161 protein-coding genes, 10 tRNA genes and 1 riboswitch (1 of these 172 cut by a window edge) are annotated in these 230,686 nt (G+C 44.0%); of the genes, 132 read left to right on the forward strand and 39 right to left on the reverse strand.

The window, feature by feature from the left end:
- Positions 1–191 precede the first annotated feature (191 nt).
- The 18 genes from MAF46_RS00005 to MAF46_RS00090 all read left to right on the forward strand — a co-directional run bounded on the left by MAF46_RS00005 (position 192) and on the right by MAF46_RS00090 (position 23,369).
- Complete coding sequence (locus MAF46_RS00005; protein WP_060785459.1) at positions 192–746, forward strand: cysteine hydrolase family protein; 555 nt, start codon at positions 192–194, stop codon at positions 744–746.
- Between the two features lie 231 nt (positions 747–977).
- The gene (locus MAF46_RS00010) at positions 978–3,296 is read left to right on the forward strand and encodes a choice-of-anchor M domain-containing protein (protein ID WP_060785458.1); all 2,319 of its coding nucleotides are present in this window, start codon (positions 978–980) and stop codon (positions 3,294–3,296) included.
- A gap of 34 nt (positions 3,297–3,330) precedes the next feature.
- A complete protein-coding gene (locus MAF46_RS00015) occupies positions 3,331–4,530 on the forward strand; it encodes a TIGR03773 family transporter-associated surface protein (RefSeq protein WP_020759288.1) in 1,200 nt (399 codons plus the stop codon).
- A gap of 13 nt (positions 4,531–4,543) precedes the next feature.
- Positions 4,544–6,715, forward strand: coding sequence for a choice-of-anchor M domain-containing protein (locus MAF46_RS00020; protein WP_172534976.1), 2,172 nt, complete (start codon positions 4,544–4,546; stop codon positions 6,713–6,715).
- A gap of 18 nt (positions 6,716–6,733) precedes the next feature.
- Complete coding sequence (locus tag MAF46_RS00025; protein WP_060785457.1) at positions 6,734–8,563, forward strand: anchored repeat ABC transporter, substrate-binding protein; 1,830 nt, start codon at positions 6,734–6,736, stop codon at positions 8,561–8,563.
- Between the two features lie 54 nt (positions 8,564–8,617).
- Complete coding sequence (locus MAF46_RS00030; protein ID WP_004133001.1) at positions 8,618–9,439, forward strand: anchored repeat-type ABC transporter ATP-binding subunit; 822 nt, start codon at positions 8,618–8,620, stop codon at positions 9,437–9,439.
- The gene (locus tag MAF46_RS00035; RefSeq protein WP_004129803.1) at positions 9,439–10,320 is read left to right on the forward strand and encodes an anchored repeat-type ABC transporter permease subunit; all 882 of its coding nucleotides are present in this window, start codon (positions 9,439–9,441) and stop codon (positions 10,318–10,320) included. Before MAF46_RS00030 ends, MAF46_RS00035 begins: the two co-directional genes overlap by 1 nt.
- 711 nt (positions 10,321–11,031) lie before the next feature.
- On the forward strand, positions 11,032–11,913 hold the full coding sequence (locus tag MAF46_RS00040) for a lysophospholipid acyltransferase family protein (RefSeq protein WP_060785706.1): 882 nt from the start codon (positions 11,032–11,034) through the stop codon (positions 11,911–11,913).
- Positions 11,914–12,244: 331 nt separating this feature from the next.
- Complete coding sequence (locus tag MAF46_RS00045) at positions 12,245–13,240, forward strand: NAD(P)H-dependent glycerol-3-phosphate dehydrogenase (protein ID WP_060785704.1); 996 nt, start codon at positions 12,245–12,247, stop codon at positions 13,238–13,240.
- Between the two features lie 122 nt (positions 13,241–13,362).
- Positions 13,363–14,508 carry a D-alanine--D-alanine ligase family protein gene (locus MAF46_RS00050; RefSeq protein WP_060785703.1) on the forward strand — a complete coding sequence of 382 codons (1,146 nt, stop codon included), beginning with the start codon at positions 13,363–13,365 and terminating at the stop codon, positions 14,506–14,508.
- A gap of 12 nt (positions 14,509–14,520) precedes the next feature.
- Positions 14,521–15,531, forward strand: coding sequence for a CPBP family intramembrane glutamic endopeptidase (locus MAF46_RS00055; protein WP_060785702.1), 1,011 nt, complete (start codon positions 14,521–14,523; stop codon positions 15,529–15,531).
- A 140-nt stretch (positions 15,532–15,671) separates the two neighbouring features.
- Entirely contained in the window at positions 15,672–17,054 is a 1,383-nt protein-coding gene (locus MAF46_RS00060) for a homoserine dehydrogenase (protein ID WP_020758279.1), read from the forward strand.
- Between the two features lie 57 nt (positions 17,055–17,111).
- Positions 17,112–18,197: a homoserine kinase gene (gene thrB / locus MAF46_RS00065; protein ID WP_060785701.1), complete on the forward strand. Its 1,086-nt coding sequence runs from the start codon at positions 17,112–17,114 to the stop codon at positions 18,195–18,197.
- A 64-nt stretch (positions 18,198–18,261) separates the two neighbouring features.
- A complete protein-coding gene (locus MAF46_RS00070; protein WP_060785700.1) occupies positions 18,262–19,695 on the forward strand; it encodes a Maf family nucleotide pyrophosphatase in 1,434 nt (477 codons plus the stop codon).
- 489 nt (positions 19,696–20,184) lie between these two features.
- Entirely contained in the window at positions 20,185–22,221 is a 2,037-nt protein-coding gene (locus tag MAF46_RS00075; protein WP_275883734.1) for a coiled-coil domain-containing protein, read from the forward strand.
- 232 nt (positions 22,222–22,453) lie between these two features.
- Positions 22,454–22,747: a hypothetical protein gene (locus MAF46_RS00080; RefSeq protein WP_060785699.1), complete on the forward strand. Its 294-nt coding sequence runs from the start codon at positions 22,454–22,456 to the stop codon at positions 22,745–22,747.
- A 33-nt stretch (positions 22,748–22,780) separates the two neighbouring features.
- Complete coding sequence (locus MAF46_RS00085; RefSeq protein WP_004129832.1) at positions 22,781–23,068, forward strand: hypothetical protein; 288 nt, start codon at positions 22,781–22,783, stop codon at positions 23,066–23,068.
- 133 nt (positions 23,069–23,201) lie between these two features.
- Positions 23,202–23,369: a hypothetical protein gene (locus MAF46_RS00090; protein WP_004129835.1), complete on the forward strand. Its 168-nt coding sequence runs from the start codon at positions 23,202–23,204 to the stop codon at positions 23,367–23,369.
- A 22-nt stretch (positions 23,370–23,391) separates the two neighbouring features.
- On the opposite strand, the gene MAF46_RS00095 is transcribed toward MAF46_RS00090, so the two are convergent.
- The gene (locus MAF46_RS00095) at positions 23,392–24,333 is read right to left on the reverse strand and encodes an AEC family transporter (protein WP_020757561.1); all 942 of its coding nucleotides are present in this window, start codon (positions 24,331–24,333) and stop codon (positions 23,392–23,394) included.
- Between the two features lie 289 nt (positions 24,334–24,622).
- Between MAF46_RS00095 and MAF46_RS00100 the strand changes: the two genes are divergently transcribed.
- From MAF46_RS00100 to MAF46_RS00145, 10 genes are all read left to right on the forward strand, one after another.
- A complete protein-coding gene (locus MAF46_RS00100; RefSeq protein ID WP_060785698.1) occupies positions 24,623–28,009 on the forward strand; it encodes an Rne/Rng family ribonuclease in 3,387 nt (1,128 codons plus the stop codon).
- 179 nt (positions 28,010–28,188) lie between these two features.
- Positions 28,189–28,497 (forward strand): 50S ribosomal protein L21, encoded by a 309-nt coding sequence (gene rplU / locus MAF46_RS00105; protein WP_004111933.1) that lies wholly within the window; start codon positions 28,189–28,191, stop codon positions 28,495–28,497.
- Positions 28,498–28,530: 33 nt separating this feature from the next.
- Positions 28,531–28,782, forward strand: coding sequence for a 50S ribosomal protein L27 (rpmA, locus tag MAF46_RS00110; RefSeq protein ID WP_004106248.1), 252 nt, complete (start codon positions 28,531–28,533; stop codon positions 28,780–28,782).
- 94 nt (positions 28,783–28,876) lie between these two features.
- Positions 28,877–30,541: a GTPase ObgE gene (obgE, locus tag MAF46_RS00115; RefSeq protein ID WP_004129851.1), complete on the forward strand. Its 1,665-nt coding sequence runs from the start codon at positions 28,877–28,879 to the stop codon at positions 30,539–30,541.
- Positions 30,542–31,687, forward strand: coding sequence for a glutamate 5-kinase (gene proB / locus MAF46_RS00120; protein WP_060785697.1), 1,146 nt, complete (start codon positions 30,542–30,544; stop codon positions 31,685–31,687).
- Between the two features lie 395 nt (positions 31,688–32,082).
- Positions 32,083–33,366: a pyridoxal phosphate-dependent aminotransferase gene (locus MAF46_RS00125; protein WP_081090805.1), complete on the forward strand. Its 1,284-nt coding sequence runs from the start codon at positions 32,083–32,085 to the stop codon at positions 33,364–33,366.
- Positions 33,367–33,551: 185 nt separating this feature from the next.
- Positions 33,552–33,627: transfer RNA gene (locus MAF46_RS00130), tRNA-Trp, on the forward strand.
- 38 nt (positions 33,628–33,665) lie between these two features.
- Positions 33,666–33,881 carry a preprotein translocase subunit SecE gene (secE, locus tag MAF46_RS00135; protein ID WP_004111941.1) on the forward strand — a complete coding sequence of 72 codons (216 nt, stop codon included), beginning with the start codon at positions 33,666–33,668 and terminating at the stop codon, positions 33,879–33,881.
- A 28-nt stretch (positions 33,882–33,909) separates the two neighbouring features.
- Positions 33,910–34,725, forward strand: coding sequence for a transcription termination/antitermination protein NusG (gene nusG / locus MAF46_RS00140; RefSeq protein ID WP_060785696.1), 816 nt, complete (start codon positions 33,910–33,912; stop codon positions 34,723–34,725).
- Positions 34,726–34,815: 90 nt separating this feature from the next.
- Entirely contained in the window at positions 34,816–35,703 is an 888-nt protein-coding gene (locus tag MAF46_RS00145; RefSeq protein ID WP_060785695.1) for a biotin--[acetyl-CoA-carboxylase] ligase, read from the forward strand.
- Positions 35,704–36,324: 621 nt separating this feature from the next.
- On the opposite strand, the gene MAF46_RS00150 is transcribed toward MAF46_RS00145, so the two are convergent.
- Complete coding sequence (locus MAF46_RS00150) at positions 36,325–36,978, reverse strand: biotin transporter BioY (RefSeq protein ID WP_004129873.1); 654 nt, start codon at positions 36,976–36,978, stop codon at positions 36,325–36,327.
- A gap of 150 nt (positions 36,979–37,128) precedes the next feature.
- On the opposite strand from MAF46_RS00150, the gene MAF46_RS00155 reads away from it, so the two are divergent.
- The 6 genes from MAF46_RS00155 (at position 37,129) to MAF46_RS00180 (ending at position 53,652) form a co-directional block, all read left to right on the forward strand.
- Entirely contained in the window at positions 37,129–38,976 is a 1,848-nt protein-coding gene (locus tag MAF46_RS00155; RefSeq protein ID WP_060785595.1) for an ATP-binding protein, read from the forward strand.
- Positions 38,973–40,634, forward strand: coding sequence for an acyl-CoA carboxylase subunit beta (locus tag MAF46_RS00160; protein ID WP_004132961.1), 1,662 nt, complete (start codon positions 38,973–38,975; stop codon positions 40,632–40,634). Before MAF46_RS00155 ends, MAF46_RS00160 begins: the two co-directional genes overlap by 4 nt.
- A 176-nt stretch (positions 40,635–40,810) precedes the next feature.
- Entirely contained in the window at positions 40,811–50,425 is a 9,615-nt protein-coding gene (locus tag MAF46_RS00165; protein ID WP_060785596.1) for a type I polyketide synthase, read from the forward strand.
- 343 nt (positions 50,426–50,768) lie between these two features.
- Entirely contained in the window at positions 50,769–51,287 is a 519-nt protein-coding gene (locus tag MAF46_RS00170; protein ID WP_115757376.1) for a holo-ACP synthase, read from the forward strand.
- Positions 51,288–51,485: 198 nt separating this feature from the next.
- Positions 51,486–51,559, forward strand: a tRNA-Gly gene (locus MAF46_RS00175).
- A 125-nt stretch (positions 51,560–51,684) separates the two neighbouring features.
- Positions 51,685–53,652, forward strand: a complete 1,968-nt coding sequence (locus tag MAF46_RS00180; RefSeq protein WP_060785598.1) for a GH25 family lysozyme — start codon at positions 51,685–51,687, stop codon at positions 53,650–53,652.
- 114 nt (positions 53,653–53,766) lie between these two features.
- On the opposite strand, the gene rfbA is transcribed toward MAF46_RS00180, so the two are convergent.
- From rfbA to MAF46_RS00205, 5 genes are all read right to left on the reverse strand, one after another.
- Complete coding sequence (gene rfbA, locus MAF46_RS00185; RefSeq protein WP_004132785.1) at positions 53,767–54,666, reverse strand: glucose-1-phosphate thymidylyltransferase RfbA; 900 nt, start codon at positions 54,664–54,666, stop codon at positions 53,767–53,769.
- A 14-nt stretch (positions 54,667–54,680) separates the two neighbouring features.
- Positions 54,681–56,123 carry a sugar nucleotide-binding protein gene (locus tag MAF46_RS00190; protein WP_060785599.1) on the reverse strand — a complete coding sequence of 481 codons (1,443 nt, stop codon included), beginning with the start codon at positions 56,121–56,123 and terminating at the stop codon, positions 54,681–54,683.
- 118 nt (positions 56,124–56,241) lie between these two features.
- A complete protein-coding gene (gene rfbB, locus MAF46_RS00195; protein ID WP_004129905.1) occupies positions 56,242–57,276 on the reverse strand; it encodes a dTDP-glucose 4,6-dehydratase in 1,035 nt (344 codons plus the stop codon).
- Between the two features lie 56 nt (positions 57,277–57,332).
- Complete coding sequence (locus MAF46_RS00200) at positions 57,333–58,004, reverse strand: ABC transporter ATP-binding protein (RefSeq protein WP_373271617.1); 672 nt, start codon at positions 58,002–58,004, stop codon at positions 57,333–57,335.
- A gap of 152 nt (positions 58,005–58,156) precedes the next feature.
- Positions 58,157–59,020, reverse strand: a complete 864-nt coding sequence (locus MAF46_RS00205) for an ABC transporter permease (protein ID WP_060785629.1) — start codon at positions 59,018–59,020, stop codon at positions 58,157–58,159.
- Between the two features lie 177 nt (positions 59,021–59,197).
- Here MAF46_RS00205 and MAF46_RS00210 point away from each other — a divergent pair, with 177 nt between their 5' ends.
- The gene (locus tag MAF46_RS00210; protein ID WP_060785600.1) at positions 59,198–60,040 is read left to right on the forward strand and encodes an NAD-dependent epimerase/dehydratase family protein; all 843 of its coding nucleotides are present in this window, start codon (positions 59,198–59,200) and stop codon (positions 60,038–60,040) included.
- A 65-nt stretch (positions 60,041–60,105) separates the two neighbouring features.
- Positions 60,106–61,077, forward strand: coding sequence for a glycosyltransferase family 2 protein (locus tag MAF46_RS00215; protein ID WP_004129916.1), 972 nt, complete (start codon positions 60,106–60,108; stop codon positions 61,075–61,077).
- 72 nt (positions 61,078–61,149) lie between these two features.
- On the opposite strand, the gene MAF46_RS00220 is transcribed toward MAF46_RS00215, so the two are convergent.
- Complete coding sequence (locus tag MAF46_RS00220; RefSeq protein WP_060785601.1) at positions 61,150–62,838, reverse strand: glucosyltransferase domain-containing protein; 1,689 nt, start codon at positions 62,836–62,838, stop codon at positions 61,150–61,152.
- A 154-nt stretch (positions 62,839–62,992) separates the two neighbouring features.
- On the opposite strand from MAF46_RS00220, the gene MAF46_RS00225 reads away from it, so the two are divergent.
- From MAF46_RS00225 to MAF46_RS00250, 6 genes are all read left to right on the forward strand, one after another.
- Positions 62,993–64,315 carry a glycosyltransferase family 2 protein gene (locus MAF46_RS00225; protein WP_060785602.1) on the forward strand — a complete coding sequence of 441 codons (1,323 nt, stop codon included), beginning with the start codon at positions 62,993–62,995 and terminating at the stop codon, positions 64,313–64,315.
- An 88-nt stretch (positions 64,316–64,403) separates the two neighbouring features.
- On the forward strand, positions 64,404–66,347 hold the full coding sequence (locus MAF46_RS00230; protein WP_060785603.1) for a rhamnan synthesis F family protein: 1,944 nt from the start codon (positions 64,404–64,406) through the stop codon (positions 66,345–66,347).
- Positions 66,340–67,491 (forward strand): acyltransferase family protein, encoded by a 1,152-nt coding sequence (locus MAF46_RS00235; protein WP_060785604.1) that lies wholly within the window; start codon positions 66,340–66,342, stop codon positions 67,489–67,491. The genes MAF46_RS00230 and MAF46_RS00235 overlap by 8 nt, the downstream gene beginning before the upstream one ends.
- Position 67,492: 1 nt before the next feature.
- A complete protein-coding gene (locus MAF46_RS00240) occupies positions 67,493–68,389 on the forward strand; it encodes a glycosyltransferase (RefSeq protein WP_060785605.1) in 897 nt (298 codons plus the stop codon).
- Positions 68,390–68,399: 10 nt separating this feature from the next.
- Entirely contained in the window at positions 68,400–69,527 is a 1,128-nt protein-coding gene (locus MAF46_RS00245; protein ID WP_060785606.1) for a glycosyltransferase family 2 protein, read from the forward strand.
- Positions 69,528–69,605: 78 nt separating this feature from the next.
- Complete coding sequence (locus MAF46_RS00250) at positions 69,606–70,832, forward strand: UDP-galactopyranose/dTDP-fucopyranose mutase family protein (protein ID WP_060785607.1); 1,227 nt, start codon at positions 69,606–69,608, stop codon at positions 70,830–70,832.
- A gap of 584 nt (positions 70,833–71,416) precedes the next feature.
- On the opposite strand, the gene MAF46_RS00255 is transcribed toward MAF46_RS00250, so the two are convergent.
- The 6 genes from MAF46_RS00255 to MAF46_RS00275 all read right to left on the reverse strand — a co-directional run bounded on the left by MAF46_RS00255 (position 71,417) and on the right by MAF46_RS00275 (position 77,106).
- A complete protein-coding gene (locus MAF46_RS00255) occupies positions 71,417–72,814 on the reverse strand; it encodes a helix-turn-helix domain-containing protein (protein WP_060785608.1) in 1,398 nt (465 codons plus the stop codon).
- Complete coding sequence (locus tag MAF46_RS00260) at positions 72,811–73,350, reverse strand: hypothetical protein (protein WP_230953875.1); 540 nt, start codon at positions 73,348–73,350, stop codon at positions 72,811–72,813. The genes MAF46_RS00255 and MAF46_RS00260 overlap by 4 nt, the downstream gene beginning before the upstream one ends.
- 84 nt (positions 73,351–73,434) lie before the next feature.
- A complete protein-coding gene (locus MAF46_RS06030; RefSeq protein WP_060785610.1) occupies positions 73,435–73,626 on the reverse strand; it encodes a helix-turn-helix domain-containing protein in 192 nt (63 codons plus the stop codon).
- A 140-nt stretch (positions 73,627–73,766) separates the two neighbouring features.
- Positions 73,767–74,594 (reverse strand): hypothetical protein, encoded by an 828-nt coding sequence (locus MAF46_RS00265; RefSeq protein ID WP_060785611.1) that lies wholly within the window; start codon positions 74,592–74,594, stop codon positions 73,767–73,769.
- A gap of 716 nt (positions 74,595–75,310) precedes the next feature.
- A complete protein-coding gene (locus MAF46_RS00270) occupies positions 75,311–76,834 on the reverse strand; it encodes a tyrosine-type recombinase/integrase (RefSeq protein WP_081090786.1) in 1,524 nt (507 codons plus the stop codon).
- A gap of 187 nt (positions 76,835–77,021) precedes the next feature.
- Positions 77,022–77,106: transfer RNA gene (locus tag MAF46_RS00275), tRNA-Ser, on the reverse strand.
- A gap of 471 nt (positions 77,107–77,577) precedes the next feature.
- Between MAF46_RS00275 and MAF46_RS00280 the strand changes: the two genes are divergently transcribed.
- The 9 genes from MAF46_RS00280 to MAF46_RS00320 all read left to right on the forward strand — a co-directional run bounded on the left by MAF46_RS00280 (position 77,578) and on the right by MAF46_RS00320 (position 99,437).
- Entirely contained in the window at positions 77,578–78,525 is a 948-nt protein-coding gene (locus tag MAF46_RS00280; protein WP_060785612.1) for a DMT family transporter, read from the forward strand.
- Between the two features lie 65 nt (positions 78,526–78,590).
- Positions 78,591–79,244 (forward strand): tRNA (cytidine(34)-2'-O)-methyltransferase, encoded by a 654-nt coding sequence (locus tag MAF46_RS00285; protein WP_230953845.1) that lies wholly within the window; start codon positions 78,591–78,593, stop codon positions 79,242–79,244.
- 64 nt (positions 79,245–79,308) lie between these two features.
- Positions 79,309–80,085, forward strand: coding sequence for a hypothetical protein (locus MAF46_RS00290; protein WP_060785613.1), 777 nt, complete (start codon positions 79,309–79,311; stop codon positions 80,083–80,085).
- A gap of 200 nt (positions 80,086–80,285) precedes the next feature.
- The gene (rpoB, locus tag MAF46_RS00295; RefSeq protein WP_060785614.1) at positions 80,286–83,852 is read left to right on the forward strand and encodes a DNA-directed RNA polymerase subunit beta; all 3,567 of its coding nucleotides are present in this window, start codon (positions 80,286–80,288) and stop codon (positions 83,850–83,852) included.
- 87 nt (positions 83,853–83,939) lie between these two features.
- The gene (locus MAF46_RS00300; protein WP_060785615.1) at positions 83,940–87,959 is read left to right on the forward strand and encodes a DNA-directed RNA polymerase subunit beta'; all 4,020 of its coding nucleotides are present in this window, start codon (positions 83,940–83,942) and stop codon (positions 87,957–87,959) included.
- Positions 87,960–88,430: 471 nt separating this feature from the next.
- Positions 88,431–89,192 (forward strand): hypothetical protein, encoded by a 762-nt coding sequence (locus MAF46_RS00305; RefSeq protein ID WP_060785616.1) that lies wholly within the window; start codon positions 88,431–88,433, stop codon positions 89,190–89,192.
- A 279-nt stretch (positions 89,193–89,471) separates the two neighbouring features.
- Entirely contained in the window at positions 89,472–94,406 is a 4,935-nt protein-coding gene (locus MAF46_RS00310) for a PD-(D/E)XK nuclease family protein (RefSeq protein ID WP_060785631.1), read from the forward strand.
- Positions 94,396–98,670 (forward strand): ATP-dependent DNA helicase, encoded by a 4,275-nt coding sequence (locus tag MAF46_RS00315; protein ID WP_004132744.1) that lies wholly within the window; start codon positions 94,396–94,398, stop codon positions 98,668–98,670. Before MAF46_RS00310 ends, MAF46_RS00315 begins: the two co-directional genes overlap by 11 nt.
- An 86-nt stretch (positions 98,671–98,756) precedes the next feature.
- Positions 98,757–99,437 carry a GNAT family N-acetyltransferase gene (locus MAF46_RS00320; protein ID WP_004132743.1) on the forward strand — a complete coding sequence of 227 codons (681 nt, stop codon included), beginning with the start codon at positions 98,757–98,759 and terminating at the stop codon, positions 99,435–99,437.
- A 312-nt stretch (positions 99,438–99,749) separates the two neighbouring features.
- On the opposite strand, the gene MAF46_RS00325 is transcribed toward MAF46_RS00320, so the two are convergent.
- Positions 99,750–101,153, reverse strand: coding sequence for an MFS transporter (locus tag MAF46_RS00325; RefSeq protein WP_032819634.1), 1,404 nt, complete (start codon positions 101,151–101,153; stop codon positions 99,750–99,752).
- Positions 101,154–101,564: 411 nt separating this feature from the next.
- On the opposite strand from MAF46_RS00325, the gene MAF46_RS00330 reads away from it, so the two are divergent.
- The 5 genes from MAF46_RS00330 to MAF46_RS00350 all read left to right on the forward strand — a co-directional run bounded on the left by MAF46_RS00330 (position 101,565) and on the right by MAF46_RS00350 (position 109,460).
- Positions 101,565–101,708, forward strand: coding sequence for a hypothetical protein (locus MAF46_RS00330; RefSeq protein ID WP_004132738.1), 144 nt, complete (start codon positions 101,565–101,567; stop codon positions 101,706–101,708).
- Between the two features lie 152 nt (positions 101,709–101,860).
- On the forward strand, positions 101,861–103,816 hold the full coding sequence (locus tag MAF46_RS00335) for a ribonuclease J (protein WP_060785632.1): 1,956 nt from the start codon (positions 101,861–101,863) through the stop codon (positions 103,814–103,816).
- A 114-nt stretch (positions 103,817–103,930) separates the two neighbouring features.
- A complete protein-coding gene (gene pepN / locus MAF46_RS00340) occupies positions 103,931–106,543 on the forward strand; it encodes an aminopeptidase N (RefSeq protein ID WP_060785617.1) in 2,613 nt (870 codons plus the stop codon).
- Between the two features lie 149 nt (positions 106,544–106,692).
- Positions 106,693–108,273 (forward strand): aminopeptidase P family protein, encoded by a 1,581-nt coding sequence (locus MAF46_RS00345; protein ID WP_414101458.1) that lies wholly within the window; start codon positions 106,693–106,695, stop codon positions 108,271–108,273.
- Positions 108,274–108,563: 290 nt separating this feature from the next.
- Complete coding sequence (locus tag MAF46_RS00350; RefSeq protein WP_060785619.1) at positions 108,564–109,460, forward strand: carbohydrate kinase family protein; 897 nt, start codon at positions 108,564–108,566, stop codon at positions 109,458–109,460.
- A 104-nt stretch (positions 109,461–109,564) separates the two neighbouring features.
- Here the strand turns inward: MAF46_RS00350 and MAF46_RS00355 are convergent.
- Both MAF46_RS00355 and MAF46_RS00360 read right to left on the reverse strand, forming a co-directional pair.
- Positions 109,565–109,638 (reverse strand) — tRNA-Ile (locus tag MAF46_RS00355).
- A 147-nt stretch (positions 109,639–109,785) separates the two neighbouring features.
- Positions 109,786–110,502, reverse strand: a complete 717-nt coding sequence (locus tag MAF46_RS00360; protein WP_018637535.1) for an ECF transporter S component — start codon at positions 110,500–110,502, stop codon at positions 109,786–109,788.
- A 338-nt stretch (positions 110,503–110,840) separates the two neighbouring features.
- On the opposite strand from MAF46_RS00360, the gene MAF46_RS00365 reads away from it, so the two are divergent.
- Entirely contained in the window at positions 110,841–112,295 is a 1,455-nt protein-coding gene (locus MAF46_RS00365) for a bifunctional folylpolyglutamate synthase/dihydrofolate synthase (RefSeq protein ID WP_060785620.1), read from the forward strand.
- 34 nt (positions 112,296–112,329) lie between these two features.
- Here the strand turns inward: MAF46_RS00365 and MAF46_RS00370 are convergent, their stop codons facing one another.
- The 6 genes from MAF46_RS00370 to MAF46_RS00390 all read right to left on the reverse strand — a co-directional run bounded on the left by MAF46_RS00370 (position 112,330) and on the right by MAF46_RS00390 (position 118,040).
- Positions 112,330–114,138, reverse strand: coding sequence for a UDP-N-acetylmuramoyl-L-alanyl-D-glutamate--2,6-diaminopimelate ligase (locus MAF46_RS00370; protein ID WP_060785621.1), 1,809 nt, complete (start codon positions 114,136–114,138; stop codon positions 112,330–112,332).
- A 185-nt stretch (positions 114,139–114,323) separates the two neighbouring features.
- Positions 114,324–115,094, reverse strand: coding sequence for an exonuclease domain-containing protein (locus tag MAF46_RS00375; protein ID WP_060785622.1), 771 nt, complete (start codon positions 115,092–115,094; stop codon positions 114,324–114,326).
- A gap of 214 nt (positions 115,095–115,308) precedes the next feature.
- Positions 115,309–115,383 carry a 50S ribosomal protein bL37 gene (locus MAF46_RS06035; protein WP_369803150.1) on the reverse strand — a complete coding sequence of 25 codons (75 nt, stop codon included), beginning with the start codon at positions 115,381–115,383 and terminating at the stop codon, positions 115,309–115,311.
- A 69-nt stretch (positions 115,384–115,452) separates the two neighbouring features.
- A complete protein-coding gene (ybaK, locus tag MAF46_RS00380; RefSeq protein ID WP_004130002.1) occupies positions 115,453–115,953 on the reverse strand; it encodes a Cys-tRNA(Pro) deacylase in 501 nt (166 codons plus the stop codon).
- A 95-nt stretch (positions 115,954–116,048) separates the two neighbouring features.
- Positions 116,049–117,104, reverse strand: coding sequence for a type I glyceraldehyde-3-phosphate dehydrogenase (gene gap / locus MAF46_RS00385; RefSeq protein ID WP_004130004.1), 1,056 nt, complete (start codon positions 117,102–117,104; stop codon positions 116,049–116,051).
- A gap of 198 nt (positions 117,105–117,302) precedes the next feature.
- Positions 117,303–118,040, reverse strand: a complete 738-nt coding sequence (locus MAF46_RS00390; protein WP_081090790.1) for a thiamine diphosphokinase — start codon at positions 118,038–118,040, stop codon at positions 117,303–117,305.
- A 287-nt stretch (positions 118,041–118,327) separates the two neighbouring features.
- Between MAF46_RS00390 and infC the strand changes: the two genes are divergently transcribed.
- From infC to MAF46_RS00415, 5 genes are all read left to right on the forward strand, one after another.
- Complete coding sequence (gene infC, locus MAF46_RS00395) at positions 118,328–119,095, forward strand: translation initiation factor IF-3 (RefSeq protein ID WP_020759266.1); 768 nt, start codon at positions 118,328–118,330, stop codon at positions 119,093–119,095.
- Complete coding sequence (gene rpmI / locus MAF46_RS00400; RefSeq protein WP_004132712.1) at positions 119,076–119,270, forward strand: 50S ribosomal protein L35; 195 nt, start codon at positions 119,076–119,078, stop codon at positions 119,268–119,270. The genes infC and rpmI overlap by 20 nt, the downstream gene beginning before the upstream one ends.
- A gap of 54 nt (positions 119,271–119,324) precedes the next feature.
- Positions 119,325–119,708, forward strand: a complete 384-nt coding sequence (gene rplT / locus MAF46_RS00405) for a 50S ribosomal protein L20 (protein WP_004114536.1) — start codon at positions 119,325–119,327, stop codon at positions 119,706–119,708.
- Between the two features lie 253 nt (positions 119,709–119,961).
- Positions 119,962–121,374, forward strand: a complete 1,413-nt coding sequence (gene glmM / locus MAF46_RS00410) for a phosphoglucosamine mutase (protein ID WP_004132710.1) — start codon at positions 119,962–119,964, stop codon at positions 121,372–121,374.
- 379 nt (positions 121,375–121,753) lie between these two features.
- Complete coding sequence (locus MAF46_RS00415) at positions 121,754–122,407, forward strand: peptide deformylase (RefSeq protein WP_004130015.1); 654 nt, start codon at positions 121,754–121,756, stop codon at positions 122,405–122,407.
- 69 nt (positions 122,408–122,476) lie between these two features.
- Here the strand turns inward: MAF46_RS00415 and glnA are convergent, their stop codons facing one another.
- Entirely contained in the window at positions 122,477–123,913 is a 1,437-nt protein-coding gene (gene glnA / locus MAF46_RS00420) for a type I glutamate--ammonia ligase (protein WP_004112221.1), read from the reverse strand.
- Positions 123,914–124,036: 123 nt separating this feature from the next.
- Here glnA and MAF46_RS00425 point away from each other — a divergent pair, with 123 nt between their 5' ends.
- From MAF46_RS00425 to MAF46_RS00445, 5 genes are all read left to right on the forward strand, one after another.
- Complete coding sequence (locus MAF46_RS00425; protein WP_174191389.1) at positions 124,037–125,677, forward strand: AI-2E family transporter; 1,641 nt, start codon at positions 124,037–124,039, stop codon at positions 125,675–125,677.
- Positions 125,674–126,900, forward strand: coding sequence for a glycosyltransferase (locus MAF46_RS00430; RefSeq protein ID WP_018637507.1), 1,227 nt, complete (start codon positions 125,674–125,676; stop codon positions 126,898–126,900). The genes MAF46_RS00425 and MAF46_RS00430 overlap by 4 nt, the downstream gene beginning before the upstream one ends.
- A 335-nt stretch (positions 126,901–127,235) precedes the next feature.
- Positions 127,236–128,087, forward strand: a complete 852-nt coding sequence (locus tag MAF46_RS00435; protein ID WP_018625273.1) for an ABC transporter ATP-binding protein — start codon at positions 127,236–127,238, stop codon at positions 128,085–128,087.
- A 14-nt stretch (positions 128,088–128,101) separates the two neighbouring features.
- Positions 128,102–129,754, forward strand: coding sequence for a hypothetical protein (locus MAF46_RS00440; protein WP_060785624.1), 1,653 nt, complete (start codon positions 128,102–128,104; stop codon positions 129,752–129,754).
- Positions 129,755–129,927: 173 nt separating this feature from the next.
- Positions 129,928–131,580: a D-alanyl-D-alanine carboxypeptidase/D-alanyl-D-alanine-endopeptidase gene (locus MAF46_RS00445; RefSeq protein ID WP_060785625.1), complete on the forward strand. Its 1,653-nt coding sequence runs from the start codon at positions 129,928–129,930 to the stop codon at positions 131,578–131,580.
- Positions 131,581–131,954: 374 nt separating this feature from the next.
- Here MAF46_RS00445 and tilS read toward each other — a convergent pair whose 3' ends face one another.
- Entirely contained in the window at positions 131,955–133,043 is a 1,089-nt protein-coding gene (gene tilS / locus MAF46_RS00450; protein WP_060785626.1) for a tRNA lysidine(34) synthetase TilS, read from the reverse strand.
- Between the two features lie 69 nt (positions 133,044–133,112).
- Between tilS and hpt the strand changes: the two genes are divergently transcribed.
- The 7 genes from hpt to MAF46_RS00485 all read left to right on the forward strand — a co-directional run bounded on the left by hpt (position 133,113) and on the right by MAF46_RS00485 (position 148,952).
- Positions 133,113–133,667 carry a hypoxanthine phosphoribosyltransferase gene (hpt, locus tag MAF46_RS00455; RefSeq protein ID WP_016636126.1) on the forward strand — a complete coding sequence of 185 codons (555 nt, stop codon included), beginning with the start codon at positions 133,113–133,115 and terminating at the stop codon, positions 133,665–133,667.
- A 194-nt stretch (positions 133,668–133,861) separates the two neighbouring features.
- On the forward strand, positions 133,862–136,714 hold the full coding sequence (gene ftsH / locus MAF46_RS00460; protein WP_060785627.1) for an ATP-dependent zinc metalloprotease FtsH: 2,853 nt from the start codon (positions 133,862–133,864) through the stop codon (positions 136,712–136,714).
- Complete coding sequence (locus MAF46_RS00465; protein WP_004132692.1) at positions 136,714–137,223, forward strand: DUF3180 domain-containing protein; 510 nt, start codon at positions 136,714–136,716, stop codon at positions 137,221–137,223. The genes ftsH and MAF46_RS00465 overlap by 1 nt, the downstream gene beginning before the upstream one ends.
- A gap of 97 nt (positions 137,224–137,320) precedes the next feature.
- Positions 137,321–138,997, forward strand: a complete 1,677-nt coding sequence (gene ettA / locus MAF46_RS00470; protein ID WP_004130043.1) for an energy-dependent translational throttle protein EttA — start codon at positions 137,321–137,323, stop codon at positions 138,995–138,997.
- 220 nt (positions 138,998–139,217) lie between these two features.
- A complete protein-coding gene (locus MAF46_RS00475) occupies positions 139,218–140,276 on the forward strand; it encodes a lipid II:glycine glycyltransferase FemX (protein WP_020757117.1) in 1,059 nt (352 codons plus the stop codon).
- Positions 140,277–140,536: 260 nt separating this feature from the next.
- Complete coding sequence (locus MAF46_RS00480; RefSeq protein ID WP_060785628.1) at positions 140,537–146,200, forward strand: MiiA motif-containing surface protein; 5,664 nt, start codon at positions 140,537–140,539, stop codon at positions 146,198–146,200.
- Between the two features lie 937 nt (positions 146,201–147,137).
- Positions 147,138–148,952: a DEAD/DEAH box helicase gene (locus MAF46_RS00485; RefSeq protein WP_060785581.1), complete on the forward strand. Its 1,815-nt coding sequence runs from the start codon at positions 147,138–147,140 to the stop codon at positions 148,950–148,952.
- A gap of 171 nt (positions 148,953–149,123) precedes the next feature.
- On the opposite strand, the gene MAF46_RS00490 is transcribed toward MAF46_RS00485, so the two are convergent.
- A complete protein-coding gene (locus MAF46_RS00490) occupies positions 149,124–149,546 on the reverse strand; it encodes a DUF3052 domain-containing protein (RefSeq protein ID WP_004130062.1) in 423 nt (140 codons plus the stop codon).
- Positions 149,547–149,783: 237 nt separating this feature from the next.
- Here MAF46_RS00490 and nrdD point away from each other — a divergent pair, with 237 nt between their 5' ends.
- The 6 genes from nrdD to MAF46_RS00520 all read left to right on the forward strand — a co-directional run bounded on the left by nrdD (position 149,784) and on the right by MAF46_RS00520 (position 157,822).
- Complete coding sequence (gene nrdD / locus MAF46_RS00495) at positions 149,784–152,231, forward strand: anaerobic ribonucleoside-triphosphate reductase (RefSeq protein ID WP_060785580.1); 2,448 nt, start codon at positions 149,784–149,786, stop codon at positions 152,229–152,231.
- A 129-nt stretch (positions 152,232–152,360) separates the two neighbouring features.
- The gene (gene nrdG, locus MAF46_RS00500) at positions 152,361–153,068 is read left to right on the forward strand and encodes an anaerobic ribonucleoside-triphosphate reductase activating protein (protein ID WP_004130066.1); all 708 of its coding nucleotides are present in this window, start codon (positions 152,361–152,363) and stop codon (positions 153,066–153,068) included.
- 263 nt (positions 153,069–153,331) lie between these two features.
- Positions 153,332–155,233 carry an ABC transporter ATP-binding protein gene (locus MAF46_RS00505; RefSeq protein ID WP_004130067.1) on the forward strand — a complete coding sequence of 634 codons (1,902 nt, stop codon included), beginning with the start codon at positions 153,332–153,334 and terminating at the stop codon, positions 155,231–155,233.
- Positions 155,223–157,490, forward strand: coding sequence for an ABC transporter ATP-binding protein (locus MAF46_RS00510; RefSeq protein WP_004130070.1), 2,268 nt, complete (start codon positions 155,223–155,225; stop codon positions 157,488–157,490). The genes MAF46_RS00505 and MAF46_RS00510 overlap by 11 nt, the downstream gene beginning before the upstream one ends.
- 143 nt (positions 157,491–157,633) lie before the next feature.
- Positions 157,634–157,707 (forward strand) — tRNA-Asp (locus MAF46_RS00515).
- A 42-nt stretch (positions 157,708–157,749) separates the two neighbouring features.
- Positions 157,750–157,822 (forward strand) — tRNA-Phe (locus MAF46_RS00520).
- A gap of 114 nt (positions 157,823–157,936) precedes the next feature.
- On the opposite strand, the gene galE is transcribed toward MAF46_RS00520, so the two are convergent.
- A complete protein-coding gene (gene galE / locus MAF46_RS00525) occupies positions 157,937–158,947 on the reverse strand; it encodes a UDP-glucose 4-epimerase GalE (protein ID WP_004130071.1) in 1,011 nt (336 codons plus the stop codon).
- Between the two features lie 193 nt (positions 158,948–159,140).
- On the opposite strand from galE, the gene trmB reads away from it, so the two are divergent.
- From trmB to MAF46_RS00560, 7 genes are all read left to right on the forward strand, one after another.
- Complete coding sequence (trmB, locus tag MAF46_RS00530) at positions 159,141–160,082, forward strand: tRNA (guanosine(46)-N7)-methyltransferase TrmB (RefSeq protein WP_004130072.1); 942 nt, start codon at positions 159,141–159,143, stop codon at positions 160,080–160,082.
- A gap of 145 nt (positions 160,083–160,227) precedes the next feature.
- Positions 160,228–160,299, forward strand: a tRNA-Glu gene (locus MAF46_RS00535).
- A 118-nt stretch (positions 160,300–160,417) separates the two neighbouring features.
- Positions 160,418–161,155 carry a hypothetical protein gene (locus MAF46_RS00540; protein ID WP_018619866.1) on the forward strand — a complete coding sequence of 246 codons (738 nt, stop codon included), beginning with the start codon at positions 160,418–160,420 and terminating at the stop codon, positions 161,153–161,155.
- A 25-nt stretch (positions 161,156–161,180) separates the two neighbouring features.
- Positions 161,181–163,895, forward strand: a complete 2,715-nt coding sequence (locus tag MAF46_RS00545; protein ID WP_060785594.1) for an HAD-IC family P-type ATPase — start codon at positions 161,181–161,183, stop codon at positions 163,893–163,895.
- A gap of 62 nt (positions 163,896–163,957) precedes the next feature.
- On the forward strand, positions 163,958–165,436 hold the full coding sequence (locus MAF46_RS00550; RefSeq protein ID WP_060785579.1) for an L-serine ammonia-lyase: 1,479 nt from the start codon (positions 163,958–163,960) through the stop codon (positions 165,434–165,436).
- A gap of 267 nt (positions 165,437–165,703) precedes the next feature.
- On the forward strand, positions 165,704–166,111 hold the full coding sequence (locus MAF46_RS00555) for an FKBP-type peptidyl-prolyl cis-trans isomerase (protein WP_004130076.1): 408 nt from the start codon (positions 165,704–165,706) through the stop codon (positions 166,109–166,111).
- 57 nt (positions 166,112–166,168) lie between these two features.
- Positions 166,169–166,648: a GreA/GreB family elongation factor gene (locus MAF46_RS00560; RefSeq protein WP_004130077.1), complete on the forward strand. Its 480-nt coding sequence runs from the start codon at positions 166,169–166,171 to the stop codon at positions 166,646–166,648.
- A gap of 186 nt (positions 166,649–166,834) precedes the next feature.
- On the opposite strand, the gene lexA is transcribed toward MAF46_RS00560, so the two are convergent.
- The gene (gene lexA, locus MAF46_RS00565) at positions 166,835–167,557 is read right to left on the reverse strand and encodes a transcriptional repressor LexA (protein ID WP_004130078.1); all 723 of its coding nucleotides are present in this window, start codon (positions 167,555–167,557) and stop codon (positions 166,835–166,837) included.
- Positions 167,558–167,717: 160 nt separating this feature from the next.
- Here lexA and MAF46_RS00570 point away from each other — a divergent pair, with 160 nt between their 5' ends.
- The 3 genes from MAF46_RS00570 to nrdR are packed head-to-tail and all read left to right on the forward strand — an operon-like array spanning position 167,718 to position 168,839.
- A complete protein-coding gene (locus MAF46_RS00570; protein WP_004130081.1) occupies positions 167,718–168,080 on the forward strand; it encodes a LysM peptidoglycan-binding domain-containing protein in 363 nt (120 codons plus the stop codon).
- A gap of 36 nt (positions 168,081–168,116) precedes the next feature.
- Complete coding sequence (locus tag MAF46_RS00575) at positions 168,117–168,341, forward strand: hypothetical protein (protein WP_004130095.1); 225 nt, start codon at positions 168,117–168,119, stop codon at positions 168,339–168,341.
- 51 nt (positions 168,342–168,392) lie between these two features.
- Positions 168,393–168,839 (forward strand): transcriptional regulator NrdR, encoded by a 447-nt coding sequence (gene nrdR, locus MAF46_RS00580; RefSeq protein WP_032812895.1) that lies wholly within the window; start codon positions 168,393–168,395, stop codon positions 168,837–168,839.
- Positions 168,840–169,073: 234 nt separating this feature from the next.
- Here nrdR and MAF46_RS00585 read toward each other — a convergent pair whose 3' ends face one another.
- Positions 169,074–171,350: a HelD family protein gene (locus MAF46_RS00585; RefSeq protein ID WP_060785578.1), complete on the reverse strand. Its 2,277-nt coding sequence runs from the start codon at positions 171,348–171,350 to the stop codon at positions 169,074–169,076.
- A 199-nt stretch (positions 171,351–171,549) separates the two neighbouring features.
- On the opposite strand from MAF46_RS00585, the gene mraZ reads away from it, so the two are divergent.
- The 16 genes from mraZ to tuf all read left to right on the forward strand — a co-directional run bounded on the left by mraZ (position 171,550) and on the right by tuf (position 192,100).
- The gene (gene mraZ / locus MAF46_RS00590; protein ID WP_016831785.1) at positions 171,550–172,329 is read left to right on the forward strand and encodes a division/cell wall cluster transcriptional repressor MraZ; all 780 of its coding nucleotides are present in this window, start codon (positions 171,550–171,552) and stop codon (positions 172,327–172,329) included.
- On the forward strand, positions 172,326–173,396 hold the full coding sequence (gene rsmH, locus MAF46_RS00595) for a 16S rRNA (cytosine(1402)-N(4))-methyltransferase RsmH (protein WP_060785577.1): 1,071 nt from the start codon (positions 172,326–172,328) through the stop codon (positions 173,394–173,396). The genes mraZ and rsmH overlap by 4 nt, the downstream gene beginning before the upstream one ends.
- Complete coding sequence (locus tag MAF46_RS00600) at positions 173,396–174,040, forward strand: hypothetical protein (RefSeq protein WP_016831782.1); 645 nt, start codon at positions 173,396–173,398, stop codon at positions 174,038–174,040. The genes rsmH and MAF46_RS00600 overlap by 1 nt, the downstream gene beginning before the upstream one ends.
- A complete protein-coding gene (locus tag MAF46_RS00605) occupies positions 174,040–176,094 on the forward strand; it encodes a peptidoglycan D,D-transpeptidase FtsI family protein (protein ID WP_060785576.1) in 2,055 nt (684 codons plus the stop codon). Before MAF46_RS00600 ends, MAF46_RS00605 begins: the two co-directional genes overlap by 1 nt.
- Positions 176,095–176,122: 28 nt before the next feature.
- The gene (locus MAF46_RS00610) at positions 176,123–177,304 is read left to right on the forward strand and encodes a hypothetical protein (RefSeq protein WP_060785575.1); all 1,182 of its coding nucleotides are present in this window, start codon (positions 176,123–176,125) and stop codon (positions 177,302–177,304) included.
- A gap of 23 nt (positions 177,305–177,327) precedes the next feature.
- Entirely contained in the window at positions 177,328–179,145 is a 1,818-nt protein-coding gene (locus MAF46_RS00615) for a UDP-N-acetylmuramoyl-tripeptide--D-alanyl-D-alanine ligase (protein ID WP_081090777.1), read from the forward strand.
- Positions 179,142–180,245: a phospho-N-acetylmuramoyl-pentapeptide-transferase gene (mraY, locus tag MAF46_RS00620; protein ID WP_004130121.1), complete on the forward strand. Its 1,104-nt coding sequence runs from the start codon at positions 179,142–179,144 to the stop codon at positions 180,243–180,245. The genes MAF46_RS00615 and mraY overlap by 4 nt, the downstream gene beginning before the upstream one ends.
- 9 nt (positions 180,246–180,254) lie before the next feature.
- On the forward strand, positions 180,255–181,823 hold the full coding sequence (gene murD / locus MAF46_RS00625; RefSeq protein ID WP_060785574.1) for a UDP-N-acetylmuramoyl-L-alanine--D-glutamate ligase: 1,569 nt from the start codon (positions 180,255–180,257) through the stop codon (positions 181,821–181,823).
- Complete coding sequence (locus MAF46_RS00630) at positions 181,816–183,213, forward strand: FtsW/RodA/SpoVE family cell cycle protein (protein WP_060785573.1); 1,398 nt, start codon at positions 181,816–181,818, stop codon at positions 183,211–183,213. The genes murD and MAF46_RS00630 overlap by 8 nt, the downstream gene beginning before the upstream one ends.
- A gap of 205 nt (positions 183,214–183,418) precedes the next feature.
- Complete coding sequence (locus MAF46_RS00635; RefSeq protein WP_060785592.1) at positions 183,419–184,627, forward strand: UDP-N-acetylglucosamine--N-acetylmuramyl-(pentapeptide) pyrophosphoryl-undecaprenol N-acetylglucosamine transferase; 1,209 nt, start codon at positions 183,419–183,421, stop codon at positions 184,625–184,627.
- A 2-nt stretch (positions 184,628–184,629) separates the two neighbouring features.
- Positions 184,630–186,138, forward strand: a complete 1,509-nt coding sequence (gene murC / locus MAF46_RS00640; RefSeq protein WP_060785572.1) for a UDP-N-acetylmuramate--L-alanine ligase — start codon at positions 184,630–184,632, stop codon at positions 186,136–186,138.
- A 116-nt stretch (positions 186,139–186,254) separates the two neighbouring features.
- A complete protein-coding gene (locus MAF46_RS00645; RefSeq protein ID WP_018619893.1) occupies positions 186,255–187,439 on the forward strand; it encodes a cell division protein FtsQ/DivIB in 1,185 nt (394 codons plus the stop codon).
- Positions 187,440–187,712: 273 nt separating this feature from the next.
- Positions 187,713–188,084, forward strand: coding sequence for a 30S ribosomal protein S12 (gene rpsL, locus MAF46_RS00650; protein WP_003813881.1), 372 nt, complete (start codon positions 187,713–187,715; stop codon positions 188,082–188,084).
- A gap of 3 nt (positions 188,085–188,087) precedes the next feature.
- Positions 188,088–188,558: a 30S ribosomal protein S7 gene (rpsG, locus tag MAF46_RS00655; RefSeq protein ID WP_004127577.1), complete on the forward strand. Its 471-nt coding sequence runs from the start codon at positions 188,088–188,090 to the stop codon at positions 188,556–188,558.
- Between the two features lie 42 nt (positions 188,559–188,600).
- Positions 188,601–190,730, forward strand: coding sequence for an elongation factor G (fusA, locus tag MAF46_RS00660; RefSeq protein ID WP_004130136.1), 2,130 nt, complete (start codon positions 188,601–188,603; stop codon positions 190,728–190,730).
- A gap of 170 nt (positions 190,731–190,900) precedes the next feature.
- Positions 190,901–192,100, forward strand: coding sequence for an elongation factor Tu (tuf, locus tag MAF46_RS00665; RefSeq protein WP_004130138.1), 1,200 nt, complete (start codon positions 190,901–190,903; stop codon positions 192,098–192,100).
- A 338-nt stretch (positions 192,101–192,438) separates the two neighbouring features.
- Here tuf and MAF46_RS00670 read toward each other — a convergent pair.
- A tRNA-Lys gene (locus MAF46_RS00670) sits at positions 192,439–192,512 on the reverse strand.
- A 124-nt stretch (positions 192,513–192,636) separates the two neighbouring features.
- Between MAF46_RS00670 and xseA the strand changes: the two genes are divergently transcribed.
- The 5 genes from xseA to ileS all read left to right on the forward strand — a co-directional run bounded on the left by xseA (position 192,637) and on the right by ileS (position 199,475).
- Positions 192,637–193,998 carry an exodeoxyribonuclease VII large subunit gene (gene xseA / locus MAF46_RS00675; protein ID WP_081090776.1) on the forward strand — a complete coding sequence of 454 codons (1,362 nt, stop codon included), beginning with the start codon at positions 192,637–192,639 and terminating at the stop codon, positions 193,996–193,998.
- Between the two features lie 82 nt (positions 193,999–194,080).
- Positions 194,081–194,389, forward strand: coding sequence for an exodeoxyribonuclease VII small subunit (locus MAF46_RS00680; RefSeq protein WP_004130399.1), 309 nt, complete (start codon positions 194,081–194,083; stop codon positions 194,387–194,389).
- Positions 194,390–194,438: 49 nt separating this feature from the next.
- A tRNA-Arg gene (locus MAF46_RS00685) sits at positions 194,439–194,511 on the forward strand.
- A gap of 104 nt (positions 194,512–194,615) precedes the next feature.
- The gene (locus MAF46_RS00690) at positions 194,616–195,776 is read left to right on the forward strand and encodes an Abi family protein (RefSeq protein WP_219722717.1); all 1,161 of its coding nucleotides are present in this window, start codon (positions 194,616–194,618) and stop codon (positions 195,774–195,776) included.
- A 288-nt stretch (positions 195,777–196,064) separates the two neighbouring features.
- Positions 196,065–199,475 (forward strand): mupirocin-resistant isoleucine--tRNA ligase, encoded by a 3,411-nt coding sequence (gene ileS, locus MAF46_RS00695; protein ID WP_060785571.1) that lies wholly within the window; start codon positions 196,065–196,067, stop codon positions 199,473–199,475.
- Positions 199,476–199,554: 79 nt separating this feature from the next.
- On the opposite strand, the gene brnA is transcribed toward ileS, so the two are convergent.
- Together brnA and MAF46_RS00705 are read right to left on the reverse strand one after the other, a co-directional pair.
- The gene (brnA, locus tag MAF46_RS00700) at positions 199,555–199,818 is read right to left on the reverse strand and encodes a type II toxin-antitoxin system BrnA family antitoxin (protein WP_004130393.1); all 264 of its coding nucleotides are present in this window, start codon (positions 199,816–199,818) and stop codon (positions 199,555–199,557) included.
- Positions 199,796–200,071: a BrnT family toxin gene (locus tag MAF46_RS00705; protein WP_004130391.1), complete on the reverse strand. Its 276-nt coding sequence runs from the start codon at positions 200,069–200,071 to the stop codon at positions 199,796–199,798. The genes brnA and MAF46_RS00705 overlap by 23 nt, the downstream gene beginning before the upstream one ends.
- 466 nt (positions 200,072–200,537) lie before the next feature.
- Here MAF46_RS00705 and MAF46_RS00710 point away from each other — a divergent pair, with 466 nt between their 5' ends.
- From MAF46_RS00710 to murI, 5 genes are all read left to right on the forward strand, one after another.
- Positions 200,538–201,425, forward strand: coding sequence for an ABC transporter permease (locus tag MAF46_RS00710; RefSeq protein ID WP_004130389.1), 888 nt, complete (start codon positions 200,538–200,540; stop codon positions 201,423–201,425).
- Positions 201,422–202,429: an ABC transporter permease gene (locus MAF46_RS00715; RefSeq protein ID WP_004112329.1), complete on the forward strand. Its 1,008-nt coding sequence runs from the start codon at positions 201,422–201,424 to the stop codon at positions 202,427–202,429. Before MAF46_RS00710 ends, MAF46_RS00715 begins: the two co-directional genes overlap by 4 nt.
- A gap of 141 nt (positions 202,430–202,570) precedes the next feature.
- Positions 202,571–204,319 carry an ABC transporter substrate-binding protein gene (locus MAF46_RS00720; protein ID WP_004132631.1) on the forward strand — a complete coding sequence of 583 codons (1,749 nt, stop codon included), beginning with the start codon at positions 202,571–202,573 and terminating at the stop codon, positions 204,317–204,319.
- Between the two features lie 16 nt (positions 204,320–204,335).
- Positions 204,336–205,958, forward strand: a complete 1,623-nt coding sequence (locus MAF46_RS00725; RefSeq protein WP_060785570.1) for an ATP-binding cassette domain-containing protein — start codon at positions 204,336–204,338, stop codon at positions 205,956–205,958.
- A 53-nt stretch (positions 205,959–206,011) separates the two neighbouring features.
- A complete protein-coding gene (murI, locus tag MAF46_RS00730) occupies positions 206,012–206,794 on the forward strand; it encodes a glutamate racemase (RefSeq protein WP_020758203.1) in 783 nt (260 codons plus the stop codon).
- Positions 206,795–206,838: 44 nt separating this feature from the next.
- Here the strand turns inward: murI and MAF46_RS00735 are convergent, their stop codons facing one another.
- Positions 206,839–207,465, reverse strand: a complete 627-nt coding sequence (locus tag MAF46_RS00735) for a vitamin K epoxide reductase family protein (protein WP_230953873.1) — start codon at positions 207,463–207,465, stop codon at positions 206,839–206,841.
- 79 nt (positions 207,466–207,544) lie between these two features.
- Here MAF46_RS00735 and MAF46_RS00740 point away from each other — a divergent pair, with 79 nt between their 5' ends.
- Entirely contained in the window at positions 207,545–208,432 is an 888-nt protein-coding gene (locus MAF46_RS00740) for a PHP domain-containing protein (protein ID WP_004130377.1), read from the forward strand.
- A gap of 78 nt (positions 208,433–208,510) precedes the next feature.
- Here MAF46_RS00740 and MAF46_RS00745 read toward each other — a convergent pair whose 3' ends face one another.
- Both MAF46_RS00745 and MAF46_RS00750 read right to left on the reverse strand, forming a co-directional pair.
- A complete protein-coding gene (locus MAF46_RS00745) occupies positions 208,511–208,735 on the reverse strand; it encodes a DUF3107 domain-containing protein (protein WP_004130375.1) in 225 nt (74 codons plus the stop codon).
- Between the two features lie 59 nt (positions 208,736–208,794).
- Positions 208,795–210,453, reverse strand: a complete 1,659-nt coding sequence (locus tag MAF46_RS00750) for a phosphotransferase (protein WP_060785569.1) — start codon at positions 210,451–210,453, stop codon at positions 208,795–208,797.
- Positions 210,454–210,603: 150 nt separating this feature from the next.
- On the opposite strand from MAF46_RS00750, the gene MAF46_RS00755 reads away from it, so the two are divergent.
- Positions 210,604–212,244: an ATP-dependent helicase gene (locus tag MAF46_RS00755; protein ID WP_081090774.1), complete on the forward strand. Its 1,641-nt coding sequence runs from the start codon at positions 210,604–210,606 to the stop codon at positions 212,242–212,244.
- Positions 212,245–212,324: 80 nt separating this feature from the next.
- On the opposite strand, the gene MAF46_RS00760 is transcribed toward MAF46_RS00755, so the two are convergent.
- Positions 212,325–214,106 carry a zinc-dependent metalloprotease gene (locus tag MAF46_RS00760; protein WP_004132621.1) on the reverse strand — a complete coding sequence of 594 codons (1,782 nt, stop codon included), beginning with the start codon at positions 214,104–214,106 and terminating at the stop codon, positions 212,325–212,327.
- A 248-nt stretch (positions 214,107–214,354) separates the two neighbouring features.
- Between MAF46_RS00760 and MAF46_RS00765 the strand changes: the two genes are divergently transcribed.
- Entirely contained in the window at positions 214,355–215,272 is a 918-nt protein-coding gene (locus tag MAF46_RS00765) for a YlbL family protein (RefSeq protein ID WP_414101435.1), read from the forward strand.
- Here the strand turns inward: MAF46_RS00765 and MAF46_RS00770 are convergent.
- Positions 215,263–215,336, reverse strand: a tRNA-Val gene (locus MAF46_RS00770). The genes MAF46_RS00765 and MAF46_RS00770 overlap by 10 nt on opposite strands.
- Positions 215,337–215,498: 162 nt before the next feature.
- Between MAF46_RS00770 and MAF46_RS00775 the strand changes: the two genes are divergently transcribed.
- The 6 genes from MAF46_RS00775 to MAF46_RS00800 all read left to right on the forward strand — a co-directional run bounded on the left by MAF46_RS00775 (position 215,499) and on the right by MAF46_RS00800 (position 221,877).
- Positions 215,499–216,857, forward strand: a complete 1,359-nt coding sequence (locus tag MAF46_RS00775; protein WP_004130363.1) for a DivIVA domain-containing protein — start codon at positions 215,499–215,501, stop codon at positions 216,855–216,857.
- A gap of 54 nt (positions 216,858–216,911) precedes the next feature.
- Positions 216,912–217,664, forward strand: a complete 753-nt coding sequence (gene recO / locus MAF46_RS00780; RefSeq protein WP_004130360.1) for a DNA repair protein RecO — start codon at positions 216,912–216,914, stop codon at positions 217,662–217,664.
- Positions 217,665–217,754: 90 nt separating this feature from the next.
- Positions 217,755–217,856, forward strand: a riboswitch (TPP riboswitch).
- Positions 217,857–217,892: 36 nt separating this feature from the next.
- Entirely contained in the window at positions 217,893–218,513 is a 621-nt protein-coding gene (locus MAF46_RS00785) for an ECF transporter S component (protein WP_004130359.1), read from the forward strand.
- Between the two features lie 172 nt (positions 218,514–218,685).
- Positions 218,686–219,609, forward strand: coding sequence for an ABC transporter substrate-binding protein (locus MAF46_RS00790; RefSeq protein ID WP_060785567.1), 924 nt, complete (start codon positions 218,686–218,688; stop codon positions 219,607–219,609).
- Between the two features lie 108 nt (positions 219,610–219,717).
- Positions 219,718–220,959 carry a phosphotransferase enzyme family protein gene (locus tag MAF46_RS00795; protein ID WP_060785566.1) on the forward strand — a complete coding sequence of 414 codons (1,242 nt, stop codon included), beginning with the start codon at positions 219,718–219,720 and terminating at the stop codon, positions 220,957–220,959.
- A 123-nt stretch (positions 220,960–221,082) separates the two neighbouring features.
- Complete coding sequence (locus MAF46_RS00800; RefSeq protein WP_004112377.1) at positions 221,083–221,877, forward strand: isoprenyl transferase; 795 nt, start codon at positions 221,083–221,085, stop codon at positions 221,875–221,877.
- Positions 221,878–221,903: 26 nt separating this feature from the next.
- Here the strand turns inward: MAF46_RS00800 and MAF46_RS00805 are convergent, their stop codons facing one another.
- Together MAF46_RS00805 and MAF46_RS00810 are read right to left on the reverse strand one after the other, a co-directional pair.
- A complete protein-coding gene (locus MAF46_RS00805) occupies positions 221,904–223,133 on the reverse strand; it encodes a M20 family metallopeptidase (protein ID WP_020758932.1) in 1,230 nt (409 codons plus the stop codon).
- Between the two features lie 77 nt (positions 223,134–223,210).
- Entirely contained in the window at positions 223,211–223,597 is a 387-nt protein-coding gene (locus tag MAF46_RS00810) for an MTH1187 family thiamine-binding protein (RefSeq protein WP_004132604.1), read from the reverse strand.
- 184 nt (positions 223,598–223,781) lie between these two features.
- Between MAF46_RS00810 and MAF46_RS00815 the strand changes: the two genes are divergently transcribed.
- The 7 genes from MAF46_RS00815 to MAF46_RS00845 form a co-directional block, all read left to right on the forward strand.
- Positions 223,782–225,302: a glycine--tRNA ligase gene (locus MAF46_RS00815; RefSeq protein ID WP_020758931.1), complete on the forward strand. Its 1,521-nt coding sequence runs from the start codon at positions 223,782–223,784 to the stop codon at positions 225,300–225,302.
- 97 nt (positions 225,303–225,399) lie between these two features.
- Positions 225,400–226,554: a tRNA dihydrouridine synthase DusB gene (dusB, locus tag MAF46_RS00820; RefSeq protein WP_004130345.1), complete on the forward strand. Its 1,155-nt coding sequence runs from the start codon at positions 225,400–225,402 to the stop codon at positions 226,552–226,554.
- Positions 226,555–226,783: 229 nt separating this feature from the next.
- Positions 226,784–227,992 carry a cell division protein FtsZ gene (ftsZ, locus tag MAF46_RS00825; protein ID WP_018616189.1) on the forward strand — a complete coding sequence of 403 codons (1,209 nt, stop codon included), beginning with the start codon at positions 226,784–226,786 and terminating at the stop codon, positions 227,990–227,992.
- 24 nt (positions 227,993–228,016) lie between these two features.
- Positions 228,017–228,481 (forward strand): cell division protein SepF, encoded by a 465-nt coding sequence (locus MAF46_RS00830; protein ID WP_004130343.1) that lies wholly within the window; start codon positions 228,017–228,019, stop codon positions 228,479–228,481.
- Positions 228,482–228,693: 212 nt separating this feature from the next.
- Positions 228,694–228,987, forward strand: coding sequence for a YggT family protein (locus MAF46_RS00835; RefSeq protein WP_004130342.1), 294 nt, complete (start codon positions 228,694–228,696; stop codon positions 228,985–228,987).
- A gap of 264 nt (positions 228,988–229,251) precedes the next feature.
- The gene (locus MAF46_RS00840; protein WP_004132601.1) at positions 229,252–230,565 is read left to right on the forward strand and encodes a DivIVA domain-containing protein; all 1,314 of its coding nucleotides are present in this window, start codon (positions 229,252–229,254) and stop codon (positions 230,563–230,565) included.
- A gap of 71 nt (positions 230,566–230,636) precedes the next feature.
- Positions 230,637–230,686: the 5' end (the start) of a signal peptidase II gene (locus MAF46_RS00845; protein ID WP_004132600.1), read on the forward strand. The gene runs 445 nt beyond the window's last position; 50 of the gene's 495 nt are visible here — the first part of the coding sequence; it begins with the start codon at positions 230,637–230,639; its stop codon lies beyond the right edge, outside the window.

Genomic DNA, 230,686 nt, shown 5'->3' on the forward strand with positions numbered 1-230,686 from the left:
TCTAGCGGGGAACTTGATTGTTCCCCGCTTTTTTGTTTTCCGCGTTTTGTTCCTGATTCTGCGGGTTATAGCGACAAAAAGCGAAAAGCTGCCATAGTGCGATTGTATCAAAACATGTTAGTGTAAAGAATCTTGTTAGTCTAAAGAGTAATGTGTAAGTGTAGCTTTAACACAATTAAACGGAAGTATGTATGAAAAAGGCTCTTATTAACATTGATTACACGAATGATTTCGTTGCAAATAACGGCTCGCTTACAGTAGGAGAGCCTGCACAAAAGCTCGAGAAGCGCATTACAGAGATATCACAAGAATTTCTTGATGCTGGTGAATTCGTGGTTTTTGCAATCGATACGCATCATCTAAATGACCCGTATCATCCTGAAACTAAGCTTTTCCCACCTCATAATATTGCAGGAACTCATGGCCAGAAGCTATATGGCACTCTTGGCGATTTTTATGAAGCAAATAAAGATAAAAGCAACGTGTATTACATTCATAAAACTCGCTACTCGTCGTTTAATGGCACGGATTTGCTGATTAAGCTTCGCGAACGTCACATTGAAGAGCTGCACTTGGTGGGAGTTTGCACGGATATTTGCGTGCTTCACACTGCTGTTGACGCGTATAATCTTGGATTCAAAATCGTAGTTCACAAAGATGCAGTCGCAAGCTTTGATTCGCAAGGTCACGAGTGGGCGCTTCGTCATTTTAAGACTTGCCTTAATGCGGATATTGTAGAAGGCTGAGATCTTAGCTAAAAATATAAATAATTATTAAATAATCAATTATTAAATAATCGACGCTGGTTGCTTTGAGCTGCCAGCGTTTTTGTTTAATCGGAGTGTCGACTTGACTATTAATGAGAATCATTATTATTATTGATAGACGTTGTAAAGATGTCTTCCATAGTCATTCGTGAAAGAAGAGCGCGAATAGGCGAAATAGGGAAGATGAAGTGTAGAGAGTGAAATAGTAATATGACTCAGGTCATTAGGAATATTGTGAAACGTGCTTTTGCAATGGCAAGTGTTGCAATACTTGCCATTGCCGTGCTCGCATCAGGATTTAGTGCAGCTTTACCGGCAGTTGCATTAGAAAATAGTAATCCTGGTGAAAAATACGATCCTACAAAAAAGGAAGTGCTAAGTCACGGCCATACGGACGTATTTTACCCAATTCAATACAATGGTAAGTTCATTATGGCCGTCGAAAAAGACGGTGCCACTTTCTTAAAGCCTGAAAACACTACTTTGCACGTAGCAAAAAACACGTATACTACAAAATCGCAGCTTCCTGCGCTCGCTACTGAATACTACTATCTCGATAGCTCCGGAAATCAAAAAGGAAATCCTCTCTTCCCGGGTTGGGACACAGGTTATGCTGCAACTTTAGTTGGCGCACCTCACGCAGATGACGCAACAGCAGATATTGCAATTCAGCAAGTTACTGGACCAATGAACGGGCGCATTCTGCTTTGGACTACCGATGGTGCTGGTAAAAATTCGAAGAAATTATCGTTTGAAGAGAACGATTTAGACGACGAACCTGATACTGATGGCAGTCGATTTATGCTACCTGGCGTAATTCACCAACATACTGCTGGCCACGTGCATGCAAACTGGGGATTTACGCAGCCTGGCGTTTACAAACTAAAAGTAGCAGCAACTATTACAAATAAGAACACTAAGAAGCAGATCACAACCGAACCTGCAGAATACACTTTTGAAGTAGAAGATACATATTCAGGCGAAGTACCTGCTTCTGGCATTACGGAAACGCTTGATTTGCACCGTCGCGGTGATTTTATTAATCCTGACGATGATGAAGAAGCGCACGAAGCTTCCAAAGATCATAAAGACACGGATAAAGACGATGGCGGCGATATGCGCATCGGCAATATTCGTGATTCCGGACCTCATCCGCATTATCATTCATACGAAGGTTATGGTGGTTTAGACTTAAAAGTAGTTAACAAACCAAAGGGCGCTCGTATTGAGTGGAGATATGTGCGTGCTGACGAAGGTCCTGACGCGTATGGAACCACTCTTTTTGCTGAGAGATTGCAGCTTCCAGCTGAGCCTGCAATGAACAAGATGAAAGTGTATGCTCACGCAACTGAAGGTGAAACGCAAGTTGGCAAAGATACTGCGTCTGCAACCATCGCCGTTGAAGATCACGGTGCTGACGGACATCCTGTAGTAAAAGCAATTGCTCCTTATAAGCGTTTCAAACCAGGGGATACTTTACACGCGAAAACATTATTGCTTAACCCTCATGTTGCAACCGACGGTGTTACCGGTGCGCCAATTGACGATCCGACAAGTCCAGTAACTTCCATTGTTAAAGATTATGTTTGGTTGATAAAAAAGGAAGGAGAAAGCGAATTTAAGCGCATTCCTGGTGCCGTGAACAGCAAGTTGGAGCTAAAACTTGATGCGTCAATGCAAGGTGCAACGATTCGTCCTTCCTTAGTTTTAAAGAACGGTGAACTTTACCGTAATAAAATGTTTGATGAGTTTTGCGATTATGTTATTGAGATGAAAGGTGTTCCTCACTCTCATAACCATGATGGCGATGATGGTCAAAGTGGTTCTGATTCTGAAGATGATGAGAACCCTCACGGGAAAAAGCACCATGAGAAGCGTCGTAATAAGCGCAAAAATAAGACTAAGCATTTTGTTGGTGGAAAGAACTTTTTGAAAGGTGTATTCGGCGGCACTGCAAATTCGGGAATATTTGGATCTAGTTCTAATGGTGGATTCCAATTCGAATCTAATTTCTTTAAAAAATCCAACAGAAAATTCAAGCGCACAAAGAAGAATCGCAATAAGACTAACCGCACTAATCGTAAGAATAATTCTAAAAATAATACGCAAAATGGTGCTAGTTCTGGTTCTAGTTCTTTTACAAGAACAGAAAATTCAAGCGGAACATCGTTACATAATTCATCGCGACGAACTTCTGGCGGAACTCATACTAAGAACAAGAGCTCTAAGAAAAGTGGACAGACTATTCGTAATTTCGTAAGAACAGATAATAATTCTGGCAATAAGTCTAAAAATAGTTCTGTCAATAACTCTGATTTTGTTAAGAATACTGAACGTCATGCTTTGCAAGGTGCAAGGCAATACAACGAAGAATCTGATGAAGCGTATGAAGATGATTCAGATGATACAAAAGGTGATGGTTCCTCGACTAAGTGGGTTGCGGTTGCAGCTTCAGGTGCGAGCGTCGGCTTATGCACAATAACTGGCGCATGCGGAGCATTGATACGTTCTAAATTGAAATTGTTGTAAATAATATTCGTATTATTACTAGAAAGTTTAAATAATGAATTACAAACAAAATGAAACATTGCAAGTAAAACGAAAGCATGTATATTCTACTGCGTTGCTTGCACTCATATTTTCTTTAGTAACTTTGGTTGCATCTTTATGTGTACCAAATCCAATGCAGGAAACTGCTTATGCTAATGAAGGCAATCAGCCAGTTATGATTCAAGCAGGTCATGCTGATTTTGGACCAACGCTAATCGACGGCAAATGGAAATTGAAGATTCGCGATGATACTGGTGACGAACCAGTGTGGCGAGACCCAGAAAATGTGGTATTTAAATTAGGTAGCAATTCAATAATTCCTATGCCTGATGATGCTGCCTACAGTTTTATTGGCGAAAAGCCTGGAACCAAGCTTTACGTAATTCCACAAACTCAAAATCCTGATGTGCCGTGGCTTGGTTGGAATACGCAGGAAGGTGGCGTGCTTAACGAGCTCGATCGCGGTGCAAACCTTTCTCTTGAAGGAGTAAGCGGCCCGGGTAAACTGCATGTTTACTTAGAAAATGGCAACAACAATCCACAGCAACTTTGGGATAGTACTAAAGGATATCCGCAAAACAGCTGGATTGAAGCCAACGCTCATACTCACGTGAATTGGGTGTTTTCTAAGCCTGGAATTTATCATGTGAAGCTTACTTTTTCAGGAAAGCTTAAAAATGGACGCGCAGTAAGCGATACGCGTGTTCTTAATTTTGCGGTTGGAGATAATACCGATCCTAATGCTGCTTTAGGTGCGAGTGCTGCTGGAGCAAGTGGCAACGAGGGCGATGAAGAGGGTCAAGATGAAGAAGATAACGATGAATCCGAAAAAGATGAAGCTAATCATCATCACGAACTCCTTCACAACAAGCATAAGCATTCTCACAAAGTATCTGAAAAAAGTGACGATACAGCTTTAGTTCTTCAAATCGTAGGTATTTTCGTGGCTATTATTGCCGTAATTATTGTGATTTTTGTACTAATAGCTGTAGTTAAAAGCAAGAAAGCACGAAATCTTGCGCTTGCTAAGCGAGTTTCTGCACAAGCTAATCAACAGTATGCAAATAATGCAAATTCTGTGAATAATGCAAATGGTGACAATACTGTGTCAAATCTAGTGAGTGATCAAGAAACGACAATAATGTCACCAATTAATAATTCTCAATATTCTCAATCAGACAATATGCAATCTGATGGTACTCAGTGGAAATAATGGTGTGACGAAAATGGTTCGTAATAGTATAAAGAAATTATCTCGCGCTTTGTTGGTGGGCGTGTGCTTGTGTGGCATGATGATGGGAACTCCCACGGCTTTTGCTGACAATGGTAGTGACGCAACTGTTGTAAGCGGAAAGAAATCTTCTAAAGATTTTGCCGAAATAAAGAAAGCTAATTTTGAAGCGTGTGCCGCTGCTCGCTTAGATAAAACTGCTTCGCAACCTGCGGCTGATAGTAAAGCTACAATATGCCACGCGTATAAAGGTCATACTGACGTTTTTGCAACTTTCTTTGATGTTACAAGCAAGCGCATGGTATTAGGTACCTTGGGCGATGCGTTTGAAAGTGAAGATCATAATGGCACTCGGTATGATACGAATCGACTTATTTTTGAAGTCGGCTCTAAAAATATCATGCAGTTTTCCAAAGATGAGAACGATCCGATAATAAAAGAAATCTACGCAACAACTCGCGAAGGTGTAGTCTGGTTCTTTGATCAATCTGGAGCTGGAAATACTGGTGCATTATGGCCTGGTTTAGATACTAGACCGTTATATGAGGGAGCTGGTTCTACAAAAATTAATCCAACAGTCAAACTGTCATTAACTGGTATCGAAGCACCCCACAACGGCGAAGTTTTTATGTACAGTCGCAGCGGTGACGATTATGAGAAAATGCTCGGCTCTGCTGAAAACTGGCCGAAAGATGTTGACATTACTGATGATGGTGGTAGTGGAAAGCATTCGCACATGTATTGGTCTTTTAACCGTCCTGGTGTGTACAAGCTAAAAATGAAGGCTACTACTACCGTTGGTGACGAGGAGCAAAGTTCTGAGCAAGTCTATACATTCCACGTCACTAATCATGATGTAACAGCTGGGGATTTTGCTGATTATGATGGCGCATCTTTTGACGGTGGCGAAGACGACGAAGAAGATTCAGATGATAATGATGATTCTCAAAGTGAGGATCACAGCATTAATGTGCAACAAAGTAACGGATCTTTCTTCATTAATGGTAACAACAACACTGTGTATGTGACTCCATGGCCTGGAGCAAAAATGCAACAACAAGGACTTCTTGGAAGTAATAACGGTGTTCTTATTAATGGGGAACATAACGCTAAAAACGGAAAGCAAGTTTCTCAAAGTCAGCAATCTGCTGTGACAAAGTTCAAAGACATCAAGGGCGACAAACTTGTTATAGATCATGGTCACGTTGATATTGCTGTATATACTGGCGATTCAAATAAAGTTGATATGGCTGTGCAAGAAGATGTGACAGGAAGCCACGTCTTTAGAGACCCGGATACAGTTGTATTCGCAGTTGGTGATGCTGGTAAAACTAACGGCGTGTATCGTATACCGCAAACACAAATTGATGGTGTGCCATGGATGGGTTGGAATAATCAGTCTATGAATCCGCATAAGCCAACTCAATTGAGCCTAACAGGAGTTGAAGGTCCTGGAAATGTACGTGTCTGGATGTTTGGCGGCTTGGGCGGTGGAGATCAAGAGATTTTCTCCACTCAAGGAGCAACAGATTATACGATACCTGCAAATACGCATGCTCATGCGAATTGGGATTTCGACGAACCGGGATATTACACATTGCAATTCCAAGCTTCTGACGGGAATTCTACAGTAACTCGCAATATTCATGTTGCTGTCGGTGTAGATCCACAAGAAACACCAATGGGGTATGCTGACGGCGGCGAAGGTAATGAAAGAAAGGATACACAAGGCAAAAAGGTTGATCCTTCTGCACCTTATAATCCACCAAAACCTGCTAATTTGCCTCGTTCCGGCGGAAATAATGGCGGCCATGGAATAGGTGCCGTTGGTGGTGGAAATTCTTTTGTTGGTGGTCGTGGTTTTGGATCAAATAATTCACACTCTGGAAAACAATTGCCAAGAAAAGCTAAAAAGCATAAAGGTCTTGTTTCAAAAATTAGTAACAAGAGACTTGCTAAAAGTTTGTACCGACAGAAGTTGAACGATAATGACGATGTTGTGAAGTCTGAAGCAAAAGGTGTAACAGGATTATTTAAGCGAAATCCTTCACTTGCTTATTCGCTTCTTGCTGGTGGAATTATTGCTGTGCTTGGCGTTTTGGGTGCAGGAATTTGGTATCTACACAAGCGTGGACTTGTTAGCTTCAACTGGTTGTTGCGCTATTAGTAGTAGGAGTGTGTAAGGGTGATTCGTAAGCCCAAAAAAGTAAAGCAAACTTTGTTCTCTTCGCTTGCTGCAATTGCAGCCGTTGCGCTTATTTTGCCGCTTTCTGCTTGTGGTAGTGCTAATGGGAATCGTGCAGTACATCGCGATGGTCGCATTAATGTAGTTACAACTACAGGCGTTTTGCGAGATATGGTTGCGAACGTTGCAGGAGACGCGGCAAATGTGAGCGCGATTGTGCCAGACAACGCGGATCCACATTCGTACGAGCCGCGTTTGCGCTCAATTAGAGATGTTGTGTACGCGGATGTAGCTTTTAGCAACTACATGATGCTGGAAGAACACGGCGTAATTACAGCTTTAGATGCGAATTTGCGAAAAGGTGTGCCAAATGTGCAACTTGCGGAAGAAAGTGTTAAGCACGCGGCAGATATTATTCCGATGATAGAAGACGTGTCTTTAGACACGATTTGGCTAGGGCTTGCTACAGAACGCATGGCTGCGCAGCCGAGCGAGGAAGCGCATAGCGCGCAAGGCGCTACAAGTGAAAATACGCAAAAGCGTGCGGAAGAATCGCCCTCGGCGGCGGCTGGTGGACTAGCTTCGCTAAACAATCTCAATAAAACAAAAACAAATTCAAAACAAGCTAGCCAACTAGAAAAGTCAGGTCAATCTTTGCAATCAAACGCGCCATCTACCGCAACAAAAGAAGGTCGCGCAACTGTAATAAAGCCAAACGCATACAACATGAAGCGCTCCGACAGAATACGTTTAACAGCAATGAAAGTAAGCGGACCAGGCGCGCTATTTGCATATTTGACTGGCACTTTTGGAAGCGTAGAAACATACTTTAACAGCGCAAACGGAATAAGCGCAAACGACCACGTAGACTTGCCAGCAGACGCACACACGCATTTAAGCTGGGCGTTTAGCAAGCCAGGCGAATACACGCTTGACTTGCACGCCGACATGCTAAACGCGCAAAACGAGGTAGTTTCTAGCCTTGGAAACACCAAAATGCGATTTGCTGTAGGCGTAAACGCGCAAAAAATAGCCAAAAAGCGTGGAGCTAGCGTAGTGCTGAACAAAGGTCATGCAGATTTAGCTTACGACTTAGCAAAACGCGGATTTGTGTACCGCGTAGATACTTTGCAAGAAAAGCGCTCCGCTGCGCCAAAACGCGTGTATTACAAGCCGCAAGATGTTGTTGTAGAAGTGCCAACTAACGCGCTAAAAGAGATACCAGCCGAGCAGGGATACAGGTTTTTGGGAGCTGCAAGGCAGAAGATTTATCAGCTGCCGCAAGCAGTTTTAGGAAAGCATGTTCACGGAGACATTGACCCGCATTTGTGGCAATCCGTAAAAAATGGCATAGCATACGTGCGCACAATCGCAGATCGCCTTTGCGAAGTGGACGCTAAAAATGCTCGTAAATATCGCGAAAATGCGGACCGATACATTAACAAGTTGCTAGATGTAGACGCGTATATGCGGAAAAAAGTGGCGTCAATACCAAAAGAGAAGCGCAATTTGGTTACAACGCACGACGCTTTTGCGTACTTGGGTAAAGCTTACGGAGTGAACATTGCAGGATTTGTAACGATTAATCCTTCGAGTGAGCCGAGCGTGCAAGATAGGCGTAGATTGCAGCAGATTTTGCGCGATTTAGAGATTCCAGCTGTGTTTTTGGAGCCGAATTTGATCTCGCGTTCGTCTGTACTTAAAGAGCTTGCGGCACAAGCGCACGTAAAAGTTTGCCCGATTTATGGAGACGCTTTCGATTCTAAAGTGCGAACTTATGCGGATATGATGCGCGCGAATGCGGATTCTTTGGCAAAGTGTTTGAAGTGAGATTGATGGTGGATTTGAGTGAGATTTAAGTTGGATTTAAGTGAGATTTAAGCGATGAGTATTGATGAGGGAAATATGGATGCGAATATGGACGCGAATACTGTTATAAATGCGCAAAACTTAAGCGTAAGTTACGGCAGCCGCACTGTTGTAAAAGACGTTTCGTTTACGATTAAAAGTGGCGAATTTGTGGGGCTTCTTGGCGCAAATGGAGCTGGGAAAACAACGCTTTTCCGCGCGATTATGGGGCTAATACCGCATTCTGGAAAGCTGGAAGTACACGCTAGTAAAAGCGATGAATCTTTGATTAATTCGCGAGTAAACAACGTTGGTTACGTGCCACAACGCCACGATATTGCGTGGGATTTCCCACTTTCTGTACTAGACGTAGTAATGATGGGCCGCATTCGTCATATTGGCTACGTTCGTCATGCAAAAACAGAGGACTACGAGATAGCACTCGCTTCTCTTGAGCGCACAGGAATGGCGGATTTTAGGGATCGCACAATCGGCGAGCTTTCGGGCGGTCAAAGGCAGCGCGTACTTGTTGCGCGTGCTCTTGCTGGGCAGCCGCGATTGCTTCTTTTAGATGAGCCATTTACAGGCTTAGACATGCCTACTCAAGAGCTGCTTACGAGTCTTTTTTTGGATTTAGCAAAGTCGGGAGAAGCGATTTTGATGAGCTCGCACGACATAATCGGATCTATAAACTCGTGTTCTAGAATCATGCTTTTTGACGGAAGCATAGTAGGAGACGGCGCTCCAGAATCGTTAAACGCAAATCAATGGGTGCAAACATTCCATGTGGATGCGCAAAATCCACTAATCAAAGCTGTAGAGCGCGTTATGGCGCATGAAAGCGGGGCAGAAAAATAATGCTATCTCCAATCGACTTTATACAAGACCTTACAAACCCAGACCTTTGGTTCTTACTAAAAGCGCTTATAGTGGCGTGCCTTTCTAGCGTAATATGCGGAGTTGTAGGATGCTACGTAGTGCTGCGCGGAATGGCGTTTATTGGAGACGCAGTAGCGCACTCCGTGTTCCCAGGACTCGCAATCGCGTTTGTTTTGCAAGGAAACTTGCTATTTGGCGGCGCGCTAGCAGGAGTTGCAACCGCGCTAATCGTATCAATATTTAGCCAAAATCGCAGGCTTCGCGAAGACTCGTTTATAGGCGTATTTTTTGTGTCTGCCTTTGCGCTTGGAATCGTAGTAATATCAAAAGCTTCGGGCTATGCAGGATCCCTGGAATCGTTCCTATTTGGCTCCATTACAGGAATCCCAGACTCCGACATTGCTGTAGTAGCAATAACAGGGCTAATAATCGTAACGCTTTTAATGATGTTCCACAAAGAGCTAGTATGCGTTTCGATGGACCGCGAAACAAGCCGCGCAATGGGGTTGCCAGTAGCGTGGTTGGATGGAATGCTATACGTTTTAGTTGCGATTGCTGTAGTGGTATCTGTGCAAATAATTGGAAACGTGCTTGTTTTAGCGCTTTTGATTACGCCTGCGGCGACTGCGCGATTGCTTACTGACCGACTTGGAAAGATGATGATTTTAGCGCCTGCTATTGGGTGCGCTTCTTCGATTCTTGGAATGTACTTGTCTTGGAGTTTAGACACTGCCACTGGCGGAACAATCGTTTTGGTTGCGACTTTTATGTTTGTTCTAGCGTGGGTGTGCTCGCCTAAACACGGGTTGGTAGCGAGGATTGTGCCAAAACTACGATCAGTTGTTGCACGATTTGACTGAGCTTGAAATTGCATAATGCATTTCAAGCTCCTTCAAAGCGCTGAGCCGCTCAAGGCAGAAGCATTGCTTCTGCGCGGCGAAGACGTGAGCGCGGCTAATCCGCGCGAGCGATTTTCTCTATTTGCTGTTGCGCGAGGTTTGAGTATTTCTCTCCTCGCAGGCGCGCCAACCTGCCTTCGAGCTTAGAGCGTAGCGCGAGAAGGCAATTTGGCGCGCTGAGCCGCTCAAACGTAAAGTCCAGTGGACTTTACGTGCGGTGAAGACGTTCGCGCGCTTAGACCGCGCGAACGAAACACTTTTGCGTATAGTTTATGAACGTTAATATTCTAAGGTTTTAGGTTTTAGTACGGCGCTATTTATTGCTCGTAGAGAAATACATCAAACCTTCTGGATATCTAGGACTTTTGCGTGGCTTTTATCACCGAGATTCTCGATTTTTCTTGCTGCTTCAGCGAATCACCATCGGAGGACTGCGAATCGACTTGCATGAGCGCTTAAAGCGTAGCGCGCGAATGCACTTCGATTCGCTGAGCCGCTCAAACGTAAAGTCCAGTGGACTTTACGTGCGGCGAAGACGTTCGCGCGCTTAGACCGCGCGAACGAAACGCTTCATCCGCTGCGAAAAATCTCGAATCTCTACAGCACCTGGCGTAATCATGTAGTGTGCTTATGGAAGATTTTGCGGTTTATAGTTTGCGGCACAATAGACGTATGGTATCTAAAGGAAAACCTTCGCCTAGAAGCGCAGTTAAGCCGCTCAGCGATGAGCAAGTAGAACGCTTAGCGCGCGCACACAAGTTAGTTGACCCTACTTATTACTACCCAACGGGAGCGCGTACGCCAAATACGGCAGAAATCAACGCGCAAAATCCAAAGGCAACCGAACGGCTGCTTGAAGGAACGTCTCGCGTGCTTAGATCTCGTTGTAAAGTGCGCGCGTGGGGATTAGAGAATGTGCCAGAAGAAGGCGTGTTTATAACCGCTTGCACGCACGTTACAATGTTCGACGTTTTTGTGCCAATGACGTCTCTATTCCACCAAGGCCGCCGTCCGCGATACATGGCAAAAGCAGAGCTTGCGAATTGGCCAATCATGGGAAAATGGTTCCAGCTTGTTGGCATGCAACCAGTTCCGCGCAGAAGTGGAAAAGCGCGCGAAATCGAAGAAGAATCGATTAAAATCCTAACAAACGGCAGGCCGCTTAGCGTATGGCCAGAAGGAACAGTTACGCGCGACCCTCAAAAATGGCCTATGAGCATGAAGCCAGGAATTGGCATTATTGCGCTCGAAGCATCGCGCAGGCTTGGACATCAAATTCCGCTATTTTGCGCTGTTACATGGGGTGCTGCAAGCATTAATCATTGGTGGCCGTGGCCAAAGAAAAACGTTGTAATGTGCTACGATGCGCGTCTTGATTATTCGGATCTTCTAAAAGATATGGAAAATTGGGGTGATTTGCCGCCTATGGAATCTGCTGCCGAATTGGCTCGTCGCGTACGCGTGCGCATGACGGAAATTATGGAAGAGATTCGCGGCGAAAAATCGCCAGGAGGATACTTCGATTACAAGCTTATGGAAAGAGTGAAAGAATAGCGATTGTAAATTTGCGATTCGATAAGCGATAAATCGTTGATAAATCGTTAGCAAATCGTTGATAAATCAGTGATAAATCATTAGAAAATCGTAAGCAAATCACTAATAAATCACTAACAAATCACTAATAAAGTCTTCACAAAATGCCCGTAAAGCGCACTGTGTAGAATTATGTAATAGTGTGATTAAAAGTTGACTAAGTTGACTACAAATTAACCAAGTTTGCTACGAGTTGACAAGTTGACTATAACTTGACTAGTTGTAAATCGCTACAAATGGCTTACGACCAAAGTAGTTTACAAACTCATAAATCGAAAGGCTAGGCGTAAACATGAACGTTACGGTGTTGGGTGCTGGAGCTTGGGGTACTGCGTTTGGGCAGGTGCTTGCAGACGCGGGAAATCAAGTGACAATGTGGGCTATAGAGCCGCAAATTGTTGAAGGCATTCGTAGCAATCACCGCAACGAAGTTAGGCTGCCAATCGTAGAGCGTTTGCCAGAAAACATTACAGCTACGGGAGATCGCGCAGAAGCTGTAGCAAACGCAGATATTGTAGTAGTTGCGATTGCAGCACAGTTTGCGCGCGTTGCGCTAGAAGAATTTGCTGGCAAGATTCCGCAAAATGCGATTGTTGTTTCGCTTATGAAAGGCATTGAGCGCACAACAGGCAAGCGCATGGACGAGGTTGTGTGCGAAGCTTTGAACTTGCCGCGTAACCGTTTTGCAGCGCTATCTGGGCCAAACTTAAGCAAAGAAGTGGCGCTAAGGCAGCATGCGGCGGCGGTTGTGGCGTGCGAGAATCGCGCAAATGCCGAAGTGGTTGCAAAAGCTTGCTCAAATAGCTACTTTAAGGCGTTTGTTTCAACAGATGTGATTGGCGTAGAAATGTGCGGATCGCTTAAAAACGTGGTTGCGCTCGCAGTTGGCATGGCTCGAGGAGCGGGCTTTGGCGAAAATACGGCTGCGATGATTGAAACGCGCGGTCTTGCAGAGTTGACGGCATTGGGCGTTGCGGAAGGCGCGGATTCTCGCACTTTTGCAGGACTTGCAGGCTTTGGCGATTTAGTTGCAACTTGCGGATCTCCTCTAAGCCGCAACTACACTTTTGGATCCAATCTTGGTAAAGGCATGAGCGTTGAAGAAGCAACTGCTGTGAGTAATGGCGTTGCGGAAGGCGTTCCAACTACTAGCGCTGTTGTGGCAATGGGCAAGCGTTTGGGTGTTGAAACTCCGCTTGCAAGCGCAATGGCTCGCGTGCTGGAAGAAGGAATCTCTTGCCAAGAGATGCTTGCAATGCTTTTTGATAACGATGTTTGCGAAGAGTAGTGAAGCGCGAAAGCTGTGCGTAAGTCGCACGCGTATAAGTTGCGTGTAAATCGCAAGCAAAAATAATAATCAAAAATAATCTAAAATAACTAAAATAATTCAAAATAATATAAAGGAAAAAAATGACGAAAAAGCGTGTAGTGTTCTTGTATGGCGGTAAAGCAGACGAACATTCGATTTCTTGCATATCGGCTGCTGGAGTGCTCAGTGCTGTAGACGAAAGTCGATTTGAAATCGTGCGGATTGCAATCACAAAGCAAGGCGAGTGGATTGTTGGCGGCGAAGATCCGCGAAACTTCCGCATGGAGCAAGGCGAGCTGCCAGTAATCACAAAAACCGCGCAAACGCGCGATGTTGTGCTAGACCCAGCAAAGGGAGCCGACGGATTTTTGGTGCGAGAGGCGGATGGCACGCTTACGAGCTTAGGTCATATTGACGCAGTCTTTCCAGTTCTTCACGGCCCGAATGGCGAAGATGGCACTTTGCAAGGCTTGCTAGAAATGATGCAAGTTCCATACGTTGGTTGCGGAGTTTTGGCATCTGCTGCGTGCATGGATAAGTATTACGCAAAGCAACTTTTTAAGGCGGCGGGAATCGCTGTGGCTCCTGGAATCGCACTGGACGCGCGCAAGTTTGCTAATGATTGCGCTAATCACTTTAATGCGTATGCAAACGAAATTCTTGAGCAAGTTGAAGAAGAAAAACTAGAGTATCCGCTTTTTGTAAAGCCAAGCCGAGCAGGGTCTAGTTTTGGAGTTGCAAAAGTAGAAACGCGCGATGCTAAGGCCTTAGCAGATGCTGTTTTTGAGGCTTCAAAGCACGATTGGCGAGTATTGATAGAGCAAGGAATTGACGCGCGAGAAATTGAGTGCGCGGTTCTTGCAGCGCGCGACGGCGAAGAGCCAAAAGCCAGCTGGCCTGGAGAAGTTGTGCTCGACAAGCGCGAAGCTGGCGAAGACCAGTTCTACGATTTTGACAGCAAATACATGGATTCTGCGGCTTCGCACGTTGAAGTTCCAGCAGATTTGCCAGAAGAGACTTTGCAACGCGTTCGCAAAACGGCGCTCGCAGCATTCAAAGCGGCAGACGGCAGAGGGCTAAGTCGCGTGGACTCTTTTGTAACTAAAGACGGCCGCGTAATCCTTAACGAAATCAACACAATGCCTGGATTTACGCCAATTTCCATGTATCCAAAAGCTTGGGAAGCAACCGGAATAAGCTACAGTGATTTAATCACAAAGCTTATTGAAGGCGTGATTTTATACTAGTCGGAGGTAAAAATGCGTAAACAGCGTAAGCTTGCAAACAAGCAGCATCCAGACGCGTATACGATTGCGCGCAAGCGTCAAGGATCTGTAGGAGTGTCGCTGTGCGTGTTCCTATTTACGTGGATTCTTGCAACGCTTTTAATTGGCGAATTGATTAGCGTGTTTGTTCCAAAAGGCGTTTTAACACCTTCGCTAAGCTCATTTGTCTCTTCGGATGTTGCGCAATACCTAATAGCGTTGCCGCTTGCAATGCTTGTTCTAAGGCGTACACCAGCGGTAAAAACTCGCAAGTTTACTATGTCTTTGCGCCAATTTGGCGGATTCTTTGCTGTTAGCGTGCCAATAATGTATGCAGGAAGTTACATTGGGCTTGTTGCTTCCGCGCTTATTTCTGGCGGAAAAGCCGAGAATAGGATTGCAGACGTTGTAGCAGGCGGAAACGTGTGGGAAACGCTGCTTTTTGTTGTATTCTTAGCTCCAGTTGTGGAAGAGTGGCTGTTTAGAAAGCAAATTATAGACAGGTTGCGCGTGTATGGCGAAAAGCGCGCGATTGTGTTCTCTGCATTGGCGTTTGCGCTTTTCCACATGAATATGTTCCAATTCTTCTACGCTTTTGGGCTTGGTCTTGTGTTTGGATACATGTACGTTCGTACATCGCAGCTTAGGTACAGCGTATTTTTGCACATGATTGTAAACTTCCAGGGAAGCGTTATAGCAATGTGGATTTCAAACAACATGATGGATTCAAATGGAGATCTTATTAAGGTTGAGAACTTGAACACTCATGAGATTGCGGATTTGGCTCCTGGATTTATGTTTATAGGCCTTTACGCAATGTTTATGATTGTTATGTTTGTGTTTGGAATTGTGCTACTTGCTCGCCGCAAGAGGTATCTTGAATTCTACGATTCGCCGCTAGAGATTCGTGGGAGCGCTGGAACAAAAGCACTTTATGGAACTGTTGGCGTTATGGGATTCTTGATTGCGTCCGTTTTGCTGAATTTGCTTATGCTGTTTGTGTAGGGTGAATTTGTAAGCTGTTTGTGCAGGCTATTTGCGTAGGCTGAATTTGTTTGTGCTGTTTGTGCAAGCTGAATATGTTTGTGCTGTTTGTGCAAATTGGATTGATTTAATTGATATTTGATTTAAGTTAGGAGGCGTCTATGTTAGACAAAAACAATTTAGAAAGCGCTAAATGTGCAAATGACGATTGCTTTGCCTCAGATCCAATTCGCGTGGGTCTTTTAGGCGCTGGAACAGTAGGATCGCAAACAGCGCGTCTAATAGTGGAAGAAAACGCTGACTTATCGGCAAGAATCGGCGCTCCACTAGAGCTTGCTGCAGTCGCGTGCTTGCATCCAGAAGACGTGGACGCGCCATGGATTGCCAAAGATCTTTTAAGCGCAGATGCAGGAGCGATTTGTAAACGCGAAGATATAGACATAATCGTTGAGCTAATTGGCGGCTTGGAGCCAGCGCACACATTTGTAAAAACCGCGCTAGAATGCGGAAAATCGGTTGTAACAGCAAACAAAGCATTGCTTGCAAAGTTTGGTCCAGAACTCTATGAATGCGCGCAAAAAAACGGAGTCGATTTAAGCTTTGAGGCGTCTGTTGCAGGCGCAATTCCGATTTTGCGTCCGCTTAGAGAGTCGCTTGTAGGCGACAAGATCACGCAAATTTTTGGAATCGTAAACGGAACTACAAACTACATTCTTGACGAAATGACAGTGCGCGGCCTTGATTTTGATTCGGCTTTGCGAGCAGCTCAAGAAAAGGGATACGCGGAGGCGGACCCTACAGGAGACGTTGAAGGATTTGATGCAGCAAATAAGGCTGCGATTTTGGCAACGCTTGCATTCCAGATGCCAATAAGCATTGATGACGTTAGCGTTGAAGGAATTAGCGCGATTATGGCAGCAGATATTGCGGCTGCCAGTGCAGAAAATCGCGTGATTAAGCTGCTTGCGGCGGTTGCTTGCGATTCGAGTGGCGCAGTGAGCGCAAGTGTTTACCCAGCGTTGGTTAGCAAAGAGCATCCGCTGGCTTCCGTTCATGGCAGCTTTAACGCCGTTTTTGTTAAAGCACAAGCGGCGGATGATCTTATGTTTTACGGCCGCGGCGCTGGTGGCGCTCCAACAGCAAGCGCGGTTGTTGGAGATATTGTTGGAGCTGCTAGAAACATAGCGCGCGGCTGCAACGATGCTAGCGTGCCAATGTATAACGCTAAGTCTTTGGCTTCTACGCGCTCGATTCGTGCGGATTTTGTTGTGCGATGCAGCATGGAAGATACTTCGCTTGCGCTTTGCGGCGAAGTGATGGATGTGTTTGAGGAGCACGGTGTAAACGCGGAACGATTGCCTATGCTTTGCCAAACTCAATACGATGGCGAAGGCGATTGCCCAGCTTGCGGAATCAGCGGCCCTGGCGATTTGCGCGTGCTTGTAAAAGATTGCACAGAGGCGGATTTGCAAGCGGTTCTTGCCGATTTGCAAAAAGTGGATGTTGTGTGTGCAAAGCCTCTTGCATTGCGAATTATTGAGTAATCGAGTAATTGAATAATTTAGTAATTTGATAGGCTGCTCGAGTGGAAAAGGTGCGAAATGAAACCAGTATGCAACAGTGTGTCAGTTTGCGTGCCAGCAACCAGCGCAAATCTTGGGTCGGGATTTGACGTTGCAGGAATTGCGCTTGACTATGCGGATTCGCTAGTTTTTACGCTTGATGATTCGCTTGATGATTCGCAAGATGTGCGCGTGATTATTCATGGCGAAGGCGAAGATACGTTGCCAAAAGACGAGACGCATCTTGTTGTTCGCGCGTTTCGCAAAGCGTGCGAAGCGTTTGGCTTGCCGCGTTTGCGATTTACTCTAGAAGCGCATAATCGCATTCCGCAAGCGCGCGGAATGGGGTCTTCCGCCAGTGCAATCGTTGCAGGAGTAACAGCAGCTTGGGCTTTTGCGCATAATGGGAATCTTAATAAGCAGGTGATTTTTGAGCTTGCAGCTGCGATTGAAGGCCACCCAGACAACGTTGCTCCAGCGGTTTTTGGCGGATTAACAACCAGTTGGAAGAATGGCAATGAGTTCCACACTGTTCGATACAGCGTTTCTAAGAAGATTCGCGCAACGATTTTTGTGCCAAACTTTACTCTTTCGACGCAAATGGCTCGCCAAGCTCTTCCAGAAAAAGTGCCATATGCAGATGCTGTGTTTAACGTTTCGCGCGCTTGCTTATTGCCGATTGCGTTTGGTGATTTTGGAGATTTTAGCGCATTTGCTGATTCTTGCGATTCTTGCGATTCTTGCGATTCTTGCGCAAAAACAACTCTTTCCAGAAACGATTTGCTTTTTACAGCTACTCAAGACGATATTCACCAGCCATACCGAGCAAGTCTTATGCAACCAACTTGTGATTTGGTAAAAGCTTTGCGAGACAAGGGGTTTGCGGCTGCGATTTCGGGAGCTGGATCTTGCGCAGCGGTGTTCTACGAGGAAAAGTCGGAAGCTTCCGTAGAGGCAAATAACGCCACTAATATAAGCGGAAAAATAGAAAGTGCGGAAATAGAAAGTGCGGAAACTGTAGCTGGAAAAATAGAAAAAATTGCAGAACCGCTTTTGAGTGGCTGCGATTGGAAAGTTTTGCACGTGCATGTTGATTCTATTGGCGTTGCAATAACTCGCGAATAATTTGTGTGAAGTTGTAAGTGAAGTTATGAGTGAAATAGCAAGTGAAATCGCAAAAAGAGGGAATATGACAGTTTCGTTGATTTTGGCTTCTCAGTCTCCTGCAAGAAGAGCGGTGTTGGCTGCTGCAGGCGTGATTCCTGTGATTCATGTGAGCGAGGTAGATGAGCCAGCGGCGTTGCGTAATGCTGCAAATGCGCAAGGTGTTAGCGTGGAGCAGATGAGCGCCGAGGAGCGCGTTTCGATTTTGGCGCAAGCAAAGGCTTTTGCAGTGTATGAGTCGTGGAAGCTTGTTGCAAATGCAGCAGCTTCGGCTAGTGGCGATTTGGTTGTGGGGTATCCGCTGGAGGCTGAGGCTGGATTTTCTGAATCTGAATCTTCTGCAACTGGTAGTAACGCGTTAGCAAGTGATTCGCAATCGCATATAACGCATAACGTAGATACCGCGCAAACTCGCGATTTTTCGGGCGTAAAAGTTCCTACTAAGACTTTTGATATTCACGATTTTGCGCATGTGAATAAGTCTTCCGCTGATTCCAATAGCGTGCTTATTGTTGGCTGCGACTCCATGTTTTTGCTAGACGGCGAATGCTACGGCAAGCCGCATACTCCTGAAGTGGCATTTGAGCGGATTAAGCGAATGAGCGGAAAAACTGGAGAATTGTTTACTGGTCATTGCTTAATCGACGCAAAAAGTGGCAAAACCGTGTGCAAAGTGAGCCGCGCAAGCGTGACTTTTGCGCATATGAGCGATGAGGAAATTCGCGCGTACGTAGAAACTGGCGAGCCGCTGGAAGTTGCAGGATCCTTTACGCTAGAAGGCTTTGGCGGAGCTTTTATTGAGGGAATTCAGGGAGATCCGCATGGAGTTCTTGGAATCAGCTTGCCGCTGCTAAGGCAGATGGTTTCGGAGCTTGGGTACGCTTGGCCAGATTTGTGGAATAGTCGCAAGCTAGAGGGCGAGGCGATTAAGGACGATCCTGCTTCCGCGCAAGTGCCTAAAGAAAACGTGCATCAGCCTGGAGATGGATGGGTTATGTGCGATTGCGGACGCAAGCATTGGGGCCATAATGGCGCGGCTGGCGTGCTGCTCGCTAGGCGAGACGAGGCAACTGGGCGCGTGACTCACGTTGTTATGCAACATCGCGCGCTTTGGAGCGCGGAAGGCGGCACGTGGGGGATTCCTGGCGGCGCAATATCTGATGGCGAAACTGCGATTGAGGGCGCGTTGCGCGAGTCGTTTGAAGAGGCGAACATAACGTCTCAAGACATTGATGTTGTTGGAGCGTATTGCGAAAATCACGGGAATTGGCGGTATACAACGGTTTTCGCGTTTGAAAAGCCAGGTCATTGTGTGAATCCGTGCGCGCACGACGACGAGAGCATGGAGATTAAGTGGGTGCCGATTGATGATGTGCCGAAGCTAAAGCTACTCACGGCAATGCGCACTGATTGGCCGTCCTTCCGTGCTCGCCTTGATTCTCTTGCATCGACTCGGTGAGCTGCGCGACGACATACCTTCGCGCTCAAAGCCTAGCGCGAGCGCTATTCCCGCGCCGGTTGTTTTCCGCTTTTTGTTGTTTATTTTGCGGTTTTGAGCTACAAAATGCGGAAAATGATTTTGCTTTGTGGAATTATACTTATGCGCTGATGCATGCTAGTTTTCTGCTAGTTGTTAGATGTTTTGTGGTTTGTGCTTGATTTTTGTAATTTTGCTTGTGATTCATGGGGATTGTGGGAGAGTATTAACAATCCGAATTTTAGAGGGGTCGAATTCGACTCCTTTAAGAATGAGGCTGATTTGTGCAAAGTTTGTGTAAAAAATGACGCGTGTTGTTGTGTGAAAATATTGATTTAGGGCTACGGGGGGGGGTATTCTGAATGCTGATAGTCCATGTTTTAGGGCTTAGATTGCGAGAATATTCAGTTGTATTCTTGCGATTGCTCTCTTCGCACGCTTATACGTGAGAAGGAAGAAGAAAGGAAGATCATGTTAAATAAGAAAGCGATTGCTGGTATAGCTGCCGCATCAATCGTGGTATCTTGCGGATTCGTCGGTAGCTTCGCCTTTGCTGAAGAAGTTCCTAATAATCCTCCAAAGCCAGCCCCAGTAACTACTCCAACTGTTAAGCCAGAAGATGACATTTATGGTTCTGGCTCTGAATGGGACCAGCTTCAAAATACTGAAAACGAGTATGAAAATTATTACGACCAAATGTATAATACTCACACTCAGTATAATGGCGGACATGAGCATTTAACTTTTGACCCGCACATGTTTGATGAAGACCACGACCCGAACGGCAATGATATTAAGCCTGAGATTCCAGACGAGCATAAGACTGACCCTCAGACTCCTTCATCACCAGAACCAAAGGTTGACACTACTAAGGAAGATGCTGAGTTTAAGGCGGCTCAGAAGGAAGCTGAGTCTAAGAATGCTGAAGCTACATTGTTGAAGCAGATGGCTGATGCTGCTGTAGCGAATTTGAAGAAGCAGATAGAAAAGGCTACTGGTGAAGCTAAGACTAAGCTTCAAGGTCAGCTAGATAAGGCTTCTAAGGTTGCTGCTGCTGTTGATGCGATGGCGACTAAGGCCAGTGATGTGGTTGCGAAGTATACTGCTGCTGCTGAGTTAAGAAATGCGATTGCTGATTTGAATAAGAAGATTTCGGCTGCGACTGCTGAAGCTGATAAGACGAATCTTCAGAAGCAACTTAAAGATAAGCAAACCAAGCTTGTGGCTGCTAATAAAAATATTACTGATGCTAAGCATGATTTAGAGTCAGCAACTACAGAAACTAAGACAGTTCAGGCTAATACTGAAGATCCACAAGCTCCTGAAGGCGACTCCTATCAGAGTGATGCAGATTTTAAGAAGGCTCAGAAGGAAGCTGAGTCTAAGAAGGCTGAGGCTGAGTTGCTGAAGCAGATGGCTGATGCTGCTGTAGCGAATTTGAAGAAGCAGATAGAAAAGGCTACTGGTGAAGCTAAGACTAAGCTTCAAGGTCAGCTAGATAAGGCTAGTAAGGTTGCTGGCACTATTGATACTATGGCTACTAAGGCCAGTGATGTGGTTACGAAGTATACTGCGGTTGCTGAGTTAAGAGCTGCGATTGCTGATTTGAATAAGAAGATTTCGGCTGCAACTGGTGAAGCTAAGACGAATCTTCAGAAGCAGCTTAAAGATAAGCAAACCAAGCTTGTAACTGCTAATGATAGTATTACTGCTGCTAAGCATGATTTAGAGTCAGCGATTGAAGCGACTAAGACTGTTCAGGCTAATACTGAAGATCCACAAGCTCCTGGTCATGAGCCTCCAGCTCCAAAGCCTGTGACTCCTGTGACTCCAAAGCCTGTGACGCCAGTGACGCCTCATCATGATAACCCATCGGTTACACCGTCTGTGACGCCAACTCCTTCGACGCCAACTCCTTCGACTCCATCGGATGAGACTCCATCGGATGATACTCCATCTTCCACTCCGTCTGTAACAACTCCATCCGCTTCGACTCCTGCTGGAGCATCTCAGTCGGCTCCATCCGCTGCTCCTGCTGCTGGTGTTCCTGCGGCTCCTGCTTCTGTTGCTGACTTGTTGCCAGGATTGAAGGGCATGATTACGGCTGGTGCTAATAATGTTGTTGTTGCTGGCGCTGTGAACAGGGTGACTTTGAACATTTCTAACCAGGCGTTCCTTGATCGTTTGAGCCGTGATGGTTCTGCTAAGGCTTATGCGTTCATTTACTCTAGCCCTCGTCTTCTTAAGGGTGCTGATGGTGCTAATTATGTGACTGTTCGCTTGGTTAATGGTAAGCCTCAGTTTGATGCCATGTTCCCAGCTGGTTATTCTGGCAAGCATACGGTTGTTCTTGTTGATGAGCAGGGCAATCAGCTTGGTTGGACTAACATTACTGTGAAGAGTGGTGTTAGTGGTTTGCCTAATAGTGGTGTTGGTGTTGCTTTGACTGCTTTGGCTGCTAGCGTTTTGGCTGGTGCTGGTGCAGCGTTCCGTAAGATTCGCCACTAAGCTATTTGATTGTTCAGTGTTAATTGGCACTGAGCGAGATAGAAGGTAATGTAAAAGGCCTTTGTGTGTAATGCGCGCAAGGGCCTTTTTGCATGCTTTTTGCGCACTTTGCGCCAATTTGCATTAGGCTTTTTGCATGCTTTGATTAGTTCGATTAGCTATATTTTGATAATCTCTGGCACAATGTGATAACATTTCGTATACGAAATATTAGGAGCGGGAGATAATATTTATGAAGGTTTTAGTACATCCTAGAGTTATTCGCAAGCGACCTTGGCTTAATGAAACTGAAGTAATAAATATGTGGAATTCATCATGTAGAGAGCTTCCCAGACAAGGTGAATATGAGCCTAGTCAAATGCTTTCACTTGCTTGGGATTCTCGAGGTGTTATTACGGAACTTATTGCGTATAAAGGTGAAGATGGGGAATGGATTATTTTTCACGTAGCGCCTGCAACTAAAAAGTTTCTTGCTGAAATGGGATTTAGCCAAGAAGAAATTAGACAAATTTTTGGTAGAAGATAAGTAGAATATAGTTAAGAAATATTAGGAGTGATTATGGCTAATTTTCGCGGTGAAGGTGGCGTTGACGTTACCGATGAAATGCTTGATAAATGGGAAAATGATGCTGAAAAAGGCATATATCATGGAAAAGCTGGTAATTTACGTATTAAAAAGCCGCTTGGCAGACCGCCTCTTTATGAAGAAGCTATGCTGCCTATAACTTTCCGCATATCTGCTGAAGATGCGGAGGCTCTAAAGGCTTCTGCTGATAAGCAGGGTGTGAAAGTTGGGGACGTTGTTCGAGAAGCGTGCAAACTGCTTCTTGCTCAAAAAGCAAGATGATTGCAAAGTGTTGTGATTGCTTAGCTTTTAATATGTCGCTTGTTTTTTTTGTAAAGCTTGAGAACAATGCAATACTTATAATTCATGCGAATCGGCTTACAAAAGGATTTTTACAAGAGATAAGGGATGCAAGATGAGTAGGAATACGTATACGGCAGAAAATGGATTCGTTATTACGGACGATATTGTTGACAAGTGGGCTGCAGAAGCGGAAGGCAATTTTTCTGGTGCTACTGTTACAGAGTTTTCTGGAAGAGCTTGGGAAGATGAGACTCAGCCATTGAAACTGTGTATTGTTTAGAGCTACAAAAAGCGTGAATTAGTCACCCCAAAACTGCTGCGATTAGCGCAATAAAAATCGGACTTGTAGTGGTAGAAAACAGGATTCCGTCGCGCGCAAAACTCAAGCCAACATTGTATCGTGCAGCGTAATTGTACACGTTCTGACCAGTCGGAAGAGCCGCCAGAACAACGCATGCGTAGAGCGTAGCACCTCTAAAGCCCATAACAAAATAAGCCAGCAAAAACGCAACAATTGGCATAATCAGATTTTTAAGAATCGCAACCGTCGCAATCGCAGCGCGATTAGAATCCTTTTGTAGCGGCTTGCTGCCGTAAAGCGACATTCCAAAAGCCATCAAAATCATAGGAACCGCGGAATCGCCAATCATCTTAATCGGGTCATAGAGAAAATTCGGAACAGGGAAATATCCAACTTTTGCGGAAATTGCCGAAATAATAATTCCTCCAAGCGACCCGATTAAAAGCGGCTGTTTAAGCGGCTGCTGAGTAATGCGCTTAAGCGAGCACTTTCCAGTAGTTGTAACGTCTAAAACCGTTAGTCCAACAGGCGTAAAAACAGCTTGCTGCATAACTAAAATCGGTGCAACAAGCGCGGGATTTCCAAGAATATAAGTTGCAACAGGCAAGCCAATGTTGTTCGAGTTTAAGTAAAGCGAGTTAAGCGCGCCAATTGTGCAATCCGCTGCAGGAAGGTGGAAGAACAGGCGATTAAGCAAGATGAACGCGATTCCAACAATCATTGCGGAGAAAAACGCAACAAAAATTGACGAGTGGAAAATCTCAAAAATTGGCTCTTTTGCAAGGATTGCAAACATTAAACAAGGACTAGATACAAAAAAGCTTACGCGATTAAGCACCATTTGTGCTTGCGATCCGCCAATGCGAAGACGCGCGGTTACATAGCCTGCGGCAATTACGATGCCGATTACGCAAAAGCCCTGCATAGCGCTGATTAAACCCATGCAAACGATTTTAGCGCTGATTTTGCGATTGGGGTAATGTGAAATTGACTTTTAAGAGCGTATGTTGTTTGACGTTGCAATATGGCATACTAGAGAACGGTGGCGCTGCAAGCCGCCAAAGCATTCGACGGCGTCGATCCCCTCGCGCGTTTTATCGCATGGTTTTACTGAGGCAGGTGTCCGCTGTCGCGCAGCTAGACTTTATTAACAGCCCGAGGGGTGGCTCGCATAAGCGTGCCCATTCCAGGCTAAGAGCGCGAGACGATTGCAGCGTTTCGCTAGGAGCATTGTGCCCAGAGTAACGCGAGAAAGCTTCAACGTATTTGAAGCAGACGATAATAAAAAAGATAAAAATGAAAATGCTAATTCTAGTGCTAGCGAGAATGCTGGTGCTGATTCTAGCGTGAATTCTAATGCTAGCGTAAATCCTAATGCTACTTCCGCTAGAGTTGGCGGCGTTGTTAATGTTGTTTCGGGCTCTAAAGATGCTGCTAACGGCGTGCGTCGCAGGCGCGCTGGAAGGCGTGTAGTTAGAGTTGCAGGTGCTGCTGGCGAATCGATGAAGTTGCACGTTGAAGGCGGAGATACTCAAGATTTGCGCTCTGGAGTAGCGGCGGCGGATTCTGCGCCTTTTGTTGCGGATTCTGCGGCAGATAGTTCTTATACACAGCAGCAATCTCAAGCACATTTGCGACCAATAACATCGCTTTTGTTCCAAGAGCCAGTTTTGCCTCAGCGCGAGCATTCTGCTGAAAGCCGCGATGCGGATTCGGATTACGAAGATTCAAGCAGTAATAAGCGCGATTCGCACAGCCGTCGTGATTCGCGAGATTCGCGAGATTCTCGCAGTAAAGACGATAGTAGGCGAAATAGCCGCGAGTCGCGTAATAATCGCAAGTCAACAGACAGCAGTTTAGACTTTAGCGAATCACTTGAAAACAAAGACGATTTTAGTGAAGACACAAATCGCAGTTCTAAAAAATCGCGTAAGACTCGCTCGAGCAAGTCTTCTGCCAAAGCTAAAAGCGGACGCGAAACTTTTGACGATAATTATGATTTGCAAGACGACGATACGCAATTGATTCGCGTGCGTTCTAGAGCAAATCGAGACGAGAAAAACGCGCAAATTGAGCGAGATAAAAATGCGAATCAAGATGAATCGCAAGCAAGTGAGCGCGGCGATTATGGAAGCCAAAGCGCCCGAAAATCGCGCAAAAATCGCAGACTTAACGCTGCAGAGCGCAGAGCTGCTGCCGAGGTTGAGCAAATCGAAGAAGACCTTGAATACGACGATATAACTTACGCGCCAATAGAAAATCGTAAAGCTGGGAAAACCTCTAGAAGACTTGACTATAGCGATTTTGAGGATGATTTTAGTGGAGATTTTGCTCGAAATCGCGTTGATAACTTTGATAGCGTTGACGATGCTTATAGCGCAGATAACGCAGATTCAAATGAAGTCTACGCAAAAGAATCCGATTTGCAAGACGACGAGGATGGCGTTGTAACAAGGCGCAGGCGTCGCAGGCGCTCCTCTAGAGTAGATAGGGCAGATAGAGCAGATAATGCCAATAAATCTGCAGAATCCGAGGATTCTTCCTTTAACTCGGCATCAAGCAAGTACAGCGTAGACGAAATTGAGGTTTCTCAAGAAGACCGAGATTTGATTCCAGACCCAGAAGAATTGCGATCTCAAGACGAAGAAGTTTACACGCGTAGGCGCAGGCGTCGCAGGTCTAAGCTTGCAGATGATTCAAGCACGAGCGAATCGCGATTTGACTCTTCGGATACGGATTCGCAAAGTCGAAGGTCTAGAAAACAGCAATATATTGACGAAATCACGGATATTGAAGGCTCCACAAGGCTTGAAGCCAAAAAGCAGCGCCGCCGCGATAATCGCAGAGAGCGCAACCGCCAGAACTTGCTTATGGAGCAAGACTTTTTGGCAAGACGAGAAAACGTTGACAGACTTATGGTTGTGCGCGAGCGCGATCGTCACACGCAAATATCTGTAATCGAAGACAACATTCTTGTTGAGCATTACGTTTCCGACATTCAAGAAGTTGCAACCGTTGGAAACATTTACCTTGGCCGCGTGCAAAACGTGCTGCCAAGCATGGAGGCTGCATTCGTAGACATTGGTCAGGCTAGAAACGGCGTGCTTTACGCTGGCGAAGTCAACTGGGATACAACCAGGCTAGAAGGTCAGCCGCGAAGAATGGAGCTTGCGTTTAAGGCGGGAGACCCTGTTTTAGTGCAGGTTACTAAGGACCCTATAGGCCATAAGGGTGCGCGACTAACATCGCAAGTAACGCTTGCTGGAAGGTTCTTGGTGTTGGTGCCGTCTGGAGCGATGACGGGCGTAAGTCGCAAGCTATCCGACCGAGAGCGCAGCAGACTTCGCGCAATCGTAAGCAAAATCGCGCCTAAAGACATGGGCATAATCATTAGAACTGCTGCCGATGGTGCTAGTGAAGATGCGATTGAAAAAGACCTTGAGTCGCTTGTAAAGCAATGGGATCGTATAGAAGCAAAGCGCCAGGAATTCTTGCACGGAAAGCGTCCAAAGTTGCTGCAAGGTGAGCCAGACGTTGCGATTCGCGTTGTTAGAGACATTTTTAACGACGACTTCCAAAAGATGATTGTGGAAGGCAAGGGCGCGTACGACCGCATTTGCGAATACTTGGAGATGATGGCGCCTGATTTGCGAAGCAAGATTGAGTACTGGGATCCTGCAGAGCATGAAGGTAAAGACGTGTTCGACAAGTGGCAAATCGACAGCCAGCTTAGAAAGGGCATGGAGCGCCAGGTTTATCTTCCTGCAGGCGGTTCGATTGTTATTGACCGAACGGAAGCAATGACAACGATTGACGTGAACACGGGTCGTTTTATTGGCCGCGGAAAGTCTTTGGAAGAGACTGTGACTCGTTGCAATTTGGAAGCTTCCGAAGAGATTGCGCGCCAGCTGCGACTTCGCGATATTGGCGGCATGGTTATGATCGACTACGTAGACATGGTTATGCCAGCAAACCGCGATCTTGTTTTGCGCCGTCTTGTTGAGTGCCTTGCGCGCGACCGCACAAAGCACCAAGTTGCGGAAGTTACGTCTCTTGGTCTTGTGCAAATGACGCGTAAGCGCGTTGGCCAGGGGCTTGTTGAAGCGTTTTCGGAGGAGTGCCCAACGTGCAAAGGCCGCGGGTTTATTCTTCACGACGAGCCGACTGTGTCTTCGGAATACGCCGATCCGTACGCGCTTAAGGGCGGAGATCCGTTTATTAAGACCAATAAGCACGGCCACGGAAGCCTTGCGGACACTGCGCCTACAGTTAAGCAGGAGTCTAGTGCGGATGTGCGCGCTAAGTTGGCGAAGATTGCGGCGGCTGCGGCATCTTCGGCGTTCTTTGAGGAGTCTTTGCGCAGAAGTTTGGACGGCGGTAAGGATGATGCGGATTCTGCGGACGGTGTGGATTCTGTGGATTCGGTGGATTCTGCGATTAGTGCGGTTGCTGGCGATTCTTCAGTAGATGAGCCAGCGGAAGAGTTGCAAGAATCGCAAGAAATTGGCGAATCGCAAGAAACCATGCGTGAATCTTCAGAAGCAGGCGAATCGCAAGAAACTGTGGAATCGCAAGAAACTGTGGAATCGCAAGAAAAAACAGACGAATCAGAAAACTAAAAACGCATCAAAGTATAAGGCTCGAGTACAATGGTTTCTACTGTTTAACTCGACTTTATAAATTAGCTCTTGACGTTAGTACAGGGGTCGGTGTATTTTTGATAGTCGGTGTCTTGCCGCAGGTTCAATGCTGCGCACAAGGCAAAAGTAAAGCTTTCAATTTAGCTAAGGAACGAATTATGTACGCGATTGTGAAGGCCGGTGGCCATCAAGAGAAGGTTGAGGTTGGAGACGCCATCCTCGTAAACCGTCTCGATGCAAAGAAGGGCGATACCGTGGAATTCCCGGTCGCGCTCGTTGTTGACGGTGCTAAGGTGACCTTAAGCGCTAAGGATCTTGCAAAGATTACAGTTAAGGCAGAAGTTCTTAACGACGAAGCTAAGGGTCCAAAGATTAGCATTATGAAGTATAAGAACAAGACTGGCGTGGCTCGCCGCAAGGGTCATCGTCAGAAGTTGACTCTCGTCAAGATCACGGCCATCGCCTGATTGACGGTGTTATAAACCTGAAAGGACAGCAAGATGGCACATAAGAAGGGTGCGTCCAGCTCGCGCAACGGTCGCGATTCGCAGGCGCAATATCTTGGCGTTAAGAAGTTCGGTGGAGAAGCTGTTGTGGCTGGAAACATTATCGTTCGCCAGCGCGGCACCAAGTTCCATGCAGGACAGAACGTTGCTTTGGGCAAGGATCACACGCTGTATGCTTTGGTAGACGGCAATGTGAAGTTTGGTATTCGTCGCGATCGCAAGGTTGTTGACGTAGTTACCGCCTGAGTAACTCATTAATCTTCTAGCCGCACCCCGTTCGGTGCGGCTTTTTTGTTTTCGCAAAGCTGGCGAGTATTGAGCATCAAGTAAGGTAAAAGTTATGAGCGATTTTGTAGATCGAGTAACAGTACATGTTAAAGGCGGCGACGGCGGCAACGGTTCCGCAGGCGTGCGTAGAGAAAAATACAAGCCACTTGCGGGTCCAAATGGCGGCAATGGTGGCAACGGCGGAAGCGTTATATTCGTAGCCGATCGCAATGCAAATAGCTTGCTTGATTACCGATTTATGCCACATCGAGTAGCGCAAAGTGGCACAATGGGCTTGGGAGATACAAAAGACGGCTCCAAAGGAGAAGATCTTATACTCCCAGTGCCAGTTGGAACCGTGATTTTTGAGGCGAAGGGCGCATCGGGCGCGCAAAAAAGGCCAGGCAACGTTTTGGCGGATTTGCAACACGTAGGAGACACTTTCGTAGTCGCAGCAGGAGGCGCAGGCGGTCTTGGAAACGCTGCTCTTGCAAATAAAGTGCGCCGCGCTCCAGGATTTGCGCTGCTTGGCGAGCCTGGTGAAGAGCGAGACGTAATCCTAGAACTAAAGTCGATAGCAGACGTGGCACTAGTTGGATTCCCGTCTGCAGGAAAGTCAAGTCTTGTAGCGTCAATCAGCGCTGCAAAGCCAAAAATCGCAGATTATCCGTTTACAACGCTTGTGCCAAATCTTGGTGTAGTCAGTTTTGGCGAATATCGTTACACAATCGCAGATGTTCCAGGGTTGATTCCAGGTGCTTCCGAAGGAAAGGGCTTGGGGCTAGAGTTTTTGCGTCACATTGAGCGCACGGAAATAATCGCGCACGTAATCGACTGTGCAACGTTGGAGCCAAATCGCGACCCAATCAGCGATTATAATGCGCTGGAACACGAGCTTTCGCAATACGCAAACAAGCTTGATTTGCCGCTTGGAGCGATTCCGATTCCAGAGCGTCCGCGAATTATTGTGCTCAACAAGATTGATGTGCCAGAAGCAAAAGAGTTGGCAGAATTTGTGCGAAGCGACTTTGAAAAAATGGGCTTGCCAGTTTTTGAGATTTCTACTGCATCTCACGAAGGCTTGAAAGATCTTGGTTTTGCGCTTGGAAAGATGGTGGCTAGTATGCGCGAAAAGCTTGCCGAGCAAGAGGCAGCGCGCGAAGAAGAGCGAGTTGTTATTCAGCCGCTTGAGCAGCCAGCATTAAGACGCAGGCGCGATGATGGCCGCGGAAGTGCTAGCGACTTTACGATTGAGCGCGAAGAAGACAAAAATGGCGATTTTTGGTTTACTGTTACGGGCGCTAAGCCAGAGCGTTGGGTTGTGCAAACAAACTTCGACAACGACGAGGCAGTGGGCTATTTGGCGGATCGCTTAGCGAAACTTGGTGTAGAAGACGAGTTGCGCAAGAAGGGCGCGCGACCAGGAGACGAGATTAGGATTGGCCGCGGCAATCGCATGGTTTGCTTTGACTGGGATCCAAGCATTGCAGCAGGTGCGGAAGGTTTGGACGGCGCAAGCCTTGGTGCGCGCGGAAAAGACTTGCGACTTGAGGCAAATGATCCGCGTGGTGCAAGGCGCACTAATGCGGAGCGCCGCCGCGATTACCACACTATGATGGACGCAAAGAGCGCTGTGCGAGATGCGATGATGGCGGAACGCAAGCAAGGTCATTGGGCGGATCCATCGGTAGATGACGACAAACACGATGAGCAGAGCCTATTTGGGCGTGGTGAGTAGATGGTTAATAAAGCAATTGAGCCTACCGAAAACGAGGTTCGGCGTTCAATTAGCAATGCGCGCACAATAGTCGTAAAAGTGGGGTCTAGCTCGCTAACGACGCAAAATGGCCATTTAGATGTGCAAAAACTGCGCTCGCTAGTAGACGCCATTAGTCGCGCGCAAATTAACGGAGCGCATGTTGTGCTTGTGTCTTCTGGCGCAATCGCAGCAGGATTTGGGCTTCTGGGCTTTGATTCTAGGCCAAAAGACGTGCCAACGCAGCAAGCTACGGCTTCGGTTGGTCAGGGTTTGCTTATGGCGCAATACGAGCAAGCTTTTGCAAAATATGGCCTAAAAGTTGGTCAAATGCTGCTAACAGCAGACGTTACTATTTCGCCGTCTCGCTATCGCAATGCTCAACGTACAATGCTTAGGCTGCTGGAATTAGGCGTTGTGCCAATCGTAAACGAAAACGATGCTTTGTCTAGTAACGAAATACGTTTTGGAGATAACGATAGGCTGGCGGCGCTTGTTGCAAACATTGTTCGCGCAGATGCGCTGGTTCTTTTAACAGACGTAGACGCGCTTTACACGGCTCCGCCCAGTGAGCCAGGTGCTAAGCGAATTGGCTTTGTTGCAGATGTTACGCGCGCGCTAGACGATATTAAAGTTGGCGAAAGCGGATCGGGCGTTGGTACAGGCGGAATGGTAACCAAGATGGATGCGGCGCATATTGCTGCTGTTTCTGGAATTCCAACGCTTTTGACGTGTGCGAGTAGCGCGGAGAGTGCGCTAGCTGGCGATTCGGTTGGAACCGTTTTTGCGCCACTAAACTCGCGCGCGTCTTCTAGAAGACTTTGGATTGGTTTTGCGTCTAATCCGCATGGTGCGATTATTGTAGATTCTGGTGCTGCTGCAGCCGTTTGCGCAGGGCGAGCAAGCCTGTTGGCTGCTGGAATCGTAGGGGTTACTGGCGATTTTTGTGCGAGCGACCCAGTGTGGATTGATGATGAGCATGGAAACCACTTAGCCAAAGGGCTAGTTGCATTTGATTCAGACGAGATACCGCAGGTAATGGGTCTTACTACGGACGATTTAGAGGCCACTTTGGGGCGGCAATACGCGCATCCTGTGGTGCATCGCGATAATCTTGTGCTTTTATAGCGTTTGCTGCGATTTGCGCGCCAACCTGCCGGAGCGCTTAAAGCGTAGCGCGCGAAGGCAATTTGGCGCGCTGAGCTTGCTTAAGGTTGAAAGCACAGTGTGCTTTCAACGCAAGCGAAGACGTGAGCGCGGCTAATCCGCGCGAACGACGACCTGCCTTGTAGTGCGATTGTACCTGATTTACGGCGTGTCGTCATACAATCGCACTACAAAAAACGCACAAAATATTGAACAAAAAGTAACATAAACAACAAAAAGCGGAAATAGTTGGCGCATTAAGCAGCTCGAAGTTGTCAATTTTCCCGCGTTTGTTTCCCAAATCGGCTAGTACGTAAACAAATGTGGGCAAAAAGAAACAAAATCGTGAAATAACGTGTAATGGCTAAACTGTAAGTATGGCAGAAAATATCGCAGCAAATATGGCAGCAAATGCATCGCAAATCGCAGCAAATACATCAAACTCCCAATGGCGCTCTATGAGCAATCGCATTAACAAAGTCGCTCCAAGCGCAACGCTTGCTGTAGATGGCAAAGCAAAAGCGATGAAAGCCGCAGGAATCGACGTTATTAGCTTCGGCGCAGGCGAACCTGATTTTCCAACGCCGCTCTACATTGTGGAAGCCGCAGCCGCCGCATGCAAAGACCCAAAAAACTACAAGTACACAGCTACGGCTGGCCTTCCAGAGTTGCGCGAGGCGATTGCGCGCAAAGTTAAACGCGATTCTGGCTACGATGTTTCCCCAAATCAAGTTGTTGTAACGAATGGCGGCAAACAGGCTGTTTACGAAGCATGCCAGATTTTGCTAAACGACGGCGACGAAGTTATAATCCCAGCGCCATATTGGACAAGCTACCCAGAGGCGGTAAAACTTGCAGGCGGCGTGCCAGTGGCGGTTATGTCTGGCGCGGATCGCGGTTTTGAGCCAGATATTGATGCGATTGAGGCGGCTCGCACACCGCGCACGCGTGCGATTATTGTAACTTCGCCTTCTAATCCAACAGGCGCTATTTGGAGCGCGCAAACAATTCGCGCGATTGGCGAATGGGCTGTAAAACACCATATTTGGGTGCTTTCCGACGAGATTTACGAGCACTTGCATTACGACGGCGTAAAAACTTCGTACATTGGCGTGGAAGTGCCAGAAGTGCGCGACCAGCTGCTTGTTTTGAATGGCGTTGCAAAAACTTACGCAATGCCAGGTTGGCGTGTTGGATGGATGGTTGCTCCGCTTGAGGCCGCAAAAGCCGCGATTAAGCTTCAAAGCCACATGACGTCTAACGTTTCCAATATTTCGCAGCGCGCAGCTCTTGCAGCAGTCGGCGGACCATTAGATGAAGTTGCAAAAATGCGTGATTCCTTCGACGCTCGTCGCAAGGCGATTGTGCAAGCGCTAAACAGCATGCAAGGCGTGACTTGTCCTTTGCCACACGGCGCTTTCTACGCGTTTGCAAATGTTGAGGCGCTGCTTAATTGCCCGTTGGGCAAGGATTCTAGGATTCCAGGCACATCGTCTGCGCTCGCGCAAATGCTTCTTGACGAAGCGCATGTTGCTGCTGTTCCTGGCGAGGCTTTTGGCGCGCCTGGCTATTTGCGATTCTCGTGCGCTTTGGCGGATAGTCAACTTGCAGAGGGCATGAGGCGCATGAAGCAGTGGATTGAAGGCGGAAGCGCGTTTTAAGCGTTGCAGCGCGTCTTCACTAGGCGGCAGCGCGTTTGCACACGCGGAAAAGTCGCCAGCAACCGCGCATTTAGCGACACTCGCTAATCATAATAAAAACCCTTAAATCTTGCCCTTCCGCTATCATGAATATTCGGCGGTTTTGCCAAGTCAACCTTTTTAAGGTATGATTAGCAAGTTCACCTAGGGATGTGGCGCAATTGGTAGCGCAACGGTCTCCAAAACCGTAGGTTGTGGGTTCGAGTCCCGCCGTCCCTGCCAGTTTTATTGTTAACAATTTTCAAACGAAGGATTCAAGCATGGCCAAGGCAAAAGAGAAGAAGCCAAATTTGTTCATGCGTATTGGCATGTTCATTAAGCAAACTATTGACGAGACGCGCAAAGTCGTAGCTCCACACGGCAAAGAGTTGTTTGCTTGGTCAGCTTCCGTGTTTATTTTTGTTATTTTCTTGATGGTTTTTGTCACTGTTATGGACTTCGGTTTAGGCAAGTCCGTTATGTGGCTGTTTGGCTGATTTAAACGAATTTTGAGGGTGTGCAAATATGACTGACGAGTTGAATCTCGAAAATGTTGAGTCTGTAGAGAATTTTGCTGATTTAGATGTAGCTTCTGCTGCAGATGCGCCTGAGCAGGCTGATTCTACGGTTGCTGGCGATTCGCCAGTGGAAAATAGCGCTGATTCTGCCGACAATTCTGCTGATTCCACCGATTCCGCCGACTCTGCAGACGTAGACCCTACAGATGCTGGCGCAGCCGCTGTTGCCGAATTCTCCAAGACTTTGCGAACTCTTGAAGGCAAGTGGTACGTTCTTCACACCTACTCTGGCTACGAGAAGCGCGTTAAAACTAACGTTGAATCCCGCGTTCAAAGCTTTGGTTTGGAAGATAAGATTTTCCAGATTGAAGTTCCAATGGAAGAAGTCGAAAAGCACACAGACAAGGGCAAGAAGGTTATTACGCGCGTGCGCGTTCCAGGATATGTGCTTATTCGCATGTGGCCAGACGAGAATGCTCGCCGCATTGTGCGCGAGACTGAAGGCGTTACTGGTTTTGTTGGCCCGTCTAAGGAGCCAGCGCCTCTTAGCCGCAAGGAAGTTATTGATATGATGGCTCCTATGATTGCGTCTGAGGCGTTGAAGAAGGCTGGAGATAAGCCTGCTGCCGCTCGTAAGCGTACTGTTGAGGTTGCTTACAAGGTTGGAGATCAAGTTACAGTTACCGACGGCCCATTTGCAACTATGGCTGCCGTTGTTTCGGACGTAGATCCTACAACGCAAAAGCTTACGGTTCTTGTTTCTATCTTTGGCAGAGAGACTCCTGTGGAGCTTGGCTTTGACCAGGTAGAGCCTATTGTTTGATGGCTATTTCTTTGATAGCTGTTGTTTAATAGGTTTAGGCTGTTTAGGCTTTTAGGCGATTTTAATAGATTTTAAGGGATTTAGTTCTCGATGAATTTTATCTTTTTAGACTCGGTCGATTCTACGCAAAATATTGCGCGAAAAGAGCTTATTGATTGTGATTCTGAAAGCTCTTCAATCTTGAATCCGCTTGTTTGTGCGATTATTGCAAACAATCAAAGTGCTGGCAGAGGTCGTCTTGGTCGCAAGTGGGTTAGCGAATCGGGGCAAAGTTTTCTAGCGTCTTATGGTGCTGTTTTGCCAAAAAGCGTTGTTATGGATTCAAAATACAACGGTTGGCTGCCTATGATTGCAGGACTTTGCGCAAGAGACGCGCTGATTGGCGCGCTTAAAGAAGTTGGCGCGCGCAAAATCGGCGAAATTAGCGAAGTCGAAAGTAAAATTTGCGATTTTGGTCAAGAAATAAAAATCAAGTGGCCAAATGACATTTTTATTGGCGATTGCAAAGAAGGCGGAATTTTAACCGAAATCGCAGCACTTGCAAATCATGACTCTTTACAACAAAATATTGGTGTGATTTTTGGAATCGGCCTTAATCTTAATGTGTCTAAAAGCAATCTTCCAATCGAAAAAGCAACATCTTTACAAATGCATTACGCGAATCTTCCAAATGCAATGCAATTAAGGGATATTATTGCTAAGCGTTTAGCGCAAAACTTAAACAGTAGACTAGCGAGTTTTGTGCAAAATCCTGCGCAAAACGCATTGTGCTTGCGTAAGGAAGTTAGTGCGGTTTGCTGGACTCTTGGTCGCAAAGTTAGCGTGTATGCGCCAGAAGTTAATAGCGAGTTAAACAACAGCGAATGCGTAGAAGGCGTTGCGCAGAGCATTAATGATGATGCTTCGCTTTTGATTCTTAAAGACTCGGGAGAATCTGCGATTGTGCACACGGGCGATGTTCACGCGCTTAGTGTTTGATACAAACGTGGGCGCGACAACCTACCTGAGCGCGCTGTAACGCGCGAACGGTTTTCCTCGCCTAGTGTTGTAGGAGGGCTGGGTGTTTCTTGTCTCACAACGCTCCGCCTCTTGCGTGTTGTCTGCTGTTGCGGTTGTTCCGATTTGGCTTTGATTTTTTGTTTTTGGTTTAAGTTTGTTTGTATGTGTGTGTCATTGGGTTGTCTAATATCGGCTGCCGCTCTTATACTGTTCGACCAAGAATCACCCAGCCCTCTTACGTGCTTGAACAATTACGTATTGCTTAATCGCCTGAGATTCTCGATTTTTCTTGCTGCTTCAGCGAATCACCATTTCATGCTGAGGTTCGCTTCATCCGCTGCGAAAAATCTCGAATCTCTACCTAGCTTGCGCGACGACCTGCCTGAGCGCTTGAAGCGTAGCGCGCGAAGGCAATTTGGCGCGCTGAGCTTGCTCAAAGTTGAAAGCACAGTGTGCTTTCAACGCAGGCGAAGACGTGAGCGCGAAAATGAGTCAAAGTGATCTTGCTTTTGATACAAAAAAGACCGCAGTCTCGTCACTGCGGCCTTAGAATAGTTAGCGCGTTACGCTTGAGATTAATCACGCATCACGCATCACGCATCACGCATTGGTGTTGTGCTTAAACGCGCCATACAATCCTGCGCAAGCAGCGCTAGCGATTGCAGCTTTAATAATATCGCCCACAATAAAGCCAGTAGAAGCCACGGCGATTGCCCAAACAGGCAAGTGCATCATAAGCGATTGGCCTACAAAACCAAATGCGTAAATCACAAGAGAACCAACAACAGACGCTGCAAAATACGCGCCAAATCGTGCAAATTTCTTAGCAACAGAATCCTCTGGCATAGCAGCATTAACAACACCTTCGAGAGCAGACTTTACAAGCGCAATCGCAGCCACGCCGAATACGAATCCAACAAGAAATCCAACGCTAGGACCTGCAAAAGCCACAACGCCACTCTTTCCGCCTGCAAACACTGGCATTCCAGCAGCACCAATCGCAAGGTACATAAGCACAGAGCTAACGGCTTGGCGCCAAGTCAAAGTAAGACCTGCCAAAGCCAAAACCAAAGTTTGCAAAGTTACAGGAACAGGAGTTCCAGGAATTGGCAATGCGCCAGCCATAGTGGCAGCGCTAATAAGAACAGTAAACAAAAATGCCTTAGCAAATGGAACAGCTAAACGATTAATGTCAAATGCCTTAGATGCAACTGCATTAGAGTTTGCGCCAGAGTTTGATTCAAAATTAGCCACGATATCCTTCTTTCGTATTGTTTTTCGTTGCTGAATCAAACATTAGACAAGAATCGGGCAGCGCGCGTTGGAGAAGTTTACAAAAAATCGCATAATGTTTTGTTCAAATTCACGGATACTATAAGCCAAATTTCATATAACTTGTAACATATGGTTACGAATATCAAAAAAATACTTGTGGCAAATCGCGGCGAAATCGCGCTTAGAGTGATTCGCACTGCCCAAGAAATGGGAATCCCAACTGTGGCTATTTATGCGGCATCCGACCGTCAAGCACAGTATGTTGAGATGGCAGACGAAGCGTACGCGCTTTCCGGAGACACGTACAGAGACACTTATTTAAACGAAGACGCGATTATAGACATTTTGCATAAAAGCGGAGCGGATGCTGTGCACCCAGGCTACGGATTTTTATCGGAAGTAGCGAGTTTTGCGCAAAAGGTGATTGATGCTGGCGCTGTGTGGATTGGTCCGAAGCCAGAAGCGCTTATTGATTTAGGGGATAAAATAACCGCGCGGCGCGTGGCAACTCGCGCTAAAGTGCCGCCCGTTCCAGGAATCTCGGAGCCAGTAAAAGACATTCGAGAATTGCTGATTTTTGCGCAAACACACGGCTACCCAGTTATGATGAAGCGCACGGATGGCGGCGGCGGCCGCGGAATAACCGTTGTGCAAAATGATGATGAGCTTCGCGGATTCTACATGAACCACGACGCTTTGCAAGGCGGCGACCTTGACGAGTACTTTATTGAGCGTTTTATAGACAAGGCCAGGCATGTGGAAACGCAAGTTGGCCGCGATTCACATGGAAACTTCACCATATATTCCACGCGCGATTGCTCGGTGCAGCGCCGAAACCAAAAGTTGGTTGAGGAAGCACCAGCACCATTCCTTACCGATGATGAGAATGCGCAGCTTCACCGATATTCTCGTAACCTATTTGAAGCTGTTGACTACGTTGGTTTGGGCACGTGCGAATATATGGTGACTTCTCAACACAAAGTTTACTTCTTGGAAGTGAACCCACGATTGCAAGTTGAGCACACAGTTAGTGAGGAAGTTAGCGGACTAGATCTTGTGCGCGAACAGCTTATGATTGCCGACGGCGGCGAGCTTACGCAAAATCACCCTTCGCGCGGACACAGTTTTGAACTTAGAATCACTTCGGAAGATCCAGCAACGAATCTTACGCCTAGTGCAGGCACGCTAACAAAAATAGAATGGCCATCGGGCCCTGGAATTCGCGTGGATTCTGGCGTAGAAGTTGGAGATAGCGTGTCTCCAAAATTCGACTCCATGATGGGCAAGCTTATTGTTACGGCGCAAAATCGCGATGCGGCAATTGCTCGCGTAAGGCGTGCGCTTAAGGAGCTTTGCATTGAGGGCGTGCCTACTCCTGCTAAGCTTTTTGAGCAAATTTTTAACGACCCTGATTTTACGGCTCAAGATCACGATTTTGATATTTCTACAAAATGGCTTGAACGCAAGTATTTGAACCGTACTGCTGCAGCGGCAAATGGCGGACAGCCTGCTTCTTTGTATTCCAATAAGGCTGGTGAAGACGCGCAAAATAAGCCGACCAAAATGGAGTCTTTTGTAATAGAAGTAGACAATAAGCGCGTAAAACTTACTATTCCGCAAGACATTGTAGACAATCTTACTGGTTCTGCACGAGTTAGAAGCACGGTTCGCGCATCGCAGCCGCTTAGAGGGCGAGGATTAAGGGGAGATACTCATAAGTCGGAAACACCTAAGGACGCTCCTGGCGTGATTTCTGCTCCAATGCAAGCTGTGATTACGCGTGTAAACGTTGCGGAAGGTCAGAGCGTAGCCAAAGGTGATTTACTTGCTGTTCTTGAATCCATGAAAATGGAAAACTACGTTTACGCACCTGCAGCTGGCGTAGTTACTGGCATTTTTGTTGGGCCTGGAGATGGTGTAGAAGCAGGCGAAAAGCTTGTAACAATTGACGTGACTAAAGGCGGTAGTGCAAAATGAGTGCGCTTACTAAAGATGATACGCAAGTTGCAAAAGATGTTAATAAAAGCGCTGCACAAGTTAATAAAGACACGCAAAATGCGCAAGACGCTCAGCCAACGCAGCCTACGCAGCCTCAGCGCGGAAAAGCAGCCGTAGAACACGCGGCTCGCCTTGCAAGAGACGCCGAGCAGAAGGCTTTAGAACGCCAGCATGCAAAGGGAAAATCCACTGCAAGAGAGCGCTTGGATTTGCTTTTTGACACAGGCACGTTTGAAGAAATCGGCCGCTTTAATGGCGGAGATATAAATAACGATGTTGCAGGATGCGCTGTAATCACTGGCTTTGGCGAAGTGTACGGCAAAAAAGTGGCAGTTTATGCTCAAGATTTTTCCGTTCGCGGCGGCACGCTTGGACGCGCTGAAGGCCAGAAAATTTGCCATCTTTTAGACATGGCGTTGCAACTTGCGGTTCCTGTTGTTGCGCTAATCGACTCGGGCGGCGCTCGCATTCAAGAAGGCGTTAACGCGCTTACGCAATATGGCAGAATCTTCAAAAAAACTTGTGAAGCAAGCGGTTTGATTCCGCAAATTTCCTTGATTTTAGGCCCTTGCGCTGGTGGTGCAGTTTATTGCCCTGCTCTTACGGATTTTATAATCATGACTCGCGAGCACTCCAACATGTTTGTAACTGGCCCAGATGTTGTTAAGGCAGCTACTGGCGAGTCGATTAGCATGGACGATTTAGGCGGTGGATATGTGCATAACTCCACTTCGGGCGTTGCTCACTACTTGGGCGAAGACGAGGCGGACGCCATTGACTACGCGCGCACAATCCTTGCTTATTTGCCGCAAAATTGCAATCAAAATCCGCCAACATTCGCATACGCTGCAACGCGCGCAGACAGAGAAACCGCTAAGCAGCTTGCGACTATTGTTCCGAGCAATGATCGCCAGCCGTACGACGTTTTAGACGTTATTCGCGCAATCGTAGATTATGGCGAATTTGTGCAAGTTCAAGAGCTCTACGCGGCATCCGCAGTGGTTGGTTTTGCTTGCATAGACGGGCATCCTGTTGGAATAGTTGCAAATCAGCCTAAAGTAAATGCTGGAATTTTAGACGTTAATTCTTCCGAAAAAGTAGCGCGATTTGTGCGATTGTGCGACGCGTTTAATCTTCCTGTTGTAACTCTTGTAGACACTCCTGGATACAAGCCAGGGTCGGACCAGGAGCACGCTGGAATTATTCGCAGAGGCGCAAAGGTGATTTACGCGTATGCAAACGCGCAAGTTCCGCTTGTTACCGTGATTTTGCGCAAGGCTTTTGGTGGAGCATACATTGTAATGGGATCCAAGTCTATGGGAGCAGACTTTAACTACGCTTGGCCTACTAGCCAGATAGCGGTTTTGGGTGCTCAAGGAGCTGTGAACATTATTCATCGCAAGGATTTGCAAAAAGCAAAAGAGCGCGGTCAAGATGTTGACGCTTTAAGAAAAAAGCTTGTTGAAGATTACGAAAATACCACTGTAAACGCAAATCTTTCGCTGGAAACTGGCCAGATTGACGCAATGATAGATCCAGAGCAAACAAGAGATGTTATTGCTAATTCTTTGAAGATTTTAAGAAGTAAAAAACGCGTTTCTAGAACGGGGAAGCATCATGGAAACCAGCCAATGTGATTTAAGAATGATTTGAGACGATTTGCGGATGATTTTAGATGATTTGAGCCGCGCGGATTAATCGCAAGCAGCCGCCACACGCGACTAGCAACAAGTCACAAATAATCCAAAACACAAATAATACAAAACACAAATCTTAAAAATAAAACGTAAACCCACAAACAAAGGAAAATAAAATGACAAAATACTTATTTGATGAGCTTGCACAAAATCCACATATTTTAGCTTTTGCAGGGCAATCCACGCCGTGGGTTCAAGCGTTAAAAGAAGCGCAAAAAGACGAAGATTTAAGCGCGCAACTACGCGATTACAATAACAGCGCAAAAAATCTTCTAAACAACATATATGCGCAACTTTTAGCAAACGCAGGAAAAGACATAAACGTATTCGACGCTTTAGAATCCACAAATGAGCGCACGCAAGACGCGCAAATAAGCGTTCCAGGAATCGCATTGGCGCAGCTTGCAGCTGTTAGTGATTTTACAAATCTTGGGTACAATTTTGAAGTTTGCAAGCCAATCGCAAGTCTTGGTCATTCTCAAGGCGTGATTGCTGCAAAAATGGTAGAAGCGCGATTAGAGGCTGGTTCTTGGCAGGCAGCGCAAGGCAAAATCGCGGAACTTTTGGCGATTGCATACATAATTGGAGCGGCTGCAGATCGCGAAGCGCGGCTTTTGGAAATAAACGGAAACGGCTCTGCAACTCCAATGCTTTCGTTAAAAGGCGTAACTCAAAAACAGGCAGAAGTTTTGATTTCGCGCGTGGATCGTAAGCGTGCTGAAGTTTCGATAGCAGTTAAAAATTCGCGAAATCACATGGTGTTATCTGGCTATCCGCAAGACATGGAGGCCGTTTTAAGCGAAGCGCAAAAAGAAGCGACCCATTCTAAAAAATTACGAGATATGAAGCAGCGTGGCGGGTCGGTTTTTGCGCCAATCGCAGAGTATTTAGACGTTACAGTGCCATTCCACTCGCCAATGATGAGCAAAGCTGTAGATAACGCTGAAAAATGGGCAAAAGAAGCTGGATTAAATGCCGATCTTACTAGAAGTCTTGCAAATCAAGTTTTAGTAGAGCAAGTGGATTGGGCAAGTCAAATCAAAAAAACTTTGGCAAATCTGGGCGAATCTGCTAAAGATTTGTGGGTAATCGACATGGGCCCTGGAGAAGTGCTTGGAAAGCTTACAAGCGTGCTGGTTCAGGGAAGTGGCGCTGGAATTGTAGAAGCTGGAACAATGGCGTCTCGCGCTAATGCGTCTACACTGGAGGCTTCTTCCGCAAATTCTTTGCGCACGGGATGCTGGGCGGATTTTGCACCACGCGTAGTAGAAACGCCATTAGGGCGCAAAGTAGTTACAAAGTTTAGCCAGCTAACAGGCAAAGCTCCTGTTCTTCTTGCAGGCATGACTCCAACAACCGTAGACCCGCAAATCGTTGCAGCTGCTGCAAACGCGGGGTACTGGGCAGAGCTTGCAGGCGGTGGCCAAGTAACAGAAGAAGTGTTTAACAAGCACGTGGAAATGCTCCAAAATCAGCTAAAAGAGGGAGCAACTGTAGAATTCAACGCAATGTTTATGGACCGCTATTTGTGGAATTTGCAATTTGGCGCCAAGCGCATAGTTCCAAAAAAGCGCGCTTCGGGAGCGCCAATCGACGGCGTTGTAATATCTGCAGGAATCCCAGAGTTAGACGAAGCGAAGGAACTTGTTAAAACTCTTCAAGAAGACGGATTCCCGTATGTTGCTTTTAAGCCAGGAACAGTAGAGCAGATTCGTCAAGTTATTCGCATTGCAAAAGCTGTTAAGCCAGCAACGATTATTGCGCAAGTAGAAGGCGGATCTGCAGGTGGACACCACTCTTGGGAGTCGCTAGATGATTTGCTTATTAGCACTTATGCTCAAGTGCGCGAATGCAATAATTTGGTGCTTGTAGCAGGTGGTGGAATCGGCACTCCTTCGCGAGCTGCCGACTACATTAGTGGCGAATGGTCCAATAAGTACGATTTGCCAAATATGCCTGTAGATGCCGTAATGATTGGCACAGCAGCAATGACAGCAAAGGAAGCGCACACAAGCCCGCAAGTTAAGCGCATGTTGGTGGAGACGCCTGGAATCACAGAAGCAAATGATGCATGCGTGGAAGGTCTTGGTGCGAGTGACGATCCGTTTGCTCCGATTGGCGAGCGCTGGGTGCCGTCTGGAAAGGCTGTTGGCGGAGTAACAAGCGGATTGAGCCATTTGCACGCAGATATTTACGAGATTGAAAATGCGTCTGCGCGTTGTGGAAGGCTTCTTGTTCACATGATGAAGCATCCAGAAGAGCTTGAATTACGCAAAGATGAGGTTATTGCTGCTCTTAACACAACAGCAAAGCCGTATTTTGGCAATGTTGAAAGCATGACGTACCAGCAATTTGCACAACGATTCCTCGACTTGTGCTACCCGTGGGCGGATTCCACATACGCGGATCGCTACGCTCATTTGCTTAAGCGAATCGAAGCGCGTTTTACGTTGCAAGATTCTGGCGAATTTGAGTCAAGCTTGCCTTCTGCTAAAAGCATTTTTGAAAATCCTCAAGAAGCTTTGAACAATCTTATTGAAAAGTTCCCAGATGCAGCGCAAACAAACGTTATTCCAATGGATGCTGCATGGTTCCCAACTTTGGTGCGCGAATACCCTAAGCCAATGCCGTTTGTGCCAGTAATCGACAACGATTTGCTTCGCTGGTGGGGTCAGGATCAGCTTTGGCAGTCGGAAGATTCGCGCTACTCTGCAGACGCTGTGCGCGTAATTCCAGGGCCGATTTCTGTTGCTGGAATAACAACAATGGACGAGCCAATCGCAGATATTTTGGGAAGATTTGAAGATGCGGTTATAAAACGTTCGGCTGCTGGCGATTCTAGAGTTTCTCTTGCGCAAAGCGCGTTTAGCCAAATCGCGTTTAGCCAAATCGCGTGCGCAAAAAACGTTGAAGAATACGTGCGCGCATGCCCGAATATATCTTGGATTGGTCACCTAACTTCTAATCCTGCTTACAAAACGCAAAATGATAGCGAAAACTACGTTATAAGCGTTGTTAGTGAAGAAGATAGCGTAATTAAGCTTGATTTAGACATTAAATTAGACACATTCTGGGATAATTTAAGCGGAAATGATTCAAGCGCTAACGATTCAAGCAAGAATGAGAACAGCAATAAGAATCACGCTGTGCGAAACATTGTGATTCCGCTTATTGTAGACGCAAATCGCGCAGGAGGCGTGCCAGTAGTAGATAGAGAGCGCTTGCCAAAGCACGTTTATAAGATGCTTGCAGCTACAGCAGGCATTGGAAATGTTGCGATTACGGGAGATGCTTTAAGCGAAATGCCTAAAGTTGATGTAAGCGAGCAAAGTGAAGAATCGCCATTTGGCGTAGTAAAATCTTCGTACACGCTTTCTAGAAATCTTGGAATCGATCACGAATCTTCTACAGCTGGGCGACTTTCTGGCGGTCTTCAAGCGTCTAAAATCGTGCCAGACGCGCTAGTTGGTCCTGCTTGGCCAACAATTTATTCTGCTTTGGGATCTGTAATGGTAAATGGGTACCCAGTAATCGAAGGCTTGCTTAACGCGGTTCATTTAGATCACTTAATAGAGTTAGACGTTTCAAATAGCGATTTGAACAAGCATGTGGGCGAGCGCGTAAACCTTGTTGGTTGGGCGCAAAGCGCGCAAGAGTCTGCTTCTGGACGCGTTGTTACGATTAACGTTGTTCATTTTGCGCAAGACGGAACGCGTTTAGCTCACGAAACAGAGCGATTTGCGATTCGCGGACGCAGCTACAGTTCAGCGTTGCCAAAGCCTGCTGCACAATACGGAGCTGCCGCGGATTTGCACGGATATGATGTGGATGCAACTCCTAGAAGAATGCTTAGAAGAGTTGTTTTGAGCGCGCCTAAAGACATGACGGCGTTTGCGCGCACTTCTGGCGATTTTAACCCAATTCACACTTCTTACAGAGGCGCTGCAATATCTGGGCTTAAAGCTCCGCTTGTACACGGAATGTGGCTTTCGGCGGCAGCTCAGCACGTTGCGCAAGCTGTTGACGAAAAAGGCGCGCGCTACGAGTTGATTGGCTGGACGTACAACATGTACGGCATGGTGCAGCTTAACGACAAAGTTGAGATAACTGTTGAGCGCGTAGGAAAAGTTCGACGCGCAGGGCTTGCACTAGAAGTAACATGCCGCGTAAATGGGCAAATTGTTTCTAAGGCCAGTGCTCTTACAAGCTCGCCGCGCGCCGCCTTTGTGTACCCAGGCCAGGGTATTCAAAAGCAAGGTATGTCGCTAGATGAGCGTGCGAAATCGCCAGCTGTGCGCGAAACTTGGCAGCGCGCAGATAAGCTTACTCGCGAAAAGCTCGGATTCTCAATTCTTGCTGTTGTTCGAGATAATCCTAAGGAACTAACAGCAAATGGCGTAACGTATCGTCACCCAGAAGGCTTGCTTAACTTAACGCAATTTACGCAAGTTGCGCTCGCTACTGTTGCTTTTGCGCAAACTGCTCGCTTGCGTGAAGCTGGATGCGATATTTGGCCAGCTTACTTTGCAGGCCATTCTCTAGGCGAATACAATGCTCTAAGCTCCTTCGCTCAAATTATTCCGCTAGAAACCGTGTTGGAGCTAGTTTTCCACCGAGGATCCACTATGCATCATTTGATTGAGCGAGATGCGCAAGGCAGATCCAACTATAGAATGGGAGCTTTGCGTCCAAATCAGTTTGGCGTAGGAGACGATGGCGTAAACGCGTACGTTGAAGGAATCTCTAAGCAAACTGGCGAATTCTTGCAAATCGTAAACTACAATTTGGCAGGTCAGCAATACGCGATTGCTGGAACAATAAAAGGTCTTAAAGCCTTGGCCGAAGATTCCGCTAAGCGTGCTAAAGAATATGGCGGAAAGCCGCCGTTTATTTTGGTTCCAGGAATTGACGTGCCATTCCATTCCAAGCTGCTTAGAAAAGGTGTGCCAGAGTTCCGAGATAAGCTAGATTCGCTTCTTCCAAAGCATATTGACTACTCTGTGCTTGTTGGACGCTACATTCCAAACTTGGTTGCATGCCCGTTTGAGCTTACGCGCGAGTTTGCGCAAAAGATTCTAGATGTTGTGCCTTCAAAGCGAATTGAAGCGGCTTTACAAGATGATGCAACTTGGGATTCTTATGCTGCTGATGAGCAAAAGCTTGGCAGATTGCTTCTTACGGAGCTTCTTTCTTGGCAGTTTGCTTCCCCTGTTCGTTGGATTGAAACGCAAGCGCTTATGTTCTCTAGCGAATCTTGCGGTGGATTAGGCGTAGAAGAATATGTTGAAGTTGGTTTAGCGAATGCTCCAACTTTGGCAAATCTTGGTACAAAAACGCTTGCATTGCCAGAGTTTAGTAGTCAGCGTGTTGCTGTTTATAACGTTGGGCGAGACGAGAGTCGTGTTTATAAAACAGACACAGATTCGCTTGTGCCAGAAGTTTTTGAAGACGATGAAAGCGCGGTTAATGACGCGTCGGTTGCTGGCGATTCTTCCCAAGCTGCCGAACAAAAGTCGCAAGCAGCCGCAATTGCAAGTGCTGCATCTGCTTCTGCATCTACTCAAATAAATGCAAATAATAATGCAAATAATTCTGTACAAAATGTGCAAAATGTGCCGTCTGGCTCTGTTGCAGATATTGCGTTTAAGGCGTCGGATGCTATTGAAATGCTGATTGCATACAGTGCTAAGATTCGCGCCGACCAAATTGGCGCTGCAGATACCACGGATACGTTAACAAATGGCGTATCTTCTAGACGAAACCAGCTTTTAATGGACATAAGCTCCGAGCTTGGCGTGCCTAGCGTGGACGGTGCTGCAGAAGCTCCAATGAGCGCTCTTAGCAAGCTAGTAAACTCCGCTGCTCCTCGCTACAAGGCTTTTGGTGCCGTTCTTAGCGACATTGTAAGGCAAAGTTTAAGGTCGCTTTTTGGCGCAGCTGGTGTAAAGCCTGCTCAAGTAGATAAGCGCATTACGGAAGTCTATAAGCTTGGCGAAGGCTGGCGCGCGCACGTTTTGGCGGCTCTTGTTTTGCAAACGCGATCTGGCGCAAGCGTTCGCGGAGGCGATTTGGCGCAGCTCTCTACGCAGCCAGCAAAGAACGCTTCTGCAGCTCAAGCGTTGATTGATTCTGCGATTGATCAAGTTGCTAAACAGCACGGAATTACTCTTGCTCAGCCAGGTTCTGCAGGATCTGGCGCTGCAGGCGGAGCAGTTGTTGATTCTGCAGCGCTTGACGCTTTTGCGCAACAGGTTGTTGGCGCGGATGGCGTTTTGGCTGCTACTGCTAAGTTTGTGCTAGCAAAGCTTGGTGTTGAAGAGCCTAAAGTGCAAGATGAAGCGGATGAAAATGCGGCTGTTGTTGCAGCTGTAGAAGCTGAGCTTGGAGCAGATTGGCCAAAGCAAGTAGAGCCTCGATTTGATGAGCGCAAGGCGATTCTTTTCGACGATCGATGGGCTAGCGCTCGCGAAGATTTGGCGCGTATCTACTACAATTCTGAGTATGATTCTTGCGCGAATAATTCCGAAGATTCTAAGCAAGTTAGCGAAATTTTGAACCGCTACGGTAGCTTTGTTGGTTTAGGGCGCGCAATCTCTAGCGAAGCTGAGTGGTTTGCTAAAAAGTGCAAGGATAATAAGAGCAGCGATAATAAGTTCAGTGATAATAAGTTCAGCGTATTGTCTTCTATTTTTGAGCAAGTTGCAAAAGATGCGCTAAAGTCTACTGGCGATTTGCCAAAGTCGCGTAATCATGAGCATTATGGAGACGATTCGCACGTCTTCTCAAATTGCTTTGAAGGAGATGTTGCTGTTGTAACAGGCGTTGCGCCAAATTCGATTGCAGCACGAGTTGTGACTGGTCTTCTAGAAGGCGGAGCTACGGTTATTGCCACTTCTCACAGCTTTAAGCCGAGTGTAAAAAAGTGGGCTAAAGAAGCTTACAGACTTCACGCAACAGCTTCTGCTAAATTGTGGCTTGTTCCAGCAAACTTGTCTAGTTATAGAGATGTTGACGCTCTTGTAAAGTGGGTTGGCACAGTTTCTAAGAAGGTTAGTGGCGCTACAACCACCATTTTGAAGCCTGCTTACAATCCAACTCTGTTCTTCCCATTTGCAGCTCCGCCAGTTAGTGGAACTTTGGCGGATTCTGGTGCGCTTTTTGAATCGCAATCCAGGCTTATGCTTTGGGGTGTTGAGCGCGCAATCGCAGGATTTGCGCAAATCGGAGCAGACACAGATGTAAAGCATTGTATGCATGTTGTGTTGCCAGGATCGCCTAATCGCGGTATTTTTGGCGGCGACGGAGCTTATGGCGAAGTCAAGAGCGCATTCGACGCCATTGTGAACCGCGCTCATGCCGAAAAAGTGTGGTCGAATCGCGTAACTTTTGCTCATCCAAAGATCGGCTGGGTGCGCGGAACTGGCTTAATGGGAGGCAATGATCCTCTTGTGGAAGCTGTTGAAAGTCGTGGCTTAAAAACCTTTACAACAAGCCAGATGGCGAATCTTTTGCTTGATTTGTGCACTAAAGATGCGCGCGAGCTTGCTGCAAAAGCGCCTCTAGACGTTGATTTAACAGGTGGATTAGGCTCGGAGCCTCTTGACTTGAACGAGCTTAAAGCGCAAGCTTTGCAAGAGAATAGTCGTAAGCAGGCTAATCAGAATGCTTCAAACGATTCTTCAATCAAGTCTGAGGTCAAGTCTATTAACAAGGCGCTTCCGTCTCCAAATATTCCAACTCAAGCAAGCGTTAACTTGGAAGATTGGAAGAACGTAACAGCAAAGCCGCAAGACCAAATCGTTATAGTTTCTGTTGGCGAGATTGGCCCTTGGGGATCTGGTCGTACGCGCTTTAGTGCCGAGCAGTCAATCCAAGACGACGGAACGGTTTCGCTTTGTGCAGGCGCTGTTTTGGAATTGGCTTGGAGCATGGGATTGCTCACTTGGCAAGACTCGCCAAAGCCGGGATGGTACGATGCGGAAGGCACGCTTGTGCCAGAAGAAGACATTGCAGAAAAGTATCGCGACGAGGTAGTGGCTCGCTCGGGAATAAGGCCGTTTGAGACTGGTATGGGCAGCGACTACAAAGACGGAGCAAACGAAGAAGAAGCCGAAATCTTCCTCGACCACGATGTATCTTTCAACGTTGCTACAGAGCAAATTGCGCGCGAATATGTGGCACTAGACGAAGAGCACACCGAGATTTCTAGCGACCCAGAGTCTGGCGAATGGATTGTTACGCGCAAAGCTGGATCCATGATTCGCGTGCCAAGGCGAGCAGCCATGACGCGCACTGTTGGTGGGCAATTGCCTAAGGGCTTCGACCCATTAAAGTGGGGTATTCCAGCTTCGATGGTTGGAAGCGTAGATCCGATTGCGCTTTGGAACATAGTTGCTACTGTTGATGCCTACATTTGCGCAGGATTTACGCCTTCGGAAATTTTGCAAGCTGTGCATCCGTCTCTTGTTGCATCAACACAAGGTACTGGATTTGGCGGAATGACGTCTATGCGAAAGCTGTATTTGGATAGATTCCTAAATCACGAAATTCCTACAGACGTGCTTCAAGAAGCGCTGCCAAATGTTGTTGCAGCTCACGTAATGCAAACGTATATTGGCGGCTATGGAAACATGATTCAGCCAGTTTCTGCATGCGCCACTGCTGCAGTTTCGCTAGAAGAAGGCGTTGATAAGATTGCGCTCGGCAAAGCCGACTTTGTTGTAACGGGCGCGATTGACGATATTGGCGTGGAATCCGTGGTTGGCTTTGGCAATATGAACGCCACTGCAAACAGCAAGGAAATGTACGAAAAGGGCATAAATCCGCGATTCTTCTCGCGTGCCAACGATCGCAGGCGCGGAGGATTCTTGGAAGCGCAAGGCGGCGGCACGATTCTTATTACGCGAGGAGATATTGCGCTTAAGCTTGGATTGCCTGTTGCTGGAGTAGTTGGATTCATTCACTCATACGCGGATGGTATTCACACTTCGATTCCAGCTCCAGGATTGGGCGCGCTTGCTGCAGGATTGGGTGGCCGTGATTCCAAGCTTGTGCGCGATTTGGCGGCGCTTGGCGTTACGCCAGACGATATTGCTGTTGTTTCTAAGCATGATACTTCTACAAATGCAAACGACCCGAATGAGTCTGAGTTACACAATACGCTTGCTCACGCGATTGGGCGCACAAGCGGAAATCCGCTATTTGTGATTAGCCAAAAGTCGCTTACTGGCCACGCAAAGGGTGGCGCATGTGTGTTCCAGATTAATGGCTTGACTCAGCTGTTTAGAAGTGGGTGGGTTCCAATCAACGCTTCGCTTGATTGCGTGGATCCTAAGCTTGTGCGCGATGACCACATGGTTTGGTTGCGAAATAGGATTCACATTGGTTCCGTTAAAGCGGCTCTTGCTACATCGCTTGGATTTGGGCATGTTAGCGGATTTGTGGCTCTTGTGCATCCTGGTGCGTTTGAGGCTGCTGTAGCGTCTAGCGCTGGCGTGGATGCGCTTAACGAGTGGCGAGCAAAGGCAAATGCGCGTTTGGCTGCGGGCCATCGACTTTTGCAAGAGGGCATGATGGGCCATGTGCAACTGTTTGAGCCTGTGCAAAATCGCCGTTTACTTAAAGACGGCACGCGCATGCCAGATGGGTCGCGCTACGATGGTCATGAAGCAGAAAAAGCTATGCTGCTAAACCCAGATGCTCGCTTAGACGCAAGTGGCTATTATTGCTAACGAATTGACTTGCCTTGTAGTGCGATTGTACTGAGTTTACGGCGTGTCATCATACAATCGCACTACAGTTCTGCGTGTTTTTGTAGTGCGATTGTATCAAAAAACACCAAAATTCAGTACAAACGCACTACATGATTACGCAAAGTGAGGTAGAGATTCGAGATTTTTCGACGCTATCGAGGTGTATCGTTAGCGCGGTCTAAGCGCGCGAACGTCTTCGCCGCCGTAGAAGCACACCGTGCTTCTACGCTGAGCGGCTCAGCGCGCCAAATTGCCTTCGCGCGCTACGCTTTAAGCGCTCCGGCAGGTTGGCGCGCTATATAGTAGTTAGGAAGTGAGTTCAATGATTGCAGGCATTGGTTGCGATGTTGTTAATGTTGCGGATTTTGCGCAACAAATGCAAGATGGCAATGGGTGGCGCTCGCTATTTTCTACGCGTGAGCTTAGGCAGTGCGCCATGCGAGCACACTTAAAAAACGACGCTGAGGCGATTCATATTGCGGCTCGCTGGGCTGGTAAAGAGGCGGTTATAAAAGCGTGGTGCGAGGCTATGAGCACTCTTGGTTTGCAATATCCGTATACTTTAGACAACACGCCTTGGGCAAGCATTGAGATTTTAGACGATTCGCATGGATGCCCAAGCGTTCGGCTTAGTGAAGACGTTAATCAAAAGCTTTTAGAGTCATTGCACACGCCAGAGGCGACTAATCTGCATGAATCCGCCAGCGCTAATGTAAGCGTTAATGGTGTAAATCGCGTAAATCACCCTAATTGGCGTGTGTCTTTAAGTCACGATGGCTTAGTGCAAAATTCTTCTGCTATTGCACTTGCGTTTGTTGTTTTAGAGTTACGCGAGTCTTAATCATAAAACCTTAATCATGCGAGCATGCAGCGAATTTTACGCATGAATGTGTATTCAATGTGCACTAAATGTGCAAATTTTCCGAGAATTGTACAATTTAGCGCGAGTGTCGAAAGTTGCTTTAGGTCTAAACAGTCTGTATAATTAATCGAGTTGCTGTTTTGCATGGTAACTAATAGCTTGCAAAATTTGCATATTGCGGATGTAGCTCAATGGTAGAGTATCAGTCTTCCAAACTGATGACGCGGGTCCGATTCCCGTCATCCGCTCCACTTTTATTCTTACTTTTGTTCTTATTTGATTCCATTTTGTTTTCATGCACACATGTTTTAAGCTGTTTGCGCATGTTGGTATTGTTGTAACAGTTAAACACGTAAAACATGTGTCTGGAGGGATTTTGGGACAGTTTATTGTACGTGTAATTGCAAGTTTAGTTTCTATAGCAACAGCTCTTGTTGTAAATTCTGCTCCTGCGTTTAAGGTAGAAAATCGTTGGGATTTTAAGAATGTTGCTTCCAAAGTCGCAAATATTGCAGATAGCGCAGATGGTGAAAATAGTGCGGAATTGTCAGATAATGGCACTAACACTGTTGAAGAAGATCAATTAAATGCGTTTTCTAATGGCGATTCACGCAATGATTCTAAGTTGCCTAAAAAAGTGGCATCTTCCTTTACAAACAAAGATGAAGTTGTTTCTTCAAAGTATGCGATTGCAGATAATGGAGAATTAAAGTCACTTAAAACTGGCCAAACTGTTACCGACTCTAAGCTTGTTGGAACTAAAGATAAGCAGCCAGATCCACTCGCTAAAAGTAACGGTGAACGTTTTACGCCTATAACTGTTGGCGATTTGCGAAAAGAGATAAAGCGCGAAAATTCGAGCAGTACTAATGCTGATTCTTCTACCACCAATAACACTCCGATTTCTAGCAAAAAGCGTGTTGAAAATAAGCGTTCTCTTAGAAAAAATAAGGTTGTTCTTATAAGCTCTAATCAAAAAAATCCCCAAGAAACTGACTCAAACGAAAAGAGCCAGGAGTCACAAGCTTTAGAATCTAGAACATCCACGTATACAACTTATGGCTCGGTGCGTAAGATTTCTTTGCCAACAAACGGCTTTGGCACTAGGTGGGGAGACTACAACGGAACTCAGGCATTCTATGATGGCAATGGAAGCCTGTTTGCGTACAACGCCAGTGGTGTGATTGATGTTTCCGAATATCAAAAAGAAATTAACTGGGCTGCAGCTAAGGCAGCTGGCGTAGAAGGCGCGATTATACGAATTAGCTACGGATGGGAAAACGGCTACGATAAATACGCTTTGCGAAATATTAGAGAATGCAAGCGTTTAGGCATTCCATTTGGAATTTACATGTATTCTTACGCCGAAAAACCAGAAGATGGCGCTAACGAGGGCGCAGACGTTGCAAGTCTTCTTAGGCGCGCAGGCGTTAGTCCAGGCGACCTTTCTTATCCTGTTTACTACGATCTTGAAAAATGGGTTTGGGCTGGCCACACTGCTCCAACTAGCCCATACGTTTACCAAAACATTGTTTCGTCTTGGTGGAATCAGCTGTATAGCGCAGGATACACAAATCTTGGCATTTACTCATATGCAAACTATTTGAGAGGCCCGCTTAATTCGCAATACATTCACGATCGAGCAAGTTGGGTTGCTAGCTACGGCGCAACTCCGCTATTTAACATTAGAACGGCGTTGCGCGGATGGCAGTACACGTCTAAGGCTCGCATATCTGGTATTGATGGAAATGTTGATGTTAGCGCGTTTGGAACTGGTCCAAATTCTCCAGTAACGCAAACTAGCGTAGACTTTACGTGGATTATTCGCAATAACGATATTGCTGTTGGAGCTGCTGTTACAGGCAATTTGAATAGACGCTTGGAATATCGTTGGCTTTCTTACGATTTGTATAATAAACAATGGCGTACAATATCTGATTGGAGTGTTGGCAATTGGGCATCTTGGGTAACAAGCAATGGTGATTATTGGCTTCATTGCGAAGTTCGCGATGCTTACACTTATAAGTCTCTTGGAACTAAAACAATTGCCTTCCACTATCAAGTAAACAATCCTGTTGAGCCTGAGTTTGTTGAAAAAACGATTGTTTCTGGAACTTACGCAGCTTGGCAAGGAAGTAGCGTTCTCTTAGGCGCTGTAACGAATAATCCTAGTGGATATACGATTATTAAGATTTACGATTACAACGCTAAGCAGTGGGTGAGCCAATTTAAGGGGCCATGGGCTTTGTGGAGTCCTCATCCTGGAATTTATTGGACTCATTTCGAAGCGTATTCAAAAGATGGTAAGCTTCAAGACACTAAGACCTATGCTTTTGGAGTGTGATTCTTAATCTTTATGTAACTTTATGTAAAGATAGAAAAAGTCAGTAAATAAAATAAAAAGACCGTGCGTAAACAGCTCGGTCTTTTTGTTAAATTAAGTTATTAATTTATTTTACTAATCTTCAAACAAATCTTTAGATATAATAATGCGATTTTCCGCAACCTGCTTTAAGTGCTTGCCATAGTTGCTTTTGCCATATTTTTCTGCAGACTCAAGCAAACGCTCGCGACTAATCCACTGGTTTTCGTACGCAATCTCCTCAAGCACTGCGATTGGCAGCCCTTGCGCTCGCTCTATTGTGCGCACAAATTCGCCCGCTTCGTAAAGCGAGTCCATTGTGCCAGTGTCTAGCCACGCGTATCCGCGGCCAAGAGTCATAACGTTTAGAGAGCCATTTTCTAAGTACATTTTGTTAAGGTCTGTAATCTCAAGTTCTCCGCGCGTGCTCGGCTTAACTTGTTTTGCAAACTCTGTAACTCTGGAATCGTAGAAGTATAAGCCTGTAACAGCATAGTTTGATGCTGGGTGTTCTGGTTTTTCTACTATGCTAACGGCCTTGTGATTTTCGTCAAATTCCACAACGCCGTATCTTTCTGGGTCGTCTACGTAGTAGCCAAATACTGTAGCGCCGTGTTCTACGTGTGCAGCGCGCTTTAGAATTGCTCCCAAGCCATTTCCGTAGAATATATTGTCTCCAAGAACAAGCGCGCAAGAATCGCCATTTATAAACTCTTCTCCGATTATAAATGCTTGAGCAAGTCCGTCTGGCGATGGCTGAACTTTGTAAGATAAGTTGATTCCAAATTGCTCTCCGCTTCCAAGCAGCCTTTCAAAATTCGGCAAGTCTTGAGGAGTAGAAATCACAAGAATATCTCGGATTCCAGCCATCATAAGCACGCTAAGAGGGTAATACACCATTGGCTTATCGTAAACTGGCAAAAGCTGCTTAGACGTTACTGTAGTAAGTGGGTATAGGCGTGTGCCAGAACCGCCAGCAAGAATAATGCCTTTCATCTTTGAAACATCCTTTACTTGTTGTTTTGTTCAATTCTATTTACGTAAGATTCAAGCAAATCTTCCCAATCGCCTGGCGTAAATCCAGTGGACTCGATTTTTTGCAAGTCAAGTGCGCACTTGTGTGGTCTAGGAGAGCCATTAGATATGCGCGTGTAATCGTCTACGCGATTTGCTTCGATTTTGCTTGTGTCTACATTAAGTTGTGTAAACACTTTTTTAGCAATATCGTGCCAAGACGCGATTTTGCCAGATCCTGTAAGATTGTAGGTTCCGTATTCTGCGTTTGTGTCTAAAAGATGGAATATTCCTTTAACTAAATCGCTGGCAAAAGTGAGTCTGCCGGTTTGATCTATTGGAGCTTGAACACTAACAGATTCGCCATTTTTGCAACGGTTTGCAAAGTCAATCATGCGCGTTACAAAGTTTCGGCCTTCTCCAACAATCCAGCTTGAGCGAATAATATAATGTTGTGGAACGTTTGCTACTAGAGAATCTGCTGCAGCTTTTGTTTCGCCGTACACGCCTAGTGGCGCAAAGTCTTCGTTTTCTTTGTGATTTTCTTGAGTGCCGTCAAAAACATAGTCGCTTGAAATATGCACAAGAGTAATGTGGTGCTCTTGCGCAATTTTTGCAAGATTTGCCACTCCTTTAACGTTGCTATTCCACGCGGCTCTTCGCCCTTGTGGCGTTTGCGCGCCATCTACAGACGTGTATGCTGCTGTGTTAATAATCGTTCCGTACAAATCCCAGTCGTAGCTGTTGTAATCGTCTTTATTTGCTATATCGAAGCTATCTAAGTCTACGTACTCAAATCCTTCTAAATTATGCTCTTTAGCATAGTTTTGTATTGCGCGACCAAGTTGACCATTGCATCCAGTTACAAGAGTGCGCTTTGGTGCCATTGGCTTTGCATCTTTTAGCATTGGATGGTGTAAGTCTGCTTCGCTGCGCTCGGATTCTTCGAGCGGTATTGGCCAATTAATGTGTAATTCTGGGTCTGCAAGGTTTACAAAAGTGTATGTTTTCTTTTGCTCTAGCGACCAGTGTGCATTTACTAAGTAAGTGTATGCTGTGCCGTCTTGCAGTGCTTGGAAGCTGTTTCCTACGCCTCTAGGCACGTAGATTGCTTTGCTTGGGTTTAGTGTGGTTGTGTACACTTGACCGAAGCTTTGCCCTGGTCTTAAATCTACCCATGCGCCAAATACTTCGCCAGTAGCAATGCTTATGTATTTATCCCATGGTTCTGCGTGGATGCCTCTGGTTACTCCGCGTTTTTCGTTGAACGAAATGTTGTTTTGCACAGGCCCAAAGTCGGGGAGACCTAGAGCCGTCATTTTAGCGCGCTGCCAGTTTTCTTTGAACCATCCGCGGTTGTCTCCGTGCACTGGAAGATCGAACACGATTAAACCTGGAATATTGGTTTTTGTAACGCTTAGTTCTTTTTCAAATTCCATAGCATCCTGCAAATTCTTTATTTTTATTAGATTTATGACTATTTTTGGCTAGATTTGCAAACTATTACATACAAGTTGCATGCAATCTTCGTACAAGCAATCTTGACTTTTATGCGATTCACTGTCCTTGTGCTTTATATTTCGCTTCGGTTGCGCTTTTAGCGCCTTCCCACCATGCTCGATTTTCTGTGTACCATTTGATTGTTTGCTCTAAGCCTGTTGTAAAGTCTGTGTGCTTTGGCTTCCATCCAAGCTGCGTTTGCAATTTTGTGCTGTCGATTGCGTAACGGCGATCGTGGCCTGGGCGATCTTTTACAAGGTCAAAGTCGTCTGCATCTTTGCCCATCATTTCAAGAATCATGCGCAAAACTGTTATATTGTTTTTCTCGCCATTTGCGCCAATCAGGTACGTGTTTCCAAGTTCTCCCTTTGTTAGGATTGTCCAAACAGCGCTGCTGTGGTCTTCAGTGTGAATCCAATCTCGCACGTTTAATCCTTGGCCGTATAGCTTTGGTCGAATACCCTCTAAAATATTTGTGATTTGTCGAGGAATAAACTTTTCAACATGCTGGTATGGTCCGTAGTTGTTTGAGCAGTTGCTGATTGTTGTGTGCAAACCGTATGTGCGGGTCCATGCGCGTACCAGCATATCGCTTGCAGCTTTTGTGGAGCTGTATGGGCTGGATGGGTGGTATGGCGTTTCTTCAGTGAACTTGGCTGGGTCGTCTAATGCCAAATCTCCGTACACTTCATCTGTGGAAATGTGATGGTATCGAATGCCGTACTTCCTAACTGCTTCTAGAAGTCTAAAAGTGCCTTCAACGTTGGTTTTAAGGAACGGTTCAGGGTCTGCAATGCTGTTGTCATTATGCGATTCTGCAGCGTAGTGCACAATCGCGTCGTGCCCTGGAACAAGCTTATCTAAAAGCTCAGCATCGCAAATATTGCCGTGCACAAAATCAACTCTGTCTTCTGGCAATCCTGCAATATTTTCAATATTTCCGGCGTACGTTAACGCGTCTAATACTGTTACGTGCGTTTCTGGGTGATTGTTCACTACGTAGTGCACAAAATTAGACCCAATAAAGCCACATCCGCCAGTTACAATTATGTTTTTTGGCTCAAAGTTTGTTGTGTTACTCATGTTTTCCATAATATCCTCTTATATGCCTTTTGCTTTTAGTTTTGATTATTGTTTAAGATTTTTGTTTATGCTTTATTGTTTAAGCTTTCTCGCATTGCGTTAAATGCTGGCTCGGCTTCACCGTCGTAAATCATGTGTGAATGAGACAGCACTATGCAGCGAGAGCAAAGTTGCTTAATCTGATCTTCGCTGTGCGAAACAATTACCATTGTTTGCCCTCGTTTTTGCTGCTCTTTAAGCCTAGTGATGCACTTGTGTTGGAAAGCTTCGTCTCCAACTGCAAGAATTTCGTCGATTAAGAATATGTCTGGATCGCTGTGCGCTGCTACAGAAAACGCTAATCGTAAGAACATTCCAGAAGAGTAGAACTTAACTTCTGTATCCATAAAAGGCTCTATTTCGCTAAAGTCTACTATTGATTGGTATTTATCGTCTATTTCTTCTTTTGTCATTCCAAGAATTGCGCCGTTAAGATACACGTTTTCGCGACCAGTTAAGTCGGCAGCAAATCCTGCTCCAACTTCGATTAGTCCTGCGATTCTTCCGCGCGCACAAACTTCGCCTTCGTCTGGTTGCATAACTCCAGAAAGCATTTTAAGCATAGTAGATTTTCCAGAGCCATTCATGCCTATTAGTCCAACAGTTTCGCCGCGTTTAATAGTAAAACTAACATTGCTTAAAGCTGTAAAGTTTTGTGTCTCGTGCTTTTTAGACGGCGGTGTCAGCAAGTTTACAATCGACTCTTTAATCGAATGATTTGCTCGCAGCGAGAATCGTTTAGTAACGTTAGAAACGCTTAACACAACGTCTTCTGGAAGTGTGTTATAAGGCTTATTCATATATAACTCCTGCTGCTCTTAAAAGTAAAATCCACAAAATCTTAGTAAGCTTAAATTTCTTGAGCAAACTTGCCTTCAAGATGTCTAAATGTAACTTCGCCAATAAGTAGTACAGCAAATGCAACTACAAGGCTTTCGCAAAGTCTTAAAGACCAAGCTCCTGCAAATTGGAAAGTGCGATCTGTGGCATTTAGCCAGAATCCGCGGTGGAATGCTTCAACGCTTATTGCAATAGGATTTGCATAATACATCTCTAAAACCCATCGTGGTGCGTGAGCTGCAACCATTTGCCATGTGTAGAAGCACGGCGCAAGCCATACGGCAACCATCGCCACTAAGTCTGTAATATTTTCTGCATCTCTGTAAAAAACGTTGATTGCTCCAAAGAATAATCCAAGACCAAACGCAAACGTGCACACGCTAATAAATCCGATTATTGCCACTATTATGCCTGCAAAATCTGGAATCCACCCCATGCATAAAGCTCCGATTATAAGCACGATTACTTGTGGGGAAAAGTGCACAAAAGCAACTCGTAGCGATGCAAGTGGGAATAGTTCTCTAGGAAGATAGATTTTTTGTATTAGGCCAGCATTAGAAAGTATTGATCTTGTGCAATTAGAGAATGCTTCTACAAAAAAGTTTGTTACTATGATTCCGCTAAAAAGGTACAGTGGGTAGGCTTGAATTCCACCTCCGCGGCCAAGTCCTAAGAAAATTCCCATTGCAACGTAGAACACTACAAATTGTGTTATTGGCTTTACGTACGTCCAAGCCATACCGAGCCAAGAACCGCGATATCTTATGCGTACTTCTTTTTTTACAAGTAAGTCAAGCAAATAAAGGTATCTTGGAATGTCAATCAGACCTTTGCTTCTACCAGGGTGATAGATGGCGTCAGACTTTGTTGTCATCGCTGCCTTTCTTACAAAATTTGCAGTGTGCATGCACGTATAACTTTGTTAAGTTTACATTTGGGGATTGATTTGTGCTAATAACTAGCACGTGTTTTGTGTTAGGTTGCTTTTGTTTATAGCTTTACTGTGCTTGGCATGTTTGAAAGTTTTTATACGCTGCTAAACTGAAAAATTATGAGTAAGCGAATTCTTGTTACTGGTGCTGGTGGGTATATTGGTCGTCACGTTGTTAAAGCTCTTTTAGATGCAGGCGCTAGCGTAATTGCTTCCGACTTGCGTTTAGACGGTGTTGATGAGCGCGCAACGCGTATTGAAGCGAATATTTTTAGTGATGATGCTGATTTGTTTGCAAAGCTTGGGTCTCCAGACGTTTGCTTGCACATGGCTTGGCGCAACGGTTTTAAGCATGCTGCAGACACTCACATGGAAGATTTATCGAACCATTACCGCTTTATTCGTCTTATGCTTTCGGGTGGCTTAAAGCAGATTGCTGTTATGGGTTCTATGCACGAAGTTGGCTACTGGGAGGGCGCTATTGATGAGAGCACGCCTTGCAAGCCAGCTTCTATGTATGGCATTTCTAAGAATGCTTTGCGTGAAGCTACTTTGCTTTTGGGTAAAGAGTATAATGCCACTGTTCAATGGATTCGTGCGTACTACATTGTTGGCGACGACGCTCGTGGAAACTCTATTTTCTCTAAACTTCTTCAAGCTGCTCAAGAAGGAAAGAAGACTTTTCCGTTTACCACTGGAAAAAACAAGTACGATTTTATTAATGTAGACGTGTTGGCTAAGCAAATTGCTGCAACCGTTTTGCAAGATAAAGTAAATGGCGTAATTAATTGCTGCACGGGGGAGCCTGTTTCGCTTGCAGATCGCGTTGAGCGTTACATTCGCGAGAATAATCTTGATATTTCGCTTGAGTATGGCGCATTTCCAGATAGACCATACGATTCTCCAGCAGTTTGGGGAGATAATAGCAAAATCCAAAAGATTATGAGTGATTTTCTAAAATAGTTATTGCAAATCGTCACTTTTCTGGATTTTTAATGCTAAATTATGGTTTTTAGAAAGGATTAAAGTTGCGTGAAACATTGCAAAACGGCAAGTGCCCATGCATATATTTTGTTCTTCCTTGCTACAACGAGGAGCCTGTTCTTCCGCATACTTCTAGTATTCTTTTAAGCAAAGTTACTTTTCTTATTGAAAATAAGATTATTTCGGATTCTAGCCGTATTCTTTTTGTGGATGATGGTTCTAGAGATTCAACTTGGAATATTATTTGCGATTTACACCAGTCGAATCCTTCGCTTTTTGGCGGAGTAAAGCTTGCGCATAATCGTGGTCATCAAAATGCTTTGCTTGCTGGCTTAACTACAGCATATAAATCTGGTTGCGATGCTGCAATTTCCATGGACGCTGATTTGCAAGACGATGTTGATGTTGTTGATCAATTTATTGCAAAATATGTGGAAGGCTACGAGGTTGTGTATGGCGTTCGCTCGTCTAGAGAAACAGACACGTGGTTTAAGCGCAATACTGCATTAGCTTTTTACAGTGTTTTTAAGTGGATGGGTGCAGAAACCGTTCCAAATCATGCCGATTATAGACTTATGGGCAAGAATGCGTTGAAAGCTCTTTTGGAATATAAAGAAGTTAATCTTTTCTTGCGTGGCATAGTGCCGTCGATTGGCTTTAAGTCAACAAAAGTTGAGTATGTACGCGGTAAGCGCAAAGCTGGTGTGTCTAAGTATCCGCTTAAAAAGATGATTTCGTTTGCTATAGACGGTATTACGTCTTTTTCTACTAAGCCTTTGAGTTTTGTAACATTTGCAGGATTCGCGTCTATTTTAGTTTCGCTATGCGTATTTGTTTACGTAATAGTTTCCGTTTTGCAAGGAAAAGCAGTTGCTGGCTGGGGTTCTGTTATGTTCTCAATGTGGTTTATTGGCGGATTGATTATGCTTTCAATCGGCATTGTGGGCGAATACATTGGAAAGATTTATATGGAATCTAAGCATCGCCCACGTTACGAGATTGAAACACTTATTTAAGTTGCTAACGCTTTATACTTGTTTGTTTGGTACATTTATAAAGCGTTAACAACTTTATTTTTAGTTAGTAATTTAGAATTTTACGATTATATACTTGTTATCTAAAACAGTAGTGCATTCATTCGAAGGCCAAGAAGGAATATCTTGCGCGGCTTTTTCTGCATTCATATAGTCGGATTCTGATCCAAGTGTTTCTAGATTAACTCCAGTAGTTGAGCTTATGAAACCACTTTTTACCCATGTGCCGTGAGTAGTTGAGAATCCAATCTCAAACATTGATCGCCCAATAAGTTCAAGCTGATTTGACTTAAATTCATTAGGATTGTAGTTTGCTTTATGATTTCCAACGAATACTACTTTAAGCGGATTTTTATGATTTGCTTGTATTGCTTCTATTCTTCTAACAACGTCTTGAGCAATGTAATAGTCTTGGTTGTAAGTCATGTATTCCGTGTAATACAAGCGGTTTACTGTAAACGACTGGCTTAATCCAATAATTGCAAGAAGAACGCATGCAATAATCGTTGTTAAAGTCTTTTTGCTAAATTGCATAATGTAATGCAACAAATACATGCATGCAAAAGCTCCAGCAAGAGGGTATGTTAGTTCCGTTCGCGCTACTCCAGATGTTCCAAGTATTACGCTCATCATCATAGGGCTTGCAACTATAGCAATAGCAAAAATAATAGTAAAAGCGTTAAGTTTTTTACGAATCACTTGAACAATAATTAACAGCACTAAAGCAATTAATGCAATTGTTATAAATACGCTATGGAATATTGTTCTTCCTAGATACATGCTTTTTGCATGCGAAAGTATAGTATGAATGATTGTTGATATAGGGTCTTTGCCCCAGCGCATTTGGTTCTTAATGTATGGATCCGTAAAGGTGTGGTTGGCAGCCATAACAATCTTGTTCAAAATCGCATAGCATGCATAACTTGCTATAAACACGCAAATATACGTAAAAACGTAAGTTACTGTGTTTTTGAATTTGCATGCATAGTTTCCTTTAACTATTAGCGCAATCATGGCTGTTCCAGCAATAAAAACAGTAGTCATTGCTAGGTAGATTGTGAATCCAAAAAGTGCAAAAACAATAGCCATTAGTGAGTATGTTAAAAGAGTTTTAAGTTCTTTACGAGTTTGGTACGCGTTATGCGCACACATAAGCGATATGCTAACAAACATTAGCGCACAAGCTACATCATCTCCCATAAGCAAGAATCCAAGCATTTCTGCAAGAATAGGAGCGCTTATAAACGGAATTATAAATAAAGCTGGGTGGAATTTTGCGCCTAAATTATGCGATTTGCTAAACAAGTATGCCCATGTTGTTGCAGACGCAAAAAGCGCAAGAACCATTAAGATTCCAGCTAATGAATTGTTATACCAGTATCTTCCTGTAATGTACTTAAAAGCTAGCAATCCAAAGCGTTCTAGGCGAATCCAAGAATTATAAAGATTGTTTGCGCGTGCAATCATCCCCTCTGTATCTATAGAGAAAGTGTTAGAAAAAGCTTTTTGGCCGTATGCAATAATCAAAAAAATCGCGCTTATTGCAAGTTCTGCAACATTAGATTTACAAAAATAAATGAAGTCTTTAAAAGAATACGTTTTTTCTGCAACTGTATCAATTGCGTTATTATCTATGCTTTTTTCGTTATTTTTTACTAGCACGTTATTTTTTACTAGCACAGATGAGTTGTGTATTGGATTATTATTTAGTGTTTTAATGCCACTAGACTCCGTTTGATTCATGATACAACCTTTCTATGCGTTTAATCTATATGCGCTACTTACAATTGTATTATAAGATTCTATACATGCTCAACAAGCTATAAGGATTACGTTTAGTAGTACAATAGACATGATTTGTGCTGTTTTACTGATTAGAGTGCAATGGAGACGATTTATGAATCCTGCAATTTCCATAGTGGTTCCCGCTTATAACAAAGAGCCGTATATTAAGCAATGTATGGATTCACTTATTAATCAAACTCTTAAAGACATTGAGATTATTGTTGTTGACGATGCTAGTACAGATAATACTTTGCAAATTCTTCGCGATTATGAGCATAAAGATTCTAGAGTAAAAATTATTGCTAAGGCTTTGAATGGCGGATTGCATATGGCTCGCAAAACTGCTGTTGAGGCAACTACTGGAGATTACGTTCTTTTTGTTGACGCAGATGATGAGATTGAGCTTAAAACTTGCGAAGTTCTTTACTCGTACGCTAGTAGTCATCCTGCAGACATATTGCATTTTGGTGTTTCTATTCACCCAGAAGGCAAATCGGAGGAGGATTTTGCATACAGATACGATCAAATGTTTGCGCAAACTAATGGGGATCAATCGGGAGACAATATTATAAAATCGTCGTTTTCTAGCAATCTTGCTCATTGGGTGCCTTGGAGTATGTTAACAGCACTTTTTAAGGGTGATTTAATACGCGCTTCTTTTGAAAAAACAGTTTCTACTAGACTCACTAAAGTCGAAGACGCATACGAATACTTTGTAACGGCATCTTCTGCTAATACTTTGAAGGACTTAACGGCGTTCCGCGCGCTTAAATACCATATTGGCAGAGGAATTTCTGGAAGATCTAAAATAAGCGTTGAAAGATTTAGCACGGAACAGCAATACATTAAAGATGTTGTGAATGCTTTTTGCGATTTTGCTGGCGATTTTGTTGACGATTCCAACGGTGCTTTTGTTAATGATTCTTTCGACGATTGCGCGCTGAAAAGTCGCAAGCAAACCGTTGAAGAAGCTGCAAAATGGTTTAATAATCGCGCTTTGAAAATAGTAAAAGATGAGTTCTTTACAAGACTAAAAGTCGAGGATTTTCAAGAAGCAATAAACGCTGTTATTAAAACATGGGGATTAGAGCGCGCGTGCTTGATTGTGCTAGAAGAGCTTGTGCACCTTATGAATCAAGTTGTAGAAGATGATTGCGTAATAAAACACGGCTCCGTTTGTGATACTCTTCTTAACGTTTACCGAAACATTAAACCAGATAGTTTTAATGATTCACAGAACGCAACTTATGCTGAGCAAGTAGACTTAATGTCTTTGCATATTATGCAAGTGAGTAAACAAAAATACGAAGAAGAACAAAAACGTTTGCAAATTGAAGAGCAAAAACGTTATGACGCAATGCCAGCTTATAAGCGTTTTGCAAAAAAGATAAAAAATATGGTTAAAAACTTTACTAAACCAAAGAATGATAAATAAAGTCTAAAAAATAAATTTGAGATTAAACAAAATACAAAATTACACAATAGAATAATCAAAGATAATTAAAGGTAAATCGGGAGATAACATGATTTTGGAAAATCCAAAGCGCTTGGGCATTTTCTTCTTCTATGATGCGCAAGGTCACGCAGACCGTTATGTGTCTACGTTGCTTGACGGATTTAAGCCATTCTTTAACGAGCTTGCGATTGTAGTAAACGGAAAAATAGACGAACCAAGCAAAGCAATGCTTAAAAGCTATGCGAATAAGTTTATTTTGCGCGAAAACAAGGGTTTTGACGTGTGGGCGTACAAAACTGCAATGGATTCTTACGGTTGGGGAGAGCTGGAAAAGTTTGACGAAGTAGTGTTATTTAACGCTACGATTATGGGTCCAGTTTATCCGTTTAGCGAAATGTTTAACGCTATGAACGCAAAAGACCTTGATTTTTGGGGCATAACAAAGTTTCATAAAGTTAATGGAGACCCATTTGGATACAGCCCGTACGGATATTTGCCAGAGCATATTCAATCGCATTTTCATGCATACAGAAAAAGCTTTATTCAATCTAAGGATTTTCAGGATTATTGGAATAATCTTCCGCCAATCAACAGCTACTTTGAGTCGGTTGGATTGCATGAATCTGTGTTTACAAAGCGATTTGCAGATAAGGGTTACAAGTGGTCTGTATACGTTGATACGAGTGATTTAGAAGGTTACTCTTACGGTCCAATAACGTATGCTGCAAGGCAGATTGTGGAATATAAGCGTTGCCCGATTTTTAAGCGCAGGTCTTTCTTCCATGATTACTCCGACGTTTCTACGCAATCTGTTGGAAATTCGGCATTAGACTTATACGAGTATTTGCGTGATCACACGGATTACAACACGGATTTGATTTGGGAAAATGCTTTACGAAGCATGAATATGGCAGATTTGATGAAGAATCTTCATTTGCGATACATTTTGCCGCAAAATCAGATTGTGGAAAGCTCATCAACAGCTACATCAACGTCTACTGCTAAGTCTGCATCTAAGCCAAAAGTTGCGTTGTGCATGCACTTGTATTACATGGATTTGCTAGATAAAAGTTTGCACTATATTCAATCCATGCCGCAGGGATGTGATGTTATTTTAACTGTAGGATCGAAAGAAAACCAGCAAATCGTGAAACAACGCGTGAAACAACTTCCGTATAACGTAGACGTGCGGCTGATTGAAAATCGTGGTAGAGATGTGAGCGCATTCTTAGTGGGCGGCGGCGCAGATCTTATGAAGTACGATTACGTATGCTTTGCTCACGATAAAAAAGTCACGCAATTATCGCCTCGAAGCATAGGCGACGGATTCGCTTACAAGTGTTTTGAAAATATTCTTGCAAGTAAAGAGTATGTGCAAAACGTTATAAATCTGTTTGAAACGCATCCGCGACTTGGAATGGCAATGCCAACGCCGCCAAATCATGCAGACTACTTCCCAGGATTTACATACACTTGGGGTCCAAACTTTGAGGGTACAAAGAAATTCCTAGAAAAAACGTTAGGAATCAGCGTTCCGTTAGACGAAAACAAAGACGCTATAGCTCCGCTTGGCACAATGTTCTGGTTCCGCACGAAAGCACTGCACGGGCTATTGGATAGAAAGTGGACTTACGAAGATTTCCCAGCAGAACCGCTAAAAATAGACGGAACGTTGTTGCACTTTATAGAGCGAGCATACGGGTATGTGCCGCAATCAAACGGCTACTACGACGCATACATATTCTCCGACCACTTTGCGCGAATAGAGATGACGAATCTAGAATTCGATGTTCGAGAACTATCAAAATCTGTTAGCACGCCGTGGATTAAGCACAATTTGGAAGAAACTTGTAGAGAAGTAATGCGCGGAAAGCGCTTCCGCTACACTGTTTTAAGAGTGCTAAAAAGTATTGCAAAACGCGTATTTTATAAGGCTTTGTACATAGCTCAAAGAATTGTGCACATTGGCCGTAAAAGTAACGTTGATAGTGAAGGTAAAGAAGATGAGTGATATAAGCGTAAATACAGACGCAACAAAATGCGCTCGCGCGCGCGCAAAAAAACCGCGACTTTTCTATTTGGATTGGATTCGCGCAATAGCTGCGATTTTGATTGTTGTAACGCATTTTAACAATCCGTATTTGGAGCCGACGCGATTCTTTGTAAATAGGCCGTTTGGAATTTACATTGGCGGATTAGGAGTATCGCTATTTTTGATCATTTCTGGCGCCGCTCTTATGTACAACTATGGCGATAGAGAAAGTCTTGATTTGCGCACATTCTACACAAAGCGCGCAAAAACACTATACCCAATGTTTTGGGTAGCATTTATAGTGGCGAATATTTTACTGTTTATTCGCAATAACGGTCATATTTTTGTACCAAGGCATAAAATAACAGCAATTTTTTCGCTTTTTGGAATGGATGGTTATGCTTCTGCATTCGGTGTAGGCACATTTTACACTTTAGGTGAATGGTTCCTAGGATTCATAATACTGTTTTACATAGTGTTTCCACTTTTAAGAGTTGGCGTAAACAAAATGCCAATAGCAACTGTTTGTATTGTGTTGGCTTTATACGCTGCAACAGTTGTGTTCTTTATGTTTTACCAGATTCCACGAGTGCCGTCTGATATTCTTTTAACAACAAGATTGCCAGAATTAGTATTTGGCATGATTTTTGTAAAGTTTATTAAAAAAGTGCCGCATTGGCTTGCTGCAATATCTTTTGTGATTCTTGCATTGCAACAATTAACGCACATATTAAAAGACAACATTGCAGTTACAATTGTAGGAATATTTGCATTCTTGCTGCTTTCTTATATTGGTGAACTTGTTAAAAGTTTTAAGCCATTAAGCGCGTGCACAAAGTTTATATCCGCATATTCGTACCCGATTTTTTTGGTACACCATGTGTTAATAATGCAAGTGTTTACAGTAATATACCCTGTGTGGCTTAATCGCTGGCAAGCGTACGGATTGCTAATCGCAGAGTTTGCGGTGATTCTTGTGCTTTCTGTAATACTCAAGCGTTTTACAAACTTGATTGTTGGTTTTGTGAGCAAATGTTGTGTGAAAAGTAGTAGCAAGAATAGTGTTGAAAGTGCTGTGAGAAATCGCAGTGATAATAGCAGCACGAATCGCAGTTTGGATTAACATGCATATTTGTGCAGGAATAATCACCTATAATCCAACTTTAACAGACGTAAGCACGTGTTTAGAAGCGCTATGCAATCAAGTAGAGCGCGTAATAATCGTAGACAATGCGTCTAAAAATGTTAAAAGTTTGCAAGAAGTTGTAAGCAAATACGCAAATGTGACTTTAGTTAAAAACAGTCAAAATATTGGTTTTGCAAAAGCATTAACGCAAGTGTTTAAGTGGTCAAAATCGCAAGGTTTCAACTGGGTTCTAACGCTTAACGACGATTCTGTTGTGCCAAGCAACATGATTAGCGAATACAAGAAAATCCTGGAAAATCAGGGAAGTCTTGTAAATCAAGAAAATGCAAAAAATTCAAAAATTGCAATTGTATGCTCTTTGCTAAAAAATCGTTTAGATGGCACGATTTTACACAGCAAATGCCACGAAGACGAATGTATAACGTCTGGAAGCTTAACAAGCGTAGAAGCGTGGGCTAAAATCGGCGGATTTGACGAATGGCTAGAAATCGACGGAGTAGACTTCGACTTTTCAAGGCGACTAGTGCGCGCTGGCTGGCAAATCGTAGAGTGCCAAAACGTTATAATGGAACACCAAATCGGCAAAGCGCGCTCAATAAACTTGATTATAAAACACCCAATCGTGTGGAATCACAACGCAAATCGCAAGTACTACATAGCGCGAAATATGCAAGTAGTGGACTACAAAATGGGAACATATTCATACGCTAAGTCGTTACGCGCGGTTGTGCGAGATATGATTTTCGTTGCGCTGTGGGAAAAGAATAAATTTGCGAAAGTTCGCGCGATGATACGCGGATTTAAGGATGGGCAGCAAAAGATTCGTCAAATGCGCAAAATCTCATCTTGTAAAGCAGAACAGAACGCGGTTTGAAAGGATAGCAATGGAAAATTACGCTAAAAACGAAAATCCGCTAGTTTCTATAATCGTGCCAGTCTACAATTCTGCAAAATATTTGAGCGGATGCGTAGATTCGATTCTTGCGCAAACTTACAAAAACATAGAGCTGATTTTAGTAGACGACGGATCCAAAGACGACTCGGGTAAAATTTGCGATTCATACGCATCAAAAGATTCGCGAGTTAAAGTAATACACCAGCAAAACGGAGGAATATCGCGCGCGCAGAACGCAGGGCTTGATGCAGCAAGTGGGGAATTTATAGCGTTTGCAGACAATGACGATATTCTAGATTGCAAAAATATTGAGATTTTGTTAAACGCTATTTTGCAAAGCGGAGCTAGTATGAGCAAAGCAAAATGGCAGCAATTTGGGCTAAGTAGCTTAGAGCATATTAAAAAAGAAGCTGGCTTGAGTGCGCGCGGTTTGCGTGCGGAAAAGTCGCAAGCAACCGCGCGTTTAGAGAACGCGACTCAAATAAAAATCGTAAAAAATCCTCTAAAAGCGTATCAAACTGTATTTTGCAAAATATTTAGAATAATCGGAAACAAGCTAGGCAAAAACAGCGAAGCGCGCTACTTTAACGAAGCGAATTGGTGCAGGCTTTACAAGCGAGAGGTTTGGGAAGGAGTGCGATTCCCAGAAGGAAAGTTTGCGCAAGACACGGCGATGGCAAGCGTGCTGTACTCGCGCATGAATTGCGTGGCGCATGTGGACGCAGTGTTGTATTACTGGCTGCAACGCGCAGATTCCGTAACGCACAAAATGCGAGACGCGGACTTTTACCACGATCATATAGACGCTGTTCGAGCAAATTGGGATTTGTGCTTAGAACACAACGTTGTGCCAGCAAGAAGCTACTACACAATGGTTGGAAATTTGAGGTACGAGCGATGCGCGCTGAAAAGCGGAGAAAATACGCTTAAAAGCGGAAAAAATAGCGACGCAGAAATCCAAAAAATATACGAAAAAAATTATGATAAAGACGTAAAATTTGCTAAATCAGCTGTTAAAAAGCTTACGATTTTACAGCGCGCGCAATGTTTTACGATGTCGTGTGTAAGAAATCTTGAAAAAATAATCTACGATTACAAAATCAAAAACATGAAGTAATGCATTAAAAACATTAAGTAATGCAATTAAAAATCGAAGAGTAAAGTGTAAATCAGAAAGCAAGAAATGAGTGGGAAAATGAGCGAATACCCAGATTTAGTAGTTGTTGGAGCAGGCTTGTTCGGCTTAACTGTAGCGCAGCAAGCGGCAGAACGCGCTGGCGCTCGCGTTGAGATTATTGACGTGCGTAATCACATTGGAGGCAACGCTTACTCGTATTTTGACGAGCGCACGGGAATCGAAATTCACAAGTATGGCGCGCATCTTTTTCACACAAGCAACAAGCGCGTGTGGGATTATGTGAACCGTTTTACATCGTTTACTAACTACGTGCATCGCGTTTACGCAACTCACGACGGCGAAGTGTATTCGTTGCCAATCAACTTAGGTACAATTAACCAATTTTTCCACGCGCATTACACGCCAGAAGAAGCAAAGGCTTTGATTGCAAGTCAAGCAGGGGAGTTCGCTGGAAAAGATCCGCAAAATTTGAACGATAAAGGCATTAGCTTAATTGGGCGGCCGCTTTACGAAGCGTTTATCAAGAATTACACAGCAAAGCAGTGGCAAACGGACCCTTCTAAGCTGCCTGCAGGGATTATTAAGCGCTTGCCTGTGCGATTTAACTACAATAATCGCTACTTTAAAGACACTTGGGAAGGTTTGCCAAAGGATGGCTACACGGCTTGGATGCAGCGCATGATTGATAATCCGCTAATTCACGTTTCGCTTGGAGTGGACTTTTTCGACGAGTCGCAGCCGTTTAACAAGCGCGCTCTGGCGGAAGCTGGAGTGCCAGTGGTTTATACGGGGCCAGTTGATAGGTATTTTGACTACGCGCTTGGCGAGTTAAAGTGGCGTACTGTTGACTTTAAAGAGGTGCGTTATAAGGAGAATGACCACTTTGGTTGCCCTGTTATGAACTATTCAGATGCGGATGTTCCGTTTACGCGCGCGATTGAGTTTAAGAACTTTAATCCAGAGCGTGGGGAAGTTAGCGTGGATGCTAGCGGCAATGCTGGCGTGGATGCTGATTTTGTGCCAGGAAAGAGCGTTAAAGCAGGGGAAACTGTTGTTTGGCAAGAGTATTCTCGCGCTGCAACTCGCGATGATGAGCCTTATTACCCTGTAAACACCGAGGAAGATAAGGCTTTGTATGCGCGATATGCAGAGCTTGCGGAGGCGCAGCCTAACACGGTTTTTGGTGGACGATTGGGAACATACAACTACTACGATATGCACAACGTGATTGATATGGCTTTGCGCGCTTATGAATCGCAAGTAGCGCCACTTATTGCGCGTTAAGTGTAAGTAAGTCTGGTATAAATAAAGCTGTGCAAAGTATATAAGTACGAAAAAGGGCTTCTAGCGATTGGCTAGAAACCCTACTCGCGGAGAATACGAGATTCCGCCACCGTACCCCCTTAGCCTTACTAAACATTAGGTTTTGCGATTATTAAAATTTTGTTTTCGCCTTATTTTTCGCTTTAGTAATATTTTTTAATGATTCAAAACGCTAAATAATACCAATTTATAAAACACGTAATAAGCACTTGTAATAGCCATTATACAGCCTTACAACGCTAATTTATATGCTCATGTTAAAGCTCTTAAGCATCAAGCATCAGACTACACGCTAAATCCACTACACGACGCACCCTCGTACTGTTCGCGAGCGCAACTCGTGCGTTTGTGGTTGCGTTTGTTTTTGTATTTATACAAACCGACACCGTCGACACGTCGACACGTTGTTATTATTAGGTTTTGTGCTTGTGACGACATAAGGTCGACACCGTCGACACGTTGGCTTGTGTTGTGTGTTTATATGAGTGCAGCCAAACACTTTGGCTTTGTGCGTTCGTGTTTGGCTGCTGTTTTAGGTTACTTTTTTATTTTGTTAGATAATATTTCCCGTCTTTCTCTTGTATAGCATTGCGTGCTATCAATACTGCGAGCGCATCGCTTATTGCTGGTCTTTTTTCGACGTTTAGCGCGCGGCTTATATCGCGGTTTGATACGCCTTGCCCGTTGCTCTTTTCTAGCTTTCTCATTATTGAGTTTGCGGCATTTTGTATTATTGGTTCTTTTTCTTCATCGCCTTTGGCTTCATATTCTTGCTTGTATGTTTCAGCGTTTTTTGTTTGCACATAGGTATTTAACCCGTTTTGCAATGTTATAGCACTTTGACGAACGAGCCATTCAGCTTGCTGCATGTTTTTAGCTGTAACATTCAATAGGTTTTCTTTATCCTCTTGCAAGAATAAGGCTATAACGCCTGCTAGCTTCAGCACAAGCAATTGAGTATGTGAAACATTCTCACCTTTAAGCCTTTGCTTTGCGTTTTCATCTACAGCCTTATAAACGCCTTCAGGATATTTAAGCTCATGCAGCTTATAACAGTGTTGCCCGTTGTCCATCATTAGCGTTGCTTCAGGCGTGCCCGCCATCAATAGGCTATTTAATTCCATATCCGAGGGAGCGTAACGGTTGAATAATGTGTGGTCAAAAGATAACCATTGTTCAGGCGCGATTTTCTCAGGCCTTATCTCAGGCACGTTAGGGTCTAACACATTAGTCCATAGGCACCGTTGTGGCAAACCCGTGCCACCGTGATTAGTAATATCACGTATATTAGCTGGCTGCACTCCAATGACGATTGCGGCACGATACCCATACTCTGGCACTTGTAACGTGTTACTCTCGCTCTTTGTAGTACAACCTATTTTAGACGTGCCATCAAGCAAGTTAACAAGCACAGGCACAAGAGTAGAGCCAACACGGCTTGCATTACCTGCAAACTCTCTAACCTCTCTAATATCAAAAAACGCGTTTTGAGTCTTATACTTAAGGCTCGATTTTTTGCACTCGCGTTTTTCTTCCTCGTCACCATTGCGAGTATAGGTCTCATCGTCTTCGCGTTGAACATAAACGCTCGATATAGCCTCGCCCGACGCTGTTTGACCAACCCAAACAGTATCAGGCAATGGAACGAGCGTTTTAGCCACGGTCATGGTTACCCCCTTGCCGCCACCCGATTCCGCTATCGTAATAGCAGCAAAATTCAGGCTAGCTGGACTATCACCCGTAAACGAAGGTATTACAATATTAGGAGGTACTATCGCACAAGCCCTAGCTAAAGTGCAAACCAATGCGGCGTGCGGCGACGTTCTGCACGCTCTAGCATACTGATAAAGATTTTTAATCGTACTACTAGAGTCCAAAAACTCTTGCTCACTCTCAAAAGGCTTAACACCTAATGGCCTAAGGTCAAAAACGGGGGTAATCATCGAACCACCTCCGTGGACTTAAGACTATCAGCCACACGCTTCCACATAGTCCCCTCAAGACTATTAGAAAAAGCCTCAAGAGTCCCACAACCAAAACGCTTCAGCTCACACAGCTTACTAAAATCACGAGCAGACTGCGCTCGCGATTGAATATCCTCGCTATAATCACTGTTAGTGTTGGCGTGCATAATATCCACGTGGTTCGTGACTTTAGGCGGCACGCTTAAATATTGTGCATTAAACGCGCTTTTACCATTAAAGCCTAGAGTTATCACACTACCGTCACACAAGCGTGCAGCCGCCTCTAATAGCCTCACAGCGTAGTAATCAGTCCCACTAGCTGCAAACCTAATAGCGTGAGGCTTAAAAGTTGCTAGCATGATAGCGAGCGCAACTCTTCTAGCTTGTTCATTGACTTCAGGCGGTAGTGTATAGGTGAATTCACCTCCAAACGTTGAGGCTATGAGACCATCGGTGAGCATGTTTAATCGCTCGCTAGAATCAGCCTCTATAAACTCACGGCATACTGGGAACATGTTATAATTAGGTATGTTGTCCCAGCCCCCTTCATTGATTAATTCAATGTTAGGGGGTAATTTTTTGTAATTCATTATAAGCCCTCAGCTTTCTACATAAGCGTTCAGGCTCTTAGCTGTAATCCAAATTTTTCCACGTATGTGGTTGCGTTTAGCTTTTAATTTTCCTTCACGTATTAAAGACATGATAGTCTTGCGCTCGCAATTGAGTTTTTGTGTAACTTGTGAGATTGTGAATAATGCTGGCTCGATTGTTTTAGATTTAGAATTATACATTATCTAACCTTTATGATTAAAAAATAACTTATATTATCTGTTTTCTTGACTTCAGCTGTCACAAATTCCAAGTTCTAGACATGGACTGTCTAATAGTTAGATATTGTACTAGAAAGTACAAAAAACACAAATAATGTGAATTATTTTTCTTTTCTTATAAAGTAATCATGAAACTTAATATAAAACGGGTCTTGCAAAAGAAAAGGAACATTTTTTGAACCACGCGTAAAAGCATGAAAGAGTTTTTCATCTTCACTAGCATTTTGTAATACTTTTCTACATGATTTAATGCCTTCTTGCTGGCATTGTAATAGGTTGTTCACAACAGAATCTACACTAATTAAATCATCACAGTTTTCATCTAAGTCATCGAGCATTCTTCTAAAATTCTCGCTAACTTTTTGCGCATATATACAACTCTTATAAGCTACGCTTATTGCATAATACTCGTTCATATTATGTAGAGCTACCGAGTCCCATGGTTTGCATGTTTCAAAATTAGGTTTATCGTCCATAGTAATAAACGCGTTTACACCGTTAAATAGGGTATCTGACTTTATATAAACATCCACCCTATTTACTACACCAGCCGTAAACGCATCAAACATAAAATTTCTACCATTAAACTTCCATAAGAAACTTGGTATATACTCACATTTTAACGTTTCTTCACAAAAACTATCAGACGCGGCACTTAACAAATCACGACGAGATTTATGTATAGCTGTCGCGTATTCATACAATTCATAATATTTTTCGCTACCATACTCAACCTCATCATCGAACATCACGCCATTGTTTTCAAGCATATCGTACATAAAATCATGTTCATCGAAAAACTCATTCTTATCAAACCCATATTTCAGGCAATAAGTCCACGAGAATATATCAAGCTCATCTGATTCATGAATTGCCATATGTTTTAAAAGAGTTCTGAACTTACGTTGTTCTTTCTCTCTAATTGTCATTATTGTCCCTTTCATTGCAAAACGTTAAAAAATACTATAATCTACACAATGCACTAACCACAAGCGCATTGCGCTCGCAAACATGATAGAAACACTCAATAGTGCCGTAATATGCCGCCTATAATGACCGTACACGCGCTAACACGTCACACAGCATTAAACCCACACGCCACCCTTACAAGACGGGGGAAGGGGTATTTCTGATGTTCTCGGTAGAGGCGCTGCCTAACTCTCTTTTTATTACGCTGGGTTCAAAAGATTTGGCACACGCTAGATTATTAAACATTGTTAAGCACATGCCACAATGTAGGTTCTACACACTATCGTGCTAAACCCTAGTAAAATCAACCCATGCGCTCGCTAACAATATCTAGTAGTATGCAAGTAGTAAACCATTAATAAGCATTGAATATGGCATGAAAGCAACAAGCCTAGGGGGGGGGGATACCCCTACCCCCTACAGTAAAAGCCACCTCGGCGATAGGTCTAATATCTCCCTTTGTATTTTATTCGTAACACCCTTATCGTAACGAAAAAGCTATTCGTAACAATACGCCAATAAAAGCTATTAGCCTCGTAATACCTGCGAGCGCAACCCTTGTTTTTGCGAGATTGTCGACGGTGTCGACTTTGTGTCGACTAGGGTAGAAACCTAATGTTTTCAACGTGTCGACGTGTCGACGTTGTCGACTTGTATATTAGAGCGTTAGGTTATTTTATTTAGCTTGTAAAAATTTTTCTGTTTCCTCTCTCATGCCGTCTGGTAGTGATTTTAATGCTTGCTTTTGTTGCTTTTCTTCCATGCCTTTTAATGCTTGAATGCGAGCGCTCATCTCCATGCTTACGAGGAACGCATATTGGAAACTAGCAGCCTCATTATCATTACTGTTAGGCTTAGCGCTTTCCACGCTCTCCATGCTCTCTACGCTTTCTACGCTCTCATTAGAGGCTGTTTTTGTATGCTTGCTTATTTCAATTACTTTATCCACGCGCTCGCTTACTCTTTGTGCTGCTTTTTCTCGTTCTTCTACCGCTGCAGCGTCTGTATAAACATTATCTGTTACTTGAGTATTTGAGTGCCCTAATTGCTTAGAAACAACATTTAGAGGCGTATTATCTAAATCTCTCATGTTTACACAAGTTGCATGGCGTCCATCATGAGGCCAATACTCTTCCAAGCCTTCTACTTGCTTACGTGCTTTATTATGCACTCTATCGCGAAAATTAGAAGGCTTTATAAAATTAGTGTGTCCTTCGGTAGTGAATATGAATGCGTCCGCTTCTTTACTCGTATACTCTTTTAATTGTTTCTCAAATAATGGTTTTAGTGATTCAGGTATATCTAAATCTCTATGGCTTGTTTCTGATTTAGTGTCACCTACTATTGTTTTTACTTTTTGCGTTTCCTCATCTCTTACCTCAATTAAAGAACGGCGAACATGAATTTCATTGTTTTTCAAATCAATATCACGCCTTTGCAATGCAAGGACTTCACCAATACGCAAACCAAGAAAGCCAATAATATACTCAGCTAACTGAAAACGTTCTTCAACATGAGATATAAGCTCACCAAGCTGCTCATTGCTAGGTATAACAGTCGTATGCTTCTTTTTCGGTCTTGATATATCTTCTAAACAACAAGGGTTTTCTTTAATAATAGGCTCATTTTCGCCATGCCTCTTACAAGCATTGTTAAATATTTGCGACAACAAACCATACGCATTAAATATAGCCACATTCTTAGGCTGCTTATCATGCCAATCTTTAACAATATTACGCGTGATTGATTTAATACGCATATCACCAAAGAAAGGCAATAAATGATTTTCTAACGATTCAAAATACTTGTTTCTAGTAGATTCTTTAATTTTCTTGTTCTTTACAAAATCAATCGCATAATCTCTAAACAGAATACTATTGCGCTCGCGATTAGCCTCGCGCATGTTTACTGGCGTCCAATCGCCATCTTTAATAAGTCTCTTTTCATCGTCTAACCACGCGCTAGCCTCTGTATACGTCCAAGTTCCGCCTTTTAATACTTGACGGTCACCTTGATTAGGGAACTTTGAACAGTATTGTTTCGGTGTTGCATAACTTGGATAGTATTTATAGCCGCACGCGCCTTTCTTAGCGTCTATTTTTCCCCAACCTCTACGGTGAGTTATACGTTTTTTATCTGTTTTCTTTTCTTGATTAGCTTCATCTTGATTGGTTGAGTCTTTGCTGTCTTGTTGTCCCATTGTGTTGTCCTTAAGAATGGCCTATTTGTTTTCGCTTTATTTTTCGCTTTAATAAGAGAAAATAACTACATATAATGTTACAAAATGCCAACCCCAAGAATACTGAAAACAAGCCAAAAACGTTGATATTTCAAGGGTTTTCGGCATGAAAAAAGGGCTTCTAGCGATTGGCTAGAAACCCTACTCGCGGAGAATACGAGATTCGAACTCGTGAGGCTGTTACACCAACACGCTTTCCAAGCGTGCGCCATAGACCACTAGGCGAATTCTCCACATCAATCATTGCGCTAAACTCACAACGAAAGACAACTTAAATAAGATAACATAGTGTGCGGATAATGCAAAATCGCGCGTTGCGCGAATCGACGATTTCGAGCTGCATAATGCGCGAGAAATCACCTCGATTCGCTGAGCCGCTCAAACGTAAAGTCCAGTGGACTTTACGTGCGGCGAAGACGTTAGCGCGCTTAGACCGCGCTAACGACAGGACCTGCCTTTTCGCTTAAAGCGTAACGCGCGAGCGACATTTCTAACGATTTTCCAATTCTCAAATCGCCCCAATAGATTTATTACACATACAATCCTTGCAATTGCGTGTTGTTGATTATGTGCGTGTTGTTGATTATGTGATAGTGTAGATTTTTCATATGTAGTAAGCGATTTGCGATTTGTGACTTACTACAGATGCGCAAAACTACAGGATTATTAGCAAATACAGGATTTAAGTTTAGAAGGTGTTTAGCATGGATGTTGGTTTTGTAAAGAATATCCAAAAAATAAAGCCTAAAAAGACAAATCCTGCAGTTGATCATAGTCCGCGCACAATGATGATTGGCATAATCTTAACGATTCTTGGTGGAGCGCTTTGGGGCACAAACGCTACTGTTTCTAAGATTCTAATGTCGCAATACCTTGTAAGCCCGTTGCAAATCGCGTGCGTTCGTCAGCTTGCTGCAGGCGTGCTTTTTGTAATCGTTGCCGCAATGGTTAATCGCAAGCAACTCGTTGGCGTACTAAGCACAAAAAAATCATGGCCAATGTTAGTCGTAACAGGCATTGTGTGTGTGCTTTTAACGCAAGTTGCGTATCTTTTTACAATCGACTGGACTAACTCTGGCACAGCTACTGTTTTGCAAAGTCTGAATTTGCTTTTTGTGCTTGTTTATGTGTGCTTGCGGTCAAAGAGAACTCCGACTTTGCGCGAAAACATTGGTGTTTTGCTTGCGTTTGCAGGAACTGCGCTTATGGCAACGGGTGGCAATTTTAGCTCGCTTTCGCTTCCGTTGATGGGACTTTTGTGGGGATTAGCAGATGCTGCGAGTACGGCGGCGCTTGCGATTATGCCAGTTAAATTGATTGCAAAATGGGGAAATCTTACTGTAAATGGAATCACGTTTATAATTGCAGGTCTTATTATGCTGCCATTTGTGAAGCCATGGCAAACAATGCCTCCTTTGGATTTGCGCGCGTATTTGCTGTTTACTTTTACGATTGTTGGCGGAACTTTTGGCGCATATTGGATGTTTTTGGCTGGCATTATGCGAGTTGGATCTGTGCGCGGAACGCTTTTGGGCGCAAGCGAGCCTGTTATGGCAGCGATTACGGCTGTTGTGTTTACGGGAGCTGTGTTCTCGTGGGCTGATTTTGCAGGATTTGCGCTTATTTTTATTATGATGATTTTATTGAGGTGATCATGGTGATCATGAAGAATATGCAAGACAAAAATAAAGAAGATAAAAGTAAAGAAGATAAAAGTATGCAAGACGCACAAAATCCAGACTCGCAAAATCCAGTCAATCGCGTAGAGCAGATGTATGAGTACGGCTACCGAAAGTCAAATTACGGCCCAGACGAGCTTGTAACAGATGCGCATGGAAATCCAATCAGCGTTATGGACGCCATGTTAAGTGCGCAAGACGCCAGCACTGCGCAAACTCAAACTCCGCATTTGTGCTTCTACTCGCCTAGAATCCCAGGAAACACAGGTTCTGCGATTCGTCTTTGCGCGGTAACGGGCACAATTTTGCATCTTGTAGAGCCGCTTGGATTTAATCTTCAAGACACAAAGCTTCGTCGTGCGGGTCTTGATTATCACGATATGGCACACGTTGTTATGCATCCGAATTTTGAAAACCTTGTTGAGTCAATGCCAAATTCTCGCATAATTGCGTTTACTGCAAATGCTACAAAACTTTACACAGATATTGAGTATAAGCCGAATGATATTTTGCTTTTTGGACCAGAGCCAGGGGATATTCCAGATCCAATGGATATTATGGCTGGCCCGCATGTTGCGGAACAGGTTCGCTTGCCAATGCGTCCTTCGCTTAGAAGCTTAAATCTTACAAATTGCGCATCAATCGCCATTTATGAGGCGTGGCGTCAGCTTGGATTTGAGGGCGGAAAATAGTCATAAATAGCTAGAAATCGCCAGAAATAGCCAAAAATAGTCTTAAAACTACTCATGCATTACAATGGTTAATATGCCTGTGTTAAAACGTAAACCGAAGCGGAAGATTAGTGCTGCGCGACGCCGCATGTACATTCGCCGCCGAATCGTAGTTTGCGTGGGGCTGCTGGCTGTTTTAGCATTCTGCATTTTTTGCATAGTCAGCATTTTTAAGGGCATTAGCGCAATTGGAACCGCTATAAACAAGCATTCAGACGTTACGTTATCTAAACAACTTGTGCCAGATCCAAGACCCGTTGGAATCATAAAAAAATGCAATTCAAAAGACGTTAGAATTGAGCTATCTTCTTCGTCTCAAGCTATTCCAATGGGCGGAAGTGTAGAGTTTAATGCTCATATTGTTTACGAAGGCGATGATTCATGCAGGATTGACGCTTCGAGCGGAAGAATGGTGTTGACTGTAGGCCAAAGTGCAAGCGATTCATCGCAAGCTGCTGGCGATTCTTCTGGTGCAAAAGGCGATAAGTCAAATAAGCAAAATAAGCAAAATAAATCGAATCAGTCGAATAAGTCGAAAGACAAGTCTGCACAAACAGCTGTTCCGCAATGGCAGTCAGATATGTGCGTAATTCCGCTAAAGCCGCTGCTTATGGCAAAAGGAGATTCGTACGATAAAAAGTTTACTTGGAATGCAAATGCTACGATTGGCACGCCGAGTGGAGAAAATTGCGCTAACGACTCCGATTTGCCTAAAGTTTCGCGCGGAACGTATATTGCGCAAATCGAGCATAAAGACGTAGCAGGGTTGCAAAGCAATCCCGTGGTTATTTCTGTTCGCTAGTGCCTGCATAAATGACGATAAAAAGTCGAAGCGAAGGGGTAAAATCGTTTCTTTGTACACGGTGTGTCATATAGCGGGCATACTCAAGGAACCGAAGAAGGCGCCCGCAAACCCAAAATCGTTGATTTTAAGCGCGTTTGCTGCGATTTTCTAAAGCTCCCAAGGATTAATAAAACTAGCTAGCGATAAAGGAACGTCCATTGGCTGCTGAACAAGCTACGACGAACACCACCAAAGTCATCGCGCGTGCCGACGAGCACAGCATTAAGTTGCACAAAGCGTCGGATCGTGTGAATTTCGGCTCCATTTGTGAGCCAATCGATGTGCCATACCTCCTCGGTGTGCAAACCGACAGCTTTGACTGGCTGATCGGCTCCGAGCGTTGGAAGAAGCGCGTCGAAGAAGATGAGGCAAATGGCACTCACACTGTGCCACACGTCTCTGGTCTGGAAGAAGTGTTCCAAGAGATTTCTCCAATCGAGAATTTTGCTGAGACAATGAGCCTCACATTCTCGGATCCATATTTTGAAGAGCCACGTCACACTGTGCTTGAGTGCAAAGAGAAGGATTACACATATTCCGCTCCTTTGTACGTAAATGCAGAGTTTGAAAACGGCGAAACTGGCGAGATTAAAAGCCAGACTGTTTTTATGGGTGATTTCCCATTACAAACCCCACACGGAACATTCATTATTGGCGGCACTGAGCGCGTAATCGTGTCTCAGCTTGTGCGTTCCCCAGGCGTGTACTTCGATCGCACGCAAGATCGCACTTCCGATAAAGACGTTTTTGGCGCAAAAATCATTCCAAGTCGCGGAGCGTGGCTTGAGTTCGAGATTGATAAGCGCGATGTTCTTGGCGTGCGCGTAGATCGCAAGCGCAAGCAGTCTGCAATCGTATTCTTAATGGCAATCGGCATGACTAAGCCAGAAATTGCCGAAGCATTCCAGGGTTATCCTCTTGTTCTCGACGCTCTAGAAAAAGAGCCAATCGATACTCAAGACGATGCTCTTACAGACTTGTACAGAAAGATTCGCCCAGCAGATACCGCAACTGCCGACGCGGGTCGCAATTTGCTCGAATCCTTCTACTTCAACACAAAGCGCTACGATTTGGCGCGCGTTGGTCGCTATAAGATTAATCGCAAGCTTGGTTTGGAAGCGGATTACAACGATCGCAGCTTGAATCGCGAAGACATTATTGCAACAATCAAGTATTTGGTTACTTTGCATGCTGGCGAAAAGACCTTCCCAGGCAAGCGCGATGGCGAAGATGTGCAGTTGCGTGTAGACGTAGACGATATTGATCACTTTGGAAACCGCCGAATCCGCCAGGTTGGCGAGCTTGTACAGAATCAGATTCGTACTGGCTTAAGCCGCATGGAGCGCGTTGTGCGCGAGCGCATGACAACTCAAGACGCCGAGGCGATTACACCACAGTCGTTGATTAACATTCGACCAGTTAACGCTACGATTAAGGAGTTCTTCGGAACTTCTCAGCTTAGCCAGTTTATGGATCAGAACAATCCTTTGGCAGGTGTTACAAACAAGCGTCGTCTTTCGGCTCTTGGTCCTGGTGGTCTTTCTAGAGACCGCGCATCTATGGAAGTTCGAGACGTGCACCCATCCCACTTTGGTCGTATGTGCCCAATCGAATCCCCAGAAGGTCCAAACATCGGTCTTATCGGTTCGCTTGCAACCTTTGGTCGCATTAATCCATTCGGCTTTATTGAAACGCCTTATCGCAAGGTTGTTAATGGTCATGTGACTAACGAAGTCGAATATATGACTGCAGACCGCGAAGCAGAGCATGTTATTGCTCAGGCAAACCAGGAGCTCGACGAAAATGGCAACTTTGTTGGCACGCAGGCGCTTGCTCGCGTGGACGAAGAAGAGGCAGTCGATGTGCCTGTAAGCACTGTTGACTACATGGATGTTTCTCCACGTCAGATGGTTTCTCTCGGCGCAAGCTTGATTCCATTCTTGGAGCACGATGAAGGCCACCGTGCTTTGATGGGTACCAACATGCAGCGCCAGGCCGTGCCTCTTATTAAGTCGGAGCGTCCACTTGTTGGTACGGGTTCTGAATGGCGTGCTGCAGTTGATTCTGGAGATGTGATTCTTTCCGAAAAGCCAGGCGTTGTAACCTACGTTTCTGCGGATATTATTCGCGTTATGAACGATGACGGAACTCAATCTAGCTACAAGCTTTCTAAGTTCCAGCGCTCCAACCAGACTACTTGCTACAACCAGGTGCCGCTTATTAAAGATGGTGAGCGCGTGGAAGCAGGAACTGTTTTGGCTGATGGCCCTGCAACAGACAAGGGTGAGCTTGCACTCGGCAAGAATTTGCTCGTTGCGTTTATGCCTTGGAACGGCTACAACTACGAGGACGCTGTGATTATTTCTCAGCGACTCGTGCAAGACGATACGCTTTCTTCGATTCACATTGAAGAGTACGAGATTGATGCTCGCGAAACCAAGCTTGGTGCCGAAGAGATTACTCGCGACCTTCCAAACGTTGGCGAAGACGCTATTGCAAACCTCGACGAGCGCGGTATCATTCGCATTGGTGCCGAGGTGGAAGCTGGCGACATTTTGGTTGGTAAGGTAACACCTAAGGGCGAGACCGAGCTTACTCCAGAAGAGCGCTTGCTTCGCGCAATCTTTGGCGAAAAGAGCCGCGAAGTTCGAGACACTTCGCTTCGTGTGCCTCACGGCGAAACTGGTACCGTGATTGCTGTTAAGGAGATTACTCGCGAAGACGCTGAAGACGATGGCGATGAACTTCCGAATGGCGTAAACCAGATGATTCGCGTGTACATTGCTCAGCATCGTAAGATTACGCAGGGCGATAAGCTTTCTGGTCGTCACGGCAACAAGGGTGTTATTTCCCGCATTTTGCCAGAAGAGGATATGCCATTCTTGGAGGATGGTACTCCAGTAGACATTATGCTTAACCCGCTGGGCGTGCCTTCTCGAATGAACTTGGGCCAGGTGCTCGAGCTTCACTTGGGTTGGATTGCTCACGCAGGCTGGGATATTAACTTGGATCCAGACCTTGAGGCCGCTTGGAAGAAGTACGTGCCAGAAGGCGCCGAGCACGGCGATCCATGCACTCCTGTTGCAACTCCAGTGTTCGACGGCGTGCGCCCAGAGACCTTGAAGGGTCTTTTGAGCACTACGCTTGCAGACCGCGATGGCAATAAGCTTGTTGGCTCCGACGGTAAGGCAACATTGTTTGACGGCCGCACTGGTGAGCCATTCCCTAAGCCAATTTCTGTTGGCTACATGTACATCTTGAAGCTGCATCACTTGGTTGATGATAAGATTCACGCTCGTTCCACTGGTCCTTACTCTATGATTACCCAGCAGCCGTTGGGTGGTAAGGCTCAGTTCGGCGGCCAGCGCTTTGGTGAGATGGAAGTGTGGGCCCTTGAGGCTTATGGCGCTGCGTACACTTTGCACGAAATGATGACCACAAAGTCTGATGACGTTGACGGTCGCGTGCGCGTGTATGGCGCTATTGTTAAGGGCGATAATCTTCCACCTGCTGGTATTCCTGAGTCCTTTAAGGTGTTGCTCAAGGAAATGCAGTCGCTCTCCTTGAATGTTGAGGTGCTTAACTCCGAAGGAGTGGCAATCGACATGAAGGATGAAGATGATGATCCGGTGTCGTCTTCTGAAAATTTGGGCTTTAATATTGGTGCGCGACCAGATTCGTCTGCCAAAGAAGACCAAGTTATTCAAGAACCTGAATACCAGTGATACTAGTGATTAGAAATAACTTAATCACTAATCACTAATCACTTTAAGAAACTTAGAAAAACAATTTCATGAGACAGGACGATAATAGTGCTGGACGTCAACGCATTTGACAAACTGAGGATTGGACTGGCCACTGCCGAAGACATCCGTAGCTGGAGCCACGGCGAAGTTAAGAAGCCAGAAACCATTAATTACCGTACCCTTAAGCCAGAGAAGGATGGTCTGTTCGGTGAGCAGATTTTCGGTCCTACTCGCGATTGGGAGTGCGCGTGCGGCAAGTATAAGCGCGTGCGCTTTAAGGGAATCGTGTGCGAGCGATGCGGCGTGGAAGTTACACGCAGCCGCGTTCGCCGCGAACGCATGGGTCATATTGAGCTTGCGGCTCCTGTAACACACATTTGGTTCTTCAAGGGTGTGCCAAGCCGCTTGGGATATTTGCTCGACATTGCTCCAAAAGACTTGGAAAAGGTAATCTACTTTGCAGCCTACATGGTTACTAAGGTAGATGAAGAGCAGCGTCACCAGGATCTTCCAGACTTGCAAGACGAGTTTGATACCGAGATTGGCAATCTTCGCAAGCGCCGCGACAACGAGATTGATGCGCGTGCAAAGAAAGCAGAAGAAGATCTTCACGAGCTAGAAGAATCGGGCGAGGCAAAAGGTAGCGCAAAGTCTAAGTTGCGTGCTGGAGCTGAGCGCGAAATGTCTGCTATCCGTACTCGCTACGACGAGCAAATTCAGCGTTTGAACGCAGTTTTCGATCGCTTTAAGGGCTTGCGTGCAGGAGATATGGAAGGCGATGTTGATCTTTGGCGAGAGATGGAAGACCGCTATGGCGACTACTTTGAAGGATGCATGGGCGCGGAAGCAATCAAGAAGCGCTTGCAAGACTTCGATCTTAAGTCTGCTGCTGTAGAACTTCGCGAAGAAATCGACAATGGTACTGGTCAGCGCAAGGCGCGCGCTTTGAAGCGACTTAAGGTTGTGAACGCGTTCTTGACTACTGGAAACAAGCCAGAAGCAATGGTTTTGGATGTTATTCCAGTAATCCCACCAGACTTGCGTCCAATGGTTCAGCTTGATGGTGGCCGCTTTGCAACATCTGATTTGAACGATTTGTACCGTCGTGTAATCAACCGTAATAATCGTTTGAAGAGGCTGATTGAGCTTGGCGCTCCTGAAATCATGCTTAATAACGAAAAGCGCATGCTTCAGGAAGCTGTTGATTCACTCTTCGACAACGGTCGCCGTGGCCGCCCAGTAACTGGCGCATCCAATAGGCCACTAAAGTCGCTTTCCGATATGCTTAAAGGTAAGCAGGGTCGATTCCGTCAGAACTTGCTCGGTAAGCGAGTTGATTATTCTGGCCGTTCCGTAATCGTTGTTGGTCCAAGCCTTCGCATGCATCAATGCGGTTTGCCTAAGCCAATGGCGTTGGAGCTGTTTAAGCCATTCGTTATTAAGCGTTTGGTGGATCAGGGCTTTGCGCAGAATATGAAGAGCGCCAAGCGCCTTGTGGATCGCGGAGATTCCGAGGTTTGGGGCGTGCTCGAGGAAGTTATCTCCGAGCATCCTGTTCTTCTTAACCGCGCACCTACGCTTCACCGATTGGGTATTCAAGCATTTGAGCCAATCTTGGTTGAAGGTAAGGCAATCCACTTGCCACCACTTGCTTGCGCGGCATTCAACGCCGACTTCGATGGTGACCAGATGGCAGTGCATTTGCCACTTTCCGCCGAAGCTCAAGCAGAAGCTCGCAGCTTGATGATGGCATCCGACAATATCTTGAAGCCAGCAGATGGTCACACAGTTACAATGCCATCTCAGGATATGATTTTGGGCTTGTACTACTTGTCTACCGTAATCGACGGCGCAAAGGGTCAAGGACGAATCTTCTCCTCGCTTGCAGAAGCTCAAATGGCGCTAGACAAGCACGAGATTGACATGCAAGCTAAGGTGTTAATTCGCGTGCCAGAAGACTTTGTTTTGCCAAAGGATTGGCAGCCTTCTGAGCTTAAGGTTGTAGACCCAGAGCCAGGAAGCCCAGATGTTGTTCACGAAGAGCGCTTTAAGGATGGAACTGTTCTGTTTGCAACGTCTTGCGGTCGCGTGCTGTTCAATAGCACTCTTCCAGAGGACTATCCGTTTGTAAACCAGCAGGTTCCAAAGGGTGTTCTTTCTAAGATTGTTGACGACATTGCTACGCGCTATTCCACCGCTCAGGTTGCCGCAAGCCTCGATGCTTTGAAGGATCTTGGCTTTACGCGCGCACCTTGGTCGGGCGTTACAATGGCATTCTCCGACATTGTGCTTCCTCCAAATCGCGAGCAGATTGCGCAAGATTACGAGGATCAGGCTGCAAAGATCAACTCCCAGTACGATATGGGTCTTCTTACAGACGAAGAGCGTCGTCAAGAGTTGATTAACTTGTGGACAGAGTGCACCGATAAGGTTGCAGACGCAATGCGCGAGAACTTCCACGACGACAACAACGTGAACATTATGGTTCAATCTGGCGCGCGTGGTAACTGGATGCAGATTCGCCAGATTGCTGGTATGCGAGGCTTGGTGGCAAATCCTAAGGGCGAGATTATTCCTCGTCCTGTTAAGTCAAACTACCGCGATGGCCTTTCCGTGTTGGAGTACTTCATCTCTCAGCACGGCGCTCGTAAGGGCTTGGCAGATACCGCACTTCGTACAGCAGAATCTGGTTACTTGACTCGTCGTCTTGTGGACGTTTCGCAGGAAGTTATTGTTCGCGAAGAAGATTGCGGCACGAAACGTGGCCTTATGATGAAGATTGCGGACCGCGACGAAAACGGCAATTTGACGCTTGTTAAGGCTGCTGATGGTGGCCCATACTCGCGCTTGCTTGCTGCAGACGTGCTCGATCCAGCAGACGGTACAACAGTTTTGGCAAAGTGTGGAGACGCGCTTTCTATGGACGTTTTGCGCAGTTTGGTTGCGCACGGCGTTGAAGAGGTTAAGGCTCGCTCTGTGCTTACTTGCGAGTCTAAGCGCGGCGTTTGCGCAAAGTGCTACGGCTGGTCTTTGGCTACAAGCCGACTTGTGGACGTTGGTGAGGCTGTTGGTATTGTTGCAGCACAGTCCATTGGTGAGCCTGGTACGCAGCTTACGCTTCGTTCCTTCCACTCTGGTGGCGTTGCTTCGGCAAGCGATATTACGCAGGGTCTTCCTCGTGTTACCGAGCTTTTCGAGGCTCGTACTCCTAAGGGTGAGGCTCCAATCGCAGAGTTCCCAGGCGTTGTAAAGGTAGAAGATACGGATCACGGCCGTCAAGTCACTTTGACTCCAGACGATACAACCGTTGAGCCAATCGTTTACCCAGTAACTCGCCGCGCTCCAATGCTTGTTAAGGATGGCGACCACGTTGAGGTTGGCACGCAGCTTATTGAGGGTTCTGTGGATCCTAAGAAGATTTTGCGAATCCTTGGTCCGCGCGCTGCTCAGGTGAATATTGTGGAAGAAGTTCACAACGTTTACCGTTCTCAGGGCGTTGATATTCACGATAAGCACATTGAGGTTATTGTTCACCAGATGCTTCGCCGTATTACGGTGATTGATTCTGGAGACACAGAGTTGCTTCCAGGTGAGCTTGTGGATCAGGCAAAGTTCCGCGAGGCAAATCTTGCTGCCGTTAAGAATGGCGGTAAGCCTGCTGCTGGTCGACCAGAGCTTATGGGTATTACCAAAGCTTCTTTGGCTACGGATTCTTGGCTTTCTGCTGCATCCTTCCAGGAGACTACACGCGTGCTTACTGAGGCTGCTTTGAGTCAGAAGGAAGATGATCTTAAGGGTCTAAAGGAGAACGTGATTATTGGTAAGCTCATCCCAGCTGGTACTGGTTTGGCGCGCTACCGTAATGCGGATGTGTCTGCGGATCCAGAAGTTCGTGACGCTATGTATCCAAACCTTGCTGTGACTGCTGAAAATAGCACTCCATCAAACTTTGGTGAAAGCGACATGGCAGATGTTGACTTCTCTAACATTGATTTTGGAGACATGAAGCTCGGTGATGATTTTAATCCAGATGATTACCTTGACGATCAAGGTGGTCAGAGTGATTACGATGATGACATTGAGTAATCATGTGATTGCTTAATTGGGTGATTGCTTAATTAAGTAAGTCCACTTCGACTAGCCGTTGCAAGTTGTTTTACGCATCTTGCAGCGGCTTTTTTGTTCGCTTTGACTGAGCTTGAAATTGCATAACGCGTTTCAAGCTCAGTCAAAGCGTGATTTGGCTCAGGCATAAAGTCCAGTGGACTTTATGTGCCAAATCAGCCGAGCGGCTACTAATAGCCGTGCGCTCCGAATTGCCTTTTCGCGCTACGCTTTAAGCGAAAAGGTAGGTCGTCGCGCACGTTGCTGCAGATTGTTTGGCATTATCTACAAAAATCGCCATTAAATTTTGCAAGTTTTGCTATTTATAGATCGGAGTCAAGTATAGTAAATCTTATTTATGTAAAACGAAATGTGTTTATGTGAAAAATCGAAAAACATAAATAATCGAAGAACATAAATAAGAATTAAAACTTATTTGAAAGCGAGCTTAAAATGAGCGAAACACTAGTCCTAACGCGCAAAGATTACGTTACAAGAACCATAATTCGAGTTATTGCAATAGTTTCGTCCATTTACGGAATGGCAATGTCTTGGGATTCAATGGCACTAACGTATTTTACGAATCTTTCTAACTTGATGATTTGCTTTGCGCTTTTTGGCTCGCTGATTCTAGACACGCGAAGTGCTCTTAAGTCTAAAAGCGATGAGCAGGGTGTGCAGGCTGAGCGCACTGGCGGCTGGGTAGATTCAAAACCAAACGCATGGTACATTTTTAAATTTATGATGACGATTTCAATCGCTGTCACTTTTACGCTATACCTGTGCTTTTTGGCTCCTACAAACAAGCTCGGATTTGTTGGCGCGTATATGAACAATGGGTGCTCAAGCTTATGCGTGCATTTTATAACGCCGTTGCTTGCGATTTTTGACTTTATTCTTTTTGATTACAAGTACAAGTCCAGCCGCGCGCACGTTTATTTTGCTACGATTCCGCCGCTCACTTACGTTGCGTACGCTGTTGCTCTAAGCGAGTTTGCTGGCGTGCGTTGGGGAGAGCATGCTATGGCAGCGCCGTACAACTTTTTGAACTACAAAGCGCCTGCTGGGTGGTTTGGTTTTGCGCCAAACACGTTTAATTCCACAACGCTTGGAGTGGGTGTTGTTTATTTGCTTGCCATTTTTACGCTTATTTTTATTGGCATTGGAATAGCATTTCTTGCGATTAAAAACGCTCGCGCTAAGCGCTTTGACTGAGCTTGAAATTGCATAACGCATTTCAAGCTCTTTCAAAGCGTGATTTGGCATGTAAAGTCCAGTGGACTTTACATGCGACGAAGACGTGAGCGCAGCTAATCCGTGCGAACGACGACCTGCCTTGTAGTGCGATTGTACCTAATTTACGGCGTGTCGCTATACAATCGCACTACACAAACAAACGAAACTGTAGTGCGATTGTATCTAATTTGGGCATTTTTTGGTACAAACGCACTACAAGGTTACATACAAACTAAGCCAGTTGATAGAATTGTGTTTATGTGTACGGAAGATTCTGCGCTGGCTGCTGTTCAATCGTTGCTAAATGGCACTCTTAAAAACGCGCATGAACGCAACACCAATGTTTTGCTTGTTTTTGGAGCACCAAACGCTGGCAAGTCAAGTTTTGCGCTTAGCGCGTTGCTTTTGGGTTTGCGTTTTGATTGGAGCGCGGCATCTGATTCGCCTTGCTCGCTCAATAATCGCGCTGCGCAGCTTTTGCTAAAAAACGCTATTCGTGGTGATATAGCTGTTGCTGCTGCTCAAAATCGCTCTACAGCTGCACGAATGTCGGATTACGTGATTCAAAACTTGGGTGTTTCGCATCAATCGCGCCCAGTTGGCACACTTTCCGCGCTTGCGTTTAGTTTGATTTCCGCGAGAAACAAGCTTTTTGGCATGCCTGCACCTAAGTTGCTTAATGGCGCTGAGCAAGATGCTCTTCTTCGCGAAGTTGTGCGCGTACACGTTAATCACGTTTTGCAAGGCGATAGTGGCAATTGCAAAGTTTGCGCTCTTTTTAGTGAGTATTTTGCTAGCGACTATTCCAAAGATTCTTCGTCTAAAGATTCTTCTAGTGATTCTTCTAGTGATTCTTGGATTTACACAATTTCTAAATTACAAAACGCGCAAAATAGCGAGGATTCGTATGATTCGCATGATTTTAGTGATTCACATGATTCGCTCGATTCTAATTACATCTCTAACATCTCTGTAAATAGCGCTTTTATTCACCAACTTCGAGATATGCTCGCGCGCTTAGACGAGATGGGCATTGTAAGCGACTTTGCGGAAAAAAATATGCTGAACAGTTTGGACTCGCAGCTTAGCGTTAACTCAGATTTTGTATCGTCTATTATTGTTAGCCGCATTAGAACTCAATGGAATTTGGCTTTTGCTCTTAGAAGCGAGTATGCGGATTGCGTGCGCAAAAAGTATCCGAACGCTTTTAGGCTTGATTCTTCTAGGCTTTTGGCAAGTGGCGTTCAAATTTTGAACGATATTTTTAATAATTTACATTGCGATAGTGCTAATGAATCTTCGGCGGCTTGCGATTCTTCACTTGAGTTTTACGCTCTTAAACTCTTCCTTCCGCACATGCTGGTTGTTGACGATTTTCACGATGTAACGCTTGCTGGTTTGGCTTTTCTTGAGTCGCTAGCGCGCTTGGGCGTGAGAATTGTTTTAACGGCAAATCCCGACGAATCCGTGCAATCATTCCGCGGATCGTACCCAGATTACGTTGTTGAATCAGCGCAAAATGGCGTTATGCAAGCTGCTGTTTCTAAAATTTGCGATTATAAAGTCGAAGGATTTGGCGAAGATTTTGCAAAACAGATATCGCAAGATGTAAAGTGCCAAGAATCTCATAATCTCCCTGATTTTCTAAATCAGCCTAATCGCTCAATTGCACTAAATCTCTTTTCTGCACGCGTTTCGCTTTCGATTGCTTCGCTTATGCCAACGCAAACGCCAATGACCCGCAGGGCTTGGAAAATGGCCAATATCCAAGGTGCTTTTCCTATAGAAAAAATCGAATTAAATTCGCAAAAAACAGAAAATTCTTCGGTTTCTGGCGATTTGTACAGAACTCCTAGCCAAGAGATGGATTGCGTTATTTGGCAAATAAAGCGCGCTCATCTAGACAATAAGATTCCTTGGAAAAATATGGCTTTAATTGCGCACGATAATGCAACAGTTCGCGCGTTTGGAGAGCGGCTTAGAAAAGACGGAGTCCCTGTGCGCTACTCGAGTGTTACGCGCGCGCTTAGAGACGAGCCGTTCATTAAAGCACTTTTTGCGATTATTGAGTTAGCGCAATTTAGCCAAAAAAGCGTTGACGATTTAGCAAAAAGCGTGCATTCGGGCAATTACACGCTTTATTCGATTGCGCATTTTGTTCGTTCTAGAGTAAAAACCGTTTTGGAAAGCCCACTTGTGGATTCTGGCGATTACAATTGCGCAAATTTGGCTGCTGTTGACTCGCTTATGCGCTCAATTTGTTCGCTTAGTGAAGTGAGCGCAAACGCAAGCGGAGAAAATTCGCCATTACACGGTCTTATAGAGCAATGGAAAGTGCTTAGCAATCGCCTTTTAAGCGCAAACGAGCCATCTACATCTACATCTGCAGACCAAGGCGCAAGCGTTACGGTTGACAATCGCGTTTTTAGCGCGCAACCAAACGCAAATAGCACGCAATTTAGCGTTGAGTCGTGTTATCTTTTGATCCTTAAGGCGCTTATTGACGGCTGCTATGTGGATTCTGCGGATTCTGCGGATTCTGGCGATTCAGAAAACGAAGAGAATCAAGGCGCAAAGTCTACAGAAATCTTTTCTGTTTTGCAAAAAATGCGCCCAAACAGTGTTCATATGCGTGCGTTGATGCGCGTGTTTAATATTGTTCTAAGACTTTCTAAAAATCTAAAAAATAACCTTGAAAAAGTTAAAAACAGCGGAGAAAATCAAGTTAGCTACGTTTTAGGCAAGGCTTGGAATCTTTGCAATTGCGCTAAAAAGTGGCAAATTCAAGCGCTTAGCAATAATGATGAAGGCCGCGCGGCAAACGATAGGCTAGACGCTGCAATGCGGCTTTTTGAGTATGCGAATTCATTCTCGTATACGGTTGCGCAAGGCCAGCAGATGCCCAATGGAAGTTCGGCTGCTCCAACAATCGCGGAGTTTATTGATCAAGTTCGCCAAATGGAAATTGAAGCGGATTCGCTTGCAAGCGTGGCGCCTCTTCCAGACGCTGTGACTCTTACAACGCCTTCTGGTTCGGTTGGAAGACTTTGGGATTACGTGTGGATTCCAGCTGTTCAGCAGCGAGTTTGGCCGAATACGGCCGCTAGAAGCACTATGTTTGCTTCGGAAACGCTTGTTGATATTGTGCTAAATAGCAGGATTCTAAGTGGCGATGGTAACGATAGTAATGATATTAACGATATAACGTACTTCTTTGACGCGTATTCTAAAAATCCTAATGGTATTTGCGTAAGCGATAAGCAAGCGATTTTTACTGGCGAACAGCGAAGTTTGCTAATGGCAATTACGCGCGCTCGCAAACATCTTTGCATAAGCGCGGTTAATAGTGATGATTGCGTTCCTTCGGACTTTTTGTACTACTATTTGCCAGAGATTTATTGGAGAAATCAAGACGGAAGCTGCGATTACACAGATTTTTGTGGCGATTTTGCGGCGGTTGATGCCGATGCAAGAGGTCTTGTTTGTGCGTCTAGAATCACGCTTGCTAAAGAGGAGTGTGGCTCTATTAATGACCATAAATTGACAAAAAATTCTACGCTTCAAGATGCGTTAGATGCGTTAAATCTGTTGAAAAACAACGGAGTTGATGCAGCAAATCCAGAGAATTGGGATTTTATGCGTAAAAATTACGATTCTGCGATTGATTCTGCGAAGCCAGAATCGCAAGCAACCGAAGAATCGCAAGCAACTGCAGAATCGCAAGTAACCGAAGAATCGCAAGAAGAATCGCCACTAAAATCACAAGAAAAGTCACAAGAAAAAGTCTCCACTAATAAAAATCTTGTAACTCTATCTCCTTCAATGGTAGATAAACTTTGGTCTTGCCCAGTTTGTTGCCTTTTGGAGAGTAAATTTGCTGGCCCGACTGTAGGAAGTACGGCAGCGCAATTCGGCACGCTTATTCACGAAACTGCAAGGTGGGCAAGTCAAGATGAGCATTTAGACAACGATTATTTGCGCAAAAACTACCCACAGCTTCAAGCTTTTGTTAGTGGGTTTGTTGGCGCTCGCGCGCAGGAATTTTCGGACTTTGATTTTTCGTTTGAATCGTTTAGTGCTTTGCAAAAAAAGGCGATTGAAGATGTTGCGAATAAAATGATTGATCATTATTATTCGATTTGCCCAAGTGATTCTAGTATTTCTAATGTAAAAGACCGCTACCGTTTTATAAAAAACGATTTGAATGTTCGCCGCGCGCTTTACACGATTGCTCAATATTTTGTAGGCTCGCTAAACGGGCAAAATTACCCGATTCTTGCGCAAAAAGACGAAGATGGTGTTGTAACAAAGATTCTGCCTGCTCCCGAAAAGTCAAAAACAGCAAAGCCGACTATTGCGGATGTTCCTTTGGGTAGTCTTGAGGAAGCTTATTGCGAGTGTCAAATAAACGCCACTTTTGGCTTTGACGATATTCTAAACGCGTACAATCTTGCTGCTAAATCGCAAATAAGCTTGGAAGATCTTTATTCAATAATGGGATTTTTGGTAGGTGGATGGCCTAATGGCGGCTCATGCGATTTGCGCGTTAGAATCCAGGGGCGAATCGACCGCATGGAACTTAGAAAGTTAAACGACAACACGCAACAAATTCGCCTAATCGACTATAAAACAGGAAAAGTTCCTAAAACACAGCAAGTTTTTAACGATTTGCAGCTTATTTGCTATCAACTGGGAATTGTTTTTTGCTCCGAAAACAATAAAGACTATGAGCAATTGCTAAAGCTTAAGCACACAAAAATCGCGCGAAGTGCGCTGTTCCACGTTGTGTACAAGGATTCTCCTGCGCAAGATAATGGCGTTGCAGAGAACATTTGTCAGCCTTCGCTGTTTGATGAGGATGGCTCGTTAAGCGCTAGTGAAATCATAAGTCGTTACAGATATTCTAACAATAATCGCCTTTACGATCTTCCAAATATTGATGCTCAAAATCCTGCGCAAGGCGTAAGTCAAAGTGCGTGGGCGGATTTTGTAGGCTTGCCAATGCGCGCAAAATGGTCGCTTATGATGATATCTCGCGTATTTTTTGCCGCTGCTGCTGTTAAATCAACGAGTTTTGCTGTAGAGCCAAAAGCGGATCATAAAAATTATTGTAGATGTTTAGACGTTTGCCCTGCGTGTGCGGAAAAAGTGGACACTGTTTACGAAGTGATTGAAGGTAAAAATGAGCAATAACAACGTTAGCGCCATAAAGTCCACACATAATAGTGGTCCAAGCTTAGAGCAAAAAAACGTTATAGAAGCGCCGATTAATCAAGACGTGCTAATAGTTGCTGGAGCTGGAAGCGGCAAAACGTACACCATGACTCGTCGCGTAATACATTTAATTAAAAGCAAAGTTCCGCCAGAGTCTATATTGGGTTTAACGTTTACAAACAAAGCTGCTGCAGAATTGCTAAGTCGCGTTTCGGCGGAGGTTAGTGCAAGCGGAGCAAAGTCATTCTTAAAGCCAGAAGTTATGACGTATGACGCGTTCTTTCAATCAATCGTAAGAAGATACGGCCTTTTGGTTGGCTTTAATCAAAACACAATGCCATTAAGCGACGCTGGCGCGATGGAAATCATAAAAAGTATAATCGGAAAATATTTAGATAATCCACAAAATAACGCTAAAAATTTAAGTAAGCTATATAATTTTGACACTTTGTGTGCTGATGTTATTAATCTTTGTGCCGAAATATCGTGCTCGATGATTGGAGTAGATAGTATAGGCGAAACGTGCTCAAGCGTGTCTCAAGCTGTTCAAAAAATACGCGAGTGGAATAATGAGTTTGCAAAACACTTAAAAAATGTTATTGCAGATAGAAAAGTAGAATCGCCGCTAAGCGCAAAAGCTCCAGCGATTCCAAAATACAAAAAAGTCAAAAAAACAGCTGGAATGAGTGAGCAAGACGTGGAGAAAGCGTCTGCGGAAAAATTTAAGAATGCGTGCAAAAATTACGAAAAATATTGGAATGATTCGTGCTTGCAATTTTGCATAAATCTATACAACGCTTGCCTAAAACGAGACATTTTGCTAGATCTTGTTTTACAATTTGACGCCGAAAAAAAGCGCGTAAACATGGCGCAATTTAGCGATTTTACGATTGCAGCTTATTATTTGGTTACGCATTTTCCTTCGATTTGCGCGCAATACAGGAATCAATATTCGCAAGTTCTTTTAGACGAGTATCAAGATACTTCTACAACGCAAGCAATGCTTATAAATACGCTGTTTTATGGTAATGCTGCTGCAGAAGGGAATCGCACGCATGTTATGGCAGTAGGTGACCCGTTCCAAGCAATCTATTCGTTTAGAGGTGCTTCGACTGGAGCTTTTTGCAAGTTTGAACAAGACTTTAACATAAGCGCGCAAAACAAGTATTCGCTAACTGTTACGCGCAGAAATTCGCTGTTTATACTAAAAGTTGCAAACGCGCTAACCGAGCCGATGCGCGCGGAAAATGGCGATAATTCAACGCAAAACGCAAGTCGTAGATTTAGCAGCATTGACGATCGCGAAGTGCAAGTGGAAACTTTAAAGCCAAAAGATGATGCGCCAAATGGAACTGTTTGCGCGTTGTTTATGCCAAATCAAGGCGAAGAAATTGATGCAGTTGTGCAATTCGCTAAGAAAATCGTTGAAAAATATGGCGAAAATCCACTGGAACCACAACTTGCGATTCTTTTTAGAAGTAAAGCAAAAATGCCGCAATATGCTCAAAAGCTGGAGGATGCTGGTATTCGCACGAGCATAGTTGGCTACTCTTCGCTTATTGAAAAGCCTGCTGTTAAAGATGTTTTGAGTTTGCTAAGAGTGATTCAAGACCATAGCGACTCCAATTCGCTTATGCGTCTTCTTGCCACTCCTCGTTTTGCGCTATCTACCGCGGATTTGGGTGTGTTGGCATCAATCGCAAATAGTGCGAATACGGAATATCTTTACAACGTGTATGCATCGGCTGGGCTTGTTGAGGATGGATTGCCTAGAAGCCAGTGGGATTCTGCCGTTCGCAATCTTAGAAATAAGGCGAATAGTGGGGAAATATCGGCGCAAGTCATAAATATTTATGGCGGAGTGTATTTAGCGGATTTGATTATGCGCGATTTTGGCGATTTTGGGGCGAGTGGGGATTCTGGCGATTCTGGTAAGTCTGCGGTTGCTGGCGATTCTGGTAAGTCTGCGGTTGCTGGCGATTATTGGGTTAGCCAAATGCGAGAAAAGCTGAGCGCACATGCATTTGCTGCAGTAAGTCGACTTAGTAAAATCCTAAATAAAGTTGATCGCGTGCAAAGAAATTCTCTAACAAGCGTTATGCAATCGGCTGTTGAAGCGCTTAACGTAGATATTGATAGCGCTGTTGGAGCGGCCTTAAAATACAAGGATTTTAGCAATCAAACAATGCTTAACGACATGCACAATGTTCTAGATTCGCTAAACGCGATTGTAGAAACGTATGTGCAAGAGATGGGCGAGTGGCAAGATGTTAGTTTGCGCGGACTAATCAATTGGATTGACTCAGCAAAAACGCTTGATTTGCAAGCTTCTGGAACAGAGCAAAATAGTGCGCAAGTTGTTTTAATGACAGTTCACCAATCAAAGGGTTTGCAATGGCCAGCAGTTGCTGTAGTTGGGCTAAACGAGGGCGCTTTTCCAAGCAATCAAGGCGATTCGCTAAAAGTTGATGATAATGGGCAAGCCAGCGCTCGCATACCGATTGAGTTTGCTGCAAGCGTGCCTTCTGCGTTGCGCGTGGATGCCAATATTTTGCCGCATTTTCCGCATACAGTAACGCGTGCCGAGGCAATGCATCCGCAAAAATCCATGCAAAGTTTAGATAGTGTGCAAAAGATTTTTGACGAGATTAAACCAGATAGAATCAAAGCTTTGTGTGATTTTGCGGCTGCTGTTCAAGAGGTGGATGCTGGCTCTGAGGATTGTGGTTCTGCGGATTCTGGCGATTTTTTGAGCGAAGAAACTCGCCGTGTGTATAATGCGTATAAATCCCAGCAAAGCGTTGATTTTATGCCATTTACGCAAAGTGAGGAGCGCGGAATCCAGCTTCACATGGACGAGCGCCACCTTATGTACGTTGCTCTTACGCGCGCAAAGTTTGCAGCGCTTTTAACTGGTTCAGCAAATTCGGGAGATTCGGAAGAAAATGGGCGTAAGCGTGCAGCTTCGGTGTTTCTTAAGGAGTCGATGGAAGCTATAAAGTCGCTTAATGGTGTGATTGAAGTTAAAAAATGCGAGGCGGAAAATTCTGGCGATTCTGTCTCTGGTGATGCTGCGAATCCTAGTAATTCTGCGGATTCTGGCGATTCCGGCGAAGACGTTTTTGGCTTTATTGCAGGCGATTTTGCAGGTGAGCTTTCTAAAGAGTTTGGAAAAATTAAAGTTCAAAGCGATTCGCGTGCTAAAGAAAGCGTGCTTGAATGGCCTTGTGCTTTGAGTGAAGATGTAGAAAATGCGCTTCAAGAATCTGCAAAGCTTGTTAAGGGTGAAGATGTTAAAAGTGAAGATTTTAATGGTGATTTTAGTGGCAATGCCGATGGCGAATCTTCCTTAATATCACATCAAAAATCGCTTTATTACCGCGCAAAAGCGTTTGTTCAAGACGCCGATTTAACATCGCAAAACGCTGGCGATTATTCTCTAGAAGACTTAGCAAAAAAGGTGGAAAAGATTTCCAACGGATCTAGGCTTAACGTAACGTCTTTGCAAAAAATAAGCAAAGTTGCGCCTGATGTAAACGCAAACGCAAACGCTAGCGCGCGCGCAAACGATCGAGTTTACAACAATCTATTGGCTTGCATTCGCCCAATTCCGTCCGTTTCGTCGATGGATGCAAATCTCGGTACAAAATTCCACGCGTGGGCGCAGCAATTTGTGGATTCGGCAGTGTCTTCTAGTGCATCCGAGTGCGCTAAGTGGCGTACTATTGTAAAAAATGGCACTTTGCTGGATGAGCAATTTATTCCTCAAGATCGCAAAGATTTGCTTTACGAGTTTAATCAGAATCGCAAGGATTCGGATTCTCAAAGTTGCGCACTAAATCAATGGAAGCAACGGCTTATAGAATCGCGTTGGGCAAAACGAGTGCCGCTTGCTGCAGAAATGCCGATTTTAATGCAAGTCGATAATACGGAGTTTGCAAATAGAATCATCAACGGCACTTTGGATGCTGTTTTTGCAGGAGGATTAGACGCTAACGACGAATCAAAACTCTACACAATCGTTGATTGGAAGACGGGTAAGCGGCCAAAAAGCGCGGAAGATATTCGCCTAAAACTTGAGCAGCTTGACTGGTATAGGCTACTGCTTGCGCGCGCAACAAACGTTGATTTAAGATGCATTGACGCCACTCTTTACTACGTTAGCGAGGCGCGTGCGGAAAATCGCGAGATTCACGCGTTGTGCAAAACTCGTGACGAGATTTTGAGCGAGGCATCTTTTTAGAATCAACTTTTTTGGTAATCTAAAAGTAGAACATAGCCGATTTAAGTTAGTAAAAGTAAAGTTAGTAAAAGTAAAAGAAGGAAAAAATGACGGTTGAGTTTCGTCCAGTTAAAATTAACGACATTGACGCAATCGTAGAAGAATACGAGCGCACATGGGGGATTGCGAATGCTGTTGGAGCAGACGCTTCGCGCAATCTTTCTAGGCGATTTGTGCTGCACTATTTGGAGCCTTCTACTTACGGAACTGTTGCAACAATAAACGGCAAATTTATGGGGCTGCTGCTTGCGCGCGTGTACGGAGATAAAGTGCTGTTTAAGCAAGTTCAAAAGATGCTAGAAGAGCAAGAGGCAAAGATGTCTAGCAAAGGCGATTCTTTGCACGCAAAAGCGTTGGATTCTGCGATTGGCATGGGGCAGATTGAGCGCAAGTTGGAGGCGATGAGCCATATAAACGACTTGACTCAGGCAGAGTTGGAGCTTTTTATTGTTTCTCCAGACGCTCGCGGGCACGGAGTCGGCGGCGGATTGTGGAAGCGCACAATGCAACATTTGCGTAGTCGCGGAGTGAACCGCTACTTTTTGCACACAGACACGGCTTGCGATGTTAGTTTTTACGATTATCACGGGCTTAGGCGAGATGCTACGTGGGCTAAAAAAGATCACGAAAAGTATGCGGATCGCGTAAAAGACCTTGTTGAGGACTTGTACATATACTCGGGCGAGCCGTTTGTAAACCGCACCAGACGCACGCATCAATCGCGTTGATTAACTCCGCTTTTTGTACCAAATTTGGCCAATCGTTCGCGCGGTCTAAGCGCGCTATTCCTCGCGGCTATTAGTAGCCGCTCGGCTGATTTGGCATGTAAAGTCCACTGGACTTTACATTTGAGCCAAATCACGCTTTGAAGGAGCTTGAAATGCGTTATGCAATTTCAAGCTCAGTCAAAGCGCTTTGCAGCGCAGAAGCAATGCTTCTGCCTTGAGCGGCTCAGCGCTCCGAATTGCCCTCGCACGCTACGCTCTAAGTGCTCAGGCAGGTCGTCGCGCGTACAAAATACGGAAGAATGCTTGCGCGTATTAGCTGCGCTTGCGCGTTACAATAATCCACCCAATTGACGCGATTGGAATCGCAACAAGCGTAGAAATCCACGGAACCATCATTCCTCCGCGCGAACTCCACGCGTCAATCGCAAATCCCGCAACCATGGATCCAAGCGAGGCGCCAGTCGCGGATGCTGTTGGCAGCCAAGATAATCCTTCGGTAAGCGAATGCTCTGGAATTGTGTCTTTAACAATAAGATTTCCAGTTGCAAAAATAGGAGAAACGCATAGTCCGCTTAAAAGCTCAAAAATGCTTAGAAGCACAAGTCTATCTATGTTAATGTTCATAAGAATAAAGCCAATAGTAAGAAGGCTTAGAAACACGATTAGATGAGACCAGTTGGATCCGCGGAATTTATGCGAGCCAAAAATAACGGCTCCAACTAAAGACCCGCATGCAAACAGCGCAAGTTGCAAGCCGATCAGTTTGTCTAATCCTTGTGCGCGCATTGCTGCTGTAACAGATACGTCAAAGGCGCTAAAACTCATGTTAAAAACAAGGAACATAACAACAAGCGGTATAATTCCGCGGTATAGAAGCACGTTTTTTGACTTGTTTTTGCGATTTGTGTTCCTCAGCTGTTTTAGTGAAAGCCTATCTCTAAGATTTTTTGCGATTAGTTTCTTGCCATTTTTTGACGAGTCTTCCGCCGAGTCTTCCGATGTGCGGTAAGGGCCATTTTCCAGCGCAGCTCGCACATCTTCATCATTTGCGGGTGCGCTTTCTACTTGCACAATTTTAACAACCGCAGGTTGCGTGTTTTTAAGTGACAAGAACCATGCTCCGCCTAGTCCGCTTGCCAAAACTGGCACAAAAAGCTGAGATACAGGGTGAACGCTAGTGGCAAGCCACGCTGCAAGAATTGGTCCGAATATAAACACAATCTCGTCGATTCCAGATTCCAGCGCGTATGCAACGTTTAGCAGCGTGTCGTCAGTTTGACTTTTAAGAGTGTATGCCCAGCGAGTTCTAACAAGCGCGCCGAACGCAAATTGTGTAACACCCATTAAAATTGCAAGCGCAAACAGTATTGGCAAAGGTATGTGGAAAAGTGCGGCGGTTGCAAACGACAGCATGCAAACAACTTGCGCACTTAGGGCGATTACACCCACTTTTCGCTGGCCGAATCTATCAAAAAGCTTTGCATATAATGGCGTTACGGCTGCTTGCGATAGCACGTATGCGGCGCTCATAGTGCCTGCAATTGTCCAATTATTATAGATGTGGTTTAAGGCTAGAACAATTCCTAAGCCCATCATCGAAATAGGCAGCCTTGCTATTGCTCCAGATATGCAAAACGCTCGTGTTCCTTCAAAAGAGAACAATTTTGCGTAGTTTGACATAGGCGAAGACTTTTGCTGCGCCGATTGCGATGACATATTCACTTCCCTTAAATTTGTACGCGCTTAGCATGTTTAGCATGTTTAGCATGATTGATTTTTGAGTGTCTTTCTAGTCTACATTATGGCGTCAAAGTTTGCTGATGTTGTTTTGTTTTTCTTGTGTTTGTTTTCGTTTTGTCCAATTTGGGGAACAAAAGCGGGCGCGACGACCTACCTTTTCGCTTAAAGCGTAGCGCGAAAATGTAATTCGGAGCGCTGAGCCGCTTAAACGTAAAGTCCAGTGGACTTTACGTGCGGCGAAGACGTGAGCGCGCTGTAACGCGCGAACGATTCCCCCGTATCGCTCGCGATTATTGCGATTATTTCGATTGTATATAGAGATTATCTTTTGAAGAAAAGTATTGTAGAATTGTGTTATAGACTTCAAACAAACTGGGAAGGCAAGAAATGTTTGGTTCACTTATTTGCTCGGCATCTGGATTTGCTAACATTCAATCAGGTTCTGCAATACTTGGCTCCATGATTTTTGCAATCGTGGTTGTTCTTGTTGGTATTGGAATTAAGATTTGGAAAAAATACGGCAAGCACTAGAGTACATTAGAGTATTTGATTGCTAGAGCATTAGATTTAGCTTAATATTTTCGACTTTTATTTTTTACGGCATTTTTGTGATTGCCGCTTTTGTTGACGTGCGAAGTCGCAGTTTTGTAAATCCGTTGAGGCTTAACGCTACAATAGAGCAGATGAGTGATACAACGATGCAATCGACGGATGAGATTCTTGCAGAGATTGTAGACTCTGTAAAAATTCCTCAATCCTCAGATATAAACAATAAAAAGTCAACAAAAACTGTGAAAAAAGAAAATAAAACTACAAATAAAAATACAAAAACTAAAAAAACTAAAGACTCTGAATCGAATAAGGTGAGTAGGGCATCTAAAGGATTTAAGTCTCCTAAAAGCTCTAAAGCCACTTACAATGCGCTTCCGCCAGTGGTAAATGATCAGCGAGAGGGCGCGCTTGTTGCGCCTCCAAAGTATCGCAAGGGGTCAATGCGAATCGTTCCGCTTGGTGGATTGGGTGAAATTGGCCGAAATATGAACGTTATTGAATATAACGGCCATATTTTGCTTATAGATTGCGGAGTGCTTTTCCCAGAAGAAGAGCAGCCAGGCGTGGATCTGATTTTGCCAGACTTCCACTACATTCAAAACAGACTAGATAAAGTAGACGCGCTAGTTTTAACTCACGGCCACGAAGACCACATTGGTGGCGTGCCGTATTTGCTTAAAATGCGCCCAGATATTCCGCTAATCGGGTCTAAGCTCACTCTTGCGTTTGTTGAAGCAAAGTGCGAAGAACACAAGATTAAGCCAAAAACAATTCAAGTAGAAGGCCGATCAAAGCTAAAAGTTGGCCCATACAATTTGGAGTTTATTAGCGTAACGCACTCGATTCCAGACGCTCTTGCTGTTTGTGTAAAAACGCCAGCAGGAACGATTATAGATACGGGAGATATAAAGTTAGATCAGCTTCCACTAGACCATAGGCTTACTGATTTAGTTGAATTCGGAAAGCTTGGCGAGCAAGGAATTGACCTATTAATGGCTGATTCCACAAACGCTGAGGTTCCAGGATTTGTTAAGCCAGAAACCACTATTGGACCGGCTTTGGATCAAGCGTTTGCTAACGCATCGCGCAAGATAATCGTAGCAAGCTTCTCTAGCCACGTTCACCGCGTTCAGCAAGTCGTAGATGCTGCGCACAAGTATGGTCGAAAAGTGGTGTTTGTTGGGCGATCAATGGTTAGAAATATGTCGATTGCGGCCGATCTTGGCTACTTGCATATTCCAGAAAATACTGTTGTAGATCTAAAGCAAGCAAAAGATATTCAAGACGATAAGCTTGTTTATATGTGCACAGGATCTCAAGGCGAGCCAATGGCAGCACTTGGGCGAATCGCAGACGGAATACACAAAGATATTACAGTTAACGAGTTCGATACCGTTATTCTTGCAAGCTCTCTAATTCCAGGAAACGAGCACGAAGTTTATAAGGTTATTAACAAGCTTGTGCAAATGGGCGCTCGCGTAATCAACAAAGACAATGCTGCAATCCACGTATCTGGTCATTGCAACGAGGGTGAGTTGCTCTATTTGTACAACATTGTTAAGCCAAAGTGCGCTATGCCAATCCACGGAGAACACAGGCATCTTGTTGCAAACGGTTTGATTGCTGTTAAAACGGGCGTGGACCCTAAGAATGTTGTTTTGGCAGAAGATGGCGATGTTGTGGACTTGTACCACGGAAATGCTGCTGTTGTTGGCTCTGTTCCATGCGGATACGTGTACGTTGACGGCGATTCCGTTGGAGAGCTTACAGACGAAGAGCTGGAAAAGCGCAGAATCCTTGGTACGGAAGGCTTTGTGTCTAGCTTTGTAGTTGTAAATACAGATAGCGCAGACATTGTGGCTGGTCCTAAGATTTACTTGAATGCTGTTGCAGAAGACGAGTCTGATTTTGAAAAAGTTCGATCTCAAATTGTTTTCCAGCTTCAAGACGCCATGATGCATGGCGAGAAAGACACGCACAAGCTTCAGCAGATTATGCGAAGAACGCTTGGAAGTTGGATTGCGCGCGCGTTGCGTAGAAAGCCAATGATTGTGCCTGTTGTTGCGGATCTTGCGCAAAAGGATTAGTTTGCGATTAGTCAAGGACTAGTCAAGCGATAATAGCCACGTAAAAATCATAAATAAAGTAAAATCACCATAAATACACAAGTAGATACACAATAAACACAAAAGGGAGTTAATATGCCAGGAGCAAATCTGACTCGCGTAGAAGCTGCGGAGCGTTTTAGCGCTATCCAAATGCCAATTCACTACACTGTTGCACTTGATTTAGGCAAGGGTGGCCGCGATTTTAAGTCGCACACAAATATTGAGTTTGGCGCAAAAGTTGGTGGAACAAGCTTCCTCGATTTGATTGCAAACAGTGTTGAATCCGTTGTGCTTAATGGCGTTTCTCTTGACGTTTCTAAGGTTTTTGCAGATAGTCGCATCGAGCTTGCAAATTTGGCTGAGCACAACACAGTAGAAGTCGTAGCAAATTGCCAATATTCCAACACGGGCGAAGGCTTGCACAGAAGCGTGGATCCTTCCGACGGCAACGTTTACCTTTACACGCAATTTGAGGTTCCGGACGCTCGCCGCGTTTATGCAGTGTTTGATCAGCCAGATTTGAAGGCTGTTTTTGACTTTAGTGTGGATGCTCCAGAAAGTTGGATTGTGACTTCCAACATGCCAGTTAAGAGCGAAACTGCGATTGAAGGCCGTAATACGGAAGACGGGACTTTGGAAAATGGCGTTGTAGAAGGCATGAAGCGCTGGGTGTTTGAGTCAACTCCAAAAATGAGCTCTTACTTAACTGCGATTTGCGCAGGCCCTTACGCCGAATGGCACACGTCTTACAACAACGAGGATGGCCGCGTAGTTCCAATGGCAATGTACTGCCGTCAGGCACTTAAAGACGCTTTTGCAAAAGACGTTGACTACTTGTTTGATATTACAAAGAAGGGCTTTGCTTTCTACGCTAAGACTTGGGGAGTGCCATACCCGTACGCAAAGTACGATCAGATTTACGTGCCAGAATACAACGCTGGAGCTATGGAAAACATTGGTATGGTTACGATTCGAGACCAGTACGTGTTTGAATCCAAAGTTACGGACGCTTATGCTGAGCGCCGCGTTGTAACAGTTTTGCACGAGCTTGCACACATGTGGTTCGGCGACTACGTAACTATGAAGTGGTGGAATGATTTGTGGCTTAACGAGTCTTTTGCTGAGTTTACGTCTACGCTTGCAACGGCAGAAGCAACCGAATGGCACGACGCTTGGAGCACATTTAATTCTGGCGAAAAGAGTTGGGCGCTTAATCAAGATCAGCTTCCAACAACGCACCCAATCGTGGCTCCAATCAACGATTTGAACGATACTTCTGTAAACTTCGACGGCATCACTTACGCAAAGGGCGCTTCCGTTTTGAAGCAACTCGTAGCGTATGTTGGTCGCGAAAAGTTCTTTGAGGGAATCCATAACTACTTGAGCAAGCACGCTTATAGCAACGCAACTTTGGCTGATTTGCTGCACGAGTTAGAGCTTACAAGCGGACGCGATCTTAAGGCTTGGAGCGCGCAATGGCTTGAAAAAGCTGGAATTAACACGATTTCTACCGAAGTCGAAGAAGCAGCTGATGGCACTATTGCTTCCTTGCTTTTGCGCCAGAGCGCGCCAGATGAGCATCCTGTTCTTCGCGCACACCGCTTGGCTGTTGGATTCTACAATGTAGACGAAGCGACTGGCGAAATTAAGCGCACAAAGCGAATTGAACTCGATGTTGATGGCGAAGTGACGGAAGTTGTTGAGGCGCGCGGATTGCAAAGGCCTGCGCTTATTCTTGTAAACGACGACGACTTGACTTACACAAAGCTACGTTTTGACGCAAAGTCGCTTGAGTTTGCTGCAGAAAACTTGTATCGTTTCAAGGATTCTTTGACGCGCTCTCTTATTTGGCTCGCGTTGTGGGATATGACTCGAGATGCGGAATTCCCAGCAGAGCGCTTTGTGGAGCTTAGCCTTAAGGCCTTGGCAACAGAGCACGAATCAACTACTTTCCGATATGCTCTTGGTCAAGTAAAGGTAACTGCAAGCCACTATGTTGTGCCTGAGCGTCAAGCAGAAGTTGCAAAGCATGTAGCTCATGAACTCTGGCAGTTGGCTTTGGCAGCTTCTGCAGGCTCCGACGAACAATTCCAGTTGCTCAAGGCTTATCTTGGATACGGCGAAGTTGGAGATGCTGAGTTTGTGCGCGTAGCTAACGGATTGCTTGACGGCTCTGTGCGCTTAGAAGGCTTGGAAATCGACAACGACTTGCGCTGGAGCATTCTTATTGCGCTCGCAGGTGTGAATGCTTTGGACGAAGCTGGAATTGATGCGGAACTCGCTAAGCGAGACACGACTGAGAATCGTGAGTATGCATATCAGGCTCGTGCGGCTCGCTCAACTGCAGAAGCTAAGGATTGGGCTTTTGAGCAGGCTTTGCGCAATCTTGATTTGACTAATATGCAAATGGGTGCTGTTGTTGCTGGATTTGCAAGCACCGCTAAAGGCGATTTAGTTAAGCCATACGTTAAGCGTTACTTTGCGGAAGTTGAGTGGATTTGGAAGAATCGCACATTCCACATGGCAGAAACTTTGATTGAAGGCTTGTATCCAAATTACGCAAATGTAGACGAGTTGGTTGAAAGTGGGCAGAGCTGGCTTGATGAGCATAAGGATGCGGATCAGGCTTTGCGTCGCATGGTGCTCGGCAAGCTAGATTCTTCTCGTCGCACGCTTAAGGTGCAGCATTACAACGCTTCGCTTTAGTTTTTTGCAATAAAATGGCGATTTTCAATGTACATTCCTAATAAGAAAATAGGGAAATGTATATTGAATCTAAGCTGATTAAAAATTAAGCTGATTAAAGTTAGGTTGATTAAAGATTAAACTCAAGGAGTCGCAAGATGGCAGAAGATATGCATCAATCAACGCCAACAATACATGGCGAGCAACTAAACGCGGATGGCACGCAAAAAGCGCAAGACCGCGTAAACAATCGATCTTTGCGTCCAAATAGCGATTCCTTCAAAGAGTTTATGACTAGCGGCTGGGATAACCAGGAGCCACAAATCGAACCGCTTGAGTCCTCAAAGTACACGCCAGCGCGTCTTGAAGCGCTTGGCAAGCGATTCCCAGGTGAGCGCCTTGTTATTCCAGCAGGTCAGCCAAAAGTGCGCAATAACGATTGCGACTACGCTTTTAGGCCAGATACGACTTTCGCGTATTACACTGGCTTGGGTCAGGATTACGAGGCTGGCGCTGTGCTTGTTCTTGAGCCAGTGCAAGCAGGCAGCGACGAGGAAGCGGCCGGCAAAACTCACATTCCGCAGCTTTTTGTGGCTCCTCGCGCAGACAATAGCACTGCCGCATTCTACAAAGATCCGCACTACGGCGAATACTGGGTTGGTCCTCGCGCAGGACTTAAAGAGCTTAAGGCTATGACTGGCATTGAAACGCGCGATATTGCCGATCTTGACGATGCGATTGCAAAAAACGTTAGCGACGATAATAGCGCTGCAGAAAGCGTGCGCGTGCGAATTGTGCGCGAGTCGGATGCTGATTTAACTGCGCGCGTAGATGCGCTAAGAGAAGCAAGCGGATTTAGCGACGAAGATGCAAATATTGCTGCAGACGATAAGTTGCACGAAGTAGCAGCCGAAGCTCGTATGCTTAAAGACGCTTACGAGATTGGCGAAATGCGCAAAGCTATTGCTGCTACAAAATTAGGCTTTGACCGCATGCTTACGCGTTTGCCACAAGCTTTGGGCAAGGAGCATTCTGAGCGCATGATTGAAGGCGCTTTTAACTCCGTTGCTCGAGAAGTTGGAAACGAAGTTGGCTACGATACGATTGTTGCTTCTGGCAAGCACGCTCCAATTTTGCACTGGATGCGCAACACTGGCGTAGTTTCTAACGGCGAACTTTTGCTTATCGACGCAGGCGTAGAAGTCAACAGCCTTTACACTGCAGACATTACGCGAACTTTCCCAACCAATGGCAAGTTTACAGATTTGCAAAAGAAGCTTTACCAGTGCGTTCTCGACGCTCAGCAAGCTGGTTTTGAGGCTGCTAAGCCAGGTGCCACCTACAGCGATATTCACCACGCTTGCATGCGCGTGCTTGCAGAGCATTTGCACGAGTGGGGCATTCTAAAGGTTAGCGTTGAGGAATCGCTTTCTCCGCAAGGTCAGCAGCATCGCCGTTGGCATGCTTGTGGTGTTGCTCACCACTTGGGTCTAGATGTTCACGATTGCGCTCAAGCTCGCTACGAGGCGTATCAGGGTGCAAAGATTACTCCAGGAATGATTTTCACAATCGAGCCTGGCTTGTACTTTGCTGCCAATGATCTTATGCTTCCGCCAGAGATGCGTGGAATTGGAATCCGCATTGAAGACGATGTTTTGATGACGGAGAATGGTCCTGAGTGGCTTTCTATCGATATTCCTAAGCAAATTGAAGATGTTGAAGCTTGGATGGCTCAGCGCGCGTCAAAGTAGCGTTCTGCTATCTAAATGGACTATCTGGGATTATCTAAGACTATCTAAGATCATCTAAATTAATTATCTAATCTTTACGCAATAATGTTGTTATAGCACTTAGTTGTTATAACAACATTACTTTATTGCGGCTTGTATGATTTGTATGACTTGCATGGCTTATATTTTTGCACGTCTTGTACTGCTTATATGACTTGTATGGCTTAATATACGTCTTATATGACTTATTGCAATAAAATGTTTAATTAACGAGTCGCAACAAAATCATCGATACTCTCGAAAGGAATACAATGACTAAGCCAATCGTTCTTTCACTTGGAGAACTACTGTGGGATTTGCTTCCCCAAGGAAAACGAGTTGGAGGTGCTCCAGCGAACTTTGCGTATCACGCGCAATGCAATGGTGCAGAAAGCTACGTTATTAGTGCTGTTGGAGAAGATTCTCTTGGCAATGAACTTGTTGACGAAGTTAAAAAAGCAGGAATTAAGCACGTTATTCAGCGCAACGCTTGGCCAACTAGCACGGTAGACGTTTCGCTTAGAAATGGCATTCCAGAGTACACAATTGTGCGAAATATTGCGTGGGATCATATTGTTTATACGCGCGAACTTGTGGATCTTGTTAGTAAAGCAGACGCGATTTGCTTTGGTACTCTTAGCTTAAGATCGCAAGAAACTCACGACACTGTTTTGGAGCTTTTAAAGCACGCAAAGCCAAACGCCATGAAGTTCTTTGACATAAACATTCGTAGTGATCATTATTCAAAGGATTTGATTGACGCTCTTCTTAAAGAGGCAACTGTTTTTAAGCTTAACGATTCTGAGCTGCTTCTTCTTAGAGATATGTTCAATATTCGCGAAACTTCCGACAATGAGGCTTGCAAATGGTTCCAGGCTCGTTACGGTTTGGATTACGTGATTTTGACTGGCGGATCTACTTTTAGCGCAATCTTTACTAAGACTGGCGAAAGCTCTACATACCCGACTCCTCATGTGGAAGTTAACGACACGGTTGGTGCTGGCGATTCGTTCTCTGGCACGTTTACTGCAAGGATTTTAGCTGGCGATTCGCTTAAAGACGCGCATCGTGCTGCAATCAACACTGCTGCGTACGTTTGCACTCAAGCAGGAGCGTGGCCAGAGTATCCGAGCGAAATCCCAGACTATCTTGCTCAAGCAGGACTGTAGGCTGCAAGAATATAAATAAAAGCTTCAACTTGTAAGATTAATTAGGTAATTCCTAGACTCAAACGAGTTGAAGCTTTTTTATACGCCATTAAGGCGATTATTAGTGGGGCCTCAGGGGCTTGAACCCTGGACCGACGGATTATGAGTCCGTTGCTCTAACCGACTGAGCTAAAGCCCCACGCTAACAAAGTTAGCAACGACTAGATTAGCACACACCCATAAACGTTTAACACGCTGTTTAACACACTACGATTAACGTGTTGTTTAGCACGCAAAGCGCATGAGTGCGCGCAAGACAAGTCGCAAGCAGCTTTAGAGCAAATAGCTACGCTACTACTTCTTGGTCTCTTCCAGAAGCAAAATTGCTTAAAGCTCCAGTCTTACGAACTGCAACGAATAGAAGCCAAGGAACAATGCCTGCAATCACAAAGCCGCTTATAAGCTCGCAAATCATGTGAATTGTAAGATAGTTTGCGCTCTTGCCCTGGTAAACCACAAACATTAAGTAAATGCCATATTCAAGAGCGGTAAGCGTGCCAGAAATTACGCTTAAAGTAAGATTGTACTTTTTGTAGCGAGCAATAGCAAAAGGAAGCTCGCTAAACACGGCTTGCAAAGCAGCGGAAGCAAGAACCATAAACGCAGAGTATTGCTGGCCAAGAATGTTCTCAAACACGGCGCCAACAACGTTTACGTAAATCGCAGCACCAGGCTTGCGGATTAAAAGAAGAGCAAGTGGGCCAGAAAGGTACCAAACGCCGTGCAAAATGCTGCCAAATCCAGGCAAAACCGTGCGCAAAATAGGGGAGATTTGTGAGAAGAACACAATGGTAAAGCCCCAGTAGATTATGCCAAACAAGGCGGCTAGAGCGGCGCCGAGCGATATATCTGCAACGCGCCATTTAAGACTTGCGATTGTTGTTGGTGCAGGATTTGCGTTTGCACGAGCCTTATCGGTTATTGGAGTTTCGGATTGTGCGGAGTATTGTGCGTTTTCTTCGCTTTGATTGTTTGCGGATTCGTTGTTTAGAATATCACTCATTAGTGTTCCTAACTATTGATTGCTGCGCATTGTAATTTCTTTGAGCGTTTCTCGACCTACGCAGCCTGGGCAGAAACGCCAACGTGTACTTTACCATTTAATCGCCACTAACACGCCTTTATGCGCTAGTTTTGTGCGATTTGTAACGTTTTTGATTATTGCAGAAATCTATAACGCGCTATAAAACCGATTATTCAACGCAAACGCTATTTCCGCTTTTTGTTGCTCGACACGCCGTAAATCAGGTACAAAAACACTACAGTTATTAATCTAGATAGTTGGAAAAATGAGCGAAAACGTAAATCCGAAAACGTAAATCAAAAATAGGGGAGCACAAAATGTCGATGGAACATCCAAATCGCACCAATGAGCGAATTGTTGACGTTGAGCGAGATATTATGAGCCGCGCTCCAGAGCATAACAAGACAAATCTTGATTTAGATAGAATGCGCTTAATTCTTGATATTTTGGGGCATCCAGAGCAGTCTATGCACGTGATTCACATTACTGGCACAAATGGCAAAGGCTCCACGGCGCGCATGGCGGAGGCGATTTGCCGCGCGTACGGTTTGCGCACGGGTCTTTACACTTCGCCGCATTTGCAACGCGTAAATGAGCGAATTATGATTGACGGCCAAGAAATTAGCGATGACCAGTTCGTTGACGTGTTTGATCAAATGAAAGACATTATAAACATGGTTGACGCTCGCATGGATGCTGATGGCAAGCCGCGCATGAGCTTTTTTGAAGTGCTTACAGCTATGGCGATTTGGGCCTTTGCCGACGCTCCTGTAGACGTTGCTGTGATGGAAGTTGGCATGGGTGGCGAATGGGACGCCACTAATGTTATGAACGCGGATGCTGCGATTATTGGCCCTGTAGACATGGACCACATGCAATGGCTTGGAAACACGGTTGAAGAGATTGCGCGTACGAAGGCTGGCATTATTAAGCCAAATTGCACTGTGATTTTGGGGCCGCAGCCACACGAATCGCAAGTTTTGCCGATTATTCAAGAGGTGGCAAATCGCAATAATGCCAAGCTTTTGCGTGATTTTAGTGACGGCAGCGGCGAGCTGGAGGTTATTTCGCGCACTCCAGCTGTTGGTGGTCAAGTGGCCACTTTGCGAACTCCTAATGGCACTTATGAAGATGTTCCAATCGACAAGTTTGGCGTGCATCAGTCGCATAATGCGCTTGCGGCGCTTGCTGCTGCGGAGGTTGTTTTGCCTGTAAATGGCGCTTTAGATGGCGATTTGGTTGCCGAGGCTTTGAGCCAAGTTAAGGTTCCTGGCCGAATTGAGCAAGTGCGTACTTCTCCAACTATTATTATTGACGGCGGTCACAATGTGAATGCTGCCGAGTCGCTTCGTAAAACAATCGAGGAAAACTATAATTTTGAGCAGCTTATTGGCGTTGTTGCAATGATGGCAGATAAGCAAGTTGAAGAATACTTGGGTGTGCTTGAGCCGATTTTAACTAAGATTATTGTTACGCGTAACTCTTGGCTCGATCGCGTTATGGACCCTAAAGACTTAGAGAAGATTGCGATTGGCGTGTTTGGCAAAGATCGCGTGATTCGCGTTGACGATCTTCCAGACGCTATTCAAACGGCAGTGAATCTTGTTGATGAAGACGATGAGCTTGGAGTTGGGTATGGTCACGGAGTGCTGATTTGCGGCAGCTTTGTTACAGCAGGAGATGCGCGCACTATGTTGATTGAGCGCGTTAATCCAGACTTAAAGAAGCCAAAAGATCAACGCGCTAACATTCATCCAAATCTTGCGGAATGACTTTAGCTAAAGAGTCTCTTAGCTAAAGAGTCGCCTAGCTAAAGAGTCTCTTAATAACAAGCGAATCGCTTTCGTAAGGAACGTGCTTGTTGTTGTGCTTAATCCAGCGCTCGTCGCCTTTTCCAATAATGAGGATTACGCTTAATAAGTCGTTATCTTCATCGCGTTTGCTGCGCTCGCCGCGTTCTCTAGCTTCGTTTACGCTGTGCTCAATCGCTTGCGTTCTGTCAATTATTATCTGCGACTTAACGCTTGGGATTGTTATGCAAGATTGCATATCGTTGCAAATATCCATTGGATCTTCGGTGTTTGTGTCTTCGATTGTAAATACAAACTCGTCGATTCGATTTTGCGCAGCTTGAACAATCTCTTTGCGCCTGTCGTAAGCTTTGTTTCCAGCAGACCCCGTAACAAGAGTAGTGTATAAACTCTGGCTTGCGTATCTTTCTTCAACAAAGTCCAGTAGCGCCTTTACAGAAACGTAATTATGTGCGTAGTCAACGATTGCAATCGTGTTGGATTTTGGATCCTTAAAAATCTCCATACGCCCTGAAATTTCAACGTTTTCAATCGCGTGCAAAGCTTCAACATTGTTGATTAAATCTGGTTGCGCGTTTTGTGCGATTGCAATCGCAGCCAATGCGTTCTCGTAGTTAAAGTCGCCAGCAATTTTTAGATTGAATTTGTCTATAGCGCTGTAATTAGGCATGTCTTGATTTACGTACTCGCTAGCTTCGCCTTCCAAAATCGCAATACAATGCTCTGACGTATTTTGCGTATTTTGCGAACTCTGCGATCCTTGCGATTCATCGAATTCTTGCAATACTTGCGGCTCTGGTATCGCTACATACCTTGGCAAAACAAGCTCTGGGTATTTTTCGCTATTTTCGTAAGGGTGAATATCGGAATAATCGCTGCATTCTGGGCAATTGCAAGTGTTTCCGTCTAATTCTTCTTTGTGTATTCTGGAAAAAGTCGTGACTTTTACGCCATTTTTTTGTGCGTCTTGAAGAAGCAAATCTGCATGCGCGCAATCCGCATTAAGCACAAGCGCATCCGTATTTTTTACGATTTGACGCTTGCAATACAAATAATCTTCAAAAGTAGGATGTTCGATTGGGCTTATGTGATCTGGGCTAATGTTCAAAAATGCCGCAACATTAAAGTGCAATCCATACACGCGGTTGACTTTGTACGCTTGCGACGAAACCTCCATAACAAGGTATTTCATGCCATTTTCTACAGCTTGGCTCATCATTCTAAACGCGTCTAGGCTTTCTGGCGTAGTCAAGTCCGACTCAACATATGTTTTACCATCTAAACAATTGTCTACCGAAGAGAATAGCGCGGCTTTTCCATTAGAATGTGCGTTCAAAATAGCATGAGTAAAGTATGCTGTGGTTGTTTTGCCTTTTGTTCCCGTAATTCCAATAGTCGTAAGCTTTTCTTGCGGATTGTTAAAGAACGCAGCCGAAAGCACGCTCATAGCTTTACGAACGTCTGTTACAATCAACCCAACCGCATTAGTGTATTCCGCGTAGCAATCCTGAGCAACGTATGCGTTTAAGCCATTTTTATCTGCGTCTTTAAGGTATTCTGGCTTAAAATTGCCCTTAATAAAAAGCAATGTGTTTGGCTTAATATCGCGCGAATCGTACGTTATGTGGCTGTACGGCTTTGAGTGGCCATTAAAATCGCTAGCATCGATTGACCAAGTTTGGTCGTTTTCGTGCGTTAAATCGTCATGTTTTTGCGCACTTTTATTTTGTATTATTTCTCGCAAAAGATTTTGCTTTAACAAAATATTGCTTGCTTCGTCTAAAGATAATTTTTGTAAAGACATTTCGCTTTTCCGTGTTGTTTTCCGTGTTATTTTTGTTATTTACGTTTTATTTTAGTTGATTTTATTTTAGTTGTGATTATTTGATTCGTGCGGTTGCTTGCGATTTTTCCGCGTTCATCTTGTGTATCTTTTGCAAAATGCGAAAAATGCACTAAATGTGCAAATTGTGCAAGAATCGCTACTAATTACAGCCAGTTTCCTTCGCTAGCTGGTCTTCCTTTAGACTTAAGCCAGCTATCAAAGCTTAATTTCCACTTTGCGTAAGCTTCTCGCTGCCAAGTCATAATCTCGCATAACTTAAGATTTGCAACGTTTTCGTGCAACTCGCTTATAGGCTCAATCAAATCAACTGCAGCAACTGTATCTGCTGTAGCATCGTGAAAATTGCCAATTGGCTCCACGCCGTAAAACTGCGTTGTGTATGTAAGTGTGCGTTTGCCAGTGCGCTTAGAAATGGCTCTATCTATAACAAGCGGGTCTACAATAAGCATCTCGCCGCCATTAATTGTGCTTTTTGGGCGATTTTGCAAAGAGTCAAGACTCCATCTTTGCAAATCATGATTTAGCATTTTAACGTCAAAAGGCGCATTGTATGCAAGAAGTGGAATATTCTTGCTTTGTGCAAGGCTAATGGCTTTTCCAAGTAATTCGATTTCTTGAGTTGGTTCGCCTCCGTTTTCTTGCAAAAACTCGTTTGTAAAGCCGTTTACTTCGCTTGCTTTAGGGTTGATTTGCTTATGCGGGTTTACAAGCCACGTTGCAATAACGTCATTGTTACGCCCACGTGCTGGGTCTCTAAAAACGAGCGTTGCAGAGCATATTGAATCACTGCCAATAATTGCGCCCGTTGTTTCTGTGTCGAAGCCAAGCAGTATTGATTTGCACAATGCTGTGTTTTTATCTTGCTGCGGTGCTTTTTCTAGTGCTTCTAGCAACTCATCTATGTTCTTTGCCATGCAATAATCCTAGAATGCAGCGAAGACCCTTGCGCGTGCTTAAGTCTTTGAGTTGTTTGATTGTTTAAGTGTTTGATTGTTTGGTTATTCGACGATTTTACTATTCGATTAAAAATCACGTAAACAAAAAACCCACGGTAATAAATCCGTGGGCTTTTAGTTACAAATTTATACGCAAATCAAACGTATTAAGAATTTGCATTAATCAATTGCATTAAGCATTTGGCCTTTTGCCGTGATTTGCTGCCTTTTTGCGGCGAGCCTTGCGCTTGCGTCCACGCATACCCATAATAAACTCCTAACGATTAAAATGAACAACCTTACGGATTATCGCACGTTGCCACGACGTTTGCTATCTTTAAGCTAGAATATTTGCCACAGTTGCGTTAAGCAAGCTAACCAAATCGTTTGGATTTAGAACAACGTCTAGTCCGCGTTTTCCTCCAGAAACAAGAATCTCGTCAAAGTGCATAACGCTAGCGTCCAACACAGTTTCGTGATGAGTGCGCTGACCAAATGGGCTGATTCCGCCAACAACATATCCGCTTTCGCGTTGAGCTACATCTGGGCTTGTCATGCTTGCTTTTTTGGCATTTACTGCGCTAGCAATCGCCTTCATGCTTAATCGAGCGTTTACTGGCACAATACCAACTACGCGCTTTTCGCCTGTGTCTACCATAAGCGTTTTGCAAACTTGCTCTGCGTTTACGCCTAATTTTTGCGCTGCTTCCATGCCGTAGCCGTCATCCATATGATCTGCATCGTGCTCGTAGTCAACAACGCGGAATGTGATTCCAGCGTTTTCCAGCTGTGCGATTGCTGGCGTTGCTTTGCCTGTTGCAGCATGTTTTTTGCCCATTTTTACCCCCATGTGCAATGCGTTGCGAAAACCCCCTGCGATGAGTCACCGCAAGGGGTTTGTAGCTTTATTTAGCTTTATTTGTTTCGCTAATTTTACTCAGCAATCTCAGCAAAGTAAAGCAATGTGCGAATCATGTTAGCAGTAAAGCCATACTCGTTGTCGTAGAAGGTAACGGTACGAGCCAAGGTTACGCCGTCAACAGTGTTAACGTCGGTCTGAGTTGGATCGAAAACGCCACCGTGGGTATCGCCAATAATGTCGGAAGACACAATGCTATCGGCGTTGTAGCCAAAGTAATCGCAGTTTTCGAATGCCTTCTTAAAGGCTTCGTTGATTTCTTCGGTGGTTGCTGGCTTCTCGAGAACAGTAGTCAACTCGGTAACAGATCCATCTGGAACCTGAATACGCTGAGCGTGACCCTGAAGCTTGCCGTTAACTTCTGGAACAACCTTGCCGATTGCCTTAGCAGCACCAGTGGAGTGCTCGATTGTGTTGCAAGCAGCAGAACGGTTGTTGCGTGGCTTGGAGCCGCGTGGGCCGTCGAGAATCATTTGGGTGCCAGTGTAAGCGTGGATAGTGGTCATAAAGCCAGACTTAATGCCCCACTTATCTTGCAAAAGCTTAACCATTGCAGCCATGGAGTTGGTGGTGCAAGAGCCAGCGGACACAATGTTGTCGGTTGGCTTTAAGATCTCTTGATTTACACCAAACACAACGGTTGGGGTAGTTTCGTCTTTAGCAGGAGCAGAGATAAGAACCTTCTTAGCTCCAGCGTTCAAGTGAGCCTGGGACTTTTCTGCAGAAGTGTAGAAGCCAGTGCATTCGAGCACGAACTCAACGCCATCGTTCTTAACCCATGGAATGTTGTTTGCGTCTTTTTCGGCGTAAACCTTGTAAGTCTTGCCATCTACCACAATTGCGTCTTCGGTAGAAGTCACCTCAACTGGGGTGCCATCGTCGTGGCGGAAAGTGCCATGAGTGCTGTCGTACTTAAGCAAGTAAGCAAGCATTGAAGGAGTGGTCAGATCGTTGATGGCTGCGACTTCAATATCGCCAGCTTGACCGCCACGAGCTTGAAGCTCAAAAATACGACGGAATGCCAAACGGCCGATACGTCCAAAGCCGTTAATACCAATCTTGACTGTCATGTGTGATCTCCCTTGAGTGAAACCTTAACGCACGGTTTTTGCGATTTTTCGCGATTTTTAACAATACGTTTTTGGTCTTCGTTATTTAAACTAACATGTTCATTTTAATGTGCGGCATGTACTACGTTAGTGCATCATTTTGTATTACACTTGCGCAAGATTTTGCCTTGTTGCATCGCGCATTTGTGATTATTCGCACTATTTTGGCGAAACGGCGAGAGCGCTTGAAACGCTAGTGTTTATATCTCCCAAATCGCCAACTGGACGCTTAAACCAGCTAACTTGCGGCAGTGGAGCGTCTATAGGGAATGTGATTACAAGAGTGCCTTCGTGAACGTCAATGTGCGCAGGAGTGTCGTTTAGTAATTCGTTGCTTAGGCCTTGAACGGCATCGCCATACATAGTTTCGTGCTGAAGTTGATATTTAAGCCCGATCTCGTTTACATCGCTAGAAACAGGCGTGTGTGAGAATACAGAAACCATTCGGCCTTCGGGCCCATTGGACGCAGGAAAGTCTAGGGAACCGTTGTGAATTGCGGTAACAATCGTGCCGTCTCCATACAAGAATCCAATTCCGCCTCTAACGGCAAGTCGAACCATAAGCTGAATGTTGGAAATTGTGTGATCAACGCGGCCGCCTAATCCGCCAAAAATATGGAATTCTCTAGATCCTTTAGACCAGCCAACTTTAAGAGCAGAAAGCAAATCAGGGTCATCTTTTTCGGCAGGAAGTCGGGTAATCGCAGCGTCTGTTGGGAGCTTTAATCGCACAGAGTCAAAGTCGCCAATTAGAGCATCAACATGCAAACCAAGTCTGCATGCATGATCCCAGCCACCATCTGCTGCAATAGTTAAAGCGCGATCAGGAACGTGTTCGCGCGTATGGTCGTAATAATCTCCAGCTGCTAAAACAACGCAGCGCTTCAAAGGCTCCATAGTCATATAATATCGCGCGCGCGGAATTGCGTTTATATAGCGTGTTTTGTTGTATATAGCGTGTTTTGTTGCGATTTGTTGAGATTTAATGCGACTTTTTTAGTATTTTTGAGCATGGTTGATTATTGTCATTCATTATTGTCAAGGCTCCAAGTAAAATAGACATTTGGCTTGAGTAATCAAGAAAGTGGTATATCCCACCTGGAAGCCTAAAGGGTTTCGGGTTCATGACTTCGGTCACGTGGCAATATGCTTGCTACAGCGCTATTTTTGAGCGCATTTGATTGATGTTTGAACTTGAATTTATCTTTGACCTTTTGGTGCGCTGTTCCACTGTTTTAACAAGGATTGGAGTCATCATTAGCGACGAACCACGCATTAACGAAGAGATTCGCGTCTCACAAGTACGCCTTATCGGTCCGAAAGGCGAGCAGGTGGGTGTTATTGCGACCTCGGTAGCGTTGAACCTGGCAAAGGAAGCAAACCTCGATCTTGTAGAGGTTGCGCCTACTGCTAAGCCTCCTGTAGCCAAGCTTATTGACTACGGTAAGTACAAGTACAACGAGAAGATTAAGGCTCGTGAAGCGCGTCGTAATCAAAGTACGGCCGAGATTAAGGAAATTCGTTTCCGACTCAAGATTGACGACCACGATTTCGACGTTAAGAAGGGTCATGTTCTTCGATTCCTAAATGGTGGAGACAAAGTAAAAGTCACCATTATGCTGCGCGGCCGCGAACAGTCGAGGCCTGTAGGCGGAGTTGAGTTATTGCGTAGGCTTGCAGATGAGGTTTCCGAAAGTGGAACCGTGGAGTTTGCCCCTAAGCAGGAGGGTCGTAACATAATAATGACTCTCGCGCCTAAGGGTAAAAAGATTCATACTCAGTCTGAGCAGCGTCGTAGAGGCGCTGAATCGCGCGCAGAGCGTCAAGCTCGTCAAGCAGCACGACTTGCGGCAAAGCAAGAGGCTCAGGCAGCGGCCGATGTGTCCGCAAAAGCTTCTGTAGAATCTGATCAGAATCATAAGGAGGGCAGCAATGCCGAAGATGAAAACTAATTCCGCAGCGTCCAAGCGCGTTCGCCTCACTGGCACTGGTAAGGTAATGCACGATGGTAGCGCAATGCGCCACAACTTGGAGCATAAGTCTGCTCGTAAGCGTCGTGCTTTGTCTGCAGATAAGGTTTTAGCTACAGCACAGAGCAAGAATTTGAAGGGCTTGCTAACTAAGTAAGTGCAGTAAAACGAAGACGCAATTAAAAATTTTTAAGAAAGCTGAGGAATACTTATGGCACGAGTAAAACGCGCAGTTAATGCTCACAAGAAGCGTCGCGTTGTTCTTGATAGGGCTTCGGGTTATCGCGGTCAGCGTTCCCGCCTTTATCGCAAGGCAAAGGAACAGCTGCTTCACTCATTTACTTATAACTTCCGCGACCGCAAGGCTCGCAAGGGCGACTTCCGCAAGTTGTGGATTCAGCGCATTAACGCTGCTGTTCGCGCAGAAGGAATCACCTACAACCGCTTTATTCAGGGCTTGCGCTTAGCTGGCATCGAATTGGATCGCCGCGCTTTGGCAGAGCTTGCTGTTAGCGATGTTGAAACCTTTAAGGCAATCGTCGAAGCTGCTAAGGCTGCTTTGCCTGCAGATGTTAATGCTCCAGTAGAAGCCTGATTCTAGTTTATAGGCTTTATTTGAGTGATTTAATCACTTCAAGAATTAGATAGCATTAAATAAAGCATTAAATATTAAGTCCGTCTTTTTAGGCGGGCTTAATTTTTTTGTGCATGTATTAGGCTCATAATCTGGTTTTGTGTTTAATTATTAAGTGCTTAAGTCGTAGCGTGGAACTGTGGCGCGTCTAGCGCATTGCAGAGTAAAATAGAACACAGTGTGTTTTTTGAAATCTAATTGAAAGAGTCTGATTATGCCAAATATGTTCGGTACCGATGGCGTTAGAGGATTAGCGAATCGTGATTTAACTGCACAATTAGCGCTAGATTTAGGCGATGCTGCCGTTCGAGTTTTAGGAGAAGCAACGCATAGTAGCGATTCAAATAGCGAAGATACGGGGAAGAAAATGCACGCTAGGAGAAGGGCGCTGGTTGGTCGCGATACTCGCGTTTCTGGCGATTTTCTAGCGTCCGCTTTAGCTGCAGGCATGAGTGCAGGCGGATTTGACGTTATAGACGCTGGAATAATCCCAACTCCTGGCGTGGCCTTTTTAACTTCTGTGCTAAATGTAGAAATGGGTGCTGTAATATCTGCTTCGCATAATCCAATGCCAGATAATGGAATCAAGTTCTTTGCACGCGGTGGTTTTAAGCTTCCAGACAGTAAAGAAGACGAGATTGAGGCGGTTTTAGGTAAGGATTGGCAGCGTCCTACAGGCAGTGGTGTTGGGCGAATCAGTCACGATACCACTACAGCTACGAATCTTTATATTGATCATCTTGTTTCTTCTGTAGCGCCTTTAAGCAGTGAGTCTTCTACTCGTCCTAAGCCTCTTGCTGGTCTTAGAGTAGTGGCAGATTGCGCAAATGGTGCAACGTCTGTAGTAGCTCCAGAAGCATTGCGTAGAGCTGGCGCAGAAGTGATTGTTATTAACGCTTCTCCAGATGGATACAACATTAACGATCACGCGGGTTCCACACATCCAGAGCAGTTGCAAGCTATGGTTAAGGCATCTAAGGCCGATTTAGGAGTGGCTTTCGACGGAGATGCGGATCGCTGCCTTGCTGTAGACGAAAATGGAAACATGGTTAATGGCGACCAAATTATGGGCATTCTTGCGCGCTCTAAGAAGGCCGAAGGCAAGCTGAATCATAATACACTTGTTGTTACAGTAATGAGCAATCTTGGATTAAAGCTTGCGCTAAAAGACATGGGCATTTCTACCGTTCAAACAAGCGTTGGAGACCGCTACGTTCTAGAAGAGATGCTTAGAGGCGATTATTCTCTTGGCGGCGAGCAGTCGGGGCACGTGATTAATCGCGAGTTTGCAACCACGGGAGATGGCACGCTTACAGCGCTTACGTTGTGCCGCGAGGTTGTGCGAGAGGGCAAGAAGCTTTCGCAAATGGCTGCCGACTTCCCACAGCTTCCGCAATGCTTAGTAAATGTGCCAAACGTAGATAAGATGGCTGCTAAAACTAATGCTGCTGTTCTTAATGCTGTAGAGAAGGAAAGTGCGCTTTTGGGAGACACGGGTCGAGTTCTTCTTAGACCAAGCGGAACGGAGCCACTTGTGCGCGTTATGTGCGAAGCTGCAACGCAAGAGCAAGCAGATGAGGTTTGCGCGCGACTTGCACAAGTTGTAACGGATAATCTTAAGCTGTAGCGCGAAAAGGTAATTCGGAGCGCTGAGCCGCTTAGAGCAGAAGCACTGCTTCTGCTGCGCGCTTTGACTGAGCTTGAAATTGCATAGCGCGTTTCAAGCTCCTTCAAAGCGTGATTTGGCTCAAATGCAAAGTCCAGTGGATTTTACATGCCAAATCAGCCGAGCGGCTACTAATAGCCGCGAGGAATAGCGCGCTGTAAAACGCGCGAGCGATTTCCCGAGAATGTTGTTAGACACGCCGTCTAGAGCTACAAAAAGCGGATAATCTTGATATACTAGCTCTTTTGGTATTGTTGTTGATATATGCCATTAGCAATAGTCGAATTTAGATTTATAGATTACTTTAGAAGTTTTATGAATCGCCTGGTAAAGGAGTCCTATGTTTACGCATCACGCAAGTGTCGATACTAAGCTTAGCCGCGCAGTAGAGCGACTTTTGGATTCTGCTACAGAAGATGGTGTTTTGTCGATTGTTCAAGCAGGGGAGCCTGTTTTAAGGCAGCGCACGGTTGCTTACGATGGTCAGCTTACGCGCGCAACGCTTAACAAGCTTATTTCGCTTATGCACAGCACTATGCTTGACGCTCCAGGAGTAGGTTTGGCCGCTCCGCAAATCGGTCTTGGCTTAGCGATTGCGGTTGTAGAAGATCACGTTAGGGATGACGAAGACGACCCTAGAGATATTGCGGAATTGCCATTTAGGGCGATTATTAACCCGCATTATGAGCCAATTGGCACGCAAACGCGCAGCTTCTATGAGGGGTGCTTAAGTGTTGCTGGGTATCAAGCTGTTCGTCAGCGTTGGTTAGACATTCAAGCCACTTGGCAAGACGAGGATGGAAAGCAACATTCGCAGCGCTTGCACGGTTGGCCAGCGCGAATCTTCCAACACGAGACGGATCATTTGCGCGGTGAGCTTTACATTGATCGCGCAGAAATGCGCTCGCTTTCTAGCGACGAAAACCTTGAGGATTATTGGGCAGATGAGGCGGTTCCTGTAAACGCTGCTAGAACACTAGGCTTTGCGATTTAAAATAAAAGACGAATGCAAATTAAAATCCCCCACAAGTTTTCTTGCGGGGGATTTTATTAATCACAAATATCAGATGTGGAAGTAAAGCTCGTACTCAAGTGGCGTTGGAGCCAAACGAGCCATGTCCATCTCTTCGTGCTTTAGATTAAGCCAAGTCTCAATCAAGTCGCTAGTAAACACATCTCCTTGCATAAGGAAGTCGTGATCTTCTTCCAAAGCCTGCAAAGCTTCACCAAGCGAAGAAGGGACCTGCTTAATGCCGTCGTGCTCTTCTGGAGGAAGCTCGTACAAATCCTTATCAACAGGAGCAGGAGGCTCAATGTGGTTCATAATGCCGTCTAAGCCAGCCATAAGCTGAGCAGAGAACGCCAAGAATGGGTTGCACGAAGGATCTGGCGCGCGGAATTCAATACGCTTAGCAGAAGGAGCCTCGCCAGCAAGAGGAATACGAATAGCTGCAGAACGGTTACGAGCAGAGTAAACCAAGTTGACTGGAGCTTCGTAGCCTGGAACCAAGCGGTGATAAGAGTTAAGCGAAGGATTTGTAAAAGCGAGCACAGAAGACGCGTGCTTAATAAGACCGCCAATGTACCAACGCGCAATATCGGAAAGCTGAGCATAACCAGTTTCCGCATAGAACAATGGCTTGCCATCTTTCCAAAGCGATTGATGGCAATGCATGCCTGTGCCGTTATCTCCAGCAATTGGCTTTGGCATAAACGTTGCAGCTTTGCCAGCCAAAGCAGCAGTCTCGTGAACAACGTACTTGTACTTCATCAAGTCGTCGCCAGCGTGGACAAGCGTATTGTAACGGTAGTTAATCTCCTGCTGGCCTGCGCCGCCAACCTCGTGGTGAGAGCGCTCAAGAATCAAGCCAACCTTTTGAAGATTGTAAACCATGTCGTCGCGCAAGTCTTGGTTGTGATCAACAGGTGGCACAGGGAAGTATCCGTGCTTTACGCGATTCTTAAAACCAATGTTGTTGCTGCCATCGTCTTCAGTGTCGATGCCAGAATTCCATGGAGCCTCGTTAGAATCCACCTCGTAGAAGGAACGCTGCATGTCGTTTGCAAAACGAACCTTGTCGAAAATAAAGAACTCTGCTTCTGGAGCAAAGCTTGCGGTATCGGCAATGCCAGTGGCCTTTAAGTAGGCTTCGGCTTTAATTGCAACTTGGCGAGGATCCCTAGAATAAGGCTCGTCTGTTACAGGATCCACAATCGAAAAAGCAACGTTCAAAGTCTTGTGCTTGCGGAATGGGTCAATGTATGCGGTGTCTACGTCTGGAATAAGCTTCATGTCGGACTCGTTAATAGCTTGGAATCCTTGCATAGAAGAGCCGTCGAAAGCCATTCCATCCGTAAATGCGCTGTTTAAGAATTCGCTTGCTGGCACAGTAAAATGCTGCTGAACACCAATCAAATCAGTAAATCGAACAGATACGTACTCAATGCCTTCTTGCTTAATCAAAGCCTCGGCATCTTCTTTAGTTTGCAAAGTGGTCATGCCACGATCCTTTCATAAAAATCTCAGTAAATAGTTTAGATTGTTGTATATGATTTTGTATTTCAGCGACTCGACTATCTGGTTACGATTGTGTTACACGCTTTGTAAAGTACAATGGAATTTATGACAAATAAAGAAAACCACGAAAGCCGTATGGATAGCAACGGCACAAGCGCAAAAATCGACTTAGCTTCGATTTTTCCAGCTAAGGGAGATAATCGAAGGCCTCCTGATTGGCTAAGTCGCGCGCTTATGTATGCGGTAATCGCCGCGTTTGTTGCGATTTTTGTTTGGTTTGCGTGGGGAAGTATAGCTTTTATAGTTTTCGACGTTGTAATCTCCATTTTTATAGCGTTGGCAATAGAGCCACTTGTTGTGCGCCTTATAAAACACGGTTGGAGTAGGGCTTTTGCGTCTTTGGCAAGCTTGGTTGGGCTGCTTGCGGTTATTATTTTGCTGCTTGTTCTTTTTGGCAATCTTTTTGTGCAACAAGCTGTTTCCATGGTTCTTGGTTTACCTGATTTATACAACCAATTTGCGCATTTTGTGTTAAATTCCACTGGATTTAAGATGCCAAATATCGAGCAGCTTGGAATGGAGATTTTGCGCAACATTCAAACATCGTGGGTTGTGGATTTTGGCGGTTTTGCACTTAACACCACCTGGGGTTTGATGGCCGCTTTGCTTGATTTGCTTACCATTTTGATGGTTACTTATTATATTTCGGCTGCAGGTCCTGCAATGCGTAGAAGCGTGTGCCGCTTGCTGAATCCTAAGTCTCAAAGGCGATTTTTGTTTATATGGTCGGTTGTTCAAGAGCAAATATCGAGCTTCTTATTCTCGCGCACAATTTTGGCTGCGATTAATGCAACGGGTACTGCGATTTTCCTAATATTTATGAAAGTTCCGTATTGGCTTCCGCTTGCGCTGTTTTGTGGAATAGTTTCGCAATTTGTGCCTACGATTGGTACGTATTTGGGTGGAGCTTTGCCAATCGTGTTTGCTTGGAGTTCCAACGGTTTTGCGTCAGCTTTGGCTGTTCTTGTTTTTGTGACCATCTATCAGCAGATTGAAAACATGGTGATTTCTCCTAAGATTTCCGAAAAAACAATGGACTTAAATCCTGCTGTAGCATTTTTGTCGGTGTTGGTAATGGGTGCTGTTTTTGGGGCGCTTGGAGCATTTTTGGCGCTTCCTGTTACTGCCAGCTTGCAAGCTATTCTTAAGGTTTGCACAAAGCAGTACAAGCTTGTTGATTCTCCATTAATGAACGATCCAAAGCCTAATCGCAAGTCGATTATGGTTACGAGTGTTGAAGCGATTGGCAATAGTTTTGTAAAGCCTGTTAAAGACAAGGTTCTTCGAGTTATGAAAGGCTCGTCTTCTAGAGTTTCGATTAATGAAGACATTATGTATTGGTATAAGCAAGCTTATGTTTCTTCTAGTGATTCTAGCCTTTCTTCTAGTGATTCTAATGAAAGTCAAAATTCTCAAGAAGATTCTGGATATATTGCTACTATGGCGATTTCGCGCGATGTTCTAGATGCAGTTAATCGCGATATTGCTAAGAAACGCGCGGAAAATGCGGATTTGGATAGTGGGCAAGCGGATCGCGAATCGCAAGCAGCCGACGGGTTGCATGCGAATGCTAAAGATGAGTCGCAAGATAAGTCGAAAGCAAATAAATCTGCTACAATTCCAAGCGAAAGTAAAAACAAAAAATCGAACACAAACACAAATCCACGAAGCGGGTGGAATAAATGATTCTTTTGTCTATTTTCGACGTTTTAGTAATCATAATCGGCGTGAGCAGCGTTATTTACCAAGGCGTTTGCGCAGTGGCGTCGCTTATTGCAAAGCCAGTGGTTTTCCCTCCAGCGCCAATGGACAAGCATTACGCGGTTTTAATATCTGCGCGAAACGAGGAAGCTGTAATCGGGAATCTTATAGAGTGCATACAGCATCAAACTTATAACCAACAGCTAATAGATATTTGGCTAGTTGCCGACAATTGCACAGACAGCACGGCGCAAGTTGGGCGAAAGTACGGTTGCAATGTTATAGAGCGATTCGATAAGCAGCATATTGGCAAAGGTTACGCGCTTAGCTACCTTTTGGACCACATAATGGAGCTTGGAAAAGACAAAGATTACGACGCGTACTTTGTTTTTGACGCAGACAATAAGCTGGATTTGCACTATTTTGAAGAGATGAACAAGGGATTCCACGCTGGGTATCAGATTTTAACAAGCTACAGAAATTCTGTTAACCTATCGGATAATTGGGTGTCTTCTGGGTCTGCATTGTGGTTTATACGCGAATCGCGATTTACTAACAATTCGCGCATGCTTTTTGGATCTAGCTGCCACGCAGGTGGAACGGGATTCATGTTTTCGCGCGAAATCATGCACAGAAATCGTGGGTGGAAGTTCCATCTGCTTACCGAAGATCTTGAGTTTACAATGGACTCGATTTTGCATGGCGACAAAGTGGGCTATTGCGGATCGGCGGTTCTTTACGACGAGCAGCCTGTATCGTTTAGGCAAAGCTGGAGGCAAAGGCTGCGTTGGAGTAAGGGCTTCTTGCAAGTATTTCGCTATTACGGAGCGGCTCTTATACGCCACGGAATCCGCGAGCGCGATTTTTCGTCGGTTGATTTTACGCTTATGCTTTGCCCGTTTATGGTGCTTGCGATTATTCGCCTTATACTCGGATTTATCTTTGCAGCATTTGGATTTGTTACGTGGGCAAGTCAGATTGATTCAACGCTTAGCTTTATAACCACTACTGTTACAAGCGTTTTGGGTATGATGGTGTTTGTTTCGCTTACTATTCTTGTAGAACACGATAAGCTTGGAGCTACTAACAAAGAGCTTTTTGCGTACGTGCTTAGCTTCCCGATTTTTATGCTTTCGTATGTGCCGATTGCGTTCCAAGCTGTGTTCTCTAAGAGCGAGTGGAAGCCGATTCATCACACGGGTCGGTAAATCGGAGCGAGCGGTTTTCCTTGCTTGCTGTTGTAGGAGGGCTGGGTGTTTCTACGCTCGCGCGTTACAGCGCGCTCACGCCTTCGCCGCGCAGAAGCAGTGCTTCTGCTCTAAGCGGCTCAGCGAATCGAGGTGACTTCTCGCGCATTATGCAGCTCGAAGTCGTCGATTCGCCGCAAAAAATCTCGAATCTCTACCGCACTTAGCGTAGTTTACACAATCTCGTAGTGTGTTTATACGCAATATATGAGATAATGGAATCCTTGATATAAACGTGCGATTGCGCAATTAATGTGGCGCAATACGTGCGTTTATCTGTATGTTGCGAGGTTTATATGGTGGATTCTGTTCCAGTTTTTGGCGCAAACACTTACGACGCTACTAACGAAGATGTTCCAGCTGTTTCTATTCGCGGATTTGTTAAGACTTTTGGCAAAAAAGTTGCTGTAGATAATCTTTCGCTAGATATTCCAGCAGGATCCTTCTATGGATTAGTAGGCCCTAATGGTGCTGGCAAAACTACTACGATTAAAATGCTTACGGGCTTGCTTATGCCAGATGCTGGCTCGGCTTCGATTTTTGGCAACGATGTTTGGAGTGACGTAAATAGCGCTAAGCGCGCAATCGGTTTAATGCCTCAAGCAGACGAGATTTTTAAGACAATTACTGGCCTTCAGCTTTTAACATATGCTGGCATGCTTCGCGATATGAGTCGCGCGGAATCTGTAAAGCGCGCGAACGACTTGCTTTCTGCTTTCGACTTAACAGAAGCTGCAAACACTATGGTTTCGGACTATTCAACTGGTATGACTAAGAAGATTTGCCTTGCAACAGCTATGATTCACAGCCCTCGCGTGCTTGTGTTGGACGAGCCTTTTGAGGCAGTGGATCCTGTTTCTAGCGCAAATTTGAAGGATATTCTCGCCGAGTATGTTTCTACTGGCGGAACGGTGATTATTTCTTCGCACGTTATGGAATTGGTTGAAAAAATGTGCTCGCACGTGGCAATCATTAACGAAGGTCATGTTGCGGCTGCTGGCTCTCTTGAAGAAGTTGCTCAAGGCAAGAATCTTGAAGATCGCTTTATGGAGCTTGTTGGCGGACGTCACGCTGCTGCACGCATCGACTGGCTTAATGGCGGTAAATCTGATAACGATCCTGCATCTTCCACCAATTTCAACGCTTAAAAAGGAGAACCGTAATGTCTATGATTTTTACCATGGTTCGCCTTCGCTGGGCGCTTACTTTTTCTGTTATGCGAAAGTCAATTTGGCAAAAAATTGGCTTTGCTATAGCAATTGTTTTTGGACTTGCGCTTATATGCGCTCTTGGTTTTGCGGGCTGGGAAACTGGCAAGTACATTAATCCAGGAATGCTTGCAGATACTAAAAATTGGCAGGAATTCCAATTGGCTCCAATAATGGTTGCGTCGATTGTGTCAATTTTTACGCTGTTTATAAACGTGTTTATGTTTGGCAGCGACACAACACTAAAATCGCGTAGTTTTGCGCTTTACGGCATTCCTTACGTAAAGCAGCAAGCTGGCATGCTTCTTGGCTCTCTTTTTGGAGCGCTTTCAGTAAGCTGCACAATCGCGCTTGCTTTGTGGTCTTTAGCGTACCGAAACTTTGGAATTGTGCCAGTTTTAGTAAGCGTAATCGCGGCTCCGCTTTATGTTGCAACAATCGTGTCTTTAAGCAAAATGCTTATTGAGCTTTTGGATACTATTTTAATAAACAAGCATTCAAGAAACATTTTTTACTTTGCTATTTTCGTAGCGTACATGATTTTTGTTGCCACTGTGAATATTGGTAACAAAAATCCAAGCGGAATTGTGCTTGGCTCAAGTTTCTGCGCTGTTTCCGCTTTTACGCCGTTAAGTGCGGCTATGGCTTTGCCTCTTGACGCCATTAATGGCAATTGGCTTGCGCTTGTTATTCGCTTCCTTATTTGCGTTGTAACGATTGCTGCTTGCTTTGCAATCTCTGTATTTTGTGCAAAATTAGAGCCGAAGTTGCTTCGTGGTGAGCAAAAAACAGTTGTTAAAACTAAGGGAATCGGCTTGTTTGCAGCAGTTCCAGACAACACAGTTGGTGCGATTATTGCGCGAATTATTAGCGTTATGAGAAGAGATATGCGTCAACTATTTTTGCTTATTGCGCCGCTTTTTATGCTGGTAGTTGCAGGAGGAACTAGTTTTAACGCTAAAGGATTTGGTTCTATAGCACAGGACATAGGCGTTTCTGGATGGATGATATATGCTGCGACGCTTATGGGAATGGTTGTTGGAAACAATATTGCATACGATGGAACAGCTTTTACTATGCATGCGATTATTGGAGTAAAAGGTTTGCACGATCGTTTAGCGCACGCAATAGTTTGGTCCGTGATTTGCGCTGTGTACTTTGCAATTCTTGGAATAGGGGTTTACGCTTTCCTTTTCTTTGTAGCAAATGTCCAGCAAAATATGAATGCAGTTATGTTCCAAACTCTTTCTCCAATCGGAGTAGCTTTTGCTACCATAGGCATTGGCTTAATTTCTTCGTGCATTGCAATGTACCCTGTATCGTCAATTGAAAAGCCATTCTCTAGGCCGCAAGGTTCTGCTGGCGGGCGAAGTTTTGCAGCTATCGGCTTTATGCTTCTTTCTGTAGTTTGCATGATTCCTTCGGTTGCGGCTGTGATTGCGTTTATTATTCTTGCGCCGCAACTGCTGTGGATTGCATGCATTCTGTTCGTAGTGAACGGCGCAATTGTGTTGGCTGTTGGCGTAATTATTGGCGGCAAAGTAATGGATAAGCGCATGATTCGTATTGTAGAAAACTTGCGCAGATTTGCCTCGATTACTGCTTGAGTATTAATGCGCACGTAAGATCTGCGATTTATGTGTGCAAGCGTATAGCTTATGTAGACTTTATGTAGTTCTTATATAATTCTTATGTAGTTCTTATATAGTTCTTATATAGTCTACATGGCTTGTATAGTTATACAGAGTTGCAATTAATCGGTAAAACAGGCGGCGTGCGCATGCAAGACGGTGAAAACGTTAAGAATCCAGATAATATAATCGAGATTCCAGAAGATGCTTTTACGTCTAAAGAATCAAGAGAAAAAGCTGGATTTACGTCTAGCTTAGGCGCGCAAAAGCCGCCAAAGTCACGTAATCGCGCTGTTGTGTGCTTAATCGCAGCTGCAAGCGTTCTATCACTAATGTGCGGATACATTCTGTTCGATAGCAAAGATCTTTTGCAAAATCGCGATTTTATTCAGTCGCGAATGGCAATTAAAAACAATAAATCTTTGCAAGAGTTAAGCAGTCCAAAACCTAAGAAAATAGCGCATTACGCGTCTTTAATAAAGCAATTAGATAAAAACAAGCCAGTTGACAAAGCTGCTGCGGAAAAGGTTTTGCAAACATTCCTTGATTACCCAGATCTTGGGCCAAATGCGGCGGCTGTTATAGCGGATGCAAACGGGAAGATTATTGCTGCAAAAAACGAAGATCTTGCTTTGCAACCAGCGTCTACAATGAAAACGCTTACAGCTCTAGCGGCCTCGCATACTTTAGACATGGCTTCAACGCTAGATACACTGGTTTATGCAAGCTGCGACGAAGGTGGGAGTGTTGCGCGAATTGTTTTGCGCGGCGGCGGAGACATGCTGCTTGGGGCTGGGCAAAACGACCCGAATCACGTAAACGGTAGAGCAGGTTTAGAAACTCTTGCAAATAAAACGGCTGCCGCTCTTAAAAAGCGGGGCGTTAAGATTGTTCAGTTTGCTGTTGACGATTCGCTGTTTGGTGCAAAAAGATACCCTGAGCTTATTAACGAGAACGACGAAGAAGGCAGATTCTACGCTCCAACTTCGTCTGTTGCAGTGGATGAGGGGCGTAATCGCGATTTTGCGGCGTGGGTTTCGTACGGAAACGACGCGGACGATACCGACGATTATCCGCTTTTAGACAGGCATCCTGCGGTTAGTACGGGTTTGATTTTTGCAAATTTGCTGCAAAAGTCTGGCATTGACGTTCGCGAATGGAAGGGCGATTCTGCAAAAATCACTAAGGCAGCTAAGGTGTCTGGCGCAGACTCCATGCATGTTAGCTACAAAAAACCGCTTATTTCCGCCGATTTTAGCCAGATTGCGCGCGTTTGTTCTGCGCCGCTAAGCGAGATAATGGCGTATATGCTAAGGCATTCCGACAATTCCCTTGCAGAAGAGTTTGGGCGTTTAACTGCGCTCGCAATGCGCAAGTCAAATTCTCCAAAGGGTGCAACTTTGGCTGTGCAAGATGTTTTGCGCAATTTAGGTATTGATATAAACGGATTGCACATGTCGGATTGCTCGGGACTTTCGCCTAAATCAGCTGTTCGCGCGGTTACTTTGATTCAGGTTCAAGCGCAAAATCTTAAGGCGGGGCTTGGTGCTGCTGCGGCAGAAGGCTTGGCTTTGCCAGGCGTTTGGTGTACTTCTGCTAGAAAGCGTCTTGTTGATAAGTCGGCAGCTGGATTGATGCGTGTTAAAACTGGATTTTTGGGTGATGTTTCGTCTATGGTTGGCAACGTTTCTAGAAAGTCGGGAGGAGCGCTAACCTTTGCGGTTGTTGTTAATCCTCCTGGAGACGTTAACTACACTTATGTTGGCGTTAATAAGATGATGGCGGAGCTGACTAATCTTTAGTTGATCGCGTCTTTGCTTGTTGTTGCGCGAGGTTTGAGTATTTCTCTCCTCGCAAGTGACGCGCACTTTTACGGATAGTTTATGAACGTTAATATTCTAAGGTTTTAGGTTTTAGGATGGCGCTATTTATTGCTCGTAGAGAAATACATCAAACCTTCTGAATATCTAGAACAATTGCGTATCTTTCATCGCCGAGATTTTCGATTTTTCTTCTTCATTCGATGAATCACCATTTCATGCTGAGGTTCATCTCATTCAGTGCGAAAAATCTCGAATCTCTACTTCACTTGGCGGAAAAACTTCCGCATTTTGTACCATTTTTGACCTAAATCACGTACAAAAAGCGGAAATATCGCGCGCGCGACGACCTGCCTTCAAGCGCGTTCAAAGCGTGCGTAAATCGTTATGGTATGTGATTTTCTGCTTGCTTCATATCCTCCTGGAAGCGCAATCGGCTTTTGACCATGCCAGTTTGTTATTAACTCGTCGATTAATCCTATATGATTTGACGAAAATCGTATTCCAGCAGCACTTAGCGCGCGAGCTACGATTCGCCGCCTAATCGAGATGTGGCTATTTGCTAAAGTCGCAAGTTTGATTTTGACTTTGCAATCCTCTTTTACAATCGCCTCTTTTTCTACAAGATTTACTTGAGAGTTTATGTAGTCCAAGTCATCTTGAGCAAATTTTGCTCCTTTTGCAAGCAGCAAAGTCATATCTGAGTCAAAAAATCGCGAAATATACGGCATAAGGGTATGCCTGATTCTAGATCGCAATGGGTAGGCTTTTGGCAGATCAACGTTGCTTGGCGTTAAATCGCCGTTTGTTGGATCGTCCCACCATTCAACGCCCAAATCCTTGCAAATTTGCGTGGTTTCAAGCCGCGTAAGATTAATCAGCGGCCGCGCAAATAGCACATTCTCTCTAACTGTAACGTCTTTCATTCCAGCCACGGCCTCCAAGCCAGCAGAATCACGCAATCCCATTAAAACCGTTTCTGCTTGGTCGTTTGCTGTGTGTGCTAAAAGAACCGCCGACGCGCGCAAATCTTTTGCAACTTCAATAATCGCATTGTATCTAGCGTCCCTAGCTGCGCTTTCTTCTCCCTTTTCGTCATCTTTAACTTGTACGGATTTAACAAATACAAGCGACTCGTCTACTCCAAGTTTTGCAACAGTTTTAGCAGCATTAAGCGCCACTTTGCTGGAGTCTTTTTGAAGATTATGATTTACGATTATTGCAGCGCATCGAATCCCTCTGCTAGCGCACACTTTTGATGCAAGCGCCGTTAGTGCAAGTGAATCGCGACCGCCAGAGCATGCGATTAATACGATTGGAGCGTTTGGATGCGTTTCGTGTTCGCCGTGTTGCAAGAATTGAGGGTCTTGCACGCCTAACCCTATATTATTAAAGCAACGTTTTACTTGGCCGATTCCTTTGCGCCAACAAGATGAGTACACCATGCTTATAGTCTAAATCCTAATGCGTAAGTTGTAACATGTCCGTCATTCTCTTATGCAATTATAGTTAGCATGCAAGTTGCAGATATAAGAGATGATATTGATTACGAATTAATCAGCCACGAAGAGCTTATGAAGCGCATTCGCGAGGTTGCTGCTCAAGTTAGCAAAGACTACGAAAACCGCGATATTTTGCTTGTTGCAGTGCTTAAAGGAGCTGTGAACACGCTTGCTGTTTTCTCGCAGGAGCTTAGTCTTAACGCGCCGATGGACTTTATGAGTCTTTCTAGCTACGGCAGTGGTACTAAGACCAGCGGCCAGATTACGGTTCGCGAGGACTTAACTACAGATGTTCGCGGTCGAGATGTGCTGATTGTAGAAGATATTGTTGATTCTGGCAAGACTTTGGACTGGCTTGTTAGGGAGCTTAAGGGCAGGGGAGCTGCAAGTGTAAAGGTGTTTGCGCTTTTAACAAAGCCAGCTCGCCGAGAAGTGGAAGTAGATATTGCGTACACTGGTTTTGAGATTCCAGACGCGTTTGTAGTCGGTTTTGGCATGGACTACGACGAAAAGTACAGAAATCTTAATTCTATTGCGGTTCTTAAGCCTTCTGTATATGAGTCTTGATTGGTTCTTTATTAGCGGTCTTGATTAGATGGTTGCAATTGAGTAATCTTGATTGATTACATGCTATTTATTTAGCGATTAATTAAAGCGATTAATTACAGCGATTACAGCGATTACGCTTTGGTTGCTTGCGATTAGTGATTACGTGTTTAGACGAGTGTTGTTAGTTAGAATCCTGAAAGGAGTCTGATTGTATGGGCGCTTCTCCAATGTCGCCTCGCGGACCTATGGGTGGACCTATGAAAAGTCCTATGGGAGGAAACGGCAACAATCCGTTCTTGCCTCCTAATTTTGGAAACAATTCAAATAAGAATAAGAATAAGAATAAGAACAATAACGGCAATAAGAATAATGGCAATAAGAATAACGCCAATCCAAAGGATGGCAATAATTCCGATTCCAATCGTAAATTCTTTAAGTCGCCTTGGACTTGGATTGTTATTTTAGTTTTGCTTTCTGTAGCTGCATTCCAATTGTTTGTGCATAATGGTTCGCAAACAATCGACACTCAAGACGGATTAGAGTTGCTCGATAATCGTAGTGCAAATTACGTTGAGGTTATAGACAATAAGCAGCTTGTTAAGCTTACTCTAAACAATAAGTACGTTAAGTCAGATAAGCGAGATAAGCAAAAGCACGATTACGGAAAAGACGTTCAGTTCTACTACACGATTGCTCAAAGCAAGACAGTTGTGCAAAAGATTCAAAAGGCTAAGCCAGCAAACGGTTGGACTGTTAGCATACAAACTTCTAGCTTTTTCTCGTACTTGATTACGTCTATGCTGCCGATTTTGATTCTGCTTGGACTTGTTTGGTTTATGTTTGGCAGAATGGCAAGCGCAGGCGGCGGAATGCTTGGCATGGGTGGCGGCCGCGGCCGTGGAAAGCTTTTGGAAGGTCAGACTCCTAAAACTAAGTTTGCGGATGTTGCAGGAGAGCAGTCTGCAGTAGAAGAAGTTGAGGAGATTAAGGAATTCCTTAAAGATCCTTCTCGCTACAAGGCTTTGGGTGCGCGCATTCCGCGTGGCGTGCTGCTTTACGGCCCTCCAGGAACTGGTAAAACTCTTCTTGCGCGTGCTATTGCAGGCGAAGCTGGCGTTCCGTTCTACGCAATGGCTGGATCGGACTTTGTTGAGATGTTCGTTGGTCTTGGCGCGTCTCGCGTGCGCGAGCTGTTTGACGAGGCTAAGAAGAACGCTCCAGCAATCATATTTATTGACGAGATTGACGCTGTTGGACGCCGCCGCGGAAGTGGTATGACTGGCGGCCACGATGAGCGCGAGCAAACTCTTAATCAGCTGCTTGTAGAGATGGATGGCTTCGATAACGACACTAATTTGATTATTATTGCCGCTACAAACCGACCAGATGTGCTTGATTCTGCGCTTTTGCGACCAGGCCGATTTGATCGCCAAGTGGCTGTGGAAGCTCCAGATTTGGAAGGCCGCGAGGCGATTCTTAAGGTTCACGCTAAAGGCAAGCCTTTTGTTCCAGACGTAGATCTTCATATGGTTGCTGTTAGAACTCCTGGATTTACGGGCGCGGATTTGGCTAATGTGCTTAATGAAGCGGCTTTGCTTTGCGCTCGCTCTGGCGCTCAGCTTATTGACAATCGCGCTATTGACGAGGCAATTGACCGCGTTCAGGCTGGTCCTAGAAAGAAGTCTAAGGGCATGGCTTTGGATGAGTTGCGTAACACGGCTTATCACGAAGGTGGTCACGCGCTTGTTGCTGCGGCCTTGCATCACACGGATCCTGTTACTAAGGTTACGATTTTGCCTCGCGGCCGCGCTCTTGGATACACGGCTGTTATGCCAACTAGCGACCGCTATTCTCAGTCGCGAAATCAGCTGCTAGATCAAATGGCGTATGCTATGGGCGGCCGTACTGCGGAAGAGGTTGTGTTCCACGATCCAACTACTGGAGCTTCTAACGACATTGAAAAGGCTACAGCAATCGCTCGCAAGATGGTTGTTGAATATGGCTTCTCGTCTAAGCTTGGTGCTGTAAAGTGGATGGATGCAGATCAGGATTCTTCTGGTTCTTTGGATTCTTTGCAATCGCGTAAGTTCTCTAATAAGACTGCGGAAGTGATTGACGAAGAAGTTCATAAGCTTATTGAAACGGCTCATACCGAGGCTTGGCAGATTATTAATAATAATCGCGATATTTTGGATGAGCTTGTTAGCAAGCTTCTTGTTAAGGAGACTCTTAACGAGAAGGAACTTGAGCAAATCTTCTCTAAGATTCGTAAGGCGCCAGAGCGCGATTTGTGGCTTTCTAATGCGGATCGCCCAGATTCGCCGCTCCCGCCTGTGGAGATTCCAGAGAGCTTAAAGAGGAATGTTGCAGGTGCGAGTTTAGAGAAGGGCGATAAGGATTCGGATTCTAATGCTTCTAAGGCTGGTGCTGCAGCGGATTCTGAAGCGCAAAAATCGCAAGCAACCGCAGAAGTGCAAGAATCGCACGAGTCTTCCTATAACTCAAATATCGCAAATACTACAAATGCCCTAAATAGCCCAATGCAAACAACCGCAGTGGTTTCTATGCAAGGCAAAAAGAGCGATTCAACAATGCGCGCAATGCTAAACGTGTTAAGCGGACTTGAGTATAAAGATTCGCATAGCGTAACTCAAGTCGAAGGCGTTTCGGCGCTTTACCAGGCAAGCAATGCAAACGGTGAAGATTTTTGCGCGATTGTAGTGGCGTCTACAACAATGAGCAATCAGGAATTTGCGCAAAGAATCGAGCAAATGCAACGCGATCAAATTGATGGCGATTCTGGAGATTCTGCCGATTCTGCCAGCTCTTTAGATTTGCGCTTAAACGTTGTTGGAACAAGAGAATACGGCTTAGATAGCGCGTCTACAAAGTCAATGGATTCAAGCAATCCTTTGCACTTAAGTGCTGCGCAATTGGAGCCGTGGATGCAAGTTGAGCCAGACGCTGCAATTGATGGCGAGCCAGTCTCTTACAAACTTGCGCTTTTGCAAGATGCTTCGCAAGTTGGCGTTTATTCTGAGCGCTGGATTATTGGGGAGTGCTGATGAAAGCTTACCGTACGCCTTGGTGGTATTTTGCGCTTGGACTATTGTTTGGATTCGTATTCGGCGCGTTTTTGGTCTCGATTACAGAATCTAGCGCAATATCGCTTTCGGGAGCTCCGTGGATTGTTTTGGCTGTTATGATAATCGGCGGAATAGTCACGTTTGTTCTTGCTTGGCAGACGCATCAATACGCTACTTCTAAGCCAAAAGAGCGCAAGCCTTTTAACATGCAAATGGCTGTTTCGGCGTTAATGCTTGCAAAATCGCTTGGAATGGCTGGTGCTATTTTAACGGGCTGGTATGCAGGTCAGATTTTTGTTTGCTGGCCGCACGCCGATATTCCGCTTTATTCCAACGTTATTCGCGAATGTGTTATTGCGGGAATCGTGTGCATTATAGATATGATTATTGGCATTGTTGGCGAATGGATGTGTCAGATTCCTCCAGAAGATGGAGCGGATGCTGCTGGCGATTCTTCGGATCGAGCGCAGCAAGCGGCGGCGGTTTAATGGCGGTTAGCTGCGATTAATGGCAACTAACGGCGCTTAATGGCAATCAAAATTGCAACTAAAATAGCGGTTTAACAATTTTAAGAAAGGTATTACTTTGGCTGAATTTATTTACCAAATGATTAAGGCACGCAAGTCTTACGGAGATCGCGTAATTCTAGACGACGTTACCTTAAGCTTCTTGCCGGGCGCAAAAATTGGCGTTGTTGGCCCTAATGGCATGGGTAAATCAACGTTGCTAAAGATTATGGCTGGATTGGAAAATGTTTCAAACGGCGAAGCTTCGATTACGCCAGGCTACACTGTTGGCATTTTGCAACAGGAGCCGCCGCTGGATGAGACTAAAACCGTTGGCGAAAACATTAAGATGGCTTTTGGTGAGATTGCTCAAAAGGTTGATCGATTCAACAAAATCGGCGAAGAGATGGCAAATCCAGATGCCGACTTTGATGCATTGATGGAAGAAATGGGCAAGCTGCAAACGGAGATTGATGCGGCTAACGGTTGGGATTTGGATTCGCAACTTGAGCAGGCAATGGACGCTTTGCAATGCCCAGACCCAGATTCGCCTGTTTCTGTGTGCTCGGGTGGAGAAAGACGCCGAGTTGCATTGTGCAAGCTTTTGCTTGAAGCTCCAGATTTGCTGTTGCTTGATGAGCCTACAAACCACTTGGATGCGGAGTCAATTCTTTGGCTGGAACAGTTCTTGCACAAGTACGAAGGCGCTGTTATTGCTGTAACTCACGATCGCTACTTTATGGACAACGTTGCAGAGTGGATTTGCGAGGTGGATCGCGGCCAGCTTTACCCATACAAGGGCAATTACACTACTTACTTGGAGACCAAGGCCAAGCGTATGGAGATTCAGGGCGCTAAAGATGCAAAGCTTGCTAAGCGCTTGAAGAATGAGCTTGACTGGGTGCGTAGCTCGCCAAAGGCTCGCCAGGCCAAGAATAAGGCTCGTTTGGAGCGTTACGACCAAATGGAGCAAGAGGCACGCAATTCCAAGAAGCTTGATTTTTCGGAGATTCAAATTCCAGCAGGTCCGCGCTTGGGATCGCAAGTTTTGGAAGCGAAGCATATTCACAAGGCTTTTGGCGATCGCGTGCTAATCGACGATTTGTCGTTTACGCTGCCTCGTAACGGCATTGTTGGTGTGATTGGTCCGAATGGCGTTGGTAAGTCTACGCTTTTCAAGACGATTGTTGGCTTGGAGCCACTTTCTGGCGGCGAGCTTACTGTTGGAGACACTGTAAAGATTTCGTACGTAGATCAGAATCGCGCAGGCTTGGATCCAAATAAGAATTTGTGGGAAGCTGTTTCGGGAGGCCTTGATTTTATTGAGGTTGCAGGCGTTGAGATTCCTACTCGCGCATACGTTGCAAGCTTTGGTTTTAAGGGTTCGGATCAGCAAAAGCTTACGGGCGTGCTTTCTGGCGGCGAGCGTAACCGCTTGAATTTGGCTTTGACTCTTAAGCAGGGCGGCAATTTGCTTCTGCTTGATGAGCCTACAAACGATTTAGATGTTGAAACTCTTGAAAGCTTAGAGAACGCTTTGCTTGACTTCCCAGGATGTGCTGTGGTTGTTTCGCACGATCGCTGGTTCTTAGACCGCGTTGCAACGCATATTCTTGCTTGGGAGGGCACAGACGAGAATCCTGCAAATTGGTACTGGTTTGAAGGCAACTTCCAGGCGTACGAAGAAAACAAGATTGCGCGCCTTGGTGAGGAAGCTGCTCGTCCGCATCGCTTGCACAGAAAGCTTACGCGCTAATCGCAAGTTGTGTGTTGCTGCGACTGGCGAATGGCGGCTTGGTGGCTTGGCGGCTAATCGCAAGCTGTTGGTGGCAAGTCGTTAGTCGCTGGTCGCAAGCTTCTACTAGCAAGTCGTATAAATCGTGTAAATCGCCTAAATTACCTTGTAAAACGCTAAAGCAAATATCTTAAACGGTAGTCGCGCTAAAATCGTGTATTGAGCTAAAAAAGGAGTGCAAATGCCAATACTAGATAAAAATGATTCTGCTAAAGTTAAAGAATACGAGGACTTTGTAAAAAATTCTCCGTACACTAATGCAATGCAAGACATGGCATGGGCAAAGGTTAAAAACAACTGGTCTAGCGAATACGTTTATCTGGAAGAAAACGGCAAGATTACTGCTGCAGTGTCTATTCTTGGCATTAAGGCTGTAGACGATAAAACGCTGTTTTACGCTCCTAGAGGCCCAGTTTGCGACTTTTACGACGTTGAAACCACTAAAAAGCTAATCAACGAAGCAAAGCCACTTTTTGAAAAGTACAACGCATTTTTGCTTAGAATGGACCCTTGCGTTCAAACCGACGAGGCTCTTATAGAAAAGTACAGGGCAGCTGGCTACACGTTTAGAGGCCAGGGATTCCACCCTAAGTCTTACTCCAACCCGCTTCACGAGATTATGCTTAAGGTTGAGGGCAAAACCGAAGAAGAGCTTATGGCTGGTTTTAGCACGCTTACAAGAAGGCATATTCGTGCTGGCATTAAGGCTGGTGTTGTAACTCGCTGGAGTAGGTCGGAAGAAGACTTGCAAACCTTCTACGAGCTTACAAAGATTATGGCCAACAGGCATGGCATTAAATATAGGCCATTTGAATACTTTGAGCGCTTGCTTGCTGCCTTCCCGCAGATTGAGATTTGCACTTGCGAGTACGAGGGTGAGCCAGTTGCAAGCATGCTTTCGTTCCCATACAAAGACACTTTGTGGTACATTTACGGCGCAACTCAGACCATGCATGGAAAGGTTGCTCCAGGCTATACGTGCATTTGGAATTTGATTTTGCGCACTAAGGAGCTTGGCTTAAAGTGGTTCAACATGGGCGGAACTTACTCGCTTAGCATGGACGAAGGCCTTTACTTCTTTAAGAATGGATTCTGCAGAGCGAATGATCCGTTCACTTGGATTGGCGAGTTAGACGTTGTTGTTGACCAAGACGCGTACAAGAAGTTTGTTGGCAGGTGGGATGATTTGCCAGAGGCTAAAGCCGATGAGTCTAAGAGTGAGGCTGCTAAGGCAGAGTAATATTTAGCTATAATAACGCTTTTGCGACTAGTTGCATGTTTTTGTGGCTAGTCGCTTTTGTTTTTCCCACGAGTCTTTCCGCTTTTTGTACGTGTTTTAGGTCGAATTTGGTACAAAGTGCGTTAATCACACAAAATTCATCATACGAATTAATCTTAAATTGTATAAAACAATGAGTAAAATATGCCTTGCATAGTTATATGGATTTTTGCGGTCTGGTTGGCGCATTAATCCAAAGAAAAAGATAATGGAGTAAGAGTATGTCTAAGAAGATTCGTGTAGTTAAGCACTATTCTGGCGTTTATTCTGGTGTTGGGGCTGATTCTCAGCCAGTTCTTTCAAAGAGCGTTTGCGCTGCAATGCTGGCTGGCGCAATGGTGCTCGGGGGGGGGGTATTCGTTTCCTCGCCTGCCTATGCTGACGGTTATGTAGACGGCACTGGCAACAATGTTTATTACGGTTTCAAAACTGATGCAAAATATGCCGAGGCTCATTTCAACATTGACGTTGAATATTACGATACCTTTGAGCATGCCAAAGCTGGCGGTACTGAAGGCATAGACCCTCTTGGTAAATTTGTTCGCGTTCATTATCTTTCTAATTGCCACAACAATGCTACAGCTGACGATTGGCGATTCCGTCCAATGTGGTGGTTTGGTGTTCCTGCTGGTTTGAAAGATCCTCAAGATATTCAATTTAAGCGTATTGAAAAGTTAACAAAAAATGGCAAGGAGCAGGTTAAACCTGCTGGTTCTTCGCAATATATTACAACCGACGCAAACGGTTATGGCGTTGTTTCTGACAAACATTTTAATAGTCCTAAGGAATGGACTAATATTTCTAATTATTATTTTAGTGACGAAAATATTCTTGCCAGCAAAGGCTGGAAACAGCTTATGGGCTTGGGTACCAAAGACAATAAAGGTTACGATAATGCGGGCAATACCGCACAACAATGGGAAGAATACCAAAAGCAAACACAAGGCCTTAAGGGTATTTTCGTAGACTGGGAATCTGCTGGTCAGCGTTGGTATGACATGACCTACGTTTCCGAAATGACGGATGATGCGTGGCAAAAGCGCGATGAAAATCCGCTTCGTTTTGCGGCTGGCGTTTATCGTTTTGCTGGTAACTGGCACTATGCGGTTGGCCAAAAGCACAATACGCCAAAGATTGCGGATTATTTGAAGCTTGCGTATCCAGAGGTTACAAAGGTTAAGAAGACTAACGATTTAAGTGACGACGAGCAAAAGACTATTAAAGAAAAAATTGAAAAAGCGAATGAAAACACCAAGTACTTCAAGGAATTAGTTGCTGATAATGGTGTTGTGGTAAATAAGGATGGCTCTGCAACTATCACTTTCAAAGACAAGACGACTCGCACGATTCCTGCAAGTCTTCTTGTTGCACAAGATGAATCCGACAGCGACAGATATAAGCCATTTATGCCAGATCGCATACCTGTTGTAAAGCCTGATGCGTTAAGTGATGATGATAAAAAGGCTGTTATTGATGCGTTCAAGAAGGCGAACCCTGATAGCAGCGAATTTAGCAAGCATCTTGCCAAGGATAATGCTATTGCTTTCGATAAAGACAGCAAGAACCTTGTTGTGACTTACGAAGATGGCTCCACGGCTACGATTCCTGCGTCTGAGCTTGTGTTCCAAGGGCCAAAAATCTCCGACTGGGCGCCGTATGTTGTGCCGGACGCGATTGAGGTTAAAGATCCTGCAAAATTAGATGCAGATGAACAAAAGAAAGTAACCGATGCCTTCGACGCAGCAAACGCTGACTTGGATGTTTATAATGCAGCCAAGAAGGATGGCAAAACTCCTGTAAGCTTCGATAAAGACTTCAAGAACGCCATCATCACTTGGGCAGACGGTTCAACAACAGAGATTCCTTCCTGGCAATTCTTAAAGCAAAAGGCTGCTGAGCAAAATCCAACTCCAAAGCCGCCTGCTCCAACTCCTGCTGCTGAAAAAGAGTTCATTGTTGAAGCGCCTGAACAACAATCAAGGGTTAATTTCGATCCCTTTAATGCTACACAAAAAGACGTAAATGATAATAAGACGCAGCTTGATGCTATTGTCTCTCAATTTATGAAGAAGCTTAAAGCTAAGGATGCTAAGAATCCTGATACGTCTGTAACAATCAAAGGTGTTGAATTTAAGATAGTAGAGGGTAAGAGCGTAGTAGTATTCCATGCTGACAACTACAAAGATGCTACCTATCCAATGAGCGTATTCCTTAAGCAAATGGCAAATAAGCAAACGCCAAAGGAGACTGAGCATAATCCACAAGGAAAGACTCAATATAAGTACAAGGTTAAGCCTGTAGTAGTTAATGGCGATTCTCCTACTCCGTTAGAAAAGGTGCAAGCGCTTAAAGCATTCATCAAGTCTAATTATGGAACTGATTTGACATATGACACTACTGTTATAGATACGTATTCATTAAAAGACTCAGATAAACCTGTTGATGGCACTCAGGGCATGTGGCGCTTTGTTCAAGGCGAACATGATGGTGCTGGTATATTAACAATCGGTGTTGCGGATGATGGCTCTCTTGAAATTCAGGGTTATGAAAAGGGTGATACGAGTTCTAAGAAATTATTCACCGTTCCTGCAGGTGAATTGTATGTGAAAAAGAATTCTAACATTGATCACACACTTTCAGATTTAAAGCAGCAAGCTAAGGATTTGCTGAAAAAGCGCACAGATGAGGGTCTTAAAGACTCTGATTTTGATAAGGCTGGTATTGCTGATCCTACAAACTTGAATGATAATACCATCAATGGCATGAACGAGCAGCAGCTTCGCGATCTTATCCGCAAGCTTACCGATGCCAAGAAGGCTGAGCGCAAGTACAACAATCCTGCTGCAATTGAGGTTAAAGATCCAAGCAAGCCTACTGAAGAAGATTTCAAGAAGGCTGTTAAAGCATTCTTTGACGCTAACTATGATGGGCAGAATAATTTCCAAGTTACAACGAATGGCATGACTATTCCGTACCTTCCATCTGCTTCTGATCTTAAGCCAAAGTCTGGCACTGTTGACATGGAGATTGCTGACAATAATATCAAGTCAGTTACCTCAAGTGAAACTGGTAACACGAAAGACTATAAGTCAATTGTCTTTAAGGATCAGAAGGGTACTCAGCTTTTCACTGTTGCTATTACATATAAGCAGAAGGAAGAATCTGCTCCTGCTCCAACGCCTGATGCGCTTGCGCAGATGAAAAAGGACGCTGAGGAGATTATCGACCGCAATCCTAAGCTTACTGAGGAACAGAAGAAAGATTACAAGAAGCAGATTGAGGATGCTAAGACCAAGGAGAAAATCCAGGAGATTCTCAAGCAGGCCAATGAGCAGGCTGGTAAGAATAATGTAAAGCCTGAAGACATTAAGAAGAAAGAGAACGAAGAAAAGGAGAAGCGCGAAAAGGAGAAGCGCGAGAAAGAACAGCAAAATAAGCTTGCTGAAGATAAAACCAAAGCCAAGGAAGCTCTCAAGAGCCTGACCAATCTGACTGATGGTGATTCTGGCGATAAGAAGAAGTTATCAGATGAAATTGATAATGCTCAAACTCCTGAGGAAGTTAAGAATATTCTCGAAAAGGCCAAGGCGATTAACGACGCTCGAGGTGCTTTGAAGGAAGGTGCGCTTCCATTCTTAAGCCACGGCAAGTCTGATAGTAACGACGATAAGGCTCTTAAGGAGTTAATCGGCGCTGATCCAGCTCAGAAGGATAGCACGCTCACTGCTTTGGAAGCTGATCTTGCAAAGAAGGATCCTGCTGCTACTGCAGAAGAGATTAAGAATGCTCTTGATGCAGCCAAGCGCCAGAATGTGATTAACGAAGAAAATGCTAAGAATGCTGGTATTGCGAAGCTTGAAGCTAAGAAAGCAGAGCTTGATGCAGCATATAATGCTTTAGCAGCTGATCAACAGGCGAAAGCCAAGGAGAAGTACGACACGGCTATTAAGGCAATCAATGATGCTAAGACTACTGTAAACAACGCAACAAAGCCTTCTGAAATCAAGAATGCTGTTGATGGCGTGAAAACTTCGTTTGATGACGCAAACAAGGCAATCGAAGATGCTAAGGGCAAGCGCGATATTTCTCAGAACACATACGATGATCAGTCTGTACTTAATAAAGAAAAGGAAGATCAGAAGAAACGCATTCAAGATAGTGATCTTCCAGATGCTGAAAAGCAGAAGGCTATTGATGACATCAATGATGCAAAGAAGATTGGCGACCCAACTGCTATTGCTAATCGCGCTTTAAAGGCTAAGAAGATAGAGGATGCTAAGAAGCAGATTGCTGCGCTTGATCATTTGAACAATGCGCAGAAGGAAGCTTTCAAGAAGATTATTGAAGATACTGATGCTTCTGATCACAAGAACGCTGACGGTACAACTTCTGACGACATCGACGACGCGCTTGCCAATGCTACTGCAACCGATACTGCCATGGCTCGTCTTGAGAAGCTGAAAGAGATTGCTGATAAGTTCGCTAAGGGCGACAAGTATAAGGGTCTGCAAGAAGGCAATGAGCAAAAGAAAGCGTTTGACGATGCTGCTACTGCTGCTGGAGCCGTGCTAGACAAAGCTAATGGCGATCCTAAGGATGCGGATCAGGTTAATGAGCTGTATAAGGATCTTCTTAAGGCAATGCAGGCCATTGACGACAAAGCTAAGGGTGCTGGCGTTATTACTGATGCACTTCAGGCTGAAGTAGATAACGACTCTAAGCTTAAGCCAACGCCAGCTGATCCTAACGATTCCGCTAAGCCGGCTACGCCAGGCGATTCTCTGTACACGACCGCTTCTAAGGAGAAGAAAGAGGCCTTTGACAAGGCACTCTCTGACGCTGAAGCAGCATTGAATAAAGCTAAAGAAGATAACGCAGATCAAGCGAAGCCAGACTCTACTCCGCGCACTCCCGAGCAGGAAGCTGCTGCGCAAAAAGCGGTAGACGACGCACTTCAGAAGCTTGAAGAAGCACGTAAAGCTCTTGATGGCGTTGACACAACCGCGTTGCAGAATGAGATTGGTAAGGATAACACCGTTAAAGACTTAGATAAGTATAAGTATGCTGATAAGTCTAAGACGGATGCGTTTGATCAGGCTCTTAAGGATGCTCAGGATCTTATCAAGAATTTGACCACTCCTAGCGCTGATGGTACTACACCTAAGTACGGTGAAACTACATTGGATTCTAAGGAGAACAAGCAGAAGGCTTTGGATGATGCTCTTGCAAAGCTTAAGGCAGCTGAAGAGGCTCTCGATGGTAAGAAACCAACTCCTGGTTCTGGTTCTGAAGCTGGTTATGGTGTGAATGATAATGCGCCTACTACTGTGGATAAGGGTGAGTTGAATGTTCAGATTCAGGGTGCTGAGTCTGATTCACAGCCTGGAAATGCTGGTAATGGTAACGCTGGTGCTGGCGTAAACTCGGGTAATGCAGGTAACGCTGCTAACACCAATGCTGCCAACGCTAACGCTAATAATGCTAATGGCGCAAGTTCTGCTGCTGTGAATGCTGCTGTTGAGAATAATCCGGCTGTGAAGCAGGCGGATGCTCAAGTTGCTAAGGCTCAGGCGGCTCTTGATGCTGCTTTGGCTGAGGCTAAGAAGGTTGCGGCTGATCCTAACGCTACCCAGGCTCAGGTTGATGCTGCGGCAGTTAAGCTTGCGGATGCTCGTAAGGCACTTGCGGACGCTCAAGCCAATGCAGCAAAAGTTCGTGCAGCTGTTCGCAGCCGCGTTATAAAGGGCATGCGTTCTCGCGGAAATGCAGGCATTGCGACTGGCGCAAACGTTGCAACTGCTGGATTGATGGCAACTATGATTGCTGCAATCGGCGGAGCATTTGTAACTCGTCGCATGCGCACAAAGCACGCTAATCGCGATTAGCGCTTAGTTGCTACTTATGTAGGTCGTCGTGCGACGACCTACATAAGCGCTCAAAGCGTAGCGCGCGGTTTTCTTACTTGGTATTGCGCGAGGTTTGAGTATTTCTCTCCTCGCAGGCGCGCCAACCTGCCGGAGCGCTTAAAGCGTAGCGCGAAAAGCGCTTTGACTGAGCTTGAAATTGCATAACGCATTTCAAGCTCCTTCAAAGCGTGATTTGGCTTAAGGCATAAAGTCCAGTGGACTTTATGTGCCAAATCAGCCGAACGGCTACTAATAGCCGTGAGGAATAGAGCGCTGAGCAGCTCAAGGCAGAAGCACTGCTTCTGCGCTGCGAAGACGTGAGCGGGCTAATCCACGCGAGCGATTTTCCTTACTTGGTGTGTAGGAGGGCTGGCTAATTCTTGTCTCACAACGCTCCGCCTCTTACGTGTTGTTTTATGTTGCGGTTGTTCCGATTTGGCTTTGATTTTGTTTTTGGTTGAAGCTTATTTGTAGGCGTGTGTCATTGGGCTTTTTGGTATCGGCTGCCGCTCTTATACTGTTCGACCAAGAATCACCCAGCCCTCTTGCATGCTTGAACAATTGCGTGGTTTTTATCACCGAGATTCTCGATTTTTCTTGCTGCTTCAGCGAATCACCATCAAAGATGCTGAGGTTCGCTTCATCCGCTGCGAAAAATCTCGAATCTCTACCTCACTTAGTGTAATCATGTAGTGCGTTTGTACCGAATCTCAGTGTTTTTTGATACAAACGCACTACATGAAAGCGCTTATGCAAGTCGATTCGCAGCCATCTTACGTGCTTGAATAATTGCGTATATCTTAAATACAGGGTTTTTGTGTGTTTTTGTGTGGGGTGTGTGCTAATCTCGGTTAGTTCATGACTTTTTATAGATTCGTCAATCGAATTGTTCAATCATAAAATACGAAAGGCTATTGTGCCACATACTCATTATGATGCGTTTGCTAAAACGCAAGGCTCTAAGAAAACTGCTGCTAGAAAATCGAATAGTAAAAAATCCGCTGTAAGTCAAAGCGCTAATAAGAATTTTTCTAAAAAAGGCTATAAGTCCAAAGAAAATCCATTTGAATATAGAAGAAATCGTAAGAATAACGAATTTAACGCTCGTAAGAACCGCAATCGTAAGGCAGATAAAGCTAGAAGTCGCGCTAGAGAAAAAGCTTTGCAATACGAAGAGATGGCAATTCAAGAAGCTGAGAAGGACTTTGGAGAGAAGAGCTTTACTTCGCAGGACTTTAGCAAGCGTGATTTTGATAAGCGTGATTTTGATAAGCGTGATTTTAAGAATCGTCGTATAAATAATCGTAATCAAAATAAGCAAAATTCAAATAAGCAAAATCAAGAAGTCGAAAAAAACTCCGTAATGATTCCAGATACAGCTGTGGAATCACGCGAAAACTATAGCGATGACGTGACTTTTGCGCAGCTCGGCGTTCCGCAGCCTTTGGTGGAAATTTTGCGCGCAGACGGCAAAACCACGGCTTTTCCAATACAGCAGGCGACTTTGCCAGACTCTTTGCAAGGCGCGAACATTCTAGGGCGCGGCCGAACGGGAAGTGGCAAGACGCTAGCGTTTTCTATTCCGCTTGTTGCGCGATTGGCCGAAAATTTTGTTGATTTAATCAACTCGGGTCGCGCTTCTAGAAAAAACAAGAATCGCAAAGAAGACGATGTTCCAGCGCCTCACGCAATGATTTTGGCGCCGACTCGCGAGCTGGTGCATCAAATAGACGACGTAATCGCGCCTCTAGCGGCTGCTTACGGCATGAAAACTGTAACGGTTTATGGCGGTGTGCGTTACAAGCAGCAAATGGCGCTTCTTAAGCAGGGAGCGCAAATCGTAGTGGCTTGCCCAGGGCGATTAGAGGATTTGCTGCGTCAAGGCGCGTTAACGCTCGAAAAAGTGATGGTAAGCGTTTTAGATGAGGCCGACGAGATGGCAGATATGGGATTTTTGCCAGCCGTTACGCGCTTGCTTGAGCAGACTGATTCAAACGGTCAGCGCATGCTGTTTTCTGCTACTTTAGATAAGCAAGTTGCGACTATAGTAAATCGCTTCCTGCCAAATGCGCTTGTTCACGCTGTAGATGACGCGGATTCGCAAGTAGACACAATGACACACTACGTTTTTGGCGTTTCTGCGGCAGATAAGTACGAAGTTTTGCGAAAGCTGGCTTCGGGCAAAAAGCGCTCAATATTCTTTACGCGCACAAAGTATCAAGCCAAGAATATGGCAAAAAAGTTTGTGCAACAGGGGATTCCTGCAGTTGATTTGCAAGGAAACTTGTCTCAAAATCAACGCGATAGGCATATGAGCGTTTTTGCTAGTGGAGATGTGCGCGTGCTAGTAGCTACGGACGTTGCTGCGCGAGGCATTGATATTAGCGATGTAGCGCTTGTTGTGCAAACGGAGCCGCCAGAGGATCCAAAGTCGTTCTTGCATAGGTCGGGTCGTACTGCGCGCGCAGGCGAGTCGGGTAATGTTGTGACTCTTGTGTTGCCTAATCAAAAGCGAATGGCGCACACTATGTTGAGGCGTGCTGGCATTAACGCTAAAGCGCAAGACGCTAAGCCAGATTCGCCGATTTTGCAAGATATTGTTGGGGATTTGGCGGATTTGCAAGAGGGCTGGAGTATGCCAGAGCCAGAGCAGCCAAAGCGCAAAGGCGGGCGCTACAACCTACCTTCGCGCTTTAAGCGTCGCGCGAATCGACGATTTCGAGCTGCATAATGCGCGAGAAATCACCTCGATTCGCTGAGCCGCTCAAACGTAAAGTCCAGTGGACTTTACGTGCGGCGAAGACGTTAGCGCGCTTAGACCGCGCTAACGATTACCTACGATATTTCCGCTTTTTGTTGCTGATTTTAGCGTTTAGAGCTACAAAACCGTCAACTAAATGCGCTACTTGCTTTGACCTTTGCCGAATGCGCGCAAGCGAATACCATTCCAATCTTCGCTAACTGTTAAAGGCGTTGCGGCGTTCATTCCAGCAGTCATTGCTGCTGCTTGAACAGTGCTCGAGCTTGGAGAGCCAGCACGCCCTGGCTTAGGTGTTAAAACCCACATAGGTGCGTTGCTGTTCAACATGTTTGTTGCGTCCATAATGGTGTCTGCTAGCTCGTCTTCGTCGTCGCCGTCTCGCCACCAAATAATCACTCCGTCAACAGTGGAGCTGTAATCTTCGTCAACAAGTTCTTCGCCAGTCAATTCTTCGATATTGCTGCAAATCGCATCGTCAACGTCATCGTCCCACAGCCACTGCTGTACGATGTCTCCAGGTTGGAATCCAAATTCTTCTGCATGTTGAAAAGCTGTCTGTTCCACGTGACTCAATATATCAAAGCGTCAAGAATTTGCGCGACTCGCCCTATCTGCACGCACGGCACGCTGAGACACGCCTGGAAAATCGCCAGAAACCACAAAATCACTATATGTAGTTTGTTATTTATGTAAATTACCCTAGATATTGTGCATGCTATGGGCTATAGTAGAGCAAGTTGTTGCGAATCATAAGTAGATTTGCGATTCAAAATACACGTTAGCTTGAGAAAGGTCTGTAGAATGCAGGTCTCTGATATGACTTTAGAGGATGCCACTTTGCAAGATGAAGAAGCCGTCACTTTGGGTGATTTTAATGTAGCTTCAAACGACTCTTCTAAGAAGTCTCGCGTGCAAGTCGAAAAGCGCGATGGTCGCGTTGTTGACTTTGATCAGATGAACATTATTATGGCAATCAAGGCCGCTTTTAAGGATTTGCGCAAAGAAGTCGGTCCTCAAGAAGAGCAGATGATTCGCGATATTACGGATCATATTGAGGCCGAAATTCAAGACCGTTACAATGGCCCTGCAAAAATCGAAGATATTCAAACTCTTGTTGAGCATGGTCTTATTGAAAATCATCTTTACGAGGTTGCGCGTTGCTACACAAGCTACCGCCTAAACCGAGATATTGACCGCGCTAAGGCAACCGATATTAACGAAGCTGTGAATCGTCTTGTAAACCGCGATGAGTCGCTTGTGCGCGAAAATGCCAACAAAGATTCCAACGTTTACGCCACTCAGCGCGATCTTCTTGCAGGCGCCGTTTCTAAGGCTTCCGCGTTCTCTATGCTTCCGCACGCAGTTTCTAACGCACATATGAAGGGCGATATTCACTTCCATGATGCTGATTATTCGCCATTTACTTGCATGAGCAATTGCTCGCTTCCAGATTTTGGAGATATGCTTGCTAAGGGTTTTGCGCTTGGAAACGCAATGATGGATAGCCCAAAGTCTATTGGCACGGCGGCTACTCAAGTTACGCAGATTATTAAGGATATTGCAGGCGCGCAGTACGGTGGCCAAACTGTAAACCGCGCAGACGAGATGCTGGAGCCTTACGCTAAGTGCGATTACGACAAGAATCTTGCTATGGCTCAGGCCATGATTCCAGATTCCACGCCAATCGAAGTTGCTAAGGCTATGATTGACGGCTTAAAGGCTCAGGAGCCTAAGAATCTTCATTGTTCAGATAGGGATCCTCTTCCAGAAGACACTCCTTTTGATGAGAATTTGAGTGAGTTGGATCAGCTTCGCGAAGTTTACGCAAAGATTATGACGCGCAAGGCGATCTACGACGCTATGCAAACAATGGAATATCAAATCAATTCCAACCGCGTTTCTAACGGCCAGACTCCGTTTGTAACTGTTGGCTTTGGTCTTGGTACGTCTTGGTTTGCTCGCGAAATTCAGCGCGCTATTTTGCTTAATCGCATTCGCGGACTCGGCAAGGACCGTCATACTGCTATCTTCCCTAAACTTGTGTTTACTATTAAGCACGGCGTTAACGCAGATGCTGGCGACCCTAACTACGATTTGAAGCAGCTTGCGCTTGAGTGTTCTACAAAGCGCATGTACCCAGACGTTGTGTTCTACGAGAATATTGTTAAGATTACTGGCTCCTTTAAGGCGCCTATGGGCTGCCGATCCTTCCTTCAGGGCTGGATTGATCCAAAGACTGGCAAAGACGTGGAAGACGGCCGCATGAATCTTGGCGTTGTAACAGTTAATGTGCCTCGCATTGCGCTGGAGTCTCACGGAGACGTAAACCGCTTCTGGAAGCTTTTTAACGAGCGCATGGAAGTGGCGCATCAAGCTTTGCGATTCCGCATTATGCGTTGCAAGCAGGCAACTCCTGTAAACGCTCCAACTCTGTTCCGCTACGGTGCTTTTGGCCGTTTGGGAGCTAACGAGAGCGTGGATCAGCTGTTCCGCAATGAGCGCGCAACTGTGTCTCTTGGCTACATTGGCTTGTATGAAGCTACATCCGTGTTCTTTGGCAAGGATTGGATGCAAGATCACAGCTGGAACGAAGATGGCAAGCAATTTGCGCTTTCTATGGTTCGCCGTATGAATCAGCTTTGCCAGCAGTGGTCGAAGGCGGAGGGATACCATTACTCGGTATATTCCACTCCTGCTGAGTCTTTGACGGATCGCTTTAACCGCATGGATCGCCAGAAGTTTGGCAGCATTGAAGGCGTTACCGATCACGACTTCTACACCAACTCCTTCCACTACCCAGTGTGGTTGCAGCCAACTCCTATGGAGAAGCTCCGCTACGAGGTTGACTTCCCATATCTTGCTTCCGGCGGATTTATTAACTACTGCGAGTTCCCATGCTTGCAAGCGAATCCTAAGGCTTTGGAGGCTGTTTGGGATTACGCTTATAAGATTGGCATTGGCTACTTGGGTACGAACACTCCGATTGACCATTGCTTTGTTTGCGGATTCCAGGGCGATTTTGAGCCAACGAAGGAAGGCTTCCGCTGCCCAGAGTGCGGCAACAGTGACCCAGATAAGTGCAATGTGACTAAGCGCACTTGCGGATACTTGGGCAATCCTGTTCAGCGACCAATGGTTCACGGCCGCCACGAGGAGATTGCTCATCGCGTAAAGCACATGTCTGGCGAAACTGGTCATGTTGTTCTTAACAATGGCGAGTCTCGCGAGTGGTACGAGGAGACCAAGTAGCGCGTGGGATTGCGGCGTAAAATCGCGGTAAATCGCGGTAGATTGTGGTGTAAAGTCACGGCTTAAAGTCACAAAAAGTCGCATAAAATAAAGTAAAAGCTAGGCTAAATTACTAAAAAGGTTGGGACCATGGCTCGTATAAGTTTGCACGATTTTGCACCTGCAGACGTTAACCGCGGGCCTTGGATTCCAACCTCTCTTTCTAATAATCCGCGCGCAGGGCAGTGGTCCAGTGAGCGCATGAGCAAGGGCATGATTGCGGATTATAAGCGTTTTTTGATGACGGATGGCGAAGGAATCCGCTGCTCGCTGTATGTTTCTGGCTGCCCGTTCCATTGCGTTGAGTGTTATAACGAGTCGATTTGGGATTTTCGCGCAGGCTACCCATACACGCAAAAGCTTGAAGACCAGATTATGGAAGATTTGGCGCTTCCGTACGTGCAAGGATTGACTCTTCTTGGTGGCGAGCCGCTTCTTAACACTGGCATTTTGCTGCCACTTTGCAAGCGTATTCGAAGCGAGTTTGGCAATACAAAAGACATTTGGAGCTGGACTGGTTACACTTGGGAAGAGCTTATGCGCAAAGGCGAGACGCCCGATAAGCTTGAGCTTTTGCAATATATTGACATTCTTGTTGACGGGCGATATATGAAGAATCTTCACGATTCGCTATTGCAATTCCGCGGCTCTAGTAATCAGCGGATTATTGACGTTCCAAAGTCGCTGGAAAATCCAGCCGAGCCGCCTGTAATCTGGGAAAAGCTTCACGATCAAGAGCGTTTTATTCCATCAATCTATGGCAAGGATCGTGTAGTTGGCGAAGGTGACGCTAGTTAGCTAATGGTTGTTAGAAATAGCGCGCTTAGACCGCGCTAACGATACGCCTCGCTCGCGGCGAAAAATCTCGAATCTCTACCGTGCTTGGCGTAATCATGTAGTGCGATTGTACTGGATTTCAACGTTTTTTAATACAAACGCACTACACATACACACAGAACTGTAGTGTGTTTGTATTTAAAATACGGCGTGTTGTGGTACAAAGTACTACAAGTTAGAAGTGATATGATTAAGCGTATAAATACGTTTATTAGAGAGGTCGCATGAAAGCAAAATCGCATAAAAAACACAAGAATTACGCGCCTCATGCGTTTCGCACAATAATGCCGCTGTTAAAGCGCTATCGCATGCTTGGTGTAATCACGTCTGTTGCGATTTTTGTAGAAGCGTCTATGCAAATTGCGATTCCAACAGTAATGTCTAGTCTTATTGACTTTGGAATTGCCGCAAAATCCCAAAACGCTGTTAAATACTACGGCTTGCAATTACTCGCTTTTGCTGCAATATCAATGATTTTCGGCGTTATTTCTGGCGTTTGTTGCGCTCATTCTAGCGCGGGCTTTGGCAAAAATTTGCGATGCAAGATGTTTAGTCGTTTGCAATCGTTGAGTTTTTGCGATCTTGACCGTTTTTCTACTGGCACGGTTGTTACGCGCTTAACTAGCGACGTTTCTAATATTCAATTTGCGTATCAAATGGTTATTCGCGCAGGCGTTCGCAGCCTTGTGATTATTGTTGCAGCGTGGTGGTTTACTTTTTGCATAAGCCCTTCTATTTCTTGGGTTTTTCTTAGTCTTATTCCAATTGTTGGCGTTATTTGTGGTATTGGTGCAAAGATTGTTGCGCCTACTTTTGCGCGAATTTACGGCACGATTGACATCATGAACAGCATGGTTAGCGAAAATTTGCGCAATATTCGCATTGTTAAGTCGTATGTTAGGGAAGACTACGAAAACCACCGTTTTAGGCGCATATCGCATAAGATTTACAGCTATTTTTTAAAAGCAGAGTATGTTCTAAATTGCAGTATTCCGCTTTTTAACTTGTGTTTTTATGCGTGTTTGCTTCTTATTGCGTGGATGGCTTCTAAGCAAATCGTTGCTTCTGGAAATAATCCTGCATTTGGCTTGACTACGGGAAATCTTGCGGCGCTGGTTGTGTATGCGTTGCAAATTTTGTTTGCGTTGGCTAATTTGGTTGTAATTTTTGTTATGACGGTTACTGCGCGCACGTCAATGTATCGTGTTGCAAATGTTTTACAATCGCATAACAGTGAGTATGTTCATAAAAACCCGATTACAGAGCTTGCGGATGCTTCGATTTGCTTTAATAATGTTGATTTTGCATATTATTCTGCGCGCGTAAATGGCGATTTGTCTTCGGCTGCTTGCGACTTATCTAAAGGTAGTCAGGAAATTTTACACAACATAAATCTAAACATTCCTTCTGGCTCTACTGTTGGGATTGTGGGCGCAACGGGTAGCGGAAAGTCAAGTATTATAAATTTGATTGCGCGCCTTTACGATGCCACAAAAGGCACTGTTTTTGTAGGCGGGTCAGACGTTCGTTTTTATGATTCCAAAAGTTTGCGCAACCAGATAGGAATTGTGTTACAAAAAAATATTCTGTTTAGCGGCACTATTGCGCAAAATCTTCGATGGGGCAATGAGGATGCCAGTGACTCCGACTTGCGCGAAGCGTGCAAAATCGCTTGCGCTCAAGAGTTTATAAACGATTTGCCACATGCATATAACACGAATCTTGAGCAAGGCGGCAAGAATCTTTCGGGCGGTCAAAAGCAGCGACTTTGCATTGCGCGCGCGTTGTTAAAGCGGCCAAAAATCTTGATTTTAGACGATTCAATGAGTGCGGTAGATGTTAAAACAGACGCCAAGATTCGCGAGAATTTAAGGCATTTTATGCCCGATTCCACGCAAATCATTGTTGCGCAACGCGTGTCTTCTTGCATGCATGCGGATTTGATTGTTGTTCTTAAAGATGGGCGTGTTGTTGCTAAAGGGAAGCATAGCGAGTTGATGGAATCGTGCGAAATTTATAGAAAAATGGCGATTTCTCAAGGTGTAAAAATGATTGAGTCTAAAAACAGTGAAGGCAATGAAGGCGTCAAAGACAGTGAAGGCGGCAGGATTAACAATGAAAAATAATGAAAAGTCGCAAGAAAACTTGGCGCAAAAGTCTGCACAAAAGTATGCACAAGAATCTTCGCAAAAATCGCAAGAAAACTTGGAGCAAAAATCGCAAGAAAAATCCGCTCTAAATTGGCGCGTTCTAAAGCGCTTAGCGTCTTATATTATGGCTTACAAGATGCAAGTTTTTGTTGTTATTGTGTCAATTATTGTAAGCTCCATTGTTCAAGCTGTAAGCGCAATGTTTTTGCAATCGCTTGTAGACGCGTACATTTTGCCTCTAATTGGCAAGCGCAATCCCGATTTTGCGCCACTTTTGAGAATGATTGCAATTATGGCATGCGTGTGCGCTATTGGCGTGTTCTTTAGCTGGCTTTGGAGCAGGTTGGTTGTAAAAATCGCGCAAAGTGTAATGCGAAACCTTAGAAATCAAATGTTTAAGCATCATCAAGATCTTCCGCTTGGGTACTTAGACGCTCACGGATATGGCGATGTTATGAGCCGATACACAAACGACACGGAGGCGCTTCATCAAGCGATTTCTTGGTCTTTTCCAGATTCGTTTAGCGCGCTAATGTCTATTGCGGCGGCGTTTTGCGCGATTGTTTGGCTTTCGATTCCTGTTGCAATTTTTATTGTGATTTTTACTGCAATTCTTTTGCTTCTAGTGCGTTTTATGCTTAAGCGTTCGGGCAAGCTTTTTGTGCAATTCCAGGCAGCTTTGGGTGATTTGAATGAGTTTGTAGAAGAGGCGGATTCTGGTAGAAAAGTTATTAAGATTTTTAATCACGAGCGCGCTGCGGTTAAAAAATTAAGTGATTTGGCTTCTCGCGTGCAAAAAATTTCTGCTAGCGCCAATTCTTACGCAAATAATGTTATGCCTGTGATTAGTAACGCGAGTTATCTGTTTTACGTTTTGCTTGCGATTTTTGGAGCGTGGGCTGTAAATGCTGGCGTGCCTTCTGCTGGGTTGAGTGGCGTTTTTGGGGGCGATGCATTGAATAATTCAAGCACGCTTACAATCGGCACGCTTATATCGCTTCTTACGCTTTCTCGCGCGTTTATAAATCCGATTGGCGAGATAACAATGCAATTAAATTCGCTTATGATGGCGAATGCAGGCGCGAATCGCATTTTTGCGCTTTTAGATGAGCCTGTTGAAAAAGATGATGGAACAGTTAAGCTCGTTAAAATTCGCGCAAAAATCGTTGAGTGTTGTAGTGGTGATGGTGGAGATAGTGGAGATAGTGGCGATAGCGTAGATAAATCGCTATCAGATATTGATAAATCGCAAGTAAATCAAGTAGATTCTACAGCATCTAAACATTCTTATTTGCAAGTTTTTAGTGAAGTAAGCGAAGATTCTTGTGGGAATAACGTGTATTGGGCGTGGAAAAATTGCTCTAAAAAGTCAAGTTGCGATTCTTCGAGCTACGATTCTTCAAGTTGCGATTATTCAAATCCAGATTCTTCAAGTTGCGATTCTTGCACAGATACCCAAAAACATGCGATTTGCTCTAAAGACGGCGTGTATACGCTTGTTAGGGGAGATGTTCGCTTTGAAAACGTTACGTTTGGCTACGAGCCTTCTAAAACCGTTTTGCATAACATATCTTGGTATGCACACGCGGGTCAAAAAGTTGCGCTTGTAGGTGCCACTGGAGCTGGCAAAACCACAATCGCCAATCTTCTTACGCGTTTTTACAACATTGCAGATGGTCAAATCTTGTATGACGGAATCGATGTTCGCAATATTTGCAAAAGTGACTTGCGACATGCCGTTGCAACTGTTTTGCAAGATGTTGGATTGTTTAGTGCAAGCATAATGGACAATATTCGCTACGGACGTCTTAATGCTAGCGATTCGGATTGCGTTGCTGCCGCCACTCTTGCGCATGCGGATTCCTTTATTTCCAAGCTGCCAGACGGCTATAACACGTATATTAAAAACGGCGGAGCAGAGCTTTCGCAGGGCCAAAAGCAGTTGATTGCGATTGCGCGCGCTGCTGTTGCGAATCCGCCTGTTTTGATTTTAGACGAAGCAACTTCTTCGATAGACACGCATACAGAGGCGCTTGTGCAAAGCGCGATGGATGCTTTGATGCAAGATCGAACTGTGTTTGTGATTGCGCACAGGCTTTCCACAGTGCGAAACGCGGATGTGATTATGGTTCTAGACCATGGCAGGATTGTTGAGCGTGGGTCTCACGAAGACTTGATGAAAAAGCGCGGCGAATATTATCAACTTTGCACGGGTGCAATGGAGCTGGAGTAGCCAGCGTTGTGTGTTTGCACGTATTGAACATAATGTGCGTTTGCTTGATATTCCGCGGCAACACGCCGAATACGCTTTTGAGCTTGCATTTTTGCGTGGATTCTGTAAGATAGTAACTCGGCTGTTCAATGGAACAAAGCCACGGCCCCGTAGCTCAGTTGGTTAGAGCGCCGCCCTGTCACGGCGGAGGTCACCGGTTCAAGTCCGGCCGGGGTCGCGATTAGTAAAGGCCCGGTTCGCCGGGTTTTTTATTCATCATGGCTCTGTAGCTCAGTTGGTAGAGCGAGCGACTGAAAATCGCTAGGTCAGCGGATCGATCCCGCTCGGAGCCACAAGTAAATAAACAAAAACTAAATAACAAAACGCGCAGCATTTTTGCCGCGCGTTTTTTGTTTATAAGCTAGTCAACTTGCTTAGTCAACTTGCTTAGTCATTAGTCAACTTGCTTAGTCAACTTGCTTCCACGATTCAACATCAATATGATGATCTGGATTTGCTTGCCAAGCAGCCCAAGCAGATTCCACAATATCCTTAACGTTGTAGCGCGCATGCCACCCCATCTCTTCGTTAATGCGCTTAGTGCTTCCAATCAATTGTGGCGGATCGCCAGCTCTACGCCCTAAAATCGCCTCTCTAAATGGCAAGCCTGTAACGCGCCTAACTTCGTCTACAATTTGACGAACAGAAGTGCCTTTGCCTGTTCCAACGTTAAAAGCGTCGTACTTGCGCTCATCGCGATCTAAATAAGTAAGCGCTGCAATGTGCGCGTCTGCAAGATCTGAAACGTGAATGTAGTCGCGAATGCAAGTGCCGTCGGCAGTAGGGTAGTCATTACCAAAAATCGCAGGAGCTTTGCCTTGTTGCAATCTATCTAAAAGCATAGGAATCAGGTTCAAAATCGCAGGATCTTCTAGCTCCACAGGCCCGCATCCAGCAACATTAAAGTAGCGAAGCGCGCAAAAACGAATTCCGTAAGTGTGTTCGCAAGCGCGTGCCATCCACTCGCCAAAAAGCTTAGTTTGGCCGTATGGATTAATCGGAAGCATTGGCACAACGTCTTCTGGCACAACTTCTACAGGCGGCTCGCCATACGTGGCTGCGCTAGACGAAAAAACAAGCTTTTTAGCACCGCTTTGGCGCATTCCTTCTAAAACGTTAAGCATGCCGTTAATGTTCTGCTGGTAGTACCAAAGTGGCTTTTCTACGGACTCTCCAACTTGCTTTCGCGCAGCAAAGTGAATTACAGAATCAACGTTATTTTCTTTCATTATTTGCGCAAGTCGCGCTCCAGCGTCTGGGGAAGCAATGTCCATTCCGTAAAGTCGTGCGCCTTCGATTCTTGTAGGCTTTCCGTAGCTCAAATCGTCTACAACTACAACGTTTTGCTTTGCTTGGTGAAGAGCGTGTACAACGTGTGCGCCAATGTAGCCGCATCCGCCTGTAACTAGAATAGTCATTGTTTACCGTTTTCCTTTCTTACATATGCTGTTTTGCATAATGTTATAGTGAAATTATAGCGCTTGAATCATATTGTGTTTTTGGCATTGTTTGTATTTGTTCCAGTGTTTGTGATTGTTTGTGATTGTGTTGGTATTTGTGCCAGTGTTTTGCGCGTTTGATATTATTCGATGAGTTGTGATTAAGTCGCGTATGCAAGAAAATAAGGAAGATTGGCTAAAAATGAACGATTTTAATGTAGATAGTGCAAGTGACGATTTGCATAGTGGCCACTCTTTTAGCGATTTGACTGGTCGCGAGGATGGTCGCGCGGTTTCTGGCGACTCTTCCAAGCCTAAACAAACGCACGCATCTGCTAGGGCTATTCTTTCGTTTGTGCGAAGGTCTGCTAGGCTCGACGCGCGCTTGGAAAAAGCCAAGCAACGCTACTCTGGTACTTATTTGCTATGCATTGCAGATGGCGATGGGTCTTTGCGCGTAAAAAGCGATTTATGTGTTGATTCGCAATGGATTGAGGCCAATTGGGGCAATGCTAATCCGTTGATTGTAGAAATCGGCTCGGGTCAGGGCGAGAACATTGTTGCGGCTGCTGCAGCAAATCCGAATACGAATTTTCTTGCGCTAGAAGTTTACGACCCAGGCGTAGCGCACACTATGCTTTTGGCTGGAAAGCAGGATTTGCATAATTTGCGAATTGCTCAAGTTAACGCTCCTGATTTTCTTGCAGCGTGCAAAAGTGGTGTTTTGGCAGAAGTTTGGACATTTTTCCCAGACCCTTGGCCTAAAATGCGTCATCACAAGCGCCGAATTGTTCAGCCATCTTTGGCTAAGTCTGTGCATAATGCGCTTGTTGTGGGCGGAGTTTGGCGAATTGCTACAGATATTGAGGATTACGCGTTGCATGTTCACGAGGTTATGGATTCTTTGGCGTGCTTTGAAAACGCTGGAGATTTGCGCGTGAGTTTGCCTACGGAGCATGTTGGCAAGGGGAATGCACAAGATGCTGGCGATTTGCCTCATGCGGATTTTGTTGAGTCGCGTCGCTTTGATGGGCGTGTTTTGACGAATTTTGAGCGCAAGGGATTAGATGCTGGTCGCGTGATTCACGATTTGACATATGTTGTTAAAAAGTGAGTTGTGTATTTGATTGTGATGCAGTGCGTAATGCGTAGCGCGTGCTTGTGTGGTGTGCTTTGTTAGAATCGCGTTATCTTCCTTCAACACGCCGTAATTTGCAAGAACTGCGCATGAGTGTTAATATCATATGGTTTGGTTAAAAGCCCCCTTCGTCTAACGGTTAGGACACCAGACTTTCAATCTGACAACAAGAGTTCGACTCTCTTAGGGGGTACAAATTTTGCGCCGCTAGTTTTAGCGGCGTTTTTGTTATCTACGATGTTTGCCGCTTACCACGAACTCTTGCGCTGTTCTCAATATGCTTCGTTCCTAATTTGTGCTATAAAAGTCTTATGGTCTTTATGCGCAAAACAAAACACGTTCTTATGCGTGCGATTCGTGCTGTTTTGTGCAAACGTAGTTATGTTGTTTCGGCTTTTGCGTCCGCATTGGTGATTTTCTTATTTGCGTCTCTAAGTGCTTGCACTCCTCAGGGCCACGCTGTTGGCGATAGCGGGCATTTGGACGACATTGTTCATGATGGTATTGATGTAGAAGACATAAAGTTGTTTGTAGTTGGATCCAGGCAGGCGGCTCTTGATTCTAAGCTTTTGCATATGTGTGAGAAATCTGGTTTGCATGCATCATATACTTCGATTGCAGACGTCAAAAATGCTAATTTTGCTTCGCAAGAGGCAATTACAGATGCTTCAAATCAGCCTGTGTCTATTATTTTGATAAACAATATTAATGTTGATAGATTAGATCGCGTTGATTATAGCGTTAAAAGCAATGCTGGTGGTGCGCATGTTGATCTAAAGGCTCGCAAAGCTTGGACTAATGCGCTTGAATATGTGCGCTCTGCTGGGATTCCTGTTGTGCTTGTTAATCCACAAAATCCACCTAAGGACCGCACTTTGTATGCAGCAAAGCTTTATATTCTTAAGGATTTAGATGGCGAGAATTTGTTTGACGCAAATCTAATTAAGAGTTTCGGTAAAATCCAACATTCTAGTCTTCTAAAAATCGTTCAATCTGTGATTGACAATACGCCTCACAGTAGGGATGTGGTTATAAATGACAAAGATTAGCTCTAACGTTACGAGTTTGCAAAAAATGCATGATTCGCAAAGCTCTACAGATTCTACAGATTCTGTGAATATCTCCGATTTCCCTGATTTGCCAGAGGTTAGCGAACAAGGCTTAACACAAAGCGAAGTTTTTGATGCTGTAAATCGCGGATTTGTAAATGTTACGAATAATCGAACATCTAGGTCCGTTCTTTCTATTGTGCGCGCAAACGTGTTTACTCTTTTTAACGCAATCATTTTTGCAGCAATGGTTGTTGTGCTTGTCACTGGTTCTTGGAAAGACGCTGTTTTTGGCTTTGTGATTCTTATTAACACGGGTATTGGTGTTGTTACGGAGTTGCGCGCAAAGCGTACGCTCGACCGTCTTTCGATTCTTGTTGCTTCCAAATCGATTGTTCGGCGCGAAGGCAAAAATGTTTATGTTGATCATAGCGGTATTGTGCTTGGTGATTTGTTGTGGGTTCGTTCTGGCGACCAGGTTCCTGCAGATGCAAATGTTGTTAAATCTTGGGGCTTAGAAATGGACGAGTCCATGCTTACGGGCGAATCTGTGACTGTTCGTAAAGCTGCGGACGACTTTGTTTATTCTGGGTCTACTGCGGTTTCTGGCGTTGCTTTAATGCGCGTTACAGCTGTAGGAGATAACAGCTATGCGTCTAAGCTTGCTGCACAAGCAAAGGTCTATACAAAAACAATCTCCGATTTGAGTCGTGGAATTAACACGATTCTAAAGTGGATGACGATTGTTGTTGTTCCTCTTTGCGTTTTGCTTGTTTGGTCGCAAATCAATAAGGTTGGCGGATTTGCTGTAGCTTTACAGACGGGGCAGTGGAAGAGCGCTGTTGTTTCTGCTGTTGCTGGCGTTGTTGGCATGATTCCAGAAGGGCTTGTTCTTTTAACTTCGCTTAACTTTGCTGTTGCTGCAATGCGTCTTGCGCGTAAAAAAACGTTGGTTCAGGAGCTTGAATCTGTTGAAACTTTGGCTCGAGTGGATTGCCTTAATCTAGACAAAACTGGCACGATTACGGATGGCGGAATCGCGTTTGTTGGTGTTGACTTGATTGGTGATGGCTCGAATCGTTTGGTGAATCAAGCTTTGTTTGACTTATCTAACGAAGAAAATCCAAATGCTACAGGTTCTGCCATTATGGAAGGCCTTAAAAATCAAGGTGTTTCCGCTGCTTCTAGTGTTAGCGCTCGCTTGCCATTTTCGTCTGCAAGAAAGTGGAGCGCAATACGTTACGCGCTAAAAGACGGTAGATTTGAAACGTGGTATATGGGTGCTCCAGAGGTTTTGGCAACTGCGATTTGTTCACGCGAATCTAGCGCTGTTTCTAGCGATTTGCACGGTTCTATTGCTCCAGCGGTTGCAGAAGGCGGAATCAGCGATTCTGCGGTTTCTGGCGATTCTCCTTTCGATAATTGCCATTTAACGGATTCGTTTAAGCAAATTTTGAATCGTGTAAACGAATACGCTCAGCAGGGTAATCGTGTTCTTCTTCTAGCTGTTGCTTATAGTGATTCTGGCGATTCTAATAACGCAACGTTCTCCAGTTCTCCAGTAGTGTCTGCAAGCGCTCGCCCTGTTGCTTTAGTTCGATGCTCAGAGAAAATACGTGCTGACGCTCGTCAAACTCTTGCTTGGTTTAGGCAGCAAGGCGTTAGGTGTCGCGTTATTTCTGGCGATAATCCAACAACTGTTGCATCTGTTGCCGAAAAAGTTGGTCTAACTGGTGACTCAAAGCCTGTTTCGATGGACGCAAGACAGTTGCCTAAAGATATAAATCAACTTGCCGAGGTTCTTGAAAACGTTGACGTTTTGGGTCGCGTTTTGCCAGATCAAAAAAAGGCGATTGTTCAAGCTTTGCACTCTAAAGGCCATGTTGTAGCTATGACTGGCGACGGTGTGAACGACACGCTTGCGCTCAAAGAAGCAGACTTAGGCGTTGCAATGGGTAACGCTGCTCCAGCTGCTAAGGCTGTTGCGCAAGTTGTTCTTGTTGACTCACGTTTCTCGCATCTTCCAGACGTTGTTGCTAGAGGTCGTCAAGTAATGGCAAACATGGAACGTGTTGCAGGACTGTTCCTTGTTAAAACCGTGTATTCTGCGCTGATTTCTGCAGGTGTGGTTTTGCTTGGTCTTAATTTCCCATATTTGCCTCGTCACATAACCTATATCGGTTCGTTAACCATTGGCATTCCAGCATTTTTGCTCGCTTTGGCTCCTAATACAAGGCGCTATGTTCCTGGATTCTTGCATCGTGTTGTTCGTTTTGCTTTACCAAATGGTATAGCTGTTGCTGTGTCTGTTTTGGTTGTGTCCATTTTTGCTCCTTTAATGCTTGCGCGCGGTCTTGATTCTTCTAACGCTAACGCTTCTAGGCTTATTGTTGAATCCGTGCACGCTGTTGGTGTAACTCGCACTATTTGTGCTGTTACTGTTTTTGTGCTCGGTGTTGCAGTTTTGGCTACAGTTTCTAAGCCACTTATTTCTTGGCGTGGAATTATGGTCTTATGCTTTGCTGCTGCTGGCGTTATTGGTGCATTTATACCGTTTGTTGCGCATTTCTTTGATTTGCATGTTCCTGTGAGCGGAAATGCAATGTTTGTTATGATTTGTGCTGTAATTTTTGCCTTTGTTATATGGTTAGTTTTGCATCTTGTTAGTCACTTGATTGAAAACTGGATCGATAATGTGAACGATGGTAGTGCTTTGCACTCTTATGATAGTGATCGTTGACGTAGCGTGTCGTGCCTACTAACAATTGTGCTTACAATAGATATGTGTTCAGTATTTTAGAAATGTTCTCGGTTGGTGTAGGTCCTAGTTCTTCGCACACTGTTGGACCTATGCGCGCAGCGAATGCTTTTGTGACTTCTCTTCAAAAGAATGGAAGGCTTAAAGACGTTTCGCGTGTGCGAGTCACACTGTATGGTTCCTTGTCTCTTACTGGATTGGGGCATGGTACGGATCGTGCATCGGTTGCTGGTCTTGAAGGTAACCTTCCAGACGATGTCGATACAGAACACATGATGACTATTCGAGAAGATTGTAAGAAAAGCGGAACTTTAACGCTTGCACATAGTCATACTATCGAATTTGACTACGATTCCGATGTTGTTTTTGAAAAGTGGCGGCGCATGGCTGCGCATCCTAATGGCATGCGGTTTGTTGCTTTGGACTCCTTTGGTAATACTGTTGACGAACAAGTTTGGTATTCGATTGGTGGCGGATTTATTCGCAAAGGCAATGCAAACGATAAGATGATTGGCTTGCATGACCGCGTTGATGAAAATGTGGAAGGAAGTGAAGATAGCCCTAAAGATTCTAATCCTAAAGATTCTGAATCTTCTAGTGATTCGCATGAAGACTCTTCTGTTCCATATCCTTTTACAACGTGCAAAGAACTTATCTCGATTTGCAAAAAAGAGCATAAGAGCATAAGTGACATTGTTTGGCAAAACGAACTTGCTTTGCATAACGGTAATTCCGAATATGTTCGTTCTTATTTGTTGCATGTTTGGGAAGTTATGGAAGAGTGTGTTGAACATGGATGTAACTCTAAGCAGCAGATTCTTCCAGGAGGACTTGAGGTTCATAGGCGTGCTCCGCGTATGTATGCTCGTCTTGCTGCGAATTCCGATATGCTTAAGCAAAATCGTAGGCGAGCTGATTGCGCTCTGGAAGCTTCTGACTCTGCATGGGTAAATCTTTTTGCTCTTGCAGTAAGTGAAGAAAACGCTGGAGGTGGTCGTATTGTTACAGCTCCGACTAATGGATCCGCTGGTATTATTCCAGCTGTTTTGCAATACTATTGGCGTTTTGTAGACAGTTCTAGCGAGGAGGGAATAATAAAGTTCCTTCTTGCTTCTGGAGCTGTTGGCTATTTGTTTAAGCGCAATGCTTCTATTTCTGGTGCAGAAGTTGGGTGCCAGGGAGAAGTTGGTTCTGCGTGTTCTATGGCTGCTGCAGGCCTGTGCGAAGTTCTTGGCGGAACTCCGCAGCAGGTTGAAAATGCTGCCGAAATTGGTATTGAGCATCATCTTGGTCTCACTTGTGATCCGGTTGGTGGCTTGGTTCAGATTCCTTGTATCGAGCGCAATGCTATGGCTGCCAACACTGCTATTAACGCTGTTAGAATGGCTCTTCTAGGTGATGGCTCTCATATTGTTAGCTTGGATAGTGCTATTAAAACTATGAAGGAAACTGGCCAAGACATGATGTCTAAATATCGCGAAACATCTAAGGGTGGCTTAGCTGTGAACGTAGTTGAGTGCTAGTTATAGTCGTTGCATTTATAGCTATTTTATTGCATTTTCCTTAAGAATGTTTTGCGTATTTGCTTGCATTGTGTTGCTATATTGTTATGCAAGTTATATGCGTATTGGCATAGGTAGCGGTTGAGTGCTAATCTAAAACACGCTATAAAATTGCAAAAATGTTATAATATTCAAAGTTTTTAATGAATAGTTTGTAAGTGTTAGTGGCTTTTTGCAAGCATTTACACATGTTTGTAAGGGATTATAAGAGGTTATAAAGGAGGCAAAATGGCACAGGATATGCCAGAAGTAGTTGCGGAATTTGGTACTACGCCAACGGTGACGTTCCCAGCGCTTGAGCCGCCAGCAGGGCTTAAGGTTGTTGAATTGGTAGAAGGCAATGGGCCTTTGGTTCGTGCTGGAGATACTGTTACCGTTAATTACCACGGTGTTGTTTGGGGGGCAAGTGAGCCTTTTGACTCTAGTTTTGCTCGTCATACTCCTGCCAGCTTTGGTATTGGTGTTGGACAGGTTATTCAGGGATGGGATCGTACTGTTCCAGGACATAATGTTGGTTCTCGCTTACTTGTTTCTATTCCGCCTGAGTATGGTTATGGTTCACGAGGTGTTCCGCAGGCTGGAATTGGTGGTTCGGACACCCTCGTTTTTGTGATTGATATTATTTCTACTCGCTAAACGCGAGTGATTGTTTTGTTGCTTTTATTCTTTATTCTTTGTTAAGGAGATTGCAAAATGGCTGAAGAAAAAGTAATTCTATTGACTAAAGAAGCCTACGATAAGCTTAAGGAAGAATTAGCTCATCGCGAAGGTGAATATCGTGATGAAATCACCGAGCGTATTGCTGCTGCTCGCGCCGAAGGCGATTTGTCTGAAAACGGTGGCTATCAGGCTGCTCGCGAAGAGCAGGGCAAGAACGAAGGTCGTATTAACGAGCTTATTGTTAAGCTACGCAACGCAAAGATTCTTGAGGCTCCAGCGGAAGGCCTTGTTGGCAATGGCTCTGTTGTTACTTTAGATCTTGCTGGTCGAGAGATGACTTATGTTCTTGGCTCTCGTGATATTGCTGTTGCTACCGATTACGATGTTATTAGTCCAGAATCTCCGATTGGTGCTGCAATTATTGGCGCTAAAGCGGGTGATACTGTTAGCTACTCTGCTCCAAATGGTCGCCAAATTTCTGTAACCATTAAGGATTCTCATCCACTCGCTTAAACAATGAATTTGTTTTAATAAGCGAGTACATACTTGTTATCCATCTATTTTCTCTAATCGCTGTGATTTAGAATCTATATGATTTATAGGTCACAGCGATTTTATTTATATGCTTATTTGTATCCGTTTAACAGTATCGCTCTTTAGTTGTTTTAATCTCGTAAATCTTGTAAATCTCTTAAATCATTAAATTTTTCTTAAAATGGTAACAACCTTGCCCATTATCTTTGCGTGAGATCCATCTATAGGGGAATACGCTGGATTGTGAGGCATAAGCCAAACGTGACCATTTTCTTTTCTAAACGTCTTTACAGTTGCTTCGTTATCTAGCAGCGCAGCAACAATATCTCCATTTGTTGCTTCGTTCTGTTCTCGCACAACAACATAATCACCGTCGCAAATTGCTGCGTCAATCATTGAATCTCCATGCACTTCTAGCATGAACAGATTTCCGCTTCCAGTAAGTCTTTCTGGCAAACGCATAACATCTTCAACATGTTGTTCAGCTGTTATAGGTGTTCCTGCAGCGATTCTTCCAACAAGAGGAACATCGTGAGAGTTTATCAAAGACTCACTGTTATACATGCTCACATCGATAGCTGATTGTTTTTCAAGCAATGCATGGGCTTTTTCTTTATTCTTTTGTATAAAATCTCCAATAACTTCAATTGCTCTACCTTTATTTGCACTTATTCGTATTAATCCTTTCATCTCGAGTGCTCGTAATTGATGTTTTACGGAAGAAGGACTTCTTAAGCCTACAGCTTCACCTATTTCTCTAAATGATGGAGGGAATCCATGTTCTTCGAGGCATTGCTGTATAGCATCCATGATTTTTCTCTGGCGATCTGTTAGTGGCTCAGCGTTGTGCGCCGCAGAATCACTAAGCTCGTTTTGGGTGGTATTCATGGTGTCTCCTTTCGTTGTTTTACATTCTAATACACTTTTCTAAAAAAATCAAACATATGTTCGACACGCCGTTGCATCTTTAGAACAAATGTGTCAAGATTAATACACTTGTTCGATAGAACAAATGTTCATGTCAATTAAAACGTAAGAAAGGATAGTTATGTATAAGAAGTTGAACTCTTTTGATGGCGTTAATTATTCAACACCAAATCGTGCTGTTTTGACTAATAAGAGTTACAAAAAACGCAAAAATAAATTATTTATGCGTTTTATAGTTTTTTCTGCGTTAGTTTGCTTTGCTTGGATTATTTTTATGCCAAAGCCAGCTGTTTCAGCCGTATCAAAATCCTTTATAACGTATACTGTTCGCCCTGGAGATACATTGTGGAGTTATGCAAAATCCATAACAGATAAAAATGGCAATATTTCTGATTCTGTTGATTACCTTATGCAATTAAATAATCTTGATTCTCCAGATTTAGAAGTAGGGCAGTCTATACGCGTACCTTTTATTGACAACTAATTTTATTATTACAAATATTATTAGAATGGAGTATTCATGAGTACAGATTATGAATATAATTCGTCAGAATCATACGATTTGTTTGCATTATATTATTGCGATGATTCTGCATGTTGCAGTTGTCATGATTTAAGCGTTAAACCAATTGTTGAACCACTTGTTGTTATGGATGTATCTATATATCCATCTATTCGAGTGTTTTGCGATAAATTTTATAAAATATACGAGGAAAAATATGAAAAAATCGATTTATTTATATAAAACATTGAAATATATATAACATATTTAATTAATTTTTAGTATGCTGTATATATGCATTGTCCTTTTTGTAAGAATTCCGATACTAAGGTTATTGACACTAGAATCAGCGAGGATGGATATTCAATCCGTCGTAGGCGCGAGTGTCAGATGTGTGGTAATCGTTTTACAACAGTAGAAACTACGCAATTGCTTGTTATGAAGCGTTCTGGTTCTGTGGAACCTTTTGATAGGGCAAAAGTGGTTGCTGGTGTTGGAAAAGCTTGCCAGGGTAGACCAATAGATTCTGAGGAGCTAAAGACTCTTGGAATGGAAGTTGAAGCTGATTTACGCGCTCGTGGATTAGCTCAAATAACATCCGAAGATGTTGGAAAAGCAATATTAAAGCCGTTGCGTGAACTAGACGAGGTGGCGTATCTTCGTTTTGCTAGCGTATATCAGAATTTTACTGGTTTGGAAGATTTTGAACGTGCAATAGATGATCTTAAGAAAAGCAAGTGATTGTGCAATGTTTTACATTGAGTGAACACTTTGCGAATGTTGCTAAAAGTATAGGTTTGAGTATTTGAGTTTGTGTGAATGTTGATTTGCTGTTTGTTAGCGAATCGTTGAGTCTTAGAATAAATATGGTTATAGTGTGAGGGATAACCTGATTTGTTCGACCCAATTAAAGGGTCAAACAAATAACAAGGTCGTTAATAGTTGGGTTTACTCAGTACTTTTACTTCGCGATTATTACTTTGAAAAATTGGCGTCGTCTTGTGTGCGCAAGACAACAAGACGCTGTGTTGGTCTTGTCATTGCTACGTATAGATTTGCCGCTGCGCTAAGTCTGGATGCTGCTTCCTGCTCGATGGCAGAAGGTTGCATTAGAATTACCGCATCGTATTCCAATCCCTTAACATCTTCCGCACTGCAAACGCTAATTTGACTATCGTCAAAGTTTTGCTGAATTATGCGTGCATATTCCTTAGTCGAAAGATTCTTGCTAAGAGTATTTTTAACGATTTTGTTTGCATGCTCTATTAGTTCTTGAGGAACAATAATTGCTACGCGTCCGCTTCCGTCTTCGGAAACAAATTCGTTAAATAAGTCAATGCAATATTTAGCAAGCATATTATTAAGCTCATTTTGATTCTGAACCGTATGTGTAACAAGCGAATCTGGAACAGATCTAACTGCATTAACTGTTGATATATATAAGCCAGAATTATTTGCAACTTTTCCTGCAGCTTCAGAAACTTCTTTAGGATTACGGTAGTTAATTGTTAGTTCATAAAGATCCCAGTTGTCATTTCCAAACAATGAGATCATGTTTTTTTGCCAACTATGTGTACCACCCAAAGAGGAGGTTTGTGCAACATCGCCAACAATTGTAAATGAGCGTGAAGGGCACCTGCGTATTAGCATACGCCAATCCATTGCAGTAAGCTCTTGCGCTTCATCTACAACAACATGGCCATAAGTCCACTCTCTATCCGACGCGGCAAGATTTGCAACCATACTTGCATCGTTACCTTGAATATTCTCAATAAGCATATCGGCGGTAATAATGCCATTTCCTATGCCATTTTGTGCAAGAGTATCGGAAGCATATTGCTGTTCTTCGAGTTTTTTACGAGCGAGGGCAGCGTTTTGTGCTTCAATCTTTGGATCTGGGCCTAGTAGCTCCATAGCTTCGTCAAGAAGTGGGATGTCGGACTGAGTTAAAGGACTTCCTTTTGGTCTAATTAATGCACGAATATCATTTTCACTTAACCAAGGAGCATATATGCGAAGCTGTTCAGGTTTAGAAAAGAGTTGGTCTATAAGCCAATTGGCATTCATAGGTAGCCAAGCAAGATTTAATGTAATCTTGAGCTTATTTTCCATTCTAAGTTGCGAAGTAATATCGGATATTTCCGCTTGGGAAGGAACATAATCAAGCTGTTCTAGATACCTGTTTCTAAGCGAACTTATAACTGACTTTACAAAGGTTTTACGAGCCTGGTTGTGAGGCTGGTGTGTGCGCTGAGCGTCTAATTGTGCAAGCTCTATATCTTCCTTTTTTAATTGCACAGCAAAACCATTTATGCGTAGTGTTGGCAAATCTTTAGGAATGCGTATTCTTGCGCAAATAGCGTTTTGAATAACGTTTTTCATGCGGTACATTCCCTTAAGTTTTGCTGCATGAGGAGTGTCTTGCACTGTTGCATTAATATTTGGGATTAGATCCGCTATAGTTCTGCTAACAACACCAGTTTCACCCAAAGATGGCAAAACTTGATCTATGTATCTTAAGAATGCGGAGCTTGGTCCTACGATCAAAACGCCTGATCTTTCAAGCTTTCTGCGATGCGTGTAGAGCAAGTATGCTGCTCTGTGTAAAGCTACTGCAGTTTTGCCTGTACCAGGTCCACCTTGAACAACAATTGTACGGTCTAGAGGAGCGCGAATAATGCGGTCTTGTTCTGCCTGAATGGTTGCAACAATATCCGTCATTTTTCCAGTTCTACGAGAACCTAGAGAAGCAAGCAATGCACCTTCGCCAGTAAGTGTTCCTTGCTTAGATGCTTTGTTTACTTCTTCTGAATGAATATCTAGAATCTCGTCTTCAACTCCTACAACTTCTCGGAATTTAAGAGTTATGTGCCTACGCATAACAATGTCTCCATGATTTGAAGGAGTTGCTTCGTAGAATGGTCTGGCTGCTTCTGCTCTCCAATCAGTTAAGATTGGGTCGTGATTTTCGCTTAGTAAACCGATTCTTCCAATGTAACGTCTTATGCCTTCTCGGTCGTCTAGTCTGCCAAACACAAGTCTATCTTCTACAGCTCTAAGTTGCGTTAAACGATCTTCGTACATTGTTGCAAAAGAATCTCGTTCTGTTCGCTGAGTTGGTGAGCCATGCGAGCCTGCAGCGCGTACAGAATCAAGCCTTGCTCGGATTGTTGAACGCAAGTTATCTAATCGACTGTAAGCGCAATCAACCGCTTGTTGTTCTTCGCTGAGTTGTGAGGAGTACGTAGACATTTGTGTCCGTTCTTCTTAAAAGTTGGGCTAAAACTAGGCGTTTAAGTATACCTCGAGGCTAATACACGTTGCATGTTTCCAATCTAAGTTAAAAAAATATTATTTTTTTACAAAAAAGTGGGGATTTTTGGTGAGAAATGGGGTAAAATGGTGAATGATGTGCAAGTGGCATATTGCATGTTGAAAAGGAGATGGATTTATGGCTAGTAACAATGCTGGCGCAAATGCGCAAGATAAAGCCAATTCCTCCTTCAAGCATGCTCAAAATCCATCTGGTTATGATTCTCAAAATACGACTCAAGCTAATGCTCAAGATGCGCATATGCCAATGCAAAATTCTCAAGCGTACGCTCAGCCTTATTATGTGATGCCGCAAATGCCGCAAATGTATCAAGCGCAGCAAGTGCCTCAAATGCCTGTTATGCAGCCTGTTATGCAGCCTCAACCTACGTCTTCGGCTTTTACATCCACTCCTTTGCCTCAAGACGCGGTTTTTGGTGCTAATAATTTGCAAAGTCAGGCGAATAATCACGTAAAGAATCCGATACTTCTTGGAACTTATTCTCCAAAAATAGATGCAAAGGGTCGTGTGGCTTTACCAGCAAAATTCAGATCCCAGTTGGGTGATGGTTTTGTTATGGCTCGCGGACAAGAGCGATGCGTTTATGTTCTTCCAATGCAAGAGTTTGAGCGTATTACAACTCAGATTCAGCTCACATCTATGAGTAATAAGTCTGCAAGAGACTACCTTAGAGTCTTCCTTTCTGGTGCTGTTGATCAGGAGCCAGATAAGCAAGGTCGTATAGTAGTGCCTCCAATGCTAAGGGATTATGCAAATCTTGGAGATGAGATTGTTGTAATTGGTGTTGGAACTCGCGCAGAAATATGGAACAAATCTGCTTGGAACAATTATCTTGCAGATAAAGAGCAAGATTATGCAGATATTGCAAATGATGTTCTTCCGGCGGTGGCACAATGAAAGATTTATCTACAATTCATGCGCCAGTACTGTTGGAAGACTGTGTAAATCTTGTTTCTCCAGCATTGGATCAAAAAGATTCTATTGTTGTTGATTGCACTCTTGGACTTGCTGGTCATGCAACGGCTTTTCTTAAAGCTGCTCCATTTGCAACGCTTGTAGGTATAGATAGAGATAGTGAAGCTCTTGAATTAGCTACACGAAGAATGCGCGATGAAGGCTTAGAGAATCGTTTTATTCCAGTGCATGCTGCATTTGATGAAGTTGACAAAGTTCTTGAAGATTTAGAAATCGATAAGATTGACGCAGCGTTTATGGACTTGGGTCTTTCTAGTTTGCAAATAGACGAGGAAGATAGAGGATTTTCTTATTCTCATAACACAGTCTTAGATATGCGTATGGATACAACTCAAAGTGTTACTGCTGAAACCATTCTTGCTACTTATAGTGCATCCAGTCTTGCTCAAATATTCCGTGAGTATGGTCAAGAACGTTTTTCTGGGCCAATCGCAAGAAATATAGTGCAAGTTAGACAAGAGAATCCAATAAAAACATCTGGTCAACTTGTTGATTTAGTGGATCATGTTATTCCGCGTGCTCATCGTGCTCCAGGAAATCCAGCTAAACGAGTTTTTCAGGCTCTTAGAATCGAAGTTAATGGAGAGCTGGATAAGCTTTCTAGGACTTTACCAAAGCTTGCTTTGCGCTTAAATAACGGCGGCAGAATTGTTGTTGAGTCTTATCATTCTTTGGAAGATATTACGGTTAAGCGTTTTATGAATAAAGGCTTAGAAGTAGATGTTCCAGCAAATATGCCAATTATTCCGCAAAGTGCAAAACCTTTCTTTAAGTCTTTAACTCGCGGAGCTATTAAAGCATCTAAAGAAGAAATTGCAAATAATACAAGGTCTTCTTCTGTTCGCTTACGCGCAGTGGAGCTTATTAGAGATATTCCAGATAGGTGGATTAAAGACTTTACAGCTATTGCTCAAGGAGAAGATGCGTCTTTGCATCGTTCTTCTTCTAAAGCGAATGGTGTAAATAACAGCAAAGGAGGCAGGTTCTAATGGATAAGCCAAGTAAAAACCGTGCTTCTAGGATTGCTGCGTCTTATGCAAGTTCATCTGCTCCTGCTGGGCGAGTAAATGATAAAGCAGCTGGTAATAATTCAAGGCAAAATCGTGTTTTAAAGTCGATTCCATTAGTGTTTAGTGCCTCTGACCGTAGGTCTTACACAGTAATGAATCACTTACATAGAGTTATAGAGTGGAGTAACACTCGTAAAGCTCCTCTTTTCAACTTGATTATTGTTGTTATTTTCCTTTTTGTTACGCCTACTACGTCTTTGTTGTTGCGAACAAAAATGGCGGAGATATCTTTTGAACAAGCTGCCACTCAATCAAGTATCTCTAGGCTTCGTCAAGATGTGGAAACTGCGCAAACAAAGTTAGATGCGCTAGAAGCGGATCTTCCAGCAAAAGCACAAGATATGGGAATGATTCCACAACAGGGAGCAATAACAGTTGATTTAAGTGCTTATGCAAACAAAAAGAAGGCAGAACAAGCTGCGATTGAAGCTCAAAAAGCTAAGCCAGAGCAAGCAAAGCAAAAACTTAAACAACAACAAACTAAACCAGATAAAACTAAACCAGATAAAACTAAACAACAAACTAAACAACAGCCAGAACAAAAAAATAAGGAGAAACATTGATGAACCGCCTAATCAAGCAACGTTTCGCCAAATACTCAGGCAAAATGAAAACAGTATTGTATTATGCCAAACTTGCTGGTAAAAAGTTGCGCTCTACTACAAGCAGAGTGAGCAAAATCAGCAAGAGCAGATTCAATACGAGTAAGTTGTACAGATCATACGGCAGTAATGCCGCGCGTTCTGGTTCTGGTTATGCTTCTTCTGGAGCTAATGCACGTTATGGCGCTCAAACTAGCGTTATACGAAACACGGTTTTTGCAAAAAAGTGTATTGCTGTTGCAATGATATTCGCGTTTATTGCGTCTATAGCAATAGTAAAGCTTAGCTTTATACAGTTAATCAATGCACGTTCTACTGCTCAGGCGGCGCAGGCAGAACGTAGCAGAACTCGTCCAATACTCGCTCGTAGAGGTCGTATTTTAGACGCAAACGGTACCGTTTTAGCTCAAAGCGTTGAAAGATACAACATAATCGCAGACCCTATGAACGCTCAGTCTTTTAAGCCAACTCCTTGCACAAAGCAAACTGCTGGGAATTGTCATGCAATTAATGGCAAAGATGTTGAAGGAACTGGCGCTGTTGCTGTGGCGCGTCTTTTGGCTCCTATTTTGCATATGAGTTCTGTTGAAATAGGCGGCAAGATTGCAGGCGTAGGACGTTACGCTGTTATTAAAAGAAATGTTAAGCCTTCTGTTAAGCGCGCAATAGACAAGCTTAATCTTTCTGGTTGTGTTTATGCAGAAAACAGTAGCGAACGCGTATACTCGAGTGGCCCTATTCTTGGTGCTTTAATCGGTTCCGTTAAAGACGCTGAAGAAAGCGCTCGCAAGGAAGCAAAGGGCAGAAGAGGAGAAATTGGCGAATCTGGACTAGAGCTTTCTCAAGATAAGGTTCTAACTGGTAAAGATGGTTATCAAAAATACCAGGGAAATAACGTTGGAAATGAAAAAATTCCTGGAACGGTAAGCGAATATAAAGATGCTGTAAATGGTAATGACATAAAGCTAACCATTGATAGCGATGTAGATTGGTACGTTAAGAAGGTTCTTCTAGATGGCATTAACAGGTATAAAGCTGGATGGGGCGTTGCTGTTGTTCAAGATATTCGCACTGGAGAAATCGTTGCTCTAGAAGATAGCGATAGTATTAAAGCTGGTTCTGCCGAAGCTAGAGCATCTGTTTCTAAAGCTGTTAGCCAAGTGTTTGAGCCAGGCTCCATTGGTAAAGTTTTCTCAGTTGCAGGCATGCTTCAGACGGGCGCGCGCTCGTTATCAGATAAGTTTGCTGTTCCAGGAAGCATTGATAAGCAAGGTCAGCTTTTCCACGACGCTCATAATCATGGTGTTATGAGACTCACTTTGGCAGGCATTTTGAAGGAATCTTCTAACGTTGGATTGATTATGGCTGGCGAAAAATATCCAAATAACAAGCGTTATGAGTTTTTGTCTAAGTTTGGAATTGGACAATATACTGGATTAGGCTTGCAAGGAGAATCTCAAGGTTTGTTCCCGAGTGTGCAAGCGTGGGATGGTCGTAAGCAAAACACTGTTTTGTTTGGCCAGGGTTATGCAACAAACGCTTTGCAAATCACTAATGCTATATCAACAATCGCAAATAAAGGCGTAAGACTTAAGCAATCGATTATCAGGTCTGTAATTGATCCTCAAGGCAGAGTTACTGAGCGCAAAAGGCCAGAAGGCACTAGGGTGTTGGATGAGCACGTTGCTGATCAAATGTTAAACGCTATGGAGTCCACTGCAGAATATTACGGTAGCTACATATCTGTTAATGGATATCGAATTGCTGCAAAGAGTGGTACTGCAGAAGTTGCTGGATTTGGCGGAGCGCTTAGCTCTACAGTTGCAGATTGCGCAGCAATATTGCCTGTAGATAATCCACGTTTTGCAATAACTGTAGCATTAAGCAATCCAGAAGGTACATTCGGTGTTTATACTGCGGCGCCTATTATAAAAACAATAGGCGAGTTCCTAATGCAAAAGTACAACGTTCCAGTATCGACGCCTCGCACCAATCCTATTGCTGTACAATGGTAATAGATAGCGAGCGAGGGCGAGTGCGAGTATGAATGCTGTTGATGAATTTTCTAGAACAAGAGTAACTCTTGGTTTTGCTGCACAACAATACGGTTTTGAAGTAATACCATCTTTTGCTTCTGGAATAACAATTACGTCTTTAGCGTGTGATGTTAGGAATGTTAAGCCTGGGTGTCTTTTTATTCCTGCAAATCGCGTAGATAAAAGACAATTGGAAGCTGCTAGAGATGCTGGAGCATATGCAGCAATGGTTACTCCAGAGTTTAGGTCCGAAGCTATGAGCGTTGGTATTCCACTTTTAGTTTCTTCCAACAATCCAGTAACTTTGGGTAAACTTGCTTGCGATGTTAATAATGATCCATCTTCTTTTATAGCGACTTTTGCGGTTGCTGGCGACGATGATGACGAAGTCTATGCAAATGTTATACGATTAGCTGATTTTCTTCATATGCTTGGCAACCCAATTGGTGTTATAAGCGCTGCAGGGTCTAATTCTCTTCAGCGAGAACTGGATTTAGAATATCCGCTTGGAATAGTGGACATTCAGCACAATTTGTCGGTATGCGTAGAAGATGGTGCTGCAGCTGTTGTTATAGCGCTAAATTCTGCAACTCTTAAAAAAGACGCTTTGCAATCTGTAAACATTGATGTTCTTGGAGTTGAAAGCAATAATGCGCTCGCAATGGCAGGAAGTCTTGATTTGTATAAGTCAGATTCCAGTTCGCAAGCTATTGAACACAGTGGTGGCGATTTGGCATATGATTCAAGTTTGGCAAATTCAAAAGATAAGTCGCAAGCAAGCGGCACATTAGAAGCCAAATCTAGAGTGGATGCTAATTCAGAAGATTCGCAAGATTCGCATGACTCTAAGTCTAAAGAATCATCGGAATCACTTATATATAGTAATAAAAAAGATGATTCTAAGATTGATTACAAGAACGATTCCAAGATTGACAAATCAAGCACAAAATCTGTGCGCCCTGTAATGAGTTTTTATAATTTGCAACAAAGGTATGGATTTATAAGTCACGAAAGATCTTATTGTGTAATGCGTTCTAGGGAATCCGATGAGTTAGCTGCATTAGCAGATCAAATCGGCGGCAAAAGTGTTAGTAAACATCTTTCTCTTTCAATCGCAATGGTTCTTGCTGCTGGTGTTAGAAGAGGAACAATTAAGAGCGCGTTGCGAGTATCTCACGAACTAAAATAGAAACCAATATTTAAGAGCAGAAAATGTTTTCAATAGAGCAAAATAGCAAGCAAAATAGCAAGCAAAATAAAATTACAAACACTGTTTTTACGCAAGATAGCACTCATATGATGCCTATGAGCATTAAAGAGGTAGCAGATGCTGTTAATGCAAGCGAGCTTTTATGTGGTTCGTCTGCATCTTGCGATTCGGCGTCTTGCGATTCTGTAAAAGGCACCGATATTGTTAATTTCGCTACAAGTGATTCGCGTAACGTTGCTTGCGGAGCGGTATTTATTGCTATAAAGGGCGAGCGAGTAGACGGACACGATTTTGTTCAAAAAGCAGCTCAACTTGGAGCCAAAGCTGCGATTGTGGAACATGCTGTTTTGCTAGATGAAAGTGTGCAAAACAAGATTGCGCAAATAGTTGTTAAAAATTCGGTTGAAGCGCTTGGGCTTTTAGCAAAACATAATTTAGTTCGCCGCCGCGCGTTAAATACGCCATTTAGCATTATTGGCATAACTGGTTCCGTTGGAAAAACTACCACAAAAGATATGCTTAATGCTTTGCTTTCAACGCTTGGCAATACAGTTGCGCCCGTTGGGTCTTTTAATAACGAGATTGGATTGCCATTAACGTCTTTGCGTGTAAACGAGAATACGCGATTCCTTATTGCGGAGATGGGTGCAAATCATGTTGGAGAAATCGCAATGCTCACAACTATTGCGCCTCCTGATTTATCGGTTGTATTAAAAGTTGGTGTTGCTCATTTGGGTGAATTTGGATCTGTAGAAAAAATTGCGCAAGCTAAGAGTGAGATTGTTAGGGGACTTTTACCTCATGGTGTTGCAATTTTGAATGCAGATGATTTTCGCGTTGCAGCTATGAGCAAGCTGGCTGATCAAGATAAAGTTCGCTGGTTTGGCTTAAATGCTGATAATAATGGCAATTTTGATGCATCGAATAATTGTAATTATCAATTACGAGCGCAAGATATTTCTTTAGACGAAAGTGGTTGTGCAAAATTTACGATTATCGAAAGCGAAAAAATCGCGACTAGCGAAAATAGTGCGACTGGTGTAAACATCGCGACTAGTGAAAATAGTGCAACACTACATCTTGCGCTTCCTGGCGCGCACAATGTTATGAATGCTCTTGCTGCATCAAATGTTGCACGATATTTTGGAATGAGTCTTAAAAACATTGCTCTAGTTTTGAATAAAGTTTCGCATATTAGCCCGCATCGCATGCAAATTTCTGTTATTTGCAAAGATGATAAAAAGTTTACACTTATTGACGATTCATTTAATGCAAATCCAGACTCTATGAAAGCAGGAATTGACGGATTATGCTCTTATGAGTCCGATGATTCTTCTGGTTCTGTAGACTCTGCTGATTCCTCTAAGCGTGTATACACTAAACTTTTTAGAATCGCTGTTTTAGGCTCAATGTTGGAACTTGGAAAAGACGAATATAATATGCATGAGTCTATAGGAAAATATGTTGCACAAAAGAATATTGACGCAATAATTTCCGTTGGATCTTCCACGAGTGAAAAATTAGATGAATTAGCTTCTTGCGTAGCTAAAGGTGCTAGAGATAATTGGCGAAATAACAGAAATAACAGTGTAAATAAGTATCAAAATGACAATGTTGATTCTAAACACAACGTGTATTTTGTTCATGATTGCGTTGAGGCGAATAATATTGTTTGGAGTCTTGTGGCTGAGCATTCTAGTACTGTTGTGTTGTTAAAGGGGTCTCATGCTTCGGGGCTGAGCGTTTTGGCTGAAAGCTGGGCTAAACTTAGTAAGAGCCTTAACACTAGCCTTAACAAAAATACGGAGGTTAACCTGTGATTGCGCTTATTGTGGGAATAGTGGTTTCGCTAATAGTAACTATTGTTGGCACGCCGCTTTTAATCCGCTTAGTACACCGATTAAATTACGGACAATACATTCGCCAAGACGGCCCGCAATCCCATTTAGTTAAGCGTGGCACTCCTACAATGGGCGGTGTTGTTATTAATCTTGCTGTTGTAGTTGGCTGGGCTGCATCTGCTTTATACAGGTATTTTTCTGTTGGCAGAACGCCTTCTTGGTCTGCAGTTCTTGTTCTTTTTGCAATGCTTTCAATGGGCTTTTTAGGTTTTGTTGATGATTTTGCAAAGGTTAGAAAAAAGCAGAATCTTGGCCTTTCTGTGCGAGCAAAGTTATTCGGTCAGATTATTTTTGCAAGCATTTATGCGCTTTTGGCTCTTATGCTTCCAACTCAGTCGGGCATTGCAAGTGCGCAGCCTGGCATGAGTTTTATAGAAAAGCCATTCTTTGATTTTTCTATGTTTGGCAAAGCAATAGGAATTGTAATTTTTATTGTTTGGGTAAACTTTTTAATGGCTGCATGGTCTAATGCTGTAAATCTTACAGATGGGTTAGACGGTCTTGCTGCTGGATCTTCTATGATTGCTTTTGCAGGATATGCGCTTATAGCTTTTTGGGAAAGTTACCACGTTAAAGGCGGCGGTCATTTTGGATTCTCTTATGCTGTATCGGATCCGCTTGATTTAACAATTATTTCTGTTTGTGCTGCCGTTGCTTGCTTTGGATTCTTGTGGTACAACTCAAATCCTGCTCAAGTGTTTATGGGAGACACTGGTTCCTTGGCTTTAGGTGGTCTTTTTGCTGCGCTTTCCATTGCTACTCACACAGAGTTTTTGGCTGTTATTTTAGGCGGACTTTTTGTTGTAGAAACTTGCAGCGATGTGATTCAAGTTGGTTGCTTTAAGATGACGCATAAGCGTGTATTTAAAATGGCGCCAATCCACCATCATTTTGAGCTTGTTGGATGGGCAGAAGGCAAAGTTGTTGTTCGTTTTTGGATGATTGAGCTTATGTTTGTTCTGTCTGCATTGATGACGTTCTATGCGGATTGGGCAGGTCGTTCTGGACTGTTGATTTAAGGTGATTATATGAGCAATGTTGCAAATGATTTGTGCAAGGAGTTCTCTTTGCACAATGAATTCCCATTCCATAACGTTCTTGTAGCAGGATTAGGTGTTTCTGGCATAGGAGCCATGGAAGTGCTTAAAACTGTTGGCGCTAATGCGATTAGCGCAGACGAGCGTAAGGAAGAAGCGCAAATCCGCGATTTTTCTAAAATCGATTGGAACACGATTGATGCTGTTATAACATCGCCAGTTTTTAACCCTAGAACGCCTTTTATTCTAGAGGCTCAAAAGCGCAATATTCCAGTCATCAGCGAAGTGGAGCTTGCGTGGCTTGTGCGCGTAAAGTCGCTTAAAACTAATCTTCCAGCTGCATGGATTGGAATTACTGGAACAAATGGAAAAACATCTACAACAGAGATGACTTCCGATATGCTTACAGCTTGCGGTCTAGATGCTCCTGCAGTTGGAAACATTGGCAAGTCTGTTTCTTACGCTGCGCTAGAAAAAGAACACGACGCGTTATGTGTTGAATTAAGCTCTTTTCAACTTCATTTTACTAATTCCTTAGAGTTGGATTGCGCTGCGATTACTAATATTGCGGCTGACCATTTGGATTGGCACGGTGGCATTGAAGCTTACGCAAAAGATAAGTCGAAAGTTTTTAATGGCGTTAAAAAAGCGCTTGTGTATAATGCTCAAGATTCACGAGTTAGCGAATTAGCAAAAGTTGCACAAGTCAAAGATGGTTGTAAAAAAATCGGTTTTACGCTCAGCGCGCCAAAATGCGGAGAAATAGGCGTTGAAAATGGTTGGATTGTAGACAAAAGTGGCGTTGCTGGCGCAAAAATTAGCGAGCCAGTTAAAATAGTAGCGCTAAAAGAACTAAAACACTTATGCGAGCCAGATGGAAGCGTGTATCCTCATCTTCTTGCAGACGCACTAACTGCACTAGCTCTAACTCTTGGCTTAAAACAAGACGTTGAAAATGCAGTTAAAGCATTGTGCAACTTTGCTCCAGGAGGGCATAGGATTCAAACTGTTGCAACGTTAAATGCTAAAGATAATCTTCCAGAACACGCGATTCGTTTTGTTGATGATTCAAAAGCTACTAATGCTCATGCTGCTGCAGCCTCTATTTCTAGTTTCGGCAAAAAATCCGTAATTTTGATTGCTGGAGGTCTTGCAAAAGGTGGCCATTTTGAAGATTTAGTTAATCAAAATCGTAGTATTATTAAGGCTGTTGTTGTTATTGGGCTAGATCAAAAGCCGATTGTAGAAGCGCTTAATTCTAAAGGTCAAGGTATTCCTGTAACAATAGTTTCTGCGAATGGCGAAAGTTGCGAATCTTTTGATTCTGTAGATGATCGCGTTCTTAAAGAGGTTGAAAAGTCGCCAGTTCTTAGCGCGGATTCTACTTTGGGTCAAAAAGTTATTTCTACAGCTGTTCAAGCTGCTGGAGGGTACGCGCAGCCTGGAGATGTTGTTCTTCTGGCACCAGCATGCGCTTCTATGGATCAATTTGTTTCTTACGCAGATCGTGGCAATCGTTTTGCTAAAGAATCTGAGCGATGGGTTAAGAGCCATGAATGAGAACAATAAAAAAGCTAGCTCATCAAGTTCTAGAAATCCTAAAAAGCTTAAAAAGCGCGGTTTTGGCATTTTTGGCGGTTTTGGTGGCAGATCTTTTGGTAGTAGATCTTTTAGTAGTAAATCTTCTGGAACTAAGGCAGATTCATCTACTAATATTTCGGGTGTTCAAGAAACATTTAGTGATAATACAAAGGCTTTTAAGCAATACGTTGGTATTCGCAGTATTTTTAACCCATTGTGGTGTCTTTTTGGACTAAGAATATCTGTTGTAATATTAACCGTTTTTGGCTTATTCATGGTGTTTTCAAGCTCGTCGGTAACGAGGATTACTTACGGAGCTGGCCCTTGGGGTTCTGGAATGAGCCAGCTGTTTTATTGCATTATTGGTCTTGTTGGATATTTGATTTTTTCACATCTTCCTGTTGATTTTTATAAAAGCAGGATTATTACCATTTACGCAATATCGGTTTTTATGCAATTTTTGACTTTTGTTCCAGGTATTAGGCACGAGGTTAATGGTAATGCTAGCTGGATTAAAATAGGCCCGCTTACAATGCAACCAGCGGAAATCACCAAACTTGCTATATGTATTTGGCTACCAATGGCACTTATTCTTGCAAAAAAGGCTTATAAGCGTGTTGCTATGCGCGCATATATTCCAACAGTTGTAGCTTTGGGTGTTTCTGTTCTTTTAGTTGTTGCAGGCAAGGATCTTGGTACAGCTCTTATTATTTTGCTTATTGCTGTTGTGGCATTTTATGTGGGAGGATTCCCTACAAAATGGCTTGTTGTGGCCCTTCTAACGGCTTGTGCAGCGGTTTTATTGCTTGTTGTGACTAGCCAAAATCGTATGCGTCGTATTCTTGCTACGATTCATGGATGCGACGCAAAGTCGATTAGAGGCGTTTGTTTTCAGTCGATTCATGCGCAATACGCAATGGCGTCTGGTGGAATAATGGGAGTTGGTATAGGTAATTCTAGAGAAAAGTGGAATTATTTGCCGTATGCTCACAACGATTTTATTTTTGCAATCATTGGCGAAGAGATGGGCTTTATTGTTGCTTCTTGCGTAATCCTTCTTTACATTGTAATTGGATGGTGCTTGCTAACTTCTGCTTTGCAATCAACAAATAAGCTTGTTTCAATATCTCTTATTAGCATTGCTACTTGGATTGTTGGCCAAGGACTAATAAACATTTTGGTTGTTGTTCAGATTTTGCCAGTTATGGGCGTTCCTATGCCATTTGTTTCCGCAGGTGGATCTTCTCTTGTTATGTGTCTTCTTGCAATGGGTGTTGCGGATAGTTTTATTAAGAGCAATCCGAACATAAAATTTGGGAATAAATGGTCATTAAAGCGTGCAAAATCGCGGCAGCAAAGTGGTGATTAATCAGCTCAATAATAAACAAGTGTTAATCAAAAACAAGTGTCAATCAAAATTGGGAAAGTATTATAAAATTATAAAATCCGCTTTTCGTAAAAATTTTGTTTAATTTATATTTAATTGTTAAGTCATATATTAAAGTTTTAAGTAGATTAGTTCTGATTGGGATTTCTGATTGGGATTATTAAATAAGCAGATTGTAGGTGGCGAATTGGCGCAAGATCAATATAAAGATAGCAATTCTTTGCATGTTGTTCTAGCAGGCGGGGGCACTGCTGGTCACGTTAATCCTCTTCTTTCTGTAGCGCATGCATTAAAAGATTTAGATGAGTCGGTAGAAATCAGTGTTATTGGCACTAATGCTGGTTTAGAAAAAACGCTAGTTCCTAAAGCTGGGCTGCCATTAGACGTTATTGAAAAAGTTCCATTCCCTAGAAAACCTAATTTGTACATGCTTAAGTTTCCTTTTAAGTGGATTCGCGAAACGCGCAAGGTTGCTAAGATTCTTGAGCAAAGGCATGCGAATATTGTTGTTGGATTTGGCGGTTACGCGTCTGCTCCAGTTTATGCACAAGCGCATAGAATGCATTTGCCTATTGTGATTCATGAGCAAAATGCGCGCGCTGGAATGGCAAATAAGCTTGGCGCGCGTTGGGCAAGCATGATTGGGTGCGTTTACGATGGCACTGGTTTAGTCGCAAAGGCGGCGTCGAATAGCAAAGCTATAAGAGTTGGTCTTCCTCTTAGAAAATCCATATCGGATTTATGTGCAAAGATTACTCAAGACATTGATTTAGCTAGATTTGAAGGCGCTAAAAATCTTGGACTAGATCCTAGCAGGCCGATTATTCTTGTAACTGGCGGGTCTTTGGGTGCTAAAAGCATTAACGAAGCTGTATCTATTGCTGCTGGCGATTTACTCAAATGCGCGCAAATCATTCATCTTACGGGTAGCGGAAAATCTAAAGAAGTTAAAGATAATGTTGAGCGTTCGGCTGGTCTTAATCAAATAAACGACATTAAGCCAGAGCATGCAGGACTTGGTGATTACCATATTTGCGAATATTTAGAGCGAATTGATTGGGCTTTTGCTTGCGCTGACTTGGTGATTTGCAGATCGGGAGCAGGCACTGTTGCAGAAGTTTCGGCGATTGGCGTTCCTGCAATCTACGTGCCGCTTCCAATTGGAAACGGCGAACAGCGATTTAACGCGCAGCCTGTTGCAAACGCAGGAGGAGCGATTATTGTAAACGATTGCGATTTTAGCGATGATTGGATTCGCGCTAACGTGTTGAAATTGCTTAATAACCCAGACGAGCTTTGCAAGATGCGCGAAAAGGCTTGGAAATACGGCATTCGTAATGCTGCAAGAGTAATGGCAGAGCATATTCTTAAGATTGCAAAAGAAAGCAAAAAATAATCATGGAAATTAATATGAATCCTATTTGTGCTGCTTTTAGTAAAGATCAGACTGTAAATTCTTTAGGTTCTGTGCATTTTATTGGCATTGGCGGCGCTGGAATGAGCGTTTTAGCAGAGATGTTGCACGAAGAAGGCGTTAGCGTAAGCGGATGCGATAGTAAAGAAAGCGACCACACAAGTCGCTTAGAAGAACTCGGCATAAATGTGCAAATTGGTCAAAGTGCAAGCCATGTAAAAAATGCAGATATTCTTGTGTACTCTAGCGCGATTAAGCCAAATAATCCAGAAGTAGTGGCGGCTGCGCAAAATGGCGTAAAACTTGTTCATAGAAGTGACATTTTATCTTTACTTTTAAGTTCTAAAAAAGGTGTGACTGTTGCGGGAGCGCATGGTAAGACTACAACAAGCTCTCTTTTGGCTCACATTTTGAAAGTTTGCGGTAAAGGCGATTTAGCAGACCCGAGTTATGCGATTGGCGGTTCGATTCAAGCGCAGGGCGGCGGAGAATTAGACGGAGGTCATGCTGGGCGCGGAAGCGTTATGGTTGCGGAGGCGGACGAATCCGACGGCAGCTTTGAAAAATACAATCCATATATTGCAATTGTTACAAACGTAGAAGCGGACCACCTAGACCATTATGGAAATGCGCAAAATTATCGCGCAGCGTTTGTTGAGCATTTAAGCCACGCTCTTGGGCATATTGTGATTTGTGCAGACGATGATGGCGCTCGCGCTGTTCTAGAGGATTTAAGCGATGATTCTCTTAAAAAAACAATCGCATACGCAAGTAGCAAGAATAGTGTTTCTTGCTTAAGTAATAGAGTAAAAAGCCTTGTAAAGTTTGCGTTTATTAATCACGAAAGCGAGCAGACGGGTAGTGGTAGTGAGTCGTTTGCTATTGACTTTGGCGGCGATTCTATAAGCGTTAATCTTATGATTCCAGGTTTGCATAATGCTAGAAACGCGTGTGCTGCGATTATTGCCGCAACACTTTTGGGCATGAATCCTAAAGATGCTGCAAATGGAGCTTCGAGCTTCCTTGGTGCTTCTAGAAGATTTGACATTCGCGGATGCGTTGGCGGAGTAACGGTTGTAGACGATTACGCGCATCATCCTACAGAAATCGACGCTCTTTTGCGCGCTGCAAGAAGAAGGTATCCAGATTCTACGATTCGCGTGCTTTTCCAGCCACATCTGTTTTCTAGAACGCGCTCTTTTGCGCGCGAATTTGCTTCTGCTTTATCTCTTGCAAACGATGTTATTGTTACAGGCATTTTCCCAGCTCGAGAAAAGCAAGAAGATTTTCCAAATATTCACGCTTCGACTATTGTTAACGCAGCTAAAGAATGTGCGCTTAATTGCAATATTGAAGCTGTAGAAGACATGAAGGATGGTGCTTTGCTTCTTGCTCGCCGAGCTAATAGTGGAGATGTACTTTTTACGGTTGGTGCTGGAAGCATTACCACTATGACGTCTGTTATGCTAGAAGAGTTGCGCTTAAAGCGATAAGCTAAATGGGCAATAATAGTCGGCAAACAAGCGATAATAAGCAATCTGTAAAGTCGCAAATAAAGTAGTAAATAAAGTCGCGTATAGATGCAAGTGGAAGTAGGTGAGTGATAGCTATGGGTCGAATGATTTTTGGCAAGTCTGCCAGCAATGATGAATCCAATGAGCCTAATAATACTAATGAATCTGCTAGCTCTATTAAGCATACTAGGTCTATTACATCCACTTTTGCTACAAGCGATACCTTTGCTGCGACTGATAATTTCACTAAGTCTACTAATTTTTCTAAGTCTTCTAATCTTGATGCGCATAAAAGGTCAATTCAATCCAATCTAAACTCACAAAATTCTACAAGATTAGCTAAAAATGATTTATCTAATAGCAAAAAAGCGACTACGAGTAGCTCGTTAGAAAATCAATCTTCTAAAAATGCTTTTGTAGATGCAAGAAGACTTTCCGTAGTTGATTTTGTAAAGCAAACGTTAAAGTCTAGTTCTGGTCCTCTTGGAATTACATCTAGACCTAAAGTAATAGATTTTAGCGCTCGCGAAAAAGAAAAGAATTTTGCTAAAATACGTACCTTTTTGTTGCGATTTGCTTACACTTTTCTTGCTGTTGCGCTAATCGCTTTGCTTTGCTGGATGCTATTTTTATCTCCATTCTTCCGTCTTGATTCTAAAAATATACGCATTTTTGGTTCTAACGAATGGGTGAGTGAACAGAAAATTGAGTTAATTGCGTCTAATCAGGTAGATAAGTCACTGTTTTTAGTTTCTTCTCAACAAATAATTGAGCAATTAAATAACATACCTGGCGTAACAGAAACAAAGGTTGTAAAGCAATTTCCGCACGGTTTGCAAATAACTGTTCGTGCGCAAAAGCCTGCTGCAATGCTTAAAGCAAAAGATGGCGAAAAACTTACAGCTGTAGATGTTAAAGGTAGAGTCTTAAACGCTGTTCAAAACGTCTCTACTAGCGGAATACCAGTTATAGAAGTTAGCGACGTTAGTAAAAGTCTAAACAGTAGAGCTGTTAAGGAAGCGTTGAAAATTGTAAGCTCGCTTTCTCAAGATTTTAGGTCTCACGTTATTCGTGTTAGTGCAAAAACGCAGGATTCTGTTGAAACAGAGGTTTCTTACCCTGGCCCAAGCGGAGAAGTTCATAGGATTGTTGTTTGGGGAGATTCTTCGGATTTGGAGCTTAAAAAGGCAATTGTGGAAACGATTATTAGCGATCCAAGTAAAATTGGCAATCGTCAGCTTTTGGATGTTTCTGCTCCTGCAAGGCCGATTCTTAAGTAGTTTGCTTGAGTAGCTTGTTTAAGCGGTTTTTAATTGTCAAGCAAATGTGTATAATAGTACTTCGTGTGTGCCAACGGTGTGCCTTATGTAATAGGCGTGCTGGTTGGGATATCCCAAGTGCCAAAGATAGCGCGCAGTAATGTGCGTCTGGAGGTGCAAGGGCCATCGGGCCGGTGGACTGTGGCTTTTCTCTTTAACCGATTCAGGTTTAAGGTGTGCTGCAGTGCTGCGGTTTCACCAAATAGAAGACATTAATGAATCGGAGAACTTAAGTTGCCTACGATTGAACAACTCGTCCGTAAGGGACGTCAGGCCAAGCCTAAGAAGTCAAAGACTTTGGCCTTGAAAGGTAGCCCGTTGCGTCGTGGCGTGTGCACTCGTGTGTACACAACCACTCCTAAGAAGCCAAACTCTGCGCTTCGTAAGGTTGCTCGTGTGCGCCTCAGCTCGGGTATTGAAGTAACCGCCTATATTCCAGGCGAAGGTCACAACTTGCAGGAGCACTCCATTGTGCTTGTGCGCGGTGGCCGTGTGAAGGATCTCCCAGGTGTGCGTTACCACATCGTGCGTGGCGCTCTCGATACCCAGGGTGTTAAGGACCGCAAGCAGGGTCGTTCCCTGTATGGAGCAAAGAAGGCGAAGTAAAACATGTCACGTAAAGGACCTGCAAAAAAGCATCAGCTGCTTCCTGATCCAATCTACGGCTCGACCGTCGTGGCTCAGTTGATTAACAAAATTCTTCTCGATGGTAAGAAGTCCATCGCAGAAAACATCGTCTACACCGCTCTTGAGCAGGTGAAGGCAAAGACCGAGCAGGAGCCAGTTTCTGTTTTGAAGCGCGCTCTCGATAACATTCGTCCAAGCCTCGAGGTTCGTTCCCGCCGCGTTGGTGGCGCAACCTACCAGGTGCCAGTCGAAGTTAAGCCTGCTCGTGCAAACACCTTGTCGTTGCGCTGGCTTACAGACTTCTCCCGCGTTCGTCGTGAGAAGACTATGGCTGAGCGTTTAGCTAACGAAATTCTCGATGCCTCCAATGGCTTGGGTGCTTCTGTAAAGCGCCGCGAGGATACCCACAAGATGGCAGAAGCAAACAAGGCTTTTGCTCACTATCGCTGGTAATCCACAAGATAATCGGTATCTTAAAGAGCTAAGGATAATAATATGGCACAAGATGTGCTTAACGACCTTAATATGGTTCGTAACATCGGCATCATGGCGCACATCGATGCTGGTAAGACTACTACCACCGAGCGTATTCTTTACTACACTGGTAAGAATTACAAGATTGGTGAAACTCACGATGGCGCTTCTACCATGGACTTTATGGCGCAGGAGCAGGAACGCGGTATTACTATTCAGTCTGCTGCAACCACTTGCTTCTGGCAGCGTCAAACCCATGACACAGATGACCGCTATCAAATCAACATCATCGATACACCAGGACACGTTGACTTTACCGCCGAGGTAGAGCGTTCTTTGCGTGTTCTCGACGGTGCTGTTGCAGTGTTCGACGGTAAGGAAGGCGTGGAGCCTCAGTCCGAAACCGTTTGGCGTCAGGCAGATAAGTATAGCGTTCCACGTATTTGCTTCATCAACAAGATGGATAAGTTGGGCGCAGACTTCTACTATTCTGTTAAGACCATTAAGGAAAAGCTTGGCGCTAAGCCACTCGTTATTCAGCTTCCAATCGGCGCTGAAAACGACTTCCTTGGTGTTGTTGACTTGATTCGTATGAAGGCTTACGTTTGGAATGACGTTAAGGACGATATGGGTGCTCATTACGACACCGTTGACATTCCTGCAGACTTGCAAGAGCGTGCAGAAGAATATCGTGCCGAGCTTATGGATCAGGTTGCAGAAGCCGACGAAGAGTTGCTCGAGAAGTATCTTGAATCGGGAGAACTTTCCGAAGAAGAGATTCGCATGGGTATTCGCAAGCTTACTATTGCTCGCGAAGCCTTCCCAGTAACTTGCGGTTCTGCATTTAAGGATAAGGGTGTTCAGCCAATGCTGGATGCTGTTGTTGACTTCCTTCCAAGCCCAGAAGATGTTCCATCTATTAAGGGCTTTGATCCAAGCGACGAATCCGTTGAGATTGATCGTAAGCCAGTAAATACAGATCCATTTGCTGCATTGGTCTTTAAGATCTCCACTCATCCATTCTATGGAAAGCTTGTGTTCGTGCGCGTGTACTCTGGCGAAGTTAAGCCAGGCGATTCCGTGTACGATTCCACTAAGTCCAAGAAGGAACGCGTTGGTAAGATCTTCCAGATGCACGCAGATAAGGAAAATCCTGTAGATTCTGCAGAAGCTGGAAACATTTACACCTTCGTTGGTTTGAAGAACGTTAGCACGGGTGACACCTTGTGCGACGAGAAGAGCCCAATTTCCTTGGAATCCATGACATTCCCAGATCCTGTTATCGAGGTTGCTGTGGAGCCAAAGACGAAGGCAGATCAGGAAAAGATGAGCTTGGCCTTGGCTAAGCTTTCCGACGAAGATCCTACCTTCCAGGTTAAGACCGACGAAGAATCTGGTCAGACTTTGATTTCTGGTATGGGCGAGCTTCAGCTCGACATTATTGTGGATCGTATGCGCCGCGAGTTCAAGGTTGAAGCGAATGTTGGTAAGCCACAGGTTGCTTATCGCGAAACCATTCGCAAGGCTGTTATGAACCAGGAATACACCCACAAGAAGCAGACTGGTGGTTCTGGTCAGTTCGCAAAGGTTTTGATGAACTTCGAGCCAATCGATCCAGAATCTGGCGAAGTCTATCAGTTTGTTAACGAGGTCACTGGTGGCCACATTACTAAGGAATTCATTCCTTCCATCGACGCAGGTGTGCAGGAAGCTATGGAATCTGGCGTTTTGGCTGGCTTCCCAGTGGTTGGCGTTAAAGCAACCGTTACCGACGGTCAGACTCACGACGTTGATTCTTCGGAAATGGCCTTCAAGATTGCAGGTTCCATGTGCTTCAAGGAAGCTGCTCCTAAGGCTCACCCAGTAATCCTCGAGCCAATTATGGCCGTGGAAGTTCGTACTCCAGAAGAGTACATGGGCGACGTTATGGGCGATTTGAACTCCCGTCGTGGAAACATTCAGTCTATGACCGACGCTACTGGCGTTAAGGTTATTGACGCTAAGGTTCCACTGAGTGAGATGTTCGGCTACATTGGTGATCTTCGTTCCAAGACTCAGGGACGTGCAATGTTCACCATGCAAATGGACTCTTACGCGGAAGTTCCAAAGGCCGTTTCGGACGAGATTATTAAAGCCCAGCGCGGCGAGTAAAAGCGCACGCTACTTCGGTGTTTTGTGTCCCTAGTCAACGCTAGAATTTCGTACGTTGACTGGGTTCTGGCACCGAAGTGGCACCTAACCCAGAAACCCAGTAAATATGTAGCTAGAGGCTTCACATAAGAGTGTGAAGCGAACTACGAGACGTCCAGGAGGACAAACACATGGCAAAGGAAAAGTACGAGCGTACTAAGCCGCATGTTAACATTGGTACCATTGGTCACGTTGATCACGGTAAGACTACCTTGACCGCGGCTATTTCTAAGGTGCTTCATGGCGAATATCCAGATCTGAACCCTCAGTATGACTTCGATCAGATCGATGCCGCTCCAGAAGAGAAGGAGCGCGGCATTACCATTAACATCGCCCACATCGAGTATCAGACGGCTGCACGCCACTATGCTCACGTGGACGCTCCAGGCCACGCTGATTACGTTAAGAACATGATCACTGGTGCCGCTCAGATGGATGGCGCAATCCTCGTGGTTGCTGCTACCGACGGCCCAATGGCTCAGACCCGTGAACACGTCTTGCTTGCTAAGCAGGTCGGCGTTCCAAAAATTCTTGTTGCTTTGAACAAGTGCGATATGGTTGACGACGAAGAGCTTATCGACCTCGTTGAAGAAGAGGTTCGTGACCTCCTCGACGAAAACGGCTTCGATCGCGATTGCCCAGTCATCCGTACTTCCGCTTACGGCGCTTTGCATGATGACGCTCCAGACCACGACAAGTGGGTAGAGACCGTCAAGGAACTCATGAAGGCTGTTGACGAGTACATCCCAACCCCAACTCACGATCTTGACAAGCCATTCTTGATGCCAATCGAAGATGTGTTCACCATCTCCGGTCGTGGTACCGTTGTCACCGGTCGTGTTGAGCGTGGTAAGCTCCCAATCAACACCCCAGTTGAGATTGTTGGTTTGCGCGATACTCAGACCACCACCGTCACCTCTATCGAGACCTTCCACAAGCAGATGGATGAGGCCGAGGCTGGCGATAACACTGGTCTTCTTCTCCGTGGTATCAACCGTACCGACGTTGAGCGTGGTCAGGTTGTGGCTGCTCCAGGTTCTGTGACACCACACACCAAGTTCGAAGGCGAAGTTTACGTCTTGACCAAGGACGAAGGTGGCCGTCACTCGCCATTCTTCTCCAACTACCGCCCACAGTTCTACTTCCGTACCACCGATGTTACTGGCGTTATCACCTTGCCAGACGGCATCGAAATGGTTCAGCCAGGCGATCACGCAACCTTCACTGTTGAGTTGATCCAGGCTATTGCAATGGAAGAGGGCTTGACCTTCGCAGTTCGTGAAGGTGGCCGTACCGTTGGCTCTGGTCGTGTGACCAAGATTCTTGCCTAGTATTTTCTGATTTTCTAATCTGAAGATATTAGCTAAGGCTTAGAAAAGACCCCATGAGGAAACTCGTGGGGTCTTTTGTATTTTCTATTGAAGAATTGCACATAGCTCGTTGTGTGTCGTTTTGTGTGTCGTTTTATGTTCTTTGAATTTTATCTTTATTATAATCATCGTAAAATGTTTATTTTTGTGTTTTAAGCGTTATTGTGCAAATGTAGAAAGCGTCTCTAATATTCAGATTTTTGTTGGAATACTGGAAGAAATCATATATGAATCATATTTGTGTAATTAAAAATCTAAATACGAAAAAACCCAAGCCGCAAAGCTTGGGTTTTTGTTTGTGCCCCCTCAGGGATTCGAACCCTGGACACGCTGATTAAGAGTCAGCTGCTCTAGCCAACTGAGCTAAAGGGGCGTTGGCTTTTTCTTGAGCCGAGTAATAACTATACTCAGAATCGATTTATTTGCAAGTTACGGCGTGTCGTATTTTGTGTATCTTCTAAATTCTTGTTGTCCATCTTCTAAAAGAAACTTGGTATATGCCTTTGCTAAATATGACGCTTTTTAACCACGATTCTGGCGATTCTAAAAATAACAACGTTAATCAAAATGAAGTTAGCCAGAATAATGCTAGTCAAAATGTTTACAATAGCCAAAGCAGTACTACACAGCGCACGCTACCTTTACGCGCAAGCGAAACAAGTGCTGAAAATCCTTGGCCAGTAAGCGTTATAAGCCAAAAGTTCCATGGTGCTGTAGAAAAGTGGCCTGCGGCTTGGGTAGAAGGTCAGATTGTTGAAATCAACATGCGAAGGTCTACGTCTGGCTACATAACACTCAGAGACAGTAATGAAGACGTTTCAATCTCCATAATGGGCTTTAGCAAATTCGTTCAGCAGGCTAAAGATTTGCATCAAGGCGATAGGGTAGTTGTTCATGGCAAGGCAGATATTTGGGTAAAAGCAACACGATTGAGCTTTGTTGCAGACGAAATTAGACGTGTTGGCGCTGGCGACTTAAAAGCGCAAATAGACGAGTTGCGCAAAAAGCTTAAAGGCGAAGGCTTGTTTGACGTGGAAAATAAAGTGCCGCTGCCTGAGTTTCCAAAGTGCATTGGGCTGGTGTGTGCGCCTCAAGCTCGCGCCGAGGGAGATGTTATTACAAACGTAAATTTGCGCTGGCCTGTAACGCGTTTTAAGGTGGTTCACGCGCATGTTCAGGGTGTGCAATGCCCAGCGGATGTAATTGCGGCAATTAAGCAGCTAGACGCCGATCCAGAGGTTGATGTGATTATTGTTGCGCGCGGTGGCGGCAGCTTTGAGGATTTGATTGGATTTTCGGACGAAGGCGTGGTTCGCGCTACGGCTGCTTGCGTAACTCCGATTGTTTCTGCGATTGGTCACGAAGACGATTGGACGCTTATTGATTTGGCGGCAGATATGCGAGCTTCTACGCCTACAGATGCAGCAAAGCGCGTTGTTCCAGATGTTAACGAGCAATGGCAGTTGATTGATAACGCTTTGCAACATGCGCGCATGAGGATTTCTGCGCGAGTGAGCAACGAGATTCAGCTTATTGAGGGATATGCGAATAGGCCAAGTATTACTCAGCCAACCACTATGCTGGAGCCGCACGAGTTGTTTGTGCAGCAGGCTGTTGAACGCATGAGGCATGGTTTGGTGCGGTTGCTGGACAATGCTAGTTTGACTGTTGAAAAGGCACATGCCAGTATTACGGCTCTTAGTCCGCAATCAACGCTTAATCGCGGTTACGCGGTTGTGCAGATTAGCGGTGGGAAAGTGCTTGACGATTCTAGTCGTGTAAAAACTGGCGATAATATAACAGTTACTCTTAAAAGTGGCTTGATTACGGCTAATGTTACGTCTGTAGAAAAGTCGTAAAGTTGTAAAGTTATAAAGTCTTAAAACTAAAACGCAAAATCTTAAATAAAAATCTTAAATAAAATATTAGAAAAGGATGATTATGAGTGACGAAATAAAAGACGCAAGTGCAAAAGCTGACGCGATTAGCACGCTTAGCAGCGAAGAGCGAGCTGCGATTAACGCAATGCCTTACGAAGAAGCGCGCGAAAAGCTTGTGCAAGCTGTTAAAGCGCTTGAGGCTGGCGGTTTGACTTTGGATCAGTCTATGCATCAATGGGAGCTTGGAGAAGCGCTAGCAAAGCGTGCGCAGGGCTTGCTTGCATCTGTTCGCGCTAAGCTTGATGCGGCTCAGGCAGAGCAGTCGGCTACAGCTGCGACGGCTGGAACGCAATCAAATCTTGAATCTTGAGCATGTTATAGCGTGTAAACCACGCTATAGTGTATAATTGCCATTTGTTGCCTCGGTAGCTCAGTGGATAGAGCACCACTCTCCTAAAGTGGGTGTCGTCAGTTCGATTCTGATTCGGGGCACTTTTTGTGTATAGCTATATTTGGTTGTGTGCTGTATATCGTTTGTTTATTTTTTGACAAATATTAGTTTCTTTTGTAGAATAGATACGTGGTGAAGCCAGGCTGTGTCTGGTTCGCGAAGAGCCAATCAAGTGATTGATTGGCTCTTTGTGCATCTAATGGCGGGGGATTTGGTGGGAATGATGGTGATTTATAAGCCTTTTACTACTATCAAGCAACAAATAAAATTGCTTAAGTCTAGAGGAGTAGTGTTTTCTGATGAGCTTAAAGCTATGGAAATACTTGAAAGAGAAGGTTACTATAGCGTTGTGAATGGGTATAAAAATCCATTTCTTGAATCAAAAAATTCGAATAAATATGTTCAAGGAACAAAGTTTGAACACATTTATTATCTTTTTAAATTTGATCGCGAACTTCGTGGTATTATTTTTGCGGCTACAACTAGAACAGAAGCATTGTTAAGGTCATCATGTTCATATTGTTTTAGCCAGATTCACGATAATGAAGTCAATGCTTACCTTAATGAAGCTAATTATGAAGATCCAAAGGAATCGCGCGGTTTAGTTAGAGCATTTAATCGAATTATAGAAAATAATACGTCAAATAATAAAAAATTAAATCTAGGGAAAGAATACATACGGCATTGTATCAATAATCACGATGGTCAGGTTCCATTATGGGTTTTATCTAATGACCTAACTTTCGGACAGATATTCTGGTTTTACAAAGTTCAAACTAGATGCATGAGAGGTTTGGTTGCTAGGGAATATACTGAACTTTATAATTCTTCACACTGTTCTCAAAAAGATATTACGTCAATAAAAATTGATTCTACTTATAGAAGAATTAAAGAGTTCAGAAATATTTGTGCGCATGATGAACGTTTGTATTGTGCTAGACCGCATAGTTTCAATGCAACAGTTTTTCAGCTTATTAAAGATTTCGACTTATTCTTAGATACTAACTATTATCTAGAGTTTTTAGAGAAGATTGAGAAATTACTAAGTGCGCTTTGCGTTGAAGTGCCAAGTTGTTCCAAAAATGTTATTGAATGCATTGGAATGTCTAGTATTAATGAATTTTATGATTGGAAAAATAAAATTAAAGAAAATATTACCTTGAATAGTAACTTGTCTGTTCCCAACGAAGCAACTCTTAAAGCTATGAATCACGCTAATCAAATTATAGATGGCAAAATTTCTGAAGACGGCATTGTTTTTAGCAATGCTAATGAAGCTAAAGCATTTTTGGATAATATGTCATGAAAATGTCATGAAAATTATTCGCGAGTCGCGAAATCCTTCCCAATGTTAGGGGATAGTGTTAGATTGTTTCTAACTTAAGCGATGATCCGTTATCGGCGGGGAGTTTTCGGAAGAACGGCGAGGATTCGTAAGGTCCTCGCTTATTAGAACCGACGGGGTTGGCCCGTATAGCCAAACACGAGAGGCTGCAAACATTGCATAAGCATTTTGCAGCAAGCGAGGTGGTACCGCGGCAATAACTGTCGTCCTCGCAGGGAAATATTCACCCTGTTGAGCGAGGAGAGCACAGTGAGCGAATCCACTAATCCAGCAGCAAACGCGTCCGAAAATACGTCTACAAATAACGTATATCCAAAGGCAAGTGTTTCTGTATCAACGCAAGAAAACGCCGCCGCGCAAGTTGCACCAAATCCTTCCTTCCCAAAGCTTGAAGAGTCCGTTCTTCAATATTGGGATGCAAATAACACTTTCCGCAAGTCAATCGAATACCGCCCGTCTGGAAAAGGTAGCCAAAACGAGTTCGTGTTCTTTGATGGCCCTCCATTTGCAAACGGTCTTCCTCACTATGGCCACTTGCTCACAGGCTACGCAAAAGACGTGGTTCCGCGTTATCAGACTATGCGCGGTCGCAAAGTAAACCGCGTTTTTGGCTGGGATACTCACGGTCTTCCTGCAGAGTTGGAAGCGCAGAAGGAACTCGGCATCGAGTCTGTTGATCAAATCGAAAAAATGGGCATCGCAAAGTTCAACGATGCTTGCCGCGCCAGCGTTTTGAAGTACACAAACGAGTGGCAAAATTACGTGCATCGTCAGGCTCGCTGGGTTGATTTTGAGCGCGGCTACAAAACTCTGAACATTCCATACATGGAATCCGTAATGTGGGCATTTAAGCAGCTTTACGATAAGGGCTTAGCTTATAAGGGTTACCGCGTGCTTCCGTACTGCCCAAAGGATCAGACTCCGCTTAGCGCTCACGAGCTTCGCATGGATGCGGATGTGTACCAAAATCGCCAGGATACAACTGTTTCCGTTGCTGTTAAGCTTCGCGACGAAGACGATGCTTACGCAGTATTCTGGACCACCACTCCTTGGACAGTTCCAACAAACTTTGCAATCGTAGTTGGCGCAGATATTGATTACGTGGAAGTTCGCCCAACTGAAGGCAAGTTCGCAGGTAAAAAGTTCTACATCGGTAAGCCTTTGCTCGGCTCCTACACTAAGGAACTTGGCGAAAATTACGAAGTTGTGCGCGAACTTAAGGGCGCGCAGATGGCTGGTTGGCGCTACTACCCAGTGTTCCCATACTTTGCAAGCGATTCTGCGCTCGCAGAGGGTGGCACTCCTGGTCCTAACGCTTTTACGATTTTCACAGCAGATTATGTTGATACCGCTGAAGGTACTGGTCTCGTTCACCAGGCTCCTTACGGCGAGGACGATATGAACACGCTTAACGCGCACGAAATTCGCAGCGTTGACGTGCTTGACGCAGGATGCAAGTTTACAAGCGACTGCCCAGATTACGAAGGCTTGTACGTTTTCGACGCGAATTTGCCAATTTTGCGCAACTTGCGTGCAGGAGACGGCCCGCTTGCTCAAATGCCAGAAGATCAGCGCGCGTTGCTGTTCCAAGAAAAAAGCTACGTGCACAGCTATCCTCATTGCTGGCGTTGCGCAACTCCGCTTATTTACAAGCCTGTTTCCAGCTGGTTTGTTTCTGTTACAAAGATTAAGAAGCGTTTGCTTGAGCTTAATCAGCAGATTAATTGGATTCCTGGAAACGTTAAGGACGGCCAGTTTGGTAAGTGGCTTTCTAACGCTCGCGATTGGTCGATTAGCCGTAATCGCTTCTGGGGTTCGCCAATTCCAGTGTGGGTGAGTGATGATCCAAAGTATCCTCGCGTAGACGTTTACGGTTCGCTCGAAGAGCTTAAGGCTGATTTTGGCGACTATCCTCGCGACGACGATGGCAATGTTAATATGCATCGCCCGTATATCGATCGCCTTACTCGACCAAATCCAGACGATCCTACTGGAAAGTCGCAAATGCATCGCATTACGGATGTTCTCGATTGCTGGTTTGAGTCTGGTTCTATGCCTTTTGCACAGTTCCATTATCCGTTTGAAAATAAGGACTTCTTCGAGGAGCACTTCCCATGCGATTACATCGTTGAATATATTGGTCAGACTCGCGGCTGGTTCTACACGCTTCACATTATGGCTACGGCTCTATTCGACCGCCCAGCTTTTAAGAACGTGATTTGCCACGGCATCGTGCTTGGTTCCGACGGTCAGAAGATGAGTAAGCATTTGCGCAATTATCCGGATGTTAACGGCGTTTTCAACGAGTACGGCTCGGACGCAATGCGATGGTTCCTTATGTCTTCGCCAATTTTGCGCGGTGGCAATTTGATTGTTACTGCCGACGGCATTAGGGATACTGTTCGCCAGGTTATGCTTCCAGTTTGGAGCTCTTACTACTTCTTCACTTTGTATGCGAATGCTGCAAACGGTGGCAAGGGCTACGATGCTCGCAGGCTTCGCGCGGACGAGGTTGCAGGCCTTTGCAACATGGATCGCTACTTGCTTGCTCGCACGCGTTTGCTTGTTGAGCGCGTAGAAAAGTGTTTGAACGAGTTTGCGATTAGCGACGCTTGCGCATCCGTAAGTGATTTTATTGACGTGCTTACGAATTGGTATATTCGCGGCAGCCGCGACCGATTCTGGAATGAAGACGAGACTGCTTTTAACACGCTTTACACTGTTCTTGAAGTGTTCATGCGCACGATTTCTCCTCTTGCTCCTATGGAGGCAGAGGCTGTGTGGCGTGGTCTTACTGGCGGCGAATCCGTGCATTTGGTTGATTGGCCTTATTTGGTTGAACCGCAAATGCTTTCGGATGGAGAGAAAAACCCTAAGGCTGGCGAAGTGACTGAGCTTGGAGCGGTTCTTGCGCACGACGATGCTTTGGTTGCTGCTATGGATAAGGTTCGCGAGGTTGTTTCTTCTACGCTTTCTTTGCGTAAGGCGGAACAGTTGCGTGTGCGCCAGCCGTTGGCAAATTTGACGGTTGTTGCAGAGAATACTGATGCTGTAGAGCCTTACGAGCAGGTGCTTGAGCGCGAGCTTAATGTGAAGAATGTTACATTCTGCACTTTGGAAGATGCTAGCAGCCATGGTTTGAAGATTGTTCACGAGCTTAAGGTGAATGCGCGCGCAGCTGGTCCTCGTTTGGGTAAGCAAGTGCAGTTTGCTATTAAGTCTTCTAAGAGTGGCGATTGGCGAGTTGACGAGTCTGGTGCTCCTGTTGTTAACACTCCAAACGGCGAAGTTACGCTTGAACAAGGAGAATATGATCTTGTGAATCGCGTTGAGTCTTCGGATGCTCAAGCGGCTGTGAATACGGCTTCTGCTGCAATGCCAACTGGTGGCTTTGTTATGCTCGATACTGCTTTGACTAGCGATTTGCTTGCGGAAGGTTATGCTCGCGATGCTATTCGCGCTGTTCAAGATGCTCGTAAGGAGAATGGTTTGGATATTAGCGACCGAATCTCTTTGACTTTGAGCGTGCCTGCTTCGGATGTTTCTAAAGTTGAGCAGTTCCGTGATTTGATTGCGGAGGAGACTTTGGCTACAAGCTTTGAAGTTACAGAGGCTGATTCTAGCGCAACTGAGCTTAGCGTAAGTCTTAAGCGTGCGTAAAACACAGCTAACAGCTAATTAACTAAACAAAAAACGTGCCGTTGTATGATTCAATACGTCGGCACGTTTTGTTTTATCTCTAGTTTTGCTTCGAACTTTCTAGTTTTTCTGCAATGAGTGTATTGACGACTGCGTTTCTGCTAATAGCAAGAATTTCTGCACGTTTATCAAGTTTTTCAATAATCCATTCTGGCATAGTAAATGTGACGCGTTTTTGCACATTTGAGCGGTGCTCTATAGTTGGATGCTCCAAATCAAAGTACTCAAGTACGTCTTCACCGTTATCGAATTTTTTATCGAGTTCTTTGCTGCTTATTTCCTTACTCGTTGTAGTGCTCTTCATAATATTGCTCCTCATTTTTACGCGATCTTCTTACAGAAATAATACGAATTCGATTATTCCTTTTTGTTATTATTGCCGTCCAATGCTTATTGTTTATTTTTCCAAAAACTAAGTAGCGAGAGTTGTCGTTTCCTGAATTTTTGGATTCTAATGTAATTGTCGTATTCTCCCAAAGTAATTGGGCTTTTTTGAAACTGATACCATGTTTAGCAAAATTTTTTAAGCTTTTTGCAGGATCGTGTTCAAAATCCATTCTCACCTCCTAGTGTGTATTTTACATCAAAACAACATCAATATGAAGCAATTTTTTAATGATTGTTGTTTTGTATTAGGTATCGTAAATGATTTAAGTCAGCTTTCCTAGATTTTTTACGCATTGTGGTTAAAGGCTATTTATAGAAGCAAGCGCTATCGCATCAAGTTGCTTTGTTATGTGCGTTTTGCTGGTCTTCGGATTTCGCCTAAGTGTAGGCGAAATCGGGGTCGCGCTTGCGTGGAAAGCGCATTGGCTTTCCACTTTGAGCAAGCGCTATCGCATTGAGTCGCTTTTCGCGCTACGCTCTAAGCGAAAAGCGAAGCAATGCGACACTCCGATTTTCTACACTTCCACACCTTCCTATAGATTCGTTATAACAACAGTACAAATTTACTCATGTTTGTATTTGTTAGTTTTATAGAAAAATTGCAATATGAAAGTGCAGGTAACGAAATGAGTGGCGATGAAAAGGGGCGGTGTATTTTATTCGCGTAGTAAGCGCGACTTATCAAGTGTTACCGCAATTGTTGGAATTGCAATAATATCACTGTTTGTTTTATTGGCGATTTTTGCCGACCTTTTTACTTTTATTACAGGTAATGATCCATATAGCGAAAATCCCGATGTTTTGTCGGATTCTTCGTTGCCTACAGGCATAGGCGGAATAAGCTCAAAACATTGGTTTGGCGTAACACCATTGCGCGGAATTGACTTATTTGCAATCATCTCTCACGGCGCAAGAATCTCTCTTGGAATTGGCTTAGCTTCTACTGCAATCTCCGTTGTTTTAGGAGTTGTAATTGGCGTTATTGCTGGTTATTTTGGTGGTTTTGTTGATTTTGCAATTTCTCGCATTATGGACGTGTTCTTTGGGTTCCCATTCCTAATCTTTGCGATTGCGCTTTCTGCGATTGTTCCTCAAACTTTCCCGCGTCCGCTTCTTTTAACTCTTGTAATCGGCTTTTTTGGTTGGCCTAGTATGGCGCGATTGGTACGAGGCGAAACACTTAGCCTTAAAAATCGTCATTTTGCTGTGGCTTCCAGAGTTATGGGCGCTAGTGCTTTTCATGTTTTGCGCAATCAGATTTTGCCAAACATGCTTCCAATAATCATTGTTAATACAACACTTTCTATACCAGGCCGTATTGCACTCGAAGCGGCACTTTCATTTCTTGGCGTTGGCATGAATCCGCCTTCGCCTTCGTGGGGACGCTCAATATCCGACGCAGTGCAGTGGGCATTGGTAGACCCGTGGTATTTAATATTCCCAGGTTTATCTTTGTCCCTGCTTGCGCTCGGGTTTAATATGATGGGCGATTGGCTTTCTTCAAAAATGGAGATAGCAGCATGAGCGTTTTTCTTTACATTATTAGGCGCGTTGCAAGCGCTTTGGCTGTTATTGCTGTTATTGCAATGGCAATGTTTTTGATTTTCTTTATGACTCCAACAAATCCTGCGCAGCTTATGTGCGGCAAACCTTGCACGCCTGAACGTTTAGCCCAAGTCTCTGCGTTTATGGGAACTGATTTGCCTTGGTATAGTCAGCTTTTTAACTATTTGCAGGGTATTTTTGTTGGCCGTACTTTTGGCGATTCTGCATCTGCCAGCGCAATTGTTTGCGCGGCTCCTTGCTTAGGATGGTCTTTTGCTCTTAATGAGCCTGTTACTGGTCTGATTTTTAGTCGTTTTCCAGTTACTGCATCAATCGCGATCGGCGCTGCTGTTTTGTGGATGCTAATTGGCGTATTTGCAGGCGTTTTGCAAGCTGTTAAGCGTGATTCGTGGATTGACCGCATAATCGTAGCGTTATCTTCGATTGGTATTTCGTCTCCTACCTACTTAATTGGTTTGCTGGCGATTATTGCTTTTGCGGTTTACATTCCCGTTTTTCCTACGGGCGGATATGTTAGCTTCTTTGCTAATCCTTTTGACTGGGCTTGGCATCTGCTACTCGCTTGGATTGTTTTAGCGTTGATAAATGGCGCTTTTTATGCGCGCATTACTCGTTCTACAATGCTTAGGGAATTTGGTAAAGATTATGTGCGAACTGCAAGAGCAAAGGGCATGCCCGATTCACATGTTGTACTAAATCATGCTTTGCGAAATGCGATTTTACCAATATTTACAATGTTTGGTTTAGATCTTGGCGGTCTTCTTGGTGGAGCGGTTATAACTGAGCGCGTGTTCTCTATGCACGGGTTGGGTTCGCTTCTTTTAGACGCTGTTAAGACTTTTGATTTGCAAGTTTTGGTTGGAGTTACGCTGTTTTCGGCCGCTCTTGTAATAATTGCAAATCTTATTGTTGACGTCTGTTATTGTTTGCTTGATCCTAGAGCGGCTAAAGTCGCCCTTTAAAGCGGTGATTAGTGAGCGTTAAAATCGCCAGAATAATTGCCATTAAGGTTGCAACTAAAGTCGCTACTAAAGTCTTCTTTAAATCACAATAATAAAAATTTTTAATAACTTTATAACTTTATAAAAAATTAAGGAAAAATCATGCAAAATGCACAAAATATGCAAAATTATTATCAAATCATCAAAAAAGTTAATCGTGGTTTTGCTCTAAATACATTAAGAGCAATTTCCGTAATTCTAGTGTTTTCGCTGGTTTATGCATTTTCTGCTTGCGGATCTGCTGTGCAAAGTGGTCAAAATCTACAAAAAAGACTCCCTAATGCTTCTGTGCTTAATAGCAATCCAAAAAAGGGCGGAACGCTTACGATTCTAAGCTCCGAATCAAAAATGGATTTTGATCCTGCAAGAAGTCAGGGTTTACCAATAACCTCTAATAGCCTAGTTTTCCGCGCTTTAACAACGTGGAAAGTAACGCCAAGTGGCAAAACGAGTGTTGTTGCCGATTTAGCAACAGATACAGGAACTGCTTTAGACGGCGGAAAAACTTGGAAGTACACTCTTAAAAAAGGGATTAAATACCAGGATGGAAGCCCAATAACGTCTAAAGATATTAAATATGGTCTTGAGCGTTCTTTTGCAAACTCGCTTACAGGCGGATTTGGTTACCACAAAGCGCTTTTACAAGGTGCTAAAGACTATGCCGGTCCGTTTAGTGGTAAATCTTTGGATTCGATTGAAACTCCAGACAATCAAACAATCATTTTTAAGCTAAATGCAGCTTTTGCTAATTGGCCTTGGGTTGCGTCTTTGGCTGCATTCGCTCCCGTTCCACTAAATTCTGGTAATGCGCAGGATTATGGCAAAAGCCCAGTTGCTTCTGGACCGTACAAAATTGTTGAAAACGAAGTTGGCAAGCAAATTGTTATGGTTAGAAACACTAATTGGGATTCCAGCGCGGATTCAATTCGAGCTAATTACCCAGACAAGATAATTTGGAAGCTTGGCGTTGATCCTTCTGTTGCTGCACAATCTATGATTCAAGGCAATTCTGGTGCAGACAATGCTATTCTTGCAGATTTTGTGCCTCCAGCTCAACGCGCGCAAGCTAAAGCAAGCTACAAGTCAAGCAATCTTTTAATTACAAGCGGTGACGGAGCGTTGGAATACTTGGCCATGAACAATCGACGTATTAAAGATGTTAAGATTCGCAAGGCAATTCAGTACGCTGTAGATAAGCAGTCGTATCAGCGAGCAAAGGGCGGTGCGGTTGCTGGCGGTTTTGCAACAACGCTTATTACTCCAGGCGTAAGCGAGCGCAAAGTCTATAATCTATATTCTGCAAATCCGCGTGGGGACGTAGAAAAGGCTAAACAATTATTAAAGGAATCGGGTAAATCTAAACTAAAGTTTAGTCTTATTGCTCGCCCAGATCAGGCGCAAGTGGCATCTTCTATTCAAGCAAGCTTAAAGCGCGTTGGAATTGATGTTTCTATACGAACTGTGGATTCGCAGATTTTTACAGATATGATTACTGGCGATTCTGGCGATTATGATTTAGCTTTGTCTAAATGGCAGCCTGATTTTCCTTCTGCGTATGCAAATATTGGTCCGCTTTTTGATTCTTCGCAAATAGGCGGTGGCAATTGGAATATATCTCGCTACTCGAATCCAAAAGTGGATTCCTTGATTCGCCAAGCTGTTGGCGTTATAGATAAGTCGCGTGCAGATTTGCTTTGGCAGCAGGTTGATAAAGAGATTATGCGCGATTCTCCAATTGTTCCGCTTATTTACTCTAAGAACACTTATATTCACGGAAGCAATGTGGAAAACTTCTTCGTTGGGTCTTTCCCGGCTTATCCAAACTATGCGCGAGTTTCGCTTAGAAACTAGAAAAGGATTTAATAAAATGTTGGAAAATCGCGAAAACCCAGTGCTTAGTGTTAACAACTTGTCTATTGCGATTGGCAAAAATCAGATTACGCATAACGTATATTTAAACTTATATGCGGGCAAAATTAGCGCGCTGGTTGGCGAATCTGGTTCGGGAAAGTCATTAACTTCGTTGGCGTTAATGGGTCTTCTTTCAGGCGATTTTAGTGTTTCTGGCAAAGCGGTTATTAATACAAGCGCTAATGACAGTTTGGATTTGCTAAGCAATAATGCTCCGTATTCTTATATTCGTTCGGGGCTTATTTCAATGGTGTTCCAAGAGCCATCTACTGCATTTAATCCCGTTATGCGTCTTGGCAAGCAAATTGAAGAGGCGTTAAAATATCATCCCGAAAAGTTTGGCAAGATGAGCGCTCGCGCTAGAAAATCGCGAGTCCTTGATTCCCTTAGCGAGGTTGGCCTAAAGGATGTAAATCGCGTTTATAGGTCTTATCCGCACGAACTTTCTGGCGGGCAGCTTCAGCGCGCAATGATTGCAATGGCAATTATTAATCTACCTTCTTTGCTTATTGCAGACGAGCCTACAACAGCTTTAGATGTTACAACTCAGCGTAAGATTTTGCAGCTTTTGCGCGATTTAGCTAAAAAGCATAATATTGCGGTTTTGATTATTACGCATAATATGAGCGTTGTTAAGGCTGTTGCAAACACAGTTTATGTTATGAACAGTGGCAGTATTGTTGAAAGTGGACTAGTTAAAGATGTGTTTTCTAATCCTAAAAACAGCTATACGCGCTCTCTTTTAGACTCTATTGTTGATTTTGATATTAATAATTTAGCTAGCGAATCAACTAGCTCGGATGCTGGCGATTTTTGCGTAAACATTCAAAATGTTTCTGCCAAATATGCTAAGTCTTCTAAAATTTTCAACTCTTCCAAATCCGCAATAAGTGATTTGAACCTTAATATTTTAAAGGGGAAGACGCATGCGCTGGTTGGCGAATCTGGTGCTGGAAAAACAACGATTGCAAAGCTTATTTCTGGCCAGCTTAAGCCAGAATCTGGCAGCATAAGCATAGAGGGCCTTAATTTATACTCCGATTGCAAAAAGCACGCGAATCGCAAGATTTTAAGCAATATTGGATTCATTTTCCAAGATTCTGGCTCGGCGTTAAATCCTTTAAAAACAGTAGGCTGGAGCATTGCCGAGCCTCTTCTTGCCAATAAAAGTCTTAGCGAAGAAGAGCGCAAAAAGCGCGTGGAGTTTGTTCTTAATCAAGTGCATTTGCCATTAAGCTTAATAAACAGGTTCCCGCACGAGCTTTCTGGCGGCCAAAAACAGCGAGTTGGCATTGCGCGAGCGTTAATAAATCGTCCTTCTTTGATTATTGCAGATGAGCCAACTTCGGCGTTAGATGCAAACCATTGCCTAAAAATCTTAAATCTTCTAAGTAGCTTGCAAAAGCAGTACAACTTTTCGTGCTTGTTTATAACGCATGATTTGGCTTTAGTAAGCCGTATTGCTAGCCAAGTTAGCGTTATAAAAGGCGGAAGAATTGTTGAGCAGGGAAGCGTTAAAGATGTATTGCGTTTCCCTAAGAATTCCTACACGCAAAGCCTTATTGATGCTGTTTTGTAACGCTTATGTTTGTGCTAAAAAGTAACATAATAAGAGTCTATTAGGAGGTTTTTATGACTTCATGCGCTCCAATTGGTGTGTTTGACTCAGGGCTTGGTGGCATTTCTGTAGTTCGTCAACTTAGCGCAGCTATGCCTAACGAGCGCATTGTTTATTTTGGCGACTCTGCAAACGCGCCTTATGGCATAAAAACTCCTCAAGAAGTTCGAGATCTTAGTTTTAAGATTGTTGAGCATTTTGCAAGTCTTAATGTTAAAGCTGTTGTAATTGCTTGCAATACTGCCACTTCTGCTGCTGTTAAAGATTTGCGCGCGCATTACAATATGCCGATTATTGGCATGGAGCCTGCTCTTAAGCTTGCTTGCGATTTGGGCGGCGGCAAGCCTCAGCGCGTAATCGTTGCAGCTACGCCTTTAACGCTTAGAGAGCGCAAGTTTGCAGAACTTATGAATCGTTTTACGCAAAATCACAAGATTTTTTCTAGGCCTTGCCCAGATTTGGTAGAAATTGTGGAAAATGGCGATTTAGGCAATAAAAATATTGTTATGAGCGCTTTGCACAAGTATTTTGATTCTTACGACTTAAATAGCATTGATTCAGTTGTTTTAGGATGCACTCATTTTGTGTTTTATAAAAGCTACTTCCGTGAGTTTTTGCCTGATTGCGTGAATATTGTAGACGGTAATGATGGCACTATTCACCATCTTAAAAGCGTTTTAGAGTCTAATGATTTGCTTGCGCCAATCGAAAATAGTGGAAGTGTTGTGCTTACTAACTCCGATTCAAGTAATCGTATTGCTAAGCTATCTCAATCGTTACTTAATGGTGATTTCTGATTGCAATTAAATTGCGTCTTATCTAATGCGATTTTACTTGCGACTTATGAAAATATAGCATTGCCGTATTTGCTTAAAATAAGCAATACAAGAGCAAAAATCCAAAGCAAATCCACGATTAAATCGTAATTTAGTCGGTAGTAAGCGCTTAAAATCTTATTTTTTAATCCAATCTCTTGCACACTAAATGTTGCGTGTGTAAGTGACATAAATTGCAAAGTTGTGCAAAACATTAAAACAAGGCACCATGGGCAAAGAATTTGTATAACAAACATAGATTGCGTAAACAGCCAATAAGCGTACAAGAGTGCGCATAATCCACCAATCCAGCTAAAAGTTGCTAGCCATTTTGGAAGTTTTACTTTTGCTATTCCAACTACAGCAAGCGTTACGAAAACGCTTTCTGCTGCAATTCCAAAGAAAGCATTAGGGAAGCTTAGTTCGCCAAATCTTATGAATTCCGCTTGCCAAGATTGAGCCACTTTAGAGCACGAAACAACGGTGTTTACGTCGCATCCAAGCGCTTTATGCGGTGCGCGTGCAAGAGCTAAAGTTTCGGAAGAAAGTATTAGCGATGTTAAAAGTGCAATTGCGGATGAAATAAGCATAATCATGTAAACCCAAGCGGCAGAATGTCGCCAAGAATTCATGCGATTATTGTGGTTACCCATAAACACTCCTCAAAGCGCTAATGTATTTAGATATTGTTTAGACTTAAAACCGTTACATGCCACAGTTTACGATAATTATATGACTGTAATAGGTAGTAGTGCGAATAACGACTTTAGTTTGGATTCTAAATCGCAAGATTTAGGGTGGGATTTGCATTGTCATACTTTATATTCGGATGGCACTAAATCTCCAAAAGAATTAGTAGATGAAGCTAAAAATCTTGGACTTAGTGGAGTAGCTATTAGCGATCACGACACTACTGCTGGCTGGCATGATTTTGAAGAAGCTGCTAAAAACGCTGATTTTCCAGTTATTTTTGGATCGGAGATAACTGCTGTAGAAGGAAACATATCGGTTCACGTGCTTGCTTATAACTACAATCCAAACGACGAGTGCATTAATGAAATGTTTGCAACTACAAGAAAACGCAGATTGGAACGCACGCGCAAAATGGTTGATCTTATGTCTCATGATTTTCCGATTACTTGGCAAGATGTTCTTGCACAAGCAGGGCAAGGTGCGCTAACTACGATTGGCCGTCCGCATATTGCAGACGCTCTTGTTGCTGCAGGCGTTTTTGAAACAAGGTCACAAGCTTTTGCAGGCCCTGTTGCTCCACATGGCCCATACTACATTCCAACGCCATCTCCAAGCGTTGATGAGGTTATTAAAGTTATTAAACACGCTGGGGGAGTAAGCGTTATTGCGCATCCTGCGGATTATAGTAGGAATCTTGTTATTCTTTCGGATTCTCAAATAGAACACTATGCAAGCGTTGGCCTTAACGGTTTAGAAGTATATCATCGTGGCAACTCTTTAACGCAAAGACAAAGACTATTGGAGTTAGCAAAAGACTTGAATTTGCTTGTTACTGGTGGATCCGATTGGCATGGCAGTGGCAAGCCAAATAAAATCGGAGAAGAAACAACAAGTTGCAATGTTGTTTCTAAAATCCTAAATTACTAGATGAATTAAAATTGCGCTGTTAAAACGTTATAAACGTGTTAAGTGTTCTAGTAGTGTTCTAGCAGTGTTCTAGTAGCGTTAAAACGCGTTAAAACCAACGGTGTGAGTTGGCGTATCTCCTATAATCGCATATGCAAAAGAGTCTGCCATAATAAAAATTTTTCGATTGTTTTTATCTGTAAGATTAATCGCCTTTTCGTCTTTAATAGCGCTTTCAATAATGTTTTGTATATCTTGCTCGCTTTGATCGCTTTCAAAGCTAATAGTGTCTTTTACGTGCTTAACGCCAATTGTTACCTTCATTTTTATTCCTTAATTGTTTAGATTAATTATTGTTATTTAGTGTTTTATGCGCTTATGTATTAGTTTTGGGCGTTTGTGCTTTCACCTGTATTTGCGCTTGTTCTTGTGCTTTCTAGTTTGCTTTTTGCGTCTTTAATAGCAAGTTCTGCATCTTTTAGCATTGGAATAATAATAGTTGCTGGCTTATCTAAATCTTCATTTTTATTGCCATTATTGCCATTACTATTATTGCCATTACCATCGTTGCTATTTGTATTGACGTTTTCAACACTATTGTTACTGTCTACACCTTCGCCGCTTTCGATACGTTCTACATTACTATTTGCATCAGCTTTATCTACGAAATCATTATTGCTGTTGCTAATTTCGTTCGTTGCATTGTTATTCACATCGTTAGTTTTGTTAACGCTGCTTATAACTTGCGTTTCCAAGCCGTCTGCAATAGTGGCGGTTTTAGTGGCAGTTTCAGTGGCGTTAGTGTTGTCGTTTATAGTTATAGTTTGTTCGTATGTATTATCTTTATAGTCTTTTTGATCTTCTTGCTTGAGCGTTACAACAGTTTTTTCGTTAGTAGCGTCCGAAGATATAGTATCGTCTTTAACGGCATTATCTTTAATAGAATTATCTTTAACAATATCGTCTTTAACAATATCTCCTACAGTAAGAGAAGACGCTGGATTTGCGCTATTATTGTTTTGATTTGCGCTTGCTGCTCTGGAGTTATTTATGCGCGTAAGCTCGTGAGCAAGACGTTCCACTTGCGCTTTAAATCTCATTATTCCAGTTGTATCTGCGCGTTGCAAAGCTTGAATAAAGTCTCCAACTTGCTCCATTTGCAACCAAAGATTTGCTCGAAGCATAATCATGCTGTCTAATCTAGACCCAAGTATTCTTCCATATGCACTTAGCAAAGCGTTTCTATGCTGCTCGTTAAGCTTTGCAAAAATCCACGCTAAATCGCGAGCAGGATCGTTGATTTGCATGCTTTGCCAATTGGTTATAGCTGTAATAGTAGACCCAGAAAATAGAAAATCACCATCTTTGAATCCGCCGTGAACTGGGCAAGTGTCGAATGACCACAATCCATCAGTTTCTAAAACTCTAGACCAATTATCTGTTATTTCTGTAGGAATATGGCCTGCTTGGCGCAATCTTTTAATCCAAGACGTTAATTGCGTGCGAATTTGACCAGTAGTAAAGGAAGGATAATCGCTTTTAGTTAAAAATGACGGACTTAGTCTATGAATCGCGCCTATTGCCGTTCCAGCGTTTACGCAATCATCTGTTGTAAGAAGGCTTAATTCTCTTGCATTTCCGTTTAGATGATTACAAATAAGCACTGTTGGATTGTTAAAATCAGCTTCTCCTATGGAGCCAAAATGTAATTCGCTTTGACTTTGATTATTAGTAGAATCTTGTTGATTTGCTTGGTTTTGCTGGTTAGTTTGATTTGCCTTATTTGAAAGCGACCCAGGAACAAACTTAAGCATTTCTTCGTGAGCAAATCCAAGAGCTGCAAGCCCCTTAGTTTTTTGCAATACCCATGCTGCTCGCGCTCTATCGTGCAAACGTTTTTGACCTTTAGCGTTAGAGCTAACAAAAATGTCGTAAAGTCTGCCCGAAACGTCTTGAATAACAGCGTGAGATATGCCAGCAGCGGCATCGGTGGCGTTTGCCTGCTCGCTTTGGCGCGTTCCAGCGAATTGTACTTCTGGCATGACCGATGAGGCCAGCGCTACCAACTTGAATCTGCTTATCTGTGTCACAGTTCAACATTAATACAAAGCAACGAGATATAGCTAAATAGCCTTTAACCACATTAGCGTTTTATGCTTTTATTTTTCTTTAATTGTTGTAACAATAGAATTATGATTTCTACTCAAGAGTCTTTAGAAAGCAAAAAGCGCGAATCTAACGAAAATCATGGTAAAGATTACGCACAGTCTTTACTAGAAGGTTTAGATGATTCTCAACGCAAAGCAGCAATGGTGTTACAAGGGCCAGTGCGCATTACTGCATGCGCTGGAGCAGGTAAGACTCGCACTATTACACGAAGAATCGCGTATGCGTGTGCAAAAGGAGAGTGGGACGAAAATCGCGTTTTAGCTGTTACTTTTTCTGTAAAAGCTGCTAAAGAAATGCAAAATCGCCTTAAAAAATTAGGCGTAAATAATGCAACTGTTGCAACTTTTCATTCTGCAGCTTTACAGCATTTAAGACGAGTTTGGAATGACGTTTGCGAAGCTCCTTTTCCAAATATAATGGATGATCCAAAAAGTGTTACTGAGCAAGCATTAATCCACTACACGGATTTTGCAAATATGACTTCTGCACAAATACGAGACATTATTGCAGAAATCAACTGGGCAAAGGTTAGTCTTATTGCTCCAGATGATTACGCGCGCGCATGTGCTTGTGTTAGTCGAGATCTTCCTGCAGCTCTAGACGTTAATCAATTTGTTGAAGCATATAAAGCTTACGAGTTAGAAAAAAACACAAGGAATCTTGTTGATTTTAACGATTTACTGCTTCTTGCATGCCATGTTCTGCGCGCTTTTCCTAAAGCATGTGAGAAAATACGTAGCAAAATCGGCTGGATTACTGTTGACGAATATCAGGATGTTTCTCCTCTTCAACATGAACTTCTTAAATGCTGGCTTGGTAATAATCGAAATATTTGCGTTGTTGGAGATCCTGCGCAAACGATTTATTCTTTTGCAGGAGCAAGCAGCTACGATTTACTTGAATTTCCTAACGAGTTTGCGCCGCTTTGTGCAGACATTAATCTAAATACGGATTACAGATCTACGGAACGTATTGTAGGACTTGCTAATCGGGTTCTTTCTAAGTCTGCTTTTAGATGTGATTATTTAAGACTCATGTCAAAAAATAAGGGTGGCGCTCGCGTTACTAAAACTGTTTACAACACGGATTACGACGAAGCTGTTGATGTTGCTCAACGAATTTATAATGCTGTTAAATCAGGAAAAGCGCTTCCTACGGATTTTGCTATTCTAACTCGTACTAATGCTCAACATAATATATTTTGCAAAACTTTGGGTGATTTAGGAATACATTTTTCTGTTAGAAAAGACTCTGGCTTGCAAATTGATGTTTTAGAAAACAATTTTGAAGATTCAAACGCTAGCGATTTGAGTGATTCAAAAAAATACGTTGAAAGTGGCGATGCAAAAGACATTGACTTTGCAAAAGATGGCGGCAGTGAGCGTGAAAAAGTAGATTTAATCAAAAAATCTTTACTTCCTGTAACGATTTCTACGATTCACGCATCTAAAGGCTTGGAATTTAAGCACGTGTTTTTAATCGGCTGCAGCGAAGGTCTACTTCCATTTGGAAGCGTTAATAGAACTCAAGATGCAAACGAAGAAGAGCGCAGGCTTATGTATGTTGCAATAACGCGCGCGGAAGCAACATTGCACATATCTTATGCAATTTGCAAAGACTACGGCAACGGAATGCAAAGGTCTGTAAGCCACTTTTTAGAATAAATGCATTTTAGAATCAACGTATTTATGCAATTGTTCTAATACAAGTCACTTATAAATCAGTTGCGAATCAGTTTGTAACTTTATTCGTCGCTTTTTTGCTGATTAGAGTCTTCGTCAGAATCTGCTCCAAAATCTGTGTCAGAGTCCTTGTCAGAATCTTCTTCAGAGTCCGCATTAGAATCTTGGTTTGAGTTTTGATCGTTGTTTTCGCTATCGCTAGATGCCAATAATTTACTTAATTCGTCGTCCCAATTAACGTCTTTAAGTTTTTGCTCTAAATCGTCACTGTTCTTAAAATCTTCTAAATCAAGCATATTCTTGCTTAATTCTTCTAGATTAATGTTTGCTAAATTATTGCTATCTGTTTGTTCAGATTCTTTTTTAGTTGTGTTATCGCTATTTTGACTATTCGTATTGTTTTGACTATTAGTGTTGTTTTCGTTATTTTCGTTGTTTTTATTGTTTTCGTTATTTTTATTTACTTTATTAGTATCGTCTTTATTATCTTCTTTATCTTTATTATCCTTAGTATCTTCTTTATCTTCGCTAAAATCTGGTAATTCTGGCAAAAGATCTGGGTGGTTCCACATAGCATCGCGTTCCTCAATGCCTTTTTCGTTTGTAATCGCATCCCACATTGCAGCAGCTTCGCGCATTGCTCTAGGACGCAACTTTAATCCAGTTAAAGCTTGGAAAGTCATTTCGGAAGGGCCGCCTGCAGCGCGTTCTCTCCTTGTCATCTCTCTAAGCTGCTCAATGTGTGGAATGTGTGCCATTCCAGCACGCCAAATAACGCAATCAACCCAACCTTCACTAAGTGCAAGAAGTGTTTCTAATCCTTTTAATGCTTGTTTTTGGCCTTCTGTATCGTTTCGAGCAATATTAGATAAATCAACAGCTCCCGAAATAGACTCTGGGTTCATTCCTTCAATATCTCTAAGCTGCTCTTCCATAGCGCTTAAGTCGATAGAAATTCCAGCTGCATACTTTATTATTAGTGCTTCAAAACGAGGCATAAGCCAAGGTGCAGACGCAAACAATCGTGCGTGAGCAAGCTCTCGCAATGCTAGATAATTCATAACTTCGTTAATGTCTAATCCCCACTTTTTTGCGTAATCTATGCAATTGTAAGGAACAAGACCGCCTGCAGGGTTTTTAAGAAGTGAAATACCTTGATCAAAGCTTCCGCGAATCTCGTGAGATAAATTTCCAGCAGCATATCCTAATTGCATTGCAAAAGACGTGTTAGCAAGAAGGCTCATCATTTGTTCTGGCTTTTTTACGCCATCTGGCATAGGTATTGGCATAACGCCGTCGTATAATCCTTCTACTTCTAAGTCTTGGTCTTCTCCAAATTTTTCGGCAATAACATCCGAAAAAGCGTTACTAACCGATTTGGCAACAGGATTTGCAAACTTAATCCACGAATCTATAGTTCCATTAACCCAGTCTTCTCTTGAAAGAACATCGGGGGTTCCAGATACTGGATTTAGATTGCAATTTGCGTCTAGCCATAAGTTTGCTTCACTTAGCGCTCTTCTTGTTGCATCTGCAACTTGTGCGTTTACTGTACCGCCGTCTCCAGTTGCTTTTTGGCAAGCAAGCAATTGAGCAAGTCTTTTATTAATTGGACCTTCTTTAAGTGTTTCCGTCATTTCAAAAGGCGTGTTTAAGCCGCCATTGGCAAAGGCACTCATTAACGAATGAACTTCTTCTGGAGATGGAAGGCCTCCGTTTGAACATCTTGTAAGAATGTCATCGCGAACTTCAAAAGGAAGATTTTCAAAGTTAGACCAAGCTCTTTCTCCTTCTTCGGGGCCAAAGCAGCTAACAAGCCATTGGTGAATTTCTTCTTCGCTCATATTCAATCCTTATGAAGTTTGTACCTAAGTTAAATATATTTGCGTATATTTTATGTTTGTTTACATAGTTTTTAACTATACAGTTTTAACTACGTATAAAAGATTCTACTCGATACATGGTGATTTTTGCTAATAAATTAATAATGTGTATAACTTTTTCAAATTTTTTCAAAAACCGCATCTTGTGAGGGTTCTTAGAGTGTAGGTTATGCACATTTACATATACTATTAATTTTATGCCTAATAAGATGCCTAATAAGATTACATACGTGTTTAATAAAATCAATAGAAATATATTCGCTACTCTTAAAAATACTGTTGGGGATCTTATTGAATATTTTTCCGCTAAGTCATTTAGGTATTTTGTTGGGTTATTTATTGTAGTTATGTCGATTATCGCGCTTTTTCTACCAAGTGCGTATGTTGTTGAAGAACCTGGGCCAACTCAAGATGTTCTAGGAAAGTCTTTTGGAAAATATGTGATTAATGTTAAAAATAGCGCTGTTAAGAATACTGACTATAAATCTTCGTCAAAAAGTGGAAAGCTTCTTTTAGTAACAGTAAATACGTCTGGAATACCAGGTTACGAGATTCCAAATATATATGCGATTGCATCTTGGTTTGATTCTAAAAAGCAAGTTTTACCTAGAGAAGTTCTTGTTCCAGTAAATCAAAACGCAAGTGATTATAAAAAAGAAACAAATAAGCAAATGACTTCTTCGCAATCTTCTGCGCAAGTGGCGGCTTTGGATTATGCGAAGAAGCATCTTAATGTGAATGTAAAAAACGTAAAAATTAAGTTGCATATAGACGATATTGGTGGACCTTCTGCAGGCATGATGTACGCTTTGGGTATTTTGAACAAGCTTACAAACACAGATTTGACTGGTGGAAAAATAATCGCTGGAACGGGAACCATTGATAACTCTGGGAAAGTTGGGGCAATCGGCGGTATTCGATTAAAGATGATATCTGCAAAAAGAGACGGAGCTAAATGGTTCTTATCGCCAAACAGCAATTGCAATGAAGTTGTTGGGAATATTCCGCAAGGCTTAAAAGTTGTAAGCGTAAAAACATTGGATGACGCATACAAAGCGTTAGTAAAAATAAAGGCTGGGAAGAATCTAGATTCTTTAAGAACTTGTAAAGCGGAAAGTGGGCGATGAGGGACTCGAACCCCCGACATCCACCGTGTAAAGGTGGCGCTCTAGCCAGCTGAGCTAATCGCCCGCTTGAAACAAGATACAGTATGGTGTGTACTAGAACGTTGATTTGTGTTTTAGGCGTGTTTTGCGCATATATCATTTGCGTGTTTGCGTGTGTTTTGTTTATGCGTCTTAACAATCGCGTAAAGTGTAATGAATACGAATCTGTTCAGGAGGTCTATTGTTTATGGCGAGTAAACCTGATACCGCGCGTAATTCTTCAGGTATTGAGCGTGTAGGTAAGCGCAAGAAGGGTTACAGCGTAGAGCAAGTTAATGATTTTCTTGAGCGTGCTCATTCTTTGTATGAATCTAGCGACATTAGTCTTACTCAAAAAGATATTCAAGACGTATCTTTCGATTTAGAAGATGAAGGATATGCTATTCCTCAAGTAGATGCTGCTCTTTCTAGATTAGAGCGTGCAGTTGTAGATAAGACTACGCAGTACGAGATTTCTAATCGCGGCAAGGTTGTTTGGAAGGCACAAGCAGACGAAGAATATAGAGTTTTGCTTTCTCATTCCCAGCGCGATTATAAAATGCGCTTTGATTCCGCGCAATCGCGTAAGCCTTCTTACGATAAAAAACAAGTAGACAATGTTGTAAATAAGTCGCTAGATAAGATTGCTGTTCTTCTTGGATATAATCCAGTTTGGGGAAGCAGTTTAAGCGATTTAGACAAAATTGACGCAATGTTTGTTTCTAATGTTCTGTTTACTCAACGTTCTGGAAAACGAGGATATGACGAGCGCCAAGTGGACTATTATCTAAATGCTTGCGTTCGCTTATTAAGCAGACTTGAGTCTTATGATCGAGTTGCTAAGTATACAGACTTCGATCCTAGTGATTCTGTTGATTCTGCTAATTTTGGCGTTTCTGCTAAGTCTAATAATGATTTACAAGAAAATGTTGTTTCTAAAACATCTTCTGCGCCTAGTGTTGTTGAACATAGTGTTGTTGAACCTAGTGTTGTTGAACCTGCGGCAGCTCCAGCTCCATCTCCATTAATGCCTCCAGCAATTCCTCCATCTATTCCTGTTGAGCATCATGCGCAGAAGGCGATTTTTACTCCTCACTCTGCGAGTGTTGAAGCAAGTGACGATACAGACGACGAAATGTCGCAAGCGTCTACTGTTATGCCTCCAGCATTCCCTCCGTCTTATGCTCCTAATGCTGCCTCCAACAATTTTGCTACTAACAATAATGATTTTGGAAAAGTTAAAGATGCAGAAAAGAAGGAAGATAGTGCGAATGTTGTTAGTGCGAATGCTGATGGTGTAAATAATGCAAATGCTAACAATGCAAGTAATAACAATGTAAATGATTCTAAATCCATTGGAGATTTGAATCTTTCACTTCTTGCTTCGCCTAAGTTCGAGCCTTCGCAAAGTCTTAATTTAGATATTCCAGATCTTTCGTTCCCTGTTATGAACCATTTTGACACTTCGGTTGAAGATTCTTCTCGCGAAGCAAATAATGATTCAGATGATTTTGACGATACTGGCGAATCTAATTTTGGCGGATTTGTAAACCCAAATCATAATTAATAATCTATTTTTCACTTAGATTTAGGGATTATATAAGCTAAGAGTTATTGATTAATGCCGTTATATAACGATGAAGCTGTTGTTCTTAAGACTTTTCCTCTTGGGGAAGCTGATCGAGTTATTGTTATGCTCACTAAAAAGCATGGCAAGGTTCGAGCTGTTGCAAAAGGTGTAAGGCGGTTAAAATCTAGATTTGGTGGGCGCTTAGAGCCATTTATGCGTGTTAATGCACTTTTTGCAACTGGCAAAACTTTTGATGTTATTTCTCAAGCGGTTTTAGTTTCGCCTTATGCTGGTAGCATTTGTGCGGATTACAATCTGTATAGTTGTGCTAGCATGATTGCAGAGATTGCAGACGATTTAGTCTCGTCTTGCGCACAATATTCGGATTCTTGCTCACAATACAATCTTCTTATAGCTGCTTTGTCTGCTCTTTCTAAAAGTTTGCATAGTGCTGAATCAATAGCGCTTTCGTACGTTTTAAGAGCATTGCAATTAGCTGGATGGTCTCCTAGGTTAAATGAGTGCGTTATTTGTTCAACACGCAATGATTTAGACTATTTCTCGGCAGCTAGTGGTGGAGTTATGTGCTCTAAAGATCATGCTTTAGAGTCTATTAAGTGTAATGATTTAGTGCGTTTGCAAATGATTTCATTAATTAATGGCGATTGGCAAAATTTAGACGGAACAAGTATAGACGATTTAACGTCTAAATGCGTTGAGCAATGGTGTGAATATTGGCTAGAAAAGCCTATTAAATCTATGCGCTTGAACGAGAAAAATTCTAATTCACTGTATTTTGATTAGCGTTTCTATTATCTATATTAATGAGCGATTTTGTTAATTTTATGTTTGAATTTTATAAAATTTGTCCTCGCTGTCTGATGCAATATGAATGATATCAGGCACGGGTGCTCTTTTAAGAGCTGAGAAGATTACTGTCTAACCGTTTAACGTGAATCGGGTAATGCCGACGTACGGAGTTTTCTGCAGGGTCGCCTTTGTTTGATTGGTTAAAGATGAAAGGAGACCCTAATGGGTACATCTGTTGAAGAAGAGACCGTGCGTCCATCCTTGCGTTGGAACGTAGCCGATGTTACGCTCACGGTTGTTATTGCTGTAGCTTCTGGTATTATCTTCTGGGGCATCGGCTTGATTAGTGAGCCTATTTCTGCTGCTCTTAAGCTTATTCCAGTTCCAGGCGTTAGCGCATTGTACTACGGTTTGTTCTACTTCGCTGGTCCTTTAGCTGCTATTATGGTTCGCAAGCCAGGCGCTGCACTATTCGGCGAGTTTATTGCTGCAATGGTTGAGTTGACTGTTGGTAGCCACTGGGGCGGTATTGGTACCGTTCTTCCTGGTTTTGTTCAGGGCTTGTTCGCTGAGTTTGCATTCTTGTTTGTTATGTATCGCAAGTGGAACGTTGGTTTGACTGCACTTTCTGGCGCATTAGCTGGTTTGGGTGGAATCGTTTCAACCTATCCGTTCTACTACGCAGGTGTTCCAATCTTCGGTGCATTCATGATGATTCACACACTTTGCAGCATGATTTCTGGTGCTGTAATTGGTGGTGTAGTTATGTGGTACTTGTACAAGGGTATTGCTGCTACTGGCGCATTAAGCCGCTTTGCTTCTGGCAAAGAAGTACGCGCTTAAGTCTTAACTTTTGCTAGTAAGATTTGATTTGTGGGCGGGGGATTAATCACCTCGCCCACTTTTGTAAAGTCGCAAGAAAAATCGCAAGTTAGCAGCGCGCAAAAGTCGCAAGAAAAGTCGCAAATAAAAGTCAAGATAAAATCACAAATCACTATAAAACAAAGGAGTTAGTATGCTAAAAGTACGTCTTGAATATGTGCATCCATGGACGAATCACGCAGGAATGTACCTTGCAAGAAAGCGCGGATTATATGCGCAATACGGATTAGACGTAGAGTTTACAAGCACAGATACGGAGCGCGGAGATGTTCCAGCATGCTTGGAGCGTGGAGAAGTAGATATAGCTCTTGTTCGCTTAAACCAGCTTTTGGCTCATCAAAATGGTGCAAACAAGCTAACGTCATTTGCTGTAATGAATCAATCGCAAATTGGCGGAATCATAACAAATAAAAACACTGGCATTACGCGATTTAAAGATCTAGAAGGAAAGCGCGTAGTAATCCCTATGGGCGTTAAGCGTTTATACACAGAGCTTCAGCAGGCTGTTGCTGCCGACGGAGGCGATTTTAGCAAGCTGATTACAATTGATCCAGGCCCATGGGAGCCAGACATTCGAGCAGTAGAGCGCGGAATGTGCGACGCTTTTATTAACGTAGCTTGGTGGGAGCCATACCAGGGTTCGCTTCCATTTGACCAAGTTGTTGTTCTTCCATTCGATTCTATTGGCGTAGCGCCTCATCATTCTTACTATGTTTGCGCTCGCCAAGAGATGATTGAGCGAAATCCGCAATTAATACGCAACTTTGCAAGCGCAACCGTTAAGGGCTATGAGCTTGCAGGAAAAGACCCTCAGGCTGGTGTTGATGCTTTGCAAAATGCGCTTTGCCACATTAGCCCAGAGGCTTTGCGCGCCTCTCTAGACGAAGTGATTCCATCTTGGTACGACAAGAATGGTCGTTGGGGTACAGCAGACATGGCTTTGGTGGAAAACTACACTCGTTGGATGGGTGAAAATGGCCACTTAAGCGTGCCTCTTGATTGCGCGCTAAAGAGCCTAGAAAGCGGATGCGTAACAAACGAGTATTTGCCAGAATAGTCGGCCAGCATGTGCTTGAATCGCAAGCATAATAACGATTGCAAACGCAATTACAATCGAAAATAAATATCACAATTCAATGAACCTGTGGCAATAATTGGAGCAAATATGGAAAACGAAAGCAACGACCCTCAACTAGATATTGTTGCTCAAAGATGGGCAAATGTTGATTTAGATGAGGCAAATATGGTGTGCTCGCTTTTAGATGAGCCGCTAGAAGCAGATTGCGTTTTAAGCCATAGTTTGCGCCCGATGGCTGCAGGTTCATTGATTCGCGCGCATTACAAAGATGATTCGCCAAAAAAATCGCAAAGTTTAGACGTTTATATTAAAAGATGCAGCACAAAAGTTAGGCAAGCAAGCACAATTAGGCCGTATCATCGTTTTGCGGAGCATCTTTTACAAAACAAAATAAGCACGCCAAAGTACTTGTATTTTAACAAAAATAGCGAGTCTTTAGGTTTAGAAAAGAATATTTGTGGCGATATTTCTGGCGATACTTCTGGCGATATTTACGTAGACGGCACTCTTCTTGTAATAGGCGATTGCGCTTACGAAGTGACTTTAAAAGCTAGCGGAGAAGATAGATACAAAGACGCGTATACTTGGGATCCGCCTAAGACGTGCGAAGAAGCCAAAAATCTTGGAGTAATGATGGCAAAAATCGCCTTAGCTTCGCAAAGTTTTGACGAGCCAAATCCTAAGGAAATCAACGCTTTTCAATCAAGATTTAGTCTTTGTGCAAGCGAAGACGTGCAAAAAGCTGCAGAAGTTTGGTTAAAAAATAGACCTGATTTAGCAAAATTCTTAAAAGAGCAGAATCGTGATTTTGTAAAAGATTTAAGTGAATTTGCTCCAACATGCAAAAAAATTTACGATTTAGGGTACGCGAATCTAAAAAAGCAGTGGACTCATGGAGATCCGCATATATCTAATTTTATGTGGGAAGGTAGTGCTCCAAGTGCAGTGTTTGACTTTGGAATGGCGTATAAAAACACAGCAATCTACGATTTAGCAATGACTTTAGAACGCAACACAATTCAATGGGTAGATATTGCGAATGGCAAAAAAGATTCATTTAGAACGGACTTAGTTAAGTCAATTTTGCAAGGATATTCTAGCGTTAAACCATTAGCAGATGTTGAAAAAGAGTTGCTTCCGCTTGTTCTTAGCGTAAGTCAAATCGAGCAATGTGTGGAATTTGTAGACTATTACTTAAAGTCAAATGGATCTTACGATTTTAAGATTTGGGGCTACGATACTGGATTCTTAGAGCATGCTAGATGGTACAAATCTTGCTTTGGGAAAAGATATTTGAACTATTTATTGGAAGCTTTACAAGAACTATAGCGGATTTTTTAGTTGATTTTTTAGTTGATTTTTTACTTGATTTTTTACTTGATTTTGCATGCTTTTATTTAGCTTTGCAAAACGCTTTAGCTATTCGTTCAATGGGGTTGTTAGATTTTAACTATGAGTTTTGAAAACGTTGACTACACTTCGTTAAATATTCCAGCAGCTCCATTTAGTGATCCTAGCCGTGTGCCAGATTTTCCTAAAGGTAAAGTTCCTCGCCATGTAGGCGTGATTATGGACGGCAATGGCAGATGGGCTAAAGAGCGCGGAATGATTCGCACTGAAGGGCATAAAGCGGCGGAACCAGTGGTTTTTGACACTATTGCAGGAGCCATAGAAGCAGGTGTTCGCTACTTAAGCTTGTACACGTTTTCTACCGAAAATTGGAAGAGATCTCCTCAAGAAGTGCATTTTTTGATGGGATTTTCTAGAGATATTATTCACCGCAGAGTTGCGCAAATGAACGAGTGGGGAGTGCGCGTGCGTTGGGCTGGAAGACGGCCAAAATTGTGGAAGTCTGTTATTGACGAGTTGGAAAAAGCTCAAGAAATCACAAAAAATAACACTACGATTGACGTTGTTTTTTGCTTAAACTATGGAGGTCGCGCGGAAATCGCAGATGCTTGCGCGGCAATTGCTAGGGAAGTTAAAAGCGGCAAAATTAAGGGTGATCGCATTAGCGAGAAGATGATTGCAGAACATTTGTATAATCCAGATATTCCAGATTGCGATCTTGTGATTCGCACTTCGGGAGAGCAGCGCACTAGCAACTTTTTGCCTTGGCAAGCGTCTTATGCGGAGCTTGATTTTGTTCCAGAACTCTTCCCAGATTATGGTCGCGAAGCGTTGTGGAGGTCAATCGACCGTTATGCGCATCGCGACCGCAGGTTTGGTGGCGTAAAAAACGCTTAAACTTATCTGTTAGTAGAATTAATTTATTAGTCGCAAGCTAGCCATGCGCAAGCTGCAACAACAGCTGATTCAAGTCCACGATTTAGAGTTGGTTGCAAATCTGGAGCAAAAGCTGGATTGTGGTTTCCTGGAGCATTTTTCATGTCTTCAAATCCACCTAATCCCCAGTATGCGTAAGGTGTATTGAAAGCATTTGCAACAATAGAAAAATCTTCAGAAGCAGACTGTTTGCTGATTTGTACAGAATTTTCACCAAAATATTCGTCGAAAGCTTCGCGCACGCGATAAACTGATGCTTCGTCATTATTGGTTAATGGATAGCGGTCATAGTATGTAAATTCTGGTTCCTTTGGGCATCGTGCTAGATTGCACTCTCCGCGCACAATTCGCTCAATGGCAGAGTGAACAAATTTTTGAGTATCTTCGCTGTATGTTCTAGTATTAATCAAAAGTTCCGCATCGTCTGGAATAATGTTTGACTTACTTCCAGCGTTTATTGCGCCGATTGTAACTATTGCGTAATCTTTAGCAGCTACTTCACGAGACACAATCGTTTGCAATTTCAACACAATAGACGAAGCTAAAACCACAGTGTCAACGCTTAATTCTGGCATAGATCCATGAGATCCTTTACCAAAAATGTGTACGCGAATTGAAGATGCGGTAGTTAAAAATGCTCCTGATTTAATACCAACTGTTCCTGCAGGAATTGCTGCAAGAACATGCTGACCAAGATAAACATCTGGCTTTGGAATAATGCGTGTAATGCCATTTTCTACCAAGCTTTTTGCGCCTTGAGCTGTTTCTTCTCCTGGTTGAAACACTCCAATGTAGGTTCCATGCCATGCTTCTTTATGATTGTTAAAAGCTTGTAAAGATCCAAGTAAACTTGCAATATGAAAATCGTGACCGCAAGCGTGTGAAACTCCAACTGTTTTACCATTTTCATCTTGTGTTGTAACTGTTGAAGCGTAGTCTTTTCCTGAATTTTCTGTAACAGGAAGAGCATCAATATCTGCTCGCATAGCAACTATTGGCCCTTCTCCATTTTTGATTATTGCTACAACTCCTGTTTTTCCAACGCGCTTTGCTTCAATTCCATCTTTAGTAAGAATATCTATGATTGCTTGTGCTGTATGCGTTTCTTGCATAGATAATTCAGGATGCTGATGCAGGTATTTATACTGCTTTTCTCTATCTGCTTGAGTTTCTTTTATGTTGGACAATATTTGCTTAACTGATTTAATTTGCAGCATTAATTTCTGCTTTCTTATTTTGCTTATTGCAATTTAGCTCTATTTTATGTTTTATTTATAAATTATTTATTAACAAATTACTTGTTTTCGCGTTCTTCAAGAATCTTGTCTACAAGAGCAGCTTTTGCGTCGATTTGACCGCTAAAACCAGGACGAATGTCTAGTTTTAATATAACGCCTGTGCGGTAGCCTTTTTCTACAAGAACCATAGTTGCGTCTTTTACAACGCGCATAACGTCGTCGAATTCGCCTTCGATGTTTGTAAACATTGCGTTTGTTTCGTTTTTTAATCCAGAATCACGAATCACTTTAACGCAATCTGCTACGTATTCGCTGAGTTCTTCGCCAACTCCGCTAGGAGCAATGCATAATGCTGCAACTGTATTAGTTTTGTGGGAATTTTTGTTATTGCAAGTATCGCAAGTCTTGTTATCATTAGTCTTTTCAACATTGTTTTCGCTCATTTTAAGTCCTTTCAAAATACAAATGCGTGTGCAAAATTATGCTTATACATTATTGTATTCGTTTAGCTTATATATGTAGCTTTATATGTTTATGTAGCTTTATATGTTGCGTTAGCGTCACAGGGTTTTTCTATAATAAACACCGTTTCACCCGAATTTTCTAGATTTACGAAAAAGGTGTATTGTGGCTGTTTCAAAGCTTGATGAAGTTGTGTCGCTGGCTAAGCGTCGTGGATTTGTGTTTCCAGCTGGAGAGATTTACGGCGGAACTCGCTCCGCGTGGGATTATGGCCCTTTGGGCGTTGCGTTAAAAGATAATATCAAGCGCGAATGGTGGCGTTATATGGTCACTACTCGTGGCGATGTTGTTGGCGTAGATACGTCTGTTATTTTGCCTTCTCAAGTTTGGGTTGCGTCTGGTCACGTTTCTGTGTTTAACGACCCTCTTATTGAGTGCTTGAATTGCCATAAGCGCCATCGTGCAGATAAGCTCGAAGAATCTTATGCCGAAAAGCATGGCGATAAAATGCCAGAAAATGGCTTAAAAGACATTGCTTGCCCAGATTGCGGAACTCGCGGAAATTGGACGGAGCCTCGCGATTTTAACATGATGCTTCGCACTCATTTGGGGCCAGTAGAAGACGAAAACAGCTTGCATTATTTGCGACCAGAAACAGCGCAAGGTATTTTTGTTGATTTTAAGAACGTTATGACTTCTACTCGCCAGAAGCCGCCATTTGGCATTGCGAATATTGGTAAGTCTTTCCGTAACGAGATTACGCCTGGAAACTTCATCTTCCGCACTCGCGAGTTTGAGCAGATGGAAATGGAGTTCTTCGTAGAGCCTGGAACAGACGAAGCTTGGCATCAGTATTGGATTGATACGCGCGTAAATTGGTATGTTGATTTGGGCGTAAAGCCAGAGAATTTGCGCATGTATGAGCATCCTAAAGAGAAGCTAAGCCATTATTCCAAGCGCACTGTAGATATTGAATACAAATTCGGCTTCCAAGGATCTGACTGGGGAGAGCTTGAAGGAATTGCAAACCGTACCGACTACGATTTGTCTGCTCACGCTAAGCATTCTGGCGAGGATTTGAGCTACTTTAATCAGGCTACTGGCGAAAAGTACGTGCCTTACGTTATTGAGCCTGCTGCTGGTCTTACGCGCTCGCTTATGGCATTTTTGGTTGATGCTTACGATGTTGACGAAGCTCCAAACACTAAGGGTGGAGTGGATAAGCGTACGGTTCTTAGACTTGATCCTCGCTTGGCTCCTGTTAAGGCTGCTGTTTTGCCATTAAGCAAGAAGCCAGAATTGCAATCGGTTGCTCAAGATTTGGCTGCGGATCTTCGACAGCATGATTGGGTTATTGACTACGATGAGGCTGGTGCTATTGGTCGCCGCTATCGCCGCGAAGACGAGATTGGTACTCCTTTGTGTGTAACAGTTGACTTCGATACTTTGGAAGATCATGCTGTAACAATCCGCGAGCGCGACACTATGCAACAAGAGCGTGTTTCCTTAGACAAGGTTGCAGATTACGTAGCAAGCCGCATTAACGAAAAGCGCGTTAAGTATCCACAAGGACCTGTAGAGATTGTTGGCACGCGCGCTGCAGACGGCGGTGTGGATGTTGCTAAGGAAAGCGGCGTTGACGAGTCGCAGCCTGTAAAGATTGCTCAAGCTGGCGGATTGTACTAATAAGTATTTAGTAAAAAGTCGCTAGTGAAAAGTCGCGTAAAATCGCCAGCAAAAATATATCTAGCAAAAATATTAAAGTGAATGGAGTTAAAGCAATATGGATTTTTCTATTAAACCAGTGGATTTAGGGAAAATTCATATTGCAACTCCTGTTGTTTTATCTCCAATGGCTGGTATTACTAACTGGCCTTTTCGCGTGATTTGCCGAGAGTACGGGCCAGATGGCTTGTATGTTGCAGAAATGATTACTGCACGCGCACTAGTCGCAAGAAATCCAAAAGCCTTGCGTTTATGCCGTTTTGCGCCTAGCGAAAAAGTGCGCTCCTTGCAACTTTACGGAGTGGATCCTTTAATTGTGGAGCAAGCTGCTCGAATTGTTGTTGACGAAAATATGGCAGATCACGTTGACTTAAACTTTGGCTGCCCAGTTCCTAAAGTTACAAGGCGCGGTGGCGGATCTGCTCTTCCTTGGAAAACGGATTTGCTTCAAGAGATTTTGCATCGCGTTGTAAGCGTGTGTAATCCAGCAGGAATCCCAGTTACAGCTAAATTCCGCGTTGGAATTGACGAAGACCACGAGACTTTTATGCAAGCTGGTCATATTGCGCAAGAAGAGGGTTGTGCGGCTGTTACTTTGCATGCGCGTACGACTGCAGAATATTATGGTGGCCATTCCGATTGGAGCCGTATTAGCGAGCTTGTAGAGGCTTTAGATATTCCTGTTTTTGGTAATGGAGATATTTGGGGCGCGGATGACGCTCTTGCAATGTTTAAAGAAACAGGATGTGCAGGCGTTGCGATTGGCCGCGGATGCCAGGGGCGTCCTTGGATTTTTGCTGATATTCGTTCTGCTTGCAATGGCAGCGATAATCGCGTTAATCCAAGTCTTGGCGAAGTTTGCAAAGTGATTTTAAGGCATTTGGAGCTTCTTGTTGACTTTTATGATGGCGACGAACGAATGGCAGTTCATGACTTGCGAAAGCATATTGCGTGGTATTTGAAAGGCTTCCCAGTTGGAGGAGGAACTCGCAAAAGCTTTATGGAATGCGAGTCTATTGAGGATGTTCAACGCAATATTGATGCATTGGATTTATCGCTTAAGCTTCCTGAGCAGGTTTTAGACACGCCGCGCGGCCGAGTTCGTTTTGCTAAAAAAGTTCATTTGCCATATGGCTGGTTGGATTCAAGAATTACCACTAGCGAGGAGCGCAAAGAGCTTTTTGGCAATGACCCGATGGATGCTAGCTACTAGCGTTTTTCTAGAGTTTTCTAGGGTTTAGCGGCTGTTAAAAATGGCGTCTAAGCTATTGCTTAATGTTCAAAACTTTTGTTGGTAAAACGCCTTAAATATTTGCGTATAGCACGGTGTATTATCGAATCGGTGACATTTTTTAAGTTTTTATTTGTAAAACGTCGCCATTATCGAGCGTTTTGCGCTAAAGTATTGCGTAAAACGTGCGTGTGAGTGACAGGAGACAACGGTGAGCGAGATTGCCCAGACTGACAATTTCAACGACAAAACCATAATCAAGGTAGTCGGCGTCGGTGGAGCCGGTGGTAACGCCGTCAACCGAATGATCACCGAGGGTTTACAGAACGTAGAATTCGTAGCAATCAACACTGATGCTAAGGATTTGTTGCGTTCCGACGCTGATGTAAAGATTTCATTATCTGATGCTTCAAGTCGTGGTCTCGGTGCTGGTGCTGATCCAGAAAAGGGTGCAAAAGCTGCACAAGATCATCAATCCGACATTGAAGAAGCATTAAAGGGCGCCGATATGGTGTTCGTAACTTGCGGCGAGGGCGGCGGAACTGGTACAGGTGCAAGCCCAATAGTTGCGCGAGCTGCACACCAGCAGGGTGCCTTAACAATCGCAGTAGTTACGCGTCCTTTCGGGTTTGAAGGACCTCAGCGTGCTGCATCGGCAAAACTTGGTATTGAAAATCTTCGTAAAGAAGTCGATGCTTTGATTGTTATTCCAAACGATCGTTTGTTGGAAATTTCAGATCGAACTATCGGAATTATTGAAGCTTTTAAGACGGCAGATACCGCATTGCTTGCAGGCGTGCAAGGTATTACCGATTTGATTACCATGAATTCTTATATTCATGTTGATTTTTCGGACGTTACCGCCGTTTTGCGTGGTGCTGGAACCGCGCTGTTTGGAATTGGCGCTGCAAAGGGAGAAGACAGAGCTACTCAAGCTGCTGAAATTGCTATTAGCTCCCCATTGCTCGAAGAGAGCATTGAAGGTGCTCACGGTGCTTTGATTAACATTGCAGGTCCAAGCGATTTGAAGTTGCAAGAAGCAAGTGCTGCAACAGAACTTGTTCGCAAGGCGATTCATCCAGAAGCCCAGATTATTTGGGGTCTTTCTTTGGACGATTCTTACGGAGACGAAGTCCGCGTTACGGTTATTGCCGCTGGTTTTGATTCCCACCCTAAGGTGGAAGACGATAAGGCTGGTGCTTTTGTAGATATGCAAGCAGGAGTTGATTCTGTTGCCCCAGCTCAGTCAACAACTCCAGTCGCGCCTCCCGCAAAGCCTGTTGTTGCTGAAGAATCTTCGCATCCTGTTTCTTCCATGTTTGATTCTGTTGCACCAAGCCAGAATTACCAAGCATCGGCTTCTAAAGATAAGCCTCAAGATGAACCAGACGAATTGGATATTCCTGATTTTCTACGTTAAGCATAGCGATAGGAGGGCAGCTTAATGGCTGGCTTTATGAAGAACATGATGTCTTACGTAGGCATGAGTGATGTTCAAGACGACGATGACTTCGTTGATTCTCAAGCGCAAGAAACTTCGTTTGACAACGATCACAACGTTGCTCCTATAAGTCTGCATAATTCAGAATCGCAGTTGGGTAATGGCACTTCTTCTCGTGCTGGAGCAGTCCGCATGAGTCGCATTACAACGATTCATCCAAAGTCTTATGACGATGCTCAATTAGTTGGGCGTGCGTTAAGAGATGGAACTCCAGTTGTTTTGAATCTTACTGGTGTTAGTGAATCTGTTGCGTATCGCATTGTTGACTTTTCTGCTGGAGTTGTGTTTGGTGTTCGTGGGTCTATTGAGCGAGTAACGCCAAGAGTGTTTCTTCTAAGTCCTTCGCAAGTAAACATAAAGGTAGAAGACGCTCCTAATGGCGGTTCTGCTAGAGAATTGTTCTCGTAAAGATACAAGCTTAGTAGCAAAGACCGCTCTATAGCATTTGCTTTATGCGTTATTTAGATTTAAGGCAGAGTCTCTTTGAGATTTCTGCCTTAAATTATCTAATATCAATTATCGAATAAAAATTATCTAATAACAAAAATCTTCTTAACTTTTATTGTGATGATTGTTTACTTGTGAAAGTTTTAAGAAAGTTTATTTACGGAAGTGAGTTTATGATTTTTAACAGCTTAATATTAATCATTAATCTTTTTCTAAGCGCATATTTAACAGTGCTATTTATTCGCGCAATTTTAGACTGGATTCCAATCGTATTTCATTCGTTTAGGCCAAATGCGATTGTTAGAAAATTTGCTCAAATTATATATTATTTAACGGAACCGCTTTTAAGATTTGCGCGTAGATTCATACCACCTGTAAGGCTTGGTAACATAAGTTTAGACGTAAGTTTTATGGTTGTTTACTTTTTGATAATTGTTTTACAAATGCTTTTATCTATGATTTATTAAGATTTTTTATTAAGACATTAAGAATGTTTACTATATGCGCGCAATCGCTACTATTCTTAAATGATATTCGTATTATTATCTATTAATCACATTATTTACTCAACATTATTTACTTAACATTCACTCAAAATAAGTCTTAATAATAAAATATTGGCAGATTTCGTAAAAAATAATTGCTTTTTACACAATTTTTTCTATGGACGTGATAGCATCGAAGAGATATATCAAAAGGGCTGCGCGCCCAAAAGTGAGGTGTAATGCATTATGGCTCTGTTAACGCCTAAAGACATTCGCGAGCATACCTTCCAGATCGTTAGATTCAAGGGAGGCTATGACGTTGACGAAGTTGATGACTTTTTAGATCAGGTTACAGAAACAATCGAAGCGCTTGGTCAGCAGGCCGTGCAAGGACTTGGGGCTTCTACGCAGTCTCTTGGCGCTGATGTTGCTAGCTTAAACAATAAGATTGCAGACTTAACAAATCAGGTTGAATCTTTAACTAAAGAAAATAATGATTTGCGAGAAGCATCCAGCAATGCAAGCAAGAGTGATAACGATCTTGCAGCAAAGCTTAAGGAAGCGGAAGAAAACAACCGTGCATTGAGCGAGCAAAATCAGCAGCTTAAGGAGCAACTGGATGGATTGGGTGCTCAAGTAGATCAGCTTACAGCTCAAGCTGCAAATGCAGATAATGCTAAGGCAGATGCTGATAAGAAGATTCAAGAAGAGCTTGAAAACGTTACGCGCGAGCGCGATGACTTCCGTGCAAGCAGCGAAAACTTGGGTCGTGAGTTAGAAGAGGTTCGCCAGCAGCTTGTTGTAACTCAGCAAGAAAATGCTAAGGTTCAAGATCTTAACAAGCAGCTCGAAGAATCGCATAAGAGAGAAGAACAGCTTCGCGAGCAGGTTTCTAAGATGGAACCAAGCACGGAGACTGGTAGCTTGCAAAAGATTGCAGGCGCGGGTGCGGAAGCTCAAGGTTCGGAGCCAGAGCGTGCTACTGCAATGTTGACTCTTGCAATGCAATTGCATGATCAATACGTAGACAAGGGCAAGGCAAAGGCTCAGCAGATTGTAGAAGAAAGCCAAGCGCGCTACAACGATATAGTTGCTAAAGCAGACGAATACTCTGGTCGTACGCGCACCGAGGCGGATGAATACAATAAGCAGACTCGCGGGGATGCGGATGATTACTCGGTGCGTACTCGCGGAGACGCCGATGCTTATGCGGCTCGCGCTCACAACGAGGCAGACGCTTACTCTGGCAAGGTTCGTCAAGCTGCAGATGACTACTCCAAGCAAACTCACGATCAAGCTGATCAATACGAAGCAGAAGTTCAGCATAGAGCTGCGGATTACGATTCCACTACTCGTACTTCTGCAGACGCATATGCTCGCCAAGTACGTGAGAATCTCGAGAAGCAAACTAAGGTTATTGAAGGAAACATTCAAAGCCTTAAGCAGTTTGAAACTGAGTATCGTACTCGCTTGACCGACTTCTTGGGTCAGCTTGTTGCTCAAGTTTCCGACGAAAACACGTATACATCTATGGAAAATCAAGATAAGCAGGATAAGTAGTATTTACTAAAATTTGCTAGTAGTATTTACTAAATCCCTTTAGATTGGAAAATACATTGACGCATAGTTATGTGCGTGTAGAACGGCTGCGTAATCGCGCAGCCGTTTTTGCACTGATTGC

The organism is Gardnerella pickettii, from assembly GCF_029226345.1.
In the GTDB taxonomy this organism is placed as follows: Bacteria; Actinomycetota; Actinomycetes; order Actinomycetales; family Bifidobacteriaceae; genus Bifidobacterium; species Bifidobacterium piotii.

What these genes read in the sequence shown, in the direction of transcription:
- MAF46_RS00005 (WP_060785459.1), top strand. Translation starts at nt 192, where the DNA reads ATGAAAAAGGCTCTTATTAACATTGATTACACGAATGATTTCGTTGCA.
- MAF46_RS00010 (WP_060785458.1), top strand. Translation starts at nt 978, where the DNA reads ATGACTCAGGTCATTAGGAATATTGTGAAACGTGCTTTTGCAATGGCA.
- MAF46_RS00015 (WP_020759288.1), top strand. Translation starts at nt 3,331, where the DNA reads ATGAATTACAAACAAAATGAAACATTGCAAGTAAAACGAAAGCATGTA.
- MAF46_RS00020 (WP_172534976.1), top strand. Translation starts at nt 4,544, where the DNA reads ATGGTTCGTAATAGTATAAAGAAATTATCTCGCGCTTTGTTGGTGGGC.
- MAF46_RS00030 (WP_004133001.1), top strand. Translation starts at nt 8,618, where the DNA reads ATGAGTATTGATGAGGGAAATATGGATGCGAATATGGACGCGAATACT.
- MAF46_RS00035 (WP_004129803.1), top strand. Translation starts at nt 9,439, where the DNA reads ATGCTATCTCCAATCGACTTTATACAAGACCTTACAAACCCAGACCTT.
- MAF46_RS00040 (WP_060785706.1), top strand. Translation starts at nt 11,032, where the DNA reads ATGGTATCTAAAGGAAAACCTTCGCCTAGAAGCGCAGTTAAGCCGCTC.
- MAF46_RS00045 (WP_060785704.1), top strand. Translation starts at nt 12,245, where the DNA reads ATGAACGTTACGGTGTTGGGTGCTGGAGCTTGGGGTACTGCGTTTGGG.
- MAF46_RS00050 (WP_060785703.1), top strand. Translation starts at nt 13,363, where the DNA reads ATGACGAAAAAGCGTGTAGTGTTCTTGTATGGCGGTAAAGCAGACGAA.
- MAF46_RS00055 (WP_060785702.1), top strand. Translation starts at nt 14,521, where the DNA reads ATGCGTAAACAGCGTAAGCTTGCAAACAAGCAGCATCCAGACGCGTAT.
- MAF46_RS00060 (WP_020758279.1), top strand. Translation starts at nt 15,672, where the DNA reads ATGTTAGACAAAAACAATTTAGAAAGCGCTAAATGTGCAAATGACGAT.
- thrB (WP_060785701.1), top strand. Translation starts at nt 17,112, where the DNA reads ATGAAACCAGTATGCAACAGTGTGTCAGTTTGCGTGCCAGCAACCAGC.
- MAF46_RS00070 (WP_060785700.1), top strand. Translation starts at nt 18,262, where the DNA reads ATGACAGTTTCGTTGATTTTGGCTTCTCAGTCTCCTGCAAGAAGAGCG.
- MAF46_RS00075 (WP_275883734.1), top strand. Translation starts at nt 20,185, where the DNA reads ATGTTAAATAAGAAAGCGATTGCTGGTATAGCTGCCGCATCAATCGTG.
- MAF46_RS00080 (WP_060785699.1), top strand. Translation starts at nt 22,454, where the DNA reads ATGAAGGTTTTAGTACATCCTAGAGTTATTCGCAAGCGACCTTGGCTT.
- MAF46_RS00085 (WP_004129832.1), top strand. Translation starts at nt 22,781, where the DNA reads ATGGCTAATTTTCGCGGTGAAGGTGGCGTTGACGTTACCGATGAAATG.
- MAF46_RS00090 (WP_004129835.1), top strand. Translation starts at nt 23,202, where the DNA reads ATGAGTAGGAATACGTATACGGCAGAAAATGGATTCGTTATTACGGAC.
- MAF46_RS00095 (WP_020757561.1), bottom strand. Translation starts at nt 24,333, where the DNA reads ATGGGTTTAATCAGCGCTATGCAGGGCTTTTGCGTAATCGGCATCGTA.
- rplU (WP_004111933.1), top strand. Translation starts at nt 28,189, where the DNA reads ATGTACGCGATTGTGAAGGCCGGTGGCCATCAAGAGAAGGTTGAGGTT.
- rpmA (WP_004106248.1), top strand. Translation starts at nt 28,531, where the DNA reads ATGGCACATAAGAAGGGTGCGTCCAGCTCGCGCAACGGTCGCGATTCG.
- obgE (WP_004129851.1), top strand. Translation starts at nt 28,877, where the DNA reads ATGAGCGATTTTGTAGATCGAGTAACAGTACATGTTAAAGGCGGCGAC.
- proB (WP_060785697.1), top strand. Translation starts at nt 30,542, where the DNA reads ATGGTTAATAAAGCAATTGAGCCTACCGAAAACGAGGTTCGGCGTTCA.
- MAF46_RS00125 (WP_081090805.1), top strand. Translation starts at nt 32,083, where the DNA reads ATGGCAGAAAATATCGCAGCAAATATGGCAGCAAATGCATCGCAAATC.
- secE (WP_004111941.1), top strand. Translation starts at nt 33,666, where the DNA reads ATGGCCAAGGCAAAAGAGAAGAAGCCAAATTTGTTCATGCGTATTGGC.
- nusG (WP_060785696.1), top strand. Translation starts at nt 33,910, where the DNA reads ATGACTGACGAGTTGAATCTCGAAAATGTTGAGTCTGTAGAGAATTTT.
- MAF46_RS00145 (WP_060785695.1), top strand. Translation starts at nt 34,816, where the DNA reads ATGAATTTTATCTTTTTAGACTCGGTCGATTCTACGCAAAATATTGCG.
- MAF46_RS00155 (WP_060785595.1), top strand. Translation starts at nt 37,129, where the DNA reads ATGGTTACGAATATCAAAAAAATACTTGTGGCAAATCGCGGCGAAATC.
- MAF46_RS00160 (WP_004132961.1), top strand. Translation starts at nt 38,973, where the DNA reads ATGAGTGCGCTTACTAAAGATGATACGCAAGTTGCAAAAGATGTTAAT.
- MAF46_RS00165 (WP_060785596.1), top strand. Translation starts at nt 40,811, where the DNA reads ATGACAAAATACTTATTTGATGAGCTTGCACAAAATCCACATATTTTA.
- MAF46_RS00170 (WP_115757376.1), top strand. Translation starts at nt 50,769, where the DNA reads ATGATTGCAGGCATTGGTTGCGATGTTGTTAATGTTGCGGATTTTGCG.
- rfbA (WP_004132785.1), bottom strand. Translation starts at nt 54,666, where the DNA reads ATGAAAGGCATTATTCTTGCTGGCGGTTCTGGCACACGCCTATACCCA.
- MAF46_RS00190 (WP_060785599.1), bottom strand. Translation starts at nt 56,123, where the DNA reads ATGGAATTTGAAAAAGAACTAAGCGTTACAAAAACCAATATTCCAGGT.
- rfbB (WP_004129905.1), bottom strand. Translation starts at nt 57,276, where the DNA reads ATGGAAAACATGAGTAACACAACAAACTTTGAGCCAAAAAACATAATT.
- MAF46_RS00205 (WP_060785629.1), bottom strand. Translation starts at nt 59,020, where the DNA reads ATGACAACAAAGTCTGACGCCATCTATCACCCTGGTAGAAGCAAAGGT.
- MAF46_RS00210 (WP_060785600.1), top strand. Translation starts at nt 59,198, where the DNA reads ATGAGTAAGCGAATTCTTGTTACTGGTGCTGGTGGGTATATTGGTCGT.
- MAF46_RS00220 (WP_060785601.1), bottom strand. Translation starts at nt 62,838, where the DNA reads ATGAATCAAACGGAGTCTAGTGGCATTAAAACACTAAATAATAATCCA.
- MAF46_RS00225 (WP_060785602.1), top strand. Translation starts at nt 62,993, where the DNA reads ATGAATCCTGCAATTTCCATAGTGGTTCCCGCTTATAACAAAGAGCCG.
- MAF46_RS00230 (WP_060785603.1), top strand. Translation starts at nt 64,404, where the DNA reads ATGATTTTGGAAAATCCAAAGCGCTTGGGCATTTTCTTCTTCTATGAT.
- MAF46_RS00235 (WP_060785604.1), top strand. Translation starts at nt 66,340, where the DNA reads ATGAGTGATATAAGCGTAAATACAGACGCAACAAAATGCGCTCGCGCG.
- MAF46_RS00240 (WP_060785605.1), top strand. Translation starts at nt 67,493, where the DNA reads ATGCATATTTGTGCAGGAATAATCACCTATAATCCAACTTTAACAGAC.
- MAF46_RS00245 (WP_060785606.1), top strand. Translation starts at nt 68,400, where the DNA reads ATGGAAAATTACGCTAAAAACGAAAATCCGCTAGTTTCTATAATCGTG.
- MAF46_RS00250 (WP_060785607.1), top strand. Translation starts at nt 69,606, where the DNA reads ATGAGCGAATACCCAGATTTAGTAGTTGTTGGAGCAGGCTTGTTCGGC.
- MAF46_RS00255 (WP_060785608.1), bottom strand. Translation starts at nt 72,814, where the DNA reads ATGATTACCCCCGTTTTTGACCTTAGGCCATTAGGTGTTAAGCCTTTT.
- MAF46_RS00260 (WP_230953875.1), bottom strand. Translation starts at nt 73,350, where the DNA reads ATGTTCCCAGTATGCCGTGAGTTTATAGAGGCTGATTCTAGCGAGCGA.
- MAF46_RS06030 (WP_060785610.1), bottom strand. Translation starts at nt 73,626, where the DNA reads ATGTATAATTCTAAATCTAAAACAATCGAGCCAGCATTATTCACAATC.
- MAF46_RS00265 (WP_060785611.1), bottom strand. Translation starts at nt 74,594, where the DNA reads ATGACAATTAGAGAGAAAGAACAACGTAAGTTCAGAACTCTTTTAAAA.
- MAF46_RS00270 (WP_081090786.1), bottom strand. Translation starts at nt 76,834, where the DNA reads ATGGGACAACAAGACAGCAAAGACTCAACCAATCAAGATGAAGCTAAT.
- MAF46_RS00280 (WP_060785612.1), top strand. Translation starts at nt 77,578, where the DNA reads ATGGATGTTGGTTTTGTAAAGAATATCCAAAAAATAAAGCCTAAAAAG.
- MAF46_RS00285 (WP_230953845.1), top strand. Translation starts at nt 78,591, where the DNA reads ATGCAAGACGCACAAAATCCAGACTCGCAAAATCCAGTCAATCGCGTA.
- MAF46_RS00290 (WP_060785613.1), top strand. Translation starts at nt 79,309, where the DNA reads ATGGTTAATATGCCTGTGTTAAAACGTAAACCGAAGCGGAAGATTAGT.
- MAF46_RS00305 (WP_060785616.1), top strand. Translation starts at nt 88,431, where the DNA reads ATGAGCGAAACACTAGTCCTAACGCGCAAAGATTACGTTACAAGAACC.
- MAF46_RS00310 (WP_060785631.1), top strand. Translation starts at nt 89,472, where the DNA reads ATGTGTACGGAAGATTCTGCGCTGGCTGCTGTTCAATCGTTGCTAAAT.
- MAF46_RS00315 (WP_004132744.1), top strand. Translation starts at nt 94,396, where the DNA reads ATGAGCAATAACAACGTTAGCGCCATAAAGTCCACACATAATAGTGGT.
- MAF46_RS00320 (WP_004132743.1), top strand. Translation starts at nt 98,757, where the DNA reads ATGACGGTTGAGTTTCGTCCAGTTAAAATTAACGACATTGACGCAATC.
- MAF46_RS00325 (WP_032819634.1), bottom strand. Translation starts at nt 101,153, where the DNA reads ATGTCATCGCAATCGGCGCAGCAAAAGTCTTCGCCTATGTCAAACTAC.
- MAF46_RS00330 (WP_004132738.1), top strand. Translation starts at nt 101,565, where the DNA reads ATGTTTGGTTCACTTATTTGCTCGGCATCTGGATTTGCTAACATTCAA.
- MAF46_RS00335 (WP_060785632.1), top strand. Translation starts at nt 101,861, where the DNA reads ATGAGTGATACAACGATGCAATCGACGGATGAGATTCTTGCAGAGATT.
- pepN (WP_060785617.1), top strand. Translation starts at nt 103,931, where the DNA reads ATGCCAGGAGCAAATCTGACTCGCGTAGAAGCTGCGGAGCGTTTTAGC.
- MAF46_RS00345 (WP_414101458.1), top strand. Translation starts at nt 106,693, where the DNA reads ATGCATCAATCAACGCCAACAATACATGGCGAGCAACTAAACGCGGAT.
- MAF46_RS00350 (WP_060785619.1), top strand. Translation starts at nt 108,564, where the DNA reads ATGACTAAGCCAATCGTTCTTTCACTTGGAGAACTACTGTGGGATTTG.
- MAF46_RS00360 (WP_018637535.1), bottom strand. Translation starts at nt 110,502, where the DNA reads ATGAGTGATATTCTAAACAACGAATCCGCAAACAATCAAAGCGAAGAA.
- MAF46_RS00365 (WP_060785620.1), top strand. Translation starts at nt 110,841, where the DNA reads ATGTCGATGGAACATCCAAATCGCACCAATGAGCGAATTGTTGACGTT.
- MAF46_RS00370 (WP_060785621.1), bottom strand. Translation starts at nt 114,138, where the DNA reads ATGTCTTTACAAAAATTATCTTTAGACGAAGCAAGCAATATTTTGTTA.
- MAF46_RS00375 (WP_060785622.1), bottom strand. Translation starts at nt 115,094, where the DNA reads ATGGCAAAGAACATAGATGAGTTGCTAGAAGCACTAGAAAAAGCACCG.
- ybaK (WP_004130002.1), bottom strand. Translation starts at nt 115,953, where the DNA reads ATGGGCAAAAAACATGCTGCAACAGGCAAAGCAACGCCAGCAATCGCA.
- gap (WP_004130004.1), bottom strand. Translation starts at nt 117,104, where the DNA reads ATGACAGTCAAGATTGGTATTAACGGCTTTGGACGTATCGGCCGTTTG.
- MAF46_RS00390 (WP_081090790.1), bottom strand. Translation starts at nt 118,040, where the DNA reads ATGGAGCCTTTGAAGCGCTGCGTTGTTTTAGCAGCTGGAGATTATTAC.
- infC (WP_020759266.1), top strand. Translation starts at nt 118,328, where the DNA reads ATGTTTGAACTTGAATTTATCTTTGACCTTTTGGTGCGCTGTTCCACT.
- rpmI (WP_004132712.1), top strand. Translation starts at nt 119,076, where the DNA reads ATGCCGAAGATGAAAACTAATTCCGCAGCGTCCAAGCGCGTTCGCCTC.
- rplT (WP_004114536.1), top strand. Translation starts at nt 119,325, where the DNA reads ATGGCACGAGTAAAACGCGCAGTTAATGCTCACAAGAAGCGTCGCGTT.
- glmM (WP_004132710.1), top strand. Translation starts at nt 119,962, where the DNA reads ATGCCAAATATGTTCGGTACCGATGGCGTTAGAGGATTAGCGAATCGT.
- MAF46_RS00415 (WP_004130015.1), top strand. Translation starts at nt 121,754, where the DNA reads ATGTTTACGCATCACGCAAGTGTCGATACTAAGCTTAGCCGCGCAGTA.
- glnA (WP_004112221.1), bottom strand. Translation starts at nt 123,913, where the DNA reads ATGACCACTTTGCAAACTAAAGAAGATGCCGAGGCTTTGATTAAGCAA.
- MAF46_RS00425 (WP_174191389.1), top strand. Translation starts at nt 124,037, where the DNA reads ATGACAAATAAAGAAAACCACGAAAGCCGTATGGATAGCAACGGCACA.
- MAF46_RS00430 (WP_018637507.1), top strand. Translation starts at nt 125,674, where the DNA reads ATGATTCTTTTGTCTATTTTCGACGTTTTAGTAATCATAATCGGCGTG.
- MAF46_RS00435 (WP_018625273.1), top strand. Translation starts at nt 127,236, where the DNA reads ATGGTGGATTCTGTTCCAGTTTTTGGCGCAAACACTTACGACGCTACT.
- MAF46_RS00440 (WP_060785624.1), top strand. Translation starts at nt 128,102, where the DNA reads ATGTCTATGATTTTTACCATGGTTCGCCTTCGCTGGGCGCTTACTTTT.
- MAF46_RS00445 (WP_060785625.1), top strand. Translation starts at nt 129,928, where the DNA reads ATGCAAGACGGTGAAAACGTTAAGAATCCAGATAATATAATCGAGATT.
- tilS (WP_060785626.1), bottom strand. Translation starts at nt 133,043, where the DNA reads ATGGTGTACTCATCTTGTTGGCGCAAAGGAATCGGCCAAGTAAAACGT.
- hpt (WP_016636126.1), top strand. Translation starts at nt 133,113, where the DNA reads ATGCAAGTTGCAGATATAAGAGATGATATTGATTACGAATTAATCAGC.
- ftsH (WP_060785627.1), top strand. Translation starts at nt 133,862, where the DNA reads ATGGGCGCTTCTCCAATGTCGCCTCGCGGACCTATGGGTGGACCTATG.
- MAF46_RS00465 (WP_004132692.1), top strand. Translation starts at nt 136,714, where the DNA reads ATGAAAGCTTACCGTACGCCTTGGTGGTATTTTGCGCTTGGACTATTG.
- MAF46_RS00475 (WP_020757117.1), top strand. Translation starts at nt 139,218, where the DNA reads ATGCCAATACTAGATAAAAATGATTCTGCTAAAGTTAAAGAATACGAG.
- MAF46_RS00480 (WP_060785628.1), top strand. Translation starts at nt 140,537, where the DNA reads ATGTCTAAGAAGATTCGTGTAGTTAAGCACTATTCTGGCGTTTATTCT.
- nrdD (WP_060785580.1), top strand. Translation starts at nt 149,784, where the DNA reads ATGCAGGTCTCTGATATGACTTTAGAGGATGCCACTTTGCAAGATGAA.
- nrdG (WP_004130066.1), top strand. Translation starts at nt 152,361, where the DNA reads ATGGCTCGTATAAGTTTGCACGATTTTGCACCTGCAGACGTTAACCGC.
- MAF46_RS00505 (WP_004130067.1), top strand. Translation starts at nt 153,332, where the DNA reads ATGAAAGCAAAATCGCATAAAAAACACAAGAATTACGCGCCTCATGCG.
- MAF46_RS00510 (WP_004130070.1), top strand. Translation starts at nt 155,223, where the DNA reads ATGAAAAATAATGAAAAGTCGCAAGAAAACTTGGCGCAAAAGTCTGCA.
- galE (WP_004130071.1), bottom strand. Translation starts at nt 158,947, where the DNA reads ATGACTATTCTAGTTACAGGCGGATGCGGCTACATTGGCGCACACGTT.
- trmB (WP_004130072.1), top strand. Translation starts at nt 159,141, where the DNA reads ATGCAAGAAAATAAGGAAGATTGGCTAAAAATGAACGATTTTAATGTA.
- MAF46_RS00540 (WP_018619866.1), top strand. Translation starts at nt 160,418, where the DNA reads ATGGTCTTTATGCGCAAAACAAAACACGTTCTTATGCGTGCGATTCGT.
- MAF46_RS00545 (WP_060785594.1), top strand. Translation starts at nt 161,181, where the DNA reads ATGCATGATTCGCAAAGCTCTACAGATTCTACAGATTCTGTGAATATC.
- MAF46_RS00550 (WP_060785579.1), top strand. Translation starts at nt 163,958, where the DNA reads ATGTTCTCGGTTGGTGTAGGTCCTAGTTCTTCGCACACTGTTGGACCT.
- MAF46_RS00555 (WP_004130076.1), top strand. Translation starts at nt 165,704, where the DNA reads ATGGCACAGGATATGCCAGAAGTAGTTGCGGAATTTGGTACTACGCCA.
- MAF46_RS00560 (WP_004130077.1), top strand. Translation starts at nt 166,169, where the DNA reads ATGGCTGAAGAAAAAGTAATTCTATTGACTAAAGAAGCCTACGATAAG.
- lexA (WP_004130078.1), bottom strand. Translation starts at nt 167,557, where the DNA reads ATGAATACCACCCAAAACGAGCTTAGTGATTCTGCGGCGCACAACGCT.
- MAF46_RS00570 (WP_004130081.1), top strand. Translation starts at nt 167,718, where the DNA reads ATGTATAAGAAGTTGAACTCTTTTGATGGCGTTAATTATTCAACACCA.
- MAF46_RS00575 (WP_004130095.1), top strand. Translation starts at nt 168,117, where the DNA reads ATGAGTACAGATTATGAATATAATTCGTCAGAATCATACGATTTGTTT.
- nrdR (WP_032812895.1), top strand. Translation starts at nt 168,393, where the DNA reads ATGCATTGTCCTTTTTGTAAGAATTCCGATACTAAGGTTATTGACACT.
- MAF46_RS00585 (WP_060785578.1), bottom strand. Translation starts at nt 171,350, where the DNA reads ATGTCTACGTACTCCTCACAACTCAGCGAAGAACAACAAGCGGTTGAT.
- mraZ (WP_016831785.1), top strand. Translation starts at nt 171,550, where the DNA reads ATGGCTAGTAACAATGCTGGCGCAAATGCGCAAGATAAAGCCAATTCC.
- rsmH (WP_060785577.1), top strand. Translation starts at nt 172,326, where the DNA reads ATGAAAGATTTATCTACAATTCATGCGCCAGTACTGTTGGAAGACTGT.
- MAF46_RS00600 (WP_016831782.1), top strand. Translation starts at nt 173,396, where the DNA reads ATGGATAAGCCAAGTAAAAACCGTGCTTCTAGGATTGCTGCGTCTTAT.
- MAF46_RS00605 (WP_060785576.1), top strand. Translation starts at nt 174,040, where the DNA reads ATGAACCGCCTAATCAAGCAACGTTTCGCCAAATACTCAGGCAAAATG.
- MAF46_RS00610 (WP_060785575.1), top strand. Translation starts at nt 176,123, where the DNA reads ATGAATGCTGTTGATGAATTTTCTAGAACAAGAGTAACTCTTGGTTTT.
- MAF46_RS00615 (WP_081090777.1), top strand. Translation starts at nt 177,328, where the DNA reads ATGTTTTCAATAGAGCAAAATAGCAAGCAAAATAGCAAGCAAAATAAA.
- murD (WP_060785574.1), top strand. Translation starts at nt 180,255, where the DNA reads ATGAGCAATGTTGCAAATGATTTGTGCAAGGAGTTCTCTTTGCACAAT.
- MAF46_RS00630 (WP_060785573.1), top strand. Translation starts at nt 181,816, where the DNA reads ATGAATGAGAACAATAAAAAAGCTAGCTCATCAAGTTCTAGAAATCCT.
- murC (WP_060785572.1), top strand. Translation starts at nt 184,630, where the DNA reads ATGGAAATTAATATGAATCCTATTTGTGCTGCTTTTAGTAAAGATCAG.
- MAF46_RS00645 (WP_018619893.1), top strand. Translation starts at nt 186,255, where the DNA reads ATGGGTCGAATGATTTTTGGCAAGTCTGCCAGCAATGATGAATCCAAT.
- rpsG (WP_004127577.1), top strand. Translation starts at nt 188,088, where the DNA reads ATGTCACGTAAAGGACCTGCAAAAAAGCATCAGCTGCTTCCTGATCCA.
- fusA (WP_004130136.1), top strand. Translation starts at nt 188,601, where the DNA reads ATGGCACAAGATGTGCTTAACGACCTTAATATGGTTCGTAACATCGGC.
- tuf (WP_004130138.1), top strand. Translation starts at nt 190,901, where the DNA reads ATGGCAAAGGAAAAGTACGAGCGTACTAAGCCGCATGTTAACATTGGT.
- xseA (WP_081090776.1), top strand. Translation starts at nt 192,637, where the DNA reads ATGCCTTTGCTAAATATGACGCTTTTTAACCACGATTCTGGCGATTCT.
- MAF46_RS00680 (WP_004130399.1), top strand. Translation starts at nt 194,081, where the DNA reads ATGAGTGACGAAATAAAAGACGCAAGTGCAAAAGCTGACGCGATTAGC.
- brnA (WP_004130393.1), bottom strand. Translation starts at nt 199,818, where the DNA reads ATGAAGAGCACTACAACGAGTAAGGAAATAAGCAGCAAAGAACTCGAT.
- MAF46_RS00705 (WP_004130391.1), bottom strand. Translation starts at nt 200,071, where the DNA reads ATGGATTTTGAACACGATCCTGCAAAAAGCTTAAAAAATTTTGCTAAA.
- MAF46_RS00710 (WP_004130389.1), top strand. Translation starts at nt 200,538, where the DNA reads ATGAAAAGGGGCGGTGTATTTTATTCGCGTAGTAAGCGCGACTTATCA.
- MAF46_RS00715 (WP_004112329.1), top strand. Translation starts at nt 201,422, where the DNA reads ATGAGCGTTTTTCTTTACATTATTAGGCGCGTTGCAAGCGCTTTGGCT.
- MAF46_RS00720 (WP_004132631.1), top strand. Translation starts at nt 202,571, where the DNA reads ATGCAAAATGCACAAAATATGCAAAATTATTATCAAATCATCAAAAAA.
- MAF46_RS00725 (WP_060785570.1), top strand. Translation starts at nt 204,336, where the DNA reads ATGTTGGAAAATCGCGAAAACCCAGTGCTTAGTGTTAACAACTTGTCT.
- murI (WP_020758203.1), top strand. Translation starts at nt 206,012, where the DNA reads ATGACTTCATGCGCTCCAATTGGTGTGTTTGACTCAGGGCTTGGTGGC.
- MAF46_RS00735 (WP_230953873.1), bottom strand. Translation starts at nt 207,465, where the DNA reads ATGGGTAACCACAATAATCGCATGAATTCTTGGCGACATTCTGCCGCT.
- MAF46_RS00740 (WP_004130377.1), top strand. Translation starts at nt 207,545, where the DNA reads ATGACTGTAATAGGTAGTAGTGCGAATAACGACTTTAGTTTGGATTCT.
- MAF46_RS00745 (WP_004130375.1), bottom strand. Translation starts at nt 208,735, where the DNA reads ATGAAGGTAACAATTGGCGTTAAGCACGTAAAAGACACTATTAGCTTT.
- MAF46_RS00750 (WP_060785569.1), bottom strand. Translation starts at nt 210,453, where the DNA reads ATGCCAGAAGTACAATTCGCTGGAACGCGCCAAAGCGAGCAGGCAAAC.
- MAF46_RS00755 (WP_081090774.1), top strand. Translation starts at nt 210,604, where the DNA reads ATGATTTCTACTCAAGAGTCTTTAGAAAGCAAAAAGCGCGAATCTAAC.
- MAF46_RS00760 (WP_004132621.1), bottom strand. Translation starts at nt 214,106, where the DNA reads ATGAGCGAAGAAGAAATTCACCAATGGCTTGTTAGCTGCTTTGGCCCC.
- MAF46_RS00765 (WP_414101435.1), top strand. Translation starts at nt 214,355, where the DNA reads ATGCCTAATAAGATTACATACGTGTTTAATAAAATCAATAGAAATATA.
- MAF46_RS00775 (WP_004130363.1), top strand. Translation starts at nt 215,499, where the DNA reads ATGGCGAGTAAACCTGATACCGCGCGTAATTCTTCAGGTATTGAGCGT.
- recO (WP_004130360.1), top strand. Translation starts at nt 216,912, where the DNA reads ATGCCGTTATATAACGATGAAGCTGTTGTTCTTAAGACTTTTCCTCTT.
- MAF46_RS00785 (WP_004130359.1), top strand. Translation starts at nt 217,893, where the DNA reads ATGGGTACATCTGTTGAAGAAGAGACCGTGCGTCCATCCTTGCGTTGG.
- MAF46_RS00790 (WP_060785567.1), top strand. Translation starts at nt 218,686, where the DNA reads ATGCTAAAAGTACGTCTTGAATATGTGCATCCATGGACGAATCACGCA.
- MAF46_RS00795 (WP_060785566.1), top strand. Translation starts at nt 219,718, where the DNA reads ATGGAAAACGAAAGCAACGACCCTCAACTAGATATTGTTGCTCAAAGA.
- MAF46_RS00800 (WP_004112377.1), top strand. Translation starts at nt 221,083, where the DNA reads ATGAGTTTTGAAAACGTTGACTACACTTCGTTAAATATTCCAGCAGCT.
- MAF46_RS00805 (WP_020758932.1), bottom strand. Translation starts at nt 223,133, where the DNA reads ATGCTGCAAATTAAATCAGTTAAGCAAATATTGTCCAACATAAAAGAA.
- MAF46_RS00810 (WP_004132604.1), bottom strand. Translation starts at nt 223,597, where the DNA reads ATGAGCGAAAACAATGTTGAAAAGACTAATGATAACAAGACTTGCGAT.
- dusB (WP_004130345.1), top strand. Translation starts at nt 225,400, where the DNA reads ATGGATTTTTCTATTAAACCAGTGGATTTAGGGAAAATTCATATTGCA.
- MAF46_RS00830 (WP_004130343.1), top strand. Translation starts at nt 228,017, where the DNA reads ATGGCTGGCTTTATGAAGAACATGATGTCTTACGTAGGCATGAGTGAT.
- MAF46_RS00835 (WP_004130342.1), top strand. Translation starts at nt 228,694, where the DNA reads ATGATTTTTAACAGCTTAATATTAATCATTAATCTTTTTCTAAGCGCA.
- MAF46_RS00840 (WP_004132601.1), top strand. Translation starts at nt 229,252, where the DNA reads ATGGCTCTGTTAACGCCTAAAGACATTCGCGAGCATACCTTCCAGATC.